Consider the following 226179-nt stretch of genomic DNA (forward strand, 5'->3'; position numbering starts at 1 on the left):
TTGTCCTTGGAGAGCGCCACCTCGATCCCGCCGCCCTCGCAGTCGACGCCGCAGCCCATGCGGACCTCGTCCCCCTGACTGAGAAGCACCGCATGACTGCCGCACGAGCCGCTGGAGTCGAAATCGCCCGAGCGATGGCGATAGCGAAAACCGAGGCGGAAGGAATTGTGCAGCTGCTTGTCCTCCTTGTCGGTTTCCGCCGAGATCAGCAGTTTCATGGAAGCGACTTTCTGCTTGGGATGCCGCGCCAGATGCTCGGCATCGTAGCGGCGGACGAAGCAGGCATAGGCCTTGTCAGCAGGCGCTCCCGCATAGAGCCGCGCATTGAAGGCGTCGGCGGCGACGCTGGTTAGCACAGCCAAAATGAGGGCAGCAAAGATGGAGAGCTTCATGATGACCTCGAGCGCGTGACAACCTTGCCGCAGCAGGACAGAACTCCTGTCTGTTAGACGCAGGCGAGGTGCATCGCGTTCAAGCTTCAGAAGTCGCTTCGTGCGAGCATCGCGGCGCCGACTTGGGCCAGTGGTTTCGCGCCGGGCCTTAGTCATTGATGGGATCAAGAAGGTTCAAGCGGTGCCGCGCCCTGATGCTGCGGAACCCGATGCCGGCGATTGCTGCGACATTGTCTTGGTTCGTCAATGTGATAGCTTTCACAGACGACCGCCTTTGGCAGTCGTAAGCTGGGACTGCCTTGTAAGCTGTGGAGTCCCCCGCATGGGCGAAATTCGCAACTTCAGATCCGGCAACCAGGATGAGCCGCCTCCACACGGCCCCATGCCTCGCCGTCTTGCGGCGATCATCGTCGGTGACATCGCTTCCTACAGCCGCATCATGCAGGCCGACGAGGAGGGGACGCATGTCCGCGTCAAGCGCATCGAGCGCGATATCATCCAGCCCACCATCATCGAGCACCATGGAAGTCTGGTGAAGACGACGGGCGATGGCTTCATCGCCATTTTCGATAGCCCTGTTGAGGCCGTTCGCTGCAGTATCGTCATCCAGCAGAACCTCATCGGCCGCAACGCCTCGCTTCCGAAGCATTCGCGCCTCGAATACCGGATTGGCGTCAATCTCGGCGATGTGATCGTAGAGCCGGACGACGTCTATGGCGACGGCGTCAACATCGCCACGCGCATTGAGGGCATTGCCGAGCCCGGCCAGGTCTATATCTCGGGCGCGATTTACGAGCAGATCAAGCACAAGGTGGTGTGCGGCTATGAATCGCTCGGGGATCGCAAGGTCAAGAACATCACGGATCCGGTGCGGATCTATCGCGTGCTGCCGGATGCCGATGCGGTCGGCAGGACGCGAAGCCGGCGCGAGAGCGTCCTGCTATTTCTTCTGATCACGGCATTGCTGGTGATTGCCGGCTACGTGCTTTGGTACGTGCTGACGCAGCCCGGCAGGATGGGCGAGCAGGCCGCCACGCCAACCGCTTCCCCAGCCGCGACACCGATCCCGCAGCCGTCGCCGCGCGAGGCGGCGACGCAGGCGACACCGCAACCGTCTCCGTCATTGGCTTCTGCCCCTCCGTCGTCGTCACCGGTGCCCAGCCCATCGGCGACGCCACCTCGCGAACCCGAGATGATCGGCATTCGCGGCGGCAGCTTCGCGATGGGAAGCAATGACGATCCGACCGAGCGGCCTGTCCACCAGGTCACGATCAAGCCGTTCTCGATCGGAAAATATCCGGTGACGGTGCAGGAATGGAACGAGTGCGCCGCCGCCAAGGCGTGCGGATTCACCGCCACCGGCAAGGACGATTCCCCCGTCAGCAATGTGAGCTGGACCGACGCGCAGCAATATGCAGCCTGGCTCGCGCAGGCGACGAAGAAGCCCTACCGGCTTCCGAGCGAAGCCGAATGGGAATATGCGGCGCGCAGTGGAACGCAGACCAAATATTGGTGGGGCGACAAGCTTCAGCCGGGCATGGCCGGATGCAAGGATTGCGGTGATCTTGCGGCCGAGCAGCCGGCCAAGGTCGGCAGCTTCAAGCCCAATCCATTCGGACTCTACGACATGGGCGGCGGCATCGATCAGTGGGTCGAGGACTGCTGGCACAGGACCTATCAGGGCGCGCCGAGCGACGGCTCGGCGTGGAGCAGCGCGGACTGCAGCTCTCATGTTCTGCGGTCGGGCTCCTGGAAGAACGATTCAAGATATGTCCGGCCGTCAAACCGCGATGGTTACGACACCAATGTTCGTTACCCCACGCATGGATTCCGTGTCGCGCTCAGTCCATAAGTGCTGGAGTAGATTTGATGAAGATCATTTCCTGTGTCGCGCTCGCGGCCGCGATCGCATTGCTCCCGGGCGCGGCCTACTCGCAGGGCAAGAGCGCGCACAAGGACGCCAAACTCTATTTCATCACGCCGCATGACGGGCAGAAAGTTCGCGGTGGATTCTGGGTCCGGTTCGGCTTACGCAACATGGGCGTGACGCATGCCGGCGATGACTACCAGAACGCCGGTCATCACCATCTACTGGTCGACGTCAACGATCCCATCGATCCCAAGGAGCCGATCCCGCAAGACAAGTCGCACCTGCACTTCGGTGCAGGGCAGACCGAAACCATGCTGGACCTTCCGCCGGGCACCCACACGCTGCAGCTGGTGCTCGGCGACGCCAAGCACTATCCGTTCGTGCCGCCGGTCGTGTCGGAGAAGATTACGATACGCGTCAGGCCGCTTGCTTCAGCGCGGAGTAAATGATCACCGCAGGCTCGCGTTGATCTTGTCCAGCACCGCCGAGCCCGGGCACAGCGCATCCGCCTCCAGCGTGTTGAGCGGCGTCTCGACCGTGTTGAGATGCTCGTGCAGGTCTTCCGCGTCGGGGTCGACATAGAGCAGGCCGGTGACGATCTGCCCCTTGGCGGCGTGCTTTTGCAGGAAGGTCATCGCGCCCAAGCGGTCATGCGGATCGTAGTCGGCGTCGATCTTGCGCAGCGCGACCTTGCTGCCGTCGTGCTGTTCCACCACTTGCACCGTGCCCGGCGCATAGTCCACCGCGATCGGATCGCGGTCGACCAGGACGTCGAGCCGGTTCACCGCGTCATTGTGCTCGCGGACATAGTCGAAGCTCTTGGTCGAGCCGGCATGGTTGTTGAAGGCGATGCAGGGGCTGATGACGTCGATGAACGACGCGCCCTTGTGGCGGATTGCGGCCGCGATCAGCGGCACGAGCTGGGTCTTGTCGCCGGAGAAGCTGCGCGCGACGAAGGTGGCACCGAGTTGCAGCGCGATCGCGACGAGGTCGATGGCGTTGTCGGTGTTGGTGACGCCCTTCTTGCTCTTCGAGCCGCGGTCAGCGGTGGCCGAGAACTGGCCTTTGGTCAGGCCGTAGACGCCGTTGTTCTCGACGATATAGGTCATGTTGACGGCACGCCGGATCGAATGCGCGAACTGGCCGAAGCCGATCGAGGCGGAATCGCCGTCGCCGGAGACGCCGAGATAGATCAAATCGCGGTTGGCGAGGTTGGCGCCTGTCAGCACGCTGGGCATGCGGCCATGCACGGAGTTGAAGCCGTGTGAGTTGCCGAGGAAATAGTCCGGCGTCTTTGACGAGCAGCCGATGCCGGAGATCTTTGCGACCCGATGCGGCTCGATCGAGAGCTCATAGCAGGCCTCGATGATCGACGCCGTGATCGAATCGTGGCCGCAGCCGGCGCACAGCGTCGAGATCTTGCCCTCGTAGTCGCGCCTTGTATAGCCGAGCTCGTTCTTCTTCAGCCCGGGATGATGGAATTTAGGCTTTGCGATGTAGGTCATGACAGTCTCTCTCTGCTCCCTCTCCCCGCTCTTCGCGGGGAGAGGGTTGGGGTGAGGGGCTCTTTCGACGAGTTCGACTCGTGGAGAGTCCCCCTCACCCGGATTGCTGCGCAATCCGACCTCTCCCCGCACGCGGGGAGAGGTGATTGCATCCAATTCCTGCGCTCTATCATCATGACACGGCCTTGCGGAGCGGGGTCACCTTGAGGTGATCCTGATGGTCGCCAATGGCTTTTGCGATGAAGCGGGCGGTGATCGGGGTGCCGTCGTAATGCACGATCGGCACGAGGCGGACGGGATCGATGCCGTTCTCGTTGACGATGAGCTGGCGGAGTTGGCTGTCGCGGTTCTGCTCGACCACGTAGACGAAGTCGTGCTCGGCGAGGAAGCTCGCCACGCTGGAGTGGAACGGGAAGGCGCGAATGCGCAGACGGTCGAGCTGGTGCCCGCGCGCCTCGAGCAGCCCGACCGCCTCGTCCATCGCCGGCGAGGTCGAGCCGAAATAGATCACGCCATATTTGGTCGGCCGTTCCGCATTGGCCTGCAGCGGCCGCGGTACGAGGTCCTGCGCGGTCTCGAACTTGCGCACCAGGCGCTGCATGTTGTCGGCGTAGACCGTGCCTTCCTCGGAGTAGCGCGCATAGCGGTCGCGCGAGGTGCCGCGGGTGAAGTAGGAGCCCTTGGTCGGATGTGTCCCGGGATAGGTCCGGTAGGGGATGCCGTCGCCATCGACGTCGAGATAGCGGCCGAAGTCGCGGCCTTCCTCCAGCATCTCCGCCGTCATGATCTTGCCGCGGTCATATTGCCGGGCATCGTCCCATTTCAGTGGGCGGCAGAGCCGATGGTTCATGCCGATGTCGAGGTCGAGCATCAGGAAGATGGTGGTCTGCAGCCGTTCGGCGAGGTCGAACGCGGCGGCGGCGAACTCGAACGCTTCGGCGGGATCTTCCGGGAACAGCAGCACATGCTTGGTGTCGCCGTGCGAGGCATAGGCGCAGGCGATGATGTCGCACTGCTGGGTGCGCGTCGGCATGCCCGTCGAGGGGCCGGCGCGCTGGATGTTCATGATCACGGCCGGAATCTCGGCAAAGTATGAGAGGCCGATGAACTCGGTCATCAAGGAGATGCCGGGGCCCGAGGTCGCGGTGAAGGCGCGGGCGCCGTTCCAGGAGGCACCAATGACGATACCGATCGAAGCCAGCTCGTCCTCGCCCTGCACGATCGCGTATTTCGCCTTGCCGGTTTCGGGATCGTGGCGGTACTTCTTGCAGTGGGCGGTGAAGGCCTCCGCCACCGACGAGGACGGCGTGATCGGATACCAGGCGCACACGGTGGCGCCGCCATAGACCGCGCCGAGCGCGGCGGCGCTATTGCCCTCGATGAAGATGCGATCGCCGACCTTGTCGGACTTCTTCACCCTGAGCCCGATCGGGCATTTCAGGTTTTGCAGCGCCCAGTCGCGGCCGAGATGCAGCGCGTGGACGTTGGAGGAGAGCAGCTTCTCTTTGCCCTTGTACTGCTCGCCGATTAGCTGCTCGATCAGCTTCGGATCCATATCGAGCAGCGCACTGAGGCTACCTAGATAAATGATGTTCTTGAACAGCTGGCGCTGGCGCGGATCGGTATAGGTCGAATTGGTGATCGCGGTGAGCGGCACGCCGATCACGGTGATGTCGTCGCGGAACTTGGTCGACGGCATCGGCTTGGTGGAATCGTAGAACAGGTAGCCGCCGGGCTCGATGCCGGCGACGTCCTTGTCCCAGGTCTGCGGATTCATCGCCACCATCATGTCGACGCCGCCGCGGGCGCCGAGATGGCCGTCCTCCGTCACCCGCACCTCGTACCAGGTCGGCAAGCCCTGGATGTTGGAGGGGAAGATGTTGCGTGGGGAGACCGGAACGCCATGGCGCAGGATCGCGCGCGCGAACATCTCGTTGGCGCTGGCCGAGCCCGAGCCGTTGACGTTGGCGAAGCGGACGACGAAGTCGTTTACGCTGCTGAGCGGCTTTTTGTCGGGCATGTCGAACCTGCGTGGGTCATCTCGATGAAATATTTCTGCATGTCCCAGGCGCCGGTGGGACAACGCTCCGCGCACAGCCCGCAATGCAGGCAGACGTCCTCGTCCTTCACCATCACGCGCCCGGTCTTGAGATCCGAAGAGACGTAGAGATCCTGGTCCGGATGCGGTGCGGGCGCCTTCAGGCGATGGCGCAGGTCGTTTTCCTCGCCGTTATCGGTGAAGGTGATGCAATCCATCGGGCAGATGTCGGCGCAAGCATCGCACTCGATGCAGAGCGAGGTCGAGAACACGGTCTGCACGTCGCAGTTCAGGCAGCGATGCGCCTCGCCGAGCGCGAGCTTGACGTCGTAGCCGAGCTCGACCTCGGCGCGGATGTCCTTCAGCGCGACGACCTTGTCGCGATGCGGCACCTTGAAGCGCTTGTCGATCGAGATGTCGTTGTCATAGCTCCATTCGTGGATGCCCATCTTCTGCGAGGAGATTTGCACCTCCGGCAGCGGGCGTTCGCTGACATCCTCGCCCGAGAGCAGTTTGTGGATCGACAGCGCGGCGTCATGGCCGTGCGCGACCGCCCAGATGATGTTCTTGGGGCCGAACGCAGCGTCACCGCCGAAGAACACCTTTGGATTGGTCGAGACGAAGGTCTCCGGATCGACCTTGGGCATATGCCATTTGTCGAACTCGATGCCGCAATCCTGCTCGATCCACGGAAAGGCGTTCTCCTGGCCGACCGCGACCAGCACGTCGTCGCATTCGAAGGTCTGGTCGGGCTCGCCTGATGGAACGAGATTGCGGCGGCCCTTGGCGTCGTATTCGGCCTTCACCTTCTGGAAAGTGATGCCGGTGAGCTTGCCATTGTCGTGGATGAAGGCGACGGGGACGAGGAAGTTGAGGATCGGGATGTCCTCGTGGATCGCGTCTTCCTTTTCCCAGGGCGAGGCCTTCATCTCCTCGAAGCCGGAGCGCACGACGACCTTGACGTCTTCGCCGCCGAGCCGGCGCGCGGTGCGGCAGCAATCCATCGCGGTGTTGCCGCCGCCGAGCACGATCACGCGCTTGCCTATTCTGTCGGTATGGCCGAACGACACCGAGGCCAGCCATTCGATGCCGATATGGATGTTGGCGGCGGCTTCCTTGCGGCCGGGAATGTCGAGCTCGCGGCCGCGCGGCGCGCCGGAGCCGACGAAGATCGCGTCGTATTTCTCCGCGAGCAGCGCCTTCATGCTGTCGATGCGGTGGCCGCCCTTGAAGTCGACGCCGAGACCCAGGATGTAGCCGGTCTCCTCGTCGATCACCGAGTTGGGCAGGCGGAATTTCGGGATCTGCGTCCGCATCATGCCGCCGGCTTCGGGATCGGCGTCGAACACGGTGCAGTGATAGCCGAGCGGCGCGAGATCGCGCGCCACCGTCAGCGAGGCCGGGCCGCCGCCGACCAGCGCAACGCGCTTGCCGTTCTTCGCGGCTGGGCGCGGCAGGCGCTGCCTGATGTCGTCCTTGAAGTCGGCGGCGACGCGCTTGAGGCGGCAGATCGCGACCGGATTGTCCTCGACGCGCCCGCGCCGGCACGCCGGCTCGCACGGACGATCGCAGGTGCGTCCCAAAATTCCAGGGAACACGTTCGATTTCCAATTGATCATGTAGGCGTCGCTGTAGCGGCCTTGGGCGATCAGTCGGATATATTCGGGAACCGGGGTGTGCGCAGGACAGGCCCACTGGCAATCGACCACTTTGTGAAAGTAGTCGGGGGCCGCAATATCGGTCGGTTTCATTCCTACCCTGTCCGCGCAGGCCCCAAAGACCCCGCGGCCTTTTCTTGAGCTTGGCGAGCGCTTAATGCGCTTCGATCTGGTTTCTGAATGACGTCATTGGGTTAGCTTATTAGAACGGCTCCGAAGTACAACGGCAAATTTGCGCGATCACCGCCTTTCATGGGAGCTACGCGCGCACAGCATTAACGGCCGCGCGTGATGTGCGTGCGGTGCAGCATATTGCGATGCCTGTGAGTGTGCTAAAATTGGATGAGAGCCGATGGTTCACCTCTCCCGCAGGGAGAGGTGAAGCCCCGCCAACCGATCGAGTCTCACTTCATCATGCTCTAACCGCGCGGGATGTCGCTCTTGGCCAAATCCCACATCAGGCAATAGGTGCCGACGGAAACGGGAGGCGGCAGGGGCGAGGCGGCGGGGCCGGTGAAGCGCTCGGCGATGACGGCCGAGACGGCGCCGACATGCGTGCCGTCGATCAGCACGAACCAGTCGTGCGCGCCTTCATTGCGCACCGCCGGAATGTCCGCCGTTGCACCCGACAATGCGGGCTCGCTCTCCAGAAGATGCATGGAGATGATGCCGTCGCGCTGGTCCGGCGCCAGCTTGACGTGCAGAGCATCACGCCATCGCGTTGCGTTGTCGGGTGTCGGCCGCAGCCGCACCACGCCGAGCGCGGCGCCACGTCCGGTGCCGTTGCTGATGGTGACGCGCGCGACGACGCGGAGCATATCCTTGAAACGTGCCATGCATTGCCGCGACCAGTCGGTCGGGCTCGCGAGCCGCGCGCGGTAGGCGGGGCTATCGAGCACGTCGAGTGTGGCGGTCGAATACAGGCAGAGATATTTGGGATTGGCGGCATGCGCGACATAGCGCCGCGCCTCCAGGAATCCGTCGATCGCGACGCGTTCTTCCAGATGCTCGCGATCGTACCAGCGGTTGAAATCGGCCTCATCGGCCGCGTCGATGTTCATCGACGTCAGCAGCATGCCTTTCCCGGCGAGCGGCATTCTTCTTATCCTGTTATCGCGCGGTCTTCGACGCGAGGTCCGCGATCGACTTCATGACCGCGTCCCGCACGCCGGCATCATAGAGCGAATGTCCGGCTTCTTTCACGATGCGAAGCTCGGAATTCGGCCAAACCTTCGCGAGTGCCTGCGACGTCTCGGGCGGGCACAACAGATCGTAGCGGCCCTGGACGATGATGCCGGGGATGCCGGCGAGCCGCCCCGCATTGCGCAACAGCTGGCTCTCGGTCATGAAGCTGTCGTTGACGAAATAGTGCGCCTCCATGAACGGCGTCGCGGGCAGCGTGCGCCACACGTTCAACGAGGCCAGGTCCAGCCGCGTCTTGGCGGGCTTGTGCTCGGACAAGGTGCGCTCGGTGTCGTGCCAGGCCCGCGCGGCGGGACCGTGCACGGTGGGATCGGCATCGAGGATGCGGCGCCAATAGGCCTCCACCGGCCGCGCGCGCTCTTCGAGCGGTAGCACGCTGAGAAAATCCTCGTACAGCGCGGGATAGAATTGCGACAGGCGCGAGGTGAACGCCGTCTCGACCTCCGCCCGCGTGCCAAGGAACGTCGCCCGCAGCGCGATGCCACAGACGCGCTCGGGATGCGCCTCTGCATAAGCGAGCGCCAGCGTCGCGCCCCAGGAGCCGCCGACCACCATCCAGCGTTGGAAGCCAAACTTCTCGCGGATCTTCTCCATGTCCGCGATCAGATGCACTGTGGTGTTGTACTCGCGCGATCCCTTCGGACGGCTGCGGCCGCAGCCGCGCTGGTCGAACAACACGGCGCAGAAGCGATCAGGATCGAACAGGCGGCGATGGTCGGGCTGGCAGCCGCTGCCAGGCCCGCCATGCAGATAGATCGCGGGGATGCCGTCGGCGCGGCCGATGCTCTCGACATAGAGCTCAAAGCCGTCGCCGACATCGAGCATGTCGGAGGTCAGCGGCGCAAACGGATCGGCCCGCCTGATCGAGCTGGCCGCGTCGGCGTCAGGTCCCATTCTCGGATTCCAGAGTGCCGCCGGCGAAGTTGCGATAGAGGAAGCGGTTGGTCTCGCCCTCGGCCTCGCGCTCGGCCTGCTTGAAGATGGTCTCGTGCAGCGGCGACAGCGCGCAGGCCGGATCGGTGTTGGCGGCATCGCCCGTCAGCGCGAAGGCCTGGCAGCGGCAGCCGCCGAAATCGATCTCGCGGAATTCGCAAGACTTGCACGGCTCCTTCATCCAGCCGGTGCCGCGATAGCGGTTGAAGGCGTCGGAATTCTGCCAGATCCAGGCGATCGAGTGATTGGAGCGCACGGATTCGAACTCGAGCCCGGTGATGCTCTCGGCGGCGTGACAGGGCAGCACCTTGCCGGCGGGCGAGATGTTGAAGAACTGCCGGCCCCACCCGCCCATGCATTTCTTCGGCCGCAGCGCGTAATAGTCGGGAACGACGTAGTCGATCGCAAGCGTCCCCTTGAGCCGCTCGCGCGCCTCCTCGACGAGGCGGGTGCATTCGTCGAGCTGCGCCACCGTCGGCATCAGCGCGGCCCGGTTCTTCAGCGCCCAGCCGTAATATTGCACGTTGGCGACCTCGAGCCGATCGGCATCGAGATCGACCGCCATCTGGATGATGTCGGGGAGCTGGTGCAGGTTCTGCCGATGCATCACCGCATTCACGGTGAGCGGCAGATCGAGCTCGCGCGTCCATCTGGCGACTTCGAGCTTCTTGCGGTGACCGTTTTTGTAACCGGCGACGCGATCGGCAAGGCCCTCTTCAACGCCCTGGAAACTGATCTGGACGTGGCAGAGCCCGGCATCCGCAAGATCGCTCAGCCGCTCGCGCGTCAGCAGCACGGCCGAGGTGATCAGGTTGGTATAGAGCCCGGCGTCGCTGGCATGCTTGACCAGCTCGACCAGGTCCTTCCGCGCCGTCGGCTCGCCGCCGGAGAAATGCACCTGAAGCACGCCGATTTCGGCGAGCTCGCTCAATACCTTCTTCCATTCCTCTGTCGTCAGCTCCTTGCTCGAGCGGTCGAGCTCGACCGGGTTGGAGCAATAGGGGCATTGCAGCGGGCAGCGATGGGTGATTTCGAGCAGCACGGCGAGCGGAATGCCGAACGTCTCCGCCGTCGAGCGCTGCTTCTCCAGCACCGCGAGGCTGTCGCTAACATCTGGCGGGATGGTGGGATTGCCGAGCACATCGCTCATGACGTCTTCTCCCGGGCCTCCGTGAGAAAGCCCTTGTCGGCGAGATCCTGCAGCATGACGATGACGTCAGTGAGGATCGCCTCGCGCGGCGCGGCGTATTTCGCGGCCAGCTGATCGGCGACGTCGCCGACATTGCGCTGGCCGTCGCAGAGCTGCAAGACCTCGACTGCGATCTCGTCCGGGGCCAACACCCGTTCCGGCGCCAGGATCACCCAGACCTTTCGCGTCTCGTCATACTTCAGCTTGGCATGCCGCGGCAGCACGGGGCGGCTTGCCTCGCTGACGCTGATGTTCCGCGGCCCGGCCATTGCTGCTCCTTTTTAGCCCGCTTTGGGCACGAACGCGCCCGGCGGAATGTGGCCCTCGACATAGGCGTGATAGAGCGCATCCAGTTGCACCCACAGCACGTTGGTCTTGAAGATCAGCGCGTTGCACACCTGCGCGCGTTGCTCCGGGGTCGTGGCATGCGCCTTGACATAGTCGAGCGCAAAGCCGGCATCGCGTGGCGCCTGGGTCAGGCGTCGCTTGAAGTAGCTCATGATGTCGGGGTTGACGAAGTCGTAATGCGCCAGCATGCCGGAGATGCGCTCTTCGTGCAGGTTCGGCGCGAACAATTCGGTGAGCGAGGAGGCGATCGCCTCCAGCGGGCTCTTCTCGCGGCAATAGTGGACATAGGCCTCGACCGCGAAGCGCGTCGCCGGCAGGATGCCCTCGGTCGATTCCACGTAAGCCGTGTCGAGGCCCAGGCCCTCGGTCAGCTTCAGCCAGCGCTCGATGCCGCCCTCGCTGCCGACGTCGCCGTCATGGTCCTCGATGCGGTGGCGCCATTCCAGACGCGTGGCGCGGTCGCGGAAGCGCGAGATGACGACCGCGTCCTTGATCGGGATCGTGCTCTGGTAATAGTAGCGGTTCAGCGCCCAGGCCTGCACCTGACCCTTGTTCAGCTTGCCGCCATGCAGCAGCTTATGGAACGGATGCAGGCTGTGATAGCGCGTCGCCCCGATATGGCGCAGCGTCGCCTCGAGCTCCTCGGCCGAGTTGAGCTTGATGTCCTTGCCGATCGAGAGCGCGGTCATTCCTGTCAGTGACGCGGCATTCACAGCACAATCTCCGTTCCATCCGCGGGTATCTGCCAGCCCGCCTCTTCAGTGGCTTTCCGCTCGGGTGAAGCGGGCAGCAGCGCCGGATTCGAGTTATTGATATGCAGAAAAATCTTCCTGTCGATAGCGAGGTCGGCCAGCCGCGCGATCGCGCCGTCGCCGCCGGACATCGCGACATGGCCCATGCTCTTGCCGGTCTTGTGGCCGAGCCCGGCCCTGATCATCTCGTCGTCGCGCCAGACCGTGCCGTCGAAGAACACCAGCGCGGCGCCGTCGATCTCGGCCTTGAGCGCGTCGGTGACCTCGGCGCACGCGGCGATGAAATAGAAGCACTTGCCGCTGGTCTTGTCGGTAATTTTCAGGCCCAGCGTATCGCCATCGCCGGTCTCCCCGCCCGGATGCGCCTTGCCTTCCAGATACCAGGCGGATTTGCCCGGCACCGCGAACGGCAGCACCTCGATCCCTGAACGCGCGCCATCCGGCAGTCGCGGCTCGAACGGCTCGCCGATGTCGATCGGCTGACGCCGTACGTTCTTCTCGTTCAGCACGTTGAAGATGCTGTTGCTCTCCAGGATCGCCAGCACCTTCTCATGCGCGTAAATCGTGAAGGGCGAGCCCTCGCGCATCGACAGCAGGCCTGCGACCGCGTCCACTTCGCCGTTGGTCAGGATCACGCCGGCAATCGGCGTATGGCGCAACGCGCCCGTCTTCGGGTGCAACTGCGGCGTGGCGTTCAATTGCTGGCGAAGGTCGGGGGAGGCGTTGATCAGGAACCAGTGCTCGCCGTCGCCGCTGAAGGCCACCGACGCCTGGGTTCTCAAGAGGTCATGGCCGCTGGCACGGGCCGCTCGGCAGCCCTCGCAGCCGCAATTCCATTGCGGCACTCCGCCGCCGGCTGCGGCGCCCAGGACGACGACGCGAAGCATGATCCGTCTCCTGGAGGGAACGCTGCGAGGTGGATCTCGGGTCGACACGGAGTGCCGACAAAGATCATGTCTTCCGGCAACCTATTGTGATCGAAAGATCCACCTGCGCTGAACGCAGACCGCCCGCCGCTTACTTGCGGGTGGCGCTCACATACATGTTGATTTCCATGCCGCAGGGCACTTCGACGATCTTCGGGGCTTTCCAGGCCATTTGGCTCTCCATTTTATTTTCGCGAAACCGGACGTATCCGCCCGCGCTTAAGTTAATGCGGGCGGAAAAGTTCGCCAGTGAAATTTTCCCGACCAAGGTAGTAGGCCGGCGGAATTGTTGCACCGCAAAGAGAGCGCATTACGGCCGTAAAGATGAGCGAATGGCATGCGCAAAAACGCCGATAGGTCGTGATCCCTGTCGGGATAAACGAGTTGTGAGTATAGAACGGCTTCCAATCGGCTACAGCGACCCCATTGGATCAGGCATGCCCAGATATTTCTTCAACACCCGTATCGGCGACGAACTGATCGTGGATCCTGACGGCGAGGATCTGCGCAACCCCGATCGCGCCTGGGAGGTCGCGCGCCAGATGATCCTGGAAGTGGTGAAGTCGGAGGGCGCCCAGCCGGCCCTGCTCGAGGCCGTCATCGAGGTGACCGATGACGACGGGGAGATCGTGCTGGAGTTTCCCTTCACCGAGGCGCTCCTGGACATGCCGGACCAGTCCGCAACCAGGCATTAGGGGCCCACGGGTCGGGTAAGGGGCGCGCAACTCCCTCCACCGTCATTGCGAGCGTAGCGAAGCAATCCAGAATCCCTCTGCGGAGGCAGTCTGGATTGCTTCGTCGCATCAGCGCAAAATTGCTGCGCAATTTTGTCGCGAGCTCTTCGCAATGACGGAGAATGAGGCACCACCCGCCGCCAAACCCGCCCTTCGCCCCTGCGAAATCCGCATGGCTTTGCCGCCTTCCCGGCGCTAAAAGACGCCGGTCATACGGAGCAAGCCATGCAAGATCTCTGGCGCCTGTCGGCCGCCGACCTCGCCGCCCTCGTCAAGTCCAAAAAGGTGTCCGCCAGGGAGGCCGCCAAGGCCGGTCTCGCCCGCCTGGACGCCGTCAATCCCGCGCTCAACGCGGTGATCGACCACCGGCCGGACGACGTGTTCAAGCAGGCTGACGCCGTTGATGCCGCCATCGCGCGGGGCGAGGACCCCGGCGTGCTCGCGGGCGTGCCCGTCACCATCAAGGCCAATGTCGACCAGGAAGGCTTTGCCACCACCAACGGGCTGAAACTCCAGCGCGACTTGATCGCGCGCGAGGACAATCCGGTGGTCGCCAATTTCCGCAAAGCCGGCGCCATCCTGCTCGGCCGCACCAATTGTCCGGCCTTTTCCTACCGCTGGTTCACCACCAATCTGATCCATGGCGACACCAAGAACCCCCGCGATGCTTCGCTGACCCCGGGCGGCTCCTCCGGCGGCGCCGGCTCGGCGGTCGCGGCCGGCATCGGCCACATCGCCCACGGCACCGACATTGCCGGCTCGATCCGCTATCCCGCCTATGCCTGCGGCGTGCACGGCCTGCGCCCGACGCTCGGCCGCATTCCTGCTTTCAATCCCGCACTGCCGGAGCGCCCGATCGGGCCGCAGATCATGGCGGTCTCCGGCCCGCTGGCGCGCACCGTCAACGACTTGCGGATTTCACTCGCCGCGATGTCGGCCCGCGACATCCGCGATCCCTGGTTCGTGCCGGTGCCGCTGGAAGGCCCCGCACGGCCGAAGCGTGCCGCGCTCTGTCTCAATCCGGGCGGCCTTGCCACCACGCCGGAGGTGAAGGCGGCGGTGAGCGATGCCGGCAAGCGGCTGGAGCGCGCGGGCTGGACCGTTGACGTCATCGCGGACACGCCGCCCATGCGCGACGCGGTCGAGTGGCAGATCAAGCTGTGGCTCGGCGATGGCTACGAGGCGCAGCTAGAGGCGGCCGAGCGCGAGGGCGATCCCGGTGCGCTGGCCTGCCTGCGCGGTAACCGCAGCAGGGTTACGCCGATGGACCAGGCGAATTACGCGAAGGCGCTGACCCGCCGCGCGACGCTAACCCGCGAATGGATGCTGTTCTTCGAAAAATATGCCGTGCTGCTGACGCCGGTCTCCGGCGAACTGCCGTTCCCCGATCATCTCGACCTCAAGGATGACGAGTCTTTCAAGCGCGTCTGGGAAGCGCAGCTGCCGCAGATCGCGATTCCCTTCATGGGCTTGCCGGGCCTCGTCGTCTCCACCGGTCTCGTCGGCAAGGCGCCCGTCGGCGTGCACATCGTCTCCGGCCGCTACCGCGAGGATCTGTGCCTGCTCGCGGGCGAAGCGATCGAGGCCGGCGGCGTGCCGCCGTCGCCGATCGATCCCGTGGGCTAGCGATGACTGCTATCTACGACTTCAGGGCCAACTCGCTCGCCGGCGAGGAGGTGCCGATGCGCCGTTTCGAGGGACAGGTGCTGCTGATCGTCAACACCGCGAGCAAATGCGGCTTCACGCCGCAATATCGCGGATTGGAGGATCTCTATCGCGATCTGTCGCCGCGCGGCTTCTCGGTGCTCGGCTTTCCCTGCAACCAGTTCGGCGCGCAGGAGCCGGGGCAGGCGGACGAGATCCAGGCGTTCTGTTCGACCAATTACGACGTCACCTTCCCGCTGTTCGAGAAGATCGATGTCAACGGCGCCAACGCACATCCGTTGTACGAGTACCTGAAACGGCAGCAATCCGGGCTTCTCGGCGCCTCCATCAAATGGAATTTCACCAAATTCCTGGTGGACCGTGCCGGCAAGGTGGTCGCGCGCTACGCGCCGACCGCGCGGCCCGAAGGATTGCGCAATCAAATCGAAACACTGCTGTGAGCGAGACAATCATGAGCGACGAATTTCCGGACCGCCTGTCGGTCGATCCGAACAGTCCCTATTACAACGCGGACATCCTGGCGCGCGACGTCGGCATCCGCTTCAAGGGCATCGAGAAGACCAATGTCGAGGAATACTGCATCAGCGAAGGCTGGGTCCGCGTCACCGCCGGCAACGCCAAGGACCGCTACGGCAACCCGCTGACCATCAAGGTGCACGGTTCCGTCGAGCCGTATTTCAGGGATAAGAAGTAGTTCGAGCTGAGCGCGCACCGCTCTCTCCTCGTCATTGCGAGCGAAGCGAAGCAATCCAGAATCTTTCCGCAGTGACGATCTGGATTGCTTCGTCGCATCAGCGCAAAATTGCTACGCAATTTTGTCGCGAGCTCCTCACAATGACGACAACAAGCACCAAAGGCCAAACCCTATGTCCGTCCGCATCGTCGACGTCCGCGAAATTACAAAACCGATCTCCTCGCCGATCCGCAATGCCTATATCGACTTCACCAAGATGACGACGAGCCTGGTTGCCGTCGTCACCGACGTGGTGCGCGACGGCAAGCGCGTCGTCGGCTACGGCTTCAACTCCAACGGGCGCTACGGGCAGGGCGGCCTGATCCGCGAGCGCTTTGCCGCGCGCATTCTCGAATCTGATCCGAACTCGCTGCTCAATGCCGCCGGCGACAATCTCGACCCCGACAAGGTCTGGGCCGCGATGATGACCAACGAGAAGCCGGGCGGCCATGGCGAGCGCTCGGTCGCGGTCGGCACCATCGATATGGCGGTGTGGGACGCGGTGGCGAAGATCGCGGGCAAGCCGCTGTTCCGCCTGCTTGCCGAGCGTCACGGCGTGACCGCCAATCCGCGCGTCTTCGTCTATGCCGCCGGCGGCTATTACTATCCCGGCAAGGACCTCTCGATGCTGCGCGGCGAGATGCGCGGCTATCTCGACCGCGGCTACAACGTCGTGAAGATGAAGATCGGCGGCGCCCCGATCGACGAGGACCGCACCCGCATCGAGGCGGTGCTGAAGGAGATCGGCAAGGACGCCCAGCTCGCCGTCGACGCCAATGGCCGCTTCAACCTCGAGACCGGCATCGCCTACGCAAAAATGCTGCGCGACTATCCCTTGTTCTGGTACGAGGAGGTCGGCGATCCCCTCGATTACGCACTGCAAGCCGCGCTCGCCGAGTTCTATCCCGGCCCGATGGCAACCGGCGAAAACCTGTTCAGCCATCAGGACGCCCGCAACCTGATCCGCTACGGCGGCATGCGCCCCGATCGCGACTGGTTGCAATTCGACTGCGCGCTGTCCTACGGCCTGTGCGAATACCAGCGCACGCTGGAGGTGCTGAAGACCTGCGGCTGGTCGCCCAGCCGCTGCATCCCGCATGGCGGCCACCAGATGTCGCTCAACATTGCAGCCGGCCTCGGCCTCGGCGGCAACGAAAGCTACCCCGACCTGTTCCAGCCCTATGGCGGCTTCCCCGACGGTATCAGCGTCGAGAATGGCCACATCACCATGCCGGAGCTGGCAGGCATCGGGTTCGAAGGCAAGTCGGATCTCTACAAGGAAATGAAGGCGCTGGCGGAGTAGCCGGCCTGCCGCCACACACTCCGTCATTGCGAGCGCAGCGAAGCAATCCAGAGTCGTTCCGCGGAGGCAGTCTGGATTGCTTCGTCGCAAGAGCTCCTCGCAATGACGATGGAAAGATCGAGCGCGATTGCGGACGCCTTGGTCCGCGGCGAACGGCAGGTTGAGATACACGAGCTGCCGCAACACACTTCGTCATTGCGAGCGCAGCGAAGCAATCCAGAGGCTTTCTGCGGAGGCAGTCTGGGTCGCTTCGTCGCATCAGCGCAAAATTGCTGCGCAATTTTGTCGCGAGCTCCTCGCAATGACGGTGGCGCGAGCGAGCGTCCCTTACGACAACCGCATATCCAAGAGCCGCCGTCCTTCGCCCTTCAGCAGCTTCTTCACCGCGCTGGACGCCACGACCTCGCCGTCGTTGGCGTAGGCTTCGTGGTTCTTCTCGATGTCGTCGAGGCGGTAGAGGTAGTTGACCATGACGCCGGCGGACTCGCGCATGCCCTTTGGTGAGAGATCCCCTAGCCAGTTGATGCGCTCGAGCCGGGCGCCGTTGCCGAGATGGAAGCGGGCGACGGAGTCGATCAGCTTGCCCTTCGGCGTACGTGCCTTCAGGAAGAAGTGCGCCGCGAGCGGCTCCAGAATGCTGCGCAGCAGCGCTGTCGTCTCGGGATGCTCGAACCATGTGGGATCGTCGAGACGCTTCAGCGTCTCGCGGTCCTCGTCCGACAGCGGCAGGTCCTTGTCCTGCTTCACCCATTGCATGAAGCCCGGAACCGGCGAGAGCGTCACGAAGGTGTCGAGCTTCGGCAGCTCGCGGCGCAGCTCCTCGACCACCTGCTTGATCAGGAAGCTGCCGAACGAGATGCCGCCAAGGCCACGCTGGGTGTTGGAGATCGAATAGAACACCGCGGTGCGGGCACGTTCGATCGGCAGATGCTGGCGGTCGACCGCGAGCAGCGGCGCGATCGCGCCGGGAATGGTCTCGGTCAGCGCCACCTCGACGAAGATCAGGGGCTCGTCGACCATCGCCGGGTGGAAGAAGGCGTAGCAGCGGCGGTCGACCGGATCGATGCGGCGGCGCAGATCGTCCCAGTCAGAGATCTCATGCACGGCTTCGTAACGGATGATCTTTTCGAGGATGTTGGCCGGGGTCGACCAGTCGATCCTGCGCAGCACGAGAAACCCCCTGTTGAACCACGAAGAGAGAAGATGTGAGACGTCGCGATCGAGCGCGGCGAGATCGGTGTGCCCGTTCATCATGCCGAGCAGATCGGCCCGCATGCTGACGAGGTCGCCGGTGCCGCCCGGCGCGCGGTTGAGGCGGCGGATCAGCTCCTGCCGTCGCGGCTCGGAAGCGAAATGCAGCGAGCTCGCGTCCTCGTCGGTGGGCTTGGCGCGCCATTTCTCGATCGCCTTGGACAGCCGCTCGCGATCGGGGCCGAAATCGCGCACCAGCGCCTCGAAGAAAGCGCGGCGTCCGGCCGCATCCAGCTCCTGGTAGAGATCGAGCACCTCGCGCGCCATGGCGGTGCCCGAGGCTTCGCCCCGGCCCGAGAGCAGCGCGTCGCAAAGCGCCATCAGCCCGGCGGCGTCTGGTTTGGTGTCCGAGCCGTCGCCGCGGCGAAGCAGCGTGCGGCCGCGCTCGGAGATGGTGGCGAGCAGGTCGGAGAAGAAGGCGTTGGCCATCTGGACTTTTCGATTCCGGTTTGTGCGATGCGGAAGCTTACATGGGATTTAGGCGGAAGCCGATCACAATCAAGCAGGGGAATGCGGCATCTTTAGTTGGGCTGTGCCCCTGGGTGGGCTGTCATGCCTCGCGAGGGTTGTGTGACGCCACGCAACGCGCTGTCATGCTCCGGCTTGACCGGGGCATCCAGTACGCCGCGGCTCCTCGGCTCTAGCCGCGCCGCCTCTGGAATACTGGATCGCCCGCCTTCGCGGGCGATGACACTGAGTGTGTGGCAAACTCCGTCGGCGTCCGCCCCGTCACCTGCCGGAACGCCGCCGAGAACGCCGGCACACTGGCATAGCCCAGCTGCGTCGCAAGCTGCTTCACCGACACGTTCGCATCCGTCGATAGCCGCTGGATCGCCGCCGCAATCCTTGCGCGCTGGCACCAGCTCTTGAAGCTCAGCTGCGTTTCCGTCGAGAACAGCCGCGACAGCGTGCGCGCGGAGGTTCCGACCGCGCGCGCCAGCGTGTCGATGTCGTGCAAGCCGGTGGGATCGTCGAGCACGATCATCGCGGCGCGGCGGCAGCGCACTTCGCGCGGCAGCGGCACGAAGGTCGTGGAATCCTCGGCCTGGTGCAATTCCAGCATCACGAGACGAACCAGTAGCTCGGTCCGCGCCTCGGTATTGCCCGCATCGAACAGCGCCAGGATCGCCTGGTGCAGCAGCGGCGACACCCGGACCACGAACTCCTTGGTCAGTCCCTCATATTGCTGCTCGCGCTTCAGCCAGGGCAGGTCGAAATACAGCGTGCGCATCTCGATGTCGGCGAGCAGGTCGATGGCGTGCTCGAGCCCGGCGGGCACCCAGACCGCGCGGTCCGGCGGCACCAGCCAGCGCCCTCCGGGCGTCGTCACCTGCATGGTGCCCTTGGCGGCATAGATCAGCTGCGCCTCGCGGTGCAAGTGCGGGTCGATCCGCAAGCCCTTGGGATAGTCGCGCGCGACCAGGTGCACGCCCGCGGTCGAGCGGTGGTTGCCCCGGACCTCCCGGACGATTGGCGTTTCGACGACAGTCATTGGCAGCATCCCGTCATGCCCAGAACATATAACTCATTTCGGAGCAGGAGAGGATTCGTATGAACAGCCCCAGCCGGGTCATCAGTTTCGTCAATGCCGGCCATTTCATCGACCATTATTCGATGCTGATCTTTGCCGCCGCCGTCATCATCATGGGGCCGGCGCTCGGCATGGCCTATTCGGAACTCTTGCCTTACGCGACGCCGGGCTTCGTCGCCTTCGGCGCGGGCTCGCTGCTCACCGGCTGGCTCGGGGACCGCTGGAGCCGCCGGCATATGATGCTGATCTTCTTCGTCGGCATCGGCGCCTCCATGATTGCGGTCGGCTTCGTGCAGACCCCGGCGCAGCTCGGCGCGGCGCTGCTCGCGATCGGCATGTTTGCCTCGATCTATCATCCCGTCGGCACCGCGATGATCGTGTCCTATGCCGACAAGCTCGGCCGCGAGATGGGGCTCAACGGCGTCTGGGGCAATCTTGGCGTTGCCTCCTCGGCGCTGGTCACCGGCGTGATCGGCCAATATCTCGGCTGGCGGTTTGCTTTCATCGTTCCCGGCATCGTCACCATCCTGATCGGCATCGCGTTTGCGCTGACGGTCGTGCACGAGGACCGCAAAGGCGCCAAGCAGGCGGCGGCGCAGGCGCGCGTCGCCAAGCAGGACATGTGGCGCGTGGTGTTGTCGCTGCTGATCGTCGTGATCGCGATCTCCACCACCTTCAACGCCGTCACCGTGGCGCTGCCAAAGCTGTTCGCAGAGCGGCTCGCGGACCTGACCAAGAGCCCGGCGCTGCTCGGCGTCATCGCGGCCGGTGTCTACGTGTTCGGCGCGATGACGCAGTACACGATCGGGCGGCTACTCGACCGCTATTCGCTGAAGACGGTGGCGCTGCCGCTGTCCTTCATGCTGGCGCCGTTCCTGTATCTGGCCGCAAGCCTGTCCAATCTGCCGCTGATCGTGGTTTCGATCGGCATCGTCATGGGCGCGTTCGGGCAGGTCACGGTGAACGACGCCATGGTCGGCAAATACACCACGGAAGAGTGGCGCTCGCGCGCCTATGCCGTGCGCTATTTCGTCGGCTTCACCGCGGCCGGCGCCTCGGTCGGCCTGGTCGCCTGGCTCTACGAGCAGGGCGGCTTCGTCACCATGCTGCACGCCTTCGCCGCCCTCTGCCTGCTCGCGATCGCCGCCGCGCTGATCCTGCCGCGCGAGATCCGGACGCCGCAGGCGGCGTGAAGCGCCATCGTGAGGCGCGCTGCTCACGCCACACCGTCATTGCGAGCGCAGCGAAGCAATCCAGAATCTTCCGTGGAGGGACTCTGGATTGCTTCGTCGCAAGAGCTCCTCGCAATGACGGGGAACAGTCGCAATGACGGGGGATGTGGCGGCACGTCGCGTGGTGCCGATGATGCCATTCTGCCGGTGTTTTGCCCGACGTGTCAAACGCCGGTTGCCGCCGGAAAACCTCAACGCCAACAACGCCGTTCTACTGTGCATGGGGTTGTTTTCGCACTTATTGTTGAAGCCCCCCAAGGCCCGGCAGCGGAAAGCCGGAACTCCCTCCGCCTCCCGCGGGTTCTACCCCCGTCGCCCCGGCGCTTCGTCGGGCAGATGAAGGGGGAATGACACCCGCATGCAGTGGAGCCTGCTCCGACCGGTCGGCCTTGTCCCCGCGGCGCTTGTCCTCACCACCATTGCGGCGAGTGCTGAGGGCGGCAAATCGGCCGGCCCGTCCGAATTCCTCCTGGTGGCGCAGATCGTCTTGCTGATCGGGGTCGGCCGCGGTCTCGGCGAGATCATGCAGCGCATCGGCCAACCCTCGGTGATGGGCGAACTGCTCGCCGGCATCATCCTGGGGCCGTCGCTGTTCGGCTGGATCTGGCCCGAGGCGCAGCACGCGATCTTCCCGAAGACGCCCGAGCAGAAGGCGATGATCGACGGCATCGCCCAGTTCGGCATTCTGCTGCTGCTGCTGCTGACCGGCATGGAGACCGACCTCAAACTGGTGCGGAAGGTCGGCAAGGCGGCGATCGCGATCTCGATTGCCGGCATCCTCGTGCCCTTCGCCTTCGGCTTTGCGCTCGGCGAGTTCCTGCCGGATGCGCTGCTGCCCGATCCGCACGCGCGCCTCGTGGCCTCGCTGTTCATGGGCACGGCGCTGTCGATCTCCTCGGTGAAGATCGTCGCCGTGGTCGTGCGCGAGATGAACTTCATGCGCCGCAATGTCGGGCAGATCATCGTCGCGACCGCCGTCATCGACGACACCATCGGCTGGATCATCATCGCCGTCATCTTCAGCCTGGCCTCGCACGGCACGCTCGATGTCGCCTCCGTGGCGAAGGCCATGCTGGGAACGTTCGCCTTCCTGGCCGTCAGCTTCACCATTGGCCGTCGCCTGGTGTTCCAGCTGATCCGCTGGGCGAACGACAATCTCGTCAGCGCGGCGGCCGTCATCACGGTGATCCTGCTGCTAATGAGCGTCATGGCTATGATCACGCATCTGATCGGCGTCCACACCGTGCTAGGTGCCTTCGTCGCTGGCATCCTGGTCGGGGAGTCTCCGATCCTGACCCGGCAGATCGACGAGCGCCTGCGCGGCCTGATCTCGAGCTTCTTCATGCCGGTGTTCTTCGGCCTCGCCGGGCTCAGCGCCGACCTTTCGGTGCTCCGCGATCCCAATCTCCTGATGCTCACCGGCCTGCTGGTCGTGATCGCCAGTGTCGGCAAATTCGGCGGCGCGTTCGTCGGCGGCACCCTGGGCGGGCTGAATGCGAGGGAGTCGCTGGCGCTCGCCAGCGGCATGAATGCGCGCGGCTCGACCGAGGTGATCATCGCCACCATCGGCCTCTCCATCGGCGTGCTCAGCCAGAACCTGTTCACGATGATCGTGACCATGGCGATCCTGACCACGATGGCGATGCCGCCGATGCTGCGCGCGGCGCTGGCAAAGCTGCCGGTGAACGAGGAGGAGAAGGAGCGGCTGGAGCGGGAAGAATTCGAGAAGCGCGGCTTCATCGCCAATCTCGAACGTCCCTTGCTCGCAGTGGACGAGAGCGTCAACGCCACCTTCGCCGCGCACGTCGCGGGCGTGATTGCCGGCATGCGCGGCCTGCCGATCACCGTGCTGCACATCGGCGAGCGCGCCAGGGAGCAGGACAAGGGCGAGGGCGACAGCCACGAAGCCGTGGTGAGGAAGGCGGCCGCAACCGTGTCCGCCAATGGTGACGAGGGTACCGGCAGCGTCGATGTTGTCACCCGGACCAGGCGCGCGGAGCTCGGCGAGACCATTGCCGACGAAGCGCGCAAGGGCTTTGACCTTCTCGTCGTCGGCATCGACAAGGTCGCTGCCGCCAAGGATCGCTTCGACCGGAAGATCGAGGACATCGCCGCCGAGTTCGAGGGGCCGCTCGCGATCGTGGTGGCCAAGGGCAGGCACCTGAAGCAGCCGGTGCCCGACGCGCTCAACATCCTCGTTCCGGTCTCCGGCAGCGGCGTCTCCAAGCGCGGCGCCGAGGTCGCGGTGGCGCTGGCGCAGGCCGGCTCAGGCTCGCTCCGGGTGATCTATGTGACGACGACGCGCGACAAGGGCGCGCAGCGCGGCACCTCGCGCGGACTGAGCCAGGAGACGGGCATCCTCAAGGACACCAGCGATCTCGCCGCCCGCTACGACGTCGACATCACCACGACGCTGCGCGTGAACCGGGCGCCGGAGGCGGCGATCCTGCGCGAGATCGATACCACCGACGTCGACCTCGTGGTCATGGGCGTCGACCGGATCCAGGCCGACCATCTTTCCTTCGGCGGCGTCGCCGCCGCTGTGCTGAGGCAGTCGAAGGTCTCGGTGCTGCTGGTCTCGAGCGGCGAGGCTCGTCAGGCGCCGGCGGAGAAGGCTTAGACGACGGTGCGCACTCCGTCATTGGGACGTGGATGCTCGGCTCTCAGGTCTTCACTTCCGCCACCTTCGCCTTCGGCCCCTTCTTCGACGCGCGCCAGTTCTCGAAGCGCTGCACCACCACGAAGAAGGCCGGCACGAACAGCACTGCGAGGCAGGTCGAGGCCAGCATGCCCGAGAACACGGTGATGCCGATCGACTTGCGCGCGCTGGCGCCGGCGCCGGTGGCGAGCACCAGGGGCACCACGCCGAGGATGAAGGCGAACGACGTCATCAGGATCGGACGGAAGCGGGCGCGCGCCGCCTCGATCGCGGAATCCAGGAGCGGCTTGCCGTCGCGGCCGTGCAGCTCGAGCCCGACCTCGACGATCAGGATCGCGTTCTTGGCCGACAGCGCAATGAGCAGGATCAAGCCGATCTGGCAATAGAGGTTGTTGTCGATCTTGAGGCCGCTGAGGATCAGCATCGGCCCGAGCAGCGACAGCGGCACCGCGAGGATCACCGAGATCGGCGCGTACCAGCTCTCATACTGGCCGGCGAGCACGAGATAGACCAGCAGCATGGCGAGGCCGAACACCCAATAGATCTGGTTCGAGACCGCCTTCTCCTGATAGGACATCGCGGTCCATTCATAGCCGGTGCCCGGCGGCAGCGTCTTGTCCGCGATCTCTTCCATCAGCTTCAGCGACTGGCCGGAGGAATAGCCCTGCGCCGGCAGGCCGATGACGGTCGAGGATGGATAGAGGTTGTAGAGGCTGATCAGCGACGGGCCGTTGGCCGGCGTGATCTTGGCGACGGTGCCGATCGGGATCATGTCGCCGTTCGAGTTGCGCACCTGCATGTTGGCGATGTCGTGCTCGGTGACGCGGAACGCCGGATCGGCCTGGGTGTAGACCTGGAACACGCGGCCGAACTTGTTGAACTGGTTGACGTAGGATGAGCCCAGATAAGTCGATAGCGCCGAGAACACCTGATCGGTGGTGACGTGCAGCGTCTGGGTCTTGACGCGATCGATCTCGACGTTGAATTGCGGCACTGACGAGCGGAACGAGGATTGCACGCGCTGCAGCGCGCTCTGGCTCTGGCCGTTACTGACCATCGCCCCGGTGATGGCCTGCAGCTTGGCGAAATCGCTGTTGCCGTCGCGCAGCTCGACCTGCATCGAGAAGCCGGCGGCGTTGCCGATGCCCTGGATCGGCGGCGGCGGCAGCACGATGGTGCGCGCCTCCATGATGGTCGCGAGCTTGTCGTTGAGCCCGTACACCAGCGAGCGCAGATCCTCGCCGGGCCCTTTGCGCGCCTCCCAGTCCTTCAGGATGATGTAGGCGACGCCGGCATTGGCAAGGCTGGCGCTGTTGTCGAGCGCGGAGATGCCGGCGATGGTGATGACCTGCTGGACGCCTGGGGTGTCCTTGATCAGCTCACTCGCTCTGTCGAGCACCGTCTGGGTTCGCTCCAGCGCGGCGCCGTCGGGCAGCTGCACGGCGGCGATCAGATAGCCCTGGTCCTCGATCGGCAGGAAGCCGGTCGGCACCCGCGACAGGCCGTAGCCGCCGATCCCGATCAGGACCAGCGCCACCGCGACCGAGACGGTGGCGTGCCTGACCAGGAAGCCGATCAGGCGGGTGTAACCGCGCTCGAGCCGGTTATAGACGGCGTTGAAGCCGCGGTAGAAGAAATTGCGCTGCTCCGGCGGCACCGCCGGCCGCAGCCAGAGCGCACACTGCGTCGGCTTCAAGGTCGCCGCGTTGATGGCGGAGAGAAGCGCGGTCGCGGCGATCACCAGCGCGAATTGCGAATAGATGCGTCCCGTCAGCCCCGCGAGGAACGAGGCCGGCAGAAACACCGAGATCAGCACCAGGGTGATGCCGACGATCGGCGCGAACAGCTGATCCATCGCCCTGATCGCGGCGTCGTGGCCGTTCATGCCCTGCTCGATGTTGTGAGCGGCGCCCTCGACCACGACGATGGCGTCGTCGACCACGATGCCGATCGCGAGCACGATCGCGAACAGCGTCGACATGTTGATGGTGAAGCCAAGCGCCGCCATGGCGGCGAACGCGCCGATGATGGTCACCGGCACGGTCGTCGCCGGCACCAGCATGGCGCGCCAGTCCTGCAGGAACACAAGGATCACGACCAGCACCAGGAGGCCGGCCTCGATCAGGGTCATGTAGACCTCGTGCACCGAGGCCTGCACGAACTTGGTGGTGTCGAACGGCGTGTCGTATTTGATGCCTTCGGGGAAGCGCTTGGCGAGCTCCGCCATCTTCTTCTCGACCGCCTGCTCGACCTGGAGCGCGTTGGCGCCGGGCGACTGGAATACGCCGATGCCGACGGCCGGCTGCTTGTTGAGCGAGAAGATCTGGCTGTAGGTCTGCGCGCCCAGTTCCACCCAGCCGACGTCGCGCACCCGCGTGACGTCGCCGCTGGTGCCCGATTTGACGATGATGTTCTCGAATTGGCTGGTGTCGTCGAGCCGTCCGTTGACGTTGAGCGTGTACTGGAACGCCTGGCCCGGTGGCGTCGGTGGCGCGCCGACCTGGCCGGCGGAGACCTGCTGGCTCTGCTGCTGGATCGCGTTGATGACGTCCTGCGGCACCAGACCACGGACTTGCAGCTTGTTGGGATCGAGCCAGACCCGCATCGAATATTGGCCGGCGCCGAACACCGTGACGTTGCCGACGCCGGGCAGGCGGGAAAGCTCGTCGCGGATGTTGATGGTGGCGTAGTTGCTCAAATAGAGGCTGTCGTACTTCGCGTCGGGCGAGGTCAGCGTCACGAACAAGAGGATCGAGGTCGACCGCTTCTGCACGGTGACGCCCTGGTTCTGCACCGCCTGCGGTAATTGCGCCAGCGCGCTGGAGACGCGGTTCTGCACCAGCACCTGCGCGAAGTTGAGGTCGGTGCCAATCTTGAAGGTCACGGTCAGCGTATAGGTGCCGTCGGAGCCGCTGTAGGACTGCATGTAGAGCATGTCCTCGACGCCGTTGACCTGCTGCTCGATCGGCAGTGCCACGGTGTCGATCACGGTCTTGGCGCTGGCGCCGGGGTAGCGCGTGGTGACCTGCACGGTCGGCGGCACCACATCGGGATATTGCGCGATCGCGAGATTGAACAGCGCGACGCCGCCGATCAGGATCATCAGCAGCGCGATGACGTTCGAGAGGACCGGCCGCTCGATGAAGAATTTTGAGATCATGGCCGGCGCTCCTACTTGGCAGAGGCCTGCGGCTGCTCGATCTTCGTCACTTGCGGGTCGATCTTCTGGCCCGGGATCACCCGCAGCAATCCTGCGATCACCACGCGGTCGTCCGGCTTCAGGCCGCTCTCGATCACGCGCAGGCCATTGTCGACGGGGCCGATCTGCACCTTGCGCTGCTCGACGAAATTGTCGCTGTTGACCACCAGCAGATAGCGGCCGCCCTGGTCGCTGCCGAGCGCGGTGTCGGGGACGAGCAGGGCGCTCTTCTCCTGGTCGAAGGGCACGCGGACGCGGACGAAGTAGCCGGGCAGCAGCACCCGTTTGTCGTTGGGCACGACGCCGCGCACCGCGAGCGTGCCCGTCGATGTATTGAGGGTCGGCGAGACGTAGTCGAGGTGGCCTTCATGCGGATAGCCGGTCTCGGTCTGGAGGCCCACCTGGATCGGCAACTGTTTGAGGTCGGCGACGGTCAGCCCGCGACGGGCCGCTTCGGCGCGGATGCGCAGCACGTCCTGCTCGTTGACCGTGAAGTTCACCCAGATCGGGTCCAGCGCGACGATCTGCGCGAGCTGGGTCGGAGAGGAGACGCCGACGAGCTCGCCGATCGAGACCAAGTGCGCGCTGACGATGCCGTCGAACGGCGCCGTCACCCTGGTATAGCTGTAATTGACCTCGGCGAGCCTGGTATTGACCTGGGCCTGCTGCAGACTGGCCTGCGCGTTGTCGCGGGTGGATGTCGAGGTGTCGAGCGTGGACTGCGAGACTGCCTGGCGCTGCACGAGCTCGACCTGGCGCTTGTAATCGGCTTCGGCCTGCTTGACCGTGGCCTGCGCGCCGACCTCGGCAGCCTTCGCCTGCTCGACCTTGAGCTTGTAGGTCTCCGGCTCGATGGTGAAGAGCTGAGTGCCCTGCTTGACGAAGGTGCCGTCCTGATAGTCGATCGATTGCAGAAAACCTTGCACGCGCGCGACGAGATCGACGCTCTTGATCGGCGCGGTGTTGCCGGTCGCCTCGACATAGCGCGTCACGGCGCGCTGCATCGGCATCGCCACGTCCACCTTGGGCGGCGGCGGCGCCACGAAGGTGTTCTTGTCCTCGCAGCCGGCGAGCGTGATCACGGCGGTTGCCGTTGCCAAAGCCCGCCCGACATGTCTCCACGCTTCCTTACGTGATGCAGGATTCGCGCGTGTCATTCGGTGGCCCCCGGGGTTGCTGTCAGTCGGTGCGGCAGGCTACCAACAAATGCCCGTCCGTGGAACACCATAGCCATGGCAGTCAGCGGCCTTGCACTGCAAACGGCGGCGTGGCCTTTAATAGGTTTGTCATGACAAATGGCTTTTCACTGAGCGCACGATCGACCAGAATTGTGTCAAAGGCCATGTGACCGACGTGATGCATCGGAAGAAGAAAAGGTGAGGAGACCATGACGTGCCCACGTCGCTCCAGTCGGCCCTTGCCGGCCTCGTTCTCGCAGCGGCGGTCGCCATGCCCGCGCTAGCTGATGGCCTGAAGAACGAGATCGCGCCGGTCGGCAAGCTGCGCGTTGCGATCGCGATCAGCCCGGCGGGCGGTGCGTTCTGGTCGACCAAGGCCGAGGCCGGCTATGCCGGCGTTCCCGTCGATCTCGGCAAGGAGTTGGCGGCACAACTCGGCGTGCCCGTCGAATATGTCGTGCACCAGAATTCCGGCCAGATCACCGACGCCGCGTCGAAAGGCACATGGGACGTCACCCGGCTTCCCAAGGATCCCGATCGCGAGACCAAGATGATGTTCGGCCCGGTCTACGAGGTCGCCGACGCCACCTACATCGTCAAGCCCGGTTCGAACATCACCAACTTCGCCACGCTCGACCAGGTGGGCGTCAAGGTCGCGGCCGTCAACGCCACCACCACCATGCGCGGCGCCATCGCACATCTGAAGAGCGCGAAAGTCACGGGCTATCAGACCTATGACGAGATCTTCGGCCTGCTCAAGAGCGGCGAGATCGATGCCTTCGCGCTGTCGCGCGACCAGCTCAACAAGATGGCGCAGAAGATTCCGGGGACAAAGGTGCTGGACGAGACCTTCAAGAAGACCGTGACCGCTGTCGCCGTCCCGCGCGGCCACAGCCAGGCATTGGCGTTCGTCACCAAATTCATGACGGAGGCCACCACGAACGGCACGCTACGCAAGGCCTACGACAACAACGGGCTGAAGGATTCGCCGATCCGGACGGAGTAGTGTGACCCACGTTGCGGCGCGCCGATCTGTCAGCGCCCCTTGATCTCCGCGTACTTCGCCATCGCGCGCTCGAATTTTCGGTTGAATAGCCACATCCCGGCAAGGATCTCGCGGAAGCTTGCCGAGGTACGGGCCCGGTCGGCCTGCCCGAACGCGAAGATGCTGTTGTTGCGCAAGTGCTTCATGACCGTGGGGCTGGACACCCTGTAGTTCAGGAGATCGCCCGACTTCAGCGCGGACCGCGTCGGGGTGGGCACGATCTGGATCAGCTCGAATAGCTTCATCTGGTCGATGGGATCGGGCAGCGTCTTCACGATTGCGGGGATCTCACGAAACACGTCCGCATGCGCGTTCATCAGGCCGTCGCGCACATTGGTCCAGTGGTTGAAGCGGTGATCGGTGCCGCGGGCGCGCGCCTCCTCCTTGTCGTCGCGCGCGCTCAGTTCGGGATCGATCGCTGCGATCTCGCCCTTGATGGCCTCCCATTTTCTGCGGCCGTTGCGGTCCTCGGACGGGCCGGTCTGGAAGCTGCCCATATAGGTGTTCGAGCGTCCGTTGCGAACATTCTGCTTGCCGTTGGTCTCGGCGAAGAACAGCCCGACGCTGATGCGCCCCGCAGCTTGCGCGTGAGGTGGCGCAAGTCCCTTGGCGCGGGCGATCGCGACGGCGAGATCGACGACGTCCTTGAACGGCGTCGCCGAGTTCTGCGCATTGGCGGGCGGCGCCTCCATGATCTCGAACAGCGCGGCGTATTCGTCGATCAGCGGCTCGATGGCGGCATCGAAATAGGCCGGGGGAATTTCGAACTTGTTGGGCTTTCCGATTCTAGCGGGAAGGGCGTCGGTGAGATCCTTGTAGGTGCTGATGACGGCGACACGCGCCAGATACAGCGCCTGTCCCGGCAGGTTCGGCAGCGGCTGCTTCGCCTCGATCTGGCGCCGCCGCTCGGCCAGGACCGACTTGAAGTCGGCGAGCGCCCGCTCGTAGGCGGCGAGCGCCTCGGATTGTTTTGCCGTGAGCGTGCCCTGCTGTCCGACGGCGGGTGCCGTCACGAGGAGGGCGAGCGCCGTCAAGGCAGCGGCAACAAGGTATCTCGGTCCCATGCGGTTCCCCGGCGGCTGTCGAATCGTCGCCACGGAACGTAAGCATCAGACGCGGAGGCTGGCGAGATGCAATCTCTCCTGAGCCGACGGCTGCCCTCTCCACCTATAGCGCGCGCTTCGAACTTTCCGGGGCGAGCAGGATGCCGATGAAGGCGCAGGCCGCGATCGCCTCGAAATAGAGGATCACAGGGGTGAAGCTGCCGCTCGATCCCATCAGGGCGGTGCCGACCAGGGGCGCGATGCCGCCGCCGAGGATGATGCCGAGCTGCTTGCCGAGCGAGGAGCCGCTGACGCGAACCTCCGTCGGAAACTGCTCCGCCGTGAAGGCTGCTTCCGGTGCAAACATCAGGGCGTGAATGATTCCGATCGAGACGACCAGGCCCATGACGAGCAGTGTCGGGTCCTTTGTCGCGACGAGCTGGAAGTAGATCGGGTACCACGCCGCCGCCAGGAGGATGCCGAGCGCGATGAACGGGCGGCGGCCGAAGCGGTCCGAGTAGGCCGCGATCAGCGGTACCATGCACATTTCCAGCACGTTGGCGACCATGGTCCCGAAGGTGACGCTGGATTGTGCCATGCCGAGCGTCTTGACGGCATAGCCGAGCACGAAGACCGTGCTCATGTACTGGAACGTGCTGTGCGCCATGTTGGCGAGGCAGCCGAACAGCACCGACTTCTTCCACGACCGCGCCACGTCGAGCAGTGGTGCCTTCGGCCGCGCGGCTGAGGCCTGGACCGCCTTGAAAAGGGTCGACTCGTCGACCTGGAGGCGGATGTAGGTGCCGAGCACCACCAGGACGAGGCTGAGCACGAAGGGCACGCGCCAGACCCATTGCGCAAAGTCTTGCGGGGTCGAGACGAAGCCGAGCAAGGCGATGAAACCGGAGGCCAGGATCACGCCGATCGGACCGGACGCGTTGACAAAGGAGGCGAAGAAGCCGCGTCTTGCCGATGGCGCATTCTCCAGCGTCAGCGACACCGCGTTCATGTATTCGCCGCCGAAGGCAAAGCCCTGTACGAAGCGCAAGGCGACCAGCGCGATCGGCGCCAGGAGCCCGATCGAATCGTAGCTCGGCAGGCAGCCGATCAGGAAGCTCGCCACACCCATCAGCACGAAGGTGATCGTCAGCATCGCCTTGCGGCCGAGTTGATCGCCGTAATGGCCGAACACCATGCCGCCGAGCGGGCGGGCGACGAAGCCGACTGCAAACGTCGCGTAAACCGCCAGCATGCTCGCCGTCGAATCCATCTTCGGAAAGAAGAAGCGGTCGAACACGATGGGAGCGGTGAAGGCGTAGATGAAGAAGTCGTAGTGTTCGATCACCGATCCGAGCGAGGATGCGATCACGAGCTTACGGAACGCCGGCGTGATTGGCGCCGCCTCGGCGCGACTGGTCGCCCCGGTTATGACCTCGGCAGTGTTGCTCATACGTTTCCCCTCTCTGCTTTTGCTTATGTCGTCTCTAGGCGCGCCGGCCCTGGCGGCGGAACGAAGCAGGCCTCGCCGCCGCCAGGGAATGGATCGCTCACTGCGCCTCGTCGACGACCGGATTGCGCAGGATTGCGAGCTTCTCGACCTCGACCTCGACGACGTCGCCGGGCTTCATCCAGAGCGGCGGGGTGCGCTTGGCGCCGACACCGCCGGGCGTGCCGCTGACGATGACGTCGCCGGGCTCGAGCCGGGTGAAGGTCGAGCAATATTCGATCTGGCGCGGGATATCGAAGATCATGTGCTTGATCTGCGCTTCCTGCACGACCTGCCCGTTGAGGCGTGTGGTGAGCTTGAGCTCGCCAAGCTCGCCCAGCTCGTCCGGCGTCATCATCCACGGGCCGAACGCGCCGGTATCGGGAAAATTCTTGCCCGGCGTGAACTGGTGGGTGTGGCGCTGGAAATCGCGGATGCTGCCGTCGTTGTAGCAGGCGTAGCCGGCAACGTGACCCATCGCTTCGCTGCGGGAGATGTATCGCCCGCCCTTGCCGATGATGACCGCGAGCTCGCCCTCGAAGTCGAGATGGGTCGAGACGCGTGGCCGGATGATGGGCTTCAGATGCCCGGTCTGACTGTTGGAATAGCGCGAGAAGATGGTGGGGTGCTCGACCTCGGGGCGGCCGGTTTCCTTCCGGTGCGTCTCGTAGTTCAGGCCGACGCACAGGATCTTGTCCGGGTTCGGAACGACCGGCAGCCAGCTGAGCCCCGCGAGCGGCGTGGCGGCCGCCTTGGGCTTCGCGTCCGCGACGCCTGCGAGCGCACCGGCGATGGCGGCCCTCAGATCGGCATAGCGGGTGGCGAGCACGGCGCCGACATCGAGGAAATTGCTGCCCTCGACAAGGCCCCAGGTCGTCCGTCCGTCGATCGCAACGGTCGCGAGTTTCATGCTGTCTTCTCCATTTTGAAATCCGGATCGGGATGGCCGTGCAGGCGCGAAGTGACCTCGTGCAGGAGACTGCCGAGCTCGGCCGCGTTGCGCGCCGCCCCGAACACGTAATGATCGGGCCGTACGATCGCGGCGAGGACGCCGTGGCGGTCGAACCAGCCGGCCAGCACGCCGTCGCTCTCTTGGAGCACGCCGGATGCATCGGCGCCGGCAGGCGCGATTGTCGTTGCGATCAACTGCGGATGCGCGACGCAGAGCGCCATGAGGGAGGGGGCCTCGCTGCGGCGGCCGTCGATGAGCACGCGCAAGCGGGGCCCGGTGATCTTGTCGAGTAGGCAAGGCGCGCCATCGATCAGAACCCGCGGCTGCGGAAACAGGCTGCCGCGCGCGGCTCCATCCTGATCGGCCAGGAAGCCCGTGCGGAGCGGCGGGATGATCTCCTGCCGCGTGATTTCGAGCGGCTTGCCGCCGCCTTCGATCAGGATCTGCGCATCGCGGCGTCGCGCGGCGGCCGGATCGCGCTCGCAGATCGACTGGCCGATCGCCTTGATCTTGCCGGTCAGCTCGATCACGTGCTGCTTGCGCTCGGCCGTGTAGCTGTCGAGCAGGGCGTCGGGCGAGACGCCACTCAGCACGGAATCGAGCTTCCAGACGAGGTTGGTCGCATCGCGCAGTCCCTGGCACATGCCTTGGCCGATGAAGGGCGGCTGTTGATGTGCGGCATCGCCGGCGATGATGATGCGGTCGTTGCGCCAATCGGCGGCCACCAGGGCGTGGAAACGATAGGATGCCGCGCGCCACAATTCGCCATCCTCCGGCGCGAGCCACGGTGCGAGCAGCTTCCACACATTTTCCGGCCGCGCCATCTGCCTGGGTTCTTCGCCCGGCAGCAGCATGATCTCCCAGCGACGATGGTTGTTGGGGCCGATCAGGAAGCTGACGGGCCGCGTCGGATTGCAGAACTGCGCGGAGTTCTGCGGCAGCCTTGCGAGTGCGTCTTGATTGACGCGCACGTCGACCACGAGCCAGGGCTCATCGAAGATCAGGTCTTCGAGCGCGATGCCGGCGATCTGTCGCACCGTGCTCGAGGCACCATCGCAGCCGAGCACGTAACGCGCCGTCACCGTCCGCGATTGTCCTGCCGCATCCTTCAACGTCGCCCCGACGCGGTCTGTCCGCTGCACGAGATCGACCAGCTCGACGCCGAGCTCGGCGCGGACACAGGAAAAGCTCAAGGTGTGACGGCGCAGCTCGGCCTCGACCGGCGGCTGGCTGAACACCATGCTGGGCGTGTAGCCGAGCGGGTAGGGCTTTTCGACCATGTGGACGCGCCGGATCAATTGACCGTCGACGCCAAAATGCTCGGAGGCGGTGAAGGGCTCGACATGGGGCGCGATCGCATCGGCCAATCCCATATTGTCGAAGTGACGAAAGATCTCGTGATCGAGCGCGATCGCCCGTGGCTTGTCGTAGATGTCGGCCAGGCGATCGATGACGAGCGTGTGATGGCCGAGATGGCCGAGCAGCCCGGCCGCGACGGCGCCGGTCGGTCCGAAGCCGACGATAAGCACATCGTAATCCGTGGTGGCGGCGGACATCGTCATGCGCGGCAATCCGTGTCGAAGAGCACGGAGAGTTGCGCGGTCTTGCAGGCTTCACTCTTGGGCGGCGCAATGCCCCATTGGTCGGTGCGTCCCGGCGGCCAGACCCATTCGGCGGGTCCCTTCGCGCGATAGCTGTCGTCGACCTGGAGGACTTCGGCGGTGTATTCGACGACGACCCCGTCCGGATCGACGAAATAGGCGAACACGTTGTCGCCGGGCCCGTGCCGGCCGACGCCCCAGCCGATCGGAAAGCCGTGATCAATCATGCGGCCGGAGCCGCGCATCACCGACTCCAGATCCGGCATCAAAAAGGCGACGTGGTTGAGACCGTTGCTTGGTGCTTCCGCGAGGACGACGGCGTGGTGATCGCTGTTGCAGCACAGGAATGCCATCAGCTTCGAGCGGTCGGTCAGGCGAAAGCCAAGCACCTGCTGGTAGAACGTCGAGAGCTTTTCGATGTCGGCGCTGTTGATGTTGACGTGGGCGAGCCGCTCGGGGCGGTCAGCCACGATGCGCGCCGTCTTGGTGCGATCGCCGTGGACGAACTCCATGCAGCAGCCCTGCGGCTCGCGGATCACGAAGTGCGTGCCGCCCGATGGCGCGTGCGATGGCCCGGCCGGCGTGATGATCTCGCAGTCCGCCTCGCGTGCGCGCGCGAACAAGCGGTCGAGATCGTCGCGCGAGCGGACGCGAAAGGTGATCTTGCACAGCGCAGCTCGTTCGCCTTGCGAGAGTTCGAGAACGTGGAAATCCGCGCCCGTCGCGGCGAGATAGACCGTGCCCTCGGCTTCGGCCGCGACATCGAGGCCCCAGACCTTCGTATAGAAGTCGGCGGAGACGCCAAGGCGCGGCGTCGCAATCTCGACGCTGCGCAACGCGACCACCGGAAAATCGGACATCGGGCTTCCTCGTCAAGGCAGAGGGCCGCACCCGAATAGCCGCGGATCGCCCACCAAGCCGGTTGTTGTTGGCGAACGAGTAATCTATATAAATCTATCCGTAAAGACAAAATTTATAAATTATTGCCGCTTGCGGTCTGATGTACAAAAAATCTCGATGAATCAGTGGGACGCCATGAGCTCAGACCTGTCGAGCCCGAAGACCGATGCGCCGGCGACGCTGGCGACGAGCATCTATGCCCGCCTCAAGGCCGACATCCTGACCACGCGCCTTGCGCCCGGACGCAAGCTCCAGTCGCGCTTTCTGATGGAGCACTACAATGTCGGGCAGACCCCGCTCCGCGAGGCGCTGAACCGTCTCACCACCGAGGAGTTCGTCGTCGGCATGGAGCAGCGCGGCTTCTACGTGAAGCCGGTCAGCAAGGACGAGCTCCGGGAATTGACCAAGACGCGCTGCTGGGTCGAAGGGCTGGCCTTGCGCGAATCCATGCAGAACGCGACGCAAGAATGGGAGGAGGCGCTTCTGGTGACGCATCACCGCCTCGGCCGCACGCCGCGTTCGCTCGATCCGGAAAAGTTCGCGGACAATCCGGACTGGGAGAAGGCGCACCGCGCGTTTCACGCGACGCTGATTGGTCTGTGCGGCTCGCGCCCGCTGCTCGGCTTCTGCGAGCAGCTTGCCGACCGGCTCTATCGTTACCGCATGATGTCGATTGCGAAGGCCTACCCGGTCCGGAAGATCGGGACCGAGCATGCACAGATCCTCCAGGCCGTGCTCGACCGGAAGACCGACGATGCCGTCGCGCTGTTGCAGCAGCACTATCAGCGCACGGCGGATGTGATCGATTCGGATCTCGAGACGGTGCTGCCGAAGTCCGACACGCCTTACGCCGCGCGATAGTCCGGCGCCGTGGCCAGGAACTTGGCATAGGCATCCGCGTCCGGCGGCGAGAAGCGCCCGGCGAGCCCGCCGCGCTTCTGGTTCTTCGCGCCAATGTCGGCCATCAGCTCGTCGAAATGGCGATAGTGATAAGGCGCGACGCACAGGCCGCCATAGACGCCCGCGGCCGGCCGTTCGACGCGCTTGAAGTGCAGCATCATCTCGATGTTGTCGCGCATGGCTTGCGCGGTCGGCTGGTTGGCGAGCTGGCCGTCGGCATAGCGCACCAGCCAGTTGGCGGCGAGATCGGCGCAGAGCACGGTGCAGAACGACGAGTTGAAGCCGACGAAGCCGAGCTCGGGCAGATCAGGATTGGCGATCAGGCGATAGAGCCGGTACTGCCCGTCGGCATCGACCAGCTTTTGCTGGCAGGCCGAGGGCAGGAACGGCACGCCGAGCTTGTAGCCGATCGCGAGCACGGCGATATCGGCACCAATGCGCTCGCCGCCGCTCATCACGATGCTGTCGCCGTCATAATGATCGAACGTGCCGAACACCGCCTTGATGCGGCCGTCGGCGACCATGGGATAGAAGCCCGGCGTTGCGATCGGCACCGAGCAGTTGACGCCGTCCTCGATCCGTTCTTTCGGGACCATGTTGCACCGGTTGAGCTTGAGCTGCGCCTTCAACAGGCTCTCCAGCCCGCGCCAGTTCGCCCAAACCAGCGGCGCGGCGAGGCGGTGCGCGAGCCGGGCCATCGTGCTGATGCCCCAGCCGGGAAACATCTCCTCCTGCGCGCGGATGTAGAGGATGCGCTTGAAGTTCACGAGCCCGCCGATGAAATAGGGGATGCGCCAGACCGGCTCGCGCATCACGATGGTGACCTCGCGCGCGCCCGCCTTGACCGCGTTCACGGCGATGTCGGTCGCGGATTTCGAGCCGCCGAGCACGACGACGCGGCGCCCCTTTGCCTGGGCGGCATCATTGTATTTCGATGAATGCAGGATCTGGCCGCCCTGTGCCAGAAAGCCGTCCTCGCCCGGGCAATGCAGCTCGCGCGGTTCGTTGAACTGACCGGTGCAGACCGCGACGAAATCGAAGTCCTCCTGCGAGGTCGCGCCGTCCTTGCCGCTCAGCGCGAGCGCCCAGCCCGGTTTGCCGTCGGCGCGCCGCGCCATCCCGGCGATCTCGGTGTTGAGGCGCAGCATGCGGTCGAGGCCAAAACTCTTCGCGTAGTCGGCGAGATAGGCGTGGACCTGCGGCCCGGTCGGCCATTCCGGATAGGCGTCCGGCATGGCGCGGTCGGTGTAGCGGTAGAGCTCCTTCGGGCTCTGGGTCTGCACTTCGGGATAGGAGCGCGCCGGCTCCCAGACGCCGCCGAGATCGCCGCTGCGCTCGATGATGGTGACGCGGTGACCGCGGATGGAGAACGCCTTGGCGGCGGCAAGGCCGGAGACGCCGGCGCCGATCACGCAGACATGCTTCGGAGTGATCATGGGTTTGCTCGCAATCAGTGTGTTTCGCGCGTAAGCGGCTACGTTCGGCCGCAAGGGGCGGCCGGCGGAGCTGCAAGCAGATGAAAGTGGACGAGGAGGCTGCCTACTCGTTGGCCTCGGGCGGCAAGAAATCGACCTCGTGCAGCGCCGAGATGCGCACCACTTCGGCCGGGTCGGTCAGGTTGTGGAGCTGATTGAACAGCGCCTCCAGCTTCTGCATCGGCGAGACCCAGAACAGCGCGCGGCACGGCTTGTCGGACTTGTTGAAATAGCCGTGCGGGATGCCGCGCGGCATGCGCACGAGATCGCCGGCATGGGCCTTGACCCATTTGCCGTCGAGCTTGAGGTCGAGCGTGCCCTCCTGCACCAGGATGAACTCGTCCTGGGTCGGATGGATGTGCACCGGCACGAACTGGCCGGGATCGCTGTTGGTCTCGAACGCGAAGGTGGAGTCGGTCACGGCCTTGGGGAAATACACCTGGCCAAGGATGTTCCAGCTCTTGCCCCCATAACCCGTGCCGTTTGCGGTAATGCCCTTTTCGAGTGCAGTCATGCTCGCCTCCTCATGGATTCCGGCGGGGATGGAGCATCGGCCAGTCGTGGCCCGCCTGTCTATCCGCTAAACGAATCCGCAACGGCTGTTGCCATGCAGCACGACGATTTTGTGGATGCGGCCCTTTTCGCTGTCACGGAACTATTATAGGCTTAAAGTAATTCCGTGACGCGAAGCGTGGTCGACGATGTCCGCAGCCGTGCTGGAAATGAGCGCGAGACCAACCGCAGCCGAACGGCTTGCGGATTTCGCCCGCGTCACCACTGACGACGTCGACGAAGCAGCCGAGCAGATCGGACGCATCTTCTGTCCGCACGATCTCAAGCCGACGCGTGCGCGCGCCGCCGGCTTCTCCGCCCGGCACAATTGCGCGGCATTCGCAGGCTTTTCCATCAACTATGTCGCCTATGGCGGATCGGTCAGCATCGATCCCGGCTGCCTCGAACGCTTCTTCCTGGTCCAAGTCCCGCTCACGGGCACCGCCCGCATTCGTGCCGGCGCCTGCGAGCTCGATGCCGTGCCGGACCGGACGGCGTCACTGCTGTCGCCGACGATCCCGACGCGCATGACCTGGGCCGACTGCGCGCAAGCGATCCTGCTGCTCGATCGCAGCATGGTCGAGCAGCGCGCCGCGGCGCTGTCGGGCAGGGCGGCCGGCACGGTCGAGTTCGATCCTGTGATCGACCTGGACGCGCCGTCCGGGCGGGCGTTGCGGGCCAGCCTTGCCGAGTTGATGACGCTCGCCGAACGTCTCGGTCCCGCCGGCAGGCTGTCACCGGTCGCGATGGCCGATTGGCGCGAGGTTCTGCTCGATCACCTGCTCAATGGCCAGGGGCATGACCTGTCGGATGCGATCAGGATGTTTTCGGGCCGGGCTGAGCGTCTGCCGCGCGCGCTCCGCGCCGCGCGGGATCATCTTTCGGACAATGCCGGCGAGCCGCTCGACCTCGCGCAGCTCGCCTGCGCCTCCGGCATCGGCATCCGCGCGCTCCAGCTCGGCTTCCGCCGTCACTTCGGCCTCTCGATCTCCCAGATGCTGCTCGACATGCGCCTTGCCGGCCTGAACGCCCGCCTCGCGCAGGCTTCGCCCGATGCCTCCATCACCGAGATCGCTTTCGATCTCGGCTTCACCCATCTCGGCCGCATGGCGGGTGCCTACCGCGAGAAATTCGGCGAGACGCCCTCGGCGACGTTGCGGCGAAGGATGAGTTAGCCGCGGCGAAGTTAGGCCGGGGCGGCGGTCCGTGTTCACCTCTCCCCAGCGGGGAAAGGTCGGATTGCCTGGCGATGCGAAGCATCGTCCAGTGCAATCCGGGTGAGTGGCCGCGGCACCCAGTGAGACTTGAACCCCTCACCCGGATCGCCTCTTACGATGCGATCCGACCTCTCCCTTCGGGAGAGGTGACGAGTTCTCGGCTCGCACCGGTTCAACAAGAAATCATCCCACTCTAGGCGCGAGGCCTACTTCCGCGGTCGCGTTGGGCCGTTGTCTTCGGCCGCCTGCCTGCGCAGAAAAGCCTCGACGTCAGCCTGCACCGAGTAGGGCGTCGGGATCGCATCGCCGGCGGAATCGACTGCGGTGTCGAGACAGCGGCGCAGCACGCGTGCGAGCTCGGCCTTGCGATAGGGCTTTCTCAGCAGCGGCGCGCCCATCGTGGCGCGTCCCTGCGTGTGCAGCGAATCGTAGGCGTATCCGGAGGTGAACAGCACCCGCAGGGACGGCCGCGCGGCCACCATTTGCTCGGCGAGCTCCCGTCCGTTCATGCCGCCGGCCATCACGATGTCGGTGAAGAGCAGGTCGAACGCGGTGCCTTCGGCCGAAACGGCGAGCGCTTCGGCCGCATTGGCGGCGGGGATGACCTTATAGCCGAGGCTCTCGAGCTGGACCGTGACGTAGCGGCGGACGTCGCGGTCGTCTTCGACGCAAAGGATGGTTTCCTTACCCCCGACGATCTTGCGATCGTCATAGCCAGTCGGGCGAAGCGCGCTCGTCTCCGCCTTCGGCAGGTAGATCGTGAAAACCGTGCCGCTTCCTTCTTCGGACGCGACCCTGATGCCGCCGCCGGACTGCTTGACGAAGCCGAACACCATGCTGAGCCCGAGCCCCGTACCCTTGCCGACCTCCTTGGTCGAGAAGAACGGATCGAAGATGCGCTCGAGGATGGCCTGCGGAATGCCGGTGCCGGTGTCGGCGATCTCGATCTCGACATAGTCGCCGGCATAGCCGGCGCCGACCGCCACCGCCTCGCGGACGCCGAACACCACGTTGCGTGTCGTCAGCGTCAGCTTGCCGTCGTCCAGCATCGCATCGCGAGCGTTGATCGCGAGGTTGAGCAACGCCGAGCTCAGTTGGCCGCGGTCGGCATAGGCGAGCCAGACGTTGCCGCCAAGCCTGGTCACGATCTCGATCTTCTTGTCGAAGGTCGCCAGCAGCAGCTTTGCCAGTTCCTCGATGAGCTCGTTGACATCGATCTCGGCCGGCCGGAGCGCCTGCTTGCGGGCAAAGGAGAGCAGGCTCGATGTCAGCGCGGCGCCGCGGTCGGCGGCTTCGCTGATCAGCTTGGTGATGGTCGCAAGCGGCGGGTTGTCCTTGACGGCGTCGTCGAGGATCTCGATCGTGCCGGTGATCACGGTGAGCATGTTGTTGAATTCGTGCGCGATGCCGCCGGTGAGCTGGCCGACCGCCTCCATCTTCTGAGCCTGGATCAGTTGCTCCTCGGCAGCGCGCTTCTGGGTGATGTCCCTGACGAAGGTATTGATGATGGAGCGCTCTCCTATCCGCAACACCGTGCTGGACGCCTCGGTCAGGATGCGGTCGCCGTTCCTGTGGATCAGGCTGACCTCGAAGCGCATGCCGCTTGGTGCGGCCGACAATTCCGGAACGAGTCGCGCCATGCGCTGCCTGAAGGCGGCGCGGAGCGGCTCGGCGACGATGAGGTCGACGACATCGGCGCCAAGAGCCTCCTCGCGCGTCCATCCGGTCAGGGCCTCGGCCTGAAGGCTCCACTCCAGCACGACACCGCTGTCGTCGATCTGAATGAAGGCGTCGAGCGCGGTCCTGATAACGGCTTGCGTCATCTGCGCACTGTCGCTGCGCGCTTGCGACAGTGCGGCCGATTGCGCGGAGACACGTTCTGCCTCTGACGTCTCCATGGCGCGTGTGCAGAGCCGCGCGAGCAGCGCTGCAACGGCGGCGCTCGCCAGCAGGGCAATGAGTTGGGCCGTGCCGAACCCTGCGCTGCCGGTCACGGCATAGGAGGCGAGAAGGGCCGCAGCGGTCACGATGACCTGGGCGGCCATCGCAAGTGTCAGAAGCCCCCTGAGTTTCATGGTCTCACACCAAAGACGCCAACTGCGGACCGCCCGGCCGCTCCGTCGGCTTGATGTGAGCTACAAACTCCGCGTGGCTCCGTCGAGGGGCAATTTACGGTGGTAGCGGGCGGCGGGATCCCTCAGGAGAGGGAGTACCGCGTCATCCCGCCGGCGGATCGGTCTGGCGCAGCGTCGTCACCCAGATCACGCGCGCCACCTGTTGGGTCGGGTTGTCGAACATGTGCGGCACGATGCTTGGAAAGCGAAAGCTGTCGCCGGCCTCCAGCACATGAGCCTGGTTGTCGAGCCACAGCCGCAGGCTGCCCGAGAGGATGTAGCCGGCCTTCTCGCCGGTGTGTTGCAGGAAGTCGGTGCCGGACGAGGCGCCGGGATTGAGCGTGAGCTCGTAGAGCTCGAGCTGGCCCTTGCCGTCAGGCGTGAGCGCTTCCTTGACCACGCCGCTGGCGGTGAGCCGCAGCAACCGCCGGTTATTCTTGCGCACGATGTAGCGCTGCACGTCGGCGGGATCGCTGCTCTCGAAGAAATAGGAGATGGGAACGTCGAGCGCGATGCTGAGCAGGCGCAGCGTGCGGATCGACGGCATGGCGCGCGCGCGTTCGAGCTGGCTGATCATGCCGGTGGAGAGGCCGGTCTTGTTGGCGACGTCCTGGATCGAGAGGCCCGCGCGCTGGCGCAGCAGCCGCACGGTCTCGCCGAGGCGCTGGTCGACCGCATCGTCGGCTTCGATCGCCGGGGCGTCCTTCGGATCCTTCGTATCGCCGCGACCATCCATGTCGCTCTCCCATGCATCATCTCAAGCCCGCACCGCATTGATCCGAGGCTTTAGTCAGAGTGAAAAAGTCGCGCATTCTAGCAATGCGATTGACAGCTGTATTTAGTCGTGATGAAATTTTGTCTGAAAAATTTAGAAGCACTAAAGCCCACTCCTGTCCCTTCGCCGGGGTCTCGGGGGCGCGGGGACGGTGCCGCGTGCGACAACGGAGAGTGGCCATGGCAGACGGCACCGGCAAGTTCGGCGTTGGAGCAGTGCATCTCGGCATTCCGAATCGCCGCCAGTTCTTCCAGCTTGGGGCCGGCGCCGCGGCAGGATGGACCCTTGCAGGCAACGCCTTCGCGCAGGTCGAGCGCCCGACCAATCCGCCAGACAAGCCACGCGGGCAGGTGATCGCAGCGCTGTCGCAGGAGCCGACCGTCTTTCATCCCTTGATGCCTGGCATCGAGGTCGATCAGGGCGTCTGGTGGCAGGTGTTCTCTCTGCTCTGGTTCATCGATCCTGCCGGCAATTTCGTTCCTGACCTCGCGCGCGAGGTTCCGACCATCGAGAATGGCGGCCTGTCGGCCGACGGTCTGACCTGGAAGATCAAGCTGCGCAGCGACGTGAAGTGGCATGATGGCACGCCGTTCACGGCCGATGACGTCAAGTTCTCGCTCGAGCTGATCAACAATCCCGATTTTCGCGCGCGGAGCCGCGTCGGCCATAGCCTGGTCAAGGACATCAAGGTCGTCGCGCCCGACGAGATCCACTGGCGAATGGAAGCGCCCTATTCGCCCTACATGTCGATTCTGGGATCGCTGACCTTCATCGTGCCCAAGCACATTCTTGAGAAGGTATCCGATCCGAACGCCTCGCCGTTTCACAATGCGCCTGTCGGCACCGGGCCGTTCCGCTGGGGCGAGCGCGTGCCCGGCGACCACATCCTGCTCAATGCCCATACCGGCTATCACGGCAAGGGGCCGTACGTCGAACGCGTGGTCTTCAAATACATTCCCGATCTCACCGTTCTCTACACCCAGTTCCGCACCGGCCAGGTCGACTACACCGGCTTGCAGGGCATCCTGCCGAACTTCGTGCAGGAGGCGAAGACGCTGAAGGGGCGCAAGATCGTCGTCTCCTCGACCTCTTCGGTGGAGCATATCGCGCCCAATCTGGAGTTCGGTCCCTTTGCCGACCGCGCGGTGCGCGAGGCGCTCTATCTCGCCATCAACAAGCAGGCGATCATCGACGCGCTCTATTACGGCCTGCCGACACAGACCGAGAGTTTCGTGCCGCAGCAGGCGTGGTCGTTCCAACAGGGGCTGCCGCAACACAAATACGATCCCGCAAAGGCCAACGCGCTGCTCGATGCCGCTGGATGGGTTCGCGGCTCCGGTGGCGTGCGCGAGAAGGGCGGCGTCAAGCTCGAGTTCACCAACTCGACGACGTCAGGCAATGCGGTGCGCGAGCAGACCCAGCAGCTCCTGATCCAGGACTGGCGTGCGATCGGCGCTGCGATGCGCGTCAACAACATGCCGGCCGCCGTGATCTGGGGCGACTTCTGGCAGCAGTCGAAGTTCAACTCGGTGCTGGTGTCCGTGAACTTCATGCTCGGCAGCGATCCCGATGTGACGCCGCGCTTCGGCTCCGGCGCCATTCCGGCCAAGGGCGGCCGTGGCTACAACACCTATCAGTACAGGAGCCCCGAGGCCGATCGTCTGCTCGGCGACGGCGCCAAGCAGTTTGAGATCGCCCAGCGCAAGACGACCTATGGCGACTTGCAAAAGCTGATCCGCAACGATCTCGCCATCCTGCCGCTGTTTCAGGGCTTCATCGCCGAGGGCGTGAAGGAGGGGCTGCAAGGCTTCCGTCCCAACATCAACACCTCCATCAACTGCTGGAACATCCGCGAATGGTACTGGGCCTGATCTATCAGGTGCGCAGGGCAGCCTGAGATGGCCCGTTACGTCGTCAACCGCCTGGCCCAGGCGATCATGCTGCTGGTGATCGTCTCGGCGATCGGCTTTGCCATCCTGCACCTGGCGCCCGGCGGTCCGCTCTCGCAATTCGCGGCCTCCGCGCAGATGACGCAGGAAGACCTCGACCGCGTCACCAAGCAGCTCGGGCTCGATCGCCCGCTGCCGATCCAGTATCTCGACTGGTTCGGTCGCATGGTGCGGGGTGACTGGGGCCGCTCCTATCGCGACGGCGAGGCGGTGCTGTCGGTGATCTCCTCGCATCTCGGCGCCACGCTGGAACTGATGGCGACGGCGACCATCATCGCGGTGCTGCTCGGCTGCTGGATCGGGGTGCTGGGTGCGCTGCGCCGTTATTCGCTGTTCGACACGCTCGCAACCGTCGGCGCCATGATCGCGCTGTCGATCCCGACCTTCTGGTTCGGCCTCGTCACCATCTATGTGTTCTCGGTGAAGCTCGGCTGGCTGCCGGCCGGCAACCGCGAGACCGTCGGCGACGGCTCCTTCTTCGACCTACTGCATCACCTGATTGCGCCGGCGATGGTGCTGGCGCTGGTCGAGACCGCGATGTGGGGCCGCTTCATGCGTTCCTCCATGCTCGAAGTCATCAACCAGGACTACATCCGCACCGCCCGCGCCAAGGGCATGCCGGAATGGCGCATCCTCACCGTGCACGCGCTGCGGAACGCGCTGCTGCCGATGATCACGGTGGCCGGTCTGCAGTTTCCGACGCTGCTCGGCGGCGCGCTGGTGGCCGAGACCGTGTTCACCTGGCCCGGCATGGGCCGCCTGTTCCTCGATTCCATCGGCTATCGTGACTATCCCGTGGTGATGGGCATCTTGATGTTCTCGGCGACCATGGTGCTGATCGGCTCGTTGCTCGCCGACATCTTCTATGCCGTCGTCGATCCGCGCATCCGGGTGGGCTAGGCGATGGCGACCGCGACCCTTTCCACAGTCCAGCCCGCCCCCGGCCAGGCCGCGTGGCGGCGCTTCCGCCGGCATCGCCTCGCGCTCGCGGGCGCCGTGATCATCCTGGTGCTCGTGCTCGGCTCGGCGTTCGGTCCTTATCTGCTGCCGTTCGACGACACCTATATCGACGTCATGAAGCGGTTCGCGCCGCCGCTGTCGGGTGCACACATCCTCGGCACCGACGAGCTCGGCCGCGACGTGCTCGCGCGCTTGATGATGGGCGGCCGCGTCTCGCTCTCGATCGGCATCGTCGCGATGGTGATCGCGATGGCGGTCGGCATCGTCGTCGGCGCCTTCGCCGGCTTCCATGGCGGCGTGGTCGGCGCGGTGCTGATGCGGCTCGTCGACGCCGTGCTGTGCTTCCCGACCATCTTCCTGCTGCTTGCGCTGGCGGCGCTCACCGAGCCCGGCCTCGTCACCACCACCGTGCTGATCGCAGCGACGGCGTGGATGAGCGTCGCCCGCGTCGTCGAGGCGCAGGTGCGCTCGCTGCGGGAGCGTGAGTTTGCGGTCGCCGCGCTCGCCTTCGGCTCGTCGAACCTGCGGATCATGTTCCGCGAGCTCGTGCCCAACGCGATCGCGCCGATCGTGGTCGCGGCGACGCTGAACGTCGCCAAGGCGATCCTGCTCGAATCCTATGTCAGCTATCTCGGCTACGGCATCCAGCCGCCGGCTGCGAGCTGGGGTAACATGCTCAACAACGCCCAGATCTATCTCACTAGCGCGCCATGGCTTGCGATCGCGCCGGGCGTCGCCATCACGCTGGCGGTGACGAGCTTCAACTTCCTCGGTGACGGCCTGCGCGATGCGCTCGATCCGCGAATGAACATCCCATGACGAGCCCAGGTCCGTTCGAACTGAAGTCCAGGAGTGCCCCATGTCCCCGCCGCTCAACCGTATAAACAGCGATGAACGCCTGCCGGCACAGGCGGATGTCGTCGTCATCGGCGGCGGCGTGATCGGCGTGTCCGCGGCCTATCATCTGGCGAAGAAGGGCCTTTCCGTCGCGCTGGTCGAGAAGGGGCATGTCGGCGGCGAACAGTCGAGCCGCAATTGGGGCTGGTGCCGCCAGCAGGGCCGCGCGCGCGAGGAGATTCCGCTGGCACGTGAGGCGCTGCGGCTGTGGGAGGACATGCAGAACGACGCCGGCGTCGATGCCGGCTTCCGCCGCACCGGCGTGCTGTTCCTGACCAAGAGCAAGGACGAGCTTGCGAGCTGGGAACGTTGGGCCGCGGTCGCGCGCGAGCAGCAGGTCCACTCCACCATCCTGACGCCGGCCGAGATCGCCGAACGCATGCGGGGCAATGCCGACAAATGGGTCGGCGGCCTGCACACGCCGAGCGACGGCCGCGCCGAGCCGTCGATGGCCGTGCCGGCGCTCGCCACTGCCGCGCGAAAGCACGGCGTCACCATCCATCAGGGCTGCGCCGCGCGCGGACTGGAGACTCTGGGAGGACGGGTCAGCGCCGTCGTCACCGAGAAGGGCACCATTCGCACGCAGTCCGTGCTGCTGTCGGGCGGCGCATGGTCGTCGCTGTTCTGCCGTCGTCACGGCATCGAGCTGCCGATCGGTCTCGTCAACGCCACGGCATGCCGGACCACCCCAGGGCCGGAGATCACCTCCGGCGCGCTCGGCACCGATTTCTACTGCATCCGCCGCCGTCTCGACGGCGGCTTTACGCTGGCGCTGCGCAACCGCGGCACGGTCGAGCTGTCGCCCGACCTGTTCCGCTACGCCCGCACCTTCTGGCCGACCTATCAGCATCGCAAGAACGGGCTGAAATTGTCGTTCGGCAAGTCGTTCTTCGACCAGCTCATGCGCGGAACCAGCTGGAGCTTTGACAAGCCGTCGCCGTTCGAGGCCGAACGCGTGCGCGATCCATCCCCCGACATGTCGCTGGTCAATGCGGCGCTGGCGTCGCTGATCCGTTCGAATCCGGAATTGAAGGACATCGAGATCGCGGAAGCCTGGGGCGGCACCATCGACTGCACGCCTGATACGATCCCCGTGATCTCGCCGGTCGATGCCTTGCCCGGCTTCTTCCTCGCCACCGGCTTCTCCGGTCACGGCTTCGGCATTGGTCCCGCGGCCGGCAAGCTCGCCGCCGATATCGTGACCGGCTCGACACCACTGGTCGACCCGGTGGCTTACAGCCACAAGCGCATGATCGACGGCCGGCGGCTCGCGCCGGTCAGCCCGTTCTGAGGCGGCATGACGGTTCTCTACAAGGCCAATATGGTTCGCGGCGCCGAGTGGGCGCGCTTCTTTGCGGAGCGCGCGCCCGATCTGCCGTTTCGGCTCTGGCCCGACATCGGCAATCCCGCTGATATCAGGTATCTGGTGGTGTGGGTGCCGCCGGACGATATCGCCACGACGTTCCCGAATCTCGAACTGGTCTTCTCGGTCGGCGCGGGTGTCGATCAATTCGACGCCACAAAGCTTCCCGCGCATATTCCGCTCGTCCGCATGCTGGAGCCCGGCATCGCCGAGACCATGGTCGAATACGTCACGATGGCCGTGCTCGGCCTGCATCGTGATCTCCTCCATTTTATCAATCAGCAGAAGGAGCAGGTCTGGCGCGAGATCCGGATCATGCCGGCAAAGCGGCGGCGCGTCGGCGTGATGGGGCTCGGCCAACTCGGCCAGGCCGTGCTCGATCGGCTCATGGCGTTCGGCTTCCCGCTGCTCGGCTGGAATCGCTCGCGGCGCGAGATCGAGGGCGTGACCTGCTATTCGGGCGCGGGCTCGCTGCCGGACTTTCTGTCGCAGACTGACATCCTCGTCTGCCTGCTGCCGCTGACTGACGAGACCCGCTGTATCTTGAACGCGGACCTGTTCGCGCACCTGCCGCGCGGTGCCTCTCTCGTCAATGTCGGCCGTGGCGCGCATCTCGTCGAAGCCGATTTCCTCGCCGCGCTCGACAGCGGCGCGCTCGCAGGCGCGGTGCTCGACGTCGCCGAGCCCGAGCCGCTGCCCGCGGGCCATCCGTTCTGGAGCCATCCGCGCATCCTGCTGACGCCGCACAATGCCAGCATGACCACGCCGGATACGGCCGTCGATTTCGTGCTCGACGTCATCGCACGCCACCGCCGCGGCGAAAAATTGCCGGGACTCGTTGACCGTAGCCGCGGTTATTGAGGTTGAGATGGTGATGGGAACATCAGCGCAGCCACGAGCTCAGTTCACCTCTCCCGCTCTTGTCCGCCGAAGCCTTGGCGAAGGCGGATGCGGGACAGGTCGGCGCGAAGCGCCGGGTGAGGGGTCTCTCCTCTTGGGGATCCTTCATTGTGGAAGCACCCTCTCCCCAGCCCTCCCCCGCAAGCGGGGGAGGGAGCGCACCTTCCTTGCGGCACGATCCAGTCTCATTTCGCAAAGCTCCTGGTGCTTCGCATGAGCACCGGCGCAAACGCACCTGATCAACTCATTGCCGAAGCGCAGGCGCCTGTGCTGTCGGTTGCCGGCCTCACCACCTCCTTCATGCTCGACCGGCGATGGATTCCCGTCGTCCGCAACCTGTCATTCGAGATCGCCCCCAAAGAAACCGTCGCGATCGTCGGCGAGTCCGGTTCGGGCAAGAGCGTCACCGCGCTCTCGATCATGCGGCTCATTCCAGAGGAGATTGGTCGCGTCGAGGGCCGCATCATGCTGGCCAGCCGCGATCTCCTCTCACTGCCCGAAGCGGGCATGAAGGACATTCGCGGCAACGACGTCGCGATGATCTTCCAGGAGCCGATGACGAGCCTCAATCCGGTGCTCACCATCGGCTTCCAGATTGCGGAAGCGCTGATCCAGCATCGCGGCCTGTCGCGCGCGGCGGCGGAGGCCGAGACCATCCGCCTGCTCGATCGCGTCCGCATTCCCGCGGCGACATCGCGCTTCCACGAGCATCCGCATCGCTTCTCCGGCGGCATGCGCCAGCGCGTGATGATCGCGATGGCGCTGGCCTGCAAGCCGAAGCTTTTGATCGCGGATGAGCCGACCACCGCGCTCGACGTCACCATCCAGGCGCAGATCCTGGAACTGCTGAAGGAGCTTCAGCAGGAGGAGGGGATGTCGATCCTCTTCATCACCCACGACATGGGCGTGGTCGCCGAGATCGCTGATCGTACCGTGGTGATGTATGGCGGGCAGGCGGTCGAAACCGACGCAACGTCGCGCATCTTCGCCGCTCCGTCGCATCCCTACACCCGCGCACTGCTCGCCGCCGTGCCGCGCCTCGGCTCGATGGACGGACGTGAGCGGCCGATGCGTTTTCCCATCGTCGACAAGGTCTCGGGCACTTCGGACGAGCCGGTGGAGACGCCCGACACGGTCTCGACCGCCGAGCGTCCGTTGCTCGAAGTCGCCAATCTCACCACGCGCTTTCCGATCCGCTCGGGCCTGTTCGGAAAGGTCTCGGGCCGTGTCCACGCGGTCGAGAACATCTCCTTCACCTTGCGCGTCGGCGAGACGCTGGCGCTGGTCGGCGAATCCGGTTGCGGCAAGTCGACGACAGGCCGCTCGATTCTCAGGCTGCTCGAGCCGGACAGTGGCACCGTCCTGATCGGCGGCCAGGACGTGCTCGCCATGAACGGCCGAGCTTTACGCGATTTCCGCAAGCACATGCAGATCGTATTCCAGGATCCGTTCGCGAGCCTCAATCCGCGCATGTCGGTGGGAACGGCGATCGCGGCTCCATTGCTCGCCAACGGGCTCGCGTCGGCGTCGCAGGCGCGCGATAAGGTCGCCGATCTGCTCGTGCGCGTTGGCTTGACTGCCGACATGGCCGCGCGCTTCCCGCATGAATTCTCCGGCGGCCAGCGCCAGCGCATCTGCATCGCGCGTGCGCTTGCACTGGGGCCGAAGCTGATCGTCGCGGACGAGGCAGTCTCGGCGCTCGACGTCTCGGTCAAGGCGCAGGTCGTGAACCTGATGCTCGACCTTCAGGCCAGCATGGGCCTTGCCTATCTCTTCATTTCCCACGACATCGCGGTGGTCGAGCGCATGAGCCACCGCGTCGCGGTGATGTATCTCGGCGAGATCGTCGAGATCGGTCCGCGCGCGGCAGTGTTCGGCAATCCGCAGCATCCCTACACGAAGAAGCTGATGGCTGCCGTGCCGGTGCCCGATCCATCGCGCCGCGGCACCAGGCGCGAGGCTTCCAACGACGAGATCAGAAGCCCGGTGCGCGCGCCGGATTACCAGCCGCCTCGCCGGCAATATCGCGAATTGTCGCCCGGCCACGTCGTCCAGGTCTGGGGCGAGGAATGGTTGGCCTGATCGGCCAACTGAGGGCACCTTTCAGCTCCTGCTCCTGCACTGCCGTGCGCGACGATACGGGCTCCTGAAATCGTGACTGGGATGGAGCGACAGGGAACTGCGGCATGTGAACCGTCTCATATTCCATCAGTTTCTTTTCGAGCTATTACTCCCGCAAGAAATTGCCACACCCGGAGCTAACTGACAGACACGGGTGAGATGCAATGCCTGCGAAGCCGGGTGCTCGCAGCTTTGGATTGGCTCTCGTCTTGGTCACGAGCAAGCCAGTCCCAACACTCAGCAGCAGATCTTTCAGAAAATTGGAATCAGGGCATCGCGAAACGTGTTTACGCAGCTTCTGTTCGGGGTCGGCCGGTAGGCTGCTACTTACCAAGGAGCCCCCAATGAAGATCAGCAACGGAGTTTCCAGTGCATTTTCGCCGACAAGACACGCCGGCAATTATCGGATCGCCCGTTCGAGTCTTATCAAGGCGGCCCATCTTCTTGAAAGAATTGGGCTCGCAGCCGTTGGGGCCACTTGCGGCCTCTATGTGGGTGCAACCTTGTTACGTCAGAAAGGCGGACTGTTTGAAAGCGGCTGGATCGTGCTGCTCATGATGATCTACGGAGCTGTCAGCTTCTATATTGGAATTGATTTGTCTCGTACGTTCGCTCGGAAGTCGATTTCGAGCACCTCGGAGGAATACAATGGGTCCGAGGCGGTTGAGATCATGAGTGCGGCCGGAACGTTCAGCGCGGCGATCGCAGCAGCTCTGTCCGTCAGCATCCTTGTCCTTGATCAAAGCCTTCCCAATGGCCTGATCGTCTTTGTTGCCGGCTGTTGGATCGTCGGCTCTTCGCTTCAAGTTGCGGCGGGAGCGATGGCGCGCAGCTACGAAGTGACCATGGACAGGGAGTGAAGACGACTGTCCTCGCGGAAAAAGCGCATGCCGGGCATCTCGGCGTGGGCAAAAGCCCGGGTGCCGGATTCGCCTTCAGATCCGAAGGAGTCATTGACGATCGCAACCTCTGTCGTTCGACGCTACGTGCAGACGATTTTTAGTAGCGCAGACGTTCGCATCGAACGACTTTCCTGATTGGACGCGTATCGGTCCTGCGCAACCTAGATTGTCGCGCAACAAACAAGACGTGCCATCATGGTGGCGTTGGGATATTGTCCCTGCGTGCCGTGGTCCAAAATTCTGCTAACCGCCAACCGCACGATCGGTGGAGCCAATGCAGATTGCGGAGTGGCTCGAGAAGCTGGGGCTTGGGCAATACGCAGAGCGTTTTGTCCAAAATGGGATCGACATGGGTGTCCTTCCCGAACTGATGGATGACGACTTCGACAAGCTCGGAGTCTTGCTTGGCCATCGCCGCAAAATGCTGCGTGCTATTGCCGACCTCGATCCAGCCGCGCTGATCGCATCGCCCGCTCCTCCTCAAGACGCCGAGCGGCGTCACCTCACCGTTATGTTTTGCGATCTGGTCGGCTCGACTGCGCTCTCGGCGCGGCTCGATCCCGAGGATATGTGGGAAGTGATCCGCGCCTACCGCGCCGCCTGCGCGAGCGTCATCGCTGCTTACGACGGCAGGATAGCCAGGTTCGTCGGTGACGGAATACTCGTCTATTTCGGCTATCCTCGCGCCCACGAGGATGATGCGGAGCGGGCCGTGCGAGCGGGCCTCGACATCATCTCTGCGGTCGGGCAACTCAAGACAAGCGCCGACGAACGGGTCGAACTGCGGATCGCGATCGCGACCGGGCTTGTGGTGGTCGGCGATCTCGTCAGCGGAGGTGCGTCAGAGGAGCACGGAACGATCGGCGACACACCAAATCTCGCTGCCCGGCTCCAGAGCCTGGCGGAGCCGGGCGCGGTCGTCGTTGCCTCGTCGACGCGCCGGCTGCTGGGCGATCTCTTCGCGCTTCGCAATCTCGGCCGCCGCGAGGTCAAGGGGATAGCCGAACCCATTGCGGTCTGGGCGGTCGAGGGAACGACCGCATCGGAGAGTCGCTTCGAGGCGGTTCGTGCTGCGCGCTCGATCGGCTTTGTCGGCCGCAAGCAGGAGATCGAATTCGCGCTCTCACGCCAGCAACTGGCATGGCAAGGCCGAGGCCAGATGCTGTTGATTTCCGGCGAAGCGGGCATCGGCAAGTCGCGCATGGTCGCAACGCTGTCCGAAAGTCCCGCGTTGGGGGTGCACCGCCGGGTGCGATATCAGTGTTCGCCCTACCACACCAACAGTGCGCTTCATCCCTTTGTCGCGCAGCTCGAGCGCGCCGCCGGCATCCGCTCGGACGACACGCCCGGGCAAAAGCTCGACAAGCTCGAGGCCATGCTGGCGCTTGGAACGCAGCACGTCGCCCAAGCGACACCGCTCATTGCGGCTCTCCTTTCGATTCCAACCGGCGACCATTGTCCGCCGCTTGGTTTGAGCCCGGCGCAGCAGCGGCGACAGACATTTGCCGCCCTGCTCGATCAGCTCGAGGGGCTGGCGCGAGAGCAGCCGCTGCTGATCATCTGCGAGGATATGCATTGGGCCGATGCCACGACACTTGAACTGCTCGATCTTGCGGTTGATCGGATCAGGGGACTGCCGATACTCGTGCTCACGACATCCCGGCCAGAGTTCGAGCCCTCCTGGTCGGGCCTTGCCAACGTCAGTCTGTTGCGGCTCGACCGACTGGACCCGCAGGACACGCGCGCGCTGGTCGAACAGGTGACCGTCGGCCGCCAGCTGCCACGGGAAATGATGAAGCAGATCATCGACAAGACGGATGGTGTCCCGCTATTTGTCGAGGAACTCACCAAGATGGTGCTGGAATCCGGATTGCTCGTCGAAGACGCCGGGCGTTATCGCCTCGATAGTCCGCTCCCGCCGCTCGCTATTCCCGCGACGCTGCAGGATTCGCTGATGGCGCGGCTCGACCGGCTGGCTCCGGTCAAGGAGGTGGCGCAAATCGGCGCCGCGATCGGCCGCGACTTTTCATACGCGCTGCTGAGATATGTGGCGGGACGCGATGATCTGACGCTGAGCGCCGCGCTAGCGCAGCTCGAAGAGGCGGAACTGCTGGTGCGTCACGGGGCTCCGCCCGAAGCAAACTATAGCTTCAGGCACGCTCTCGTTCAGGAAGCAGCCTACGAGGGCCTGCTCAGGAGCAAACGGCAGGTGCTTCACAAGCGCATCGGTGATGTCCTGCGCGAGAAGTTTCCGATCGTGGCCGAGACTGAGCCGGAAGTTCTGGCACATCACTTCACCGAGGCGGGGCTGAGCGAGGTCGCGCTCGAATGGTGGCGCAAGGCGGGCCAGCAGGCCCTAAAGCGCTCGGCCTATGCCGAGGCGATCGCGCATCTCGGCAAGGCGGTTGCGACGGCGGATCAACTGCCCGATGAGCCCCGCCGGATGATGAGCAGGCTGCATCTTCAAATCGCATATGGCCGTGCATTGCGGGGCAGTCTCGGGCACAGCGCCCCCGAAACGGTCGCCGCATGGACGCGCGCCCGACAGTTCGCCGCCGACATCAATGATCCCGTTGAACTTGCGCCGGTCCATTCGGGCCTCTTCAATGCCTGCCTGACACACGGCGAGCTCGCTCCGATGCGGGAGCTGGCGGATGCCATCAAGAGCGCCGCTGACCGACGGCCGGACTCACCGGTGGTCGCCATCGTTGCCCATTGGACAGGCGGGGTTACCTGCTGGTTCGGTGGTGACTACTTGAAGGCGCGGAGGCATCTCGAGCAAGCACTGGATATCTATGGTGCCGAGCCGGATCCGGCGATGTTCAGGGCTTCGGCGCTGGATCTTCCGTTCGTGATCATGAGGTTTCTCGCCTTGGTACTCTGGCCGCTGGGCAGGATCGGCCGCGCACGCCAGCTCGCCGCCGAAGCGGTGCGTGCTTCCGGAGAACAACGGGCGCTTTCCCAGGCCAATGCGCTTGTTCATCGCGCTGTGTTCGACGGACTGTGCGGGGGCTTGTTGCAGCAAACCGAGACGATCCTGGCGCTCGGTCTCGCGCGCGACCACACGATGCCGCTCTATGTGGCCGCCGGCACCTACCTGAACGGACTGGCCAGATGGCGTGCCGGCGAGCGAATGGCCGGACTGGCAGAAATGCGCCGCGGCTGGACCTTGCTGCACGAGAATGACTGCTACCTCTGTGAACCGTTTTGGGGAATGCATGTCGCCATGGCGGACGCAGAGGTGGGCCAAGTCGAAACCGGGCTCGAAATCTTGAGTGAGCTGATTGCATGGGCGGAGCAATCCGGTCAGCGTTGGCTTGATGCCGAGCTGCACCGCGTCCGCGGCGAGCTTTTGTTGCGCCATGACCCTCCGGACGATTCCGGTGCCGAGAATGCCCTCACGCGAGCGCTGGACATCGCACGAGGCCAGCAGGCGAAGACTTTCGAGCTGCGCAGCGCCCTTGGACTTGCGCGCCTGCACAAGAGGAATGGTCGAGCGGGCGCGGCAATCGAAGTGCTCGTTCCCGTGCTCGCCGAATTCGATGCGGAGCGAAATCTTCCCGAAGTCGAAGAGGCGAAGGAGCTGCTCAATCACGTCCCGTGACCTAGCCGGCGCCTGGGGTCAGGCGATGATGGTCACGAATTGACGTGCACGAAATCCCGCAAGAGCGGATAGATCTCGTTATTCCAGCGCTTGCCCGAGAACACGCCGTAATGGCCGACGCCGGCCTGCATGTGGTGGACGCGGCGATAGGCGCGCACGCCGGTGCAGAGGTCCTGCGCGGCGAGGGTCTGGCCGATCGAGCAGATGTCGTCCTTCTCGCCCTCGACCGTCATCAGCCCCATGCGGCTGACGGCCTTGGTGTTCACCGGGCGTCCCCGATGCATCAGCCTACCCTGCGGCAACAGGTGCTCCTGGAACACGTCGCGCACGGTCTCGATGTAGAACTCCGCCGGCAGGTCCATCACCGCGAAATATTCATCGTAGAAGGTTTTGATGCTGGCGGCCTTGTCCTTCTCGCCCTTGGCGATGTGGTTGGCGAGGTCGAGATGCTGCTTGATGTGGCGCTCGAGATTCATCGAGACGAAGGCGGTGAGCTGCACGAAGCCGGGATAGACTTTGCGCAAGGCGCCGCGGCACTGCATCGGCACGTAATTGATCAGGTTGCGCTCGAACCATTCGATCGGTTTGCTCTTGGCGAAGTCGTTGACCTTGGTCGGCTGGATGCGGGTGTCGATCGGCCCGGCCATCAGCGTCAGCGTCGCCGGCCGCGAGGGGTGGTTGTCCTCGCACATGATCGCGGCGGCCGCGAGCGCGGAGACCGATGGCTGGCAGATCGCCACCATGTGCGGGCGCGGGCCGAGCTGGCCGAGGAAATCGATGAGATGCTCGGTGTAGTCGTCGAGCCCGAAGCGGCCCTCGCTGCGGGGAATGTCCCGCGGATTGTGCCAGTCGGTGATGTAGACGTCGTGGTCCTGGAGCAGCGTTTTCACGGTGCCGCGCAGCAGTGTTGCGAAGTGGCCCGACATCGGCGCCACCAGCAGCATGCGCGGCTGCTCGCCCACGCCGTCCTTGCGAAAGTGCAGCAGCGAGCCAAACGGCGTCGCGTAGGCGATCTCCTCGGTGACGCCGATTTCGCGATTGCCCACCATCACGCTGTCGATGCCGTAGGCCGGGCGATCATAGGTGAGGGTGGAGCGCGAGATCAGCTCCAGCGCCGCCGAGAGCCGGCCGACCACCTGATGCGACACGCCCTGCGGTACCAGGTTGAGGAATTTGAGCGCGGACGAAGCCCCCGCCCGCCATGGCGCGGTCAGGTCCATATGGTTCTGGAAGGCCTGATAATACATCGACATCATACTGAAACGCCCACCTGTCCCCGGGCCATTATGCAATATCGAAGCCAGACGGGAGCGGGACAGCCTCGAAACTGGCACATCGCTTGCTCCTCATCTTGCGGGAAGCACAGCTCATGGGCACGCCCGTGGCGCGAGCGGGTGTCGAGATCAGGCGCAGGGAAGGGCCAAATGGCGAAGGCGACACTGACCATCAGCAGCAAGAACTACTCGTCCTGGTCGCTGCGTGGCTGGCTGCTGACGAAATTTTCCGGGCTCGATTTCGAGGAGATCGTCACCGCGCCAGACGATCCGTCCGCGCGCGCCGAAATCCTCTTGCTGTCGTCCTCGATCCTGGTGCCGTGCCTGCGGCACGAGGGCGCCGTGGTCTGGGATACGCTGGCGATCGCCGAATATCTCAACGAGGTGATGCCGGACGCCGGGCTGCTGCCTGATGACCGCATTCAGCGCGCGCATTGCCGCTCGATCTCGGGCGAAATCCATTCCGGCTTCACCACGCTGCGCGCCTCGCTGCCGGTCAACCTGAAGGGACACTTTCCCGGCTTCAAGATCTGGTCGCGCGCGCAGGCCGACATCGACCGTGTCTGGTTGATCTGGCGCGACTGCCTGGAGAAATCGGGCGGCCCCTTCCTGTTCGGCGAGCGGCGCACCATGGCGGATGCGATGTACGCCCCCGTGGTGACGCGCTTCGTCACCTATGACGTCAAGCTTGCGCCGCCGCTGAAGGCCTATGCCGACACCATTATGGCCATGCCCGAGATGCAGGAATGGATCGCGGCGGCGCGGGAAGAGCCGGCCGAGATCGAGGAGCTCGAGGTCGAATATTAGGCAGGTCTCGCGCAGTCCTGCCCGTTTCGGGGGCTGGGGACCGTCGCCCGGCAGGCACGTGGCATGCCCCGTCATGCCCTTGATGCGGTTAACTTTTGCCGCCAATACGCGGCCCAAATCCAATCCTGCGCTGCGCAGATATTGTGCGCGCGGGCGGCCGGCTGGCGACATCTAGCCGTGAACAGATGCGTACGAAGCCCTACGGCCGATTCGGACGTGATTCGTTCAGGCCGCGTTCCGAAGGTTAAAGCGGGAGCGCGGCCCCGTCGCATTTTGAAACACAGATCGCCGTCAGGCGGCACCGCGCTGCTTCACGCGCGGCAGACGCCAGCCGATGACGGTCGCTTCGACCGCGATGCCGGCTTCGTGGTTGCGCCAGCGTCCCTCCACATAACGGCAGGCGAACGGCAGCTGATACGTTCCGCTGTGGTCCTCACACAACACTTCGACCGCGAGGCCCGGTGGTGGTTCTCCGGTGCCATCGAATTCCGCCAGACGTCTATCGCGCGTTGCCATTCCAAAAATCTCCCCTAAACAAAGCCGCGGAAAGAACGCCCACTTCTTTCCGCGTGCCGATCATCGCTCCCCGTCCCAGGGAACAGGCGCAAGCTCACGCGAGAATGCGGTACGAGTGTGGTAGCCTCACGCGCTTGCGCGCAAAAAGCGCACATTGATGTGATCGATTGACGAGGAACCTTTCATGCTGCTCCGAAGCGCCGGCGTCTGTTTCGCAATGTTGCTGCTCGCAGCGCTGGCGCCGTTACCGCTCCGCGCGCAGGACGTGCCCGGCATCGAGATCTGCACCGTCGAGAAGACCATGGAGCGGCGCACGAGCTGCCTCCAGAGCAATGTCGACTTCCTGCAGAAGACTATCACCAAGCTCACGCTCGATCATCAGCAGAAGCTGGACGCGGCCAATCGTCAGATCGACGCATTGAAGACGAGTCTCGCCGGCTTGCAGAAGACGCTCGCCGATCTCCAGGCCGCCCAAGTGAAGACGGGCGACGATGCGAAGAAGAAGCAGGACGCGCCGGCGGCGGCGAAGGACGCTGCGAAATAGGCGCGGCGATCACGCGACGCGATATCGCTCCATCACGCCGCGATCGGGCTCGTAGCCAAGTCCAGGGCCATTCGGCACTGCGACATGGCCGGTCGCATCGACATCGGCGCGGCCGCCCCAGAGGCAGGCCTCGCGTTTCAAGTAGAACATCTCGACGAGCCCGTCCTCGCGCAGTGACAAGAGATGCAACGTCGCCAGCAGGCCCGGACCGAAATAGGGAGAGTGCGGCACGATCTTGACGCCGAACTGATCGGCCAGCGCCGCGACCTTCAGGAACTCCGTGATGCCGCCGACCTTGATCACCGAGGGCTGGGCATGGCTCACCGCGCCCGCATTCATCATCTGGCGGAATTGATATTCCGTGCAGGCATTCTCCCCGGCGGCGATGTCGAGCCCGCCCTTGCTGCGGACCTCGGCGAGCGCAGCAAAATCTTCCGGCGGCCAGACCGGCTCCTCCAGAAACATCGGACGCGCGTCGTGGCACGTCGCCGCGAACGCAATCGCCTGCTCGGCGGTGAGAGGACAGTTCATGTCGACCATCAGCGGAATGGTTGGCCCGATCGCCTCGCGTGCGGCGAACACCGCCGGTGTCGTGGTCTCGTGCAGCTTGATGGCGCCATAGCCGAGCGCGAGCGTCTTCCTGCATTCGGTGGCGATGCTGTCGGGCGAGCCGATCCGCAGCAGGCTCGCGTAAGCGGGAATGGCCGTGTGCCTGGTCTCGCCGAGCAAGCGGTGGACCGGCACGCCCTCGATCTTCGCGGCAAGGTCCCATAGCGCGATGTCCAGTCCGGAGATCGCGAACATTGTGACGCCGTAGCGGCCGAACAGATGCAGATTGCGCTGGATCTGCTCCATGATCCCTGGGATGCCGGCCGCATCAGGCACCTTCAGCCCACGCGCCTGCGGCGCAATCATCTCCTCGACGGCGCTGCGCGTGGTGTGGGGGCAGACATAGGCGAAGGCATCGCCCCAGCCGGTCAGCCCGGCATCGGTCGTGACCTCGACCAGCACCATGTCGAGCGCGGTAATTGCGGAAGCGCCCTGGCGAAAGCTGGCGACACCGGCGTCATAGGGGATGCGGATATGGTGCGCCCGCACATCTGTAATTTCCATGACGCGGTTCCTCCGTGCTTTCTGGTGAGCGGTTTCAGAGACGCCGGGAGTGTAGCCACGAACGCCCGGATGTTGCCAGTAGCCGTTGCCCGGCTATCCTCATGTCAGGACCGCAATGCCGATCAAGCGGGCCGGCGGCATTGCTGCGCATCATGACCGCGCTTCGAACGAGGACGAACCACCGTGAACCCAGCCCAGCGCGCGCTCTGGTATATCGAGAGCCATCTGGCCGAGCCGATGACGCTCGACGAGATCGCTGCGATCTCAGGCGTGTCGCGGTTCCACATCGTGCGCGCGTTTGCCGCAGCCACCGGTCTTCCGGTGATGCGTTACGTGCGCGCGCGGCGGCTGACGGAAGCCGCGCGCAGTCTTGCGAACGGTGCGCCTGACATCCTGTCACTGGCGCTGGAGGCAGACTACGGCTCGCACGAAGCATTCACCCGCGCGTTCCGCGACCAATTCGGAGTAACGCCCGAAGCCGTGCGGGCCGCGACATGCGTCAGCCACCTCAAGCTTCAGGAGCCGATCCTCATGGACTCCACCATGCTCGACCATCTTGCCCCGCCGCGTTTCGAAATCGCAAAGGCCTTCCTGGTCGCCGGTCCCGCCGAGCGCATCTCCTGCGACAATGGCGCCATGATCCCCGGTCTATGGCACCGCTTTCACCAGGAGGTCGCCGACATTCCCGCGCGCGTCGGCAACGTCGCCTACGGCGTTTGCTGCAACGGCGATGATGCCGGCAATTTCGACTACATCGCCGGCGTCGAGGTCGCCGATTTCTCGGACCTGCCGCGTCGCTTCGGCCGCATCCGCATGCCCGAGCAGCGCTACGCCGTCTTTACCCACACCGATCACGTCGCCGCGATCCGCCGCACCGTCAACACGATCTGGAATCAGTGGCTGCCGGCCTCCGGCCTCAAAGCAGCGGACGCACCGAACTTCGAGCGCTATGACGAGAAGTTCGATCCAGCAACCGGAAATGGCGGCTTCGAGATCTGGATGCCGGTGAGGGAGTAGGGGGCTTCCGCAACGCTGGCATACCGTCCCGCTTGCTTGGCAAGCCCCGGCGACTTTGTCATAACCGCAGGCAAATCTTGCGTGTGGGCCCGTGCCGGACATCCCGTGCAAGTCATAACAAGCAGCCGGGAAGGTCCCAACATGTCCAACGTCCGCGTTCTCGCCACCGACCTCGAATTTCCAGAAGGGCCGGTCGTGATGCCGGACGGCTCGGTCGTGCTGGTGGAGATCCGCGGCCAGCGCCTGACCCGCGTTTATCCCGATGGCCGCAAGGAGATCGTCGCGAAGGTGCCGGGTGGCCCCAATGGCGCCGCGCTCGGGCCCGACGGCAAGATCTACATCTGCAACAATGGCGGCTTCTCCTGGCTTCCGGCCGGCAAGATGATCATGCCGGGCCCGCAACCGGACGATTACCGCGGCGGCTCGATCCAGCGCGTCGATCTGCAATCCGGCAAGGTCGAGACCGTCGTGACCAGATGCGGCGAGCACGATCTGCGCGGCCCGAACGATCTCGTCTTCGACAAGCAGGGCGGCCTCTGGTTCTCCGACCTTGGCAAACGCCGCGCGCGCGAAATGGATGTCGGCGGCATGTACTATCTCAAGCCCGGCATGAAGGAGATCGTCGAAATCGTGCACGGCGTGTTGCCGGCGAACGGCATCGGGCTCTCGCCGGACGAGAACACGGTCTATATCGCAGAGACGCCGACGGGCCGGCTCTGGGCCTATGAGCTCTCCGCGCCGGGCACGCTGAAGCCGCGCGAGGTGATCTATCGCGGCGAGCGGGGCAAGCCGATCTGCGGCCTCGGCGGCTACCAGATGTTCGACTCGCTCGCGGTGGAGGCGAACGGCAATGTCTGCGTCGCCACCCTCGTCTCCGGCTGCATCTCGGTGATCGCGCCCGACGGCACCCTGGTGGAACAGGTGCCGACCGGCGACCGCGTCACCACCAACATCGCCTTCGGCGGTCCCGAGCTGAAGACCGCCTACATCACCCTGTCAGGTAAGGGCGAGCTGATCGCCATGGACTGGCCGCGCGGCGGTTTGCCGTTGAATTTCTTGAATAAGTGAGCCAAGCCGTCATTGCGAGGAGCCGCGACAAAATTGCGAAGCAATTTTGCGCTGGCGACGAAGCAATCCAGGCTGCCTCCGCCGTAAGACTCTGGGTTGCTTCGCTTCGCTCGCAATGACGCAAGGAGAGACTTTCAATGCCCTGGCCCGACCCCATCACCCTGCGCGGACAGCACGCCCGTCTCGAGCCGCTGTCGCATCAGCATCGCGAGGGGCTGGTCGAGGCCGTGAAGGACGGCGAGCTGTCAAAACTCTGGTACACGGCGATCCCGCTGCCGGAGAACATGGGCAAGGAGATCGACCGCCGTCTCGGCCTTCAGGCCGCAGGCTCGATGCTGCCGTTCACCGTGTTCGATGCCGGCGGCAGGATCGTCGGCATGACCACCTACATGAACATCGATGCCGCCAACCGCCGGGTCGAGATCGGCTCGACCTGGTACGGCAAGAGCGCGCAGCGCGGCCCGCTCAACACGCAGTGCAAGCTCCTGCTGCTGCGGCACGCCTTCGAAACCCTGAACTGCATCGCGGTCGAGTTCCGCACGCATTTCTTCAACCACCAGAGCCGCCGCGCCATCGAGCGCCTCGGCGCCAAGCAGGACGGCATTTTGCGCAGCCACCAGGTCGGGCCGAACGGCACGTTGCGCGACACCGTGGTCTACAGCATCACCGCCGCCGAATGGCCGACGGTCCAGGCGCATCTCGAATTTCAACTCAACGACAAGCCGCGCTAGCTATAATGTGCTCCAGATTTGCTGCTCGCTCGGTCACCGCTCCCTCCGGGAGAGGTGAAGAGCGCCCGCTTCTGGCACCAATTCAACTGAGACTCATTGCGCGAAGGACGCTGCCACCATGGACAGATTTGATTATGTGATCGTCGGCGCGGGCTCGGCCGGTTGCGTGCTCGCCAGCCGGCTGAGCGAAGACCCCGCGACCAGCGTCTGCGTGCTGGAGGCGGGCCCTTCCGACTGGCACCCCTACATCCACCTGCCGGCGGGCTTCATCAAGACCTTCCACATGAAGAGCATCAACTGGGCCTACCAGCAAGAGCCCGGACCCTGGACTGGCGGGCGCAGCATCTACGCGCCGCGCGGCAAGACGCTCGGCGGCTCGTCCTCGATCAACGGCCACATCTACAATCGCGGCCAGCGCATGGATTTCGACACCTGGGCGCAGATGGGCAATCGCGGATGGGGCTATGCCGATGTGCTGCCCTATTTCCGTCGGCTGGAGAAACGCGTCGGCGAGGGCGAGGCGCTCTATCGCGGCCGCGAGGGCAGCCTCACCGTCACCACGATGGAGTGGCGCGATCCGCTCTGCGAAGCCTTCATGGAAGGCGCGGTCTCGCTCGGCATCCCCCGCAACCCCGACTACAACGGCAAGACCCAGGAAGGTGTGTCCTACTGCCAGCGCACCATCAACAACGGCCTGCGCGTCTCCGGCGCCACCGCTTTCCTCAGGCCCGCGATGAAGCGTCCCAACGTCCATGTGCACACCCACGCGCATGCGACCGAGATCATTTTTGAAGGCAAGCGCGCCGGCGGCGTGCGCTACATGAAGGGCGGCCGTGGTGGTCATCCTGTCGAGGTGCGCGCCAACAAGGAAGTGATCCTCTCCGGCGGCACCTATAATTCGCCGCAGCTCTTGCAGCTCTCCGGCATCGGCTCGCCCGATCTGTTGCAGGCCCATGGCATCCAGGTGCGCCACGCGCTGCCGGTCGGCGAAGGCCTGCAGGACCATTACGCGCCGCGCACGGTGGCGCGGGTGAAGGACATCAAGACCATCAACGAGCTTCGCCGCGGCTTCTCGCTGTGGATCGAGGCGCTGAAATGGGCGACCGCGCGCCGCGGCCTGCTCTCGCTGTCGCCGACCATGGTCTATTGCTTCTGGCACTCCGGAGAGAGCGCGGAGAGTTCCGACCTGCAGCTCACCTTCACGCCGGCGAGCTACAAGGAAGGCGTGCAGGGCCAGCTCGAGGACGAACCCGGCATGACCGTGGCGTCCTGGCAGCAGCGCCCCGAGAGCCGCGGCTATGTCCGCATCCGCTCCAATGATCCGTTCGCGCCGCCGATCATCCAGACCAATTATCTCGACGCCGAGCTCGACCGCCGCGTCATCGTCGGCGGCATGAAGCTCGCACGGCGCCTGCTGAAATCTGCGCCGCTCTCGCCCTATTACGCCTACGAGGATTTCCCCGGTCCGAACGTCAACACCGACGACGAATTCCTGCACGCCGCGACCCAGCGTGGCACCACCACCTTCCACCCCGGCTGCACCTGCCGCATGGGTCCGGCGGACAGTACCTGGGCGGTGGTCGACGACCAGCTCCGCGTCCACGGGTTGGAGGGCCTCCGCGTCATCGATGCCTCCGTCATGCCGCGCATGATCTCGGCGAACCTGAATGCGTCAACCATGATGATCGCCGACCGCGCCTCCGACCTCATCCGCGGCAAGCAGCCGATGGAATCCGCGCGCATTCCGGACGCGGCGGTGGCGTGAGGGTCGTCGGGTGGGTTAGCCCCGCGACTGCGCGAAGCGCAGTTCGCGCGGCGTAACCCACCACTTCTCTCGATGCGGAGACATAAGCGGTGGGTTACGCTGACGCTAACCCACCCTACGAATTTTGCCCGTTCGATCAACAACCAAAAGTTGCCTCGTGCTCTCCGCGTCTATAGTGTCAACAAGCGGATCGCCCTGTCGGGAACGGATGTGAGCAGGAAAACAGAACTCGAAGCGGGCGTCGAGCCGTTGGACAACATCATTGTTGGTGAATTGCCCAGCGATGTATTTGTTCGTCGTTTCAGCAGTTATTTCTTCTATGATATAGATCTGAATTCTTCGGAGGCGATCATTTCCGCGCTGCGGCAGGTCGCAGTCGTGTGCTCGGGTTTGGATTTCGAGATCGATGTTTATGCGAGTTCGACCCGAAGATTTCTTGCAAGCCTGGACGAGGCTTCGAACTTGCCTTGCGAGATCAAGAAGCTCGGCCGGGCGATGTGCGACGACGGCGATATGGGAGGCATGTCTATCGTCGATCGACGGAAGAGGTGGGCTATATATCAAGAGCGTCCCATTGACCTGGCCGTTCTGGCGGTTGAATGCGACGTAGACCTGAGAGGAATAGCTGCCGTTCGAGACTGCTTCTTCACGATCGGCGATGTCAGGAACTGGCTCTCGATGCGGACCGCTCGCGACAGGGAGCTGGTTGACGTCCTAGGAAGTGGGTTTCTCTCCGCATTGGTCGAGAGCTATTCATCACCACAGGTGGAGGATGATCGTTAGCGATGAGCGAAAGTCCGAGTGATTTTAATGAGGTAGTTCTAGCCATGCGAGTCGTGGACGCAATTCGCGCCCGGCCTGATATGTATGTCGGCGATTTTCCGACCGGCGCCCTGCTAGTGGCACGCCTCGTAGAGAGCTTGATCCTGCTGAATGTCGGGCCTCTGAAGATCGAGCGCACGGGCGCATGGTACTCCATATATGCGGATAGGGATTGGCTAGTGACGGAATCTGGAGCCCTTTCTCTCGACGCATTCCAGCGCTCGATACCGCTGCCGAGCGGTGGCCGGTTCTATGACAGGGCGGAGGTCATACTGACCGCACTCGCCGATGCTGTCGTAACATCTGACGCGACCGGAGTTAGCTGGATCACCGGTGAACCCGGAAAATGGCCTCTGCCCGCGGATTTCGACTTGTCATTGCCTCAAGCGAGGGGGCGGATCGTCGCCTTTCACTACTCGGAGCCCGATCTTTCCTGGGCGCACGGCGTTCAGGCGTGAACCGACCAAATGGTGACTCGTGTCGGATTGTGAGGATCTCGGTGAGCCGACTCGTTCGGTAGTTCGAGAGAAGATACTCGCCCTCATCGGCGATGACGAAGCGCGTCAGGATGTCTCGGATTGGGCCGCACAATGGGTCCGACGACTCGATCCCAACATTGAAGATGCGCAAGTCTGGCTGGCTATCACCAGGCTAGGCGGCGCAGATTTGCGTACCTCTCGAACCGCATATCTTCACGGAGACGAGGATTTTGCTGCATGGCTAGCTGATTTGGGCGACAGCTAGATCGTGCCTTGATTGAGCAGAGCGATGAACTTGGACCATGTGACTTCAGCGATTGTTAACACGGGCGTGCAAGCCGACGTGTTGAGCGAGTAACCCACCACTTCTGTTGACGCGGAAACGAAAAGAGGTGGGTTACGCTGACGCTAACCCACCCTACGAGCTTTGCTGTGTCGCTCGTTCGTCAATCCCTCTTCGCAAAAATATTCCACTTTACCGAAATTCGGAATTGCGGCATAAGTCGAAACAGCCCGGCCTGAGGAAGAGGGGCGGTTCGCGAGGTCGTTCGAAACGCGGGCCGGGTTGCGGTGGACGCGGCAGCGTCGGGCGCGAGGCTAAGGGCAGGGCGGATTGCTCTCCGTGAGCCCCAAGGCTTCGTGTAGACGAACGGCGCTGTCAGGTTCGTCTCGCCAGCAAGTTTCCGGCTCCGTCGACAGGGTTGGAAAAACTGCGGCGTGTAAGCGAACCGTGCGTACGGCAAAACCGTGTGGTCCTGGCCGTCGTTGCTACGGTCAAGCCTTGGCGGATGCGGCATTGGCGTCAACCGGCGCGGTGCCGGCGACTTTCGCTGGGGTGAGGGAGGCCAGAACGAACTCGGCTCCCGGGAGAGCGCGGCATAAGCCGTCCAACCACTGCGCAGGGAAGGCCGTGTGTTGGGCTTCACCTGTATGCTGCTGTGCGGTTTTCTGCGTGTGCTTTTCGCGCAGCGGACCGTGGGTGCCAGCCGGCACCCGGCCTTCCCTGGTGTGCCCGGCATGGGCTTCGACTTGGAGGTGAAAGTCCTTCCGTGAGCTGATCACAGCGAGCGAAGTGAACCGCAGAGTGTCGGACCGCGAGGCCGGCGTGAAGGAAGCGGGGAGCGAAGCTGCGGGCCGACGAACAGAAATCGGATATGAGGCGGAGCCGAGCAGGGCGAGCGGGCCAGGAGCCGCAAAGCCGTTGTGATCAAGGCAGGCGACGTAGATCCGGCGGTCGTGCAGCGAAGGTCGAAGGTCTTACCCGGGGAGATCTCGCTTGCACCTGAAAGGGTGACGAGGGTTGCAAGGCCTTCGGAGCGAGAAGTCAGCAGAGGCCGTAGTAGCGGCTTAAAGCCGTGAAGGGCCGAACGATGGGAAGGGCGAAACGCCCACAAACCTCGGGGGAATTATGCCACAGAAGCCGGAAGCCCCGGACGCACGATCGACCGCTGCGGTGAAGCCGCAGCGGCCGGCCGGGCGCGTGGAAGCGCCCCTGACTGGAAGTGGAGACGAGCGCCCAGGAAGCAGCGATCTGATGGAGAAGGTGTGTGAACGCCAGAACCTTCAGGCCGCACTGAAGCGTGTTCGGCAGAATGCGGGCAGTCCCGGCATCGACGGGATGACGGTGGAGGAGCTACCTAACCATCTGCGCGTGCACTGGCCGCTCCTGCGCGAGAAATTGCTCGCGGGGCAGTACCAGCCGCAGCCAGTGAAGCGGGTGGCGATCCCGAAGCCCGGCGGGGGCGAGCGCGAGCTCGGCATCCCCACCGTGCTCGACCGGTTCATCCAGCAGGCCCTGCTGCAGGTTCTGCAACCGCAGTTCGACCCAACCTTCTCGGATGCAAGCTATGGCTTCCGGCCCGGACGGAGTGCGCACGACGCGGTGCGTCGCGCGCAAGCCTATGTGCAGGAAGGCCGCAGCTTCGTGGTGGATATCGACCTGGAGAAGTTCTTCGACCGGGTCAACCACGACATCCTGATGGGAAGGCTGGCCAAACGGATCGCGGACCGTCGGGTGCTGCGGCTGATCCGCCGCTACCTCAATGCGGGCGTGCTCGCAGACGGGGTGGTGATCGAGCGGGGTGAGGGGACGCCGCAAGGCGGTCCGCTGTCTCCGCTATTGGCCAACGTGCTGTTGGACGAAATCGACAAGGAGCTGGAGCGGCGCGGGCATGCCTTCGTCCGCTACGCCGACGATCTGAACGTCTACGTTCGGACGCAGCGTTCGGGCGAGCGGGTGATGACCTCACTGCGCAAGCTGTTCGGGAAGCTGAAGCTCCGCGTCAACGAAACCAAGAGCAAGGTACGACGCGCCACGGCATCGAAGTTCCTCGGCTTCTCCTTTTGGGTGGCTGCGGGACGGACGATCAGGCGGCGCGTCGCACCACAGGCCATCGAACGCATGAAAGAGCGCGTGCGCGACATGACCCGGCGCAGTGCCGGACGCAGTCTCGCACAAATGTGCAAGCCGCTCGGCAAGTATCTGACAGGGTGGAAGGGGTACTTCCGCCTTGCAGAGACGCCCGGCGTCTTTGCCGACATCGACGGGTGGATCCGGCATCGTCTGCGGGCGGTTCAGCTCAAGCACTGGAAGAACGGGCATGTCGTCTACCGCGAATTGATCGCGCGCGGCGTACATCCCGACGAAGCCAGGCGAGTGGCCATCAACAGACGGCGCTGGTGGCGCACCTCGAAGGTGGCGCTCAACAAAGCGTTGCCAAATGAACGCTTCAGACGGCTGGGAGTCCCCTCCCTCGCAAGCTAACCTCAACCCATCGAACCGCCCGGTGCGGACCCGCATGCCGGGTGGTGTGGCAGGGGACGTGGAGCCAAACTCCACGCCTCTATGCCGATCGCCCTCTTTCTTTGGGGGCGATGGAGAGAGCAAAGCTCGGGCGAAATGCGCCGCGAGGATGCGAACGTGTGTCTGCAGTTCAGAACGTGAGCCGGAGAGCGACCCAATGCCCCTTGCTCCGTCATTGCGAGCGTAGCGAAGCAATCCAGACTGCCGCCGCGGGGGGATTCTGGATTGCTTCGCTACGCTCGCAATGACGATGCTGAAGAAGTGTGCCTCAATCTCCGTTGTCATCGCCCGGCTTGATGTTCAGCCCGGGGACATGACCGACGGGTGTTCGGGGACATAGCCGACACGTCATAGTGCACGGATTTGGCAGTGTGGGAGGCCAAGTCCATGCCCTGGCGAGAGGTGTCGGTGATGGATCAGCGGCGAGAGTTCGTTCGGCTTGCGATGCAGGAGGGAGCGAACCGACGAGAACTCTGTCGGCGGTTCAATATCCATCCCGATACGGGCTACAAATGGCTTGCACGATGGCAGGCCGACCAGGACATCGAGGACCGCTCGCGGCGACCGCATGCGAGCCCGGGACAGACCGATTGCGAGCTCGAGGCGCGCATTACCGCGGTACGCGATGCTCATCCGGCCTGGGGAGCTCGCAAGATAGCTCGTTGTCTCGAGCGCGATGGCTTTCGCGCGCCAGCCGTCTCAACAGTCCATCAGATCTTGCGTCGGTCCGGCCGCATCAAGCCTCCGGCCGGCGGCGCGGTGGCCAGCCAGCGTTTCGAGATGCCGGCCCCCAATCTGTTGTGGCAGATGGACTTCAAAGGCTGGGTTCGGCTCGGCAATGATGCCCAATGCCATCCTCTGACGGTCGTGGACGACCACTCGCGCTATGATCTGTGCCTGCAGGCCTGTGCTGATCAACGCACAGATACCGTGCGCAGCCGCCTGGAGAAGACCTTTCGCCTTTACGGCCTCCCGGAGGCCTTCTTCGTCGACAATGGTTCGCCTTGGGGCGATCCTTCGGGCGAACGATGGACGCGGTTCTCGGTATGGCTGCTCAAGCTCGGCATCGCGGTCATCCACAGCCGCCCATATCACCCGCAAAGCCGTGGCAAGAATGAGCGGTTCCACCGCACGCTCGCGGCTGAGGTGTTCGCGCTGCGGCACTTCCGCGATCTCGCAGAGACACAGCGCGCCTTCGACGCCTGGCGGGAAGTCTACAACTTCGAGCGACCGCACGAAGCGCTCGGACAACAGGTCCCGGCCAGTCGATATCGGCCGAGCCAGCGAGCCATGCCCGATCGATTGCCGGAGGTCGAATACGACAGCCACGAGATCGTACGCCGCGTCTCCACGACCAAGGCCTATGTCAGCTTCAAGGGATGTCTTTGGAAGGTCCCCCAGGCCTTCTGCGGCGAGCGCCTTGCCATCCGCCCCTCGGCAAACGCTGCGCAATACGGGGTCTTCTTCGCCGCCCACCAAGTCGCTATCATCGACTTGGCGAGCGGAAAAAGTGTCGGCTATGTCCCCGAACACCCGTCGGTCATGTCCCCGGGCTGAACACTTGACCGGGCGATCCAGTATCCAGAGGCGATTGTGATTGAGCCGAGACGCCTCGGCGTACTGGATTCCCCGCTTTCGCGGGGAATGACGGTGTCATTTGGAAACGATGCCGATGTCCAACACGTCGTCCTGGCGAAAGCCAGGACCCATTACCCCAGGAAGTGGTTTTGCGAATATTGGTAGTTTGGTACGCCGACCATTCGCAATCGATAGATCACGCGGTATGGGTCCCGGCCTTCGCCGGGACGACACCGAGAATGTGTCGGCCGCGTGCCCTACACCTCCCGGCGGCTCAAAAACGCCAGCCGCTCGAACAGGTGCACGTCCTGCTCGTTCTTGAGCAGCGCGCCGTGCAGCGGCGGGATCAGTTTGCGCGGGTCGCGTTCGCGCAGTTGCTCGACGCTCATGTCCTCGTTGAGCAGCAGCTTGAGCCAGTCCAAAAGCTCCGACGTTGATGGCTTCTTCTTCAGGCCGGGCACCTCGCGCACTTCGAAGAAGATGCGCAGCGCCTCCTCGACCAGGCGCTTCTTGATGCCGGGGAAGTGGACGTCGACGATGCGGCCCATGGTGTCGGCATCGGGGAACTTGATGTAGTGGAAGAAGCAGCGGCGCAGGAAAGCGTCCGGCAGCTCCTTCTCGTTGTTGGAGGTGATCATCATGATCGGGCGCTGCTTCGCCTTGATCGTCTCACCGGTTTCGTAGACATGGAATTCCATGCGGTCGAGCTCGAGCAGCAAATCGTTCGGAAACTCGATGTCGGCCTTGTCGATCTCGTCGATCAGCAGCACCGGGCGCTGCTCGCTGGTGAAGGCTTCCCAGAGCTTGCCGCGCTTGATGTAGTTCCTGATGTCGGACACGCGCGCGTCGCCGAGCTGGCTGTCGCGCAGGCGCGACACCGCGTCGTATTCGTACAGGCCCTGCTGCGCCTTGGTGGTGGACTTGATGTGCCAGGTCAAAAGCGGCGCCTTCAGCGCCTTTGCCACTTCCTCCGCCAGCACCGTCTTGCCGGTGCCCGGCTCGCCCTTCACCAGGAGCGGGCGCTCCAGCACGATCGAGGCGTTGACGGCGACCTTGAGATCGTCGGTCGCAACATAGTCCTTGGTGCCCGTAAATTTCATTGCGTGTCCTTGGGTATCGTCGGCGTGAGGCGCAGGCCCCGGTCGCGACAAGGGAACGGCCGCGCGTGGCGGCCGTTCCCGGTTCGGTCAGGCTTTCAGACCCGTCTTATCAGCGAAAGGATGACCAGCACAATCACCGCGCCGATGGTGGCGTCCACGATGGCGCCGACCGTGCCGGTGGCGAGCGCGATATGCAGCTGCGGCAGCACCCAGCTCGCCACCAGCGCGCCGATGATGCCGACGACCATGTTGCCGATCAGCCCAAATCCCGCCCCGTGGACAATCTTGCCCGCCAGCCAGCCGGCGATCGCGCCGATGATCAGCGCTGCGACAATTCCCATTGCAAACGTCCCCCAAAACAGCCCCGTATGGCCACCAATTCTAGAGCAAAAAGCCTCCCGGTCCAGCGCGGAGCAGTGGCCTCCGCCCCTTGACGTTCGCCCCCCGACGGGCAATCTGTCACCCATGTTCCTGCAATTCTTCACCTCTCTGCGCGACGCGCAGGTCCCTGTGACGCTGCGCGAATACCTCACGCTGATGGAGGCGCTCGACGCTGACCTCGCGGACTACACGGTCGAGAATTTCTACTATCTGTCGCGCGCCTCGCTGGTGAAGGACGAGCGCAACCTCGACAAGTTCGATCGCGTCTTCGGCACGGTGTTCAAGGGGCTGGAAAGCCTGCTCGACGCCATGGAGAAGGCGGAGATCCCCGAGGAGTGGCTGAAGAAGCTGGCCGAAAAGTACCTCACCGAGGAAGAGAAGAAACAGATCGAGGCCATGGGCTGGGACAAGCTCATGGAGACCCTGAAGAAGCGGCTCGAGGAGCAGAAGGGGCGGCACCAGGGCGGCTCGAAGTGGATCGGCACCGCCGGCACTTCGCCGTTCGGCGCGCACGGCTACAACCCTGAAGGCGTGCGCATCGGCCAGGAGAAGAACCGCAACAACCGCGCCGTGAAGGTGTGGGACAAGCGCGAGTTCAAGGACTTGGACGGCAATGTCGAGCTCGGCATCCGCAACATCAAGGTGGCGCTGCGCCGCCTGCGCAAGTTCGCGCGCACCGGTGCGCCTGACGAGCTCGATCTCGACACCACGATCCGCGAGACCGCCAATCACGGCTATCTCGACGTGCACATGCGCCCCGAGCGGCGCAATGCGGTGAAGCTGCTGGTGTTCTTCGACATCGGCGGCTCGATGGACGCGCATATCGAGCAGGTCGAGGAACTGTTCTCGGCGGCGAAGAGCGAGTTCAAGCACATGGAGTATTTCTACTTCCACAACTGCCTCTATGAAGGCGTGTGGAAGCAGAACAAGCGCCGCTTCACCGACCGCACGCCGACCTGGGACGTGCTGCACAAATACCCGCACGACTACAAGGTCGTGTTCGTCGGCGACGCCTCGATGAGCCCTTACGAGATCATGGTGCCTGGCGGCTCGGTCGAGCACGTCAACGAGGAGCCCGGCTCGGTCTGGCTCGATCGCATCATCCGCACCTATCCGCATGCAGTGTGGCTGAACCCGGTGCAGCAGAAGCATTGGGACTATTCGGAATCGACCACCATCATCAAACGCATTTTTGCCAACCGCATGTATCCGATCACGATCGAGGGTCTGGAAGGTGCGATGAAGGAGTTGACGCACTGATGCTCGGCGTCGTCATTCCGGGGCGCGCGTAGCGCGAGCTTTGATGCGCAATTGCGCATCAGAGAATCCATCGGGCCGCAGCGTTGGTGACAAATGGATTCCGGGCTCGATGCTGCGCATCGCCCCCGGAATGACGAAGGAGAAGGGAAAAGATATGCCCCAGACCATCACCCGCGGCATCAAGGCGCTGATCGACGAGGCCAATGCCGAGATCGAGACGCTCAGCGCCAAGGACGCCATCGAGATCTCCAAGAACGGCGACGTCGTCATCGTCGACATCCGCGACCCCCGCGAGATCGAGCGCGAGGGCCGCATCCCGGGCGCGTTCGCCTGCACCCGCGGCATGCTCGAATTCTGGATCGATCCGCAGAGCCCGTACGCCAAGCCGATCTTCCAGGAGGACAAGAAGTTCGTCTTCCACTGCGCCGGCGGCCTGCGCTCCGCGCTCGCCGCCAAGACCGCGCAGGACATGGGCCTCAAGCCCGTCGCCCACATCGCCGGCGGCTACGCCGCCTGGCGCGATGCCGGTGGGCCGACGGAGCAATGGGAGCCGAAGAAGAAGGGGTGAGGTGAACACCGTCCTCGCCACACACTCCGTCATGCCCGGGCTTGACCCGGGCATCCACGTCTTGCCGCGACGAAGAACGTGGATGGCCGGGACAAGCCCGGCCATGACGACTAAGGACAACAGCCGGAGCACGTAATGACCACCGACCCCCTCGTCTCCACCGAATGGCTCGCCGCCCATATCAACGACGCCAACGTGAAGGTGCTCGACGCCAGCTTCAAGCTCCCCGGCGTGCTGCCGCTGCCGAAGGACGACTATCTCGCCGCGCATCTGCCCGGCGCCGTGTTCTTCGACGTCGATGCGGTGTCGGATCATTCCAACCCGCTGCCGCACATGTTTCCGAGCGCCGAGCAGTTTGGCCGCGACATCGGCAATCTCGGCATCTCCAATGCCGACACCGTCGTGATCTACGATGCCGGCGGCTGGGTCGCGGCGCCCCGCGCATGGTGGATGTTCCTGTCCTACGGCCACGGCAATGTGCGCATCCTCGATGGCGGGCTGAAGAAGTGGCGCGCTGAGGGCCGCCCCGTCGAGAGCGGCGAGGTGAAGCCGAAGCCCGCGACGTTCAAGGCGAGCTACGATGCAAAGCGCGTGCGCAGCATGCAGCAGCTGATCGCCAACGTCGCAAGCCACGCCGAGCAGGTAATCGACGCACGCGCCGCCGATCGTTTCGAGGGCCGCGCGCCGGAGCCGCGGCCGGGCATCCGCTCCGGCCACATCCCCGGCGCCCGCAACGTGCCCTACAATCTCCTGTTCGATGCCGCGACCGGCACGATGAAGCCGCTCGACGATTTGCGCGCCGCCTTCACCGGCGCCGGCGTCAAGCTAGATGCGCCTATCGTGACGAGCTGCGGCTCGGGCGTCTCGGCCGGCGTGCTGACGCTCGCGCTCTATCGCCTCGGCATCACCGACACCGCGCTCTATGACGGCTCGTGGTCGGAATGGGGCCAGGCCGGCGGCCCGCCGATCGCGACCGGGCCGGCGTAACCTCGTCGCCATGGCGGCGGTGCGCTCCCTCGCCCCGCGCGGAGAGGCGAAGAAGGAGCGTCAGCGCGTGCGCGCGGTCGTTGTTGTCGCGAAGGCCGGCTGCTGCTGTCCGAACGGATTGAGCTGTTGCTGCAATTGCTGAGGCGGCGGACGCCGCACGATGTGGTGCCGCTTCTTCGCCTTCGCCTTGCGCTTGGTCGCCTTGCCGTCCGACGCGCTGCTGTCCGCCTTGATGCCCGCCTTGGCTTTCGCCGGTGTGTCCTTCACGGACGTCGCCGCCGGATCGTTCAGCGCGGCCAGCTTGGCCGCGGCGGCATCGAGCGCCGGGGATGCGAGGGCGGCACCGGGGTCGGCCGGCACCGGCTCGCTGACGGTCGCGGCAGCAGTAGGCTGCGTCTCGGGAATCGATGCCGCGGTGTCGGCCGGGGTGAGCGTGTCGGTGGCCGCTGGCGCTGTGGCGTCCGCCGTCGGCTCGGGTGTGGCCGGTTCGGTGGTCGGAGTCTGGGCTTCAGGCGCGGCTTCAGTGATCTGGGGCTGAACGTCGGTCTCGGTCGTCGGCGTGGCGACTTGCTCTGGCCCATTCGCCGGCAAGCCGATGGTTGGAATCTGGTCACGCAGCGACGGGGTGGGCTCGACGGTCACCTCCGGCTCCGGCTGTAATACCGCGAGCACCGGCTGAGCCGGCTCGGGAGCCTGCGCAAACACCTGCTCCTGCGGGCCGTTCCGCCAGGCGGGGTTGCTGACATACTGCTCATGGCTCGCCCGCAGCAGCGCGGCGGCCCCTAGGCCGAACACCAGGATGGAGGTTGACAGCAGGATCGCGGCAAACAGGAAGCGAAAGCCGGGAAGCATCGGTCGGATTACGAATTTCCGCCCCGGGTTGGGGCCAGGGCCCATGAGCCATCTGAACGCGGTGACGGTACTGATTGCCGCCTTCGCCACGCCGGGATCGGAGCTCAAAGCGATGACGAATCAGGCTGATTCGACCATATCGCAACGCCTCTCCGCCGTTCCCTAAAATTCGGGCCCGAAGACTCCGGCAATTGATGGCGTGATGCGATTTCTCCCCCGTGATGCAATGGGGCAACGGTAGTCTTGCGGATCACAAATCGGCAAATCCGGCGCAAATACGCCTGATATGTCTTGAATGTGCCGCTATCTTCGGTCATCTGGCCGTTAACGGTCCGGTCGGGCTTGGGGACTATACAAGAGCGATGATGATCAAACATTTTCTGACGATATGCGCTGCCGCGACAGTCGCTGCGGCGGGAACCTCGCTCGCGCAGGCTCAGAGCTATCCGGTCCAGCAGGCGCCGAGCTATGGCGCCCCGGCTGAATATCGCCCAGGCGATCGCACGCCGAATTTCGACGCGCTGGACGAAGACGACGACGCGATGCCCCAGACCTCGCTGCCGGCGCCCGGCCCCGCCGACGATCCGCGCTACGGCCGCCCGGCCGGCGCGCCTCCGGTCTATTCGGCGGCCCCGCCGCAGGGGCCGGTGATGTCGCCGGATGATCCGCGTTATGGCCGTCCGGCTGGCGCTCCGGCCTATTCGGCCGCGGCGCCGCAAGGCCCCGTGATGTCGCCCGACGATCCCCGCTACGGCCGTCCCGCCGGTCCGCCCCCGGTGATCTATGCCGATCGTCCGGGGCAGGGCCAGGCACCGGCCAATGACGGCCTGCGTCCGCCTGAGGCCGTCGGTGGTCCCGCCGCGACCGGTACGGTCCAGGCCGGGCAGCCGCCCGTCGGCGCCGACGGCCGGCCGATGACGGTCGCGTCGTTGCCGCCCGAGGAGCAGCCTGATGCTGCGCCGGCGCAGTTGCCGCAGAACCTGCGCCGCCAGGAAGTCGCGTTCCAGACCAAGGAGCCGGCTGGCACGCTCGTGGTCGATACGCCGAACACCTACCTCTATTACGTGCTCGGCAACGGCCGTGCGATCCGCTACGGCGTCCGCGTCGGCCGCGACGGCTTCACCTGGACCGGCGTACAGAAGATCACCCGCAAGGCCGAGTGGCCGGATTGGCATCCGCCGACCGAGATGATCGAGCGCCAGCCCTATCTGCCGCGCTTCATGGCCGGCGGCCCCGGCAACCCGCTCGGCGCCCGCGCGATGTATCTCGGCTCGACCGTCTACCGCATCCACGGCACCAATCAGCCCTCGACGATCGGCAAGTTCGTTTCCTCCGGCTGTATCGGCATGCTGAACGAGGACGTCTCCGACCTGTTCGACCGCGTCAAGGTCGGCACCCGTGTGGTGGTGCTGCCGGGCGGCCCGCAGCCGGGAACGGCGACCGCCTCCGCCGCGCCAACGCCGAGCGCTGCTGGTCCGGCTCCAATGGCCGCCCAGGCTGGCCCGGTCCCGGGCACCCAACCGACCGTCGTGCCGCCGCTGCCCGCGCCGGTCACCGTGCGCTAGGCGCTTCGCGCGCATTCGAATTGCAATGGGCGTGCCTTGGCACGCCCATTGTCGTTTCAGGCCAGTGTCGTTTCAGGCCATCGTCGTTTCAGGCCAGTGCCGTTTCAGGCCAGCTTCCGCGGCAGCTCGCTGCCTTTGGTAAAGGCGTCAATTGCCTCGACCATCTGGCTGTAATGGATGCGCAAGCCGTCCGCGGTGGCGTAGCCCAGATGCGGCGTCAGCACGAGATTGTCGAGCTTGCGGAAGGGATGGTCGACCGGCAGCGGCTCGACCGAGAACACATCCAAGCCTGCACCTGCGATCCTCCTCTGCTGCAGGGCCTCGAGCAGCGCCTGCTCGTCCACGATCGGCCCGCGCGCGGTGTTGACGAGGAAGGCGGTCGGCTTCATCCGCACGAGATCGGCGCGGCCGACCAGCCCGCGCGAGCGCTCGCTCAGCACCACATGGATGGTGATGATATCGGCCTTGGCGAACAGCTCCTCCTTGCTGGCGTAGCCGACGCCGGCCTCCTTGCACTTCTCCTGCGTGAGGTTTGGGCTCCAGGCGATCACGTTCATGCCGAATGCCTTGGCAATCCCCGCCATCTTGCTGCCGAGCTTGCCGAGCCCGACGATGCCGAGCGTCAGTCCTTCGATCTCGACGCCGGCAAAGGTCTGCCAGGGCTCGCCGGCATGCATGCGCGCATTCTCGCGGCCGATGCCGCGGGTCAGCTCCAGGATCAGGCCCATGGTGAGCGGGGCGGTGGGATCGCGCGAATATTGCGTGCCGCCGATGGCGACGCCACGCGCCTTCGCAGCTTCCATGTCGATGGAGGCGTTGCGCATGCCGGAGGTCAAGAGCAGCTTCAGCTTCGGCAGCTTGTCGAACAGGCCCTTGGGGAATGCGGTGCGCTCGCGCATCGCGCAGATGATTTCGAAATCGGCCAGCGCGCTCGCCGCGGCCTGCTCGGAAGCAAATGGGTGGCTGAACACGGTGACGTCGACGCGGTCGGAGAGTTTTGGCCAGTCGGCGACGTCGAGGGCGAGGTTGAAATAGTCGTCGAGAATTGCACAGCGCAGGCGCGTCATCAGCGTTCATCCATGGCGAGAGGTGACGGCGCGAGCGGGGGCGCCCTCGTCGGAACCGGGCCATGGTTGCGCGCAATCAGTCTCGCGCGCAAGCAGCCTGCGTCTTCAAAAATCCGATAGCGGCGGGCTCAGAGGTCGCGGGGCTTCAGACGGAACGGTGCATCCATGCCGTGCTTGGCGCGCCAGGCCGGACCGGGGCCGCGCATGTAGTGCAATTCGGGCCGGTACGGGTTGAAGGCGGTGGCGAAGAAGCGTTTCCAGAAGCTCTGGATCTCGGAGACGAATCCGGAGACGCGGCCGGCTTCTGCCGGAACATGAAAAGAGTTGGTCTCGATCAGAGCCATGATGCGGCCTCGCTGTGCTCCCGTTCGTTCTGAGCGGGTGGCGCTGTTTCCGCGCGAAACCGAGCTTTGGCCTGATTTATTAAAAGATGGTTTCAATTGTCCGGATCTGAGTCCGGATGGTGTCCGAACCGTATTCATCCGTGGTGAACGGACGGAAAACATTGCCCTTTGGGGGCGGGATCGCTACATCGGCGGCAAGCAAATTTCCTCAAATCGAAGGTTTCACGGGACCGATGGCGCGCCAGTTCATCTATTTCATGCAGGGCCTGACCAAGAGCTACCCGACCCGGAAGGTGCTCGATAACATCCATTTGAGCTTCTATCCGGACGCCAAGATCGGCGTGCTCGGCGTCAACGGCTCGGGCAAGTCGACCCTGCTCAAGATCATGGCCGGCCTCGACAAGGAATACACCGGTGAAGCCTGGGTCGCCGAAGGCGCCCGCGTCGGTTATCTCGAGCAGGAGCCGCATCTCGATCCCAAGCTTTCTGTGCGCGAGAACGTCATGCAGGGCGTCGCCAAGCAGAAGGCGATCCTCGACCGCTACAACGAGCTCGCCGTCAACTACTCGGACGAGACTGCCGACGAGATGACCAAGCTGCAGGACGAGATCGAGGCGCAGGGCCTCTGGGATCTCGACAGCAAGGTCGACCAGGCCATGGACGCGCTGCGCTGCCCGCCCGACGATGCCGACGTGACGAAACTCTCGGGCGGTGAGCGCCGCCGCGTCGCACTGTGCCGCCTGCTGCTCGACCAGCCCGAGCTCTTGCTGCTGGACGAGCCGACCAACCATCTCGATGCCGAGTCGGTGTCGTGGCTGGAAGGCCATTTGCGCAACTATCCTGGTGCGATCCTGATCGTCACCCACGACCGCTACTTCCTCGACAATGTCACGGGCTGGATCCTCGAGCTCGATCGCGGCCGCGGCATTCCCTACGAGGGCAACTATTCGTCCTGGCTGGTGCAGAAGCAGAAGCGCCTGGAGCAGGAAGGCCGCGAAGAAGCCGCGCACCAGAAAACGCTGGCCCGCGAGCAGGAATGGGTGGCGTCCTCGCCAAAGGCACGCCAGGCCAAGTCGAAGGCGCGCTACCAGCGCTATGAGGAACTGCTCAAGCAGGCGAGCGAGAAGCAGACCCAGACCGCGCAGATCATCATCCCGGTCGCCGAGCGCCTCGGCGCCAACGTGGTCGATTTCGAAGGCCTCAGCAAAGGCTATGGCGATCGCCTCTTGATCGACGATCTCACCTTCAAGCTGCCGCCCGGCGGCATCGTCGGCGTGATCGGTGCCAACGGCGCCGGCAAGACCACGCTGTTCAAGATGATCACCGAGCAGGAAACGCCGGACAAGGGCACGATCACGGTCGGCGAGACCGTGCATCTCGGCTATGTCGACCAGTCGCGCGATGCGCTCGACGGCAAGAAGACCGTGTGGGAGGAAATCTCCGGCGGCAACGAGCTGATCCTGCTCGGCAAGAAGGAAGTCAATTCGCGCGGCTATTGCTCCTCGTTCAACTTCAAGGGTGCGGACCAGCAGAAGAAGGTCGGTGCGCTCTCCGGCGGTGAACGCAACCGCGTCCATCTCGCCAAGATGCTGAAGTCCGGCGCCAACGTGCTGCTGCTCGACGAACCGACCAACGACCTCGACGTCGACACGCTGCGCGCGCTCGAAGAGGCGCTGGAGGATTTTGCCGGCTGCGCCGTCATCATCAGCCACGATCGCTGGTTCCTTGACCGCATCGCGACCCACATCCTGGCGTTCGAAGGCGACAGCCATGTCGAATGGTTCGAGGGCAACTTCCAGGATTACGAGAAGGACAAGATGCGTCGGCTCGGCCAGGACAGCATCATTCCGCACCGGGTGAAGTACAAGAAGCTGACGCGGTGATCTCGGCATGATGTGGCGGGCGCTCATCGCTGCGGTGATTGCGATCACCTGTGCTCAGTCGCCCGCCCGCGCCGCCGACGCCGCCTTCACGCAATTCATCGTCTCGCTCTGGCCGGAGGCGCAGGCCGAAGGCGTGTCGCGCGCGACGTTCGAGGAGCAGATACGCGGACTCGAGCCTGACTACAAGCTGCCCGATCTGATCCTGCCGGGGCGGCCCGCGACCGGCGCACCGTCGCAGGCCGAGTTCGTGCAGGTGCCCGCCGACTACGTCAAAGAAGCCTCGATCGCGCGGCTTGCAGGTGAGGGGCAGCGACTGCTGCAAAAATATCGCACCGCGCTGACCGAGATCGAGAAGAGCTCAGGCGTTCCTGCGACCGTCATGCTCGCGATCTGGGGCCGCGAGACAGATTATGGCCGCTACACGCTGCCTTACGATCTCGTCCGCGTGTTGGCGACGCAGGCCTATGTCGGACGCCGCAAGGATCAGTACCGCAACGAGTTCATTCTTGCGCTCAAGATCCTCGGCGAGGGTGTGGTCACGCGCAAGGACATGCGCTCGTCCTGGGCCGGCGCGACTGGTCTCACGCAATTCCTGCCTTCCGAATATTACAAGCACGGCGTCGACTTCGACGGCGACGGTCGTATCGACATCTGGCATTCGGTGCCGGATGCGCTGGCGTCCGCTGCGCAGCAGCTCGTCAACAAGGGCTGGCAAAGCGGTGTGCGCTGGGCCTACGAGGTGCAGGCACCGGCCAAGGTCGATTGCACCACCGGCGTGCCCGAGGTGACGAAGCCAATCGGCCAATGGCTGCGCGAAGGTTTTGTGCCGGTGCGTGGGCAGAAGCTCAGCGCGGCCGAACAGGCGCAGCCGGCCTCGCTGCTGCAGCCGGAGGGCATCTACGGTCCGTCGTTCCTGAGCACGAAGAATTACTTCGTCATCAAGGAATACAATTTCTCCGATCTCTACGTGCTGTTCGTCGGCCATCTCAGCGACCGCATGATGAGCCCGCTGCCATTCGCAACGCCCTGGTCGGCTTCGAAGCAGTTGCGCACGAAAGACGTCGAGACCATGCAGCGCGGGCTCACGCGCGCCGGATTCTACAAGGACAAGATCGACGGCAAGGCGGGCATGCAGACCCGCGCCGCGCTCGGTGCCTATCAGAAGTCGGCGGGCCTCAAGGTCGATTGCTGGCCGAGTGAAGAGGTGCTGCGCTCGATCCAGGCTTCGCGATAATTGTTCTCGACTTCGGCCAAAAGAAAAAGCCCGGCCGAGATGCTCGGCCGGGCTTCGATCGCGGCGCGGATGCGCGCGTAGCGATCAGATCAGTAGCAGACGCGAACCGGCCGGCTGACCCAGCCGTAGCCGTCCCAATACCGCTCACGACGCCAGTAGCAGGGCGCCGGCGGCGGGGGCTCGGCCACGTAAACGGGGCCGCCATAGGCGGGGCGGCTCGACGCGATGGCGCCGCCAACGATCGCGCCGCCGATCAGGCCGGCTGCGATGCCGGCGCCGACGCCGTCACCGGCTTTGGCGGGCGGAGTGGCGGTCACCAGCGAACCGGCGACCGTCGCAACCGTGAGGGCGGCAACTAAAGTCTTCTTCATGCTCAGGGCTCTCCTGGGAGATGGGCTCCCCTTGTTAGAGGTGCCCGGGTTTCAAAGGTTCACGCACACTCTGATGGAATTGGCCGTTGGGCTAGGAAGCGCGCAAATGGTCAATCCACGGTAAACGCACACGGAGCTGTGACGAGAAAAAGCGGTCTTTTTCAGGCCCAGAGATGAACGCCGCATCCGTAGTGAACCGGTTCAGGGGCGGCTCAGCCGCAGACTCTGACGCGGCGGACGCGCCAGGCGTAGCCGTCCCAGAAGCGCTGCTTCTGCCAGACGCAGCCGCCGCCGTAATAGTCGTCGGCAACATAGCCCGGGCCGGGGGCGTAGTAGCGGGGCGGATAGTAGCCGGGTTCGTAATAGCCAGGGCCCGGTCCGTAATAATACGGAGAAGCTAACGCGCCACCGACAATGGCGCCGCCGATGATCCCGGCCGCCACGCCTGCGGCGACGCCGCGCTGCGCATGGGCCGGTGTTCCGGCCGTCAGGGCCAGAGTGACGATGGCAGCAATTGCCAGGAGCGACTTCTTCATTGTTGACCTTTCACACAATCACGCGGGAACTCTTTGGAAGCAGAGTTCCATACTTCGCTTGAATGATCAATGAACGGCACCCTTGCCGGGTACGACAGATTGGTATGGACCGCAGCTCCACACAGGACACGATGATGGGCAACGCGATGATCAATGCATTGATTGCTGCCGGGATCGTTTTCGCGATCGGCTACGGCTGGATCACACACCTCCAGAACCGCGGTCGGCGCTCCCGCGCCGCGGCCGGCAGCGATGGAGGGAGTAGCGGCGGTGACAGCTATTCGGGGACGAGCGATGGCTTCTCGCTGGGAAGCTGGTTTTCCAGTGACGATTCGGGGAGCTCGACTGATGGCGGCAGCTGTTCCAGCAGCGATAGCGGCAGCAGCGGCGGGGATTGCGGTGGCGGCGGTGATGGCGGGGGAGGCGGTGGTGGCGACTAGGTCCGCTGCAATCTTGATCCAAAGCAACACCCTATTTTAGAGCCGTTCTAGGATGTTTGCGGGCCAGTTTGGAATAGCTTCAAATACCAGTTTTTCCTTTTGCATCCGGCCGGCCCCTTAAATATCGATGATGGTGCATCACCGAAGGGCCTGCCGCTTCCATGATCGTTTGTTCCTGTAACGTGCTAAGCGATGACGACATCCGCGCCGCCGTCGCCGAGTCCGACGACGCCGTGCGCCATGCCAAGCAAGTTTATGGATGCCTCGGTTGTAGCGCCGAATGCGGCCGCTGTGCCCGGACCATCAAGACCATCATCGAAGAAGCGCTTGGCCCCTGTGCCCAATCCTGCTGTGCCGGCTGTCCGCACAGCCACGCCGTGGCCGCCAACGACGAGACGGCCGAACCGGCCCAGTTCGCGCTCGCGGCCTGCTGAAAACTTCCTCAACGCTGGCTGAGCTTTCCCCCGGCTGCGTCCCCCCAGCCGGTTGCCGTCGTCCGCAAATTCATTTAGAAGCATTCTAAATTCGGTTTGGGGCCGATTTTGATTGCAAGAGCTGGAGTGAACCATGCAGGCCGACCCAAAAGTCATCGACTATCTCAACAAGGCGCTGCGTCACGAGCTGACTGCGATCAACCAGTACTGGCTGCACTACCGTTTCCTCGATAACTGGGGCCTCCTGGACATGGCCAAGGTCTGGCGCAAGGAGTCCATTGAGGAGATGGAGCACGCCGACAAGCTCACCGCGCGCATCCTGTTCCTCGATGGCTTCCCGAACATGCAGGTGCTCGATCCCCTGCGCATCGGCCAGAACGTCAAAGAGATCATCGAATGCGACCTCGCCGCCGAGATGAGCGCGCGGGCGCTCTACCAGGAAGCGGCGACCTACTGCCACGGCGCCAAGGACTACGTCACGCGTGACTTGTTCGAGAAGCTGATGAGCGACGAGGAGCATCACATCGACTTCCTCGAAACCCAGCTCGACCTGATCGGCCGTATCGGCCTCGAGCTCTACACCCAGAAGCACGTCGGCGGTCTCGAAGGCGAGGGGCACTAAGCTCCGGCCCTCCCTCCATTCGTCATGGCCGGGCTTGACCCGGCCATCCACGTGCTACCGCACGACGAAGAGGTGGATGCCCGGGACAAGCCCGGGCATGACGGTCGTTTGCGGAACCACGATCCAACTACAACTGCGTCTTGTAAAGTTCTTCCACGCTCTCCTGACTCTGCGGTTCACCCAAGCCCGTCTGGTCGTGAATGACCTCGATGATGCTCGGCATCACCGAGCGCTGCACCTTCTCGGACGACCATAGCTTCGAGCGCATCAGCGCCTTGCCGCAGTGGAAATAGACCTCGCTGACGGTGACGTTCAGTACCGCGCGAGGCGGCTTGCCGAATTCCACCATCGCGGCGAGCAGATCCGGATCGGCCGACAGCGTGCCGCGTCCGCCGACGCGCAGCGTCTCGTCGATCCCTGGCACGAAGAACAGCAGATGCACGAAGCCAGAGCCTTCGACGACGTTGCGAAAACTGTCGATCCGGTTGTTGCCGGAGCGGTCGGGCATCAACAGCTGGTTGGGACCGGCGACGTGGACGAAGCCGATGCCGCCGCCGCGCGGCGATGCGTCGACGCTGCCGTCCGCTCCCGATGTCGCGAGCACGCAGAACGGCGACATCTCGATGAATTTCTTCGCATGGGCATCGATCGCCGGACGCGCTTTCGCAATGACGCGCGGCGACGGTTTGGCATAGATGGTGGCGAGGTCTTCGGCGCTAAGATCGGTCAACGGCCTGCCTCCGCTTTCGGCTTGGCCTCAAGCTAACCGATCGGGCGCCTGCAGCCAACGAAATCCAGCGCGCTACACCGCATCGGCCGGCACGAAGCAGCTGATGATGATAGCGCCGCGGTGGTGGACGTACCACACCACGGCCTGACCGACCGGATTGCCGCGGTCGCGGATGATGGCGCGCTCGGGCACCTCCATCCATTGTCCTTCGATCGGCACCCAATAGGCGCCGCCGCGTACGTCGTATTCGGTGCGATGGCCATCGGAAATGTCGCAGCAGGGCACGCCGTTCGGCGCGATCACGCTCTTGAACCAGTCGCGGATGTCGGGCGGGACGTGGTCATATTGCCCGTTGTCGAACGCGAGCGCGGCGCTCGTCAGCGCGGCCAGCCAAACGCACAGTGCGAGCCTGTGCATGCGATCCTCCTCATCGCGTGTCGTACCGAAGGCGCGCGATTGTCCCGCGCATCGATTCGTTTCGTTGGCGCGATTAAGCCCGAGCCGTCAGCGCAATGCATGCTCAAATAATATGCGGCGGCGAGCGCTGCATATGATGCGTTGCGAGATGGCGCGCGTGGTGCTCCTACATGGTCCGCTGCGGCGCGGTCTTCAGCAATTGCCGAATCTGCTCGCTGTAGAATTTCGCATTGCCGGTGGTGCCGTGGCCGCGCGTCTCGGCGCTTGCGGGGATCAGGAAGAGGCGGCCGTTCTTGACCCGCTTCATTGCAGCGTCCGTGATGCCGGTCTCGGGCGGATTGCGCTCGTCATCGGCGGAATTGATCAGCAACAGCGACGCTTCGATTTGCTCCAGCTTCTCGCCGGCATTGTAGTCGTGCGAGGATTCCCACTGATAGACGAAGTCATTGGCATCGGCCGTGATCGGCGTCGCGAGCCGACCGTCGACGATCTTGTCGGCCTTCGCTGCCGTCGGCGCCTGCGATTGATAGGCCAGCGTGCCGCCGATGCTGGCGATGCCATAGGCCGTGATGGCGTATTTCATCATGCGCGGCTGGCTGGTGTAATTGCCGCCATTGTAGTCGGGATCGTTGCGGATGGTGTCGAGCATAATCCGCCGCAGCATCCAGTTGCGCGAGGCCATCTCGGTCGGCTGCGAGGCCATCGGGATCAGCGCGTCCATCGCGCTCGGATATTTCTCGCCCCACAGCCAAGTGTGCATGCCGCCCATCGAATTGCCGATGACGAGCCGCAGATGCTTGACGCCGAGGCCTTCGGTCACCAGGCGATATTGCGCTTCGACCATGTCGTCGTAGTCGTATTTCGGGAAGCTCGTCTTCATCCCGTCGGACGGTTTTGACGATTTTCCATGGCCAATGCTGTCGGGAATGATGATGTAATATTTGGAGGCGTCGAGTGGTTGCCCGGCGCCGAACAACTCGCCGGCAAAAGCAGGCGATAGCATGCTCGCGCCCGAGCCGCCTGTTCCGTGCAGCACCAGCACAGCTTGGCCGCTCGGCTCGCCGACGGTGGTGTAGTGCAGCCGCAGTTCCGGCATGGTCTCGCCGGTGTGGAACTTGAAATCCTTGGCGATCCAGTCGCCCTGCTTCGGCGTCGGATAGTCGGCTGCCCATATCGACGTCGAGATGGATAGCAGAACGGCCGACAAGGCTGCGCAAGAAGCTCTCATGATCCTCTCCCCGAGCGGCTCGTATTCGGCGGCCGCGTTGCCGCGGAACCTAACAGAAGTGCGGGGAAGGATGTAGGATTTCGTCGCCGCCGATCGTCCTTGGACATATCCGGAGAGACTGCATGTGCCGTAACATCAAGACGCTGTTCAACTTCGAACCACCGGCGACGGAGGACGAGATCCACGCCAGCGCGCTCCAGTTCGTGCGGAAGCTGTCCGGCTTCAACAAGCCGTCGCAGGCCAATGAGGAGGTGTTCGAGCGTGCAGTGGCGGAAGTGTCGGAGGCCGCGCGGCGGCTGTTGAGCTCGCTGCACACCCATGCGCCGGCGCGCGACCGCGAGGTCGAGGCGGAAAAGGCCAAGGAGCGCTCGCGGCTGAGGTTTGGTTAGCGATCCCAGAGAGCCCATTCCGTGATTTGGCTCACGGAAGAGCGCTACTTACTGCGCGATGATGTCCGCCGGGGTTTCGACAACCCGGAGCATGATCATGAGCCGCCCCCTTCTTCCCTTGAAAGCAGGTGCCGTCACCCTCACGGTGCTGTGGACCGCCTGGATGATGTGGTGGAGCGGCTCCTTCTCGAGCGTGAACACGATCATCCTCGCCCTGTGCGGCGCCGCGGTCGGCTATCTCTGGTATCGGGCCATGCGTTGGCAGTTCGAGCGCATGGGCATGCTCCCGCGACGCGAAAACGGGGAATAGGCTCGTCTGCTAGCCCTTGTTGCCGCGCTTCTTCTTTTTCTTCTTCTTCCCGCGAGTGTCGCCTTCGCCTTCGTCGCTCCCATCATCGGCGATCGGCTCGTCAGTCTCCTGCACGGCGGCCTCCAGCGCCTCGCGCTCGGCGGCTTCACGCTCGCGCTGGCGGCGCCGTTCGTCCCACGCGTCGAACAGCTGCTCGAGCCACGGCAGCACCTGTTCGATCGACGGCAATTGACCGGGTGGCCCGGCCTCGCCGCGCGGGCCTTGCGGCCCTGCGGGCCCCTGCGGTCCGACAGGCCCCTGCGCGCCCGCCGGTCCGCGCGGACCGGCTTCGCCCTGCTTGCCTTGCGGACCGGGCTTGCCTGGCGGTCCGGCCTTTCCGATCGGCCCCGGCTTGCCTTGCGGACCCGGCTTGCCGCGCGCGCCGTCGGGGCCGCGCCGGCCCGGATGACCCTGCGGTCCCGGCCGTCCCGGCTCGCCCTGCCGCCCGCGCGGTCCCTGAAGTCCCTGCCGTCGTCCCTGATCGTCTGCCACGCCACTGCTCCCCTTTCACGGAAGCAAGCTACTTAGCGGCGTTTGACGACAGCAGCAATTCCGCCCGCGTATCGCACGGGATCGGGCAACATCGATCGGCACCGCGCGCTAATCCTGATAGGCGGGCACTTCGATTCCGGAGGCGGCATAGAGCCGGATCTTGTTGCGCAGCGTGCGCACCGACAGGCCGAGCACGCGCGAGGCGCGCGTGCGGTTGCCGTCGCAGCGCGCCAGCGTCTGAAGCACGAGCTCGCGCTCGACCTCGTCGACGGTGGCGCCGATCAGCATCGGAACGATCTGGTTCGGTGCAAGGAATTGCGCGCCCGGTTCGGACGCAGCGACATGAACAGTGGTCATCAATACACTCCCCGATCAACGCCCGCTTCCACCGTTGGAAGCGGATCGAGAACAAACGACCCCCAAGCCGTGAATCTACGGTGGTCCGGTTTGGTTAATGAAAAGTTAACCGCGGGCGATCGCACCAATTGACCTCAGGAATGCCGCGAAGCCGCCGCGATTGGTGCGGGATGCATGGTGATGCGGGCCTATCTTGCGCGACGCAGCTGTCATGCCCCGCGCTGCCACATCCTCCGCTGTCATGCCCCGCGGAGGCGGGGCATCCAGTACGCCGCGGCCCTTCCGTATCCCACAACGGCCTCTGGGATACTGGATCGTCCGCCTGCGCGGACGATGACACTGAGCCAGTGGTAAGAGCTTCCGCGCCCGCTCACACCGTCCGGTATCCGCCGTCCACCATCACGATCGTCCCGGTGACATAGGCCGACAGATCCGAGGCCAGGAAGATCGCGGGTCCGACGATGTCCTCGGGCTTGCCGGTGCGCGCCAGCGGAGTGTGATCGACGAAGGCCTGCACCAGCGCCGGATTGGTCGCGCGCACATGGGCGTTGATGTTGGTCTCGATGAAGCCGGGCCCGATCGCGTTGACGCGCACGCCTTCCTTGCCGAGCTCGACCGCGAGCGCCTTGGTGAAGCCGAGCACGCCGTGCTTCGAGGTCGTATAGGCCGCCGAGCTCGGCGTGCGCAGATGCACGAAGGACTGGATCGAGCCGATATTGACGATGCGGCCCTTGCTCGCGCGGAGGGGCGCGAGGAACGCCTGCGTCATGTTGAAGACGCCGTTGAGATTGAGCGAGATGATGTCGTTCCAGTCCTTCGCCACCGTCTCGGTCTCGGCGGTGAAAGCGTTGCGGCGGGTGATGCCGGCATTGTTGACGAGGATCGAGACCTGCCCGACCTTGTCGGCAACTTGCTTTGCCAGCGCGAAGCAATCGTCACGCCTGGTCACGTCCAGCGCAAAGCTCTCGGCCTTGCCGCCGGCTTTGCGGATCTCCTGGGCGGCCTCCGCCACCGTGTCGGCATTGACGTCGAGCAGCACCACTTGCGCGCCTTCCCGCGCATAGCCGGCCGCGATCGCCCGGCCGATGCCGGAACCGGCGCCGGTGACGACGGCGATGTGGTTTGCAAGCAATGCCATGACAGTTTCCTCCCGATTTCGTTTCGAAGTTTCACGAAAAGCTAACTCGAAATTAAGGGGTCGGAAACGGCGGCCTTGGCATACTGATCTTCATTGCTAAACGTTGCGCGCATGATGGAACGGCTTGAATCCTGGAAACTCGCACTCGAACGCCTGCGGTCGGCGCAGTCGGCCGATTGGGCCGAGGCCGGCCGGCTCGTGGCCGAGATCGCGCGGATGAGCAGCGACGTCACGCTGCGCCAGGCGGCGGAGCAGGCGCTTCCGGTCTTGCGCCAGGCCGTCGACAATGATGATCACAGCGTCACGCTGGCAGCCCAGCGCCGCATCAGTGTGGTGCTCGAGGTCATTCATGATCTGACCGCGCCGCGCTTCGGTCGCCGCAATGCCATGCCGAAGAAGTTGTCGAGCGAGGATCGCGCCCGCAAGGTGCTCGGCCTGCCGCTCGCCGTGCAGCTCACGTGCGAGGATATCAATCAGGCCTATCGCCGCGCCGCCAAGGGCATGCATCCCGACCATGGCGGCAGCGCGCAAGCCTTCATCGACCTCGCCGCCGCGCGCGACATCCTGATCCATCCCGGCGCGCACAAGGACGCGTGAGAGCGCCTGGCGATATCTCGTAGGGTAGGCAAAGGCGCAAAGCGCCGTGCCCACCATTTTCTTCACGGATGGAATTGGTGGGCACGCTTCCGCTTTGCCCACCCTACGATTTCTGCTCACGCAGCTCGAAAAAAAGCGCGGGCAAAGACGCGAGGTCCTTGCCCGGCTTTTTGTCCGCCGATCGAATTGTCACCAGGTGCAGTGGCCGTTCATGAGCGCCTGATCCTTCAACATCAGCGCATCGCCGAAGGTTGGCACGGTCGCGCTGACGCGGGAGTAGTCGGACGGCCACGGCGTGGTCGGGATGCTCTCGTCCCAGATCTGGCAGAAGCCGGTGTCCTGCCAACGGATCAGGTGATAGCTGGCTTCGGCTGGGCTCGCAGCGACGAACGCGGTGACGGCAAGACCGACGGCAGCGCAGAGCACGGAAATACGACGCATGATCAGCTCCTCAAAATGAAAGATGGGATGCGCCTCCCGACAATGATGGGAGGGCCGGTGCGGGACGCTTTTGGGCCTGCGCCCCGGACAAGATGTGAGTAGTTCCGCCGGCCGGTCAGGTTCAAAGCGGGCGCGCGGGAAAATGCGCGATTTTTGGCCGGAAAACGCCAAGGCCGCTGCAAAAGGAAAAGGGCGGATCGCTCGCGCGACCCGCCCTTCAAATTCGATCCGTTGCGTCAGTTCAGAGCGTGCAACGGCGGTCCGACCGCATCTTGATCTGGAGGTCCGACGCTTCCTGGAAAGTCGGGAGCGGCTTGCTGACGACCTTGTAGGTCGACACCCCCCACTGGAACGGCTTGTATTGCAGGTCCTCGTTCCAGACCTGACAGATGCCGGTGTTGTCCCAGCGGATCACGTAATAGCCGACCTTCGCCGAGGCGGGCACGGCGAACACGGACGAAGCGATGCCGGCAACGGCACAGAGCGCAAGTGCGCGACGCATGAAGTATCTCCTTGTGGGGGAAGTGGGATCCGAAAATTCGTGCGGGAAAAGCAGGGCCTTTGCAAGCCGGGGAGCGGCCGTTCACGGACATGTCAGTTGCTGCCGCGCATTTGGTTTGGCCGCGTGCCCGACAAGTCACACGTGCTTAAGCGTTGCTCACTTCGAAAGCGACGCCACCGCCTCGATCTCGATCAGCATCTTCGGATCGGGCAGCGCGTGCACCACGCAAGTTGTGCGCGCGGGGTAGGGCGGCGGGCCGAAGGCGCCGGCATAGAGCGCGTTCATGGCGGCCACGTCCGAGGCGCGGGTCAGGAGCACGTTGACCTTGACGAGGTCGTGCATGCTCGCGCCGGCATCGACCAGCACCCGCTTGATGTTGACGACGACGTTGGCGAACTGCGCCTCGAACCCGTCGGGCAGCGCGCCATTGGCGTCGAAGCCGGGAATGCCGGAGACGAACAGGAGATCGCCAACGCGGGTGGCAAACGACAGCGGCGGCGCCTTGACATGCGGCGGGGGCGCGAAATGCTGGATCGGCATGGCATCACCTCGGGGATGGTCGATAGACGCATGAGCGTAGCGGCAGGCCGGGGCCGCTCAAAACAAAAAATGCAAAAACAACCCCATGCACAGTAGAAAAGACCAAGCTTATCAGCGCCTTCGGTAAATGCGAAATAAAGATTGACCCGTCGGGCAAAACACCGGCAGAATTGCATGATGGCGAGATTGCCTTTCTGGACCAGACCGCGCCGTCATGCCCCGGCTCGACCGGGGCATCCAGTACGCCGCGGCTTCTCCGTAGATAACAGCTGTCTCTGGAATACTGGATCGCCCGGTCGAAGTGTTCAGCCCGGGGACATGACCGACGGGTGTTCGGGGACATAGCCGGGCGATGACAGTTGAATGCGTTGCCGCATTTCACGCCTCACGCCTCGTGCCTCACTCCTCACTTCTCACACACCGCGCCATCATGTTGCCGCCGCGATCGATCGGATAGATTTGTCGCATCTGATTCGAATCCTGCCTTGAAAAATAGCCCCCGGAGATCCCCATGAAGCTCGCATCCACCTTCCGCGCCGCGCTGGTTGCCATCGTCGCCCTGGCCGGCCTCTCGACGGCGGCCCGGGCCGACAGCGGCTTCGTGACGCTGACGATCTACAAGGCGGGCTGGATCATCGGCGGCTCCGGCGGGAGCGGCGTGCTCAATTTCCGCGGCCGCACCTATGGGCTCTCCACCGGCGGCCTCGACTACGGCCTCGTGTTCGGCGGCTCGAAAACCGTGCTGCGCGGCCGCGTCTCCAACATCAACCGCCCCTCGGATGTTGCCGGCGTCTATGGCGCCGCCGGTGCCGGCCTTGCCGTCGGCGCCGGCGCCCGCGCCATCGTGCTGACCAACCAGAAGGGCGCGGTGCTGGAATTGACCGGCCGGCAGGTCGGGTTGATGGCCAATGCGGACCTCAGCGGGCTTGCGATCACGATGCGGTAGGGGGCGCGTCAATCTGTAGCCCGCATGAGCGACAGCGACATGCGGGTCGGCTCTCGGCCCCGGATGTCGCTTCGCTCATCCGGGCTACGCTGCCGTCACCGCCGCATGAATCCGCTCGCAATGCGCGACGAGGTTTGCGTGCGCATCGACGAAGGCCTTCAGCGGTGTCGGGATCGGAAAATAGTGGATGTTGGCGATGAAGCCGTAGATGCCGGCATCGATGCTGGTGGGCGCCGCGCCATGCACGTAGCCGGCAGCCGGCACGATCTCGGCCAGCACCTTGAGATCGGCAAGCCCTCGCGCATAAGCCTGCTCGGGCGTGTAGCGGCCGATGCCCTGGTAATGATAGCGCTGCGCGTTGTAGGCCTTGGCCTTGTCGAAGCCGGCCGCGTCGATCTGCGGATGCTGCGCGATGAAGGCATCGCGGAATGCCGGATAGAAGCGCTCGTCCTTCCAGCGCGAATACGACATCACCCAGTAGAGATCGTCCAGCATGCGCGTGACGAGATGATTGGTGCGCCGCTGTTCCGGTGCGAGCAAGGCATCGATGGTGAGGAGATATTTTGCGATCGCATGCGCGATGATCGTCTCGCTGTCGCCGACGGTCTCGCCGTCGTCGACGATGTAAGGCAGCTGCCCGCGCGGCGCGGCGGAGGCATCGAAGACGTGCTCGTGCACGAACGGCACGCCCGCGAGCTTGAAGAAGGCATAGACCTTGAGGCCGTAGCCGTTGTTGTCGGCGACGCCGAACAGCTCTGGGTAGGAATAGAGGTTCAGCATGGGCGGCGGCTCCTCTGGGTTGGCGGAGCCTAGAATGCAAGTGCGCCGAGATGGACGCAATGGCCCGCGGAAGTCGTCACATCCACGGTGTCGTCCCGGCGCAGGCCGGGACCCATACCGCGTGATCTATGTGTTGTGGGCGGGCGTAGTACCGAACGACGAGTCTTCGCCAAACCTCTCTCTGGGAGTATGGGTCCCGGCCTTCGCCCTAGGGCATGCACATATCTCTGAGGCTCCATCCTGCTGCGACGGCGTGGAAGTATTCGAGGCCGTTCTTGAAGGTGATCGGGCCCGGCGGCTTGGACGATGGGTAGCCGTCCCAGCCGCCGAGGCGACCAATGATCCAGGCGGCCCAAGCGAGGCTATCGGGCGGATGTGGGTTCTTTAATCGCTTGCTCCCGGCTTCGAGTTGACGGTTGAGGGCGGTGAGCACGTTAATTTGGCCGTTGTCGAAGGCAGCGAGAATGGGTTGGCGACTGCCATTGCGGGCCTGCAGAAGTTGGATTGTGATGACGGCCGCCTTAGCGGCAATCGCGACCAGCTTGAGAAGGCGATCGGCGGTTCCGATCTGGCTGTCTTCGAGCTTGAAGCCTTGTGTCTTCAGGATGCGGAAGAACTGCTCGATGATCCAGCGTTGCTTGTACCATTGGACGATGCGCCAGGCGTCCTCGATGCCGGTAACCTCGTGAGAGGTGAGAAGCCGCCAGTGCAGCGGCTCTACCCCGGTTTCGGCATTGATCTCGCGCACATCGACCACCGCCAATGGCAAGCTTTCCGGCAGATGGCGCAGGAACTTACTCTGTGGGCGGGCGAGCTCGATTGCGCCAAAGCGAAGTTCGAGGTGAGCCAGGCGGGCGGGCCGCGCGGCGCGCGCAGGCAATTGGATCGCACGCCGATCCACCGCGGCCATGGCATCGCTGACCTCATACAAGCCGCTGCGGTCGGCAAGCTTGCGATCATGCATGCTGCGCGCGATGACGTGGAAGTGTTGCTCGGCCGAGCTGGCATAAAGGGCAAAAATATCGCTCTCGCGGTCACCCAGCACCGTCACCGCTGTGGCCTTGGTGAGGAGCGGCTTGGCCGCCATGGCAGTGGATATCCAGCGCTGCGATTCCTTGTCCGATAACTCCCGATCGTCGTGCGAGGTCGTGCGGCGACCTGTGCGCGTCCATATCTGCCCGCTCAAAAGTCCAAGACAGTTGCCGTCATCGGCATCCACAGCCAGCAGCGGATGCAGCAGCACGCCGTGGTTATTGCCTTTGCCGATTTCTCCGAGCCCGCGCCGGCGTTGCGGTGTGGTGTTGAAGTGGATCTCGCTGGTGTCCTGGATGGCCAGCACGTGGCGGCCCTCTACCGCAGCGACCGTGCTTTCGCTCCAGCTTTCGATGATCCGCTCCACCGTCACCTTGTCATGGCCAAGAAAGCGGTTGAACCGCACTTCCAGCGCGCGGTTCCCCCTGGAGAGCTGCCGAAGGCAGACAGTTTTGCCCACAACCATGCGTTCGACGAACGCCGCCCCCCTTTATCGAGACGACGATCCCCGAACCGGCCCAGCGTCCAGTCAATCCGTGACAACATCGCGGCACCCCGTCCAAATCATGGAGTGCCGCAATACGAATCACACAGAACTCTGATTCTGGAATCCTCCCAGGCCGATCCGAGTCAATCCGCCGCACCAGATATGTGCATGCCCTAGGGCCTGCGCCGGGACGACGACTGAGTGTGCGGCACCATTCCGAACCTTGCCCCTACGAACGCGATGCGGCGTTGAACACCGCCAGCTGCGCCTCGAACGCCCGCCTGAAAGCCGGCCGCGCCTCGCCGCGAGCGACATAGGCGGCGATCTCAGGATATTCACCCAGCAGGCCCGATGTGTTCAACCTGCGCAGCACCGTCACCATCAGGAGATCGCCGGCGCTGAAGGCGCCGTCGAGCCAGTCGGCATCGCCGAGGTGGCGGGACAGTTCGCCGAGCCTGATACGGACGCGATCTTGAAGCATGGGCAGGCGCTCCGCGTACCAGCTCCTGTCGCGCTCGAACAGCATCGCCATGGCGAGCTCGATGATCGGCGGCTCCAGCGTGCTGAGTGCGGCAAACATCCACGCGATCGCGCGGCTTCTCGCATTCGCCTCGACTGGCAGAAGCCCGTCATGACGCTCGGCGATATGGAGCACGATCGCGCCGGACTCGAACAGGGCGAGATCGCCGTCTTCATAGGTCGGAATCTGCCCGAACGGATGCAGTGCACGATGCGCCGGCTGCTTCATCGCCTCGAACGAGAGGAGGCGGACGTCGTAGGGCTGGCCGACTTCCTCCAGCGCCCAACGGACCCGCATGTCGCGCGCCTGTCCTCGGCCACGGTCGGGGGAGTTTTCGAAGGCGGTGATGGTGGGCATCGGGGGCTCCGGGCGTGATGTATCCAGAGGACGAACGGGTGGGGCGGATTCCGACAGGGTACTTCATAGAACCTGTAGCCCGCATGAGCGAAGCGACATGCGGGTCAACCGCCGACCCCGGATATCGCTTCGCTCATCCGGGCTACGAGTTGCCAGCCAATCAACCGGCGTCGTCCTGGCGAAGGCCAGGACCCATACCGCGGAATCTATCGGGTGCGCACGATCGCAGTACCGGACCGCGAGTCTTCGCCAAACTTTTCCCTGGGGTAATGGGTCCTGGCTTTCGCCAGGACGACGAGTGGGCGTGTGGGGTGAGCTGCCCGCCTCGCAAGCGGTCTCGTAGGGTGGGCAAAGGCGCGTTCCTCGCGCGCCGTGCCCACCGCTCTACCGGATTGCGTGGAGAGATGGTGGGCACGGCGCAAGAGCGCCTTTGCGCACCCTACGACTTGATCCACGCCGCCAACTCCCGCCACGGCTCCAGCGTCCAATGACCCGACGCCGCGCCCGACGGCGACGGCAGCACGAACACTTCCACCGGACATTCGTCCCGCTTCTGCCGCCCCAGCGCAATCACGCGCGACGGCCTGCCGTAAAACAAGCTCGCCGCCTTCTTGCTCGTGAACGCAATCGTCCTCGGCCGATATTTTTCGATCTTCGCCCTGAAGCCGGGCAGGTCGATCGTCTCCGTCGCGATCTGGTGATCCATCCCCGCGCCCGTCTTGGACAGATCGGTGAAGCCGATCCCGAGCTCGATCAGCGAAGCAAACTCACCCGGGTGATAGCGCCGCGGCGTGATGCCGGCCTCATGGATCGCGCGCCAGAAGCGATTGCCGGGATGGGCGTAATAGTGCCCGAGTTCGGCCGAACGCGTCGAGGCAGCCGTGCCGACGAAGACGAGGCGGAGGTCGGGGCGGAGTTGGTCGGGAAGGCGGTGGGATGAGAGACCGGGTAGATCAGGTATCCATCTGTTCGTCTCTCGCGCAGCCATCCCATTGACCTTCTTCGCCCAGCGGAGCACGTTGATGTAGTTTCGACAGCGTGCTATCTGAAGTAGTATTAATCCTTGATTTTCAGCGGGTATTGCGATGACAGCTGCTAGTGAAAGAATGCGCAACGAGACTTTATGGAAACTTACTGACGCTCGCTGCGCACAGCTAACAGATTCGATTTCCAACGCCCGAGCCCCATTCTTCCTGGGATTGGCATGGGCGTTTCTGTGGGCATGGGCGCTCTACAATGTGGATGTCGGCTACCTTAATGTTTTTCAAGCGCGATACGAGCGCTTGTCGGCACTCGCGGCATCTCCGGCGCAACCTGACCATGACGAACTCACAAAGAATTGGTGTCCTAAGGTCGCGCCGGGTCTGTACCAGCGTGTAGCCAACATCCCGATGGACGCTGCGACCCCTCAAGACAAACTTGAGCTTTGTAAGTCAATAATCAAGCTTCGACTTGAATGGGTCTCGAAAGGATATCTCGAATCCACCTTGATTACCTTTCCGGGTGGATTTGCAAGGCTGCACATTTCAGACTTGGGTATCGTCGGCCAAACGGGTCTTCTACTGATTCTTGCCTGGGCCTTTTTTGCTATACGGCGAGAAAATCATGCGTTCAGAGCCATAGTTGATATGACGCCTGATTCAAGAAAAGTGGCAGGTTTGTTTCCAAAACGCTTTGATCTCACGCCGAACGATCCATATTTATCGGCAGAGCATTTGGCATATGCCTATCATGCTGTGGCGCAGCGTTTCGTATTCATATTTGCGCGGTACTCGTCTCCTCTTTTAAGTCTCACGCTTCTGCTGTGTGCATTTCCCGCCTTGGTCGCAGGCTGGAATGCCTACACTGACGTAAGGGATATATTCAAGATTGAGTTCTTTGATCCCTCACTCATCGTGAGGACCCTGATCGAAATTGTGCTCTACCTGATCGTCTGCCTCCTGACCTGTCTTTGCGTGAGATACGTTCTCGATTCCACTGTTCTTCTTAACGGGTGGTACTTGGCAGTCCGCGATGTTTGGATGGAGGAGTGGGACGAAACGAACAATGCGAAAGCAGAGCCGGTTACGATAGACGTATCCGAGCAGAAGGCCTTTCCAGGAAAGTAGAGTTCGCGGCGGCAAGAAACCAAGCCAGGATACGTTGCCGGGATCGCCGTAGCCTCCCTAGTTCGGCAGAGCGCGTCGAGGCGGCGGTGCCGACGAATACGAGGCGCAGGTAGGGACGGAGCTGGTCGGGCAGGCGGTGGGGGACGGAGCGGGCAAATCATTTATTCGCAGAGTTGTAGCCGCATAAGCGTCAGCGACATGCGTGGCCGCTGTCAATCCCGGATGTCGCTTCGCTCATCCGGGCTACGTTGGACGAGCTTCCAAGGCTGCACCCGAACTAGGTGCGGCCGGAATCCTAGTTCGGGATTTCTGGTCTTAACTGATTTCTCAGCTAAAGATTGTATATTTGATCCGCAACGGTTTAAGGCGAATCTCATATATGGGCGCAATCGGAACGCGGGCTAAAAACCAGAGAGATAACTTCTCCGCAGCGGTCGTGCGAGACGTTCGGGATAGGACTGGGAACTTATGTTCACAGCCCGACTGCCGGAAGCCGACCGTCGGAGCGGATAAGTCCACATCTACGGGAGTGAAGATCATCGGTGTCGCCGCTCACATAAGAGCTGCGTCGCGAGGCGGGCCCCGATTCGATGAATCGCAAACTCCAACGGAACGTAGCAGCATCGAAAACGCGATCTGGTTGTGCGCGAGCTGCTCCGTATTGATCGATAAGAACGCTGGGCAGGACTTTTCGGTTGGTAAGCTGGAAGAATGGAAGAGGGGAGCCGAAGCTCGTGCAGCAAAAGCACTGCTATTCGGAGGGTCTTTTCAACGTCCTGATTGGCTAGATCGAATCCATTATGCTCAATTTGTCAATGTGCCGAGACTTGGAGCCATGCTGGGAAAGCCCGATTTGCAGGCATTGCTTGGACTCGATCGAGGATTTCGAGACCAGGGGCTCGAAGTAGGTCGTAAGATGAATTGGGTAGTGTCGGCACTCGTTCGCAGTTCAGTCGAGGCGATTCCGCTCGATGATATCTTACCCCCTGGCGAGGAAATGGTCGGGCAACTCATCTCTTTTGATCATCGTTGCTACACCCGAAACGGTGTTGACGCAGGGACGAAAGTCGAGCCGCGGCTATTGGCTGAATTTGATCCTAATCGTTCGCCGCATTTCTACATCAAGACCGATACTGCAAAGGTTGTCTTTCCGTATGATCCGATATGGGTCACGACCTCGACTGCTTATAGTGATTTCAGAGGAGGACATAGAAGATTCGCGGGAATCGGAGTTGTCAAAGCCATTAGCGATGATGCGGCCGAAGTAACCGTCTCACCGTTGATTGTGGCTTTTCCCAGAAATGAATTCATGCAGGCATTCTACGGGGCAACCTCGTCGTTTGGTGGCTCTGTGTAGGTTGATTGGAGACGTAGGTGTAGGAAGTTGGTGATTGATAGCAATCAGGTGCTCTCGCCTTGACGCAGCTAGCGCCGGGCTTTTGCCCGGCACCTCGTCTGAATTCACACGTCGGAAGCCTGTTGCTCACAACACCCGGTTACTCTCCTTCACCTTCTCCGCATCGAGATACACATTGCTCCCCATCTCCTTGAACTTCTCGCTCATCCTGGCCATGCCGTCTTCGACCGTTCCGGCCATCGACATACCCACGCTGTTCGGATCATTCAGCGTCGCGGCATAGTCCCGCACATCCTGCGTGATCTTCATCGAGCAGAACTTTGGCCCGCACATCGAGCAGAAATGGGCGACCTTGTGGGCTTCCTTCGGCAGGGTCTCGTCGTGGAAGTTCTTGGCGGTATCCGGATCGAGGCCGAGGTTGAACTGGTCGCTCCAGCGGAAGTCGAAGCGGGCGCGCGAGAGCGCGTCGTCGCGCAGTTGCGCCGCCGGGTGGCCCTTGGCGAGATCGGAGGCGTGTGCCGCGATCTTGTAGGTGATGACGCCCACCTTGACGTCGTTGCGGTCGGGCAGGCCGAGATGCTCCTTCGGCGTGACGTAGCAGAGCATGGCGCAGCCGAACCAGCCGATCATGGCGGCACCGATGCCTGACGTGATGTGGTCATAGCCCGGCGCGATGTCGGTGGTCAGCGGCCCAAGCGTGTAGAACGGCGCTTCGCCACACTCCTTGAGCTGCTTGTCCATGTTGATCTTGATCTTGTGCATCGGCACGTGGCCGGGGCCTTCGATCATGACCTGGCAGCCCTTGTCCCAAGCAATCTTGGTGAGCTCGCCGAGCGTTTCCAGTTCCGCGAACTGCGCGCGGTCGTTGGCGTCGGCAATCGAGCCCGGACGCAGGCCGTCGCCGAGCGAGAACGAGACGTCATACTTGCGCATGAGGTCGCAGATCTCGTCGAAATGGGTGTAGAGGAAGCTTTCCTTGTGGTGCGCCAGGCACCACTTCGCCATGATCGAGCCGCCGCGCGAGACGATGCCGGTGACGCGGTTGGCGGTGAGGTGGATGTATTGCAGGCGCACGCCGGCGTGGATGGTGAAATAGTCGACGCCCTGCTCGCACTGCTCGATCAAAGTGTCCTTGTAGAGCTCCCAGGTCAGCGCCACCGGATCGCCGTTGCACTTCTCCAGCGCCTGGTAGATCGGCACGGTGCCGATCGGCACCGGCGAGTTGCGCAAGATCCATTCGCGGGTGGTGTGGATGTTGCGGCCCGTGGAAAGGTCCATGACAGTGTCGGCGCCCCAGCGGATCGCCCACACCATCTTCTCGACCTCTTCCTCGACCGACGACGTCACTGCCGAGTTGCCGATATTGGCGTTGATCTTGGTCAGGAAGTTGCGGCCGATGATCATCGGCTCGAGCTCGGAGTGGTTGATGTTGGAGGGGATGATGGCGCGGCCGCGCGCGATCTCGTCGCGCACGAACTCCGGCGTGATGAAGGCGGGCACCGCGGCGCCAAAGCTTTCGCCATCGGCGAGGGCGGCTTCAGCACGCTCGAGCTGTGCCTTTCGGCCGAGATTTTCGCGGGCGGCGACGTAGATCATCTCCTTGGTGATGATGCCGGCGCGGGCGAATTCGAGCTGGGTCACCTTGTGGCCGTCGAGGCCGCGTAAGGGTTTGTGATAGGCCGAGAAGGCGCGCGCAGCCTTGTCGGTCGAGACGCTGCCGTTGTCTTCCGGCTTGATCTGCCGGCCCTCATATTCCTCGACGCCGCCGCGCTCCAGCACCCATTGCTTGCGATTGCGGGCAAGGCCGGCGTTGACGTCGATGGTGACGCTCGGGTCGGTGTAGGGGCCCGAGGTGTCATAGACCGGCAGGTTCGGTTCGCCGGCACCTTCGGAGAGAATGATCTCGCGCAAGGGCACGCGCAGGTCGGGCGCGGCATCGGGCGATGCGAAGATCTTTCGCGAGGAGGGAAGCGGGCCGGTGGTGACGGCGGGGATGGTCTTGTCGGGGTTGGAGCGGATGTTCATGGGGGCCTCCGTTTAATTCGTATGCGTGTGCGTCTGAGCGACGCTGGCGACGACGTTCTCCGTCATTGCGAGCGCAGCGAAGCAATCCAGAAATGTTTCCGTGGAAGCAGTCTGGATTGCTTCGTCGCAAGGGCTCCTCGCAATGACGGGTGGAGAGAGCGGGACATGCATCACGCAGCCTCCACCGTTAGGCCGAGCCATTGCCGCACGCGGGCATCGGGATCGGCGTTCTGGGTGACGTCGCTGACGACGGCGATGGAATCCGCGCCTGCGGCAAAGATCTCGGCGGCGTGCTCGAACTTGATGCCGCCGATCGCGACCAGCGGAATGTTGCCGATGCTTTGCTTCCACTCCGTGATTTTTGGAATGCCCTGCGGCTCGAAGCGCATCGATTTGAGCGTGGTGAAGAAGATCGGGCCCAGCGCGACGTAATCGGGCTTGGCTTTGAGCGCGGTCGCAAGCTCGTCGTCGTCATGGGTGGAGATGCCGAGCGACAGCCCGGCCTCGCGGATGGCCTTGAGGTCGGCGTCGGCGAGATCCTCCTGGCCGAGATGCAGATATTTTGCGCCGGCAACGACCGCCGCGCGCCAATAGTCGTTCACGACGAGCTTGGTCTGCGTGTCCTTGGTGATCGCCAGTGCGTCGGTGACGATCTGCAGCGCGTCGGCGTCGTTCAGCTCTTTGGCGCGCAGCTGGATGGTGCCGACGCCGAGCTTGGTCAGGCGTTCGACCCATTTAAGGCTGTCGACGACGGGATAGAAACGATCAGGATACGGCATGCCAGAACGGGGTCCCAACGACAGGAGTGGAGGGGGAGGCGAAGTCGCGGGCGTTCATCAGCCCGGCCTCGTAAGCGGTGCGGCCGGCCTCGATGCCGAGGCGGAAGGCGTTGGCCATCGCGACCGGATCGGCGGCCTTGGCGATCGCGGTGTTGAGCAGCACGGCGTCGTAGCCGAGTTCGAGCGCGTGCGCGGCGTGCGAGGGCGCCCCTAAGCCGGCGTCGACCACCAGCGTGATGTCGGGCAGTCGCTCGCGCAGCAGTTTGAGGGCATCGCGATTGATGATCCCCTTGGCGCTGCCGATTGGGGCTGCCCACGGCATCACAACCTTGCAGCCGGCATCAACCAGGCGGTTGGCGACCGAGAGATCCTCGGTGCAATAGGGGAAGACCTCAAAGCCGTCCTTGATCAGGATGCTGGCGGCCTCGACCAGGCCGACGACGTCGGGCTGCAGCGTGTCGTTGTCGGCGATCACTTCGAGCTTGATCCAGCTGGTCCCGAACAATTCGCGGGCGAGCTTGGACGTGGTGACCGCCTCGCGCACGCTGCGGCAGCCGGCGGTGTTCGGCAGCACGGTGACGTCGAGCTCGCGGATCAGCTTCCAGAAGGCATCCCCGGTCTTGCCGCCGGCGGCCTCGCGGCGGAGCGACACCGTGACGATGTTGGAGCCGGAGGCGCGGATCGCGGCCTGCATGATCGCGGGCGAGGGATAGAGCGCGCTGCCGATCAGGAGGCGGGAGGCGAAGGTCTTGCCGTAGAAGGTCACCATGTCGGTGTTTCCTCAAATGCAATTGTCGTCCCGGCGAAGGCCGGGACCCATACCGCGTGATTACGCTTGGGGCAGGCGGGGAGAGATCGGTCGCCACAACGCAAGCCTGTGGTTATGGGTCCCGGCCTTCGCCGGGACGACTCGTGGAGAGAGCGTGCCTTCATCTCCCTCACCCTCCCTGCCGCGGCGTGATGATCTCGATCTCGTCGCCGGCCTTCAGCGGCGTCTCCGCCCAGCGGCTTTTCGGCACGACGTCGTAGTTGAGCGCGATGGCGAAATGGGTGCCCTCGTAGTCGAGCTCGGTGAGCAGCGCATCGACGCTGACTGAAGCCACTTCGCGCTGCTCGCCGTTGACGATCACCCGCACTGCATCACCTCGTTGTCGATCTGGCCGCGCTGAACGTAGGCAAGCGTCAGCTCGGCGAGCGCCGGCGCGAGCAGGAAGCCGTGACGGTAGAGCCCGTTGACACTGATCTTGCCGTCGCGAATGCCGATGCGTGGCAAATTGTCGGGAAAAGCGGGGCGCAGGCCGGAGCCGAATTCGACGATGCGGGCTTCGCCGAAGGCAGGGTGCACGGCATAGGCGGCCCCTAACAGCTCCAGCGCCGAGCGGACGCTGACGCCGGTGTCCTCGGCCTCGATCGAGGTCGCGCCCAACATGAACAGATGGTCCTCGCGCGGGATCACGTAGAGCGGCCAGCGCGGATGGATCAGCCGCACCGGACGCGCAAGCTGCACCTCGCCTGTCTCGATCAGGATCATCTCGCCCTTGACGCCGCGTAAGTCAGGCTGCTCGTCGCGCGCGGAAAGGCCGCGGCAGTCGATCACGATGCCGTCGAGATCTTTGGCTGAAACGTCGCTGGAGAATTTGATGGTGCCGCCGGCGGCGCGGATGCGCTCGTGCAGCTTGGGCAGCACGCGGCGCGGCTCGACATGGCCCTCGCTCGGGAAGAACAGGGCCTCGCGGAAGCGGCCCTCCAGCGACGGCTCCAGCGCGGCGAGGCCGGCGGCATCGAGCCGCTCGTGGCCCTCGGTCATCCGGGCAAAGCGCTCGAAATCGTTGCGCTCGCGGGGATGGGCGACGACGAGCGAGCCGTTGAACGGCGTTTCCGGCAATTCGCGGCGCCAGATGTCGAGGGAGCGCAGGCCGAGGCGGCTGATGATGGGTTCGGCGACCTCCGCCTCGCAATAGGGCGCGAGCATGCCGCCGGCCCAATGGCTGGTGGCGTCGGTCATGGCGGCGTCACCACGCTCGTGTAACGTCACGGCATGGCCGGCCTGCGCGAACAGCAAGGCCTGCCAAGCCCCCGCGATGCCTGCGCCGATGATGGATACCGGTGAATCCGGTCGCTTGGTGGTCTGGTACATCCCTGTCCCTTCGCCGGCATGACCCGGATCAGGTTCAAAGGGTCACCGCGGTCCTGGGCGGTATTGCCCATTTAGCGGTATCTCAGCTCCTCCTCGGAGCACCCCTCGGAACGGCTCTAATGTATGCCAGTGGGAGCTGGTGTCAACGCGCTAGGCGGGAACCGGGCCGTTCGTGGCGCATCGAAGACGCGCGTGATCGCGCTCTTGGCACGCTGCAGCGCGTCCGGGACACGCGGAGTTACTTCAAAGCCTGCGCCCGGGCGTTGCGGACGCGCTGGGCCAGCTTCCTGTGCGGGGCGGTGCCGAACATCGGCTGCGGGTTGCCGTTCGGCTCGAGCCAGGTCTCGCCCATATTGGTCTCGCCCATCGTGGCGACCTGCACGGTCTCCTGCCGCTGCCGCTTTGCAACGTAGTAATAGCCGCCCGCGAAATAACGCACGGCTCGGGCGTGGTCGCCATTGGCGGCGCGATAGGCGCCGGCGAGATATTTGACCGCATAAGTGAGATTGGTGTTGGGATCGCGCAGGCCCGCGGCATCGCCGGTGTAGCCGACCCCGCGGGCGGTCGCGAGCTTGATCTGCATCAGCCCGATGGTGCCGCCGCGACCGACCAGGCCGGGCTGATAGCGGCTCTCGCGCATGATTACGCGGTGCACCAGCGCCTCCGGCACGCCGTTGGCGCGGGCATGGGCCGCGACCATCTCGGCATATTCGGCTTCGCCGGCGAATGCGGCCTGCGGCAATGTCAATCCGGCCGCGAGCAGCGCGGCAATGCGTAAAATCTTCATCGAAATATTCCTTGGCAGAACGGACCTGCACCGGTGCGGGTTAGGCCGTGGGAACACGGCGATGATGTGGCGAAACGCCGCCTCCGGCGATTTTCGTTGGGCCGTCGCTTTTACGACTCAAACCTAGGTTAAGTTTGGAGCTGGTGGGGCGCCTTACGCGACAGCTGGTCTGTCCATTCGTGTCTCCGCCCAAAAATCGCTCGTCAAAACAGCATGCGGGAGGACGTCCATGACCCCGGCAGACATCGACGACATTCCCACACAGAACCCCTGTGCACAGTGCGGCACGCCAATTCCGTTCCCGGACTGGATCGAGCCGGGCGAAGGCCGCGTTTCCTATCTCTGGAGTTGCCACGCCTGCGGCTACCGCTTCGAGGCGGTGGCGATCTTCGAGCGTGAGGCTGTCGAGCACCCGCCGCTCGCGGCTTGATCCGCGCTACGCCGCCAGCCGCGGCTCCTGCCAGATTGGCAATTGCATCCGCACGATCAAGCCATGCGGCTCGCGGTCGTGCAGCGACAGCTCGCCACCATGGGCGAGCGCGATCGCGCGCGCGATCGACAGGCCGAGCCCGAAGCCGGTGGACTCGTCCATGGTGCGCGCATCGTCGCCGCGCACGAACGGCTCAAGCATCTCCTGCTTGCGGGCATCCGAGATGCCGGGGCCATCGTCCTCGACGTCGATGATCAGTGTCGTGCCCGAGACGTCGAGGCGGATCGTCACTTCGGCGCCGAAGCGCACCGCGTTCTCGACGAGGTTGGTGACGCCGCGATGCAGATCGTCGGGCCGCGCGGCGGCGGTCGCGGACGCCGGCCCGTCATAATGCACGGCGTGGCCCATGTCGCCGAACTGGTCGGCGACGAGCTGCAGCGTGCTGGCGATGTCGACCAGCGTCACCGCCTCGATCTTGCGGTCGTTGCGCAGCAGCGACAGCACGGATTCCAGCATCGAGCGCATCTGGTCGAGGTCGATCAGCATGCGCTTGCGGTTGCCTTCGTCCTCGATGAACTCGGCGCGCAGCCTCAGGCGCGTGATCGGCGTGCGCAGATCGTGGCTGATCGCGGCCAGCATCCGCGTGCGATCCGACATCAGCCGCGCGATCCGCTCGTGCATGCGGTTGAGCGCGCGCGCGACCGAACGGATCTCCTCCGGGCCGCGCTCGGGCAGCGGCTCGGCGGTGCCGTCCAGGCTGAAATTCTCCGCGGCCTTGGCGAAGGACGACAGCGGCGCGGCCAGCGCACGCGCCGCCCACAGGCCGAGCACGGTGATACAGATGAAGGCGGTCATCAGCGTCACCAGCCATGGTGCGCCCCAGAACCACGGCCGCGGGCCGCCGTCGACGCGGCCGGCGATCACTGCGCCGTCGGGCAATTCGACGCCGACGCGGTGCGCGCGACCCTCGGCGGCGAGCTGCATCACCTTGTAGCCGCGCCCGAGATGACGGCGCATCCCGAACAGGTGGGCGCCGTCGCCTGACTCGATCACCGACCCGGGGGCGAGCATCTCGATGCCGAGCCTGGGGAAGGCGCGCGCGAGGTCGGCGACGAGGCGCGGTCGCTCGCTGGCATCGGCCGCGCCGAGCAGCAGCGCAGCATCGGTCAATTGATGGGCGCCGTCCGGCGGCGTGTCGGGGCGGTCCGGCCGGCTGATCAGGAAGGCGGTGGTGACGACGAGATGCAGCGCGACGGTCGAAGCCAGCACCAGCGCGGCGATCTGCCCGCCGATCCCATTGAGGTGGAAGAACCCGAACGGCTTCATCGTCGGCGCGCCCTTCAGCTGCTCAGGGGCGCGGTCACCGCTTCCGTCCTCGGCGTGAACAGATAGCCGCCGGAGCGCACCGTCTTGATGATGGTGGGATCGGCCGGATTGGGCTCGATCTTGCGGCGGATGCGGCTGACCAGCACGTCGATGGAGCGCTCGAACGAGCCGGTGTTGCGGCCCTGCGTGAGGTCGAGCAGGCTGTCGCGCGACAGCACGCGGCCGGGCCGCTCGCAGAATGTCCTGAGCAGATCGAATTCGGCACTGGTCACCGCGACGCGCGCGCCTTCCGGATTGCGCAATTCGCGCAGGCGCAGATCGATGCGCCAGCCCTCGAAGGCCAGCGTGGAGGCGCCTTCGATCGTGCTCGCCGCCTGCGCGGCGGCCTGGCGGCGCAGCACCGCGTTGATGCGGGCGAGCAGCTCGCGCGGGTTGAACGGTTTCGGCAGATAATCGTCCGCGCCCATCTCGAGGCCGACGATGCGGTCGACATCCTCGCCGCGCGCGGTCAGCATGATGATCGGCGTCTGCGCCTCCGCGCGCACCTTGCGGCACAGGCTGAGGCCGTCCTCGCCCGGCAGCATGACGTCGAGGATGATCAGGTCGACGCGATGGTCGGCCATGGCGCGCGACATCTCGCGGCCGTCGCTCACGGCGGTGACGTTGCAGGCGTTGTTGCGCAGGTACTTCGCAATCAACGTCCGGGTTTCGCGGTCGTCCTCGACGACCAGGATGTTGGGATTGGGAATGGCCATGCGCTTTGTTTGTCCAAGATTCGGGCCAAATGGCGAAGATTTTTGTTTCAGAGTGTTTCCAGCGGCCCCGTCGCAATGCCGGGACATGACCGGGCAGTGGAGCGGCAAGATCTCGTTAAGGCCGTTAACCATACCGTGGCGCCGTTCGCCACGAAACCCCGCAAGATCCACGGAGCCATCATGACCTCGATTTCGGCGGCCTCCGCCGGCAGCTATCAGTCGCCGCTGCAGCGGCTGCAGCAGGAATTGCAATCGCAAGTCTCCGCCGGCACGATCTCGTCGTCGGACCAGTCCGCGCTGTCAACGGCGCTGACCGACATCGACACCGCACTCCAGCAGAGCCGGTCGAGCGACCAATCGAGCGGCACGCGTCCCTCTAAGGACGAGATGCAGTCGAAGATCGACGACCTCATCTCGAACGAGGTGTCGAACGGGACGCTGACCTCGGATCAGGCCGAGGAGCTGAAGAGCGTGTTTCAGTCCGCGTTCGCCAATGGCCCCGGCGGGGCGGGTGGCCCCGGTGGGGCAGGCGGACCGCCGCCCGGCCCGCCGCCGGATGATGCTAATTCGGATTCGTCGACGACCACGGATGCGGCCAGCAGCACGTCGGCTGACGCGACGACCGCGGAAATCCTCCAGCAATTCCTCCAGGCGCTGCAGCAATCGCAATCATCGGCGTCGTCCTACGGTGCCAATGGCAGCGCGTCGAGCGGCTCGAGCTTCTCCGCGCTCCTGATCGACTACAAGAGCTGACCTGGGCGACGCTGGGTCGGCGCGTTCCCCGCCGCGATCATGCTTCACCCAGGGCGCATGATCGTCGGCGGGGAACCGTGCGCCGCAATATGTTCCTGGATGACGCAGGAGCGTGCCTTGCCGTGATTTTCGGCTTCGCGCATTGCGCAACGAAATTGCCGCCCGCACGGAACCGCGCGTGATCAGCGCTGTTTTCTCCGCACGAGGTTTGTGAAGGAGAGGACAACATGATGAAGTCGATCGTTGCCGGCCTCGCCGGCACAGTACTGCTTGCGACCGCGGCGTTCGCGCAAGCACCGACCGCCACCACCGACAAGGCGCCGACCGCGGCTACCGCCACGACGACGAGCGCGTCCGACCAGTGGCGCGTGTCGAAAATGTCGGGCGTGAAGGTCTATAACGAGGCCAACGAGAACATCGGCTCGATCAACGACCTCTTGATGGACAAGAACGGTAACATCAAGATCGCCGTGATCGGCGTCGGCGGCTTCCTCGGCATGGGCGAGCATCTGGTCGCGGTGCCCTACGAGAAGCTGAAGTTCACCAACGAGGCCATCGCCTACAGCGCCCCGGCCACCAGCCCGCCCGGCCGGCCGGCCTCGACCACGACGACTGGCGCAGCGACCGGAACCGACAAGACCGCGACAACCTCGTCCGCGTCGAAATGGTATCCGGATCATGCCGTGTTCAACGCCAGCAAGGACGAGCTGAAGGGCATGCCCGAGTTCAAGTACTCGGAGTAATGCGGCTCGCGTAACTGCCTAGACGAAGCGCGCCCGGTTTTCACTGGGCGCGCTGTCGTGTCTTTTCGTCCCCGTCATTGCGAGGAGCTCGCGACAAAATTGCGGAGCTCGCAATGACGACGAGCGCAGATCAATGCCCCGTCACCATCGGGCAGCCGCCCTTGTCGAGCGGACGGAACGCCTCGTCGCCGGGCACGGTGGCGATCAGCTTGTAGAGGTCCCAATCGCCCTTGGATTCCTCGGGCTTCTTGACCTCGAACAGATACATGTCGTGGACCATGCGGCCGTCGATGCGGATCTTGCCGTTCCTGGCGAAGAAGTCGTTGATCGGTGTCTTGCGCATCTGTTCCATCGCCTTCGGCGCCTCGTCGGTCTTGATGGCGTCGATCGCCTTCAGGTAGTGCATGGTCGCCGAATAGAGGCCGGCCTGGATCATGGTCGGCATGTGCCCGACCTTCTCGTTGAAGCGCTTCGAAAACGCCCGCGTCTCCTCGTTCATGTCCCAGTAGAAGGCGTCGGTGACGATCAGGCCTTGCGTCGCCTTGATGCCGAGCGAATGCGTATCGGTGATCTCCTGCAACAGCGCGATCATTTTCTGGCCGCCCTGGGTCAGGCCGAACTCGGAAGCCTGCTTCAACGCATTGGTGGTGTCGCCGCCGGCATTCGCCAGCGCGACCACCTTGGCCTTGGAGGCCTGGGCCTGGAGCAGGAAGGAGGAGAAGTCCGACGAGTTGAGCGGATGGCGGACCTCGCCGAGCACCTTGCCGCCGCTCTCCTTGACCACGTTGGCGGCGTCGCGCTGGAGCGCCATGCCGAAAGCGTAGTCGGCGGTGACGAAGAACCAGCTGTCCTCGCCGCGCTTGACCATCGCCTTGCCGGCGACGTTCGACAGCGCATAGGTGTCGTAGGTCCAGTGCACCGTGTTGGGCGAGCAGGCGGTGCCGGTGATGTCGGACGAGCCGCCGCCGGAATTGATGTTGATCCTGTTCTTCTCGCGCGTCAGCGCCGAGACCGGCAGCGCCACCGAGGAGGTCGGAACGTCGAAGATCGCGTCGACTTTGTCGTTGTCGTACCAGTTGCGGGCGATGTTGACGCCGACATCGGGCTTGTTCTGGTGATCGGCGGCGACGACCGCGACCGGCTTGCCCGCGACCTTGCCGCCGTAGTCGGCGACCGCCATCTCGACGGCGGCGAGCGACCCCTTGCCGGTCGCGTCCGCATAGAGGCTCGACATGTCCGTGAGCACGCCGATTTTGACGATGTCGTCGGAAATCTGCGCCTGCGCGGCGCCGGATGTTGCGGCCAGAGCTAGGCCAGCTGCGATCGCGACACTGAGTTTTTGCATGTTGTTTCTCCCTGTGTGTTGTTGTTTGGGTTTTGTTGCGGGAGGAGTTTTAACGGCTATCTGCAGGCGCAGCTAAGCGATCCGCGCCATAGCAGAATGCAAAAAAGAAAGGGCGGGTGGTGTTCCCGGGAGGAGGAATATCGCAACGTCACGATAGCGCATTGCTGTGCCCTCTCCCCTTGCGGGAGAGGGCAGCGACGCTCGCGGGAAAAGGAAGACGAACGTCGCCTAGCCGCTGCTGCCCTTGAGCCGTTCGTTCCGTCGGCGCAAGCCTTCCATGGTCGCGAGCAGGATGATCGATACCGTCGTCAGCATCACCGCCGCGGCCGTGATCGTCGGGCTGATGTTCTCGCGGATGCCGGCGAACATCTCGCGCGGCAGGGTACGCTGCTCGGGACCTGCCATGAACAGCACGATCACCACCTCATCGAAGCTGGTCGCGAAGGCGAACAGCGCACCCGACGCGAGGCCGGGCAGGATCAGCGGCAGAATCACGCGGCGGAACGCGTAGAGCGGCGAGGCGCCGAGTGAGGCGGCGGCGCGCGCCAGATTGGTGTCGAAGCTCTGCAGCGTCGCGCCGACCGTGATCACCACAAAGGGCGTCGCCAGCGCGGTGTGGGCCAGGATCAAGCCGAGATAGCTGCCGGTCAGTCCGATCGGCGCGAAGAAGAAATACAGACCGACCGCGGTGATGACGCCGGGCACGACGACCGGCGACAGCACGAAGGCCAGCACGAGCGGCTTGAACCGGCTCTTCCACTGCGCCAGTCCCAGCGCGGCCAATGTGCCGAGCACCATGGACAGCAGGGTCGAGGCGACGCCTATGATCATGCTGTTCTTCAGCGAATTCATCCAGCGCGGCGAATTGATGAAATCATCGTACCAGCGCAAGGAGAGGCCGGGCAGCGGATAGGTCAGGTAGGAGCCCGAGCTGAAGGACAGCGGCATGATCGCCAGGATTGGCGCGATCAGGAAGATGAACACCAGCGTGGAGACGACGATGGTTGCGGTCCATGCGATACGTTGGCTGGGCGTGCGGAGGGAGGGATCATCGCTCAATTCTTCATCCCTCCCGTGACCTGCTGTCCCTGCACCAGCTTTCCGTAGAGGAGAGCGAGCAGAACAGTGGCGAGCAGCAGCACCGCACCCAAGGCCGAGGCGAGGCCCCAGTTGGCCGTCTCGGTCGTGTAGAGCGCGATGAAGTAGCTGATCATTTGATCGGCGGCGCCGCCGACGAGTGCCGGCGTGATGTAGTAGCCGAGCGCCAGGATGAAGACGAGCAGGCTTCCGGCACCGATACCGGGCAGCGTTTGCGGCAGGTAGATGCGCAGGAAGGCTGTGACCGGCGGCGCACCGAGCGAGGCGGCGGCACGCATGTAAGCAGGCGAGATCGCCTTCATGCTGCTGTAGAGCGGCAGGATCATGAACGGCAGGAGAACGTGGGTCATCGCCACGCAGACACCGAAGCGGTTGTAGATCAGGCGCAACGGCTCGTCGATGATGCCAAGCCAGTGCAGGCTGTCATTCACGACGCCCTTGCTCTGCAACAGCACGATCCAGGCGCAGGTGCGGACCAGAAGCGACGTCCAGAACGGTAGCAGGACGAAGATCATCAGCAGGTTCGACCGGCCGGGCGGCAGCGTCGCCAGCAGGTAGGCGACCGGGAAGCCGAGGATCAGGCAGAGTGCCGTGACGCTGAGGCTGATCATGAAGGTGCGGGTGAATACGTTGCGGTAAATGGCCTGATCCGGCGGGGCCGCGACGATCGCGCCGTCCATGTTCCGGGTGAGGTCGAGCGCCGCGAGCAGGTAGAAGCTGGTCAATGGGCCACTGGCGTCCTTGATCGTGGTCCAGGTAGCGCGTTCGCGCCAGGCGGGATTGATCTTGCCCAGCGTCTCCTTGGCCGCCCCTCGCTCCGGCACCGCCTTCAGATTGCGTGCCGTGCTGGTCAGGATGGTGCGGAAGCCGTTCAGTGCGTAGTTCAGCCGCTTGGCCGCAATGGCCATGGTGCCGGAGGCGCGCGCCGCAAGGATGTCGCTTGCCAGCGCAGCAAAGGCCTTTTCGTCCGGCAGGTCCTCGCCGTCCCAGCTCGCGAGAGCAGCGACTGTTTGCGGCAGAACCTGACGCACCTCCCTGTCATCGACCGAGCGCCACAGCATCCCGGCGATCGGGCCTGCGAAGGTGAAAAGCAGGAAGACGAGAAGCGGCAGCACCAGCGCCAATGCCTTGACCTGGCGCGCGCGCTCTGCACGCCTCAATCGGCGCTTGAGGGGCACCTCGGTCTGGGCATCTGCGCCGATCGCGGGTGTTGCTGTCATGCTGCGAGCCTCTTTGACTGCACATCCTTCGCCGCTTCAGGCCGGGCAATCGCATGTGGCTTTGTCGATCGGCCTGAGCAAGCGCCTCGTCCTTCGAGACGACCGCTTCGCGGTCTCCTCAGGATGAGGCTCATCGACATCGGCGCCTGCTGTGACACTGCTGCCGCACACTCCGTCCTCATCCTGAGGGCCCGCCGTAGGCGGGCGTCTCGAAGGATGCGTCACGGGGGCGTTGTCCGCGACGCACCCTCTACCTGCGCCGCACGCCGGTTCGACAGCACGCTATTTTGCTGCCCATTTGTTGAAGCGCTCGGTCAAGCGGTCGATGTTCTCGAGCCAGAAGCCAACGTTGATCTCGACCGCATTCTTGATGTTATCAGGCGCTGTCGGCAGGTCCTTCAGAACAGCGGGCTGCAGCCGGGCGGCTGCGTCCTTGTTCGAGGTGCCATATGCGATGTTCTCCGACAACTTGGACTGGTTCTCCGCCTTGCCGACGAAGTCCAGGAACTTGTAGGCCGCGTCCTTGTTCGGGCTCCCCTTCAGGATGACCCAACTGTCGAGGGTGAATAGCGCTCCATCCCACACCATGCCAAAGTTCTTCTTCTCGTTCTTGTTCGCGGTGTCGATGCGGCCGTTGTAGACCGAGGTCATCGCCACCTCGCCGGAAGCGAGCAATTGCGGCGGCTGGGCGCCGGCCTTCCACCAGACGATGTCGCCCTTGATGGTGTCCAGCTTCTTGAAGGCGCGATCGATGCCCTCGTCGGTCGCCAGCACCTTGTAGACGTCCTTCGGGGCGACGCCGTCGGCCATGAGAGCGATCTCCAGCGTGGTCTTCGGGCCCTGACGCAGGCCGCGCTTGCCCGGAGTCTTCTTGGTGTCGAAGAAGTCGGGCCAGCCGCCCGGGGCCTGCTTCAGCTTGTCCTTGTCGTAGCCGAGAACGAAATCGTAGAGGATGGCGCCGACGCCGCAGGGATTGACTGACGGCGGGATATAGGCGGCCTCGCCGCCGATTTTGGAATAGTCCATCTTCTCGAACAGGCCTTCCTCGCAGCCGACCGCCAGTTCGTCGCTCTCGACCTGGACGACGTCCCAGGTTGCGGCGCCACCCTGCACCTTGGCGCGCAGCACCCCGACGCCGCCGTCCCAGGACTCGTCGTTCATCGGCATTCCGGCCGCCTTCTTGAACGGCTCGAAATAGACCTTCTTCTGGGCATCCTGATACGCCCCGCCCCACGACACGACGGTGAGGTCACGCGCCTGCGCGACCGTGACCAGCGCAGCGCTGGCGGTGAACGCCGCGGCGAAACCTAGTGCAATCTTGCCAATGTTGCGCTTTAGCATGGTCCTTGTTCCTTCTTCATCTGCGTTGCGTTGAGGTTGATCGATGCCGGTCCACTTGCGCCAAAGACATGCTGCAGGATTGAATCAGACGGGATCAAGGGCCAGGCAGTCCTCGGGGCGGAAGGTGATGAACACGCTGTCGCCATGCCTCAGGCTGTCATGCGCCCCCGGCTGAAGCTTGACCATGAACTCCCCGTTGCCGACGACATCGAGCACGGCAAGCGCGTGGTCGCCGAGATAGATGGTGTTCTGCACCTTGGCCGGCAGGCGGTTCGGTCCCTCGCTGGAGGTGCCATCCAGGACAATGGCGATCCGCTCCGGCCGCACCGACAGGGAAGTCGGCGCGCCGGCGCCTGATACGTTGACCGCCCGTGCGGTCACGGCAGCGCCACCAGCCAGCGCGACACGGCAATAGTCCTTGTCGACCGTTTCGACGGTGCCGGCCAGCACATTGTTCTCGCCGATGAAGTGGGCGACGAAGCTGTTCACCGGATGCTCATACAGCGCGTCGGGTTTGTCGATCTGCTGCACGATGCCGTCGTTGAACACGGCGATGCGGTCCGACATGGTGAGCGCTTCGCTCTGATCGTGGGTGACGTAGACGACGGTGATGCCCATCGTCTCGTGCAGTTGCTTGATCTCCAGTTGCATCTGCTCCCGCAGGCGCTTGTCCAGGGCGCCCAAGGGCTCGTCCATCAGAACGAGTTGCGGGTTGAAAACCAGCGCGCGGGCCAGCGCGACGCGCTGCTGCTGACCGCCGGACAGCTGCCCGGGCCGCCGGTGCGCCAGGGTTTCCATCTTGATCATGCGCAACGCCGCCCTCACGCGCTCCTGCGCTTCCGCCTTGTTGATTTTGCGAACGGATAGCGGGAAGGCGATATTCTCCGCGATCGTCAGGTGCGGAAACAAGGCATAGTTCTGGAACACCATGCCGATGTCGCGCCTGTGTGGCGGCACGTTCTTGATCGGCCGGCCAGCGAGGTAGATCTCGCCATGAGTGGGAACCTCGAAGCCAGCCAGCATCATCAGCGTGGTCGTCTTGCCCGAGCCCGACGGGCCGAGCAGCGTGATGAACTCGCCCTTCCTGATTTCGAGGTCGAGGTTCTTCACCACGAGGTGCTCGCCATCGTAGGTCTTCTGAATGCCGGAAAAGTGCACCAGTGCCGGCGCAGGCGTGACCATGCCGGCTTCCATGTCGTCCTCGCGTTGTCCCCTACAGTGCCGAGATTAGCATCCTCCGACGAGAATGCCAGCGGTGCAAGCGACGAAGGCACGCACGGACCCGGTGAGTGAAGGCGCGCTACATCCCCGACAGCTTCGTCACATACACGTTCAGCGAGCCGCCGGCTTCGGCGACCACGCGCAGGGTCTTGGAATCGAAGGCGATGTCGGCAAGCGTCAGGCTGTCGATCTTGGCTTCGACCTTGAGGCCGTCCTCGCTCTTCTGGTAGTCGGCGATCGCGGCGGCGATCTTCTCGCGGGCGTTGGCGGCGATCGGCTTCAGGTCGAGCGTTGCCCTCTGCAGCAGGGCCTGCTGCATCTGCGGCACCACGGCGCGCGCCGCGGCGCCTAACAGGCCGAACGCGGCCTCGGACTCAACCGCGAGCTGGATGTCGGCGAGCCGCAGCGTCTGCTCCGCCTGGTCGAGCATCGGCCGGCCCCAGATGTGCACGGTCGCCTCGGCGCCGAGGCCGAACCAGCTTTTCTTCTCCTTGGCGCGCACCAGCAGCGAGATCAGCAGGCGGTCACCCGAGGGGATCACGTTGACGGTCTTGACGGTGACGTCGACCGGGCCGGAGCCGTCCTCGGGATAGGTATGGCCGACCATCTGCGCCGCGATCAGCTTGTTGATCTCTGTGAAGGGCACGTCGATCGGCACGCCGATGTTCACGCCGGTGCCGGTCGGCGGCACGATCGAGATCTTGTCGGGAAACGGACACTCCGGCTTGGTCGGGGCCGAGGTCACGCGTGTCTCGGCCTCGAGGCCGAGCAGCAGCGTCACCGCTTGCGCATCGACCCGCGGTTGCGCCGCGATCGCGCGCACCGGCTTCATCTCGAGCCAGAGCGGCGGCAGTGCGGCCGATGAACTCGAGCCTTGCAGCGGGATCGAGCGGCACGCCTTGGCCCATTGCGCTTTCGCGTTCTCCCGCAGCGAAGGATCGTTGCGGATGCGCTCGGAGACGGCGTTGATCTGCTCGCCGACATTCTTGTCGATCAGCGGCTTCACCTGCGCCGGCACGTTGACCTTGGCGCCGGCGACCGAGAGGTTGGTGTCGCCGAGATTGACCTGGGCGCCGAGATTGGGTTCGAGATGCCAGGCGGCCGCGAGCTTCGGGCGAGAGGTGACGACGACGTTGCCCTTGATCTCGGCGCTGGCATTCAGGTTCTTGATGTTGACGGCGCCGATCCGTTTCGCCGCATCACCGCCGAGCACGCTGCCGAGCGCGTCGCCAAGGGCGCCTGTGGCTTTCGAGGACAGCGATCCCGTCACGTTGAGCTTGCCGGTGAGCGGCGTCGACAGCGTCAGCACGTCCTTGTCGCCGTTTGCCGCCATCGGACCGCGGGCTGCGGACCAGCCGATGTCGGCGTTCTCCAGGATCTGCGAGATCGGATTGTCGGCCTTCCCTGCGAAATTGCGCGGCGAGGCCTTCTCGGCCTGCTCGCGGATCGCCGACAGCGCGATCGCGACCGGCGCGATCACGATCGAGCTCTTCGAGACCGGCGGCAGCGGCGGCAGTTGCGCGACCGGCGGCGCCGAATTGGTCGGCTGCGGCGACAGCAAGTCCATCGCCTTCAGGCTGATGAAGAACGACGCCGCGAGCACCACGACGGCGATCAGGATAGTCTTCAGGTTCAGCGTCAGTCCCATCAATCCCCCAGGCAGCCCCGGGCAGAAGTCTATAGGGCAGGCGAGAAGGGCGCTAGAGCGCAAGGATGGGGTGGAATTGGGGCGAACAGGTTAACGGATGCGAACCCCTCGTTGCCGCGCATTCAAACTGTGATCGCGAGGCTAGCTGCGCCGGGGACGACGGACCGCCCTCACATTGCCGCGACCACCGCCGCCGCAGAAGAAGCGATCGCCGCCATCGGACTCCAAACCCGAGACCATCGTCCCGGCGGGCAGGTCGAGCTGCTCGAGCACCTTGCCCGTATCTGGGTCGATCCGCCGCACGTCGCTCTCCTCGTTCTCCCAGGTGCCATGCCAGAGCTCGCCATCGACCCAGGTCACGCCGGTGACGAAGCGCTTGCTCTCGATGGTGCGGAGGACCTTTCCCGTTTCTGGATCGACCTGATGGATCTTGCGCTCGCGATATTGCCCGACCCAGAGCGAGCCTTCGGCCCAGGCCAATCCGGAATCGCCGCCAGCGCCGGGTGAAGGGATCGTGCTGAGCACCTTGCCGGTGGCGGCGTCGATCTTCTGGATGCGATCCTCGGCGATCTGGAACAGGTGCCGGCCGTCGAACGCCGTTCCCGCATGCGCGGCGACATCGATGGAGCGCGCGATCGTGCCGTCGGCCGGATCGACCGCGTTCAGCTTGTCGCCGGATGCGAACCAGACATGCGTGCCGTCATAGGTGACGCCATGCACGGCTTCGACGCCCGCGAAAGGCCCATACTCCCTAATGATCTCGGCGGTTGAACGCTTCATGTGCTCGATCCCTGTGATGTGACCTCACCTTACGTCTTCAGGAGCGGCGTGGGGAGTAACAAGCCTGTCGGGAAACCCGGGACGGGCGGGGTCATCCAGCGCCGCGCCCTTCCGTGTCCGAAGGATTGCACCTTGTGCGATCGCGCGAGCTCTTCGAGCGCGCGCTGCACGGTGCGCGCGCTCATTCCAAGCGCCAGCGCGAGCGCCGAGCTCGACCAGGGCTCGCCGTCGGAGAGGAAGGCGAGCACCGCGGCGTGCTTCTCCTCGACCGGCCGCGCCAGCACAAGAACCTGCCGCGTCTTGCGCGGTGTCAGCGCAAAGCCCTGCTTGGTCGCGCTCACATCGGCAAGAGGCTTGAGCTTGGCGCGGAGCCGGCCGATCTCGACCCGCAGCCGGGCGCGATGCGATTCATCGACGTGCTTCGCCTGAAATGCCGCGGTCATCAGTGCCTCTCGGGACACGTCCGCGGGCCACGCCTGTGCCAGGGGGCGGGCGAGCGCGAACAGCACCGGCCGGGTCCCGAGTGACACGACGATCCCTCCCTTGCGAACGGTGTGATGAAAGGTGTCCACGACGAGCGCTCGGGACGCCGCCAGCGCTTCGACCTGGCCGAGCAACAGCGGATGCTCCTTGCCGCGCGCGATCAGGCGCGCCGCGGGCGTGTCGAGGACGAGGTTCGCACTTTCGACTTCGGCCGTGAGCGCTGGAATCCCGGCTAACCGCGCCGCGTCGGCGGCGCGGTCGAGCGCCGCGCGCGCATGTTTGGTTTTGAGCCGCCGGATTGCGATGCCGGCGACCACGAGTTCGCGGACGACCTGAGATGCAGGCGGGAGTGGCGACGCACCGAGCTCCGCCAGCGTGCGCTCGGCCTCGTCGAGGCGCCCGACCAGAAGAAGGCGACGGGCCTCGATGTGACCGGCATGGGCGGCATTGCCGAGATCGCCATGCTTTGCGAGTGTCGCCCGCGCGGCCGCGAGCGTCTTCACCGGCCAATTCAAGTCGCGCGAGACGAGCGCGATCTCGGCCTCGGCCACGATGCACCTGGCGCGCGCCACCGCCTCTCTCGGACCGAAGGCACGTGCGGCGCTCCGCAGCAGCGTCTTGGCCTTGGCGAGATCGCCGAGCTGCGCCATCGCGATGCCGCGCAGCGCCAGCGACGGCGCGTCGTTGCGCAAGGCGACGCGGTTCAGTGCACCGAGCGGATCGCCCGCTTCGAGCGCGCGCGCCGCGGCCGTGATCAGCGACTCCATGCAAATCCCGCCACACTTGTTACTCCCACCGCGCAACCGTCCGGTGCCAGAAACAGTTTACGACCGACGATGTGCGGTGAGGGGCGAGCTGTTCCGCGTCTGTCATGACGCGACGCGGAATGACCGCCCAGGCAAGAGGTTTGGAGAGCCATGATGACATCAGTTGAAAACGCAGGGAATACTGGACATTCCGCCATGCAAACACCGCCGGTGGTGTCGCCGCAGGACTGGGAGGCAGCTCGTCTGCAACTGCTCGTGAAGGAAAAGGCGCATACCCGTGCCCGCGATGCCCTGGCCGCCGAGCGGCGGCGTATGCCGTGGATGGCAGTGGACAAAACCTATGCGTTCGAGAGCCCCGGCGGCAAGGTCATTCTGGTCGACCTATTCCAGGGCCGGCGGCAATTGATCGTCTACCGGGCCTTCTTCGAGCCGGGGGTGTTCGGCTGGCCCGATCATGCCTGCCGGGGTTGCTCCATGGTCGCCGACCAGGTCGCCCATGTCGCGCATCTCAACGCCCGCGACACCACCCTCGTCTTCGCTTCGCGCGCGCCTCAGGCCGATATCGCACGGCTGAAGAAGCGGATGGGCTGGACCATGCCCTGGGTCACCATCACCGACAGCTTCGACGCCGATTTCGGCGTCGACGAATGGCACGGGACCAACGTGTTCTACCGTGACGGCGACCGTGTCTTCCGCACCTATTTCGTCAAGAGCCGGGGCGACGAGCAGATGGGCGGTACCTGGAACTATCTCGACATCACGCCGCTCGGCCGGCAGGAGGTCTGGGAGGATTCGCCGAAGGGCTATCCGCAGACGCCGACCTACAAATGGTGGAATTGGCACGACAGCTACACGGAAGGTGCGGCGCCCGACAAGAAGTGGGTCGAGATCTCGGACGCCGGCGAGAAAGCATTTCGCGAGGAGGCCGCGGGAGAAAGGAAATGACCTCTCCCGTCAGCGCGGCCGCCAGCGTCAACCGCGACAGCGTCGCGGCCGCGCGTCACCTCGCCAGATGGCTGGGGCTGGCGGCCACGCCGACCTTCGCGATCATGGCCCTGCTGACCGCCGTGCTCGGCGGCGGTCACGCGGACATGATCTGCTCCGCCGGACAGGGATCGGTGCTCGCCGGCATGGTGCCGATGTATCTGTTGATGAGCGCGTTTCATTCCGCGGCGTGGTTTAGGTTGATTGCGGAGCGAAGGCGCGGGGGCGAGCCATCCTGAAGGAGCCGGCCAACGGCGAGCGTCTCGAAGGATGCGCCACACCAAAATGGCGCGGTGTGTCCGGCCTCTTATTGCGAGCCGCCCGCCGCCTGCAGATAGGCAACCACCTTGGCCGCTTCCTCCGCCGAGATGCCGCCATAGGGCTGCATCTTGTGGCCGGACACGACCTCGTCCGGCTTGACCATGAAGCGGGTGAGCTTGTCCTGGTCCCAGACGAAGCCGGCTTCCTTCATTGACGACGAGTAATTGTAGTTCGGCAGCGAGCCGGCCTTGCGTCCGACGATCTTGTTGAGATTGGGTCCGAGGCGATTGTCGCCCTCTTTCACGGAGTGGCAGGTGCGGCAGGAATTGTTGAAGGCCTGGTGGGCCGCGTCGTCGCTCGCCGGCTGCTGCGCGAACGAGAGGAGGGGTGGTGACAGGAGCAGCGTCAGTGCCCCGGTGCCGATCGCGCGCAGCCAGGCGCTTGACGAACGTTGCAGGCGTGCTTGCATCTGCGCCTCCATCGGGGATCGCGCCACAGCAAGCGCGCTTCGGGATGTCGAGGGCAAACGAAAACGGCCCCGGTGGGTTCCGTGGCCGTTTGCGTCACAATGTCCTGTCGCTCAGCGCGTCGCAGCTCCGAGTTCCGCTCGCCGCTCCGTCATCGGCAGCACGATCACCTTGGTGCCGACGTTGACGCGGGCGTAGAGGTCGGTGACGTCGTCGTTGGTCATGCGGATGCAGCCGGAGGAGACGTGCTTGCCGATGGTCTCGGGCGCGTTGGTGCCGTGGATGCGATAGATGGTGCTGCCGAGATACATGGCGCGGGCTCCCAACGGATTGCCGGGGCCGCCGGCCATGTGGCGCGGCAGATAGGGCTGGCGGGCGATCATTTCCGCCGGCGGAGTCCAGGCCGGCCATTCGGCCTTCCGGCTCACCGACTGGATGCCGGACCAAGTGAAGCCGTCGCGGCCAACGCCGATGCCGTAGCGCAGCGCCTGGCCGTTGCCGAGCACGTAATAAAGATAGGTGTTGGGCGTATCGATGATGATGGTGCCCGGCGCCTCGCGCGTTGCATAGGAAACGGTTTGGCGGCGGAAGCGGGCCGGCATCTCGACCGCGTCCTGATCCTCGGACGGCGCGGCCTGATAAGGCGTCGTCTGGTAGGGCTGATAGGGCTGAAGCGGCTGCGGCGCGGTCATCGGCGGCAGCGGCTGGAAGAAGGGGAAGAGCTGCACCGGCGCGGCGTTGGCTGCACCTGCGAACGCGAATGCGGAGATCGCCACTGCGCCAAAAGCAACGGCGCGCGAATAATTCTTGAACGTGTCCAGATTGAACATTGATCGCCCCTGTTTGCTCGGTGTTTTTGCTCACCGCGGCACCGCTACCGGTGCTCCGTTGGGTAGATCACTTAACGGCAAAACGTTTCGGGACATTTGCGCGGAAAACCGAAAACGGTTTCACGGCGGCAAGGATTGTTTCATGACAGTTTCGTGGCTGCGTGGACCCGTTAACGAACAAAACAGTGGGCCGACACTTCTGTGACGTCATACGCCTGAAATATCCTTCGTTGATGGTCGGAAACCGAGAATCATCAAACTCTCGGGATTTTCCCATGCGGGTATTAATCGCGACCGACGCCTGGCATCCGCAGGTCAACGGTGTGGTGCGGACGCTGACCTCGCTGGCGAACGCGGCCAAGGCTCTCGATGTCGAGATCGACTTTCTGACCCCGGACGGCTTTCCGTCATGGCCGCTGCCGACCTATCCAGGCCTGCGCATCGCGCTGCCTACGGGTAAGGAGATCGCGCGGCGGATCGAGAAGGCCGCGCCGGAAGCGCTGCACATCGCGACCGAGGGCCCGATCGGCTGGGCCGCGCGGGCCTATTGCCGGCGTAACCGGCTCGCCTTCACCACCTCCTATACGACGCGCTTTCCCGAATATGTCTCGGTGCGGACCGGCATCCCCGCGAGTGTCGGTTATGCCGTGCTGCGCCACTTCCACGATGCCGCCGCCATGACCATGGTGGCGACGCCCTCGCTGCGGCAGGAACTGTCCGAACGCGGCTTCAAGCGCCTGGGCTTCTGGACGCGCGGCGTCAACACCGAGCTGTTCCATCCCGACAGCCCGGCAGCTCTCGACCTGCCGCGTCCGATCTTCATGACGATGGGCCGCGTGGCGGTGGAGAAGAATCTCGAAGCCTTCCTTTCGCTCGATCTGCCCGGCACCAAGGTCGTCGTCGGCGACGGCCCGCAGAAGGCCGCGCTGGAAAAGAAATACCCCGGCGCCGTCTTCCTCGGCGAGAAGAAGGGGGCGGATCTCACTGCGCATCTCGCCGCGGCCGACGTCTTCGTGTTTCCGAGCCTGACCGACACTTTCGGCGTGGTGCAACTGGAAGCGCTCGCCTGCGGCACGCCGGTTGCGGCGTTTCCGGTGACGGGACCAAAGGACGTCATCGCCGATCACCCGATCGGCGCGATCGACCATGATCTGCGCAACGCGTGCCTGCGCGCGCTCACGATGTCGCGCGAGACCTGCCGCAACTTCGCGCTGGAGCGCTCCTGGGAGAACAGCGCGCGCCAGTTCGTCGGCAATCTCACCTCACTTCAGCCCAGTCGCGTCTTGCGCGCCTCGCCTCGCATGGCGCGGCGGCCGGTGCGCGGCTGATCTTTTATTTGAACCACAGCGAGAACCTCATCGATGGCTAAGATCATGAACCTTGACGGCACCCAGCAACTCGACCTCACCCGCGGCACGGTCGAGCAGGCCTATGACCGTTGGGCGCCGGTCTACGACCTCGTGTTCGGCGGCGTGTTCGCCAAGGGCCGGCAGGCCGCGATTGCGGCCACCAACAAGATCGGCGGCCGGGTGCTCGAGGTCGGCGTCGGTACCGGCATCTCGCTGCCGCTCTATGCGCCGAACCTGCGCATCTTCGGCACCGACATCTCGGAAGCGATGCTCGACAAGGCGCGCCGCCGCGTGACGGAGCAGAAGCTGAAGAACGTCGAGGGTCTCGCGGTGATGGACGCCGAGAAGCTCGAATTCCCCGACAATTCCTTCGACGTGGTGATGGCGCAATATGTCGTCACCGCCGTGCCGAATCCGGAAAAGGCGCTCGACGAATTCGCCCGCGTGCTGCGCCCGGGCGGCGAGCTGATCATCCTCACTCGCGTCAGCGCCGATACCGGCATGCGCCGCTTCATCGAGCAGAAGCTCCAGCCGGTGGTGCGTCCGCTCGGCTTCCGCACCGCCGAGTTCGCCTGGTCGCGCTACGCGAAATGGCTGGCCGGCGCCCACGGCATCGAGCTCGCCGAGCGCCGTCTGATCCCGCCGCTCGGGCACTTCTCGCTGGTGCGCTTCCGCAAGGTCGACGTCGCCAAGGCGGCGTGAGCTTACGCGTCCGCGTGCGTCATCGCGCCGCTGCACATCGTCACATGACAAAATGATGATGTCACACGGCGTACATCGAATCCCTTTAAATCCTGTACCCGAAAGCATTTTGGGGAAGAGCATGATCAAGAATTATCTCGAGCAGCTGCGCATCCAGCGCTGGGACGACCATCGCTACTATCATCACAGCCGCATCAATCAGAGCCTGCACTTCGTCAGCGCGCTGAGCTTCCTCTTTGCCTATGTCTGGCTGTTCATCGATCCCGTGGTCTCCGGGCTGGTCGGCTGGCTGGTCTCGATGACCTCGCGCCAGGCCGGTCACTTCTTCTTCGAGCCGCACGATTACGACCACATCAACCAGGCGACGCACGAGTACAAGGAAGAGATCAAGGTCGGCTACAACCTTCAGCGCAAGGTGGTGCTGATGGCGATCTGGGCGCTCTCGCCGCTGGTGCTGGTCGCCGATCCCACGCTGTTCGGCCTGTTCACGCCCTGGGCGAGCGCGACCGATTTCATGCGTCAGGTGGCGAAGATCTGGCTCGTGGTCGGCGGCGGCGGCCTCTTGTTCCGCACCGTGCACCTGTTCTTCATCCGTGACATCGAGACCGGCCTCGTCTGGATGACCAAGATCCTGACCGACCCCTTCCACGATTTGATGCTCTATCACAAGGCCCCGCTGGCGCTGATGCGCGGCGAGCTGATGGACCCTGGCCTGCACCTCAACCCCGAGCACACGCTGGGCCTCATCGGCGAGCCCACGCTCGAAGAGCAGCACGCCTGAGCGCGCTGCGCACATCCAATACTCAGATGTCGATTGGTTGCGTCATGCCCGGGCTCGTCCCGGGCATCCACGTCTTGGGGGCTTCTTCGCCTCTCCCCGCGTGCGGGGAGAGGCCGGAGCGCATCGCAGATGCGGTCCGGGTGAGGGGGGCTCTCCACGGGGGCGCTGCGAGCGGGGTGTTCGTCAACTCTCACCGAGCTCGCGGAGACTCCCCCTCACCCCGACGCTCTCCGCGCGAGCGGGTAGAGGGAGCGAGGCAGCGGTGCTTGGCCTCAGCGCCCAAAACGCTTGGCCAGCATCTCTTTCAGGATCTGCCGCTTGATGTTCTTGTTGGTGAGCGCGCCGTCGTGCCACCAGAAGCCGTCGGCCTTCATCTTCTGCGCCGCGCGGACGAAGCGCTCGGCGACCTCGGTGAAGTCGGCGTCGGTGTAGTTGAGGCTGAAGATCAGCCGTCCGGTGCCGACCCAGCTCAGCGCCAGGCCCTCGGCACGCAGGTAGTATTGCAGCATCCAGTTGTAGCGGGACGGCGTGGTGTATTTCACCGTCCAGATCGAGGAGAAGTTGGCGAACCGCACCGGCAGGCCGGCATCGGTCATCATCCGGTTGAGCTTCTGGACGCGGCCGTTCCAGGTCTCCTCCAGCCCATCGTAGATGGCGCGGAAGTTGGGGCTGGCGAGACGGCTCAAGAACTCGTCCATCGCCGTCATGACGTAGGGATGCGAGTTGAAGGTGCCGCGGGCAAAGCAGATGTCGGCGGGGCGATCGTCACGGAAGCGGCGCATCAATTCGCGTTTGCCGCAGACCACGCCGACCGGCAGACCGCCGGCGAGACTCTTGCCATAGGTCACCAGGTCGGCGCGCACGCCGAAATATTCCTGGGCGCCGCCGGCGGCGAGACGGAAGCCGACGAACACCTCGTCGAAGATCAGCGCGATGCCGCGCTCGGTGCAGACCTCGCGCAGCTTCTTCAACCATTCGGTGTAGGCCGCACGATCGAAATTGCCGCCGCGGGAGGAATCGACCAGGGAGGAATCGCCGGGCGCATTCGCGTTCGGATGCAGGCCCTGGAGCGGGTTGACCAGCACGCAGGCGATGTCCTTGCGGGTGCGCAGCACGTGCAGCGTCTTCTCCGACATCTCGGCGAGGGTGTAGGTCTCGTGCGCAGGAATCGGATTGCCGACGCCGGGCTGCACGTCGCCCCACCAGCCATGATAGGCGCCGGCGAAGCGAACGAGATGCGTGCGCTTGGTGTGGTAGCGCGCGAGCCGCACCGCCTGCATCACCGCTTCGGTGCCGGACATGTGGAACGAGACCTCGTCGAGGCCGGAGATCTGGCAGAGCCGCTGCACGTTCTCGAGGATGACGGGATGGTAGGGGCCGAGCACCGGTCCGAGCGCGTGTGCGCGCTTCTCGGCGCCCTCGATGCACTCCTTGTAGAAGTCGTTGCCGAAGATGTTGACGCCGTAGGATCCCGTGAGATCGTAGGACGCGTTGCCGTCGACATCGGTGACGGTGACGCCGCGCGAGGATTCCATGAAGGTCGAGGTGCCCAGATGCTCGCGGACGAGGCGCGAGAACTGGAACGGCACGCGATAGCTCTCGGTGAAGTTCAGGTCGGAGATCGTCTCTGCCGCTTCCTTCGTCATCGCGCGGCCCTTGGGGTAGCGCTCGGCGTAAAGCCTGGCGAGGCGGAAGAAGGCGTCCTTGCGCTGCTTCACCACGTTCGCAGGCGCGCCGTCGCAGCCGAAATAACGGTCACCGCTAAACTCGTAGAACGGGAGCAGCCGCGCCACCCGGCGCGACATCTTGGAGTGCCCGGCGAGCGAGCGGTGCTTGGCGCGGGAGAGCTCGATGCGCGCCTTGAGCTTCGGGAAGGCGGCGGCAGCGGACGCTGCGGCGGCCACGGACATCGAGAGAATCGGGAGTGTCGTTTCCATGACAACAAGCGCTAATACTGCGAGCTGACAGATTCATGACAGTCAAAGCCCTCATCGCCTCTTTCACCCAGCAGGAAGACCTCAACTTCCTGTTGACCAACCGTATCCCGCGTGCGGCCTTGACCCGCTTCATGGGCTGGTTCTCCAAGATCGAGAACCCGCTGGTGCGGGACTTCTCGATCGCGCTGTGGAAGCTGTTCTCCGACCTCGATCTGTCGGAGGCGCGCAAAACCCACTTTCGGAGTTTGCACGACTGCTTCACCCGGGAGCTCAAGCCAGGCCTGCGTCCCTTTGATCCGGACGCTTCCATTGTCGCCAGCCCCTCGGACGGCATTGTCGGCGCCCATGGCCGGATCGCCGACACCGAGCTGTTTCAGGTCAAGGGCGCGCCTTATTCGCTGCTTGACCTCGTCGGCGATTCGGCGCTCGTCGACCAGCACCGCAACGGAAGTTTCGTCACGCTGCGGCTGACCTCGAGCATGTATCACCGTTTCCACGCGCCCTATGACGCGCATATCGAGCGTGTCACGCTGATCCATGGCGACGTCTGGAACGTCAACCCGATCGCCTTGAAGCGGGTCGAGCGGCTGTTCTGCAAGAACGAGCGCGCGGTGATCCGCACGCATTTGTCGACTGGCGAAGCCGTGACGCTGGTGCCGGTGGCGGCGATCCTGGTCGCGAGCATCCGCCTGCACTTTCTCAACATGGTGCTGAACGCGCAGACCCGCGGGCCGGTCAATTTCCCCTGCGACGTCAACGTGACCAAAGGCGAGGAACTCGGCTGGTTCGAGCACGGCTCGACCATCATCATCCTGGCGCCCGGCGATTTCACGTTCTGCGATGGCATCGCGGAGGGCACACGCATTCGCGCAGGCCAAGCGCTGCTGAAAAGAAAGTAGCCTTCAATCCGCCGCGCCCGCCGCCTATATCGTCAGCGGGGCGGTTCGACCGATACGGATTTGGTGATGGCGCGGGCGCCGGTGATGGCGGCGGGTGGTATCGTGCTGCGGTGTGGTTCGACGCCGCTGATTGCAGTCGTGCGCCAGCGCAAGCGCAATGAATGGGTCTTGCCCAAGGGCAAGCTCGACGACGGCGAGACGCCCAAGGAAGCCGCGCACCGCGAGGTGCTGGAGGAGACCGGCCACGATGTCGCCGTACACGAATTTCTGGGCACGCTCGTTTATCAGTCCGGCGGGCGCTCCAAGGTCGTGCATTTCTGGCGGATGGAGGCTGACGGTGGGCCGGTCCGCAAACTGATGAATGACATCAAGGCGGTCGACTGGCTGACGCTGGACGATGCGATCGCCCGCCTCTCGCGCGAGTATGAGCGCGCGTTCCTGACACACGTTGGTCCGATCGCGCTCGCGACTGCGGCGCTGGCGGCCGCTCCCGAGCCGACGCCGCCTGTGCCCGACGGTATCGATGCGGCCCTGCAGACGCTGACGCCAGCCGAAGCCGCCTCGGTCGATGAATTGCGGCATGGTTTGTTGCAGAAGGTGAAGGCATGGCTCCGCGGCGACGCATGAACGCGTGCCGCGTGCTGAGCAAAATGGCACCTGCGAGTTAGTGTGGTTGCGGTAACGCCAGCTCGTTCCAACTCGTCATTGCGAGCGCAGCGAAGCAATCCAGAAACTTTCCGCGGAGGGACTCTGGATTGCTTCGTCGCAAGGGCTCCTCGCAATGACGGGGAGGCGGCGGAGCGGGCTTCTTTCGCACGATTTCCTCAGAACCGCCGCCGCGCTGACGATGCAGCTTCGCGCACACGAAGGGGAGAAGGAAGAGTCACCGCCGCTCCTTCTCCTTCGGCGCCGGTTTGCGCGGCGCTGCGGGGCGTTGCGCGCCAGGGAGGCGCTGCTGGAAGCCGCCTTGGCGCTGAATGCCGCCGGGCTGTTGGGCCGCAGGTGGCTGTGCTGGCTGACCGGGCCGCAGTCCCGTGCGCGGAGCTTGCGGCTGCGTCTGCTGTACGCCACCGGGCTGCATGCCTTGCCCGGTGCGTGGCGCTCCTGGCGGCCGACCCGCGCCTTGCTGCTGGCCTTGATGTTGCGGTCCCTGTTGCTGCTCGCCTTGTCGCTGTTGCCCCTGACCCGCGCGCTGGCCGCCCGGCTGTACCGCGCCGCCCTGGCCCTGCCGCTGCGGTGGCTGCGCGCCTTGCCGGCCCGGTGTGCCCGGTTGCTGCTGACCCGGACGGTTGTTCTGGCCGGGCTGGCCGTTCGGCCTCTGCGGCTGCTGGCTTGGCGGCGTGGTCGGCCGCAATTGCTGCTGTTGCGGCTGGAGCGGTCGCGGAATGCGGCTGAGCGCACCGGGATTGGCGCGGCGGAAGTCGCGCTGCTCGGTGACGATCTGCCGGCCCGTGGTCTGCGCCAGATGCACCTGGCTGACGAAGCCGCGGTCGCGCGCGATCTGCTGCGGCGGAATCGTGATCGGCACCGCGGCAAAGCGCATGACGCCGCCCGCGCCGCCTGCACCCGGCCGGATCGCAAAGCCGCTCGCTGCTTGCGTCAGCGCGCCGAGCCGCGTGCCGCTTGTGCGGTCGTCGACGTCGATGTGCCCGACCCGGCCGTCTGCGTCGGGATAGAGCTTGATGTTGACATTGCTCGACCTGTTCGCCGCCGCGCCTTCCGGCACATCGACGACGCCGGTGGTGCCGCGGATGCCGAGCGTCGCGGTCGGCGTCGTGATCTTCATGTCGCCGGTCTTCGCCACCGCTGCGGCAACGAAAGCCACCGTGCCCTTGCCGACGTCGAAGATCGCGGCGTTCTGCTTGCCGCCGTCCTCATAGACGTAATTGTCGATGGTGATCCTGGCGCTGGCCGAGAGGTTGAACGTGGTGGCGTCGTTGAAGGTGATGCCGAGCGAGGAGTTCGACGAGGTCTGCACGACGTCGTTGAGATAGATGTCGTCGCGCACGCGCAGCGGATACGAGTTCTTGTCGCGGATCACGGTCGCGATCCCCGTCACGGTCGCGACGTTGCCGATCGGCTCGACGGCGGCGGGCTGCGCGTCTGTCGCGGGGCTAGGTGAGGCCGACGGCGTCGGGGAGGGTGCGGGTATCGGCTGTGCTTGCGGCTGCGCCTGCGCAAGCTCCATTGCATCGGATGCGAACGCCACGCCCGCGCCGGCCAGCGGCAAGGCCAGCAGGGCGAGCGCAAACACGAAGCGGCGCCAGGCTGCCAATGAAGTCACGAGGAGATCCCGGTGAGAACGCGAGGTGAGAGCTGCGGATTTCATCCGGGGACAGCTGAATGGCGGATGAACATGTGTGGCAGGGGGGAGCGAATGCTCGAACGTCGTGTCCACAAGACCAGGTCGCGAGCAATGCCAGTGTTATGGGCTCCGGCATCTCCTCACCGTCATGGCCGGGCTTGTCCCGGCCATCCACGTGCTGGCGCGCGGTTCGAAGAACGTGGATGCCCGGGACAAGCCAGGGCATGACGATGACTTGTGCTTGCCTGTCGATGTGACGCCTTCAGCGTCAGCTCACGCGCTTCCAGGTCTGACCGCCACAGAACATGCCGCCGAAGGCGCAGCCCTGCACGCGCATCGCATTCGGGCCCTTCATCGCGATGGTCGAGTCGTAATTGCGGCCGGAGTCGGGATCGTGGATGCGGCCGCTCCATTTCGAGCCTTCGGGCTTCATGTTGATCAGGATACGCGCGTTGGTCTTCTCGGCGTAACCACAGAGATTGGGACCGCACTGCTCGACACGCACATTGCCCTTGTTCTCTTCGGTCGCCCACACGCCGATCGGCGAGTTCGGTGCCGCCACAGGCGCTGCGGCAGCCGGAGCCGGGGCCGGCGCGGGAGCAGCAGCGACGGGAGCGGGCGCGGCAACGGGAGCAGGCGCGGTAACAGGCGTATTGTCGACGCCGACGGACGGAGCGGCGGCAACGCTCGCGGCGGGGGCTGTGGGGGCGGCAATGGCGGGCGCAGCCGCCTGGACCGGCGCCTGCGGCACGGGCTGCTGCTGCACCGGAGTCGGCGCGGGCTGTGCAGTCGTGTTCGCCGGAGCCGGCGTGGTGTCGACGTCATCGTCGTTGGAGCCGCCAAGGCCCTTGAGGTTGATGTTGTTCAGCTTGATCGGCTTGTCCGACAGGCCCGGCGCGACGATGGTCACGCAATTGAGCGAGGCGCAGTTGCGCGGCGTCTCGATGCGGATGTGCTGGCCTTCGATCTGGAACGAGATCGAATTGCCGGCATGCGCGGCGGCGGTCGAAGCGAGGAAGAGCGCCGTGGTGGCGATGGCCAGCTTGTTCATGACAACCTCCGAAAATGGCCTGGTCCCGGTATGGACTGATGTCGCTGGTGACTGAGCGTGGTTCGACCCTACGCCGGGACCGTCCTATCTTCCGTGATGAACGTCACGCCGGCTTGCGGCGGCTTGCGTGAGCCGGCGCACATTCGGCCAACCTTCATCCGGGTAACCTCGCCGCGACACGGAGGGAGGCGTCGATGCAGCGGCTTGCGACTTCGCTTGGCACATTGATCGCCTTGATGGCGGTTGCGCCCGCCGCCCAGGCCGGTTCCTATTCGTTTTCGATCGGCGGCCACCGGTTTCATGTCGAGGCACCGCGCAGTTGCCGATCTGCTTCCTGTGTTTCGATGTCCAGTCGCAGCCTCCGGCCGACAGAAGCCGTCAGCACAGCACCGGTCTCGCAGCCGGCGCCCGCGCCGATGGTCCAGGCACCGCAGCCGGTTTGTCCGGCGGCGTCGGTCCGGCCTGCACAAGCGACTGCGGTCGTGCCGCCACCAGCGCCTCCCGTCCTTGCCGCGACGACGTCGCAGCCCGTTGTGTTGCCGCCGGCGCCAAAACTCGAGGCGTCGGGCCTCAATCCGCCGCGGGTTGATTTGCAGCGCGTAGACCCGCCGAAGACTGTTGCGCTCGATCCGCCGCGCATCGAGCCGCCGGTCATCGTCCCGAGGCCCGACATCAAGCAGACCGCAACACTCGCACAGCGCAGCGACGACGAGGGCTATACGCCGCTCGGCGAATGGGAGAGCGCCGGCGCCAACGGCACCGTCCGCATCGAACGCTGCGGACCGGCACTGTGCGGCTACGCGCTGACCGAAGCCTCAAACCGAGGCGAGAGCGTTCTCGTCAACATGAAGCCGAAATCGCACGACGTCTGGACCGGCAGCATCTATAGCCGCTCCAGCGGCAACACCTATTACGCGACGATGACGCTGAAGAGCTCCGGCAAGCTGCACGTCGAAGCCTGTGCGCTCGGCCGCTTCTTCTGCTCCGGCAACGACTGGACGCGTGTTGAGGAGCGGCAGGAGAAGGTGGTCACGACGTCGCAGCAGTGGGGTACGCGGTCGTAGCTCGTCGAGAGATGCGCATTGTTGTGCCCTCGCCCCTTGTGGGAGAGGGCAGCTCCGCTGGTCGACGCGGGCTCACTGGGGTGAGGGGTCTGTCTCCACCAGAAGCGCGCGAGGATAGAGACCCCTCATCCGGCGCTTCGCGCCACCTTCTCCCACAAGGGGAGAAGGGAAGAGAGACACCGTCTTACGTTTGAGCCGCTAAATCATGCCGAGCACGATGGCGCCGACGAAGGCCATGGCGAGGTACGCGGTGATAATGCTCAATCTGTCGGCGAACGTCATGAGATCGGTCCCGCTGTCGCGCCGCCTTGGGCGCGAGCTTTATGGTTAACAGAAAGTCTCTTGCCGAAAAAGGCAGTCTTGCTGTCGCTCAGCCCTGGCGGCATTTCGGCGCGCGCGGGCCGGCATGGTTAAAGAAGGCTGAAATCGACACGTTGAAGAGTCTTTAAGTAAATTCGCCGAACGTGCGTTCATGACGCGCGGAGTTCGTTTGTATCTCGTCGGCTCCATCGTCCTTGTTTCGCTAGCGGGTTGCGGACGCGGCTTCTTTCAGGCCGAACGCGAACCGTGGCGGGCCGAGGCGGAAGCGGCGTGCCTGAAATCGGGGGCGGTCAAGGAGAGTGCGGACATCGTCCGCATCGACCCGATCTCCGGCCCCGGCCAGTGCGGCGCCGAATTTCCGCTCAAGGTCGCCGCCATCGGCGAAGCCTCCAGCAGCTACGGCTTTGCCGACGAGGAACTGCGTCCGCCGGCGAACATCGGCAACCAGCCGCGCTGGCCGGTGACGCAGCCGCGATCGAACTATCCGCAGAGCCAGAATTATCCGGCCTCCTCCTATCCGCAGCGATCGAATTACCCCGAGAGCGCCGTGCAACAGCCTTCCGGCTATGGCAGCTCAACCGGTCCGATGTCGCTGAACGCGCCCGGCGTGGCGCCGCAGGAAGACGAGATCGACCTGCCTCCCGAGGGCACTGATGCGGCGGGTGCCGCGCGCTACATGAATGCGCCGAGCTATCCGGCGCGGCCGGCCGGTCCGGCACCTTACTCGCAGGCGCCCGCGCAGCAGCCGCTGCCGCGTCTTGGCCCGGCGCAGGGTAATCCCGTCACCGCCGTCGGTCCCGTTGCGATCAAGCCGACTGCGACGCTGGCCTGTCCGATCGTGTCCGAGCTCGACCGCTGGCTCGCCGACACCGTGCAGCCCTCGGCCATGCGCTGGTTCGGCGTCCGCGTCGCCGAGATCAAGCAGATCTCAGCCTATTCCTGCCGCGGCATGAACGGCAACTCGCGCGCCCACATCTCCGAGCACGCCTTCGGCAATGCGCTCGACATATCCGCCTTCGTGCTCGCCGACGGCCGCCGCGTCACGGTGAAGGACGGCTGGCGCGGCATGCCGGAAGAGCAGGGGTTTTTGCGCGACGTGCAGTCCGGTGCCTGCGCGCATTTCACCACGGTGCTCGCACCGGGCTCCAACGTCTATCACTACGATCACATCCACGTCGACCTGATGCGCCGCGCCAGCCGTCGCCTGATCTGCCAGCCCGCCGCCGTCTCCGGCGAAGAGGTCGCCGCGCGTGCGCAGTCACGCAGTCCGTATGCGAACGCGCGTGATCCTTCCGTGACTGGTTCGCTCGGCCGCAAGAGCACCGCGCACAAGCGCGAAGAGGACGACTACGCCGACGATTGAGGCCTGCAGAACCCTGTAGCCCGGATGGAGCGAAGCGCAATCCGGGACAGGTCTCCCCGCATTCTGCTTCGCTCCATGCGGGCTACGATGGGGCCGGACCGACTTAGCAAATCATTTCGACGCCGGCTTCGACGGCACGGGGACCAGCCCCATGCACTGCTGCACCTCGCCGGGGACGTTGTAGGTCCGCATGATATGGCGGCTGTCGCGCAAGCCGGACGCCTCCCGTTGCACCACGAACATCCAGAGCGCCTGGCCGGCTTCCGCGACCAGCCTGCGCCTCGCCGGTTGCAGCGAGGCCGGCGTCTCCGAGAGCGCGTGGGCGGCGTCGAACTCGCGCAGACGCGTCAGCGTCTGTTCGAGCGCGCGACCCATCCGTCCAAGCGCCGAGGCCTGTTCCTGGACGATCTCATAATGGAGGATATCGACCGGCGGGCGAAGATCACGAGACATGGCCGCAATATAGGGCCGCGGCGCCGGCCTGCGCAACGCGCGGCCTGCTTGCCGTTACTTCCGGTACGCCGCCAGGAACATCCGCGTCGCGCTGTCGACCACCTCGGTCATCCGTTGTTCCGATGGCGCAGGCGCGGCCTGGAAGACGAAGGGCAGGAACAGTGAAGCCTTGCAGAGTTCCATGAATTGCGAGGCAGCAAGATCGCAATCGTCGATATCGAGGTCACCGGAGCCGACATGGGCTCTGAGATACTCGGAGAGGCGGTTGATGGTCTTGTCCAGCACCCGCCCATAGTAGCGGCGGCCGACATCGGGCATGCGCTCGGCGATCGCCATCACGGTGCGGATCGCCGATCCGCCGCCGGGGCGGCAGAGCAGATGGATGTAGGCCCGGCCGAACTCCTTCAGCGTGGTTTCGGCATCGCGCGCGGGATCGAAATTGAACACGACCTGGCCGTGCTGGAGCGCCTCCTCTTCGAGGATGGCTTCGAACAGCGCGCATTTGTCGGCGAAGTAGACATAGAGCGTGCCCTTTGAGACCTGCGCGGCGCGCGCGATCTCGCCCATGCTGGCCCCGTCGAAACCGAGCGCCATGAACACCTTGCGGGCACCGTCCAGGATCTGGCGGCGCTTGGAGCTGTCCTCCTCGTGGAGGACGTGCAGATGTTCGCTGGCAGCTACAACCATTGGTTTAGGATCTCGGAAGGTTTTGGATCGGGTCTGACACCATGAAACGCAAATATAAGGATTCGGGCCCGTAGGGTCCCGGACGGGAATATTATGTATATTGACCGAACGGTTCGGTCAATGGTATTTGAGGTGAGCGGGAGGGAACAGGCCGCACGACGGCCTGCCCTTGGTCGCGCTTTTTTGGGGAGGCCTTTATGGCCGTATCGAGAGACCAGGCTGCGCGCGTTCTTCGCCAGGAAGCGGTGGACGAGCAGACGGGCGGTGACGCTGCGACCGAGAAACCCGCCGTCCTGGCCGAGCAATTGCGCGCTCATGTGGCCGAGGAAACCAAGCGCCGCACCGCCGAGGTGGCCGAGAAGCCCGCACCCGACAGGGCGGCCCCGGCTGTACCTGCCGATAGCGCCGCTGCCGGCGCGCCCAGATCCGGCAAGCGCAAATTCGTCCTGATGGGCGTCGGCTTGCTGCTGGCGCTCGCGGTCGCGAGCTATGCCGGCTACTACACGCTGGTCGGTCGCTTCTACATCTCCACCGACGATGCCTATGTCCGCGCCAACAACACCATGCTCGGCGCGCGCGTCGCCGGTCACATCTCCTCGATACTCGCCGGCGATAACACGCCGGTTCGCGCCGGCGACGTCGTCTTCCGCATCGACGACGGCGACTACAAGATCGCGGTCGATGCCGCCGCGACCAAGATCGCGACCCAGCAGGCCACGATCGATCGCATCGGCCGCCAGGTTGCCGCGCTCGACAGCCAGGTCGCGCAGGCCAAGGCGCAGCTCGTCTCGGCTGAGGCGGGCCTCAAGCGCGCCGATCTCGATTATGAGCGTCAGCAGGCGCTGAGCAACAAGGGGTTTGCCTCGCGCGCCGTGTTCGAGAGCTCGGAAGCCGGACGCGATCAGGGCGCCGCCGCGGTCAAGGCTGCGCAGGCCGCCTACGACGTCGCCGTCAGCAATGTCGACGTCGCCAAGGCGCAGCAGGCCGAAGCGCAGGCGCAGCTCGCCGAGCTCAAGACCACGCTCGCCAAGGCCGAGCGCGACCTCAGCTTCACCGCCGTGCGCGCGCCGGTCGACGGCACGTTCTCCAATCGCCTGGTCAGCGCCGGCGACTTCGTTGCGGTCGGCCAGCGCCTCGGCAACATCGTGCCGCTCAACGATGTCTATATCGACGCCAATTTCAAGGAAACGCAGCTCAAGCGCATCCGTCCCGGCCAGCCGGTGACGATCAAGGTCGATGCCTACGGCATGCGCAAGTTCTCGGGCGTGGTCGACAGCATCGCGGCGGGCGCAGGCTCGGTGTTCACGCTGCTGCCGCCTGACAATGCCACCGGCAATTTCACCAAGATCGTGCAGCGCGTGCCGGTGCGCATCCGCGTGCCGAAGTCGGTGGCGAAGCAGAACCTGCTCCGCGCCGGCATGTCGGTCTACGCCACCGTCGACACCAACAAAGGCGCGGCCGACGCCGACAGCGAGGTCGATCTCGACGATCCCACCGCGATCCACCCGCAGTAGGATTGATCACTCATGACTCGCGACACTCTAGCTCCGAGTGCAGCTGCGCTCCCTCTCCCGCTTGCGGGAGAGGGAGGGGGAGAGGGTGCCTCCGCTAGGGAGACTCCCCAAGAGGATAGAGCCCTCACCCGCCGCGCTCTGCGAGCGCGTCGACCTCTCCCGCAAGCGGGAGAGGTGAAGAGAGCTCGCAGCTTGCATCTGAGCTGACACCATGGCCAACGCCACCACCGCTTCACCTGCCATGATCGCGGATCCCGCTTCGGAGCGCATCGCGCCGAAGCGGCTGTTTGCCTTCATCATCATGGTGTTCGGGATGTTCATGTCGATCCTGGACATCCAGATCGTCTCGGCCTCCCTGAGCGAGATCCAGGCCGGCCTGTCGGCGAGCTCCAGCGAAGTGTCCTGGGTGCAGACCGCCTATCTGATCGCCGAAGTCATCGCGATCCCGCTGTCGGGATTTCTGTCGCGCGCTTTCGGTACGCGGCTGTTGTTCGCGATCTCGGCCGCCGGCTTCACCTTCTCGAGCCTGCTCTGCGGCTTCGCCACCACGATCGAGGAGATGATCCTCTGGCGCGCGCTCCAGGGCTTTTTGGGCGCCGGCATGATTCCGACGGTGTTCGCCTCGGCCTATACCGTCTTCCCGCGCACGAAATTCCACATCGTCGGTCCCATCATCGGTCTCGTCGCTACGCTGGCCCCGACCATTGGGCCGACCGTCGGCGGCTACATCACCGACCTGATGTCGTGGAACTGGCTGTTCTTCATCAACGTCGTGCCCGGCATCAGCATCACCTTGGGCGTGCTGGCGCTGGTCGATTTCGACGAGCCGCATTTCGAGCTGCTCGACCGCTTCGACTGGTGGGGCCTGCTGTTCATGGCCGGCTTCCTCGGCACGCTGGAATATGTGCTGGAGGAAGGTCCGCAATATGAATGGCTGCAGGACACCTCGGTGGCGATCTGCGCCTGGATCTGCGCGATCTCGGCGATCGCCTTCTTCTGGCGCGTCTTCACGGCGGCCGAGCCGATCGTCAATTTGCGCACCTTCTCCAACCGCAACTTCGCGATCGGTTGCCTGCTGCAGTTCTGCATCGGTATCGGCCTCTACGGCCTGACCTATATCTATCCGCGCTATCTCGCCGAAGTGCGCGGCTACAGCGCGCTGATGATCGGCGAGACCATGTTCGTCTCCGGCATCACCATGTTCCTGGTCGCGCCGCTGGTCGGCCGTCTCATGGTGAAGTTCGACATGCGCTACATGATCGCGTTCGGCCTCGTCGTGTTCGCGATCGGCTCCTACCAGATGACCTGGATCACCCGCGACTACGATTTCTACGAGCTGCTGGTGCCGCAGATCCTGCGCGGCATCGGCATGATGTTCGCGATGGTGCCGACCAACAACATCGCGCTCGGCACGCTGGCGCCTGACAGGGTGAAGAACGCGAGCGGCCTGTTCAATTTGATGCGCAATCTCGGCGGCGCGGTCGGGCTCGCCATCATCAACACCGTGCTCAACGATCGCACCGATCTGCACATCACGCGCCTGCAGGAGCGCGTGACCTGGGGCAACGCGACCGCGACCGAAACCCTGACCATGTTCATGCAGAAATTCCAGGGGCTCGGCGATTCCACGCTGATGGCGATGAAGCAGCTCTCCCAACTCGTGCACCGCCAGGCCGTGGTGATGAGCTTCGGCGACGCCTTCTTCATGCTGACGCTGTTCTATCTCGGCCTCAGCCTGCTGGTCGGGTTGCTGAACAAGCCGGCCGCGATGACCGGCGGCGGCGACGCGCATTGACGCTATACATACTCGGTGTCATCGTCCGCCTTGTGCGCACTTGCGCACTGGGGCGGACGATCCAGTATCCCAGAGGCCGGCGTTGGAGAGTCCGCTCTCACCACATCCGCCGCGGCGTACTGGATGCCCCGGTCAAGCCGGGGCATGACAGTGGAGATTGAGGCGAGGGACGGTGCGCACCAAAGCGTCGCGGGCCAACGCTCCCGCACCAAATTGCAACACTCATCTGTGATCTCGCGCGAGCCCCGTTGCAAATCGCAAACGACACATCTATAAAGCGCACCTCATTCAATCGAACCGGGGAGAGATTTGCATGATTTCGTCGCATTCGCAGATCGCACGCCCGCGCTCGATGTTCTGGCTCGGTATGTGCTCGGCCTCGTAGGGGCCCTTTCCGCCAGCTTCGATTGGGCCAAGGTTTCGGCCAAGCGCCCCGATCGCTCCGCTTCCCAAGTCAAAGTCAGTTTTGAGTGACGCCGTTTCGGCCCTCGCGGCCGGCCTGCGTCCATCGATGGAGCCGGCAGCCTGCGCGAGCGGCCGGATGATGTCATGACCGCTCTGTCCAAAAAGCCCGCCGCGATCCGCGTGGTGCTGCCCTTCGTGTTCCGGCACTGGCTGAAGCAGCCCGGGCGCGGCCTCATCGTGGCCGGCGGCCTCTTGGGCGCGACCATCGCCGACCTGTTCATGCCGGTGTTCTCCGGGCATCTGGTCGATGCGCTGACGCGCGGCCCGTCGGATCCGGACGCGCGCCACGCGGCGCTCACGGCGTTCGGCGCCATCGTGGCGCTGGGCGCGGCCTCGATGGTGCTGCGGCTCGTCGGCCTCCAGGCGATCGTGCCGTTCACGCTGAAGATCATGTCCGACGTCGCGCACGATGCGTTCACGCGCGTGCAGCGCTTCTCGACCGATTGGCACGCCAACTCCTTTGCAGGCTCCACGGTGCGCAAGATCACGCGCGGCATGTGGGCGCTCGACCTGCTCAACGACACCATTCTGCTGGCGCTGGCGCCCTCGCTGCTGGTGCTGATCGGCTCGATGGTCCTGATCGGCTTGCATTGGGCCTCGCTCGGCCTGGTGATCGCGCTCGGGGCGATCTTCTACGTCACGACCACGGTGGTGTTCTCGACCCGCTATATCGCGCCGGCGGCGCGCGTCTCCAATGCCTGGGACACCAAGGTCGGAGGCACGCTGGCGGACGCGCTGACCTGCAACGCCGTGGTGAAGTCGTTCGGCGCAGAGCTGCGCGAAGATGCACGGCTCGCCCGCGTCATCAGTCGCTGGCGCGTGCGCGTGCGGCGGACCTGGCTGCGCTACAACTACACGGCCATGTCGCAGCTCTCCTTGCTGCTGTGCCTGCGCGCGTCCGTGATCGGCGGATCGGTGCTGCTGTGGATGTCAGGTCACGCCTCGCCCGGCGACGTCACCTATGTGCTGACGAGCTACTATGTCATCCACGCCTACTTGCGCGACGTCGGCATGCATATCAACAACCTCCAGCGCTCGGTCAATGACATGGACGAACTGGTGGCGATCCACGACGAGCCGATCGGCATTGCGGACGCTTCCGATGCGCGGCCGATCGCGATCGAGGGCGGCGAGATCGTGTTCGCCGACGTTACGTTCCATTATGGCGGCCATCGCGCGCCGCTGTATGACGGGCTGTCGCTGACGATCCGCGCCGGCGAACGGGTCGGCCTCGTCGGCCGCTCTGGCTCCGGCAAGACGACCTTCGTCAAGCTGGTGCAGCGGCTTTACGACGTCTCCGGCGGCCGCGTGCTGATCGACGGGCAGGACATCGCGCTCGCGACGCAGCAATCGCTGCGCAGCCAGATCGCGATCGTGCAGCAGGAGCCGATCCTGTTCCACCGCTCGCTCGCCGAGAACATCGCCTATGGCCGGCCGGGCGCCAGCCTGCAGGCGATCGAGCATGCGGCGCGGCTTGCGAATGCGCACGACTTCATCCTGCGCCTGCCCAAGGGCTACGGCACGCTGGTCGGCGAGCGCGGCGTGAAGCTGTCGGGCGGCGAACGGCAGCGCGTCGCGCTGGCGCGCGCCTTCCTGGCGGATGCGCCGGTGCTGATCCTGGACGAGGCGACCTCGAGTCTCGATTCGGAATCGGAGGCGCTGATCCAGCAGGCGATGGAGCGGCTGATGAAGGGCCGCACCTCGATCGTGATCGCGCACCGCCTGTCAACGGTGAAGAGCCTCGATCGCATCCTGGTGTTCGACCGCGGCGAGATCGTCGAGCAGGGCACGCATGCGGTGCTCGCGGCCAAGCCCGGCGGCATCTATCGCGGCCTGTTCGAGCGCCAGGTGGTGGAGCTCGGATACATTGCAGCAGCGGAGTGAGGCGCGCGGCAACGGGCGAACGTCCCGATGTTACGGTGCCAAGGATGGAATGACATGAAGGACCTGACGAACGGCTCCATCGTGAGACACATCCTGGCCATGGCCCCGCCGATCATGGTCGGCATGGTCACGATCATGGTCTGCCAGCTGGTCGATCTCTACTTCGTCTCGGGATTGGGCGATGCGGCGGTCGCGGGCGTCGCCGCGGCCGGCAACGCCGGATTTCTCGTCAACGCGCTGATGCAGGTGCTCGGCGTCGGCACTGTTGCGCTGATCGCACATGCCGTGGGACGCAAGGATCGGCAGGATGCCAATTTGATCTTCAACCAGGCGATCGCACTGTCGGTGCTGTTCGGCTTGCTGACTCTGGTCATGGGAGCAGCATTGTCGCGCCTCTACATGCGTTCGATTGCCGCGGACCAGGCGACGATCGAGGCGGGGACCATCTATCTGTTGTGGTTCATGCCGGCGCTCGCGCTGCAATTCGCCACACAGGTGATGGCGTCTGCGCTGCGCGCGACCGGCATTGTGCGTCCCGCCATGCTGGTGCAGGCGCTCGCGGTCGTCATCAACATTGCGTTGGCGCCGGTGCTGATCGCGGGCTGGGGCACGGGCTACGCACTCGGCGTTGCCGGCGCGGGGCTCGCAAGCTCGATCGCGGTGGTGATCGGCGTTCTGATGCTGCTGGCGTACTTCCGCAAGGTCGAGCGCTACGTCGCGTTCGACGCGGCGCAGTGGCGCCCGCAGCCGCGCCATTTGAAGCGCATCCTCAATGTCGGGCTGCCCGCCGGCGGCGAATTCGCGATGATGTTCATCCTCATGGCGGTGGTCTACTACGTGCTGCGCGATTTCGGCGCGGGGGCGCAGGCGGGATTCGGCATCGGACAGCGCGTGCTCGGCCTGATCCAGATGCCGGCGCTTGCGGTCGCGCTGGCGGCCGGGCCGATCGCCGGCCAGAATGTCGGCGCCGCAAACGGTGCGCGCGTGCGCGAAACCTTCGTCAAGGCGGCGCTGATCACCACCGTCGTGATGATCGGCTTCATGATTCTTGCGCAGCTGAAGCCGGAATTGCTGCTCGCCGGATTCTCGAACGACCGGGAGACCATGGCGATCGCCTTCCTGTTCCTGCGGATCATCTCGCTCAACATGGTGGCGCAGGGCCTGATCTTCACCTGCTCGAGCATGTTCCAGGGGCTCGGCAATACCAAGCCGGTGCTCTTGAGCTCGGCGACACGCGTGTTCACCTATTCCTTGCCGGCGATCTGGCTGTCGACGCGGCCGGGCTTCCGCATGGAGCACGTGTGGTACTTGTCGATCGCTGCGACGACGCTTCAGGCTGCGTTGAGCTTGTGGTTGTTGCGTCGCGAATTCAGGAAGCGACTGGTATTGCCCCGTCCGGAGCACCCCCTGGAGCAGGCGGGGACCGAGCCAGTCGCGCCTCCCGCACGCGTGCCCGCCTAAAGCGCGATGAGATTGGGATGAATCGTCATCGCGCTTTAGGTTGTTGTTTTGAGCATGATCTTTTCGGAAAACCGCTACGCACTTTTCCGGATCATGCTTTAGTGCGTGCCAACACTATTCCAGACGAGGCCGAGGCCCGACAGGAATAGGAGGCCGAGCACGACATCGCCAAAATGCTTGTCGCTCAGGGCGTGATAGACCCGCGCGCCGGCCCATGCGCCGATCAGTGTGCCCGGAAACGCGACCAGCGCGAGCCAGACCACTTTGAGTTCGACAAGGCCCGACGCGGTCTGCAACGCGAGCGCGGTCGCGAGCACCGTGAAATTGAAGAGCTGGAAGATGCCCCGCCGCTCGTGCTTGTTCCAGCCGCGGATGTTGGCCCACAGGATCGGCAGCGGGCCCGACAGTCCGGCGAGGCCGCCAAGAATGCCGCCGGCGAAGCCGATCGCGCCGTCGGCGATCCGGCCGCCGAACTTGATCGCGAGCGGCCTCTTGTTCAGATACAGCGCGCTCGAGAAGATCAGGAGCAGCACGCCGACGCTCAGCTTGAACACTTTTGGATCGGCCGAGGCGACCATCATCGTTCCCAGTGGCACGCCGATCAGTCCGCCGATCAGGAACGGCCAGACCAGCGAGAGGTCAAAACTCTTCCACATCGACGGTAGCGTTGAGGTTTGCGCGATCACCGAGCAGATCAGCACCAGCGGCACCGCAAGCGATGGCGGCAGCACATAGAGCCAGATGCCGAGCGCCATCAGTGCCGTGCCGAAGCCGGCCAGTCCCGAGACGAAGCCGCCGGCCAGCGCGCCGAACAGCAGCAGCGCGTAAGTGGACGTTTCCACCAATCATTTCCTGTCGTTAGCGGCGATGCCGAACGCGATCCCGCTTTTGATCGTCATCTGGCGCATAGCACAGATGCGGCCGCGAAGGTCAATTTCAAAACCGCACGCAAGCGTGATCCCCAGGGGCGGGCGTTCGCGGAAGACGTGCCTACATGACGCTCGTACTTTAATCTTGGGGCCTGCCGGGCGTCACGCCGCACCGTCCCTGATGAGATGATGGAGCATGATCATGACCCGCATGAACATTGCCGTTGCGGCCGCGCTGTTATCGGCCGCCGCCCTGACGCCGACATTGGCGCAGGCGCAGTTTTCCGAGCCTGCAGCCTATCAGGCCGCGCATCCCGACCGCGATGTGCTCAATGGCGGCCAGCTCACGCCCGCGGGGCGCGCAGCCCGCGGCGAGGCGGTGGCCCCGAGCGAGGCCTATGCGGCTTATCCTGCAGCCGTTGCGCCGGTGGTTCGCCCACGCCACCGTCGTCATCATCAATAAAGAGTCTAGACGATCTGCCTGGTGTCGGCGGGCTTTTGCAGTGCGCGGACCAGGATGCGCAGCGCCTCGGTCAATTCCGCCCGGTTGCGCGCTGCGCCCAGCGAGAGGCGCGCCGCATGTGGCGGTGTTCCGTCCACGGTGAAGGCTTCGCCGTCGACTACCGCGAGTCCATTCCGCAAGAGATGCCCCGCGACATCGGACCGGCCCTCCGGCAGCCGCAGCCAGAGATGATGAGCGGCGGGCTTGGCCAAGAACTGAAACCCCTTCAGCGCCCGCTGCGCGAGCTGTTGGCGGCCGACTGCCTCGTTGCGGATGGCGGTGATGATGCGGTCGGCAATGCCGGTCTCGATCCAATGCGTGACCAGCGCGACCATCAGCGGCGCCGGCATCTGCACGGTGGCCTGCAAATGGCTGCGCATCGCCTGCTGCGCGTCGTTGTCGGGTGCCAGCAAATAGGCGACGCGCAGCGCCGGCGCGATGCATTTTGACAGCGTGGTCGCGAGATAAGTCCGCTCCGGGATGAGGTTCGCGATCGGCGATGCCGAGCGATCGAGCAGCCCGTAGGCGTCGTCCTCGATCAGCGTCGTACCGGCATCGCTGATGATCTTTGCGATGGCGTTGCGCCGCTCGGCGGACAATGTCGCCGTGGTCGGATTGTGCAGCGTCGGAATGAGATAGACGGCTTTCGGGCTGTGCGCGCGGCAGGCCTTCGCCAGCGCGTCGGGCAGGATGCCGCCGTCGTCCATGGCGACACCGATGAGCTTGACGCCGAGCCGTGCGGCTGCGGCCTTGATGCCGGGAAAGGTGAGCGTTTCCGTCAGCACGATTTCGCCGGGCCGCGCGAGATGAGCGAGCAGGTTGAACAGGATCGTTTGCGCGCCCGGAAAGATCACCAACCTGTCGGCATGCGCGTGCGGAACGCGCGCGCGCATCCAGCGCGCTGCCACCTCGCGCTCATGCGCGCTGCCGCCGGGCGGTTGATAGTTGAGATGCGCCGTCAGGCCCGATTGCGTGCGGATGGACTCCATTCCGGCGATGATGCGCTCGTCGAGCTGCGCCTCCAGCGGATGCGGCGGCACATTCATCGAGAGATCAATCGCGACGGGATGCGGCAAGTCGACCGCACGGCGCGCGCTGGTCTCCGAGACGAACGAGCCCTGTCCGACCCGGGCCTCCATGATGCCGCGGCGCCGCGCCTCGGTGTAGGCGCGCGTCACCGTGGTGAGATCGATGCCGAGTGCTTTTGCCAGCGCCCGCTGCGTTGGCAATTGCTGGCCGCGCACCAGCCTCCCTGCGGCAATGTCGGCCTCCATGGCCTCGACGATGCGCTGGTAGCGCGGGCCGGAGAGCTCCGAGATTGTAGGGGTCCAATCCATGCAATATAGGCCCGTTTCCTTTGAATGTATGGATGCAAGATATTATTGTATGGACCATTGAAAAGGAAGAGGTGTGGTCATGGCGACGGTCTCTCTGGCAAAGGCGATGTGGCGCGGTTTCAGCGGCAAATGCCCGAATTGCGGGGAAGGGCACCTGTTCGGCCGCTTCCTGAAAGTGGCTGACGCTTGCGATCATTGCGGCGAGGAGCTGTTCCACCAGCGCGCCGATGATTTTCCCGCTTACCTCGTGATGGTCATAGTCGGCCATCTCGTGGTTCCGGCCATCCTCGCGGTCGAGACCGCCTACGCGCCGCCGGAGTGGCTGCAACTCGCGGTGTGGCTGCCGGTGACGCTGTTCGCGTCGCTCGCATTGCTGCAACCGACCAAGGGTGCCATCGTCGGGCTGCAATGGCAGCTTGGCATGCACGGTTTCGAGGCGAGCAAGCTGCGGCGCGAGGCCGGCGAGCTTGCACCCGTCATCGTAAAGGCGAATACGCGCGCGGCCTGACGCGGCCGCAGCGTTTACGTCGCGCGGCCTGCCGCTACATCGTCATTCCAGCGCGTGCGCAGCACGAACCCGGAATCCATTCCTCCACCAACTGTGCCGTCCGATGGATTCCGGGCTCGTGCTGCGCACGCGCTGGAATGACACCGTTTGAATGGCGCGCGCTTGCCCCTAAAATGGTGAGGGGCCCGGCGCATTCACGCCGAACCCCTCGTTGCTTCCTTAGCAAGACGTTTTCTTCACGCGAACCGGAAACCCACTTCGCTCGAAAACGCTTTAGAATATCAGCCGGCCTGTAAGCCGGGTTCTGTAGGGCACCGTCCGCTTGCGCGAACGGTACGTGACGGCCATTCCTCTGGGGTCATGTTTGCACATGGCCTCGAGCAACCTACCCGGACGGCGGGCCTGACATCGCCCCGCGGCGTTATCGCTTGCGCGAACAGCCCGCTGCGCCGTCCCTATTCGGTTTTGCTCCCGGTGGGGTTTACCATGCCGGCTCCGTTGCCGCAGCCGCGGTGCGCTCTTACCGCACCTTTTCACCCTTACCCGCCTATGCAGCTTGCGCTGCTTCGGCGTGGCGAGCCTCGCGGGCTTGTCACGCCATAGCCCCGAAGGGCGAAGGCGGGCGGTTCGTTTTCTGTGGCACTTTCCCTGGGGTTACCCCCGCCGGACGTTATCCGGCACCGCATGTCAAGGGAGCCCGGACTTTCCTCCCCGGCGGCCTTTCGGCCCCTGCCGGAGCGGCCGTCCGGCCGACTGACGGTCTACGCATGGAGCATTTGTGACGGTTCCGTCAAGCCGATATCGCCGTGCACGCTTGGCCCGAAATAATTTATCCTGGAGACGTCGTTTGGAGCGTGCCCCGTTCGACTGGATGTCGGCAACACAGCCGAACAACAGGAGTGAAGCAATGCAGTATCTGCTGATGATCTATCAGAACGAGGTCGAATACGCGAAGAACGATGCGGCGACCAGCCAGAAGATGCTGGCCGAATATCAGGCCTTCACGCAAGGCATCATCCAGAGCGGCAACTTCAAGGCCGGCGACCGCTTGCAGCCGACCACGACGGCGACGACCGTGCGCGTGCGCGACGGCAAGACGCTGACGACCGATGGTCCGTTCGCGGAAACGCGCGAGCAGCTCGGCGGCTACTATCTGATCGAGGCCAAGGATCTCGACGCCGCGATCGAGATTGCGGCGCGGATTCCCAGCGCGCGCATCGGGTCGATCGAGGTGCGGCCGATCTGGGTGTATGAGAAGTGACAACTCTCACCTTCGTCATTCCGGGCTCGCGGCCTTGCCGCGCCCGGGAATGACGGGAGGAGAGTGATCGTGTGACATGACCCCTTCCGAGATCGAAGCCATCTTCCGTGACGAGGCGGGGCGGGCGCTGGCCACGCTGATCCGCCTCGTCGGTGATTTCGATCTCGCCGAGGACGCACTCCAGGACGCCTTCGCCGTCGCGCTGGAGCGCTGGCCGGCCTGCGAGGTCCCCGACAATCCGCGCGCCTGGCTGGTCAATGTCGCGCGCAACAAGGCGATCGACCGCATTCGCCGCCAGGCTATCTTTCGCGGCAAGCAGCAAGCGCTGGTGCACGAGCTCGAGCTGAACGCGCAAGCGCCTGATGAGCCGCCGACCATGCTCGACGACGACATGCTCAGGTTGATCTTCACCTGCTGCCATCCCGCGTTCGCAGCCGAAGTCCAGATCGCGCTGACGCTGCGCACCGTGTGCGGGCTCTCCACCGCGCAGGTGGCGCGCGCCTTTCTCGTCAGCGAGGAGGCGATGGCCCAGCGCCTCGTTCGCGCCAAGCAGAAGATCCGCCTCGCCGGTATTCCTTACGAAGTGCCCGAGCGCGACGCGCTGGCGCCGCGGCTCGACGGCGTGCTCACCGTGATCTATCTCGTCTTCACCGAAGGCTACGTGGCGACCTCGGGTACGGGCCTGATGCGGCCCGATTTCGCCGTCGAGGCCATCCGGCTCGGCCGCCTGCTCGACCGGTTGATGCCCGATCGCGCCGGCATCAAGGGCCTGCTGGCGTTGATGCTGCTGCACGATGCGCGCCGCGGCGGGCGCGAGACACCGGCCGGCGATATCGTGCTGCTAGAGGAACAGGATCGCTCGCTGTGGGATCGCGCGCAGATCGAGGAGGGCCTGCTCCTGGTGGAGAACGCGCTGCGCCTGCCGGGCCGGCCGCAACCCTATGCCGTGCAAGCCGCGATCGCGGCGCTGCATGCACGCGCGACCAGCTTTGACGAGACCGATTGGCCGCAGATTGCGGGGCTCTATGAAGTCCTGCTGCGCATCAGTCCCTCGCCGGTGATCGAGCTGAATCATGCCGCGGCGGTGTCGATGGTCGATGGACCTTCACGTGCGCTCGCTCTTGTCGACGCGATCACCGCGCGCGGCGGGCTTGATGGCTACGAGCTGTTGCCCGCGGTGCGCGCGGATCTGTTGCGGCGGCTCGGCCGCAAGGACGAGGCGCGCGAGGCGTATCGGGCGGCGACGGAGGCGACGCAGCTGGAGCCGTTGCGGCGGCTGTATGCGCGACGGGTGAGGGAGATGGGATAGTCGCCACGAGCTCCGTCATTGCGAGGAGTGAACGAAGCTATCCAGAGTGTTTCCGCGGAGACAGTCTGTATTGCTTCGCTTCGCTCGCAATGACAGAGTATGTGGCCGTCGTCGTCACTTCGACGCGACAGGCGTCCCCTCTTGCGGCAAGCTCGCCAGCAACGCCTGCAATGTCGATAGCGTCGAATGATCGGCGACACCATCCAGACGGGCCGGGCGGAAGTGGCGCTGGAAGGCGGTGATGACTTCCATGGTCGCGGCATCGTATTTGCCGGTCAGCGGCACGCCGTAGCCGTATCTGGCGAGCGCCTGCTGCATGCTCAGCACGGCGTCGCTGATGGTGCCGAGCATCAGGGTCTCGCCGCGCACGACCGGGGCGGGCGTCACCCAGTGGCCGACGCCGGAATTGGCCAGCGAATGCCACGGAAATTTTTCGCCGGGATCCTTCTTGCGCGCGGGCGCGACGTCGGAATGGCCGAGCACCCGGTGCGGCGGCACCTTGCGGCGGAGCATGATGCCGCGGCACAGCGCGATCACGGCGGCGATCTGGCGCAGCGGATACTCCGGATAGCCCCAGTCATGCCCGCGATTGATGATCTCGATGCCGATCGAGCAGGAGTTGATGTCGTCCTCGCCGGCCCAGGACGCGACGCCGGCGTGCCAGGCGCGCCGGGCCTCGGGCACGCATTGCACGATGCGGCCGTCCTCCAGCACGACGTAGTGCGCCGACACGTCGGTCCCCGCCGTGCACAGCCGCGCCAGCGCGCCCTCGACATCGGGCATGCCGGTGTAGTGCAGCACGATCATGTCCGGCTGGCGTCCCTTGGCGCGCTCGCCATGGTTCGGCGAAGGGATGATGTCGGAGACGATCGAGGAATCCGGATCGAACGTCCGCATGCCCGCCGCGGCTTTGGGAACCGGCAGAACGCGTTGACGCTTCGAATCAGATCCAGACGGCGTGGACGAACCGGACGGCATGGACAGCTCGAGTTGGACGAAGAGTGTGGGCCAAGCCCTTCTCTTTACTATTCCTTTACCCTCGGCCGCGCGCAATCGCGCGGCGCGGTTAACGAATGCATTTTGGCGCATGTGTGTGGATGAAGCATCACCACAGCGTCACCATTTCGACTTGTCGCGAGCCGATCAACGCTTTCTTAACGCTAAGGGCCGTTACTGAGAGATGAAGTGCCGACCCGCGTCCGGAGGCGGCCAAAGCGTATTTTGGCTCGAAATCCCATGGCTGCCCGACAAAATTCGCTGGGAACACTGGGCTTGCGGCCCGGGACGACCGGACTCGGTAATCATGTAGGACGAGGGCTTTGTCGTGGAACCGCCGCGACGCAGAATCATTCGAGGCGTCATGGGCTGTTTCGTTCCCGATCTGGCATCGACGTCAGGCTGGGCGTTCGGCAGGCGTGGCGCATGAGCTCGGCTCCGCACATTCCCGTTCTCGGCCGCGAGGCCGTCGACCATCTCGCCCCGCGGGAGGGCGGTATTTACGTCGATGCCACCTTCGGCGCCGGCGGCTACAGCCGCGCCATTCTCGATGTGCCGGGAACTCGGCTCATTGCCATTGACCGCGATCGTACTGCGATCGCTGGCGGTGCCGAGCTCGTCGAACGCTCTGCGGGCCGGCTCATGCTGGTCGAAGACCGCTTCTCCAACCTCGCCGAGGTCTGCGCGGCGCAGGGCGTCGAGGCGATCGATGGCGTCGTGATGGATGTCGGCGTGTCCTCGATGCAGCTCGACCAGGCCGGCCGCGGCTTCTCCTTCCGTCTCGACGGTCCGCTCGACATGCGGATGGGGCAGGCGGGCCCGACCGCGGCGGACGTCGTCGCGCGCGCCTCCGAAGGCGATCTCGCCGACATCATCTATCTCTTCGGCGAGGAGCGGCATTCGCGCCGCATCGCCCGTGCCATCGTTGCAGATCGGCAGGAGACGCCGTTCACGACGACGCGCGCGCTCGCCGATCTCGTCGGCAGGGTCGTGCGCTCGAAGCCCGGGGACATTCACCCGGCGACGCGGACGTTCCAGGCGCTGCGCATCTTCATCAACGAAGAGCTCGAGGAACTCCAGACGGCGCTCGCTGCGGCCGAGCGCGTGCTCAAGCCCGGCGGCCGCCTCGTCGTGGTCTCGTTCCATTCGCTGGAAGACCGCATCGTCAAGAATTTTCTCGCCTCACGTTCCAAGAGCGGCGGCGGCTCGCGGCATCTGCCGGAAGTCGCGCAGGCCGCGCCGAGCTTCCAGCTGCTGACGCGGCGGCCGGTCGTCGCCGGTGAAGACGAAGTGGCGCATAACCCGCGTGCGCGCTCCGCAAAGCTGCGCGCCGCCGAGCGCACCTCGGCGCCCGCGCATGACGATGGCGAGCCATCGTCCTGGCCAAGACTCTCCGACGTCATGAGGGGCGGCTAGCGCATGCGCTTCATCCACCTCCTCGTCATCGGCGCGCTGATCTTCGCGGCGGCCCATGTCTACCGGATCAAGATGGACTCCACCGCGCGCACCGAGAAGGTGCTGCGGCTGCATGCGGAGATCCGGGAGCAGCGCGATGCGATCGCCTCGCTGCGCGCCGAATGGGCCAAGCTCGATGCGCCGCTGCGCCTGCAAGGATTGTCAGACCGGCATCTGTCGCTCAAGCCGGTCAACGGCACGCAATATGACTCGCTGAAGAACCTGCCGGAGCGCCCGCCGCGGATGTTCAGACCGGGTGAGCCCGACCCGATCGGAGCGATGCTCAACACCATCGAAGCCGCCAGCGATCCCGAGACCGTGACGGGCTCCGTGCCTCAGCCGGAGGACAATCAATGAGCGCTCCGATCCCGGCAAAACCCATGGAAAAGCCGACCGAGCCTTGGCGGCAGCGGCTGATCCGCAGCCTGCTCTACGGGCGCAATGTCGATCGCGCGGCGAAGGCGCGCGCGCGTGTTGGCCTCGCAATGCTCGCCTTCGCCTCGGTCTATGCCCTGATCGGCGGCCGCCTCGTGATGTTCGCGATCGGCGCCGACGCCCACGGTGCACGCCGCGCCGCGGCGCAGGAAGTGGTCGCGACCGCGCGGCCCGACATCGTCGACCGCAACGGTGCGATCCTGGCAACCGACGTCAAGGCGGCGAGCCTGTTCGGCGAGCCACGCCGCATCATCGACAAGGACGAGGCGATCGAGCTTCTGACCGCCACCGTGCCCGACCTCGACGAGGCCGAGGTGCGCGAGCGCCTGAAGACGCGCAAGGGCTTCGTTTGGCTCAAGCGCGAGGTCACGTCGAAGCAGCAGCAGGACATCCACAAGCTCGGCATTCCCGGCATCGGCTTCCTGCGCGAGAACAAGCGCGTCTATCCGACCGGCAACGAAGTCGCCCACCTCATCGGTCTCGTCAATATCGACAACCAGGGCATCGCCGGGCTGGAGAAGTGGCTCGACAATCAAGGGCTCGCCGATCTCCATCGCGCCGGCTTTGCCACCGACCGGTTGCAGAAGCCGATCGAGCTCTCGGTCGATCTGCGCGTCGAGCATGCGCTCCGTGACGAGCTGTTGAAGGCCAAGGACAAGTTCCACGCCAAGGCCGCCTCCGGCATCGTCTCCAACGTCAAGACCGGCGAGATCGTGGCGATGGTCTCCCTGCCGGACTTCGATCCCAACAATCCGAAGGAAGCGCACGACCCCGACCGCATCAACCGCCTGACCACCGGCGTCTACGAGATGGGCTCGACCTTCAAGGCGTTCACGCTGGCGATGGCGCTCGATTCCGGCAAGATCAACCTGAACTCGTCGTGGGATGCGCGCGGAAATCTGCACTACGGCAAGTTCACCATCCACGACAGCCACCCGCTCGGGCGTTTCATCAACACCAAGGAAGTGTTCACCTTCTCGTCCAACATCGGCGCGGCGCGGATCGCGCTCAGCCAGGGCGTCGAGGCGCACAAGGCGTTCCTCGCCAAGATGGGCCAGTTGACGCGGCTGCGCACCGAGCTGCCGGAGAGCGCGGCGCCGCTGATCCCGCGCCGCTGGAGCGAGCTGAACACGGTCACGGCAGCCTTCGGCCAGGGCCTCTCGGTGGCGCCGCTCCAGGCGGTGATGGGCATCAACGCATTGGTGAATGGCGGCTATCTGATTCCGCCGACCTTCATGAAGCGCAGCGAAGCGGAAGCGGCGGCGCTGGCCAAGCGCGTGATCAAGCAGGATACCAGCGACAAGATGCGGTATCTGATGCGGCTCAATGCCGAGATCGGTACCGCCAAGACCGCGGACATCAAGGGCTACTACGTCGGCGGCAAGACCGGCACGTCCGAGAAGGTCATCAACGGGCGCTATGCCAAGAAGCGGGTGCTCAACTCCTTCACCGCGGTCATGCCCTGCGACGATCCGAAATATCACATCCTGATCATGCTGGACGAGCCGCAGGCGATTCCTGAAACCAAGGGTTTCATCACGTCGGGCTGGAACGCGGTGCCGACGGGCGGCAAGGTGATCGAGCGAATCGCGCCGCTTCTGGGCGTCGAGCCGCGGTTCGACCTGCCGCCGTCCGACCGCCTTATTCTTGCAGCATCCAGGACAACCCAGTAATCAACCGGGTAGGCCGTTGCCGCTGCTGAGTCGGGGCTTTTCCGAAGATTCGGCTTTCCGGCACGGCGTGTCGACTGGAACACCATGAAGCTGCGCGAACTGCTAGGCAATGATGCCGCAATCGAGCCCGCTGCCACGGCGCTCGATGTGAGCGGCCTTGCGCTCGACAGCCGCCAGGTCAGGCCGGGCGATCTCTTCTTCGCACTTGCGGGCAGCAAGACCGACGGCGCGCGCTTCATCGATGCTGCGGTCGCCGCAGGCGCGGTGGCCGTCGTCGGCGACCATGCACCTGATGGTCGCAAGGTGCCGTTCGTCACGGTCGCCAATCCACGCCGCGCTCTGGCACTGGCGGCGGCAAAATTCTTTCCCGCACAGCCCGCGACGATTGCCGCGGTGACCGGCACCAGCGGCAAGACCTCGGTCGCAGCCTTCACGCGCCAGATATGGGAGCGGCTGGGGCACGCCTCCGCCAGCATCGGCACCATCGGCCTCGTCTCGCCCAAGCGCACCGTCTACGGCTCGCTGACGACGCCGGATCCGATCGCGCTGCACCGGCAGATCGACGAGATCGCGCGCGACGGCGTGACGCATCTCGCCTTCGAGGCGTCCTCGCACGGGCTCGACCAGTACCGCCTCGACGGCGTGCGCGTCTGCGCCGGCGGCTTCACCAATCTCTCGCGCGACCACATGGACTATCATCCGACCGTCGCACATTATCTCGCGGCCAAGCTCCGCCTGTTCCGCGAGCTGGTCGCCCCTGACGGAGCAGCGGTGATCTCGGCCGATCATGATTGTTCAGTGGACGTCATTGACGCGGCGAAGGCGCGCGGCCTGCGCGTGATGGCAGTCGGCCGCAACGGCGGCGGGGCAGGCGAGGGCATTCGTCTCGCCGGAGCCGAGGTTGAGGGCTTTTCGCAAGCGCTCGCGCTCGAGCATCGCGGCAAGCGGTATGAGGTCCGTCTCCCGCTGGTCGGCGAGTTTCAGATCGAGAACGCGCTGGTGTCGGCCGGCCTTGCCATCGGCACCGGCAGCGATGCGGCAAACGTGTTCGCGAGCCTCGAACATCTCGAAGGCGCCAAGGGCCGTCTCGAACGCGTCGGCGAGCGCAACGGCGCGCCGATCTTCGTCGACTACGCGCATAAACCCGATGCGCTGGCGAAGGCTTTGCAGGCGCTGCGTCCCTACGCCAGGCGCAGGCTGGTCGTCGTGTTCGGCGCCGGTGGCGATCGCGATGCCGGCAAGCGGCCGATCATGGGCGAGATCGCGGCCGAGAATGCCGACGGCGTCATCATCACCGACGACAATCCGCGCAGCGAGAAGCCGGAAGCGATCCGCGCGGCGATCCTCGCGACCGCAAAGGGGGCTCGCGAAATCGGCGACCGCACTGCTGCGATCCGCGCGGCGATCGAGGACTTGCAGGAGGGCGATGCGCTCCTCATCGCCGGCAAGGGCCACGAGACCGGGCAGATCGTCGGCGGCGAGATCTTGCCCTTCAGTGATCACGAGGCGGTCGCCGCCGCACTAGCATCGAGGATTGCATGAGCGCGCCGATATGGACGGTTGCCGAGGTGGCGCGCGCGCTGGGCGTCGGTGGATCATTCCCGGATACGCCGATCGATTTCGTCACCCAGGACAGCCGCCTGGTGAAACCGGGCAGCCTGTTCGTCGCGCTGAGCGGCACGCCGAGTGGCGGCTTCGTCTCCGCCTTCGCCAGCGCGCGTGACGGCTGGGAGTTCGCGGACAAGGCGGAAGCCTCCGGGGCGGTCGCGATGATCGTGCCGCATGAGATCGCAGGCATCCGCATTCCTCAGATCGTCGTGAAGGACACACTGATCGACGGCCTGTGGGGCCTTGCGCGCGCCGCACGCGCTCGCTTTGGCGGTCCGGTGATCGGGCTCACCGGCAGCGCCGGCAAGACCAGCACCAAGGAGTTTCTGGCCGCTTACCCCAACGCCTATGCCAGCCCGTCGAGCTTCAACAATTTCTGGGGCGTGCCGCTGACGCTGTGCAACGCCAGGCCGGACGCCAGCCTCTGGGTCGTCGAGATGGGCATGAACCAGCCCGGCGAAATCGCGCGGCTCAGCGAGTTGACGCGGCCGACGGTCGCGCTCGTCGTCAACGTCCAGCCGGTGCATTTGGAAAAGCTCGGCTCGCTCGAAGCGATCAGGCGCGAGAAGGTCTCGATCGCGCTCGGCCTGCCCGAGGACGGCGTGCTGGTGCTGCCCGCCGGGATCAAGGCGCCGGATTGGAAAGGCACGGTGGTGCGCTTCGGCGAGCATGCCGAGGTGCACGAGATCGCGCACGCCCCGCATGGCGAGAGCTGGCAGGTCGTGGCCAAGCTCGGCAAGAAGGAGATCGCCTTCAGCCTCACGCCGGGCGCGCCGCACCGCGTACAGAATGCGCTGGCCGCGCTCGCCGCGATCCGCGCGGCGAACCTCGATGCGGCGACGCTCGCGATCAAACTCGACCGGGTCGGCATCATGACCGGCCGCGGCGTCGAGCAGGCGGTCGGCGGCATCACCGTGATCGACGACAGTTTCAACGGCAACCCGGCCAGCGTCGCTGCTGCGCTGCAAAGCCTGCAGGCGCGCAACATGACTGGCGGGCGCCGCATTGCGGTGCTCGGCGACATGCTGGAGCTGGGTGCTGACGCACCAAGCTACCACACCGGCCTCGCCAAGCATCTCGAAGGCATCGACGGCGTCTATTGTGTCGGGTCCCTGATGCGCCACCTCTTCGACGTGCTGCCGTCAGGCAAGGGCCTCGGCTGGCACGACGATCCCGCCACGCTGAAGCCGGACGAGGTTGCGAGCCTGCTGAAGGCAGGCGACGTCGTGGTTGTCAAGGGCAGCAAGAAGATGTTCTGGGTCAACAAGTTTGTGCCGGGCCTGGTGGCCGCCTTGCAGGCAAAGGCGTAAACTGCTTGGAAGGCGCTGTTCCCGAATCCCCCTTTGCGGTGCGAAGCCGTGCGTTGTCCCTGAGGTCGCGCCCGCCCCGATGATGAAGGCCAGCGAATGCGCGTGAGGCACGTTGAGGCCAAGAACAATGCCAAGGCCGCGCATGCAAAGGCGCCATAGGACCGTCTGAATGTTTTACTGGCTGATCGAGCTCTCCAACACATTTCCGGGCTTCGGTGCATTTCGCACCTTCCTGAACGTCTTCCGCTACATCACCTTCCGCACCGGCGGCGCCGTCGTCACCGGCGCGCTGTTCGTGTTCCTGTTCGGACCATGGATCATCGATCACTTGCGCATCCGCCAGGGCAAGGGCCAGCCGATCCGCACCGACGGTCCGCAATCGCACCTCGCCAAGAAGGGCACGCCCACCATGGGCGGGCTGATGATCCTGTCCGGCCTGACCGTTGGCACGGTGCTGTGGGCCAATCCGCTCAACCCCTATGTCTGGATCGTGCTGGCGGTGACGCTCGGCTTCGGCTTCGTCGGCTTCTATGACGATTACCTCAAGGTCACCAAGCAGACCACGACCGGGTTCGGCAGCAAGCTTCGCCTGCTGATCGAGGCGGCGATCGCGCTGGTCGCCTGCTACGCGCTGGTGCGGCTGAACCGCGATCCCGCGTCGACCGCGCTGACGATTCCGTTCCTGAAGGACACGGTGCTGCATTTCGGCTGGTTCTTCGTCATCTTCGGCGCCTTCGTTATCGTCGGCTCCGGCAACGCGGTGAACCTCACCGACGGTCTCGACGGCCTCGCCATCGTGCCGGTGATGATTGCGACCGCGAGCTTTGCGATGATCGCTTATCTCGCCGGCAACGCCGTGTTCGCCGAATATCTCCAGATCAAATATGTCGCGGGCACCGGCGAACTCGCCGTGCTCTGCGGCGCGCTGCTAGGGGCGGGCCTCGGCTTCCTCTGGTTCAACGCGCCGCCGGCCTCGATCTTCATGGGGGACACCGGCTCGCTCGCGCTTGGCGGAATGCTCGGCGCCATCGCGGTCGCGGTGAAGCACGAGATCGTGCTCGCGGTGATCGGCGGCCTGTTCGTGCTGGAGGCGGTCTCCGTCATCGTGCAGGTGGTGTCGTTCAAGCTCACCGGAAAACGCATCTTCCGGATGGCGCCGATCCATCATCATTTCGAGCAGCTCGGCTGGACCGAGCCGCAGATCGTGATCCGCTTCTGGATCATCTCGGTGATGCTGGCGCTCGCCGGGCTCTCCACCCTGAAGCTGCGCTGACGGTCGCGCGATGATCCCGGTCACATCCTTTGCCGGCAAGACTGTCGCTGTGTTCGGCCTCGGCGGTTCGGGGCTCGCCTCCTGCCATGCGTTGAAAGCCGGTGGTGCCGAGGTGATCGCCGCCGACGACAATGCCGAGAACGTCGCCAAGGCGGCGCAGGCCGGTTTCGTCACCGCGGATTTGCGCAACATCTCCTGGGCGAGTTTCGCCGCGCTCGTGCTGGCGCCCGGCGTGCCGCTGACCCATCCGGTGCCACACTGGAGCGTGCTGAAGGCGCGCGAGGCGGGCGTCGAGGTGATCGGCGACATCGAGCTGTTCTGCCGCGAGCGGCGCCGCCACGCGCCGGAGGCGCCGTTTGTCGCCATCACCGGCACCAACGGCAAGTCGACCACGACGGCGCTGATTGCGCACCTGACGAAAGTCGCCGGCTACGACACCCAGATGGGCGGCAATATCGGCACCGCGATCCTGTCGCTGGAGCCGCCGCGCATGGGCCGCGTCCACGTCATCGAGATGTCGTCCTATCAGATCGATCTCACGCCCTCGCTTGATCCCTCCGTCGGCATCCTACTCAATGTCAGCGAAGACCACATCGACCGCCACGGCACGGTTGCCCATTACGCCGCGGTGAAGGAGCGTCTCGTTGCCGGTGTGCAGGGGGGCGGCACCTCGATCGTTGGCGTCGACGACGGTTTTTGCCGTGACATCGCCGACCGGCTCGACCGCGCGGGTAAGAACGTGGTGCGCATTTCCGTCAAGAATCCGCTGGCGAGCGGCATCCATGTCGAGCATGGGAATATCGTGCGCACCTCGGGCGGCGCCCGCAGCGAGATCGCCGCGCTCGGCGGCATCGGCTCGCTGCGCGGCCAGCACAACGCGCAGAATGCCGCCTGCGCCGCCGCCGCCGCGCTCGCGATGGGCATCAATCTCGATGTGCTCCAGAGCGGCCTGCGCAGCTTTCCGGGCCTTGCCCATCGCATGGAGCAGGTCGGCCGCCGCGGCAACGTGCTGTTCGTCAACGATTCCAAGGGCACCAATGCCGACGCCACCGCGCACGCGCTGTCGTCCTTCGCCGACATCTTCTGGATCGCCGGCGGCAAGCCGAAGGCCGGCGGCATCACCAGCCTGACCGGCTTCTTCCCGCGCATTCGCAAGGCCTATCTGATCGGCGAGGCCGCGCAGGAATTTTCCGGCACGCTGGGCAGCGAGGTTGCGCACGAGATCAGCCAGACGCTGGACGTTGCCGTCGAGCACGCCGCGCGCGACGCAGAAGCCTCAGGGCTCACCGACGCAGTCGTGCTGCTGTCGCCCGCTTGCGCCTCCTTCGACCAGTACCGCAATTTCGAGATCCGCGGCACCAAGTTCCGCGAGCTGGTGCAAGCGCTGCCGGGCGTGAAGCCGGTGGTGTAGGGAACACGTGCGTCACACTCCGCTGTCGTCGGCCGGCTTGACCGGGCGATCCAGTATCCCAGAGACGGTGCTCGAGCCGAGGTGCCGCGGCGTACTGGATGCCCCGCCTTCGCGGGGCATGACAGTGTGTTTTGTGGCGGCAGCGGGGATCATCTCCAAACATCCGCGATTCATTAACCCCCCGGTAACCAACCTCGGCGACCAATGGACGGACCTCTGTCCGAAAGCGGCCGCCCATGCTCTCCCGTGAAGAACGCACCCCCTTTTCCGAGTGGTGGTGGACCGTCGACAAGCCGCTGATGGGCGCCATTTTGGCGCTGATGCTGACCGGCGTGATCCTGTCGCTGGCGGCGAGCCCGCCGGTTGCGACCCGTATCGGGCTCGATCCCTTCCATTTCTTCAGCCGCCACGTGATGTTCCTGGCGCCGTCCTGCCTGGTGCTGCTTGGCGTCTCGTTCCTCTCACCGCGCGCGATCCGCAGGAGCGCGCTGATCATCTTCACGGTCAGCATCATCCTGATCGTGGTGACGCTCGCGATCGGTCCTGAGGTGAAGGGCTCTCGGCGCTGGATCACGCTGCTCGGCATCAACATCCAGGCCTCCGAGATCGCAAAGCCGTCATTCGTCGTCATCGCGGCCTGGCTGTTCGCGGAATCGACCAAGCGGCCGGAGATGCCGGCGACCTCGATGGCGCTGGCGCTGCTCTTGACGCTGGTCGCGCTGCTGGTGATGGAGCCGGACTTCGGCCAGACCATGCTGATCCTGATGGTGTGGGGCTCGCTGTTCTTCATCGCAGGGATGCGCATGATCTGGGTGTTCGGCCTTGCGGGCGCCGCCGCGGCCGGCCTGTTCAGTGCCTACCTTTTTGTTCCCCACGTAGCGGGTCGCATCAGGCGCTTCATGAACCCGGCCTCTGGCGACACCTTCCAGGTCGATACCGCCATGGAAGCCTTCTACAATGGCGGCTGGTTCGGCCTCGGACCGGGCGAGGGCATCGCCAAGCGCAGCCTGCCGGACAGCCACACCGATTTCGTGTTCGCTGTTGCTGCCGAAGAGTTCGGCATCATCCTGTGCCTGGCGATGCTGGCTCTGTTCGCCTTCGTCGTCATCCGCACGCTGTCGCGCGCCTATGCCAATGAGGACATGTTCTCGCGCTTTGCGGCCTCAGGCCTTGCGATCCTGTTCGGCGTGCAGGCGGCGATCAACATGTCGGTGAACCTGCAGCTCATCCCCGCAAAGGGCATGACGCTGCCGTTCATCTCCTATGGCGGCTCCTCGATCGTGTCGCTCGCCTATGGCGTCGGCATGATGCTGGCGCTGACACGGCTACGCCCGCGCACCGAGGTCGAGGCGAGCGGCCGCGCCGAGGCGATGCGGAGTTACGCTTAATTCGTCGTCATTGCGAGGAGCCCGCGACAAAATTGCGTAGCAATTTTGCGCTGGTGCGACGAAGCAATCCAGACTGTCTCCGCGGAGGTAGTCTGGATTGCTTCGCTTCGCTCGCAATAACGAGAAAGACCTTGTAAAACCCTCCGTCATGGACACGTCCCCCCTGATTCTTCTCGCCGCGGGCGGCACCGGCGGTCATCTGTTTCCGGCCGAGGCGCTCGGCGTCGAATTGATCCGGCGCGGCTTTCGCGTCCGCCTCGTCACCGACGAGCGCGCGCTGCGCTATAGCGGGCTGTTCAGCAAGGACATGATCGACGTCGTCTCGAGCGAGACTGCGCGCGGCCGCAATCCGTTCCAGCTTGCCTATGCCGGCCTCACGCTCGCCGTCGGCACGCTCTCTGCCTACGCTCTGATCAAGCGATTGAAGCCTGTCGCTGTCGTCGGCTTCGGCGGCTATCCGACGCTGCCGCCGCTGGTCGCGGCGAAATTCGCCGGCGTGCCCGGGATCATCCACGACGCCAACGCCGTACTCGGCCGCGCCAACCGGTTCCTGTCGAGCCGTGTCCGCGCCATCGCGACGTCCTTGCCCGGCGTGCTCGACCGCGATCCGGCGCTATCGGCTAAGACCACGACCGTCGGCACGCCGATGCGGCCGGCGATCCTCGCGGCCGCTGCGGTAAAATATATCACGCCTGAAGTGAACGGTCCGCTCCGCTTGCTCGTCGTCGGCGGCAGTCAGGGCGCGCGCATCATGGCCGATATCGTGCCGGGCGCGATCGAGCGGCTCGAGCCGGCGCTGTGGAGCCGCCTCGTCCTGACCCAGCAGGTGCGCGAAGAGGACAAGAGCCGCGTGCGCGCGGTCTACGACAAGCTCAAGATCAGAGTCGAGCTCGCACCCTTCTTCACGGATTTGCCGGCACGGCTTGCCTCCAACCATCTGGTGGTGTCGCGCTCCGGCGCGGGCACGGTCGCCGAGCTTGCCGCGATCGGGCGGCCCTCGATCCTGGTGCCGCTGCCGGGCTCGATCGACCAGGATCAGTTCGCCAATGCCGGCGTGCTGGTCAAGGTCGATGGCGCCATCCGCATCCCGCAGACCGAGTTCAGCTCGGACCGCCTTGCCGCCGAAATCTCCACCTTCGCCGCCGAGCCGGCGCGTCTTGCCGCCATGGCCGAAGCCGCCCGCGGCGCCGGCCGGCTCGACGCGGCCGAGCGGCTGGCGGATCTCGTGGTCAAAGTCGCGGGAATCTGACGCGAAAAAGCCCTTGTCATCGCCTTCTAAAGCGGGGCATCCAGTAGGAAAGGCGCGCGGCTGATTTGGCCGTGACCTTCGCCAGATGCCGCCTTCGGGGGCGGCGAGGTCAGGGAACAGAGTATGAGACTGCCGCGCGAGATCGGACCCATCCACTTCGTCGGGATCGGCGGAATCGGCATGAGCGGCATCGCCGAGGTGCTGGTCAATCTCGGCTATGCCGTGCAGGGCTCCGACGCCGCCGACAATTACAATCTCGACCGGCTGCGCAAGAAGGGCGCGAAGGTCTCGGTCGGCCACAAGGCGGAGAACGTCGACGGCGCCGAGGTCGTTGTGGTCTCTACCGCGATCAAGCGCGACAATCCGGAATTAATGGCGGCGCGCGAACGGCGCATTCCCGTGGTGCGTCGCGCCGAGATGCTGGCCGAGCTGATGCGGCTGAAGAGCTGCGTCGCGATCGCCGGCACCCACGGCAAGACCACGACGACCACGATGGTCGCAACGCTGCTCGACGCCGGCGGTCTCGATCCCACCGTGATCAACGGCGGCATCATCAATGCCTACGGCTCCAACGCGCGGCTCGGCGCCGGCGACTGGATGGTGGTGGAAGCCGACGAGAGTGACGGTACGTTCCTGAAGCTGCCGACCGATGTCGCGATCGTCACCAATGTCGACCCCGAGCATCTCGATCATTTCAAGACCTTCGATGCCGTGCAGGATGCGTTCCGCCATTTCGTCGAGAATCTGCCGTTCTACGGCTTCGCCGTGATGTGCATCGATCATCCCGTGGTGCAGAGCCTCGTCGGCAAGATCGAGGATCGTCGCATCATCACTTACGGCGAGAATCCGCAGGCGGACGCGCGGCTGGTCGACCTCACGGCGGGCGGCGGCGGCTCGAAATTCAAGGTCGTCATCCGCGATCGCAAGAGCGGGGCCGTGCACGAGATCGCCGACCTCGCGCTGCCGATGCCGGGCCGGCACAACGCCTCGAACGCGACGGCGGCGATCGCGGTCGCGCACACGCTCGGTGTTTCCGACGACAAGATCCGCGGCGCCATCGCAGGCTTCGGCGGCGTCAAGCGGCGCTTCACCAAGACCGGCGAGTGGAACGGCGTCACCGTGATCGACGATTACGGCCATCATCCCGTGGAGATCGCGGCCGTGCTGAAAGCGGCGCGCGATTCCTACACCGGCAAGGTGATCGCCGTGGTGCAGCCGCATCGCTACACCCGCCTGCAATCGCTGTTCGAGGAATTCTGCACCTGCTTCAACGATGCGGACGCGGTTGTAGTCGCCGAAGTCTATGCCGCCGGCGAAGTGCCGATCGCGGGCGTCGACCGCGATCATTTCGTCGCGGGCCTGCGCGCCCACGGCCATCGCGAGGTGATCCCGCTGCCGGCGGCCTCGGCGCTCGCGGGCATCGTCAAGGGATTGGCGAAGCCAGGCGACCTCGTCGTGTGCCTGGGGGCCGGCAACATCACGCAATGGGCGTATGCGTTGCCGGACGAATTGAAGGCGCTGGGGTAGGGCGGTGAGCTTCCCCGACATCACCCCTTCGCTCAAAGCCGCGATGCCCGATCTTCGCGGTCGGCTGCTCGCCAACCAGTCGCTCGCCGAGCTCACCTGGTTTCGCGTCGGCGGTCCGGCACAGGTGCTGTTCACCCCGGCTGACGAAGACGACCTCGCCTACTTCCTCGCGCATCTCGCGTCCGACATTCCCGTCTATGTCGTCGGCGTCGGCTCCAACCTCATCGTGCGCGACGGCGGCATTGCGGGCGTGGTGATTCGTCTCGCACCGCGCGCCTTCGGCGAGACGAGCGCGAGCGGCGATGTCGTCACCGCGGGCGCGGCGGCGCTCGACAAGCGCGTGGCGGAAGTTGCGGTGTCCGCCAATATCGGCGGGCTCGAGTTCTATTTCGGCATTCCCGGCACGATCGGCGGGGCGCTGCGCATGAATGCGGGCGCCAATGGCGGGGAGACCAAGGACGTCCTGATCGAGGCGAGGGGCGTCGCGCGCGACGGCAGCAAGCACGTGTTCTCCAACGCTGACATGAAGTTCGTCTACCGCAACAGTGGCGTCGATCCCTCCATCATCTTCACCTCCGCGCGCTTTCGCGGCGAGATCAGGGATAGCGATGCGATCCGCGCGCGCATGGCGGAGGTGCAGACCCATCGCGAGACCGCGCAGCCGATCCGCGAGAAGACCGGCGGCTCGACCTTCAAGAACCCGCCCGGCCATTCCGCCTGGAAGCTGATTGATGCTGCCGGCTGCCGCGGCCTGCGCGTCGGCGGTGCGCAGGTCTCGGAGATGCACTGCAATTTCCTGATCAACACGGGCGACGCCACCGCGCACGATATCGAGACGCTGGGCGAGACGGTGCGCGAACGCGTGAAAGCGAATTCCGGAATTGAGCTACACTGGGAAATCAAGCGGATCGGGGTTTCATGATCACCGTCATTCCGGGGCTCGCGAAGCGAGAGCTACGATGCGCAATTGCGCATCGGAGAATCCATCGGGCGGCAGTGTTCGTGGATGAATGGATTCCGGGCTCTCGCTTCGCGAGCCCCAGAATGACGAACTGGAGAGATTGCGGACTATGAACATGCGCATCACCATCCTTTTCGGCGGCTCCAACCGCGAGCGTCTGGTTTCGGTCGCCTCAGCCCAGGCGCTGCATCAGGCGTTGCCCGAGGCCGATCTGTGGTGGTGGGACGTCGAGGACAAGGTGCATGTCGTGCAGTCGAAACAACTGCTCGAACATGCCCGTCCGTTCGAGGACGAGTTCAAGCCCGGCACGCGTGGCATTCCGCTGGCGCAGGCGCTCGACCAGGCCAAGGCGGAAGGCCGCGTGCTGGTGCTCGGCCTGCATGGCGGGCGCGCCGAGAACGGCGAATTGCAGGTGATGTGCGAGGCGCGCGGCGTGGCCTTCACCGGATCGGGCTCGGCCTCCTCGCATCTCGCCTTCGACAAGATCGCGGCCAAGCACTTCGCCGCGCTCGGCGGCGTGACGCCGCCGGCAAACGTCGCGCTCGACAACATTGACGAGGCTTTCGCCGAATATGGTCGGCTGATCGCAAAGCCAGCGCGGGACGGATCAAGCTACGGCCTGATCTTCGTCAACGCCAAGCAGGATCTCGTCGCCGTCCGCAACGCGGCGAAGCACGAGGAGTACGTCATCGAGCCCTACGTCGCCGGCGTCGAGGCGACCTGCGGCGTGCTGGAGCGCACCGATGGCTCGATCATCGCGCTGCCGCCGATCGAGATCATTCCGGGCGAGGGCAATTTCGACTACGCCGCAAAATATCTTTTGAAGTCGACCCAGGAGATCTGCCCCGGCCGTTTCGCACCCGAGATCACCGCCGCGCTGAAGGGGCAGGCGATGGCGGCGCATCGGGCGATGTCCTGTGCCGGCTATTCCCGCTCGGACTTCATCGTCTCGGACAGGGGCCTCGTTTATCTCGAAACCAACACGCTCCCCGGGCTGACGAACTCTTCGCTCTACCCCAAGGCGCTGAAGGCCGAGGGCATAGCGTTCGTCGACTTCCTGCGTGGCCTGATCGAACTCGCCGAGCAGCGGGCCCGGAAATAATTAGGACTGGTTAACGGCCGAAAGGCCGAAACGGTCCGATTTGGGGTCCAAAACCGGTAAAATGCCGGATATCGCGGCATAAATGCCAGATATCGCGGGGCAAAAAGCATCCCGCGTTAACGAATTTTACCTTTTGTTTACCAGGACGTCCGAAGGTTAACGCTGGCGGCGCATATGGCGCTTTGGCTGCCGGCGCGTGAGCTGTTTGCGGTGATGTCACCTCCAGCGAACGCTTTGAAGGGGAGAGGTTTTCTTCTGCTGAAGACCAGCACCCGGCCCGGCAAGTCCGAGACGTCATGTTCGCCAGGACCCGCGCGATGTCGCGGCCAAACTTGTTGACGAGCTCGTGCAATGGATGGTGCAGGAAGCCTCACCCGGTCGTTTCTGAGATCGCTGAGGCCCCAAGCTGACCTGAAGGCGGCCGCTATCGGAGCGGTCGTGCTTCTGCGCGAGTGGGTGCAGGACAAGCGCGCCGAGGCGCGCGCCGCCGCCAAGGACAAGGCCAAGACCAAGGCCAGGGCCATCGTCGAGCGCGAACCGCCGCCGCGCATGGTCGCGCTGGTCGAGCGCTATCTGCCGCACCGGGTCGGGATCAGCATGACCGTGCTGCTCCTGATCGGAAGCTGCGGCTTCGGCATCGTCAAGGGCGGCCATCTCCAGGATTTCATCACCGCGGTCAACGACGCCCGCAACGCGCTGGCCAATTCCGCCGGCTTCCGCATCACCTCCGTCGTGATCAACGGCCGCAAGCAGCTCACCCAGGACGAGATCCTCGCGATCGGCGGCGTCAGCGGCCGCTCTTCGCTGCTGTTCCTCGACGCCGACGCGGTGCGCGACAAGCTCAAGGCCAATCCCTGGATCGCGGACGCAACCGTGCTGAAGCTCTATCCGGGCCAGCTGATGATCGAGCTCACCGAGCGCAAGGCGTTCGCGCTGTGGCAAGAGGCCGGCCGGCTCTCCGTGATCGCCGATGACGGCGCCGTGCTCGAACCCTATGTCTCCCGCCGCTTCCTGTCGTTGCCGCTCGTGGTCGGCAAGGGCGCCGACACCCAGGCTCGCGATTTCCTCGCCCTGCTGGCGCGTTATCCGCAGGTCAATTCGGTGACGAAAGCCGCGATCTTCGTCGGCGAGCGGCGCTGGAACCTGAGGCTCAAGGACGGCCTCGACATCCGCCTGCCCGAGCAGGATGTCGGCAACGCCCTTGCGATGCTGTCCAAGCTCGACAAGGACGATAGGCTGTTCTCCCGCGACATCGTCGCCGTCGACATGCGCCTGCCCGATCGTCTGGTGGTGCAGCTGTCCGACGACGCCGCCAAAGCGCGCGAGGAGCAGTTCAAGGACAAGAAGAAAAAGAAGGCCGGGGATTCCGCATGACCGGTCTCGATCGCACCCAGACGCCGAAGACACGCCCGATGCCGCACAAGCGCGGCGGCATCGTCGCCTGCCTCGATATCGGCACCAGCAAGATCGCCTGCATGATCGCGCGGCTGAAGCCGTCGCCGCCGAGCGACGCGTTGCGCGGCCGCACCCACGCGGTGGAATTGATCGGCTACAGCCAGATCCAGTCGCGCGGCATGAAAGCCGGCGCGGTGATCGATCTTACCGAATGTGAGCAGGCGGTGCGCCAGGCCGTCGGGCTCGCGGAGAAGATGGCCAAGGTGCGGGTCGAGTCCGTGCTGCTGTCCGTGTCCGGTGGCCGGCTCTCCGGCCAGCTGGTCGAAGCCGCCGCCGACATCCGCGGCGGCGCCGTGACTCAGGCCGACGTCAGCCGCGTCACCTCCACCGGCATGCGCCATGCCACCGGCGAAGGCCGCACCGTGCTGCACGCCCTGCCGGTCGGCTACACGCTCGATGGCGTCAAAGGCATCCGCGATCCCCGCGGCATGGTTGCGCACCAGTTCGGCGTCGACATGAACGTCGTCACCTGCGACGCCACCGTGGCACGGAACCTGATGCTGGCGGTGGAACGCTGCCACATCAACGTCGAAGCCATGGCCGCGAGCCCCTATGTGGCCGGCCTGTCGGTGCTGACCGACGACGAGGCCGATCTCGGCGCCGCCGTCGTCGAGATGGGTGCCGGCACCACCACGATCGCGGTCTATTCCGGCGGCCGTTTCGTGCATGCGGCGGGTTTTGCGGTCGGCGGGCAACACATCACGATGGATCTCGCACGCGGACTCTCCGCGACCATTGCCGATGCCGAGCGAATCAAGACTTTATACGGGACCGTCATCACCGGCGGATCGGACTCGCGTGAGCTGATGTCTGTGCCGACAGCCGGTGACGAGCAGGATCTGCCGCAGATCGTCTCCCGCGCCACTATCGCCAACATCGTCAAGCACCGTGCCGAGGAAGTCTTCGAAATGGTTCGGGACAAGCTGAAGGATTCGCCCTTCGCCTCAGAGCCCAACGGCCGCGTCGTGCTCTCGGGCGGCGCTTCGCAGCTGACCGGCCTCGTCGAACTCGGCACCCAGATTCTCGGCCGGCCCGTGCGGGTCGGACGTCCGCTCGGTTTCGGCCGGCTGCCCAACGAGGCGAAGAACGCCGCGTTCGCGGTGCCGGCCGGACTTCTCGTCTACCCGCAATATGTTCACCTCGAACATGTCGAACCGCGGCATACGCGGCAGCAGGTCAAGACAGGGACCGGCGGATATTTTGGAAAGGTCGGACGATGGCTACGCGAGGGCTTCTGATGACCGCTTTCCGCAATTGTCCATTTTCACCAACTCCCGCGGCCGCCGGCCGGGGCGAACCCACGCGCGCGTGATCGAGAGGCAGCAACCATGACCATCAGCATCAATGTTCCTGATATTCACGAACTGAAGCCCCGGATCACCGTGTTCGGCGTCGGCGGCGCCGGCGGCAACGCCGTCAACAACATGATCACCGCGGGCCTCCAGGGCGTCGACTTCGTGGTCGCCAACACCGACGCGCAGGCGCTGACGATGTCGAAGGCGCAGCGCATCGTGCAGATGGGCACCGCGGTCACGCAAGGCCTCGGCGCCGGCTCGCAGCCGAATGTCGGCGCCGCGGCGGCGGAAGAGGTGATCGACGAGCTGCGCGACCATCTCTCCGGCGCCAACATGGTGTTCGTCACCGCCGGCATGGGCGGCGGCACCGGCACCGGCGCTGCCCCCGTCATCGCCAAGACGGCGCGCGACATGGGCATCCTCACCGTCGGCGTCGTCACCAAGCCGTTCCACTTCGAGGGCGGCCGCCGCATGCGCACCGCTGAAGCCGGTATCAACGAGCTTCACAAGGTGGTCGACACCCTCCTGATCATCCCGAACCAGAACCTGTTCCGGGTCGCCAACGAGAAGACCACCTTCGCCGACGCGTTCGCGATGGCCGACCAGGTGCTCTATTCGGGCGTTGCCTGCATCACCGACCTGATGGTCAAGGAAGGCCTGATCAATCTCGACTTCGCCGATGTCCGCGCCGTCATGCGTGAGATGGGCAAGGCGATGATGGGCACCGGCGAAGCCTCCGGCGACAAGCGCGCGCTGACCGCCGCGGAAGCTGCGATCGCCAATCCGCTGATCGACGATAGCTCGATGAAGGGCGCCAAGGGCCTCCTCATTTCCATCACCGGCGGCAAGGACCTCACTTTGTTCGAGGTCGACGAAGCCGCGACCCGCATCCGCGAGGAAGTCGACCAGGACGCCAACATCATCGTCGGCGCGACCTTCGACGAAGCCCTCGACGGCCTGATCCGCGTCTCGGTCGTTGCCACGGGCATCGAGCAGGCCGCGATCGCCCGCAACAGCCAGGCGACCTCCGCTCCCGTCGCGAACCCGGCACCGCAGGCGCAGCAGGCTGCCGCTCCGGCCGCTGCTGCCGAGAGCCGTCTCGCCGACCTGACCGCGCGGCTCCGTGCCGACAATCAGCGTCTGGCCGAACGCGCCCAGAAGCTGGAGGGGCAGGTCCCGGCGGCCGCGCCGGCTCCGGCCGCTGCGGCGCCCCGTCCGAACGTCGAGCGTGCTGCGCTCGCCGCCATCGCCGCCGCCGTCGCGGACGTCCCGCAGGCGCCCGCGCCGATGCAGACCTACGGCGATGTCACCGTGCGCCCGATCGCGCAGAAGCCGACCCTGTTCCCGGAGCCCGAGCAGGCCCCGCTCGCCATGCAGGAGCCGATGACGCCGGAAACCTTCATCCCGCCGCAGGCCGAGCGTGCACCGGTCCGTGCGCCGCGGATGCCACGCATCGAGGAACTGCCGATGCCGGCCCAGGCCGAGCTTCGCCAGGCCCGTGGCGAGGTCGAGGAAGAGACCCCGCAGAAGACCCGCCTGTCGCTGCTCCAGCGTCTCGCCAATGTCGGCCTCGGCCGTCGCGACGAGGAGAGCGAAGCGCCGATCGCCGCTCGCACCGCCGGTCCCGCGATGCCGCCGCTGCCCGATCGCCGGCCGCAGAAGACCGTGGCGCAGCAGATCGCGGCTACGGAGCCGGTATCGGAGTATGCCCGCCGTCCCGCGCCGCAGGGCCTGGACATGCATGGCCGCCCCGCGCCTGTTGCGCCGGCGCCACAGGGAGACGACCATCTTGATATCCCGGCCTTCCTGCGGCGGCAGGCGACCTGAGGATTGTTACAATAAGGCAGGCGAAAAAGGGTCCCGGCAATAAGCTTGCCGGGACCTTTCCTTTGGTCCCGTGCATATCCGGATTGCACAGCCAAGCAACTGATTTTAAATCATTAATTACGCATTCGGTGGTTCAGTAAAACTGCCGATGACGGCCCCAAACCTCGGCGCAATTTGGTTAAGCCTTGGCGCGAATACGGCAGGTTTGGGGTAACAATCGGTAAAAAAGCGTGAGTTGGCGCTGTTTGGGGCAGTGACTATGGTTTGCCGTGACTTGGGGATACGGATTCGCGGGACGTCGGCACTGACCGGCCAGGCGGGTCTCGTATAAGTCGCAGTGGTCGTAGTGGGGCGGTTCCTGATGAAATTTAGCCGGCAAACAACGCTTCATGCGCAAGCCTCCGTGGCAGGCGTAGGCGTTCATTCCGGTCTTCCCGTCACTCTCACGCTTGGGCCTGCGCCTGTCGACGCAGGTTTTATTTTTGTCCGCACTGGACTTGAGGGAAGTGACCGCGAAGTTCAGGCTACCGCCGAGCAGGTGATTGCGACCGACTTCGCCACCGTCCTCGGCGATCGCGACGGCCCGCTGGTCTCCACCGCCGAGCACGTGCTCGCTGCACTGCGGGGCATGGGTGTCGACAACGCCACGATCGAGATCGACGGGCCCGAAGTGCCGATCATGGACGGCAGCGCCGCCGCCTTCATTGCGGCGATCGACCAGGCCGGCATCGTCACCCAATCGGCCCAGCGCCGCTTCATTCAGATTTTGAAGCCGATCTCGGTCAAGATCGGCGATTCCTTCGGCGAGATCAGGCCCTACGCCAACGGGTTCCGCGCTGAGGTCGAAATCGACTTCACCAACCCCGTCATCGGCCAGCAGAGCTACGCTTTCGACCTCAGCGCCGAGCGTTTCCGCCGCGAAGTCGGCCGCGCCCGGACTTTCGGCCTGATGGGCGATGTCGCGCGGCTCTGGAGCGCCGGCTATGCCCTCGGCGCCTCCTTCGACAACACCGTCGTGTTCGACGATGAGCGGCTGCTCAACACTGAGGGCCTGCGCTACGCCGACGAATGTGCCCGCCACAAGGTGCTGGACGTGATCGGCGACCTCGCGCTGGCCGGCCTGCCGCTGCTTGGCGCTTACCGCTCGGTGCGTGGCGGCCACAAGCTCAACCACGCCGTCCTGACCGCGCTGCTGGCCGACCGTACCGCTTGGCGGGTGGTCGAGGGCGAAGCGGCACGCCGCACCACGCGTCCCCAGGGCGAAGTTGGTCGCGGCATCGTCGGCGGCCGGATCGCCGCGGCCTACGGGCCGGACGTGTCCTGACGGACCTGTTGTCGCAGGGTGCGGGTCGCGACTGCCCTCGGGAAATTCCTGGTAACCATGATCGACTAGCATTGCGGCAGTTTCGCCTTAATCCGGGCGAAATGCCTGCCTATCCGGTTCGTTAAAGATCGTTTTTCGGATAGATCGGCGTGGTCGCATGGCAGGCACCACGGTCACATTTCGCGCCCATGACGGGGTTCATGGGCTGGCGGGCACCGCATCACAGGGCGTCAAGGCAAAACTCATGTCGGCACAGCGTATGACGCGCGGATATCTCCCGGTCTCGTCTCGAGCCCGCGGCCTGCTTCACGCCGTCACCTTCATCCTGCTCGCGCTGCCGCTGGCCGGCTGTGGCACCGGCTCGCTCTGGGACAAGTTCACCGCCAAGGACGACACCTTCGTCGAGGAGCCCGCCGACAAGATCTACAATGAGGGCCTGTACCTCATGAACGAGAAGAAGGACATGAAGGCGGCGAACAAGAAATTCGAAGAGGTCGACCGCCAGCATCCTTATTCCGAGTGGGCTCGCAAATCGCTGCTGATGTCCGCTTATGCGTCCTACCAGGGCGGCGACTATGACGGCTGCATCGGCGCTGCCACCCGCTATGTCACGCTGCATCCCGGCAGCCCGGATGCGGCCTATGCGCAATACCTGATCGCCGCCTCGCATTACGACCAGATCCCGGACATCAGCCGCGACCAGGCCCGCACCGAGAAGGCGATCGCCGCGCTGGAAGAGGTGGTGCGCAAATATCCGAACTCGGAATATGCCACCTCGGCCAAGGCCAAGATCGAGGGTGCGCGCGACCAGCTCGCCGGCAAGGAAATGAATGTCGGCCGCTACTACGCGCAGAAGCGCGACTACACGGCGGCGATCAACCGCTACAAGACCGTCGTCACGCAGTACCAGACCACCCGCCATGTCGAGGAGGCGCTGTTCCGGCTCACCGAGGCCTATATGGCGATCGGCATCGTCGGCGAGGCGCAGACCGCGGCGGCCGTGCTCGGGCACAATTTTCCTGACAGCCGCTGGTACAAGGACGCCTATAATCTTGTAAAATCCGGCGGTCTCGAACCGAGCGAGAATCAGGGGTCTTGGATCAGCCGGACCTTCAAGAAAATGGGTCTCGGCTAGGAAATTTGGTTCCATGCTGGCGCGTCTGTCGATCCGTGACATCGTCCTGATCGAACGGCTCGATATCGAATTCGCCACCGGCCTTGCGGTTTTGACCGGCGAGACCGGTGCGGGCAAATCCATCCTGCTCGATGCCTTTGCACTGGCGCTCGGCGGCCGCGGCGACGCCGGCCTCGTGCGCCACGGTGCGGAGCAGGGGCAGGTCACCGCCATGTTCGATGTCCCCAAGAATCACCCCGCGACGAAGATCCTGGCCGAGAACGGCCTGGACGACACCGGTGAGATGATTCTCCGCCGCGTGCAGCTCGCCGACGGCCGCACCCGCGCCTTCATCAACGACCAGTCGATCAGCGTGCAGACGCTGAAGGCGGTCGGTGCCGCCCTGGTCGAGATCCATGGCCAGCACGATGAGCGCGCGCTGGTCGATGCCGCCACCCATCGTCGCCTGCTCGACGCCTTTTCCGGCCTCGAAAAGGACGTCGCCGCCGTGGAAGCGCTCTGGGACGCCCGCCGCACCGCCAATACCGAGCTTGAGGAGCATCGCGCCGGCATGGAGCGCGCCGCGCGTGAGGCCGATTATCTGCGCCACGCCTCCGACGAGCTGAAGCAGCTCGCGCCCAAGGACGGCGAAGAGACCTCGCTGGCTTCGCGCCGCACCACCATGATGCAGGGCGAGAAGATCGCTTCCGATTTGCGCGAGGCGCAGGAGGCGGTTGGCGGCAATCATTCGCCGGTCGCGGCGCTGTCGGCCGCAGTGCGCCGGCTGGAACGGCGCGGCGTCAACTCGCCGGCGCTGGTCGAGCCGGCGGTGAAGGCGATCGACGCCGCGATCAACGCGCTGGAGGAGGCCGACCAGCATCTCCAGGCGGCCTTGGCCGCAACCGATTTCGATCCCGCCGAGCTCGAACGCATCGAGGAGCGGCTTTTTGCTTTGCGTGCGGCGTCACGTAAATATTCGACGCCGGTGGATGGCCTCGCCGCGCTTGCCGCCAAATATGCCGCCGACGTCGTGCTGATCGATGCCGGCGCCTCGCGGCTGAAGAAGCTGGAGCAGGCCGCGATCGAGGCAGATAGCCGCTATGCGGCCGCCGCCAAGAAATTGTCGCTGGCGCGGCAGAAATCGGCGGAGAAGCTCAACAAGGCCGTCAACGCCGAGCTCGCCCCGCTCAAGCTCGAACGCGCAAAATTCATGACCCAGGTCGAGACCGACGAGGCCGCGCCGGGGCCGCAGGGTTTCGATCGCGTCGAGTTCTGGGTGCAGACCAACCCGGGCACCAAGCCGGGGCCCATGATGAAGGTCGCCTCGGGCGGCGAGCTCTCGCGTTTCCTGCTGGCGCTCAAGGTCGTGCTGTCCGACCGCGGCTCGGCGCCGACCCTGGTGTTCGACGAGATCGACACCGGCGTCGGCGGTGCGGTCGCCGATGCCATCGGCGGGCGACTGGCGCGGCTTGCCGGCAAGGTGCAGGTGATGGCCGTGACCCACGCCCCGCAGGTCGCCGCCCGCGCCGACCAGCATCTCTTGATCTCCAAGGACGCCCTCGACAAGGGCAAGCGCGTCGCCACCCGCGTCAATGCACTGGCCGCCGACCACCGCCGCGAGGAGATCGCGCGCATGCTGGCCGGTGCCGAAATCACGGCGGAAGCCAGGGCAGCCGCAGAACGGCTGCTCAAGGCGGCGACGGCTTGACGCTCTCTTGTCCCGGCCGAAGAGCCGGGACCCAGAATGCCGCGCATGGGCCCCGGCTCTGCAGCGCACCGCCGAAGAAGCGCTGCGCTGCGCCCGGGGCACGCAAACGTAACCACCTTTACCCTCCCGCCCGCTCCGTCGTATCCAAGCACCATGGCCAGAGCAGCAAAATCCAAAGCAACACCGCCTCGCGACGTCGCCGATCTCACTCAGGCGCAGGCTAAGGTCGAGCACAAGCGGCTGGCGCTCGAGATCGAGGGGCACAACGAGCGCTACTATCAAGAGGACGCGCCCACCGTTACCGACGCCGAATACGATGCGTTGCGGCAGCGCCTCAACGCCATCGAAAAGCGCTTTCCGGAGTTCGTCAGCGCGGAGTCGCCGTCGCAGAAGGTCGGCGCGGCGCCGTCGGGCCGCTTCAGGAAGGTCCGGCACGCCCTCCCGATGCTGTCGCTCGACAACGCCTTTGCCGAAGAGGACGTGCGCGACTTCGTGGGCCGCATCGCACGCTTCCTGAAGCTCGGCGACGATCAGGTCAATTTCTCCGCCGAACCCAAGATCGACGGCCTGTCGATGTCGCTGCGCTATGAGGGCGGTGAACTCATCACGGCCGCGACGCGCGGCGACGGCGCGGTAGGCGAGGATGTCACCGCCAACATCCGCACGCTCGAAGATGTGCCGCAGAAGCTGAAGGGCCGCAACGTCCCCGATATCTGCGAGGTGCGCGGCGAGGTCTACATGACCAAGAGGGCGTTTCTGGCGCTGAACGAGCGACAGAAAGCCGAAGGCGGCACCATCTTCGCCAATCCGCGCAACTCGGCCGCAGGCTCTTTGCGGCAGAAGGATCCGACCATCACCGCCTCGCGCCCCCTCGGTTTCTTTGCCTATGCCTGGGGCGAGATGAGCGCGATGCCCGAGGGCACGCAGAGCGGCATGATCGGCTGGTTCGAGCGTTGCGGCTTCAAGACCAATCCGCTGACCAAGCTGTGTCACTCGATCGAGGAGCTGCTCGCGTTCCATCACTCGATCGAAGAGCAGCGCGCAAGGCTCGACTACGACATCGATGGCGTCGTCTACAAGGTCGACCGGATCGACTGGCAGGAGCGGCTCGGCTTCGTCTCGCGCACGCCGCGCTGGGGCATCGCGCACAAATTCCCGGCCGAGCGTGCCATGACGGTGCTGCGCGACATCGAAATCCAGGTCGGCCGCACCGGCTCGTTCACGCCGGTCGGCAAGCTCGAACCGGTCGGCGTCGGGGGCGTGATCGTGCAGAACGTCACGCTGCACAATGAGGACTACATCAAGGGCATCGGCAACAAGGGCGAGGTGCTGCGCGAGGGCCGCGACATCCGCATCGGCGACACGGTGGTGATTCAGCGCGCGGGCGACGTCATCCCGCAGGTGGTCGACGTCGTCCTCGACAAGCGGCCGAAGACCGCCAAGGAATTTCACTTTCCGAAGAAGTGCCCGTGTCCACTGCACACCGACGTCACGCGTGAGGAGACGGCGACCGGCGAGGAGGGCTCGCGCGCCCGCTGTACCGGCGAGTTCGCCTGTCCCTATCAGAAGATCGAGCACCTCAAGCTGTTCGTCTCGCGCCGCGCCTTCGACATCGACGGCTTGGGGGAGAAGCAGCTCCAGTATTTCTTCGATGAGGGGTGGGTGAAGGAGCCTGCTGACATCTTCACGCTGGAGGAGCGCAACTCAAAACTCAAGCTCGAACAGATCGAGGGCTACGGCGTAACGTCGGTGCGAAATCTGTTCGGCGCCATCGAGAGCCGGCGCAAAATCGCGCTGGAGCGCTTCGTCTATGCGCTCGGCATGCGCCATGTCGGCGAGACCACGGCGCTGGCGCTGGCGCGCGGCTACGGCTCCTGGGACGCCTTTCACGACGCCTGCCTCAAGGTTGCCAAGGGCGACGAGGAGGCGATGACGGACATGGACGCGCTCGACCAGATCGGCGACACCGTCATCAAGAGCATCGCCGACTATTTCGGCGAGAGCCACAATCGCGGCATCGTCGAGCGGCTGACCAGGGAAGTCGAGATCGTCGACGCCGAGAAGCCGAAGAGCAACTCCGCCGTCGCCGGCAAGACCGTGGTGTTCACCGGCTCGCTGGAGAAGATGACGCGGGACGAGGCCAAGGCAACCGCGGAGCGGCTGGGTGCAAAGGTGTCGGGATCGGTGTCGAAGAAGACCGATCTCGTCGTGGCCGGCCCCGGCGCCGGCTCGAAACTCGCCGAAGCCAACAAGCACGGTGTCAAGGTACTGACCGAGGACGAGTGGCTGAAGCTGATCGGGGAGTGAGGGTTTTTCTTCCTTCTCCCCTTGTGGGAGTAAGCTGGCGCGAAGCGCCGGATGAGGGGTTGCATCCACAAACTCGGCTGAGAGTGATCTGTGTGGAGAGAACCCCTCACCCGTCTCGCCGCTATCGCGGCGAGCCACCCTCTCCCGCAAGGGGAGAGGGGAAGGCCCACCGCGCGCCCCGTCACATCATCCCCGTCTCTTCCTCCTCCGCCTGCTCGATCAGCTTCTCGCTGACCATGACCTCGCGGCGGGGGACGACGAACATCATCGTGCAGGCGCAGAGCAGCGAGATCGCGAGGACCGCCGAGGTCAGCGGCAGCGTGGTCGTGGAGTGGCCGCCGAGATAGGCGCCGAATTGCGACATCAGTGCGCCGATGCCCTGTTGGAGGAAGCCCATTGCGCCGGACGCGGTGCCGGCGGCTTCGGGACGGATGCTGATGGCGCCGGCGGCTGAATTCGCCATCACGAAGGCGTTGCCAGCCATCACGATCATCTGCGTGCCGAACAGCCAGCCGGGCGCTTCGTTCCAGCCGGCGAAGCTCCATATCAGGTTCAGCAGGCTGCCGCAGAGCTGGAGGGCAAGCCCGAACCAGATCAGCTTCTCCAGCGAGTGCCGCGGCGCAAAGCGCACGCAGAGCAGATTGCCGACGAGGAACGCAAAGCCCGAGGTCGCGAACCATGCGCCATATTCGGCGCTGCTGCGGCCCATCTGCGTCACCACGATGTAGGGACCGCCGCCGGCGAAGGTGAAGATGATCTGCGAGGCCAGCACCTGGCACATCACGTAACCGACGAAGGCGCGGTTGCGGATCAGGATGCCGACGTCGCCGCGGAAGCCGCTGCCGGCGGCGCGGCTGCGGCGCGTCTCCGGCAGCTTGACCGCGATGCCGACAGCGACAATGATCGCGGCGATCGTGATGGCGTAGAAGATCGCGCGCCAGCCGAACGCGGTCTCGATCAGGCCGCCGGTGAGCGGGGAGACCATCTGTCCGATCATCAGGGCGGCGACCACGAGGCTGATCATCGAGGCGACGCGATCGCGTTCATAGATGTCGCGGATGATGGCGCGGCTTACCACCATGCCGGCGGCTCCGCCCAGCGCCTGGAAGAAACGCGCGGCGATCAGCTGCGGCAGGTTTTGCGCGAAGATGCAGGCGACGCTGGCCGCGATCATCAGCGCCAGCCCTCCAAGCAGCACCGGGCGCCGGCCGAACCGGTCCGATAGCGGCCCCATGATGAGCTGCGACAGCGCGATGCCGACCATGTAGAGCGACACTGTCATCTGCGCGATCGAGATGTCGCTGCCGAAATTCGTCGCCAGCACCGGCAGTGCCGGAACCAGCATGTAGAGCGAGATCGGCGCGATCCCGGTCATGACCACCAAGAGCAGGAGCACCAAGCGCGACGTCGCGAGGTTTGTCGCCGCTCCCGGCGGCTTGCTGATCATGCCGTGCATGCGTATCCGTCTTTCGAATTCGAATCGACTGTAGCGCGCTCGTGCAAGACCGATATCGGCGTTTCGGAATGCGGCTATACGGATTCCGGGATGGTTACGATGATGGCGCGATGACCGCCCCGGCCTCCGCTGCCATTCCCCGCGAAAGCGCAGGGCTGTCCGGGGAATTCTATGCATAACAGAAGCTGATCTGGTCGGGGGAGCTTCTGTCGCGGGCAGCGGATGGGTTCACCTTGGGAGGTCGGTCGATGTCGGCGATTGGTTTTCGTGCGAACAGCGACGCGGCGACAAGACCTGCGAAGCGGATAGCCGGCATGATTAGACGACTTTCGCGTGCGGCGATCCGCAGCAGCAGATAGGCGATCATGGCGGCGAGGATTTGCAGACGGACCGCGTTCTCGGAGCGGCCGAGAAATTTGCGAAGCTTGAGGTGCTGCTTGATCCAGCGGAACAACAGCTCGATCTGCCAGCGTGTTTTGTAAAGCGCAGCGATTTCGATGGCCGAACGCTTCAGATCGTTGGTGATGAGGGTCAGTTTTGTACCGTCATCGCGTTTGAGGCGTATGCGGCGCATCGGAACAGCAAGTTTGGAGCTGCTGAGGAGCTTTACCTCAGCATCGTCGATGATTTTAAAGCCCTTCCCCTTTTGTTTCCGCAGCTTCCGCCAGCGTGTAGCTCTGAAGCGCAGATTCTTCTTCTGGCGGGTGACGAAGCAGGCGCCCGCGTCGTGAAGCCGTGTCCACCAGGCATAACTGCAATAGGCCTTGTCGAACACATAGGTGGCGCCGGCCTCGATCGGGAATTGCTGGGCTGGTGTGACGTCATTGACCGTCGACGGCGTGATCGCCAGACGGCGCGGATGATCCGAGCCGGGATCGTAAACCACGTGAAGCTTGAGACCACGGGTACGTCCGTTCCAACCGGCCCAGGTGCTGAGTTGATCCAGCGGCACCGGCGTCGCATCGATCAGCCGCAGCATCTCGGCACCCTCCCGCTTCAGCGCTCGGTCGGCATGCCCAGACAATCGCTCAAAGACTTCTGCGAAGATACTGACCGGCCGTCGGGCATTGGCATCCGCAAGCGTCGAGCGCGCCAATTTGCCGACACCAAGATGGTAGTGATGATGCGAATTGGCGTTCCAGATCGCCTCAAGGGCACGCAAGCTGTCGACGCCACTGAGCTGGGAGAATATCAATGCGACAAGATGATCCCAGCTGTCGAACGTCTTGTCGTAGGCATCGCCATCCAAACGATCCACAGTCGTCTGAAACTGCCGCCGATTGATCGGTTCAAGCAGCCTTCCAAAAATGCTATCGCTAAACCGCATGCCCGGCCCCTTTCTGAGTCTCGACAACCAGAAAGTACCTGCTTCAAGCCGGGAAAACCCGGGCATGCTCCGCGACACAGTGAATCATTCCCCGGACAGCCCTGCGCGAAAGCGGGGAATCCAGTATTCCAGAGGCAGATGTCGTATGCGGAGAGGCTACGGCGTACTGGATGCCCGCCTTCGCGGGGGAACGGCTGTAGTGGAGCAGGCAGCGTTGCGCAAATCGCCTAGCGCCATGCGCACCGAACTTACGGCTTCAGCTCCGCCGTTGCCTGATCGAGCCAGGCCTTCGTCGCTTCATCAAGCGCCGGCCGCACCTCGGCCCTGACCCGCACATGATACGCATTGAGCCAGTCGAGCTCATCGCGGCTCAGCATCGTCACATCGATCAGCCGGCGGTCGATCGGTGCCAGCGTCAGCGTCTCGAACGCATTCATCGGCTTCTCGGCACCGTTGATGTCGAGGGCGACCACCAGCTCGAGGTTCTCGATGCGGATGCCGAAGCCATCGGTCTTGTAGTAGCCGGGCTCGTTGGACAGGATCATGCCGCGCTTGAGCGGCGTGGTGCCGAGCTTCGAGATCCGCGCCGGCCCCTCATGCACCGAGAGATAGCTGCCGACGCCGTGGCCGGTGCCGTGCTCGAAATCGACGCCGGCGGCCCAGAGATATTGCCGCGCCAGCGTGTCGAGCTGCGCGCCGGTGGTGCCGTCGGGGAAGACCGCGCGTGCAATCGCGATGTGGCCGCGCAGCACGCGGGTGAAGCGGTCGCGCATCTCCGCCGTCGGCTCGCCCACGGCCATGGTGCGGGTGACGTCGGTGGTGCCGTCTTCATATTGCGCGCCGGAATCGATCAGCAGCAGGTCGCCGGGTGCGATCCGCCGGTTGCTCTTGCGGGTGACGCGGTAGTGCACGATGGCGCCGTTCGGACCGGTGCCCGAGATGGTCGGGAACGAAACGTCCTTCAACGCGCCGGTGTCGCGGCGGAACGTCTCCAGCGCCTCGACCGCGTCGATCTCGGTGAGCTTGCCGCTTCCCGCCTCGCGATCGATCCACGCGAGGAAGCGCGCCAGCGCCACGGCGTCGCGCACATGTGCGGTCTTCGTGCCCTTGATCTCGGTCGCGTTCTTCACCGCCTTGAGCAGCGCAATCGGGTCGCTGCCGCGCACCGGCTTGCCGCCAGCGCCTGCAATCAGCCGGCTGAGCGCGTCGGCCGCCGTGGCATTGTCGAGCGCGATTGCGGCGCCGCTCTTGGCCAGCGCCATCAGCGTCGGCGCCATCGCATCGGGTTCGCGCACGTCGGCGGACTGTTCGAGATGGTCGCGCGTGAGGTTGGAGAGCTTGCGGTGGTCGATGAAGATCGTCGGCCGTCCGTCCTTCGGCACCAGCGCGTAGGACAGCGGCAGCGGCGTATGCGCGACGTCGGCGCCACGGATGTTGAAGGTCCAGGCCGCGGCATGGCTGTCCGACACCACCAGCGCATCGACGCCGAGCTTGGCGATTTCGCCTCTGATCTGTGTCAGCTTGTCGGCTTCAGTGAGGCCGGCATGTTGCATTCCGTGCACGGTCACCGGCGCGAGAGGAGGCTGCGGTCGATCGTGCCAAATCGCGTCGACCGGATTGCTGTCGACCGCAACGAGTTCAGCGCCGGCCTTGGCGCAGGCGGCGGACAAGCGCTCGGCTGCTGAAGAAGTGTGCAGCCACGGATCAAATCCGAGGCGGTCGCCGGGCTTCAAGTGCGCCGACACCCAGTTCTCCGGCGGCGGATCGATCAGCGATTCCACCGCCCAGGCCTTCGCATCCACCTGCTTGGCGGCCTGGAGCGTATAGCGGCCGTCGACGAAGATCGCAGCCTCCTGGGTCAGGACCACCGCCAATCCAGCTGATCCAGTGAAGCCGGTCAGCCAGGCGAGCCGCTCTTCCGACGGCGGCACATACTCATTCTGCTGCTGGTCGGCGCGGGGGATCACGAATCCGGTCAGCTTGCGGCGGGCGAGTTCTTCGCGGAGTGCAGCAAGGCGCGCCGCCAATGCGACGCCGGCCTCGGGCTCCTCGAATGTCTGGAAGTGCGCTTCGAACATGGTGGATCACTTTAGGATCATGAGGATCAGTCCGCAATCTAGACGCATTTGCGTCGCATCTGGCATGGACTGTGCTTGAAATAGTTCCATTCGAATTGAGTGGAGTAAAGGGTGCGGCAGTTGCGCTTCGTCCGGACAACAGGGAAATTCGAGCAAGTGGTTCATCTCAACGGCGAGGGGACACACGATGCCATCGTTCACATTTGAGAAGATTTCGCCGCCGGTGCGCCGCGCCCCGACTGTGGCGACACCGAAGAAGCCGCGCGGCCTCATCAGCCAGATGATCGATCGTTTCGCCGAGCGCCGCGCGAGGCGGACGTTGCGGGATGAGCGCACGAGGCGCAAGGTCGAGAAGCCAGCGGAGTAGCGCGGCGAACGCTGGCCTTCACCTCGCCCCGCTTGCGGGGAGAGGTCGGATCGCATCGGAGATGCGATCCGGGTGAGGGGGACTCTCCGCGAGTCCAACTCTCACCGTCCCCGCGGAGACTCCCCCTCACCCCAACCCTCTCCCCGCAAGCGGGGCGAGGGAGCGCAGCGCCATCGCGGCTGCACTCACCCCATCTTCCGCAGCAACAAACTGCTCCATCCCTCGATCCGCAGATGCCGCAGCGGCACGAGGCCGCGCGCGCGGTAGGCGGCGATCACGGCGGGGGCCTGATGCGTCAACAGGCCGGAGAGGATGAGGCGCCCGCCGGGCGCGAGATGTCGCGCCATCGGGCTCGCCAATTGCCGCAAGGGATTGGCAAGGATGTTGGCCAACACCAGGTCGAACGGACCGCATTTGCCAAAATCCGGTGCGGCGAAGCCGGTGGCACGGATCACCCGCACATGGTTACCAACGTCATTCAGCGCCGCATTCTCGGTCGCCACCCGCACCGAGGGTGGGTCGATGTCGGAGGCAAGCACTGCGCGATGCAACGCCTTGGCCGCGGCGATCGCCAGCACGCCGGTCCCGGTGCCGAGGTCGAGCACGCGCCTCGGCCGCGCGCTTTTCAGGACATGGTCAAGCAGCAGTAAACAGCCGCGGGTGGTGCCGTGGTGGCCGGTGCCGAAGGCAAGCGCCGCCTCGATCTCGATCTTGAGCTTGTTCGCCGCCACCCGGTCGCGGTCATGGCTGCCGTGCACGACGAAACGGCCGGCCGGGACCGGCACGAGGTCTTCCAGGCTCGCTTTGACCCAGTCCTTGGCCTCGACGATATCGAAGGCGAGCGTCTCCGCGATCTCGTTTCCTGCCGAAGTTGCAACGAGTTCGCGCAGCCATGCCTGGTCCGGCGCGGCGGCAAAATGCAGCGTGACGTCCCATTGACCGTCCGGCCGCTCGAAGGCGGCGACCGCCGCATCCCCCTCGAAAAACACCTCGGTGAGCACGTCGACGACACGCCTGGCGGCGGTCTCGCTGCCGATCGAGAAGCTGGCGCGATGGGTAGGGGAGGGCTGCATCCTAGGGTTCCGTCGGGTTCATTTTTGGAACTTTTGTTCCCAATTTTCTTTCAGCATAAGTCGCGGCTGGCAGATTCTGGTCGGACGAGTCCGGTGCAACTGCGATCGAATACGGTCTGATCGCAGCCGGTATCGCGCTCGCGATCATCACCGTGGTGAACAGCCTGGGCAGCCCGATGAACGAGAAGTTCGGTTCGATTAGCACCTCTTTGAAGTAATTTCCGCCTCCCATCTCCCAGCCGGGGCCACTTTTCTTCATAAGCTGTTTTTGACCCAACGCCCGCGAGGGGGTGCCCCCTGGCGGGCGAGGTCATTTTTGCTACGCGTGGTTCTCAAGCGGTCTCCACAGGTTATCCGCAGCTTGTACGGCGGCTATCCACGGACTCTTCCCGCAATTGCCCCTTGGTTCTCCACTGCCTTTCCCCAGGCCTGTCCAGCTCGCCCGTCCGAGAGCATCCTCTTCCTGACCACACAACTCTCGACAGCCTGTCCACAGCTCATCCACAGACCTACCCACGGCTTCCGAACAGCGATCGGTGATCCCTCAGAATCGCCTGTGCGGCGTTGTGGCCCGGAGCACCGGTGACGCCGCCGCCGGGATGGGCGCCGGAGCCGCAATGGTAGAGACCCTTCAGCGGGCCGCGATAGTCGGCATGGCCCAGCATCGGCCGCGCCGAGAACAGCTGGTTCAGCGTCAGCGCGCCGTGGAAGATATCTCCACCCAAAAGGCCGAACTGCCGCTCGAGATCGAGCGGCGAGAGGATCTGGCGGCCGAGCACGCTTGCCACAAATCCCGGGGCATATTTGTCCACCGTCGCGATCATGAGATCGGCGACCTCCTCGCGATGGTCGTCCCACGATTTTCCATCGGGAAGCTCCGGCGCGACGTGCTGGCAGAACAAACTCGCGACGTGTTTGCCTTGGGGCGCCAGCGTGTCGTCGAGCGTCGAGGGGATTAGCATTTCGACGACGGGCTCTCGGCTCCAGCCCTGCGCGCGCGCATCGAGATACGCGCGGTCCATGTAGCCGAGGCTCGGTGCCAGGATGATGCCTGAGGTGAGATGATCGCCTTCATCCGGCAGCGCCGTGAAGGAGGGCAGGCGGTCCAGCGCCACGTTCATGCGGAAGGTGCCGGAGCCGTTCTTCCAGTGCCGGATGCGCGCGAGGAACTCGTGGGGCAGGGCGTCGGCCGCGATCAGCCGCGTATAGAGCAGCTTCGGATTGACGTTGGCTGCGACATATTTGGCGCGGATGGCCGTGCCGTTCTCCAGTACGACGCCGACCGCGCGGTCGCGCTCGACGATGATCTCGCGCACGCCCGCGTCGGTGTCGATCACGACGCCGCGGTGCTGCGCGGTGCGCGCCATGGCCTGCGTGATCGCACCCATGCCGCCGATGGCGTGACCCCAGACGCCCTTCTTGCCGTTCACCTCGCCGAAGGCGTGATGCAGCATCACATAGGCCGAACCCGCCGCGTAGGGGCTGGCATAGTTGCCGACGATGGCATCGAAGCCGAACAGCGCCTTGACCAGATCATGCTCGAAACGCTCGTCCAGCATCTCGCCGGCGGAGCGGGTGAAGAGGTCGAGCAGGCTGCGGCTCTGCTCCAGCGTGAGACCGCGCAGGATGTTGGCCGTCTTTAACGCATTCATGGCCTCACGGATCGCGCGCGTGCCAAAGCCGTCAACCAGGTTCGGCGGCGCGCGCAGCACGAATTGCCTGAGCACGTCGGCGATCTCTTCCAGCTCGCGCGTGAAACCGTCGAGCGCATCGGCGTCATGCGCGCTCAGCCGCGCGACGGAATCTTTCGTCCGCCCCTCGCCGGTGAGGAGATAGCTGCCGTCCGGCGCGGGCAGAAAATTCTGCGCGCGCCGTTCGACGATGCGCAGGCCTTGTTCCGCAAGATTCAAGTCGCGGATCACCTGCGGATTGAGCAGGCTCACGGTGTAGGCTGCGACCGAATTCCGGAATCCGGGGTGAAACTCCTCTGTGACCGCCGCCCCGCCGACCACCTTGCGGCGCTCGACCACGCGCACGCGCAGGCCCGCCATCGCGAGATAGGCTGCGCAGGTGAGGCCGTTATGGCCAGCGCCGATGATGACGACGTCGGTTTCGCTCATGAAGGGTTCAAATTTGTTCCATTGTCATTCCGGGATGGTCCGAAGGACCAGACCCGAAATCTCGAGATTCTCAGGTGCGCCGTGGCGCACCCCAGTTCGCCTCGTCGAGGCGCCCCGGAATGACATCTCTATATCAAGCATTCCTCGCATCACGCGACGCTTTATTGCCCGTTCAGGCGCCTTGTGCTCCATTGCGCCCGTCCGGCGCCCGCCGGGGGCATTGTCCGACGCGTTTTCTCGCGCGAACCGAACCGGTGCCCACTTCGCTGGAAAACGCTTTTGCCGGAGCTCCCATGGATTCGATCGTGCAACCCGCCGCCACGGAGCAATCGTCTGCCTCGCGCAACCGGCTGCTGCTGACGGTCTACACCGCCGCGATCTTCGTCAGTGCGCTCTTGCTGTTCTCGGTGCAGCCGCTGTTCACCAAGATGGTGCTGCCGCGACTCGGCGGCTCGCCGGCGGTGTGGTCGGTGGCGATGGTATTCTTCCAGTCGCTGCTGCTCGCGGGTTACGCCTATGCGCATCTGTTGATGCAGGTCAAAAACCGCATCGTTCCGGTTGCAGTGCATCTGGTGCTGCTGATTGCGGCCTTCGCGACGCTGCCGCTCGGAATCGCCTCCGCCTACGGCGAGCCGCCCGCTTCGGGCTATGCGGTCTGGCTGCTCGGCCTGTTCGTGGTCTCGATCGGATTGCCGTTCTTCGCGCTCGCCGCCAATAATCCGCTGCTGCAGGCCTGGTTCGTCCGCACCGGCCATCCCGCCGGGCACGATCCCTATTTCCTTTATGCCTCCTCCAACATCGGCAGCTTCCTTGCGCTGCTGTCCTATCCGTTCCTGCTGGAGCCGATGTTCACGCTGCACGCGCAGAACCGGTTCTGGACCGCCGGCTATGGCCTCTTGATCCTGCTGATCGCTGCCTGCGGCACGCTGCTGTTGCGCTCGCCGCAGCTGACGGTGGCGGATGCGCGAACGGAGGAGGTGAATGCGCCGGCGCCTGGTCTGGTGACGCGGCTGCGCTGGATCTTCCTGGCCGCGGTGCCGTCGGGCCTGCTCATCGCGGTGACCGCGCACATCTCCACCGACGTCGCGGCGGCGCCGCTTTTGTGGGTGCTGCCGCTGTCGCTGTATCTGCTCACTTGGGTCGTCGTGTTCCAGTCGCGTCCGCTGCTGCCGCACAAATGGATGCTGATGCTCCAGCCGGTTGCGATCGCAGGCGTGGTTGTCCTGCTGGCTTTCGGCGGGGAGCAGAATCTGCTGCTCACACTCGGCGGTCATCAATTGTGCTTCTTCGTCATCGCCATGGCCTGCCACGGCGAACTGGCGCGGACGCGGCCGGCGGCCAAATATCTCACCGGCTTTTATGTCGCGCTGTCGTTCGGCGGCATGGTTGGCGGCCTGTTCGCAGGGCTCGTCGCGCCGTTCACCTTCTCGTGGATCGCCGAATATCCGATCCTGATTGCGCTTGCCGCGCTGTGCCGACCGCCTGCTAACGAGCGCCTCGCCGGCCTCGTTCGATGGTATTGGCTGGCGCTCGCCGCGCTCGCGGCGGCGCTCGTTGTGCCGTCCTATGCGACAGGCGGGCTCTCGATCTGGTTGGAGGACCACCGCGTCTGGATTGCCGGCGCCGTCGGCGTGCTCGCCGCGCTGCTGGCGTTGACGTTCAACGCCGACCGCTGGAAGATTTTTGCGACCGTTGCACTCGCGCTGGCGTTGATCCGGGTTTATCCCGCGGACGAGGGGCGCGTCACCACGGTGCGCAGCTTCTTCGGGGTGCACAAGATCGTGGAGACGCCCGGCGGCTATTTCCACGTACTGATGCACGGCACCACGATCCACGGCGCGGAGCGCTTCCGCAACAATGACGGCACGCCGGTCACCGGCTGGCCCGAGCCGATCACCTACTATCACAAGGACGGCGGCATCGGTCAGGCCGTCAGCGCGATCCGCGAGCGCAAGGGCGCGCCGCTGAAGGTCGCCGCGATCGGTGTCGGCTCGGGCACGCTTGCCTGTGCTGCCGAGCGAGGGGAGAGCTGGAAATTCTTCGAAATCGACCAGTCCATGGTCGACGCGGCGCGTGACCCCAAAAATTTCCGCTACATCTCGAGCTGCCTGCCGGATCTGAATCCGGTGATCGGCGATGCGCGGCTCACCTTTGCCAAGGAGCCCGACGGCGCCTACGACCTCATCATCGTCGATGCCTATTCGTCCGATGCGATCCCGATTCATCTTGCGACCAAGGAGGCGATGAAGATCTACAAGGACAAGCTCGCCCCGCACGGCGCCGTGGTGATGCACGTCTCCAACCGGCATCTCGATCTGGAGACCGTCGTGGTCGGCATTGCGGATGCCAACGATCTCACGAGCTGGGTCTTCAACGAGGATTCCGGGCGCGATTCCGATTACATCTTCTCGACCGACGTCGTCATCTCTGCGCGGGAGGAGGCCGACATCGGCAAGCTTGCCTCCTCGAAGTCATGGGAGCAGACCGAAGCTGACGACAGGGTGCGGGTCTGGAGCGACGACTATTCCAATATTCTGGGCGCGCTGTATCGGCGCCTAAGGGACGGGGAATAGGGACCTTTTCGTAGCCCGGATGGAGCGAAGCGCAATCCGGGGCCGCTTCGGCGTGACGGGCACTGCTCCCGGATTGCGCTCGCTCCATCCGGGCTACAAGGCGGGTCGGTTCTAAGGCTCCACCGGCGTGCCGGCCGGCAACGCAATTCCTTTCTCGCCGGCGATCTGCCGCAACAGGTCCGGCCTATCCGAGATGATGCCGTCGACGCCAAGCTCGATCATGTGCGCCATGTCGTCGGGCTTGTTGACCGTCCACACCACGACGCGCAGTCCAAGTCCGCGGGCCTCCGAGATGAGCGCCGCGGTCACATCGCCAAAATAAGGCGACCAGACCGCGCCGCCCGCGGCCTTGATCGTCCGCGGCAGCGAGCCGCCATGATCGGCCGGATTGAAGCCCGCCGTCCAGTTGGTGGCTTTGTCGAGCGCCACCGTCTGGCCTGAGCCGCGCTGGAGCGTGAGGTACACCGTCGGTATCTTCGGTGCTTGCTGTTGCACGAGCTGCAACGTTCTCCAGTCGAACGACTGGATCATGACACGGTCGGAAAACTTTTCGGCCTCGATCAGGAGGAGGAGCCTGGTGACGAAAGCTTGCGGGTCGAGAGATTGGTCCGGATGGTTCGGATCGATCTTGGTCTCGATGTTGAAGCGCACGCGGGTGTTGCCTGACTTGCGCGCCAGTGCGAACAGCTCACTCAAGGTGGGAATGCGGGTCCCCGGCAGCGCGCGCTGATCGGGAAATTGTCTCGCATAGGCGCTGTCCGGTCGGATCCGGCCGACGTCATAAGTCCTGATCTCGTCGAGCCGCAGTTTCACGAACGGGGTGCCGGGCGCAGTGATGTAGGCCCCGTCGGGGCCGCGCGCCAGATCCGGATTGAGCCCGCGTTCATGCGAGACGACGACTTCGCCGTCCGCGGTCACACCGACGTCGAGCTCCAGCGTGTCCACGCCCATCGACAGCGCATTGGCAAAGGCCGGCAGGGTGTTTTCCGGCAGCAGCGCCCGCCCGCCGCGATGCGCCTCGAGATCGAAGGCCAAATCCGATGCCATGGCCTCTCCCGCCATCAAAACCCAGAGCACAGCTAGTGCGGTCGTGGCACGTGTTGGCATGGTGCCTCGAATAGCAATCTATTGTTCGTGCCGACCGCCGAAGGCGGTGACGAAGACGGCTAGCCTCAGTTCTGGTAGTAATAGCCGCGCGGCTGATAAACCTGCCGGGGCTGTGGCTGATAGTAGGAGCCCTGCTGGCCATAGCCCTGGTCGTAATAGGGGCGCGGCTGCTGCTGCTGATAGACCTGCGCGTCATAGAGCGGGCGGCCGGCTGAGCGCGGCGCCGGATAGCGCGCGCCGGTGTCGCTGCCGTCGGCCGGATAGATGTAATTGTCGTCCTGCGGCATGTAGCGGCGGGCGGGCTGCGCCGGCGGAGTCAGGTTCACGGGATCGCCGGCAGTGCTGTACTGTTCTTCGGCCGGCTGCGGCGCGCGGGCAACCGCATTGGCGTTGCGGCCGCGCGGATTGCGCGCCAGCGCCACCTGCGCCGAGCCGGTCAGCGTCACCGTGGTGTTGAGCACGCCCTGCTGCTGCACCAGCGCATAGAGCGTCGAGGCATTCTGGCGCGACAGCCGCACGCAGCCATGCGATGCCGGCGAGCCGAGCCGGCCGACTGAGTCGGTGCCGTGGATGGCATGCCCGATCTTGGTGAAGAAGATCGCGTGCGGCATCGGCGCGTCGTCGAACTCCTTGGAGTAGTGATCCTCTTCCATGCGGAAGGCGCGGAACGCGCCGTTCGGCGTCTCGCGCGAGGGGATGCCGGTCGACACCGGCCAGTGATAGCGCGCGACCCCATCGACCGCGACGGTCATCTGCTGATTGTCCTTGTCGATGGTGATCTCGACCTTGGCCTGGGCGGCGCCCGCGCTCAAAAACATCAGGGAGGTGAAAGCAATCAAAAACGAACGCATCGGACTTCTGGCCTCCGGCCTGTTCATGCTAGGCGCCGCGGCTCTCCGTCCCCCGTCGTGCACTATGCCTGCAATCCGGCTTTCGTTCCAGCGGCCTAGCCGTCCATCGTTAACGCGATGCAGGGCGTAAGCAAGGCCGCTTTGTGCCGCGTGGCTCGCGGCGGCGCTGACATTTTCGCGAGCCGGATTTGCGTTCACAACACCGACAATTCGTCACAAAGGCGCAACCATTTGGCCGCTCGGTGCGTTGGTCATGGCCATCCTTCACAGGTCAGCGCTCGCTGCCATTCATCCTTTGGGACCGAAGATGAAGAAAGCCCGTATCGCCGCCGCGCAATTGCCGGCCGCTCGACCCGTCCGCCTGCTGTTCGCAGCCGCCGCCATCCTGCTCGCCTTGTTGTCCCTGCCGCAGGCCGGCCACGCCCAGGGCATCGTGCGCGGCGCGCAGGAAGGCTCTTATGAAGGTAACCGGATTGCCGGCCCCGTGGGCGGCGCGGTCGGCGGTGTCGTTGGTGCCGGTGTCGGCGGCGCCGTCGGTGCAGTCGAGGGCGTGCTCGGCATTCCCCACCGTCACTACCGCCACCGCTGCCACGGCTATTATGACGGTTACCACCGCTTCCATTGCTATCGGTGATGTCGTCGTAGCCCGGATGGAGCGCAGCGCAATCCGGGGCTGCTGTCGCATGAAGCTACGACGGTCCCGGATTACGCTGACGCTCCATCCGGGCTACGTATCTCCGTCAATTCTTCAGCCGATACCCCGTGCGGAAAATCCACCAGATCACGACCAGGCAGGCCACCAGGAACGCCAGCGTCATGCCGATGCTGACGGACACGCTGACATCCGCGATCTCATAGAAGCTCCAGCGGAAGCCCGAGATCAGATAGACGACCGGGTTGAGCAGCGCCACCGTGCGCCAGCCGGCCGGCAGCATGTCGATGGAGTAGAAGCTGCCGCCGAGGAAGGTCAGCGGCGTCACCACCAGCATCGGGATCATCTGCAGCTTCTCGAAGCCGTCGGCCCAGATACCGATGATGAAGCCGAACAGGCTAAAGGTCACCGCCGTCAGCACCAGGAAGGCCAGCATCCAGACCGGATGATGGATGTGCAGCGGCACGAACAGCCCGGCGGTGGCGAGGATGATCAGGCCGAGGATGATCGACTTGGTCGCGGCCGCGCCGACATAGCCGAGCACGATCTCGAAATAGGAGATCGGCGCCGACAGGATCTCGTAGATCGTGCCGGTGAATTTCGGGAAATAGATGCCGAACGAGGCATTCGCGATGCTCTGCGTCAGCACCGAGAGCATGATCAGGCCCGGCACGATGAAGGTGCCGTAGCTGACGCCTTCGACCTGGCTGATGCGCGAGCCGATCGCGGCGCCGAACACCACGAAATAGAGCGAGGTCGAAACCACAGGCGAGACGATGCTTTGCAGCAGCGTGCGCCAGGTGCGCGCCATTTCGAACAGATAGATGGCGCGGATGGCGCGGTGATTCATGACGTCCTCACGAGATCGACGAAGATGTCCTCGAGCGACGATTGCGTCGTGTCGAGATCGTTGAAGCGGATGCCGGCGGTGCGGAGATCGCCGAGCAGGCTGGTGATGCCGGTTCGCTCGCCCTTGGTGTCGTAATCGTAGACCAGCGTCGCGCCGCTGTCGCAGAGGTCGAGCTTGTAGTGCTTGAGGTTGTCCGGCAGCGCATCGAGCTTGCCTTGCAGATGCAGCGTCAGGCGCTTCTTGCCGAGCTTCTGCATCAAGGTCGTCTTGTCCTCGACCAGCACGATCTCGCCCTTGTTGATGACGCCGATGCGATCGGCCATCTCCTCGGCTTCCTCGATGTAATGCGTGGTGAGGATGATGGTGACGCCGGACTGCTGGAGGGTGCGCACCACCTCCCACATGCCCTTGCGCAGTTCGACATCGACGCCGGCGGTGGGCTCGTCCAGGAACAGGATCTGCGGTTCGTGCGATAGTGCTTTTGCGATCATCACGCGGCGCTTCATGCCGCCGGACAGCGTGATGATCTTGTTGTCCTTCTTGTCCCAGAGCGAGAGGTCCTTCAGGACCTTCTCGATGTGCGCAGGATTCTTCGGCTTGCCGAACAGGCCGCGGGAGAAGCTCACCGTCGCCCACACGCTCTCGAAGGCGTCGGTGTGCAGCTCCTGCGGCACGAGGCCGATCAGCGAGCGCGCCTTGCGGTAGGAGGTCTGGATGTCTTCGCCGCCGACGAGGACGCGGCCCTCGCTCGGATTGGCGATGCCGCAGATGATGGAGATCAGTGTGGTCTTGCCCGCGCCGTTCGGCCCGAGCAGTGCAAAAATCTCGCCGCGCTTGATGTCGAGATTGACGTTCTTGAGCGCCTTGAAGCCGGACCCATAGGTCTTCGACAGATTGGCGACGGAAATGATGGAGGACATGATGGCCGCAAGGCTAAGAGCAAAGGCTGGGGGAGGGAGGCTGGAACCCGCCGGGAAGGGCGGGTCAGCGGAGCCCTGAGATAGGAACGCCCTTGCCGAGCCGCAATTCCCCGGAGAAAAATGATCTCAAAACCGGCCATTCGGTGGCGGGTTTCAGGCAAGTGTTGCGCGATGGTCACGGAGCGCGGCTAAGATTGTCGCTCACGCGGCTCTTTGTTGCGTCTGCGAGCAGGCCGTGGCTACGATTCCGGCCAATCGCGAAGCGCATTGTCCCCAGGGAAAACACCGATGAGACCGAACGGCCGTCACACCGCTGGCGCTAGCCAGTTGTCCGCCCTCCGTGTGTGGGCGATGGCCCTGCTCCTGCTGTCAGTTGTTGCCATCAGCCCGACCGGCGCCAAGGCCGCGCCGAGCCAGGCCGCGACAGCAACCACGCATGTCTACCTGCTCCGGGGCGTGCTCAACATCTTCTCGCTTGGGCTCGACACGATCGGCGCCCGGCTCCAGGCGCAGGGCATCCCGGTGACCGTCGCCAATTTCGTCTCCTGGTCCTCGCTCGCCGATGAAGCCGCGACCGCCTACAAGGCCGGCCGCCTCAAGACCATCATCCTGGTCGGTCATTCCTCCGGCGCGACCGCGCTGCCGGACATGATCGCCAAGCTCAACCAGCTCGGCGTTCCCGTAAAGCTCGCGATCGGCCTCGACTCCGTGTTCAAGACCAAGCTGTCAACCGGCGCCGAGCGTTACATCAACATCTATATCGGCGACGGTCCCGGCGAGCCGGTGCGGGCTGCCGCTGGCCTGCGCGGCAAGCTCGACAATGTCGACGTGCGCGGCACCGGTGTCGGCCATATCTCGATCGACAAGAACGAGGCGATCCAGCGCCGCGTCATTGCCGAGATCGACGCCGCGATCATGCGCTCGCGCGCCCCGGCAGCTCCAGTCGCCCAACCCGGCACACCCGGGCGGGCGCGCTCGGCGGCCGCAGCGGCTCCGGCGCGGAATTAGCGATTTCTGCCACGGTGCTGGCTCACTGGGACTTGTCCGGCGTGCCGTCCTCGGCACCCGGCGCCTCCGGTCTCAAATAGACGATCAGGCAGCAGCAACACATCGCAAGCCCGGCGACGGGGAAGCGCAGGGCGACCGCGGCCGCGAGCGCGAAGACGCCGAGGGTCACGATCGAGCGGACGCGCATGATCTTGCGCTCCCGCGGCGCGACCTCGCTATCCGGCGCTCCTCCGACGAGATCCCAGATTAGTGCGACATAGGTCGCGTTCACCAGGAAGAACACCGCGGCATAGAACGCGACCGGCTGCGGTGCGAGCTCGCTCACCGCCATCCAGGCGGTGGAGAGCGGCAGCAGCGACACCGAGAACAGATGCGCGAAGTTGAACCACATCAGTCGCGGCGTCGCTTCGCTCGCATAGCGCATCAGATGGTGATGGTTGGCCCAGACGATCGCGATGAAGACGTAACTGACGGCATAAGAGAGCCACGTCGGCCACAGCGCCAGCAACGCCGCAAAGGTCGGGATTTCCGGCGGACGAAGCTCCAGCACGAGCACCGTAATCAGGACCGCGAACACGCCGTCCGAAAATGCGCTGAGCCGTTCCGGAGATCGTCTCGCATGGGCCATGGCGACAGCTTCCGTTATTTCAAGAACGCGCGAATGCTTTCCGCGATCTCCTTCGCATGCGTTTCCAGCGCAAAATGGCCGGTGTCGAAGAATTGCACCACCGCATTGGGGTTGTCGCGCTTGAATGCCTCGGCGCCGGGCGGGATGAAGAACGGATCGTTCTTGCCCCAGGCCGCCAGGAACGGCGGCTTGTGAGTGCGGAAATAGCTTTGGAATGACGGATAGAGCGCGACGTTGCTCTTGTAGTCGCCGAACAGATCGAGCTGCACGTCGTCGGCGCCGGGGCGCGCGAGATAGAAATTGTCGAGGTTCTGGCCGTCCGGCGACACCACGGCCGGATCGGGAACGCCATGCGTGTACTGCCAGCGCGTGGCCTCCGGCGTGAGCAAGGTGCGCAGCGCCTCGCGATTGGCCGGTGAAGGGTCTTGCCAATAGGCCTTGATCGGAGTCCAGCCTTCGCTGAGGCCCTCCTCATAGGCATTGCCGTTCTGCGAGATGATGGCCGTGATCCGCTCGGGATGGCTGAGCGCCAGCCGAAAGCCCGTCGGCGCGCCATAGTCGAACACATAGATTGCGAAACGATCGAAACCGATCACTTCGGTGAAGCGCTCGATCACGCGCGCGACGTTGTCGAAGGTGTAGCGGAAGGTGTCGCGTGCGGGCATGTCGGACTGGCCGAAACCGGGAAGATCCGGCGCCGCGATGTGAAACCGGTCTGCAAGCTGCGGGATGAGGTCGCGGAACATGTGTCCCGCGCTCGGGAAGCCGTGCAGCAGGAGGAGCTTCGGTGCGCCGGGCGCGCCGGCCTCGCGATAGAACACCTTGAAGCCGTCGACGTCTGCGGTGCGGTAGGTGGTCGGGGTCATGGCCGATCTCCATTGCTGTTCGTAACCAGTCAAAGCGATGTTTTTGGGTTATTCACCCTTATCACGTAACTTGTCAACCGACATTTTAGAGGTTACTTAGAGCCCAGCTTTCGGACCGGACAGCGACCGCTCATGGACAGACCGCCCGCCATGTTCATCGCCGACTCGCTCGGCCTTGATTTCCTCAACTCGGTGGCGACACCGGTCGATACGCCGGTCGATTGGCTCGACGATGGCGAGGGTCTGGTCGACTGGCTGGCACAGGCGAAACTGGTGCCGGCGGATGAGCTGGGTGCGCTGAAGGCGCGCGCGATGCCGGGCGAGCTCGACAAGGTCGCGGCTCAGGCCCGTGCCTTGCGCGAGTGGTTTCGCGGTTTCGTTCAGGCGCATGCCGGCCGGCCGCTCACTGCGAAGGCGTTGCATGAGCTTGGCCCACTGAACAGCGTCCTGAAGCGCGATGAGGCGTTCAGGCAGATCGTGCCGCGCAACGGTGAGCAGGGTGACGGTCTTGCGCTGCTCAGGATGCGACGCTGGCGATCACCTGAATCCCTGCTGCTGCCGATCGGGGAAGCCTTGGCGAAATTCGTCTGCGAGGAGGATTTTTCCGACGTGAAGGCATGCGAGGGTCATAACTGCACGATGCTGTTCGCCGACCATACCCGAAGGCGCGCGCGGCGATGGTGCACAATGGCGATCTGCGGCAACCGGGCCAAGCAGGCCGCACACCGCAGCCGGCTCAAGAGCCGGCAGTGATCGACCGCGGCGCTACATGCGACGCAGTCAGGCCGCCGCGATGCGAACCGGCATGCTGGCAAGGCCGCGCAGGGAATTGTTGAGCCTGCGCTTCGGCTCCGCCGTGAGCTCGATGGTCTTCACGCGCCTTGCGAGCTCGCTGAAGATCAATTCGCCTTCCAGACGCGCAATCATCTGGCCGACGCAGGCGTGAATGCCGGCGCCGAAGCCGACGTGGCCGGTCGCGACCCGTTCGACGTCGAACCTATCGGGTCTATCCCAGCGCGCGGGATCGCGGTTGGCGGAGGCCATGAACAGCAGCACCTTGCGATGCGCCGGGATCACGCCGCCGCCGATCTCGACGTCGCGCGAGGTGGTGCGAAAGAACGTCTGCACCGGCGAATCGTAGCGCAGGCCTTCCTCGAAGGCATTGCGCGCCAGCTCCGGTCTGTGGTGAAGCTTGCGATATTCATCCGGATGGGTGGCGAGCGCGAGCAGGGTGTTGCCGATGCCATTGACGGTGGTGTCGATCCCGGCGGTGAGGAACGGCCGCACCAGATGCGTTGCTTCGTGCTCGGTGATCTCACCCTCGTCGGCCGCCTGGTAGATCATCATGCCGAGCCCGTCGGGCCGTAGCGCATCTCGCGCGCAACATTCCATGATCCAGCTCTGGGCCGCGAGACCTGCCTTGCGCGATGCGGCCAGCATCTCGTTGTCAGGGCCAAAGCTGTCGAAGACGAACGTGCTCCAGGCCAGCAGCTTCTCACGGCCGTCCGGCCGGATGCCGATCGCATCCGGAAATACCTTCATGGGATAGGCTTCGGCGAGATCGGTAACGGCATCGAATGAGCCTCTGTCGATCAGCTCCGACACCTTCTTCTCCGCTTCCCGCTGAAACGTCTCGCGCAGCTTCCTTGCGACGCCGGGAGACAGCGTGCGGCCGAGAACCCGCCGGCCCTTGTCGTGATCGGGCGGATCGATCTGGAGCGTGAGCGGCTTTGGCAGCGCCGGGTTCATGCCGTGCAGCCCGACACCCTCGCCACTGATGAACGTCTTCCAGTCCTTCAGGGCCGGCTCGACCTCGGCATAGCCTGCCATGGCCCACACGCCGTAGCGCTCCAGCGCGAACGCAGGCCCGAGCGCGCGCAACGCCTCATAGACGGGATAGGGGTCGATCAGGAAGTCAGGTGCAAACGGGTCAACCGGACTCGATGCAATGCCGCTCATGGTCAGCTCCCAACGGCTATTGTTTCGTCAGCGGGCACTGGCCTTCGCTCTCGGACCGAAACGCGTCCTCGCCCTTGACCGTGGCGACCACCTTCAGCAGATCCCAGGCGGAGGTCGACTCGTCGGGAGCCTTGACCTGCAAAAGGTAGAGCGGATGGATCTTGCGTCCGTCCTTGCGGATGTAGCCCTTGCCGAACAGCGGATCGTCGGTCGGCATCTGCTTCATCGCCGCCACCACCGCCTTGCCGTCCTTGGCGCCGCCAGCCTTGTCGACCGCCTTGAGATAGTGAATGACCGAGGCATAGACGCCGGCCTGCATGTCGTTCGGATAAGCCTTCGAGGGAATGCGTTCGGCGAAGCGTTTCGCGAAAGCACGCGTGCCGTCGTTCAGATCCCAGTAGAACGGGTTCATGATCTGCGCGCCCTGCGCAAATTTCAGTCCGAGCGCGGGCAGGCCGTTCATGCCGAGGATCAATCCGGCCAGCTTGTGGTCCTTGGTCAGCCCGAATTCGGCGGCCTGCTTCATCGACGTGATGGTGTCGTCCCCGGCATTGGCAAAGCCGATGACGTTCGCGCCCGACGCCTGGGCCTGGAGCAGGAAGGAGGCGTAGTCGGCCGTTCCCAGTGGATGCCGCACGCTGCCGAGCACCTCGCCGCCGGATGCTTTCACGGCCTCCGCCGCCTGCTTCTCCAGGTCATGGCCGAAGGCGTAGTCGGCGGTGATGAAGAACCACTTCTTGCCGCCCTGCTGCACGATCGCTTTGCCGAGACCGCGCCCATAGGCATAGGTGTCGTAGGTCCAGTGCACGGTGTTCGGCGTGCATTTCTCGCCGGTCAGGAGCACCGTTCCGGCGCCCGATCCGACGAAGACCTTGTTCTTCTCGGCGCTCATGCCGGCGACAGCGAGCGCGATCGACGAGTTCGGAATGTCGAAGATCGCGTCGACGCCGTCGTTCTCGTACCAGCGCCTGGCGATACCAATGCCGATGTCGGTCTTGTTCTGATGGTCGGCCGCGACGACCTCGACCGGCTTGCCGCCGGCCTTTCCGCCATAGTCCTCGACCGCCATCTTGGCGGCGATGACCGAGCCGATGCCTTGATAGCTCGCGAACGGACCCGATTGGTCGTTCAGGATGCCGATCTTCACAACATCCTGGGCGAATGCCGGTGCGGCCGTCAGCATCGCGGCCAACATGCATAATTTATGCAGGAATTTGCTGTTCATTGTCTCCCTCCCATGTGCGGTCTTGGTGCCGCTGAATAATAGTTATATTTTATAGCTATTTTTGAGAGTGTCAATTCGGCTGGCTTATGGCCGGCCGCGGCGGATTGAGGATCATGAGCTCGAAAGCGTTACGACCCGGAGCGAAGTCCGCTCAGCAATCGGAGACATCGCTGGATCTGCGCGCGCTCCAGCGGACACCGGGCTTCATGCTGCGCCTTGCGCAGCTGAAGTTCTTCGAAGGCTTCTACGAGGAGTTTGCCGCATTGGGCTTGACGCCCGCGACCTATGCGATCTTCGCCGTCATTCGCGACAATCCGGGGGTTCCCCCCAGCAGCCTTGCCAGCGTGCTCCGCCTGCGCCTGCCGAACCTGATCAAGATCCTGAACGAGCTCGAATCGTCCGGCTTCATCAAGCGCAACCGCTCGAAGTCCGATCGCCGTGCCGTCGAGCTGATGCTCACGCCAAAGGGCGCAAAGCTCATTGCCGAGGGGGCAAGGCTGACGCAGCCCTACAATGAAAGGATGCTGGCGCCGCTCAGCGAGGCCGAGCAGCGTACGCTGCTCGACCTGCTGAATCGGATTCTGCCGCTCTAGCCCCTCGCTGGGACGACCCGGGCCGATCGTCGCAAAGCTGTCATCTCCCGCCAAGGCGCGGCAGCTCGACGGGTTTCGGAGGGGCTGCAGCCGGTTCCGTGCCCCAAAATCCACCCAATCGGTGGTCACTAAGCCCCGCGGGGGAGGCCACTGCCTCCCCGTGGCGGGACTGCTGGACGGATGATTCATGTGAGGCGACTAGTCGTGCTGGCAGCGGTTGCGCTGCTCGCCTTGAGCAGCGGCATGGCCGCGGCCTCACCGGCCAAGTCCAAGACCACTGCGGCCGTCCCCGCCGCGCCGCCGCCACCGCCGTTTGAGCCATTGCCGCCGCCGAAGGTTTATCTGTTCCGCGGCGCCATGGGGCCGATCTTCTCGACCGGCATGGACCGGCTCGGCGAGAAGCTGACGCAGGCCGGCTTCTCCGCCGACGTCTACGAATTCACCCTGTGCCGGCTGATCGGCAATCGCGTCATCGCCAGCTACAAGGAGAAGGCGGCGCCGATCGTGCTGATCGGGCATTCCATGGGCGGTCTGTGCTCGATCGTCATCTCCGAGATGGCGGCCAAGGAGAACATCCCGATCAGCCTCGTCATCGCCATCGATCCCGCGCATGCGACCGGCGACGTGCCGCTCAATGTCGAGCGCTTCATCAACATCTTCCTGTCCGACAGCGTGCTCGGCGGCGGCGACGTCGTGGCCGTGCCCGGTTTTCGCGGTCATTATGCCAGCTATGATCTGAAGGAAAATGCGCGCGTCTCGCACATCAACATCGAGAAGTCCGACGACATCCATCGCCAGATCGTCGAGATGGTCACGAAGTTGCCGCGCATCCCACCGCAGACCCAGGCCGATGCCGTGCCGCTGCGCTATCTCGTGCCCGCCGATACGCTGGTCGAATTATGGGACAGCGGCGTTCGGCTGCCGGTTCGTCGCGGCGACACCATGGAGAGCATCGCCGCCGCCAACCGCGTGCCGCTGTGGTCGCTCGCGCAGAGCAATTCGCTTGCAGAGGACGCGCAGCTCACCCCCGGCCAGACCATCATCGTCCCGCGCCATCTGACACCGCCGGAGCCGGCCGCAGCGATGGCGATGCCGCCGCCTGCTCCGGCCACGTCGCGGAAGTAGGGGCTCTTCGCCTCTCCCCGCGTGCGGGGAGAGGCCGGAATTTGCGAGAGCAAATTCCGGGTGAGGGGGGCCTCCGCGAATCCAACTATCACCGTCCCCGGGGAGAGTCCCCCTCACCCCAACCCTCTCCCCGCAAGCGGGCGAGGGGGCGCACCGGCCTCGCGGCACGAACTCGGCTAGATCAGCTACACATTCGACCCGTGGATCGCGTCGATCACGGCGTCGGTTACTTCCTTCGTCGTCGCCTTGCCGCCGACATCGGGCGTCAGCACGCCGGCTGCGCAGACGCGCTCGACGGCTGCCATCAGCCGCGAGGCCGCGTCCTTCTCGCCGAGATGCTCGAGCATCTGCGCGCCGGTCCAGAACGTCGCGACCGGGTTGGCGATGCCCTTTCCGGTGATGTCGAAGGCCGAACCGTGGATCGGCTCGAACATCGATGGGAAGCGGCGCTGCGGATCGATGTTGCCGGTCGGCGCGACGCCGAGGCTCCCGGCGAGCGCGCCGGCGAGATCGGAGAGGATGTCGGCATGGAGATTGGTCGCCACGATCGTGTCGAGGCTCTTCGGATGCAGCGTCATGCGCACCGTCATGGCGTCGACCAGCATCTTGTCCCAGCTGACGTCGGGAAAATCAGCGGCGACCTCGGCGGCGATCTCGTCCCACATCACCATGCCGTGGCGCTGCGCGTTCGACTTGGTCACGACCGTGAGCAGCTTGCGCGGACGCGACTGCGCGAGCTGGAACGCATAGCGCATGATCCGCGTGACGCCGACGCGGGTGAAGATCGCGACCTCGGTGCCGACTTCTTCCGGCAGGCCCTTGTGGGCGCGGCCGCCCATGCCGGCATATTCGCCTTCCGAATTCTCGCGCACGATCACCCAGTCGAGATCGCCGACGCCGACATTGCGCAGCGGCGAGGCGACGCCCGGCAAAATTTTGGTCGGCCGCACGTTGGCGTATTGGTCAAAGCCCTGGCAGATCGGCAGGCGCAGGCCCCACAGCGTGATGTGGTCGGGCACGTCGGGCGCGCCGACCGCGCCGAAATAGATCGCGTCGAATTTCTTCAGCTCGGTGAGCCCATCGGCTGGCATCATCACGCCGTGCTTCTTGTAATAGTCCGAGCCCCAGTCGAACGTTTTGACGTTGAAGGCGAGGTCGCCGCTGCGTTTTGCCAGCGCGTCCAGCACGCGGATTCCGGCCGAGATGACCTCGGGACCGATCCCGTCGGCGGGAATGGCTGCGATCGAATGGGTGCGCATGAGAATGCTCCGTTGAGAGATCAGTGGGATTGCGGGACAGGTTCGACGGGCGCAGGTTGCGCGCGCGACAATAGCAGGGTGAGGGCGGCGGAGAGAACGAGCAGGCCGGCGACGAAGTAAAGCCCGCCGACAAAACTGCCGGTCTGGTTCTTGATCCAGCCGATCATGGCGGGACCGACGAAGCCGCCGAGATTGCCGATCGAGTTGATGGTGGCAATGCCGGCCGCGGCCGCGGGTCCGGACAGGAACAGCGTCGGCATGCTCCAGAGCGGCGGTTTTGCCGAGGAGATGCCGATATTGACCAGCGTCAGCGCGACCAGCACGGCGACGACGCCGGTCGCGAGCCCGGCATAGGCGAGACCCGCGGCGGCGATCAGGCAGGCCCACACGACGTGCCAGGTGCGCTCGCCGGTGCGGTCCGAATGCCGCGCCCACAGGATCATGGCGATGACCGCGGCCGTTGCCGGCAGCGCATTGAGGAAGCCGACCTGAAGCGAGGACAGGCCAAACTGCTTGATGATCTGCGGCGCCCAGACGCCGAGCGTATAGAGGCCGGCCGAAGTGCCGAAATAGATCAGCGACAACGCCAGCACGCGGGGATCGGCGAGCCCGCGCCAGATGCTGTGGCTTGCGGTCGCGGCCTTGCTGGTGGTCTCGACGTTCATGGTCTCGACCAGCCAGCGCCGTTCGTCCTCCGCAAGCCATTTCGCCTTCTCGGGACGGTCCGTCAAAAAGCCCAGCACGACGAAGCCGAGCAGCACGGCCGGCAGCGCCTCGAGCACGAACAGCCATTGCCAGCCCTTGAAGCCGAGCATTCCGTCCATCTCCAGCAGCGCACCTGAGATCGGCGAGCCCAGCACGGTCGAGAGCGGCGCGGCCGCCATGAACAGTGCCGTCACCGCGGCACGCTGGCGCGCCGGAAACCAGTAGGAGAGGTAGAGGATGATGCCGGGAAAGAAGCCGGCTTCGGCGACGCCAAGCAGGAAGCGCAGCACGTAGAAGCTGGTCGGCCCTTGCACGAACGCCATCGCGGCCGAGACCAGGCCCCAGGTGATCATCACCCGCGCGATCCAGATCCGCGCGCCGATCTTGTGCAGGATGATGTTGGAGGGCACCTCGAACAGGAAATAGCCCCAGAAGAAGATGCCGGCACCGAAGCCATAGACCGCGGGCGACAGGCCGATGTCCTTGTTCATCGTCAGCGACGCGAAGCCGATATTGACGCGGTCGATGAAGGCCACGAAGTACAGCAACATGATGAAGGGAACGATGCGCAAGGTGATCTTGCGCAGCACGCGCGTCTGAATCTCGCTCGCCACCCTGGCCTCCTCAGGTTCCGGTTTGTTGTTGTGTGGCGGACCCCAAGGTCCACGCCGGCAGCGAGCCTAGGCGTGGGAAGGAGACGGACTCAATTGGCGCTGGTTTATACAAAAAAATGATATAATCCTCGGGAGGTAACCTATGCGAGGTGAGCGTTAGGCGCGCTGACGCTTCCTCGCCGTCATGGCCGGGCTTGTCCCGGCCATCCACGTCTTGCGGCGCGGTGCAAAGAACGTGGATGCCCGGGACAAGCCCGGGCATGACGATCTCGCGACACGAGAGGATTTGGGATGGAATTGCATCAGCTGCGATGCTTCGTGGCGGCGGCCGAGCAACTGCATTTCGGCCGCGCGGCGCAGCAGCTCCAGATGCTGCCCTCCGCGCTCGGCCGCCAGATCAGGCTGCTGGAGGAGGATCTGGGCACGCGGCTGTTCGCGCGGACGACGCGCGCGGTGTCGCTCACCGAGGACGGCGCGACGCTGCTGCGCGATGCTCGCGCCATCCTCGCCCGCGTCGAGGCGGTCGAGAGCAATTTGCGTAACCGCTCACGCGCAGGCGCGCGGCGGCTCCGCGTCGGCGCCATCGACAGCGCGGCCGCGGGATTGCTGCCGCCGCTGCTGCGCGATTTCCGCGACAAGCATCCTGACATCGCGGTGCAGCTCCTCGAAGACAAGACGATCCGGCTGCTGCCGAAGATCCTGACCGGCGCGCTCGATCTCGCCTTCGTGCGTCCGCCCGACCGCGCCGACAAACGGCTCGAATTTCGCGATCTGCTCCAGGAGACGGCGATCGTGGCGTTCCCGCAGCGGCATTCGCTGGCCAAGAGGACGTCGATCACGCTGGCTGACATCGCCGACGAGGCGATGCTGGTGCCGGACCGCCGCTCGCGGCCGCACAGCCACGACCTCACGATGAAGCTGTTCGAGCAGGCCGGCCTGACACCGCGCATCGTGCAGGTCGCCGATGAGAAGCAGACCATCATCAACCTGGTCGCGACCCGGCTCGGCGTTGCGATCGTGCCGCGCTGGACCGCACGGATGGCGGTGACGGGCGTACGCTTCGTGCCGCTCCGGCCGAAGCAGGTCGGCCCGGTCGGCCGGCTGCCGCTCGCCGCCGCATGGCTGCGCGGCTCGCGCGATCCGGCCCGGGACGCCATGCTGGCGGTGCTGGAGGCGCGCCTGCGCAGCTATGCGCGGGAGGCCTGAGGCGCTATGACGAAAGCTCGGATCAAAGGTGGGTGCGATGGCTGAACGGAGAGCGTCGGGCGAGTTGCGGGTTGCCATTGCGGGATTGGGCTCGATCGGCACCAAGATCGCGACCGCGCTCGACCAGGGCATCGAAGGACTGACACTGTCGGCGGTGGCCATGCGCGATCCCGCCAAGCATCAGGCGTTTCTCGGTGGCCTGCGCCGTTCGCCACGGGTCTTGCCCATCGACCAGCTTGGCGAAGTCGCCGACATAGTGGTGGAGTGTGCGCCGAGCCGGCATCTGCGCGAGATCGTCGAGCCTGCGGTCAGGCGTGGCAAGGCCGCGGTCGTGGTCAGCGTCGGCGGGCTGCTCGACAATTTCGATCTCGTCGATCTCGCCCGTGCCAATGGTGGCCGCATCATCGTGCCGACCGGCGCGCTGATCGGGCTCGATGCCGTCAATGCTGCCGCGATCGGCACCATTCATTCCGTGAAGATGGTGACGCGCAAGCCGATCGACGGCTTGAAGGGCGCGCCGTTCATCGTCGAGAACAACATCGACATCGACAAGCTGCGCGAGCCGCTCAAGCTGTTCGAAGGCACCGCGCGCGAGGCCGCAAAGGGTTTTCCGGCCAATCTCAACGTCGCGGTGGCGTTGTCGCTTGCGGGCGTCGGGCCCGACCGCACGGAGGTGCAGATCTGGGCCGACCCGACCGTAACACGCAACGTTCACCGCATCGAGGTCGAGGCGGATTCCGCGCGGTTCTCGATGTCGATCGAGAACATCCCGTCCGAGAATCCCAAGACCGGATTGATTACGGCCTTTTCCGTGATCGCGCTGCTGCGCAAGCAGCGCGCCACACTCTGCGTCGGAACCTAACGCTTAGGCCCCCGTCACGCGCCAGATCACGTTGCCTACGTCGTCGGCCATCAGCAGCGACTTCTTGTCGGGGCCAATCACGACGCCAACCGGACGGCCGTAGGATTCCTTCTCGTCGGGGGACAGGAAGCCCGACAGGATGTCGCGACCGGGGCCGGACGGCTTGCCGTTTTCGAACGGGATGAACACCAGCTTGTAGCCCGACAGCTTGCTGCGATTCCACGAGCCGTGCTGGCCGATCACCATGCCGTCGGGGAAGCCGGGCAGGGTGCCGGCGGGCATCCAGCACAGGCCGAGCGAAGCGGTGTGGCCGCCGAGTGCGTAGTCCGGTTGAAGCGCCTTGGCGACCATCGCCGGATCCTGCGGCACGCGATCGTCCACCGTCTTGCCCCAGTAGCAATAGGGCCAGCCGTAGAAGCCGCCGTCGCGCACCGAGGTGAGATAGTCCGGCGGCGTCTCGTCGCCGAGGCCGTCGCGCTCATTGACGACAGTCCAGAGCACGTCCGTCGTTGGCTCCCAAGCGAGTCCCACCGGATTGCGCAGGCCGGCGCCAAAAATGCGATGCGTGCCGGCGACGAGGTCGAGCTCGTAGACCGCGGCGCGGCCTTCTTCGACCTCCATGCCCATCTCGGCGATGTTGCTGAGGGAGCCGACACCGGCATAGAGCTTCTTGCCGTCGGGGCTCGCGAGCAGGCTGCGGGTCCAGTGGCCGCCCGGCTTGAACGTCGTGAGCCGCTTGCCCGGCGCAGTGATGCGGTCGGCATTGGCGACGTAGGGGAAGGCCATCACGCCATCGGTGTTGCCGACATAGAAGGTGTCGCCGACCAGCGCCATGCCGAACGGCTGGCTGAGGTTTTCCATGAAGGCGCCGCGAACCTCCGCGACGCCGTCGCCGTCCTTGTCGCGCAGAAGCGTGATGCGGTTGGCGGAAACGCCGAGCGCCGCGGCGCGCCGCATCGTCGCCTGCATCGCATAGTGAAACACGGTGCGCGGGGGACCTGCGACCTGCGTCGCTTCCGCGATCAGCACGTCGCCATTGGGCAGCACCTCGATCCAGCGCGGATGATCGAGCCCGGTCGCGAACGCATTGACCTTGAGCCCGGGGGCGACGGTCGGCTTCTGGCCCTCGCTCCAGCCGCGCGCAGTCGGCATCTTCAGCGTCGGGATCGCGCCTTGCGGCTTCGCCTCGGGGATCGCAGGGGTCTCTCCCCAGGCGGGTGCCGGCTCGGTGCCCGACAGCTTGCGCCATTGCAGCGCGATGCCGCCGAGGAGCGCAACGAACTGCGCAAAGATGCTTGAAAACGTCATGAGAAGCCCCTGTGTGCGCGCGCATCCAACTGGTTGACGGGGCAGACGTCAACCTGTGCGGCATGCCGCCGGGGCCTATTCCCTTGGAATGGCAGCCGATCGAATTTGCATGGGACGAACGCCGACGGGCTGTGCGCGGAGATCAGCGGCCGATTTGCCGCTCGAGCCGCCGTGCCGCGCGAACATCACCGAAGTGATGGATGTTCGGTCTGAGCGCGGCCTCCTTGGACAGGAGGTGATAGACCCGCGCCACCGTGCGCTGCTTCCGCTTCGGCCATCCGGGTGGCAACGCCCGCGCCTTGCGGACGGCAGCAATCGCGTGCTCGCGAAAATAATCGTAGGCATCCGACATGGCTCGATGCTCTGCGGGTGGTGCAGGTTCGAGGCGTAACGGGGGGCAGGGAGCGGCGGTTCCCGGCGAGGCGTACTGCCTCCACAACGTCGTCCTGGCGAAAGCCAGGACCCATACCGCGGAATCTATCGGTTGTGGCGCGGTGGGAGTACCGGACGACGACTCTCCGCCAAACTCCTCCCTGGGGTAATGGGTCCTGGCTTTCGCCAGGACGACGTCGGAGGGTGTGGCGGCCTCTTCGTCACCGCGGCGACAGGAACGGGATGATCATTGGCACGCGGCGGCAATAGGCGCCGTAGGCGTCTTCGCCGAGTTCCTTGGACAAGAACACTTCTTCCATCCGCCCCTTCTGCCACATGCCGAGCGAGATCAGGATGGCACCGAGGATCGCGGTCACGGTGCCGACCGCGATGCCGGTCGCGAGCATGCCCGCGATCAGGCCGGTGTAGATCGGGTGGCGCACGATGCCGTAGGGACCCGTATCGATGACGCGATGGTCTTCCTTGTGGGTGATGGTGTTGGACCAGAATTTGCCGAGATGCAGCCGTCCCCACCAGGTGAAGGAGATGCCGGCGAGCACGATCAGGGCCGTGATGTAGACGCCGGTGTTGCTGAACACCCAGAGCGGCTTCTCGTTCAGCACTTCGGCTGTCCACGGCGTGAACAGGATGCCACCGACCAGGATCGGGATGCGATAGCGGCCGGACTCCAGCGTCATCACCTGCTTCTGGGTGCGGCCCTGCCAGAACGAGGCTCCGACCCAACTGACGAGCCAGGCGAGCCAGATCAGGGCGAGCAGTTGCGTCGGCCAGGTCGTGGTCCAACCACCCCAGGCGACAGAGAGAAGCTTGCTGAAATCGAAGGACATGAAGGTTCTTTGCGTTGGGCGGAGCGCTCAGCTCGCGCGCGAGGAGAGCGCGTGATGCTCGATGGCGCCGGAGGCGGGCAGGCCGCCGCGGGCGAGAAGGTGGGTGATGGTTTCGCGCAGGACCGGCTCGATCGGACGCGGCGAATAGCCGAGCTCGGTGCGGGCCTTGCCGATCGAGAGATCGCTCGCGGCCAGCGCGATGCGCACGCCCTCGGCGGTGCCGTTCGGCGGCCGGCGCGTGACGTGATCAGCGATGTATTCAAGCATGATCGCGGAGAGCTCGGCGATCCTGCCGGGCACGACGACCGGAAACTGCCGGCGGCCGCTCATCGCCGACATCATGCGCAGGATGTTGCCGAGCGGGACGCAGTCGCCGCCGAGAATGTAGCGGTGGCCGATGCGGCCACGCTCCATGGTCAGCACGAGGCCCATGGCGACGTCGCGGACGTCGACGAGGTTGACCAGGAAGTTGAGATGCGGCTGCACCTTCTTCTGGAGGAAGTACCACAGCATCGCGGTCGGCGGCGTCAGATTGTGGTCGGCTGCGCCGATCGGCATGGTCGGCGTGCCGATCACGAGCGGATAGCCGCTAGCCGCGGCCTTCGCGGCGCAATGCTCGGCGAGCGACTTCGAGCGCGTATAGGCGCCGGGCATCGCAGCGGCCGGCTGCAGTGCCTCCTCGGCGGGAACACCGTTGAGCTCGGAATAGGGGAACAGGATCGATTCGGTTGAGCAGTGCAGGAAGCGCGACACGCCGCGCTTCATCGCGGCCGCGAGCACGATCTCGGTGCCGCGGCAATTGACCTCGTGAAAGTCCTGCTTGTTGGCGGCCCACATGCCGGGCAGGCCGGCGAGGTGATAGATCTGATCGACGCCGGCCAGCGCGGCATCGACCGCATCGCGGTCCAGCACCGAGCCATGGGCATATTCAACATCCGCGTTCGCCGCGGCCGGCGCACGAACATCGAGAACACGCACCCGCTGCCCACGGGCGCGGAGCGCTTCTACGAGATGATGTCCGATGAAGCCGCTGCCACCGGTAACCAGTACGAGAGCCATGAAGACGGTTTGCTGTTTCGCTTCTGGAAGTTATCGAGTCGAAAGGGAATTGGTCGGAAGAGGCCCCAGAATCGCGGCAAGGTCGCGACGGAAGCCCAGTGCAATGAATAATTTTGCCATCACGAACATCGGCCCAAGCAAAAGATGCGAAGGAAAAGTGAACAACGAGGCCTCGCGCCCCTCAAAAACCTTGTGGCCGATGGTCTGCGCGGCGAGGCCGAGCACGACCATCGTGGCGAAAATCGCCCACATCGCCACTATGCTGACTTGCGCCGCGATGGCGGTCGCAATCGAAAACAGCACAATGGAGACGGCCAGAATGCCGAGCCCGAGCCCCAGATCGAGCAGCAGCCAGTAAATCAGAACCGGCAGCGCCAGGATCACCGCGAGGCTGACATCGAATCCGAACAGCGGCAGCTTGACCAGTGTCAACGGCATGACAGCGCCGGTGAACAGCAGGAGGATGCCGACCACATGCATCGCCGTGTTCCGGGGATCGCGATGGTACTCGACGTAGACGGCAAGTTGGCGCTGAAAAAAGCCACCCATTTCGGTCTCATGCAGCACGGGGTCGGGGGAAGGGGCGAACAGAGGCTATAGCACCTGATAGGGCGGTGCACAAACTGGCGCTATTGTCGCGCGAGACCGCGCTGTTGCGCTGTGAGACAGATCACAAAATGGCTAGAACTTCAAAGGGTTCCGTCAGCGCGAAGCCGCGTTCGCTCAGCGTTTCTTGGCGGGCTTTTTCGCCGCAGGCGCAGGTGCCGCAGTCGGACGCGCAGGCTCCTCCGGCAGCTTGGCATAGGTCAGGATCTGCAACTGGCCGTTGACGGCCGAAGTCGGCTTGGCCCGGTCGAGAAACTGCTCCTCGCCGAGGCCGATCGGATGCAGCCGCTTGGTCGAGATCTTGAACGTGTTCACCAGCACGTCGCGGATCGCGTCCGCGCGGCGCTGGCTCAGGATCGCATTGGCCTCGCGCGTCTTCGAATTGGATTCGACATGGCCGACGATCAGGAAGGTGTAGGGCAGCAGCGAGGAATGCACCAGCGCATCCGCAATGCGGCCGACGGTCTGGTAGGATGCCGGCTGGATGATCGGCGTGTCTGCGTCGAACTGGATCTGTGCGTTGAAGGCGGGCAGCTTGGCGAGGTCAGGCGCGATCAGCGGCCGATTCACCGGACCGGGATCGTTCTTGATCCTGGCCTTGGCGCGCTCCATCACCTGCTGCTTCAGCGCGGGAAGGTCGACCTCGGCGGCTTCCTCGAAATGGTTGAGCTTGCCGACGATGTCGTCGCGGGTCGGCGCCGCCGTCTGCGCGCGGGCGGCGCCCGCGAGCAGGGCGAAGCCCAGCGCGATGCCTAGTCCGGCGGTGGAGCGCCCCTTCGCGCGCATCAGCGATACCCCGCGTCGTCGACGGCCTTCAGGCAGTTGTTGCTGATGCCCTTGGGCGTCGAGACCAGGCAGGGGATCGATTTGCTGGTCTCCTTGGTCGAGCCGCCGCAGACCTTGACGATTTCGCGCTGGCAGGCGTTCGCCACCGTGACGCGCGCGGCGACGCGCTTCTGGATGGCGTCGAAGACGCCGAGATAGTCGCTCTGGCATTGCGGGGACAGCACGTCGCGGTTGCGCGACAGGCACTCCTTCAGCCGGGTCGAATCCGGATTGACGCCGCGGCAATTGGCGACGATTTCCGCACCGCAGCTCGCCGCCAGCTTTCCGATCGAATCGCCAAAGCTCATGGTCTCCGCCGCCGCAAGCGACGGCATCCCCAATACAAGTACGATCAATGTGATGGAGCCCCGGACCATGGGTTGCATCTGATACGGGGAAGTTCGCGATGGTCAAGGCCTGTTCGGACCAGAACTGTCGAGAGTCCGGCCAGTGCGGCGAACAGTCCTCACTCCGTGGTATCCGCGCGGGCGGGAAATTCGATCCGGGCGACCATGTGGTTCCTGAGATCGTCGGCAAATTCCGGATCGGCCTCGAGCTCAGCCAGCGTTCGCGGCGGAGGAAGCTGCCGGCCGCCCTCGATCAGGTCCTGCGCATAGAGCGCGAGCGCCTCGGGCGCATTCTCCAGGGCCTCGTCGACGTCGTCGCCACCGGAAATACAGCCGGGCAGGTCCGGAAACCAGACGCCGACGGCATCGTCCGGGCCGGCATCCTCGATGATGGCGATGTAGTGAGGCATGGCCTCACGCCCGCTGCACAAAACTGTCCACGACCTTCTTCTCGCCGGCCTTGTCGAAGGCGATGGTGAGCTTGTTGCCGTCGATCTTGGTGACGCGGCCATAGCCGAATTTCTGGTGGAAGACGCGGTCTTCCAGCGAGAATTCCGAGGTCGTGCCGGTCGACTTGGCGACCAGCTCGCCCTCGATGGTGAGGGGACCGCGGCGGCGCGAGGAGAAGCTGCCGAAATCGGGCGAGGACGAAGAGGAGAACGAGGTGGCCTCTTCCTCGAAACCGCCGCGGTTGCGGTTGGCCTGCGCCCGCTGCCAGCCCGGCGTCGAATAGCTGGAGCCGAATGCCTCCATGTCGTCGAAGCGGGAGGCGCCGTAGCCGCCGGTGCCGCCCCAGGCCGAGCCGCCCTTGGATTCCGTGATCTCGACATTGGCCGTCGGCAATTCGTCGAGGAAGCGCGAGGGGATCGTGGTCGACCAGGTGCCATGGATCCGGCGGTTGGTCGCAAAATAGATTTTCGCGCGGCGTCGGGCGCGCGTGAGACCGACATGGCCGAGCCGGCGCTCTTCTTCCAGCCCGGCGCGGCCTTGCTCATCCAGCGTGCGCTGGCTCGGGAACAGGCCTTCCTCCCAGCCCGGCAAGAACACGTTGTCGAATTCGAGTCCCTTGGCCGAATGCAGCGTCATCAGCGACACCGCGTCGTCCTCAGCGCCGCCGTCGCGGTCCATCACCAGCGAGATGTGCTCGAGGAATCCCTGCAGGTTCTCGAACTCCTCCATCGAGCGCACGAGTTCTTTCAGGTTCTCCAGTCGGCCCGCGGCGTCGGCCGAACGGTCCTTCTGCCACATCTCGGTGTATCCGCTCTCGTCGAGCACGATCTGGGCGAGGTCGGTATGCGTGGTGACTTCGCGCTGGGCACGCCAGCGGTCGAACTGCGTGATGAGATCGCGAAGCGACCCGCGCGCCTTCGGCTTCAGCTCGTCGGTCTCGACCACCGCGCGTGCCGCTTCGAACAGCGGGATGCGGCGCTTGCGCGCGTGGTCGTGCAGCATCTGCACGGTGGCGTCGCCAAGGCCGCGCTTGGGCGTGTTGACGATGCGCTCGAAGGCGAGATCGTCGGCGGGTGAATTGATGACGCGCAGATAGGCGAGCGCGTCGCGGATTTCGGCGCGCTCATAGAAGCGCGGGCCGCCGATGACGCGATAGGGCAGGCCGAGCGTGACAAAGCGGTCTTCGAACTCGCGCATCTGGTAGGAGGCGCGCACCAGGATCGCGATCTCGTTGAGCTTCTCGCCCTGGCGCTGGAACTGCTCGATCTCCTCGCCGATGCCGCGCGCTTCCTCTTCGGAATCCCACGAGCCCGTCACCGTGACCTTCTCGCCGTCCTGGTCCTCGGTGCGCAGCGTCTTGCCGAGCCGGCCTTCATTATGCGCGATCAAATGCGAGGCGGCGGCGAGGATGTGGCCGGTCGAGCGGTAATTGCGCTCGAGGCGAATGACCTTGGCACCCGGGAAATCGTGCTCGAAGCGCAGGATGTTGTCGACCTCGGCGCCGCGCCAGCCATAGATCGACTGGTCGTCGTCGCCGACGCAGCAGATGTTTTTGGTTTTCTCCCTCTCCCCGTCCTTCACGGGGAGAGGGCTGGGGTGAGGGGCTCTCTCCGCGAGCGATATCTCTGGTTGGTCCTGTACCCCCTCACCCGGATCGCCTAAAGGTGATCCGACCTCTCCCCGCAAGCGGGGAGAGGTGAAGGAAGACGGCGCCTGCGACAGCAGTCGCAGCCACAGATACTGCGCGACGTTGGTGTCTTGGTACTCGTCGACCAGGATGAATTTGAAGCGCTGCTGGTACTGCCGCAGGATGTCCGGATGCTCGCGGAAGATGCGGATGTTCTCCAGCAGCAGATCGCCGAAATCGGCGGCGTTCAATATCTTCAGCCGCTCCTGGTAGCTCGCATAGAGCTTGCCGCCCTTGCCGTTGGCGAACATCGCGGCCTCGCCCGACGGCACCTGCGACGGCATCAGGCCGCGGTTCTTCCAACCGTCGATCAGCCCGGCCAGCATGCGTGCCGGCCAGCGCTTGTCGTCGATGTTCTCGGCCTGGAGCAACTGCTTGAGCAGCCGGACCTGATCGTCGACGTCGAGCACGGTGAAGTTCGACTTGAGCTGCGCCAGCTCGGCATGGACGCGCAGGATGCGGCCGCCGATGGAGTGGAAGGTGCCGAGCCACGGCATGCCCTCGACGGCATGGCCCAGCATCTGGCCGAGCCGGTGCTTCATCTCGCGCGCGGCCTTGTTGGTGAAGGTCACCGACAGGATCTCGGCGGGGCGGGCGCGGCCCTGGCTCAGGATGTGGGCGATGCGCGTGGTCAGGACGCGCGTCTTGCCGGTGCCGGCGCCGGCCAGCACCAGGACCGGACCGTCCAGCGTCTCCACCGCCTCGCGCTGCTCCGGATTGAGCCCGGAGAGATATTTCGGGCCCACCGAGGCGCGCGCACGCGCGGCGATGCCGCCGGCTGCGGGCTGGTGGTCGGGAACGCCTGTGATCTTGCTCGGCTCGGTCATGCGAATCATTGGCCCCACGATGGCACCGCGGGGTGACGGAAGGGAGCCTTCTTAACAGGGATTGGTCCATATATGGGGCGCCGGTACAGGGTTTTCCACGTGCGCGGCCGCTCGATTTGTTCCTGCGAAGGCAGCGAATTTCGCTCTTGCGTGGGCCGGAACCATCGTTCTCGCGTCGAGATTGTCTGGGCAGGTGGCGCGGCAGCCGCGCTGGACGCAGACAGACATCAAGACGAGGGTTGACCATGCTTGGCTGGGTTGTGACGTTTCTGATTATCGCACTGATCGCCGGTATCCTGGGCTTCGGCGGCATCGCCGGCGCCTCGATCGAGATCGCCAAGATCATCTTCTTCATCGCGGTCGTCCTGTTCCTGGTCTCGGCCGTGGTCGGCTTGGCGCGCGGCCGCAACAGGGTATAGCGGCGACGTTACCTCTCCCGTAGGGAGAGGTCGGATCGCATCGTGAGATGCGATCCGGGTGAGGGGTTGCGCTCTCAGCTATTGCTGCGGCCCCTCACCCGGATTGCTGCGCAATCCGACCTCTCCCCGCTGGGGAGAGGTGAACCACAGCACCTGAACTTATCGCTTCGAGGGCATCGCCACGCTCCTGCCGATGCCCTCGGGTCGGGCTACCGCGCTGTGGGCCTTTGTGACCGCAGCGATGCGCTCGCGGATATCAGGCGGAAACGGCGCAACGCGCCGCGCATTCATGTCCATGTGCAGCGACATGTTCTCGGACGTGGCCGACAGCCAGCCCTCGGTCGCGTGACGCATCTCCTCAAAGGTGTGCAGCCGCTTGTCGTCGGCCTCCAGCAGCCAGACGAAGATCTGCACGGGATCGCCGAGGTGGATCTCGCGCAAATAGCGCACATGGCATTCGGCGGTGAAGCTCGAGCCGCCTCGCTCCTTCATGTAGGCCGGCCCCATCCCGAGCTCGAGCCAGAGCTGGTCGATCGCCCGGTCGAACATCACGTTGTAATAGGCCATGTTGAGATGGCCGTTGTAGTCGATCCATTGCGGCTCGATCTGCATGATCGAGGCGCGGAATGGCTGCGCTTGGGGCGCTGAGGCGGTAGTCTCCGGCATATGTCCTTCCCTAGCCATGCGTCCGGTCCCTTGACTTGACCGGTTTTATGTCCTTTGCCACGGTTCTTCTCTCGGGAGGAATGTCCGTGGGCACGACCATCACCAATAATCCGCCGCGGCCGGAGCCGAAAGCCCTCGCAAGTGCGCTGGAACAGCTTGCCGCACGCTTCGGCAACCGCCTCATCACCTCGCAGGCCGTTCGCGAACAGCACGGCCATACCACGACATGGATCGTCAACCAGCCGCCCGACGGCGTGGTGATGGCGCAGGAGACCGCCGACATCCAGGACGTGGTGCGGATCTGCGCCAAGAATCGCGTGCCCGTCATTCCCTTCGGCACCGGCACCTCGCTCGAGGGCCAGGTCAACGCGCCCGCCGGCGGCATCTCGATCGACCTGCGCGACATGAACAAAGTGCTCGCCGTGCATGCCGAGGATCTCGACTGCGTGATCCAGCCCGGCGTCACCCGCAAGGCGCTCAACGAGCATCTGCGCGACCAGGGCCTGTTCTTCCCGATCGATCCCGGCGCGGACGCTTCGCTCGGCGGCATGGCTTCGACCCGCGCTTCCGGCACCAATGCGGTGCGCTACGGCACCATGCGCGAGAGCGTGCTGGCGCTGAAAGTCGTGCGCGGCGACGGCGAGATCATCACCACAGGCACGCGTGCCAAGAAATCATCCGCCGGCTACGACCTCACCCATCTGTTCGTCGGCGCCGAAGGCACGCTCGGCATCATCTCGGAATTGACCATTCGCCTGCGCGGCATCCCCGAGACCATCGCGGCCGGCGCGGTGTCATTCGAAACCGTGCACGGCGCCTGTCAGGCGGTGATCCTGGCGATCCAGACCGGCATTCCCGTGGCGCGCATCGAGCTGCTCAATGCTGCGCAGGTCAAGGCCTGCAATGCCTATTCCAAGCTGACGCTGCCGGAGACGCCGCTGCTGCTGATGGAATTCCACGGCAGCGAGATCGAGGTCGCCGAACAGTCCAAGGCCTTTGGCGAAATCGCGAAGGAGTGCGGCGGCGGCGATTTCTCCTGGACCACCAAGCCGGAGGACCGCACCAAACTATGGCAGGCTCGGCACGACGCCTATTGGTCGGTCAAGGCGCTACGTCCCGGCGACAGCATCGGCGTGGTCGCAACCGACGTCTGCGTGCCGATCTCGCGTCTCGCCGACTGCGTCAGCGAGACCGAGGAGGATCTCAAGCGCCTCAACCTGTTGTCGCCGATCGTCGGCCATGTCGGCGACGGCAATTTCCACTGCTCGCTGGTCTGCGACGTCAATGATCCCGGCGAGATGGCGCGCGGCGAGGAGTTCATGCATCGCCTGGTCGAGCGTGCGCAGGCGATGGACGGCACCTGCACCGGCGAGCACGGCATCGGCCAGGGCAAGCAGAAATATCTCAAGGCCGAGCTCGGCCCCGAAGCGCTGGATGCGATGCGGGCGCTGAAAAAGGCGCTCGATCCGCTCAATATCTTCAACCCCGGCAAGATCGTGCCGGAGGCCTAGGGCCTGCGCAGCCGGGGACCGGGAACTTTCGGCAGCGTTGCCGGTTCCAATTCCCGCCAAGTTCCGATGCCTCAATGGCAGGGCTTTGCGCGGGAGGGTGTGATGATGCGACCGGTCGTCGGAATTGCCGCGGTGGCGTTTGCCTGCATGCTGGCAGGCTCGGCTCTGGCCAAGGGCGGCGGCGGTCACGGCGGTGGCCATGGAGGCGGGCATGGCGGCGGCCACCACGGCGGCGGCCATTTCCGCGGCCATGGCGGTGGGCACGCGCACGGCGGCGGGCATCATCGCGGGATGCGGTTCACCACCGGCGCCCGGCATGGCGGCCCGAATTTCGGTCAGATTCGCAATGCGGCGCTACGGCCAGCGAACTTCCGCAATGCCCTGAACTCCAGCGCATTCCGGAGCGGCCGGCTGATCAGCAATCCGGCGGCGCGTGCGCAGCTCGCCGCCGCAGCCGCACTCGCGGGCTGGAGCGGCGCAAGCAGCGGATGGTGGCAACATGCGGGTGGCGGCTATGGCTGGGTCGGACCGCTGTTCTGGCCGTTCGCCTACAATGATCTCTACGACTACACGATCTGGGGCGACGGCCTCGGCTTCTGGGGCTACGGCTATCCGGACATCTATGCCGGCATTTTCGGTCCCTACGGTTATGATCGGTTGTCCGCCTATCTGCCGCAGCAACCACAGGGACGACGGCGGGCGCGTAGCGCGCCGCTCGATCAGCTCTGCGGCAGCGACCGCCGTGCAATCGTCGGTCTGCCCATCGATCAGATTGCAGCCGCGGTGCAGCCGAGCGATGCGCAAGGCGCCGATCTTGATGCGCTCGGCAATGCCTCGATTGACGCTGCGGCGCTGATCCGCACATCCTGTCCGACGCAGGCCGCAGCGACGGCGCCCGGCCGGCTCGCGGCGATGCAGCAGCGTGTCGAGGCCATGCAGAAGGCCGTCGATCTGGTCCAGCCTGCGCTCGACAAGTTCTATGGTTCGCTGACCGACGAGCAGAAGGCACGCTTCAACGCGCTGGCTGACGACCAGCGGCGCGCGACCGCATCGAACAATGCGAGCGGATCGTCGGTGCAGAGTTGCAGCGCGTCCGCCGCGTTCGATTGGCCCGGCGCCACGATCGAGGAGAGGATTCATCCGAACGATACCCAGCGTGCGGCGCTCCAGGTGCTCCAGGATACCAGCGCCAAGGTCAGTGCATCGCTCAAGGCGGCCTGCGAGCCCAATGAGGTGATGACACCGCCGGCACGCATGGCCACAATCCGCAAGCGCCTCGACGTGATGCTGGATGGCATCAAGTCGGTGCGTGCGGCGCTCGATGATTTCTACGCGACGCTGAATGACGAACAGAAGGCGCAGTTCGAGGCGATCGGCCCGCGCCGCATGTCGTGAACGCCGCAAGCAATCGAAGACCAGGGGTGGGGCAATGAAGTGGTTCGCAAGGCCGGCACCGGCTGACATCTGGGACGAGCCGATCCAGGGGCCGATCGGCGACATCGAAGCAGCCGACCGAATTCGCAATATCTGCCAGGCTGCGCGGGCGATCGCCGAAGCCGCCGGAGGTTCAGCGCAGACTAGCACGCGTGGGCGCTATGAACGCGCGGCCCGCGTCGCGATGGAAATCGCGATGAAGATCTCCGACGATTTGATGCGCGACGACGCTGTCCGTCGCATTGTCGATCTCTGCATGAAAGCCGACGATATCAAGACTGCGCAGATACTCTCGCGCGCGATCCAGGCTGGCTGGATCCGGGAGGCCGTCCAGCAGGATTATCCGGTGCTGTCGCAGTAGATCCGGCTCGTGCCATTGCCGAGCCGGATTTCTGTTTGTGCCGGACCGGCTTAATATCTGCGGTCGTCGCCGCGATAGTGATCTCCGCCGCGGCCGCCCATTCCCATGCCGATCCCGATTCCGATGCCGATGCCCTGCATCACCGCGCCGGGCGGCGGACCGGGGGGCGGCGCGCGCTCGTAGACCACTTCCTCGGGCGGAGGAGCAGGCCGGCGCTTCGGCGGCGTCTCGACCACCTTGCGCTTCGGCGGCGTGTCGTCGACGCGCTTCTTGATGATGGGCGCGACGCTCGGATTGACCGGCGTTGCCGGTGCCGATGGCGTCGAGCACGGGCAGGTCGGCGCCATCGCGACGGCGACCGGGGCAGGGGACGCTGCGGCGGCAACGGGCAGGCCATAGTTGCGGTTCTGGACGCGGAGCAGCAGCCTGCGCGCGGTCGCGGCGAGATCGCTGTTGTCCCAGTTCGTAAGATAAGCTTCGAACGAGGCGCGGGTGTTGATCGAGACCGCGCGCTCCCAGGCCAGCATCTGCCGCCGCCGCTCCAGCACGGTGCGCAGGCGCGGCGTGCGGGCGTCCTGTGCGTAGAGCTCGATATAGGCCTGATAGGCCGGCACCGTGTCCTCAGTGATCACGAGCTCATAGGCGACCTTGGCAGGCTTGCCCTGCAAATCCTTGTGCCAATCCTCGACGCTGCGCGTGGCACTGGCGAGCGCCATCGAATCTGCGCCTGGAAGGGAGGACGGCTGGCCGCTGCTCTCGCCGAAGAACTTGAAGTCGGTGGTCAGCGACGAGCTTTCCCAGGGGATCTGCCGCCCGTCGGTCGATTGCGCCACCGCGACGCGGATGCGCTTGAACACCTCCTCGATCGGCAGATTGGGCTGCTTGGCGATGGTCAGCGCGGCCGTGGTGTAGGGGCTGTCGATGCCGTTGCCGTCCTCGGCTTCGGCGCCGGGTGAGGTCGAATAGGAGATGAAGGACCCGGGCGCGCCGGCCTTGGTATCGACGATCGCAAGCCCATGGCCGGCGCCGCTGAGCGCGGGGAACGGATTGTTGCGGCAGGCATCGAGCATGAAGATGCGCGCCCGCGTCGGCAGCGCGCCGAGCGTGTTGAGCAGGTCGTTCAGCCGCACGCCCTGGAGCGGAATGTCGGCCTCGCGCTTGGGGTCGAGATCGATGGGCACCAGATAGTTCTCGCCGTCGATCTGCAGGCCATGGCCGGCATAGAACACCAAAGCGACGGTATCGGCACCGCTGGCGCCAACCTTGCCGGCGAAATCCGAGATCGCCGCGCGCATCTCGTTCTGCGCCAGATTGGCCGCCGTGGTGACGGTGAAGCCGGCATTGCCGAGCAGCTCCGTCATGCCCTTGGCGTCGTTGGCGGCGTTGGGCAGTTCCGGCACCGTACGATAGGCGGATTGGCCGATCACGAGCGCGAGCCGCGCTTCGGCGGCGGCGTCGCTCGGCGTCATCACCTGTGCGAGCGCAAGAAAACCGGATGCAAGCAGCAAATTGGAAAAGGCTGGACGGCGCATGGTGTCACCTCCATCGGCAATGCGCACGATGATGGCACCTTTTCTAAGTCCCTGCCATGACACTGTATGTGCGCTGGCTCACGTTGGGCGTGCGACAAATCGGGCAGTGGGTCTGCCGGAGCTGGCGCGTCCGGCCGTGCGCCGTCATGGCAGTCCGCGATCCCAGGGTGTCACAGGCGCAAAGCGCGCGGCGAGAAAGTCGATGAAGGCGCGCACCTTGGCCGGCGGGCGGCGGTCGGGCAGGTAGACCGCATGCACTGCGGAAGTCTGGATCTCCGGCTGGTCGAGCGCGAGTGCGACGAGCGCGCCTGAGCGCAGATCGTCGGCGATGATGAAGGTGGGTTGTCGCGCGAGACCAAGGCCGGCCAGCGTCGCCGCGCGCAGCGCATCGCCGTTGTTGGCACGCAAGGTGCCGCTGACCTGGACGCGAATCTCGCCCTCGACGCCGAACAGCCATTCCGCCGCGCTCGCCTGCTGCGAGAGCGTGTAGCCGAGGCAATTATGTCCGGCGAGGTCGGCGACGGTGCGCGGCGTGCCGTGCTTGGCAAGATAGGAAGGTGCGGCACAGACCACGAGGCGGTTCGGCGCGAGCTTTCGGGCCACCATGCTGGAGTCGCGCAAGCTGCCGATGCGGATCGCGAGGTCCCAACCTTCCTCGGCGAGGTCGACGATGCGGTCGTTGAGACCGAGCTCGACGGTGACCTCGGTATGGGCTGCCGAAAACTCCGCGATCAGCGGCGCAATCTGCCTTGTGCCGAACACGACGGGGACGTTGACGCGCAGCAGCCCGCGCGGCTCGACGCGTTCGCGTGCAATCGCGGCGTCGGCGGCCTCCATGTCGGCGAGAATGCGCTCGGCAAATTCAAGATAGCTCCGTCCGGCCTCGGTGATGGAGAGCCGCCGCGTGGTGCGGTGGAACAGTTTTGTGCCGAGCCGCGCCTCCAGCGAGGCGACATGCTTGGTCGCCATGGTCTGCGACAGGCCCATGGCCCGGGCCGCGCCGGAGAGGCTGCCGACTGCAGCGACCTTGGCGAAGACCTCCAGGCTGGTCAGGCGGTCGAGCAAACCTATCTCACTCTGTTGGTGTGAGGTATATTTCGAAAATAGCAGATTATCATCGATATGAGAATAGATCATGTTGCGCCGCAAAGGAGACCTGCCATGATCGATTCCCGTACCGCCCCTTACGCCGCGCTGGTGCTGCGCGTGACCCTGGGCGCGCTGTTCCTCGCCCATGCCAGCCTGAAGCTTTTTGTGTTCACCCCGGCTGGCACCGCAAAGTTCTTCGGCAGCCTCGGCTTCCCGCCCGAGCTCGCCTATCTCATCATGACCGTGGAAGTCCTCAGCGGCGTCGCGCTGATCCTCGGCGTCTGGACCCGCTATGCGGCGCTGGCCGGAATCCCGATCCTGCTCGGCGCGATCTTCTCGGTGCACGGCGCGGCTGGCTTCTTCTTCACCAATCCGAAGGGCGGCTGGGAATTCCCCGCCTTCTGGGCGATCGCGCTCGCGGCGCAGGCCCTGCTCGGCGACGGCGCCTACGCGCTGCGTCCCTCGCGTGACGTCGAAGCGGCGGGCGGCCAACTCAGCGGCGCGCATTCGCGCTGACATCGGCCATCGTTGAAACGCGGGAGCTGCGGGATCACGATCCCGCAGCTCTTTTTGTTGCGCGGGTTATCTGGGCCGGTTGATGCTATGTCTGCTCGTCATCGCCTTCGTGCCGTGGCTCTCGACCGCGCTGCCGCGCGTTCGGCTATTGAAGGAGTCTTGCCCTTGAAAGTCCTGCTGGCCCACACGCCGGAGATGCGGCGGAACTATTACGGCGATCGCAGCCTGAACGGCCTGCGCGCGGCCGCCGAGGTGATCCTGCACGAGGGCGAGGAGCCGCTGGACGCAGCCGGCCTCGTGCGTGCGGCCAAGGATGCCGACATCATCGTCGCCGACCGCATGACCGAGGGGCGCGGCGAAATCTTTGCGCAGCTGCCGGGCCTGCGGGCCTTCGTCCGCTGCGCCGTCGACATCCGCAACGTGAATGTCGAGGCGGCCTCAGAGGCCGGCGTGCTCGTGACTCGTGCCGGCCCCGGCTTCGTGCAGGCGGTGGCCGAGCTCGCGCTCGGCTTCATGGTCGATCTCTCCCGCGGCGTCTCGCGGACCACGGCCGACTACCAGGCCGGCCGCAAGCCGGAGGCGCGGATGGGCCGCCAGCTCGCCGGCAGCCGGATCGGCATCATCGGCTATGGCAGCATCGGGCGCTACCTCGCCGAGTTGGCGAAGGTGCTGCGCATGGAGGTGCTGGTCGCCGATCCCTTCGCGACCGTCAGCGACGGCGCGATCCGGCAGGTCTCTCTCGACGAACTCCTCGCCGCGTCGGATTATGTCGTCTGCCTTGCGGTCGCCAACGAGCAGACCGAGAACTTGATTGGGGAAGCAGCACTGGCGCGGATGCAGAAGCACGCCGTCTTCATCAATCTCTCGCGCGGCAATCTCGTCGACGAGGCAGCACTCGCTCGGGCATTGCTTGAGCATCGCATCGCCGGCGCGGCCATGGATGTCGGTCGCGCGCCCGACCAAATGCCGACACCGGAGCTCGCAAAGCTGCCGAACGTGATCGCCACGCCGCATGTCGGCGGCTTGACCCCGCAGGCGATCGAATATCAGTCGCTGGAAACGGTGCGTCAGGTCGAGGCGATCGTGAAGGGGGAGATCCCGCAAGGCGCCGTCAACGCCGACCGCTGGACGCGGCGGCCTTGATCCGCGCTAAAGCCGATCCACGGCCTTGAACGACCCGTCCTTCTGAATCACCGTCAAATATACCTTCGGCGGCGCGTCGATCATGCGCGTGCCGACGGTGACGATGCTGCCGCTGATCTCGAAGCGGCCGACGTCGTTGATGGCGCGCAAGAGGCTCGCGCGCGTCGGGTTCGGTCCGGCCGCTTCCAGCGCGGCGGCCGCGAGGCGGCCGGAGAGATAGCCTTCGAGCGACACGAAATCGGGCGTCAGCGCCGGGTCGAATGCTGTCTGGGCCGCCTGGTAGTCGGCGACGAGCCGCAAGGAGCGATCCCAGGGAGATGGCACGACCTGCGAGACGATGACGCCTTCGCCCTCGGGGCCGAGCTCCTTCGCGAGCGCATTGGCGCCGACGAAGGAGATGTTGACGAAGGTCGGACGAGCGCCGCTGCGGTGAGCGAGCTTGATGAACTCGGCACAGGGACCATAGGTCCCGACCATGACAATGGCTTCGGGGTCCGCGCGCTTGATCATGCGCCAGGCCTGAGCAACCGCGCGGGTGTTGCGCTCGAAGGTGCCTTCGGCGGCGAGCTCGAGGCCGCGTCTGGCGAGCGCGCGCTTCACGCCGGTCAGACCGTCACGGCCGAAGGAATCATCCTGATAGAAGATGCCAATGCGGGTGAACTTGCGATCCTCGGTGAGGTGCTTGATCCAGGCTTCGGCTTCCGCGCCGTAGCTCGCGCGGATGTTGACGACGTTTGCAAGTTCGAGATCGCGCAGGAATTCGGCGCCGGTGAACGGGCCGATGAAGGGCACGTTCCTGGCGCTGGTGATGGGAATCGTCGCCATCGCAGTCGGCGTGCCCACCGCGCCGATCAGCGCGAACACCTTGTCGTCCTCGATCAGCCGCAGCGTCTGCGCCACCGAGCGGTCGGGGTCGTAGCCGTCGTCGCGGCTGATCAATTGCAGCTTGCGGCCGTGCACGCCGCCTTTGGCGTTGATCTCGGTGAACGCCGCGACGATGCCTTGCCGCATGCGCTGTCCGAGCGCGGAAGAGGGACCCTCGAGCGCGGCGGCCTGGCCGAACAGGATCGCATCCGCGCTGACGCCGGCCTCGTCGGCTTTGGCCGCGAGCATGGTTGCGGCCAAAAGCGCGATGGTCAGGACGACGCATGGCGCCGATCGAAATCGATACATCGGGGAGGTCTTGCCGGATGAACGGAGAAGCTCCGCGAAGCATTATCCCGGCAGCCTGAATAGCTCGCTAATTGGGCGATGTACCGGCGGACCGTAGTACTCCGGGTAAAACCGGCAAGTTACTTCCACAATGCCGCGCCATTGGCGCACTTCATTAACTAAGCCACGCAATGCACAACGGCTCGGTTCCGAAATTGTGCAGTTCTTAACCGCGTCCTTGTTCCGATAGTGGTTCCGGACCCTCAACCAGAGGTTCGGTGCGTCGCGAAGAGGGGACGGGGCGGTTTCAGGATGGGCGACCGCGATCAGAACGATCAGGATCGGAAACGCATGACCGGACGGTGGCGTGCCGCGCCGCTGCTCGGGCTGTATCGTCCGGCGCTCGTCGCGGTCGGCGTCGGTGTCTTGTTCTCGCTGGTCGGCGCGGCCGCCGTGGCGCGATGGGAGGACCGCGTTAACAAGATCGAGTTCGAGAACGCGGCCGAAACCGAAGCGATCGTCATGCAGAACGGCATGAACGAGTATATCTCCAGGCTCGTCGCGCTGCGCACGCTGTTCGAATCGACCAACGAGGAAATCACCCGCAGCGAATTCGAGACCTTCAGCGCCCGGCTGTTCGAGCGCCATCCCGGCATGCTTCGCATCGCCTGGCTGCCGCGCGTCAACCGCAAGGAGCGCACCGACTACGAGGCTGCGGCGATCACCGACGGCGTGTCCGGCTATCGCATCAAGGCGCTCCAGGACAAAGGCTTTGTGACCGCACCGCAGAGCGACGAGTATTTTCCGGTGTTCTACTCGACCCAGCCGAAGACGTCTTCGGTCTACGGCATGGACTATTCGACGGTGCCGGAGCGCCGCGCAGTCCTGGAACGCGCGCGCGACAACGATCGGTTGGCTGCCATTCGCACCCGCCTCTACGAGCCGAAGGAGGGCGGCCAGCTGCCCGACGTCCTCGTCGCCATTCCCGTCTACGCCAAGGGAACCTCGCGCGAGACCGTCGCGGACCGCCGCCGCAATCTCGCCGGCTTCGTCGTCGGCATCTTCGACCTGCCGCTGCTGATCCAGACCATTCGCGTGACGACCGGAGCAAGCCCCGCCGTCAGCGTGAATGTCTATCCGCCCTTCACGGGGCAGATCGTCAGCCTGGAGCAAACGCAGCCGGATTATTCGTCGGCTGCAAAGGCGCCACGGTCGATTCGCGATGTCGAACGCACCCTGCACTGGTCGGGCACTCTCAAGATCGGCGATACCGATTGGCAGGTGCGCGCCATGCCGTCAGCGGGCGGTTCACTGGAGACGTCCTACGATCGCGCCGCCGCAGTCCTCATCGTCGGCATGCTGTTGACGCTGTCGCTGTCGACCTATCTCATGCTCGCCAGCCGCAATTCACGCCGGCTGTCGCTTGCGAACCGGCGGGTGCTCGAGCTCGCCCAGACCGACATCCTGACCGGCCTGCCGAACCGCGCCTTCTTCCTCGCCCGGCTCGACGAGCTCAATGGCCGGTTGAAGAACGATGGCCCCAACTTCTCCATTCTGATGCTCGACCTCGACCGCTTCAAGAACGTCAACGATTCCCTCGGCCATGGTGCCGGCGATGCGCTGCTGCGCCAGGTGGCGCAGCGGCTGAAATCCGCAGTGCGCGCCAATGACGTGCTGGCGCGGCTCGGCGGCGACGAATTCGCCATCATCCAGGAGCGGTGTCAGGATCAGCGCGCCTGCTCGACCGAATTGGCGGGACGGATCGCCAAGCTGGTGGCCGAACCCTTCCTGCTGCCAGGGCATCGCGTCGAGATCGGCACCAGCATCGGCATCGCGATCGCGCCCGATCACGGCAGCGATCAGGAACAGCTGTTGAAGAAAGCGGACCTCGCGCTCTACCGCTCGAAATCGGCGGGCCGCAACTGCTTTACCATCTATGACGAGGCGATGTCGGCCGAGCTCGAGGCGCGCAACACGCTGGAAGGCGACTTGCGCGACGCCATCGCGCAGTGTCAGCTCGAGGTGCACTACCAGCCGTTCGTCGATGCCCTCAGCGGCGTGCGGCGCGGCTTCGAGGCGCTGGTGCGCTGGCGGCATCCGACGCGCGGACTGATCCCGCCGGACCAGTTCATTTCGCTCGCCGAGGAGACCGGACTGATCGTGCCGCTCGGCGAATTCGTGCTGCGCCGCGCCTGCGCTGACGCCGCCAACTGGCCGCCCGATCTGATGGTTGCCGTCAACCTGTCGCCGATCCAGTTCAAGGAGGCGGAGCTGTTCGAGATGATCTCGGCGGCGCTCGCAGATTCCGGTCTGCCGCCGCAGCGGCTGGAAATCGAGATCACGGAATCCGTGCTGCTGGAGCGCGGCACCGAGAACCACGCCTTCATGGAGCGGCTGAAGCATCTCGGCATCGAGCTCGCGCTCGACGATTTCGGCACCGGCTATTCCTCGCTCAGCTATCTGACTGCGTTCCCGTTCGACAAGATCAAGATCGACAAGTCGTTCATTCGCAACCTCACGAATCAGCCGCGCAGCTCCGCCATCATCTCCTCGATCGTGACGCTGGCGCGCGGGCTGGACATGTCGGTCACCGCGGAAGGCGTCGAGACCCGCGAGGAGTTCGAGCGGCTGAAGGCGCTCGGCGTCAATTTTGCGCAAGGCTATCTGTTCGGCCGTCCGCAGCCGATCGAGCGGATCCTGTTCGACGCGCCCGCCAAGCGCTCACGGCGCGACGCCGCCTGAGCGCGCGCCTCGAAGGATGGACGCAGGGCCGCTCTCAAATGCGACCGCGCTGTCGCTCAGCGGGCATGCATGAAAAGCGCTTGACCCGGATTTCACGAGATGGTCCGAAGGACCGTCCAGGGATGAAATAAAAATAACATGCGGCTTCCATTCTTCTACGGCTGGGTCGTGGTCGCCGTGACCTTCGTCACCATGGCCATTGGCGTCAACGCGCGCACCGCCTTTTCATTGTTCTTTCCGCCCATCATCTCCGAATTCGGCTGGGAGCGCGGCATCACCGCGGGCGCCTTCTCCTTCGGCTTCGTGGCCTCGGGCGTGGTCAGCCCGCTGATCGGCCGCCTGATGGACCGCGCCGGCCCGCGCGCGGTGATGGAGCTCGGTGTGGTGCTGATGGGTGGAGGCCTGCTGCTCGCACCGCTCACGAGCTCGCCCTGGCATCTCTATGTCACCATCGGCGTCATGGTCGGCGCCGGCTCAGTGTGTCTCGGTTATTCCGGCCAGTCGCTGTTCCTGCCGAACTGGTTCATCCGCAAACGCGGCTTCGCCATCGGCATCGCGTTTGCCGGCGTCGGCATCGGCTCGGTGACGTTGCTGCCATGGGTGCAGCACATGATCGAGCAGACCGGCTGGCGCACCGCCTGCACCGCGATGGGACTGCTCGTCGTGATCGTGCTGGCGCCGATCAATCTGCTGCTGCGCAAGCGTCCGCAGGACATCGGCCTTCAGCCGGATGGCGATGCTGCTCCGGCCGCGGGAGCGGCAAAGCCCGTCTCCAACGTCGTCGATCCCGTCTGGGCCCACACCGAATGGACGCTGAAGCGCGCCGTCGCAACTGCACGATTCTGGTGGATCGCGCTCGGCTATTTCTGCGGCCTGTACATCTGGTACGCGGTGCAGGTGCACCAGACCAAGTTCCTGCTCGACATCGGTTTCAGCCCTGGCGTCGCGGTGTGGGCGCTCGGCATCGTCAGCCTGCTCGGTATTCCCGGCCAGATTCTGCTCGGCCATGTCTCCGACCGGATCGGGCGGGAATGGGTGTGGGCGATCAGCTGTGCGGGTTTTGCAATCTGCTTCGCGGCGCTGATGGCGCTGAAGTTCCAGCCGTCATTGTGGCTGGTCTACATCATGGTGTTCACGCAAGGCGCGCTCGGCTACGGCCTCACTTCGATCATGGGCGCGGTGGTGTTCGAAATTTTTCAGGGCAGGCACCAGGGCAGCATTTTTGGCACGATCATGCTGGCCGCGCTGGCGGGCGGTGCCGCCGGTCCGTGGGTGACCGGCTTTCTCTACGATCGCGCCGGCGACTACACGCTCGCCTTCGGAATCGCTATGATCGTGAGCGGATTGTCGGCGCTTTCGATCTGGCAGGCCGCGCCGCGCAAGGTGCGGGCCGTGGCCGGCCGGCTGCACGAGCTTCAGAGCGAAACAGGTGCATGACAGGTTCCTCATGCACCGCATTGCCGTCGTCTCCTTGGCGGAACGTTAAGCACGTCGCGTCTTGGTGGGACGCGACCGGATGCAAAAAAGATATTGCACACTATCGGAGCGCTAGCGTCGGTTGATTGCCGCACCTTGCGATGCCCTCCGGTTCCAACGATGTCTGCCTCCGATTGCCTAGTGACCGAAATGCCGGACGTACTATTGGCTGCGCTCGAACGCGCCGACGATGCCATCATCATCGTCGACAGCGCGCGTCGCATCACGCATTTCAACGCCGGTGCGGAGCGGATCTGGAAGCTTGCGCGCGCTGAGGTGCTCGGCCGCGACGCCGAACTGCTCACTCTCAAATGCCTGCACGCCGACCCGATCGCGGAGTTCCGCGACGAGATCAGCCTCACGCGGCATGACGGCAGCCGGATCAGGACCGCCATCTCGCTTTCGTCCGTTGCAAACGGCGGCGTGACTCATCACGTCGTGTTCGCGCGCGACGTCACCACTGAAGCGGAACGCCGCGCGCGCATCGCGCTGCTCGACACCGTCTCGGATCAGACCAACCGCGCCGTGCTCATTACCGACACCGAGCTCGACATCCGCTACACCAATGCGGCGTTCACGTCGTTGTTCGGCTATTCCGCCGCGGAAGCTGAGGGGCGGCGCGCAACCGACCTGCTGGCCGGCCGTCACACCAACCGCAAGGCGCTGACGAGGATCGGACGGCGCCTCATCAGGGGCGGTCCGGGCGGTGAAGTCGAGGTCCTGATCTACACCAAGGACGGCGAGGAGATCTGGGTGGGCGCCCGGATTGACGCCTTTCGCGACAGGAAGGGCCGGGTCAAGCACATCTTCGCGCTGCTTGAGGACATCACCGAGACCAAGCAGCTGCGCTCGCTCCAGCAACTCATCATGGGCGCGCTCGCCGACGAGGTGCCGATCGGCGAGATCGCCGACCGGCTCTGCCGCCGCGTCGAGCAGATTGCGCCCGACGTCGTCTGTTCGCTGCTTCACGTCGATGCCGCCGGCCTGATCCATCCGCTCGGCGGCCCAAGCCTGCCCGACGATTATTCCCGCGCGCTGGACGGCGTGGCCATCGGCCCCGACGTCGGCTCCTGCGGCACCGCCGCCTTCTATGGCGAACCGGTGCTGGCGACCGATCTCGAGACCGATCCGCGCTGGCAGCCCTACAAGGCGATGCCGCTCGCGATCGGCCTGCGGGCCTGCTGGTCGACCCCGGTGAAGGCCAAGGACGGCCGCGTCATAGCGACCTTCGCCTTCTATTATCGGGAGCCCCGCGCGCCGAGCAACTGGCACCGGCGCATCGTCGAGGCCTGCGTCAATCTCGGCGCCTTCGCGATCGAGCGCAAGGAGGCGCGCGCCGAGATCGCGCGGCTCGCCTATCACGACATCCTCACCGGGCTGCCGAACCGCGCGCAGCTGCGGCACCTGATCACCACCGCGATCGACGCCTGCCCGACCGGCAGCCACGTCGCGCTCGCCTTCCTCGACGTCGATCACTTCAAGGACGTCAACGACACGCTCGGTCATGCCGCCGGCGACGAGCTGCTGGTCCAGCTCGCGCAGCGGCTGCGCGAGCTGATCGGGCCCGAAGACATGCTGGGACGGCTCGGCGGCGACGAATTCGTCATCCTGCTGCCGCAACGCAATGCCGAGAGCGCCGAGCGCGTCGCGGCCGGCATCACCGAAGCGCTCGCCGCGCCCTTAAAGCTTGGATCGAAGCTGATGCCGATGTCGGCCAGCATCGGCATCAGCCTCTATCCCGATCTTGCCACCGACATCGATACTTTGATGCAGCAGGCTGATGCCGCCATGTACATGGCCAAGCAGGCCGGGCGCTCGACCCATCGCATCTTCAGCGCCGAGATGAACCTACTTGCCGAGCAGCGGCTGGCGCTGATCGCAGCGCTGCGCCGCGCCATCGCCGAAGGCGCGCTGAGCCTCAGCTATCAGCCGCAGATCCGCAGCTCCGACGGCTCCATCCACGGCGTCGAGGCGCTGGCGCGCTGGCACGATGCCGTGCTCGGCGACATCTCGCCGGCAAAGTTCATTCCGCTTGCCGAGGAGTGCGGCCTGATCGAGCAGATCGGCCTGTGGTCGGTGCGCGAGGCCTGCCGGCAGCTGGCGAGCTGGCGCCGCGCCGGGCTCAACATTCCCAGTGTGTCGGTGAACCTGTCGCCGATCAATTTCCGCCACGTCACGCTGGCTGCGCGGCTCAAGGACATCCTCGCCGAATACGAGCTGCCGCCAGATGCCTTGATGCTCGAGATCACCGAAGGTGCGTTCATGCAGGACGGCGCTGCCGCGCTGGAGACGATGAATGCGATCCGCGAGCTCGGCGTCGGGCTCGCGGTCGATGATTTCGGCACCGGCTATTCCAGCCTCAGCCGGCTCGTGCATCTGCCGATCCGCGAATTGAAGATCGACCGCAGTTTCATGCGCGACATCGAGAACGACGCTGGCGCGCTCGCCATCGCCACCGCGGTGGTGCGCGTAGGCCAAGGCCTCGGCATGACCGTCGTCGCCGAGGGCGTCGAGACCGAGGGCCAGCGCAGGACGCTGGCCGAACTCGGCTGCGACGTCGTGCAAGGCTTCCTCTACGCCCCCGCGCTCCCCCCCGTCGCCTTCGAGCGCTGGGTTATCGAGCACTGCGCCGAGCAGGCGAGGGCGATGCTCGGCCGATTCGACAGCGCGTCGGCGGACCGCGGCGCGGCGAAGCGGTCGGCGTAGGGCGCTGCTTTGGGCCGGTAATGTCCGGGCTCAGGCATTCGGTTGCAGGAACGTGCCGTATTGCTTGCTCGCGGCGACCGAGGCCGCGGCCTGTCCAATGATGCGCATCGCCGCCATCATGGGCCACGGCCCAAGACTCACCCGCCGAACGCCGACTCGAGCAAGATCCCGGATTTCGGGAACACCTTGCGTCACCATGATATTGACCGGCAAGGGTGTGAGTTGGACGAGCTTCTCGATGTAGGCGAGGTCGGTGAGGCCGGGTACGAAAATCCCGTCAG

General features: G+C 64.8%; 206 protein-coding genes, 1 other RNA gene, 2 pseudogenes and 1 riboswitch (2 of these 210 running past the window's edge). Of the genes and pseudogenes, 105 read left to right on the top strand and 104 right to left on the bottom strand.

Annotated features, from left to right (window positions below; genetic code table 11):
* Nucleotides 1-392: the 5' portion of a hypothetical protein gene (locus tag ACR9YP_RS13665; RefSeq protein ID WP_438105821.1), read on the bottom strand. The gene continues 187 nt to the left of window position 1, outside the view; the window shows 392 of its 579 coding nt (coding positions 1-392); the start codon lies at nt 390-392; its stop codon lies beyond the left edge, outside the window.
* 322 nt (nt 393-714) lie between these two features.
* Here ACR9YP_RS13665 and ACR9YP_RS13670 point away from each other — a divergent pair, with 322 nt between their 5' ends.
* Nucleotides 715-2244: an SUMF1/EgtB/PvdO family nonheme iron enzyme gene (locus ACR9YP_RS13670; RefSeq protein WP_474220149.1), complete on the top strand. Its 1530-nt coding sequence runs from the start codon at nt 715-717 to the stop codon at nt 2242-2244.
* A gap of 17 nt (nt 2245-2261) precedes the next feature.
* Nucleotides 2262-2711: a DUF4399 domain-containing protein gene (locus ACR9YP_RS13675; RefSeq protein ID WP_438105823.1), complete on the top strand. Its 450-nt coding sequence runs from the start codon at nt 2262-2264 to the stop codon at nt 2709-2711.
* On the opposite strand, the gene ACR9YP_RS13680 is transcribed toward ACR9YP_RS13675, so the two are convergent.
* The 10 genes from ACR9YP_RS13680 to pqqA form a co-directional block, all read right to left on the bottom strand.
* Nucleotides 2712-3767 carry a 2-oxoacid:ferredoxin oxidoreductase subunit beta gene (locus tag ACR9YP_RS13680; RefSeq protein ID WP_474220150.1) on the bottom strand — a complete coding sequence of 352 codons (1056 nt, stop codon included), beginning with the start codon at nt 3765-3767 and terminating at the stop codon, nt 2712-2714.
* A gap of 172 nt (nt 3768-3939) precedes the next feature.
* On the bottom strand, nt 3940-5787 hold the full coding sequence (locus ACR9YP_RS13685; RefSeq protein WP_370989438.1) for a 2-oxoacid:acceptor oxidoreductase subunit alpha: 1848 nt from the start codon (nt 5785-5787) through the stop codon (nt 3940-3942).
* Nucleotides 5757-7556 (bottom strand): FAD-dependent oxidoreductase, encoded by a 1800-nt coding sequence (locus ACR9YP_RS13690; RefSeq protein ID WP_438105825.1) that lies wholly within the window; start codon nt 7554-7556, stop codon nt 5757-5759. Before ACR9YP_RS13690 ends, ACR9YP_RS13685 begins: the two co-directional genes overlap by 31 nt.
* 326 nt (nt 7557-7882) lie before the next feature.
* The gene (locus tag ACR9YP_RS13695) at nt 7883-8560 is read right to left on the bottom strand and encodes a hypothetical protein (protein WP_438105827.1); all 678 of its coding nucleotides are present in this window, start codon (nt 8558-8560) and stop codon (nt 7883-7885) included.
* 13 nt (nt 8561-8573) lie between these two features.
* Nucleotides 8574-9560: a prolyl aminopeptidase gene (gene pip, locus ACR9YP_RS13700; RefSeq protein WP_474220151.1), complete on the bottom strand. Its 987-nt coding sequence runs from the start codon at nt 9558-9560 to the stop codon at nt 8574-8576.
* Nucleotides 9550-10749: a pyrroloquinoline quinone biosynthesis protein PqqE gene (gene pqqE / locus ACR9YP_RS13705; protein WP_438105830.1), complete on the bottom strand. Its 1200-nt coding sequence runs from the start codon at nt 10747-10749 to the stop codon at nt 9550-9552. Before pqqE ends, pip begins: the two co-directional genes overlap by 11 nt.
* Nucleotides 10746-11057 carry a pyrroloquinoline quinone biosynthesis peptide chaperone PqqD gene (gene pqqD, locus ACR9YP_RS13710; protein ID WP_438105832.1) on the bottom strand — a complete coding sequence of 104 codons (312 nt, stop codon included), beginning with the start codon at nt 11055-11057 and terminating at the stop codon, nt 10746-10748. The genes pqqE and pqqD overlap by 4 nt, the downstream gene beginning before the upstream one ends.
* Before the next feature lie 12 nt (nt 11058-11069).
* Nucleotides 11070-11825 carry a pyrroloquinoline-quinone synthase PqqC gene (pqqC, locus tag ACR9YP_RS13715; RefSeq protein ID WP_438110594.1) on the bottom strand — a complete coding sequence of 252 codons (756 nt, stop codon included), beginning with the start codon at nt 11823-11825 and terminating at the stop codon, nt 11070-11072.
* 20 nt (nt 11826-11845) lie between these two features.
* Nucleotides 11846-12775: a pyrroloquinoline quinone biosynthesis protein PqqB gene (pqqB, locus tag ACR9YP_RS13720; protein WP_438105834.1), complete on the bottom strand. Its 930-nt coding sequence runs from the start codon at nt 12773-12775 to the stop codon at nt 11846-11848.
* A 130-nt stretch (nt 12776-12905) separates the two neighbouring features.
* Complete coding sequence (pqqA, locus tag ACR9YP_RS13725) at nt 12906-12986, bottom strand: pyrroloquinoline quinone precursor peptide PqqA (protein WP_007595659.1); 81 nt, start codon at nt 12984-12986, stop codon at nt 12906-12908.
* A gap of 265 nt (nt 12987-13251) precedes the next feature.
* Here pqqA and ACR9YP_RS13730 point away from each other — a divergent pair, with 265 nt between their 5' ends.
* The 5 genes from ACR9YP_RS13730 (at nt 13252) to tarD (ending at nt 17249) form a co-directional block, all read left to right on the top strand.
* Complete coding sequence (locus tag ACR9YP_RS13730; RefSeq protein ID WP_124162551.1) at nt 13252-13509, top strand: DUF6894 family protein; 258 nt, start codon at nt 13252-13254, stop codon at nt 13507-13509.
* Nucleotides 13510-13773: 264 nt separating this feature from the next.
* Complete coding sequence (locus tag ACR9YP_RS13735) at nt 13774-15174, top strand: amidase family protein (protein WP_438105836.1); 1401 nt, start codon at nt 13774-13776, stop codon at nt 15172-15174.
* 2 nt (nt 15175-15176) lie between these two features.
* Nucleotides 15177-15653 carry a glutathione peroxidase gene (locus ACR9YP_RS13740; RefSeq protein ID WP_370989447.1) on the top strand — a complete coding sequence of 159 codons (477 nt, stop codon included), beginning with the start codon at nt 15177-15179 and terminating at the stop codon, nt 15651-15653.
* 11 nt (nt 15654-15664) lie between these two features.
* A complete protein-coding gene (locus tag ACR9YP_RS13745; protein WP_157327629.1) occupies nt 15665-15907 on the top strand; it encodes a DUF3297 family protein in 243 nt (80 codons plus the stop codon).
* Between the two features lie 172 nt (nt 15908-16079).
* The gene (tarD, locus tag ACR9YP_RS13750; RefSeq protein WP_438105838.1) at nt 16080-17249 is read left to right on the top strand and encodes a D(-)-tartrate dehydratase; all 1170 of its coding nucleotides are present in this window, start codon (nt 16080-16082) and stop codon (nt 17247-17249) included.
* Nucleotides 17250-17576: 327 nt separating this feature from the next.
* Here the strand turns inward: tarD and ACR9YP_RS13755 are convergent, their stop codons facing one another.
* Together ACR9YP_RS13755 and ACR9YP_RS13760 are read right to left on the bottom strand one after the other, a co-directional pair.
* Nucleotides 17577-18929: a malonyl-CoA decarboxylase gene (locus ACR9YP_RS13755; protein ID WP_438105840.1), complete on the bottom strand. Its 1353-nt coding sequence runs from the start codon at nt 18927-18929 to the stop codon at nt 17577-17579.
* 211 nt (nt 18930-19140) lie between these two features.
* Nucleotides 19141-19992, bottom strand: coding sequence for an AraC family transcriptional regulator (locus ACR9YP_RS13760; RefSeq protein WP_438105842.1), 852 nt, complete (start codon nt 19990-19992; stop codon nt 19141-19143).
* Nucleotides 19993-20051: 59 nt separating this feature from the next.
* Here ACR9YP_RS13760 and ACR9YP_RS13765 point away from each other — a divergent pair, with 59 nt between their 5' ends.
* Both ACR9YP_RS13765 and ACR9YP_RS13770 read left to right on the top strand, forming a co-directional pair.
* Nucleotides 20052-21224, top strand: coding sequence for an MFS transporter (locus tag ACR9YP_RS13765; RefSeq protein WP_438105844.1), 1173 nt, complete (start codon nt 20052-20054; stop codon nt 21222-21224).
* Between the two features lie 397 nt (nt 21225-21621).
* Nucleotides 21622-23883 carry a cation:proton antiporter domain-containing protein gene (locus tag ACR9YP_RS13770; RefSeq protein ID WP_474220152.1) on the top strand — a complete coding sequence of 754 codons (2262 nt, stop codon included), beginning with the start codon at nt 21622-21624 and terminating at the stop codon, nt 23881-23883.
* Nucleotides 23884-23926: 43 nt separating this feature from the next.
* On the opposite strand, the gene ACR9YP_RS13775 is transcribed toward ACR9YP_RS13770, so the two are convergent.
* Together ACR9YP_RS13775 and ACR9YP_RS13780 are read right to left on the bottom strand one after the other, a co-directional pair.
* Nucleotides 23927-27082: an efflux RND transporter permease subunit gene (locus tag ACR9YP_RS13775; RefSeq protein ID WP_438105848.1), complete on the bottom strand. Its 3156-nt coding sequence runs from the start codon at nt 27080-27082 to the stop codon at nt 23927-23929.
* A gap of 11 nt (nt 27083-27093) precedes the next feature.
* On the bottom strand, nt 27094-28278 hold the full coding sequence (locus tag ACR9YP_RS13780) for an efflux RND transporter periplasmic adaptor subunit (RefSeq protein ID WP_438105849.1): 1185 nt from the start codon (nt 28276-28278) through the stop codon (nt 27094-27096).
* Nucleotides 28279-28513: 235 nt separating this feature from the next.
* Here ACR9YP_RS13780 and ACR9YP_RS13785 point away from each other — a divergent pair, with 235 nt between their 5' ends.
* Nucleotides 28514-29305, top strand: a complete 792-nt coding sequence (locus tag ACR9YP_RS13785) for an ABC transporter substrate-binding protein (RefSeq protein WP_438105851.1) — start codon at nt 28514-28516, stop codon at nt 29303-29305.
* Between the two features lie 29 nt (nt 29306-29334).
* Here the strand turns inward: ACR9YP_RS13785 and ACR9YP_RS13790 are convergent, their stop codons facing one another.
* From ACR9YP_RS13790 to ACR9YP_RS13810, 5 genes are all read right to left on the bottom strand, one after another.
* A complete protein-coding gene (locus ACR9YP_RS13790; RefSeq protein ID WP_474220154.1) occupies nt 29335-30408 on the bottom strand; it encodes a hypothetical protein in 1074 nt (357 codons plus the stop codon).
* A 103-nt stretch (nt 30409-30511) separates the two neighbouring features.
* On the bottom strand, nt 30512-31837 hold the full coding sequence (locus tag ACR9YP_RS13795; RefSeq protein ID WP_438105854.1) for an MFS transporter: 1326 nt from the start codon (nt 31835-31837) through the stop codon (nt 30512-30514).
* 97 nt (nt 31838-31934) lie between these two features.
* Complete coding sequence (locus tag ACR9YP_RS13800; RefSeq protein ID WP_438105856.1) at nt 31935-32783, bottom strand: fumarylacetoacetate hydrolase family protein; 849 nt, start codon at nt 32781-32783, stop codon at nt 31935-31937.
* Nucleotides 32780-34387 carry a bifunctional 3-(3-hydroxy-phenyl)propionate/3-hydroxycinnamic acid hydroxylase gene (locus ACR9YP_RS13805; RefSeq protein WP_474220155.1) on the bottom strand — a complete coding sequence of 536 codons (1608 nt, stop codon included), beginning with the start codon at nt 34385-34387 and terminating at the stop codon, nt 32780-32782. Before ACR9YP_RS13805 ends, ACR9YP_RS13800 begins: the two co-directional genes overlap by 4 nt.
* Nucleotides 34384-35286 (bottom strand): VOC family protein, encoded by a 903-nt coding sequence (locus ACR9YP_RS13810; protein ID WP_438105860.1) that lies wholly within the window; start codon nt 35284-35286, stop codon nt 34384-34386. The genes ACR9YP_RS13805 and ACR9YP_RS13810 overlap by 4 nt, the downstream gene beginning before the upstream one ends.
* A gap of 175 nt (nt 35287-35461) precedes the next feature.
* On the opposite strand from ACR9YP_RS13810, the gene ACR9YP_RS13815 reads away from it, so the two are divergent.
* Nucleotides 35462-36187: a GntR family transcriptional regulator gene (locus ACR9YP_RS13815; protein ID WP_438105861.1), complete on the top strand. Its 726-nt coding sequence runs from the start codon at nt 35462-35464 to the stop codon at nt 36185-36187.
* On the opposite strand, the gene ACR9YP_RS13820 is transcribed toward ACR9YP_RS13815, so the two are convergent.
* Nucleotides 36172-37662: a flavin-containing monooxygenase gene (locus ACR9YP_RS13820; RefSeq protein WP_438105862.1), complete on the bottom strand. Its 1491-nt coding sequence runs from the start codon at nt 37660-37662 to the stop codon at nt 36172-36174. The two genes, ACR9YP_RS13815 and ACR9YP_RS13820, sit on opposite strands and share 16 nt — an antisense overlap.
* 103 nt (nt 37663-37765) lie before the next feature.
* Nucleotides 37766-38215, bottom strand: coding sequence for a cupin domain-containing protein (locus ACR9YP_RS13825; RefSeq protein ID WP_166814125.1), 450 nt, complete (start codon nt 38213-38215; stop codon nt 37766-37768).
* A 187-nt stretch (nt 38216-38402) separates the two neighbouring features.
* On the opposite strand from ACR9YP_RS13825, the gene ACR9YP_RS13830 reads away from it, so the two are divergent.
* Nucleotides 38403-39428 (top strand): AraC family transcriptional regulator, encoded by a 1026-nt coding sequence (locus ACR9YP_RS13830; protein WP_474220157.1) that lies wholly within the window; start codon nt 38403-38405, stop codon nt 39426-39428.
* A 248-nt stretch (nt 39429-39676) separates the two neighbouring features.
* Here the strand turns inward: ACR9YP_RS13830 and ACR9YP_RS13835 are convergent, their stop codons facing one another.
* Together ACR9YP_RS13835 and ACR9YP_RS13840 are read right to left on the bottom strand one after the other, a co-directional pair.
* On the bottom strand, nt 39677-41545 hold the full coding sequence (locus tag ACR9YP_RS13835; RefSeq protein WP_474220158.1) for an ATP-binding protein: 1869 nt from the start codon (nt 41543-41545) through the stop codon (nt 39677-39679).
* A gap of 142 nt (nt 41546-41687) precedes the next feature.
* Nucleotides 41688-42320, bottom strand: a complete 633-nt coding sequence (locus tag ACR9YP_RS13840) for a cupin domain-containing protein (protein ID WP_128937846.1) — start codon at nt 42318-42320, stop codon at nt 41688-41690.
* A gap of 218 nt (nt 42321-42538) precedes the next feature.
* Here ACR9YP_RS13840 and ACR9YP_RS13845 point away from each other — a divergent pair, with 218 nt between their 5' ends.
* The 8 genes from ACR9YP_RS13845 (at nt 42539) to ACR9YP_RS13880 (ending at nt 55055) form a co-directional block, all read left to right on the top strand.
* Nucleotides 42539-44230: a peptide ABC transporter substrate-binding protein gene (locus ACR9YP_RS13845; protein ID WP_474220159.1), complete on the top strand. Its 1692-nt coding sequence runs from the start codon at nt 42539-42541 to the stop codon at nt 44228-44230.
* A gap of 27 nt (nt 44231-44257) precedes the next feature.
* Entirely contained in the window at nt 44258-45208 is a 951-nt protein-coding gene (locus tag ACR9YP_RS13850) for an ABC transporter permease (protein ID WP_438105869.1), read from the top strand.
* Between the two features lie 3 nt (nt 45209-45211).
* On the top strand, nt 45212-46087 hold the full coding sequence (locus tag ACR9YP_RS13855) for an ABC transporter permease (RefSeq protein WP_091879499.1): 876 nt from the start codon (nt 45212-45214) through the stop codon (nt 46085-46087).
* A gap of 40 nt (nt 46088-46127) precedes the next feature.
* Complete coding sequence (locus ACR9YP_RS13860) at nt 46128-47456, top strand: NAD(P)/FAD-dependent oxidoreductase (protein ID WP_474220160.1); 1329 nt, start codon at nt 46128-46130, stop codon at nt 47454-47456.
* Between the two features lie 6 nt (nt 47457-47462).
* Nucleotides 47463-48389, top strand: a complete 927-nt coding sequence (locus tag ACR9YP_RS13865) for a 2-hydroxyacid dehydrogenase (RefSeq protein WP_438105871.1) — start codon at nt 47463-47465, stop codon at nt 48387-48389.
* Between the two features lie 252 nt (nt 48390-48641).
* Nucleotides 48642-50510 carry an ABC transporter ATP-binding protein gene (locus ACR9YP_RS13870; protein WP_438105873.1) on the top strand — a complete coding sequence of 623 codons (1869 nt, stop codon included), beginning with the start codon at nt 48642-48644 and terminating at the stop codon, nt 50508-50510.
* Between the two features lie 383 nt (nt 50511-50893).
* The gene (locus ACR9YP_RS13875) at nt 50894-51409 is read left to right on the top strand and encodes a hypothetical protein (protein WP_438105875.1); all 516 of its coding nucleotides are present in this window, start codon (nt 50894-50896) and stop codon (nt 51407-51409) included.
* A 316-nt stretch (nt 51410-51725) separates the two neighbouring features.
* Complete coding sequence (locus ACR9YP_RS13880) at nt 51726-55055, top strand: adenylate/guanylate cyclase domain-containing protein (RefSeq protein ID WP_474220161.1); 3330 nt, start codon at nt 51726-51728, stop codon at nt 55053-55055.
* Nucleotides 55056-55087: 32 nt separating this feature from the next.
* Here ACR9YP_RS13880 and ACR9YP_RS13885 read toward each other — a convergent pair whose 3' ends face one another.
* Nucleotides 55088-56311 (bottom strand): polyhydroxyalkanoate depolymerase, encoded by a 1224-nt coding sequence (locus tag ACR9YP_RS13885; RefSeq protein ID WP_128945781.1) that lies wholly within the window; start codon nt 56309-56311, stop codon nt 55088-55090.
* Between the two features lie 168 nt (nt 56312-56479).
* Here ACR9YP_RS13885 and ACR9YP_RS13890 point away from each other — a divergent pair, with 168 nt between their 5' ends.
* Nucleotides 56480-57136, top strand: coding sequence for a glutathione S-transferase family protein (locus ACR9YP_RS13890; protein WP_130212631.1), 657 nt, complete (start codon nt 56480-56482; stop codon nt 57134-57136).
* 291 nt (nt 57137-57427) lie between these two features.
* Here the strand turns inward: ACR9YP_RS13890 and ACR9YP_RS13895 are convergent, their stop codons facing one another.
* Nucleotides 57428-57652, bottom strand: coding sequence for a hypothetical protein (locus ACR9YP_RS13895; RefSeq protein ID WP_091879473.1), 225 nt, complete (start codon nt 57650-57652; stop codon nt 57428-57430).
* Between the two features lie 184 nt (nt 57653-57836).
* Between ACR9YP_RS13895 and ACR9YP_RS13900 the strand changes: the two genes are divergently transcribed.
* Entirely contained in the window at nt 57837-58196 is a 360-nt protein-coding gene (locus ACR9YP_RS13900) for a hypothetical protein (RefSeq protein WP_438105877.1), read from the top strand.
* Between the two features lie 9 nt (nt 58197-58205).
* On the opposite strand, the gene ACR9YP_RS13905 is transcribed toward ACR9YP_RS13900, so the two are convergent.
* Nucleotides 58206-59309 (bottom strand): mandelate racemase/muconate lactonizing enzyme family protein, encoded by a 1104-nt coding sequence (locus tag ACR9YP_RS13905; RefSeq protein WP_474220163.1) that lies wholly within the window; start codon nt 59307-59309, stop codon nt 58206-58208.
* Between the two features lie 183 nt (nt 59310-59492).
* Here ACR9YP_RS13905 and ACR9YP_RS13910 point away from each other — a divergent pair, with 183 nt between their 5' ends.
* From ACR9YP_RS13910 to ACR9YP_RS13945, 8 genes are all read left to right on the top strand, one after another.
* Nucleotides 59493-60326 carry a GyrI-like domain-containing protein gene (locus ACR9YP_RS13910; RefSeq protein WP_438105881.1) on the top strand — a complete coding sequence of 278 codons (834 nt, stop codon included), beginning with the start codon at nt 59493-59495 and terminating at the stop codon, nt 60324-60326.
* Between the two features lie 141 nt (nt 60327-60467).
* Nucleotides 60468-61394 carry an SMP-30/gluconolactonase/LRE family protein gene (locus tag ACR9YP_RS13915; RefSeq protein ID WP_474220164.1) on the top strand — a complete coding sequence of 309 codons (927 nt, stop codon included), beginning with the start codon at nt 60468-60470 and terminating at the stop codon, nt 61392-61394.
* Nucleotides 61395-61531: 137 nt separating this feature from the next.
* Nucleotides 61532-62125, top strand: a complete 594-nt coding sequence (locus ACR9YP_RS13920) for a GNAT family N-acetyltransferase (protein WP_128936107.1) — start codon at nt 61532-61534, stop codon at nt 62123-62125.
* 118 nt (nt 62126-62243) lie between these two features.
* Nucleotides 62244-63890 (top strand): GMC family oxidoreductase, encoded by a 1647-nt coding sequence (locus tag ACR9YP_RS13925; protein WP_438105885.1) that lies wholly within the window; start codon nt 62244-62246, stop codon nt 63888-63890.
* Nucleotides 63891-64100: 210 nt separating this feature from the next.
* The gene (locus ACR9YP_RS13930) at nt 64101-64673 is read left to right on the top strand and encodes a hypothetical protein (RefSeq protein ID WP_438105887.1); all 573 of its coding nucleotides are present in this window, start codon (nt 64101-64103) and stop codon (nt 64671-64673) included.
* 2 nt (nt 64674-64675) lie between these two features.
* Nucleotides 64676-65170, top strand: a complete 495-nt coding sequence (locus ACR9YP_RS13935) for a hypothetical protein (RefSeq protein WP_474220166.1) — start codon at nt 64676-64678, stop codon at nt 65168-65170.
* Between the two features lie 1429 nt (nt 65171-66599).
* The gene (gene ltrA, locus ACR9YP_RS13940; protein ID WP_474217016.1) at nt 66600-67955 is read left to right on the top strand and encodes a group II intron reverse transcriptase/maturase; all 1356 of its coding nucleotides are present in this window, start codon (nt 66600-66602) and stop codon (nt 67953-67955) included.
* A gap of 426 nt (nt 67956-68381) precedes the next feature.
* Nucleotides 68382-69551 (top strand): IS481 family transposase, encoded by a 1170-nt coding sequence (locus ACR9YP_RS13945; protein WP_474217576.1) that lies wholly within the window; start codon nt 68382-68384, stop codon nt 69549-69551.
* Between the two features lie 278 nt (nt 69552-69829).
* Here ACR9YP_RS13945 and ACR9YP_RS13950 read toward each other — a convergent pair whose 3' ends face one another.
* Both ACR9YP_RS13950 and ACR9YP_RS13955 read right to left on the bottom strand, forming a co-directional pair.
* Entirely contained in the window at nt 69830-70672 is an 843-nt protein-coding gene (locus tag ACR9YP_RS13950) for an AAA family ATPase (protein WP_438105891.1), read from the bottom strand.
* Between the two features lie 95 nt (nt 70673-70767).
* On the bottom strand, nt 70768-71013 hold the full coding sequence (locus ACR9YP_RS13955; protein WP_091879455.1) for a GlsB/YeaQ/YmgE family stress response membrane protein: 246 nt from the start codon (nt 71011-71013) through the stop codon (nt 70768-70770).
* A gap of 124 nt (nt 71014-71137) precedes the next feature.
* Here ACR9YP_RS13955 and ACR9YP_RS13960 point away from each other — a divergent pair, with 124 nt between their 5' ends.
* The 3 genes from ACR9YP_RS13960 (at nt 71138) to sseA (ending at nt 73868) form a co-directional block, all read left to right on the top strand.
* Nucleotides 71138-72313 carry a vWA domain-containing protein gene (locus ACR9YP_RS13960; RefSeq protein WP_080134207.1) on the top strand — a complete coding sequence of 392 codons (1176 nt, stop codon included), beginning with the start codon at nt 71138-71140 and terminating at the stop codon, nt 72311-72313.
* A gap of 154 nt (nt 72314-72467) precedes the next feature.
* Nucleotides 72468-72881: a rhodanese-like domain-containing protein gene (locus tag ACR9YP_RS13965; protein ID WP_091879449.1), complete on the top strand. Its 414-nt coding sequence runs from the start codon at nt 72468-72470 to the stop codon at nt 72879-72881.
* 135 nt (nt 72882-73016) lie between these two features.
* Nucleotides 73017-73868, top strand: coding sequence for a 3-mercaptopyruvate sulfurtransferase (gene sseA, locus ACR9YP_RS13970; protein WP_438105893.1), 852 nt, complete (start codon nt 73017-73019; stop codon nt 73866-73868).
* A gap of 60 nt (nt 73869-73928) precedes the next feature.
* Here the strand turns inward: sseA and ACR9YP_RS13975 are convergent, their stop codons facing one another.
* Nucleotides 73929-74720, bottom strand: coding sequence for a hypothetical protein (locus ACR9YP_RS13975; RefSeq protein WP_474220167.1), 792 nt, complete (start codon nt 74718-74720; stop codon nt 73929-73931).
* Between the two features lie 43 nt (nt 74721-74763).
* Here ACR9YP_RS13975 and ACR9YP_RS13980 point away from each other — a divergent pair, with 43 nt between their 5' ends.
* A complete protein-coding gene (locus ACR9YP_RS13980; RefSeq protein WP_438105897.1) occupies nt 74764-74886 on the top strand; it encodes a hypothetical protein in 123 nt (40 codons plus the stop codon).
* A 199-nt stretch (nt 74887-75085) separates the two neighbouring features.
* On the top strand, nt 75086-76285 hold the full coding sequence (locus ACR9YP_RS13985) for a L,D-transpeptidase family protein (protein ID WP_176945308.1): 1200 nt from the start codon (nt 75086-75088) through the stop codon (nt 76283-76285).
* A gap of 104 nt (nt 76286-76389) precedes the next feature.
* On the opposite strand, the gene ACR9YP_RS13990 is transcribed toward ACR9YP_RS13985, so the two are convergent.
* Both ACR9YP_RS13990 and ACR9YP_RS13995 read right to left on the bottom strand, forming a co-directional pair.
* On the bottom strand, nt 76390-77352 hold the full coding sequence (locus tag ACR9YP_RS13990) for a D-2-hydroxyacid dehydrogenase family protein (RefSeq protein WP_474220169.1): 963 nt from the start codon (nt 77350-77352) through the stop codon (nt 76390-76392).
* 128 nt (nt 77353-77480) lie between these two features.
* The gene (locus ACR9YP_RS13995; protein WP_128936099.1) at nt 77481-77696 is read right to left on the bottom strand and encodes a hypothetical protein; all 216 of its coding nucleotides are present in this window, start codon (nt 77694-77696) and stop codon (nt 77481-77483) included.
* A gap of 233 nt (nt 77697-77929) precedes the next feature.
* Between ACR9YP_RS13995 and ettA the strand changes: the two genes are divergently transcribed.
* Nucleotides 77930-79579, top strand: a complete 1650-nt coding sequence (gene ettA / locus ACR9YP_RS14000) for an energy-dependent translational throttle protein EttA (RefSeq protein ID WP_091879432.1) — start codon at nt 77930-77932, stop codon at nt 79577-79579.
* Between the two features lie 7 nt (nt 79580-79586).
* On the top strand, nt 79587-80813 hold the full coding sequence (locus ACR9YP_RS14005) for a lytic murein transglycosylase (protein ID WP_474220170.1): 1227 nt from the start codon (nt 79587-79589) through the stop codon (nt 80811-80813).
* An 89-nt stretch (nt 80814-80902) separates the two neighbouring features.
* Here the strand turns inward: ACR9YP_RS14005 and ACR9YP_RS14010 are convergent, their stop codons facing one another.
* Both ACR9YP_RS14010 and ACR9YP_RS14015 read right to left on the bottom strand, forming a co-directional pair.
* A complete protein-coding gene (locus ACR9YP_RS14010) occupies nt 80903-81184 on the bottom strand; it encodes a hypothetical protein (RefSeq protein WP_091879425.1) in 282 nt (93 codons plus the stop codon).
* A gap of 212 nt (nt 81185-81396) precedes the next feature.
* Nucleotides 81397-81720: a hypothetical protein gene (locus tag ACR9YP_RS14015; RefSeq protein WP_091879422.1), complete on the bottom strand. Its 324-nt coding sequence runs from the start codon at nt 81718-81720 to the stop codon at nt 81397-81399.
* Nucleotides 81721-81851: 131 nt separating this feature from the next.
* Between ACR9YP_RS14015 and ACR9YP_RS14020 the strand changes: the two genes are divergently transcribed.
* The 3 genes from ACR9YP_RS14020 to bfr all read left to right on the top strand — a co-directional run bounded on the left by ACR9YP_RS14020 (nt 81852) and on the right by bfr (nt 83216).
* Complete coding sequence (locus ACR9YP_RS14020; protein ID WP_438110598.1) at nt 81852-82160, top strand: hypothetical protein; 309 nt, start codon at nt 81852-81854, stop codon at nt 82158-82160.
* Nucleotides 82161-82321: 161 nt separating this feature from the next.
* Nucleotides 82322-82594, top strand: coding sequence for a (2Fe-2S)-binding protein (locus tag ACR9YP_RS14025; protein ID WP_370989253.1), 273 nt, complete (start codon nt 82322-82324; stop codon nt 82592-82594).
* A 133-nt stretch (nt 82595-82727) separates the two neighbouring features.
* A complete protein-coding gene (bfr, locus tag ACR9YP_RS14030) occupies nt 82728-83216 on the top strand; it encodes a bacterioferritin (protein WP_091879416.1) in 489 nt (162 codons plus the stop codon).
* 127 nt (nt 83217-83343) lie between these two features.
* Here bfr and ACR9YP_RS14035 read toward each other — a convergent pair whose 3' ends face one another.
* The 3 genes from ACR9YP_RS14035 to ACR9YP_RS14045 form a co-directional block, all read right to left on the bottom strand.
* The gene (locus tag ACR9YP_RS14035) at nt 83344-83946 is read right to left on the bottom strand and encodes an MSMEG_1061 family FMN-dependent PPOX-type flavoprotein (RefSeq protein ID WP_370989254.1); all 603 of its coding nucleotides are present in this window, start codon (nt 83944-83946) and stop codon (nt 83344-83346) included.
* A 72-nt stretch (nt 83947-84018) separates the two neighbouring features.
* A complete protein-coding gene (locus tag ACR9YP_RS14040; protein ID WP_370989255.1) occupies nt 84019-84363 on the bottom strand; it encodes a hypothetical protein in 345 nt (114 codons plus the stop codon).
* Between the two features lie 166 nt (nt 84364-84529).
* Nucleotides 84530-85591 carry an alpha/beta fold hydrolase gene (locus tag ACR9YP_RS14045; protein ID WP_474220171.1) on the bottom strand — a complete coding sequence of 354 codons (1062 nt, stop codon included), beginning with the start codon at nt 85589-85591 and terminating at the stop codon, nt 84530-84532.
* Between the two features lie 122 nt (nt 85592-85713).
* On the opposite strand from ACR9YP_RS14045, the gene ACR9YP_RS14050 reads away from it, so the two are divergent.
* Together ACR9YP_RS14050 and ACR9YP_RS14055 are read left to right on the top strand one after the other, a co-directional pair.
* On the top strand, nt 85714-85980 hold the full coding sequence (locus ACR9YP_RS14050) for a DUF2277 domain-containing protein (protein ID WP_091879404.1): 267 nt from the start codon (nt 85714-85716) through the stop codon (nt 85978-85980).
* A 97-nt stretch (nt 85981-86077) separates the two neighbouring features.
* Nucleotides 86078-86290 carry a hypothetical protein gene (locus ACR9YP_RS14055; protein WP_474220172.1) on the top strand — a complete coding sequence of 71 codons (213 nt, stop codon included), beginning with the start codon at nt 86078-86080 and terminating at the stop codon, nt 86288-86290.
* 9 nt (nt 86291-86299) lie between these two features.
* Here the strand turns inward: ACR9YP_RS14055 and ACR9YP_RS14060 are convergent, their stop codons facing one another.
* The 3 genes from ACR9YP_RS14060 to ACR9YP_RS14070 form a co-directional block, all read right to left on the bottom strand.
* On the bottom strand, nt 86300-86821 hold the full coding sequence (locus ACR9YP_RS14060) for a collagen-like protein (RefSeq protein WP_474220173.1): 522 nt from the start codon (nt 86819-86821) through the stop codon (nt 86300-86302).
* 108 nt (nt 86822-86929) lie between these two features.
* Complete coding sequence (locus ACR9YP_RS14065) at nt 86930-87178, bottom strand: helix-turn-helix domain-containing protein (protein WP_438105908.1); 249 nt, start codon at nt 87176-87178, stop codon at nt 86930-86932.
* A gap of 370 nt (nt 87179-87548) precedes the next feature.
* Nucleotides 87549-88316: an SDR family NAD(P)-dependent oxidoreductase gene (locus ACR9YP_RS14070; RefSeq protein ID WP_370989261.1), complete on the bottom strand. Its 768-nt coding sequence runs from the start codon at nt 88314-88316 to the stop codon at nt 87549-87551.
* A 111-nt stretch (nt 88317-88427) separates the two neighbouring features.
* Between ACR9YP_RS14070 and ACR9YP_RS14075 the strand changes: the two genes are divergently transcribed.
* Complete coding sequence (locus ACR9YP_RS14075) at nt 88428-88913, top strand: molecular chaperone DnaJ (RefSeq protein WP_091879393.1); 486 nt, start codon at nt 88428-88430, stop codon at nt 88911-88913.
* Between the two features lie 189 nt (nt 88914-89102).
* Here ACR9YP_RS14075 and ACR9YP_RS14080 read toward each other — a convergent pair whose 3' ends face one another.
* From ACR9YP_RS14080 to ACR9YP_RS14090, 3 genes are all read right to left on the bottom strand, one after another.
* Entirely contained in the window at nt 89103-89354 is a 252-nt protein-coding gene (locus ACR9YP_RS14080; RefSeq protein WP_091879390.1) for a hypothetical protein, read from the bottom strand.
* Nucleotides 89355-89595: 241 nt separating this feature from the next.
* Nucleotides 89596-89856, bottom strand: coding sequence for a hypothetical protein (locus tag ACR9YP_RS14085; protein WP_091879387.1), 261 nt, complete (start codon nt 89854-89856; stop codon nt 89596-89598).
* Nucleotides 89857-90012: 156 nt separating this feature from the next.
* Nucleotides 90013-90396 carry a RidA family protein gene (locus tag ACR9YP_RS14090; protein ID WP_128945795.1) on the bottom strand — a complete coding sequence of 128 codons (384 nt, stop codon included), beginning with the start codon at nt 90394-90396 and terminating at the stop codon, nt 90013-90015.
* A 511-nt stretch (nt 90397-90907) separates the two neighbouring features.
* On the opposite strand from ACR9YP_RS14090, the gene ACR9YP_RS14095 reads away from it, so the two are divergent.
* The gene (locus tag ACR9YP_RS14095) at nt 90908-91342 is read left to right on the top strand and encodes a hypothetical protein (protein ID WP_370989265.1); all 435 of its coding nucleotides are present in this window, start codon (nt 90908-90910) and stop codon (nt 91340-91342) included.
* An 84-nt stretch (nt 91343-91426) separates the two neighbouring features.
* On the opposite strand, the gene ACR9YP_RS14100 is transcribed toward ACR9YP_RS14095, so the two are convergent.
* The 4 genes from ACR9YP_RS14100 to ACR9YP_RS14115 form a co-directional block, all read right to left on the bottom strand.
* Complete coding sequence (locus ACR9YP_RS14100) at nt 91427-92122, bottom strand: glutathione S-transferase family protein (protein WP_438105911.1); 696 nt, start codon at nt 92120-92122, stop codon at nt 91427-91429.
* A 208-nt stretch (nt 92123-92330) separates the two neighbouring features.
* Complete coding sequence (locus tag ACR9YP_RS14105) at nt 92331-93620, bottom strand: IS4 family transposase (RefSeq protein ID WP_438103448.1); 1290 nt, start codon at nt 93618-93620, stop codon at nt 92331-92333.
* A 250-nt stretch (nt 93621-93870) separates the two neighbouring features.
* On the bottom strand, nt 93871-94518 hold the full coding sequence (locus tag ACR9YP_RS14110; RefSeq protein WP_438105913.1) for a glutathione S-transferase family protein: 648 nt from the start codon (nt 94516-94518) through the stop codon (nt 93871-93873).
* A gap of 439 nt (nt 94519-94957) precedes the next feature.
* Nucleotides 94958-95506: a mismatch-specific DNA-glycosylase gene (locus ACR9YP_RS14115; protein ID WP_438105915.1), complete on the bottom strand. Its 549-nt coding sequence runs from the start codon at nt 95504-95506 to the stop codon at nt 94958-94960.
* 97 nt (nt 95507-95603) lie between these two features.
* Here ACR9YP_RS14115 and ACR9YP_RS14120 point away from each other — a divergent pair, with 97 nt between their 5' ends.
* Complete coding sequence (locus tag ACR9YP_RS14120; RefSeq protein WP_474221224.1) at nt 95604-96626, top strand: hypothetical protein; 1023 nt, start codon at nt 95604-95606, stop codon at nt 96624-96626.
* Between the two features lie 24 nt (nt 96627-96650).
* Here the strand turns inward: ACR9YP_RS14120 and ACR9YP_RS14125 are convergent.
* Nucleotides 96651-96826 (bottom strand): annotated as a pseudogene (locus ACR9YP_RS14125) (mismatch-specific DNA-glycosylase); the annotation flags it as partial.
* Nucleotides 96827-97287: 461 nt separating this feature from the next.
* On the opposite strand from ACR9YP_RS14125, the gene ACR9YP_RS14130 reads away from it, so the two are divergent.
* Complete coding sequence (locus tag ACR9YP_RS14130; protein ID WP_438105917.1) at nt 97288-97983, top strand: hypothetical protein; 696 nt, start codon at nt 97288-97290, stop codon at nt 97981-97983.
* Nucleotides 97984-98109: 126 nt separating this feature from the next.
* Here ACR9YP_RS14130 and thiC read toward each other — a convergent pair whose 3' ends face one another.
* The 6 genes from thiC to ACR9YP_RS14160 form a co-directional block, all read right to left on the bottom strand.
* Complete coding sequence (thiC, locus tag ACR9YP_RS14135) at nt 98110-100008, bottom strand: phosphomethylpyrimidine synthase ThiC (RefSeq protein WP_438105919.1); 1899 nt, start codon at nt 100006-100008, stop codon at nt 98110-98112.
* 170 nt (nt 100009-100178) lie between these two features.
* Nucleotides 100179-100787, bottom strand: coding sequence for a thiamine phosphate synthase (locus ACR9YP_RS14140; protein WP_438105921.1), 609 nt, complete (start codon nt 100785-100787; stop codon nt 100179-100181).
* Complete coding sequence (locus ACR9YP_RS14145) at nt 100774-101556, bottom strand: thiazole synthase (protein ID WP_438105923.1); 783 nt, start codon at nt 101554-101556, stop codon at nt 100774-100776. Before ACR9YP_RS14145 ends, ACR9YP_RS14140 begins: the two co-directional genes overlap by 14 nt.
* Nucleotides 101557-101725: 169 nt before the next feature.
* Nucleotides 101726-101923, bottom strand: coding sequence for a sulfur carrier protein ThiS (gene thiS, locus ACR9YP_RS14150; protein WP_438105925.1), 198 nt, complete (start codon nt 101921-101923; stop codon nt 101726-101728).
* Entirely contained in the window at nt 101914-102924 is a 1011-nt protein-coding gene (locus ACR9YP_RS14155) for an FAD-dependent oxidoreductase (RefSeq protein ID WP_438105926.1), read from the bottom strand. The genes thiS and ACR9YP_RS14155 overlap by 10 nt, the downstream gene beginning before the upstream one ends.
* A riboswitch (TPP riboswitch) is annotated at nt 102912-103040 on the bottom strand. It overlaps the preceding gene by 13 nt.
* 122 nt (nt 103041-103162) lie before the next feature.
* Nucleotides 103163-103711 (bottom strand): transglycosylase SLT domain-containing protein, encoded by a 549-nt coding sequence (locus tag ACR9YP_RS14160; protein ID WP_474220175.1) that lies wholly within the window; start codon nt 103709-103711, stop codon nt 103163-103165.
* Between the two features lie 229 nt (nt 103712-103940).
* On the opposite strand from ACR9YP_RS14160, the gene ACR9YP_RS14165 reads away from it, so the two are divergent.
* Complete coding sequence (locus ACR9YP_RS14165) at nt 103941-104141, top strand: hypothetical protein (RefSeq protein WP_370989277.1); 201 nt, start codon at nt 103941-103943, stop codon at nt 104139-104141.
* 6 nt (nt 104142-104147) lie between these two features.
* Here ACR9YP_RS14165 and ACR9YP_RS14170 read toward each other — a convergent pair whose 3' ends face one another.
* Nucleotides 104148-105467 carry an ATP-binding protein gene (locus tag ACR9YP_RS14170; protein ID WP_438105929.1) on the bottom strand — a complete coding sequence of 440 codons (1320 nt, stop codon included), beginning with the start codon at nt 105465-105467 and terminating at the stop codon, nt 104148-104150.
* Between the two features lie 14 nt (nt 105468-105481).
* Nucleotides 105482-106222 (bottom strand): response regulator, encoded by a 741-nt coding sequence (locus tag ACR9YP_RS14175; protein ID WP_091879339.1) that lies wholly within the window; start codon nt 106220-106222, stop codon nt 105482-105484.
* 180 nt (nt 106223-106402) lie between these two features.
* On the opposite strand from ACR9YP_RS14175, the gene ACR9YP_RS14180 reads away from it, so the two are divergent.
* On the top strand, nt 106403-106975 hold the full coding sequence (locus tag ACR9YP_RS14180; RefSeq protein WP_438105932.1) for a hypothetical protein: 573 nt from the start codon (nt 106403-106405) through the stop codon (nt 106973-106975).
* A gap of 227 nt (nt 106976-107202) precedes the next feature.
* The gene (locus ACR9YP_RS14185) at nt 107203-107718 is read left to right on the top strand and encodes a PRC-barrel domain-containing protein (RefSeq protein ID WP_370989280.1); all 516 of its coding nucleotides are present in this window, start codon (nt 107203-107205) and stop codon (nt 107716-107718) included.
* A 130-nt stretch (nt 107719-107848) separates the two neighbouring features.
* Here the strand turns inward: ACR9YP_RS14185 and ACR9YP_RS14190 are convergent, their stop codons facing one another.
* The 8 genes from ACR9YP_RS14190 to ACR9YP_RS14225 all read right to left on the bottom strand — a co-directional run bounded on the left by ACR9YP_RS14190 (nt 107849) and on the right by ACR9YP_RS14225 (nt 117621).
* On the bottom strand, nt 107849-109063 hold the full coding sequence (locus ACR9YP_RS14190) for an ABC transporter substrate-binding protein (RefSeq protein ID WP_438105934.1): 1215 nt from the start codon (nt 109061-109063) through the stop codon (nt 107849-107851).
* A gap of 228 nt (nt 109064-109291) precedes the next feature.
* Nucleotides 109292-110122 carry an ABC transporter permease gene (locus ACR9YP_RS14195; protein WP_438105936.1) on the bottom strand — a complete coding sequence of 277 codons (831 nt, stop codon included), beginning with the start codon at nt 110120-110122 and terminating at the stop codon, nt 109292-109294.
* The gene (locus ACR9YP_RS14200; protein ID WP_474220176.1) at nt 110119-111381 is read right to left on the bottom strand and encodes an ABC transporter permease; all 1263 of its coding nucleotides are present in this window, start codon (nt 111379-111381) and stop codon (nt 110119-110121) included. The genes ACR9YP_RS14195 and ACR9YP_RS14200 overlap by 4 nt, the downstream gene beginning before the upstream one ends.
* Before the next feature lie 282 nt (nt 111382-111663).
* Nucleotides 111664-112722 (bottom strand): ABC transporter substrate-binding protein, encoded by a 1059-nt coding sequence (locus ACR9YP_RS14205; RefSeq protein ID WP_438105940.1) that lies wholly within the window; start codon nt 112720-112722, stop codon nt 111664-111666.
* Nucleotides 112723-112806: 84 nt separating this feature from the next.
* Nucleotides 112807-113916, bottom strand: coding sequence for an ABC transporter ATP-binding protein (locus tag ACR9YP_RS14210; RefSeq protein WP_438105942.1), 1110 nt, complete (start codon nt 113914-113916; stop codon nt 112807-112809).
* A gap of 106 nt (nt 113917-114022) precedes the next feature.
* The gene (locus ACR9YP_RS14215) at nt 114023-115591 is read right to left on the bottom strand and encodes a DUF4403 family protein (RefSeq protein ID WP_438105943.1); all 1569 of its coding nucleotides are present in this window, start codon (nt 115589-115591) and stop codon (nt 114023-114025) included.
* 141 nt (nt 115592-115732) lie between these two features.
* Nucleotides 115733-116371 carry a Vgb family protein gene (locus ACR9YP_RS14220; RefSeq protein WP_438105945.1) on the bottom strand — a complete coding sequence of 213 codons (639 nt, stop codon included), beginning with the start codon at nt 116369-116371 and terminating at the stop codon, nt 115733-115735.
* A gap of 29 nt (nt 116372-116400) precedes the next feature.
* A complete protein-coding gene (locus ACR9YP_RS14225; RefSeq protein ID WP_438105947.1) occupies nt 116401-117621 on the bottom strand; it encodes a helix-turn-helix domain-containing protein in 1221 nt (406 codons plus the stop codon).
* 150 nt (nt 117622-117771) lie between these two features.
* Here ACR9YP_RS14225 and ACR9YP_RS14230 point away from each other — a divergent pair, with 150 nt between their 5' ends.
* Both ACR9YP_RS14230 and ACR9YP_RS14235 read left to right on the top strand, forming a co-directional pair.
* Nucleotides 117772-118566, top strand: coding sequence for a DUF899 domain-containing protein (locus tag ACR9YP_RS14230; RefSeq protein WP_438105949.1), 795 nt, complete (start codon nt 117772-117774; stop codon nt 118564-118566).
* The gene (locus tag ACR9YP_RS14235; RefSeq protein WP_438105951.1) at nt 118563-118844 is read left to right on the top strand and encodes a hypothetical protein; all 282 of its coding nucleotides are present in this window, start codon (nt 118563-118565) and stop codon (nt 118842-118844) included. The genes ACR9YP_RS14230 and ACR9YP_RS14235 overlap by 4 nt, the downstream gene beginning before the upstream one ends.
* A gap of 68 nt (nt 118845-118912) precedes the next feature.
* On the opposite strand, the gene ACR9YP_RS14240 is transcribed toward ACR9YP_RS14235, so the two are convergent.
* Both ACR9YP_RS14240 and ACR9YP_RS14245 read right to left on the bottom strand, forming a co-directional pair.
* A complete protein-coding gene (locus tag ACR9YP_RS14240; RefSeq protein WP_370989292.1) occupies nt 118913-119335 on the bottom strand; it encodes a c-type cytochrome in 423 nt (140 codons plus the stop codon).
* A gap of 111 nt (nt 119336-119446) precedes the next feature.
* Complete coding sequence (locus ACR9YP_RS14245) at nt 119447-120163, bottom strand: L,D-transpeptidase (protein WP_438105953.1); 717 nt, start codon at nt 120161-120163, stop codon at nt 119447-119449.
* Between the two features lie 275 nt (nt 120164-120438).
* Here ACR9YP_RS14245 and ACR9YP_RS14250 point away from each other — a divergent pair, with 275 nt between their 5' ends.
* The 3 genes from ACR9YP_RS14250 (at nt 120439) to ACR9YP_RS14260 (ending at nt 122995) form a co-directional block, all read left to right on the top strand.
* Nucleotides 120439-121491, top strand: coding sequence for a glycosyltransferase family 4 protein (locus ACR9YP_RS14250; protein WP_474220178.1), 1053 nt, complete (start codon nt 120439-120441; stop codon nt 121489-121491).
* 33 nt (nt 121492-121524) lie between these two features.
* Nucleotides 121525-122214 carry a class I SAM-dependent methyltransferase gene (locus ACR9YP_RS14255; RefSeq protein WP_036003432.1) on the top strand — a complete coding sequence of 230 codons (690 nt, stop codon included), beginning with the start codon at nt 121525-121527 and terminating at the stop codon, nt 122212-122214.
* Nucleotides 122215-122335: 121 nt separating this feature from the next.
* Entirely contained in the window at nt 122336-122995 is a 660-nt protein-coding gene (locus ACR9YP_RS14260; RefSeq protein ID WP_370989295.1) for a hypothetical protein, read from the top strand.
* Between the two features lie 272 nt (nt 122996-123267).
* Here ACR9YP_RS14260 and ACR9YP_RS14265 read toward each other — a convergent pair whose 3' ends face one another.
* On the bottom strand, nt 123268-124932 hold the full coding sequence (locus ACR9YP_RS14265) for an aminotransferase class III-fold pyridoxal phosphate-dependent enzyme (protein WP_438105957.1): 1665 nt from the start codon (nt 124930-124932) through the stop codon (nt 123268-123270).
* Between the two features lie 35 nt (nt 124933-124967).
* Here ACR9YP_RS14265 and asd point away from each other — a divergent pair, with 35 nt between their 5' ends.
* Both asd and ACR9YP_RS14275 read left to right on the top strand, forming a co-directional pair.
* Nucleotides 124968-125831, top strand: a complete 864-nt coding sequence (asd, locus tag ACR9YP_RS14270; protein ID WP_474220179.1) for an archaetidylserine decarboxylase — start codon at nt 124968-124970, stop codon at nt 125829-125831.
* 66 nt (nt 125832-125897) lie between these two features.
* On the top strand, nt 125898-126458 hold the full coding sequence (locus ACR9YP_RS14275; RefSeq protein ID WP_474220180.1) for an NUDIX hydrolase: 561 nt from the start codon (nt 125898-125900) through the stop codon (nt 126456-126458).
* 256 nt (nt 126459-126714) lie between these two features.
* Here the strand turns inward: ACR9YP_RS14275 and ACR9YP_RS14280 are convergent, their stop codons facing one another.
* Together ACR9YP_RS14280 and ACR9YP_RS14285 are read right to left on the bottom strand one after the other, a co-directional pair.
* On the bottom strand, nt 126715-128160 hold the full coding sequence (locus tag ACR9YP_RS14280) for a FecR family protein (RefSeq protein WP_474220181.1): 1446 nt from the start codon (nt 128158-128160) through the stop codon (nt 126715-126717).
* 244 nt (nt 128161-128404) lie between these two features.
* Nucleotides 128405-129187: a DUF2147 domain-containing protein gene (locus ACR9YP_RS14285; RefSeq protein ID WP_474220182.1), complete on the bottom strand. Its 783-nt coding sequence runs from the start codon at nt 129185-129187 to the stop codon at nt 128405-128407.
* A 194-nt stretch (nt 129188-129381) separates the two neighbouring features.
* On the opposite strand from ACR9YP_RS14285, the gene ACR9YP_RS14290 reads away from it, so the two are divergent.
* Together ACR9YP_RS14290 and ACR9YP_RS14295 are read left to right on the top strand one after the other, a co-directional pair.
* Nucleotides 129382-130251: a DUF2147 domain-containing protein gene (locus tag ACR9YP_RS14290; RefSeq protein WP_474220183.1), complete on the top strand. Its 870-nt coding sequence runs from the start codon at nt 129382-129384 to the stop codon at nt 130249-130251.
* A gap of 472 nt (nt 130252-130723) precedes the next feature.
* Nucleotides 130724-131935 carry an extensin-like domain-containing protein gene (locus ACR9YP_RS14295; RefSeq protein WP_438105964.1) on the top strand — a complete coding sequence of 404 codons (1212 nt, stop codon included), beginning with the start codon at nt 130724-130726 and terminating at the stop codon, nt 131933-131935.
* A 111-nt stretch (nt 131936-132046) separates the two neighbouring features.
* Here ACR9YP_RS14295 and ACR9YP_RS14300 read toward each other — a convergent pair whose 3' ends face one another.
* Together ACR9YP_RS14300 and ACR9YP_RS14305 are read right to left on the bottom strand one after the other, a co-directional pair.
* Nucleotides 132047-132388 (bottom strand): DUF6665 family protein, encoded by a 342-nt coding sequence (locus ACR9YP_RS14300; RefSeq protein WP_438105965.1) that lies wholly within the window; start codon nt 132386-132388, stop codon nt 132047-132049.
* A 54-nt stretch (nt 132389-132442) separates the two neighbouring features.
* Nucleotides 132443-133075, bottom strand: coding sequence for a TetR/AcrR family transcriptional regulator (locus ACR9YP_RS14305; protein ID WP_091879267.1), 633 nt, complete (start codon nt 133073-133075; stop codon nt 132443-132445).
* Between the two features lie 197 nt (nt 133076-133272).
* Between ACR9YP_RS14305 and ACR9YP_RS14310 the strand changes: the two genes are divergently transcribed.
* From ACR9YP_RS14310 to ACR9YP_RS14330, 5 genes are all read left to right on the top strand, one after another.
* Nucleotides 133273-134589: an HlyD family efflux transporter periplasmic adaptor subunit gene (locus tag ACR9YP_RS14310; protein ID WP_438105967.1), complete on the top strand. Its 1317-nt coding sequence runs from the start codon at nt 133273-133275 to the stop codon at nt 134587-134589.
* Nucleotides 134590-134800: 211 nt separating this feature from the next.
* The gene (locus ACR9YP_RS14315) at nt 134801-136384 is read left to right on the top strand and encodes a DHA2 family efflux MFS transporter permease subunit (RefSeq protein ID WP_370989305.1); all 1584 of its coding nucleotides are present in this window, start codon (nt 134801-134803) and stop codon (nt 136382-136384) included.
* Between the two features lie 309 nt (nt 136385-136693).
* Nucleotides 136694-136858 (top strand): hypothetical protein, encoded by a 165-nt coding sequence (locus ACR9YP_RS14320; protein WP_164940314.1) that lies wholly within the window; start codon nt 136694-136696, stop codon nt 136856-136858.
* A 75-nt stretch (nt 136859-136933) separates the two neighbouring features.
* Complete coding sequence (locus ACR9YP_RS14325) at nt 136934-138733, top strand: ABC transporter ATP-binding protein (protein ID WP_474220185.1); 1800 nt, start codon at nt 136934-136936, stop codon at nt 138731-138733.
* Nucleotides 138734-138787: 54 nt separating this feature from the next.
* Entirely contained in the window at nt 138788-140194 is a 1407-nt protein-coding gene (locus ACR9YP_RS14330) for an MATE family efflux transporter (RefSeq protein ID WP_438105969.1), read from the top strand.
* 98 nt (nt 140195-140292) lie between these two features.
* Here ACR9YP_RS14330 and ACR9YP_RS14335 read toward each other — a convergent pair whose 3' ends face one another.
* Nucleotides 140293-141036 carry a sulfite exporter TauE/SafE family protein gene (locus tag ACR9YP_RS14335; RefSeq protein ID WP_128936043.1) on the bottom strand — a complete coding sequence of 248 codons (744 nt, stop codon included), beginning with the start codon at nt 141034-141036 and terminating at the stop codon, nt 140293-140295.
* A gap of 229 nt (nt 141037-141265) precedes the next feature.
* Between ACR9YP_RS14335 and ACR9YP_RS14340 the strand changes: the two genes are divergently transcribed.
* Nucleotides 141266-141526, top strand: a complete 261-nt coding sequence (locus tag ACR9YP_RS14340) for a hypothetical protein (RefSeq protein ID WP_164934369.1) — start codon at nt 141266-141268, stop codon at nt 141524-141526.
* A 5-nt stretch (nt 141527-141531) separates the two neighbouring features.
* On the opposite strand, the gene ACR9YP_RS14345 is transcribed toward ACR9YP_RS14340, so the two are convergent.
* Entirely contained in the window at nt 141532-142902 is a 1371-nt protein-coding gene (locus tag ACR9YP_RS14345; RefSeq protein ID WP_474220187.1) for an aminotransferase-like domain-containing protein, read from the bottom strand.
* A 79-nt stretch (nt 142903-142981) separates the two neighbouring features.
* On the opposite strand from ACR9YP_RS14345, the gene ACR9YP_RS14350 reads away from it, so the two are divergent.
* A complete protein-coding gene (locus ACR9YP_RS14350) occupies nt 142982-143410 on the top strand; it encodes a DUF983 domain-containing protein (protein ID WP_474220188.1) in 429 nt (142 codons plus the stop codon).
* A 277-nt stretch (nt 143411-143687) separates the two neighbouring features.
* On the opposite strand, the gene rnpB is transcribed toward ACR9YP_RS14350, so the two are convergent.
* Nucleotides 143688-144167, bottom strand: an RNA gene (rnpB, locus tag ACR9YP_RS14355) — RNase P RNA component class A.
* 150 nt (nt 144168-144317) lie between these two features.
* Between rnpB and ACR9YP_RS14360 the strand changes: the two genes are divergently transcribed.
* The gene (locus tag ACR9YP_RS14360) at nt 144318-144671 is read left to right on the top strand and encodes a YciI family protein (protein ID WP_438105974.1); all 354 of its coding nucleotides are present in this window, start codon (nt 144318-144320) and stop codon (nt 144669-144671) included.
* Nucleotides 144672-144747: 76 nt separating this feature from the next.
* Complete coding sequence (locus ACR9YP_RS14365) at nt 144748-145980, top strand: RNA polymerase sigma factor (protein WP_438105976.1); 1233 nt, start codon at nt 144748-144750, stop codon at nt 145978-145980.
* Nucleotides 145981-146094: 114 nt separating this feature from the next.
* On the opposite strand, the gene ACR9YP_RS14370 is transcribed toward ACR9YP_RS14365, so the two are convergent.
* Entirely contained in the window at nt 146095-146877 is a 783-nt protein-coding gene (locus ACR9YP_RS14370; RefSeq protein ID WP_438105978.1) for an N-acetylmuramoyl-L-alanine amidase, read from the bottom strand.
* 525 nt (nt 146878-147402) lie between these two features.
* On the opposite strand from ACR9YP_RS14370, the gene rsmH reads away from it, so the two are divergent.
* The 19 genes from rsmH to ligA all read left to right on the top strand — a co-directional run bounded on the left by rsmH (nt 147403) and on the right by ligA (nt 173398).
* Nucleotides 147403-148392, top strand: coding sequence for a 16S rRNA (cytosine(1402)-N(4))-methyltransferase RsmH (rsmH, locus tag ACR9YP_RS14375; protein ID WP_438105980.1), 990 nt, complete (start codon nt 147403-147405; stop codon nt 148390-148392).
* 3 nt (nt 148393-148395) lie between these two features.
* Nucleotides 148396-148788 carry a cell division protein FtsL gene (ftsL, locus tag ACR9YP_RS14380; RefSeq protein WP_091879235.1) on the top strand — a complete coding sequence of 131 codons (393 nt, stop codon included), beginning with the start codon at nt 148396-148398 and terminating at the stop codon, nt 148786-148788.
* Nucleotides 148785-150539: a peptidoglycan D,D-transpeptidase FtsI family protein gene (locus ACR9YP_RS14385; protein WP_474220189.1), complete on the top strand. Its 1755-nt coding sequence runs from the start codon at nt 148785-148787 to the stop codon at nt 150537-150539. The genes ftsL and ACR9YP_RS14385 overlap by 4 nt, the downstream gene beginning before the upstream one ends.
* A gap of 84 nt (nt 150540-150623) precedes the next feature.
* Nucleotides 150624-152081, top strand: coding sequence for a UDP-N-acetylmuramoyl-L-alanyl-D-glutamate--2,6-diaminopimelate ligase (locus ACR9YP_RS14390; RefSeq protein ID WP_438105982.1), 1458 nt, complete (start codon nt 150624-150626; stop codon nt 152079-152081).
* A complete protein-coding gene (locus ACR9YP_RS14395) occupies nt 152078-153457 on the top strand; it encodes a UDP-N-acetylmuramoyl-tripeptide--D-alanyl-D-alanine ligase (RefSeq protein ID WP_370989317.1) in 1380 nt (459 codons plus the stop codon). The genes ACR9YP_RS14390 and ACR9YP_RS14395 overlap by 4 nt, the downstream gene beginning before the upstream one ends.
* 169 nt (nt 153458-153626) lie before the next feature.
* Nucleotides 153627-154730, top strand: coding sequence for a phospho-N-acetylmuramoyl-pentapeptide-transferase (mraY, locus tag ACR9YP_RS14400; protein ID WP_091879224.1), 1104 nt, complete (start codon nt 153627-153629; stop codon nt 154728-154730).
* 10 nt (nt 154731-154740) lie between these two features.
* The gene (gene murD / locus ACR9YP_RS14405) at nt 154741-156141 is read left to right on the top strand and encodes a UDP-N-acetylmuramoyl-L-alanine--D-glutamate ligase (RefSeq protein WP_438105985.1); all 1401 of its coding nucleotides are present in this window, start codon (nt 154741-154743) and stop codon (nt 156139-156141) included.
* A 236-nt stretch (nt 156142-156377) separates the two neighbouring features.
* A complete protein-coding gene (gene ftsW, locus ACR9YP_RS14410) occupies nt 156378-157529 on the top strand; it encodes a putative lipid II flippase FtsW (RefSeq protein ID WP_474220190.1) in 1152 nt (383 codons plus the stop codon).
* Between the two features lie 148 nt (nt 157530-157677).
* The gene (murG, locus tag ACR9YP_RS14415; protein WP_438105986.1) at nt 157678-158778 is read left to right on the top strand and encodes an undecaprenyldiphospho-muramoylpentapeptide beta-N-acetylglucosaminyltransferase; all 1101 of its coding nucleotides are present in this window, start codon (nt 157678-157680) and stop codon (nt 158776-158778) included.
* A gap of 123 nt (nt 158779-158901) precedes the next feature.
* A complete protein-coding gene (murC, locus tag ACR9YP_RS14420) occupies nt 158902-160305 on the top strand; it encodes a UDP-N-acetylmuramate--L-alanine ligase (RefSeq protein WP_438105988.1) in 1404 nt (467 codons plus the stop codon).
* A 4-nt stretch (nt 160306-160309) separates the two neighbouring features.
* Nucleotides 160310-161227 carry a UDP-N-acetylmuramate dehydrogenase gene (gene murB / locus ACR9YP_RS14425; protein ID WP_438105990.1) on the top strand — a complete coding sequence of 306 codons (918 nt, stop codon included), beginning with the start codon at nt 160310-160312 and terminating at the stop codon, nt 161225-161227.
* 154 nt (nt 161228-161381) lie between these two features.
* Nucleotides 161382-162368 carry a D-alanine--D-alanine ligase family protein gene (locus ACR9YP_RS14430; RefSeq protein ID WP_474220191.1) on the top strand — a complete coding sequence of 329 codons (987 nt, stop codon included), beginning with the start codon at nt 161382-161384 and terminating at the stop codon, nt 162366-162368.
* A 351-nt stretch (nt 162369-162719) separates the two neighbouring features.
* Entirely contained in the window at nt 162720-163742 is a 1023-nt protein-coding gene (locus tag ACR9YP_RS14435) for a cell division protein FtsQ/DivIB (RefSeq protein WP_438105991.1), read from the top strand.
* Nucleotides 163739-165061, top strand: a complete 1323-nt coding sequence (gene ftsA / locus ACR9YP_RS14440) for a cell division protein FtsA (protein ID WP_091879199.1) — start codon at nt 163739-163741, stop codon at nt 165059-165061. The genes ACR9YP_RS14435 and ftsA overlap by 4 nt, the downstream gene beginning before the upstream one ends.
* 90 nt (nt 165062-165151) lie before the next feature.
* A complete protein-coding gene (gene ftsZ, locus ACR9YP_RS14445) occupies nt 165152-166945 on the top strand; it encodes a cell division protein FtsZ (protein WP_091879196.1) in 1794 nt (597 codons plus the stop codon).
* A gap of 361 nt (nt 166946-167306) precedes the next feature.
* On the top strand, nt 167307-168269 hold the full coding sequence (gene lpxC / locus ACR9YP_RS14450; protein ID WP_474220192.1) for a UDP-3-O-acyl-N-acetylglucosamine deacetylase: 963 nt from the start codon (nt 167307-167309) through the stop codon (nt 168267-168269).
* A 244-nt stretch (nt 168270-168513) separates the two neighbouring features.
* A complete protein-coding gene (locus ACR9YP_RS14455; protein WP_091880315.1) occupies nt 168514-169404 on the top strand; it encodes an outer membrane protein assembly factor BamD in 891 nt (296 codons plus the stop codon).
* 13 nt (nt 169405-169417) lie between these two features.
* Complete coding sequence (recN, locus tag ACR9YP_RS14460; protein ID WP_474220193.1) at nt 169418-171091, top strand: DNA repair protein RecN; 1674 nt, start codon at nt 169418-169420, stop codon at nt 171089-171091.
* Between the two features lie 153 nt (nt 171092-171244).
* Nucleotides 171245-173398 (top strand): NAD-dependent DNA ligase LigA, encoded by a 2154-nt coding sequence (gene ligA / locus ACR9YP_RS14465; protein ID WP_474220195.1) that lies wholly within the window; start codon nt 171245-171247, stop codon nt 173396-173398.
* Between the two features lie 181 nt (nt 173399-173579).
* Here the strand turns inward: ligA and ACR9YP_RS14470 are convergent, their stop codons facing one another.
* The 3 genes from ACR9YP_RS14470 to ACR9YP_RS14480 all read right to left on the bottom strand — a co-directional run bounded on the left by ACR9YP_RS14470 (nt 173580) and on the right by ACR9YP_RS14480 (nt 178259).
* Nucleotides 173580-174854: a multidrug effflux MFS transporter gene (locus ACR9YP_RS14470; protein ID WP_474220196.1), complete on the bottom strand. Its 1275-nt coding sequence runs from the start codon at nt 174852-174854 to the stop codon at nt 173580-173582.
* Between the two features lie 169 nt (nt 174855-175023).
* Entirely contained in the window at nt 175024-176181 is a 1158-nt protein-coding gene (locus ACR9YP_RS14475) for an IS4 family transposase (RefSeq protein ID WP_438103250.1), read from the bottom strand.
* 248 nt (nt 176182-176429) lie between these two features.
* Nucleotides 176430-178259 (bottom strand): aminopeptidase P family protein, encoded by a 1830-nt coding sequence (locus ACR9YP_RS14480; protein ID WP_474220197.1) that lies wholly within the window; start codon nt 178257-178259, stop codon nt 176430-176432.
* Nucleotides 178260-178446: 187 nt separating this feature from the next.
* Here ACR9YP_RS14480 and ACR9YP_RS14485 point away from each other — a divergent pair, with 187 nt between their 5' ends.
* Nucleotides 178447-178626 (top strand): hypothetical protein, encoded by a 180-nt coding sequence (locus ACR9YP_RS14485; protein ID WP_438106005.1) that lies wholly within the window; start codon nt 178447-178449, stop codon nt 178624-178626.
* Nucleotides 178627-178811: 185 nt separating this feature from the next.
* Here ACR9YP_RS14485 and ACR9YP_RS14490 read toward each other — a convergent pair whose 3' ends face one another.
* Nucleotides 178812-179699 (bottom strand): 50S ribosomal protein L11 methyltransferase, encoded by an 888-nt coding sequence (locus ACR9YP_RS14490; protein WP_438106007.1) that lies wholly within the window; start codon nt 179697-179699, stop codon nt 178812-178814.
* A gap of 71 nt (nt 179700-179770) precedes the next feature.
* Between ACR9YP_RS14490 and ACR9YP_RS14495 the strand changes: the two are divergent.
* A pseudogene (locus tag ACR9YP_RS14495) lies at nt 179771-179917 on the top strand (Flp family type IVb pilin); the annotation flags it as partial.
* A gap of 291 nt (nt 179918-180208) precedes the next feature.
* Here the strand turns inward: ACR9YP_RS14495 and ACR9YP_RS14500 are convergent.
* On the bottom strand, nt 180209-181819 hold the full coding sequence (locus ACR9YP_RS14500; RefSeq protein ID WP_474220199.1) for a phytoene desaturase family protein: 1611 nt from the start codon (nt 181817-181819) through the stop codon (nt 180209-180211).
* Between the two features lie 293 nt (nt 181820-182112).
* Between ACR9YP_RS14500 and ACR9YP_RS14505 the strand changes: the two genes are divergently transcribed.
* Complete coding sequence (locus ACR9YP_RS14505; protein WP_474220200.1) at nt 182113-184392, top strand: fused MFS/spermidine synthase; 2280 nt, start codon at nt 182113-182115, stop codon at nt 184390-184392.
* Between the two features lie 111 nt (nt 184393-184503).
* Here the strand turns inward: ACR9YP_RS14505 and ACR9YP_RS14510 are convergent, their stop codons facing one another.
* Both ACR9YP_RS14510 and ACR9YP_RS14515 read right to left on the bottom strand, forming a co-directional pair.
* Nucleotides 184504-185439 (bottom strand): glycerophosphodiester phosphodiesterase, encoded by a 936-nt coding sequence (locus tag ACR9YP_RS14510; RefSeq protein WP_438106009.1) that lies wholly within the window; start codon nt 185437-185439, stop codon nt 184504-184506.
* A gap of 125 nt (nt 185440-185564) precedes the next feature.
* Nucleotides 185565-186377 (bottom strand): L,D-transpeptidase, encoded by an 813-nt coding sequence (locus tag ACR9YP_RS14515; RefSeq protein WP_474220201.1) that lies wholly within the window; start codon nt 186375-186377, stop codon nt 185565-185567.
* Between the two features lie 280 nt (nt 186378-186657).
* On the opposite strand from ACR9YP_RS14515, the gene ACR9YP_RS14520 reads away from it, so the two are divergent.
* Complete coding sequence (locus tag ACR9YP_RS14520; protein ID WP_438106011.1) at nt 186658-186984, top strand: hypothetical protein; 327 nt, start codon at nt 186658-186660, stop codon at nt 186982-186984.
* Nucleotides 186985-187090: 106 nt separating this feature from the next.
* On the opposite strand, the gene ACR9YP_RS14525 is transcribed toward ACR9YP_RS14520, so the two are convergent.
* Together ACR9YP_RS14525 and ACR9YP_RS14530 are read right to left on the bottom strand one after the other, a co-directional pair.
* Nucleotides 187091-187852: an ABC transporter permease gene (locus ACR9YP_RS14525; protein ID WP_091879164.1), complete on the bottom strand. Its 762-nt coding sequence runs from the start codon at nt 187850-187852 to the stop codon at nt 187091-187093.
* Nucleotides 187849-188772, bottom strand: a complete 924-nt coding sequence (locus tag ACR9YP_RS14530; RefSeq protein WP_438106013.1) for an ABC transporter ATP-binding protein — start codon at nt 188770-188772, stop codon at nt 187849-187851. The genes ACR9YP_RS14525 and ACR9YP_RS14530 overlap by 4 nt, the downstream gene beginning before the upstream one ends.
* Before the next feature lie 288 nt (nt 188773-189060).
* On the opposite strand from ACR9YP_RS14530, the gene ACR9YP_RS14535 reads away from it, so the two are divergent.
* Nucleotides 189061-189780 carry a hypothetical protein gene (locus tag ACR9YP_RS14535; RefSeq protein WP_091879158.1) on the top strand — a complete coding sequence of 240 codons (720 nt, stop codon included), beginning with the start codon at nt 189061-189063 and terminating at the stop codon, nt 189778-189780.
* Between the two features lie 22 nt (nt 189781-189802).
* Here ACR9YP_RS14535 and ACR9YP_RS14540 read toward each other — a convergent pair whose 3' ends face one another.
* Together ACR9YP_RS14540 and ACR9YP_RS14545 are read right to left on the bottom strand one after the other, a co-directional pair.
* The gene (locus ACR9YP_RS14540; RefSeq protein WP_370989338.1) at nt 189803-190408 is read right to left on the bottom strand and encodes a TMEM175 family protein; all 606 of its coding nucleotides are present in this window, start codon (nt 190406-190408) and stop codon (nt 189803-189805) included.
* Nucleotides 190409-190422: 14 nt separating this feature from the next.
* Nucleotides 190423-191274, bottom strand: coding sequence for an alpha/beta fold hydrolase (locus ACR9YP_RS14545; protein ID WP_474220206.1), 852 nt, complete (start codon nt 191272-191274; stop codon nt 190423-190425).
* Nucleotides 191275-191406: 132 nt separating this feature from the next.
* On the opposite strand from ACR9YP_RS14545, the gene ACR9YP_RS14550 reads away from it, so the two are divergent.
* Nucleotides 191407-192027 (top strand): CGNR zinc finger domain-containing protein, encoded by a 621-nt coding sequence (locus ACR9YP_RS14550; protein WP_438106016.1) that lies wholly within the window; start codon nt 191407-191409, stop codon nt 192025-192027.
* A 27-nt stretch (nt 192028-192054) separates the two neighbouring features.
* Here the strand turns inward: ACR9YP_RS14550 and ACR9YP_RS14555 are convergent, their stop codons facing one another.
* Both ACR9YP_RS14555 and ACR9YP_RS14560 read right to left on the bottom strand, forming a co-directional pair.
* Entirely contained in the window at nt 192055-193233 is a 1179-nt protein-coding gene (locus tag ACR9YP_RS14555) for a cytochrome P450 (protein ID WP_438106018.1), read from the bottom strand.
* Nucleotides 193234-193249: 16 nt separating this feature from the next.
* The gene (locus tag ACR9YP_RS14560) at nt 193250-194458 is read right to left on the bottom strand and encodes an ABC transporter substrate-binding protein (RefSeq protein WP_438106020.1); all 1209 of its coding nucleotides are present in this window, start codon (nt 194456-194458) and stop codon (nt 193250-193252) included.
* 113 nt (nt 194459-194571) lie between these two features.
* Here ACR9YP_RS14560 and ACR9YP_RS14565 point away from each other — a divergent pair, with 113 nt between their 5' ends.
* Nucleotides 194572-195051 carry a MarR family winged helix-turn-helix transcriptional regulator gene (locus ACR9YP_RS14565; protein ID WP_474220208.1) on the top strand — a complete coding sequence of 160 codons (480 nt, stop codon included), beginning with the start codon at nt 194572-194574 and terminating at the stop codon, nt 195049-195051.
* Nucleotides 195052-195231: 180 nt separating this feature from the next.
* Nucleotides 195232-196176: a LysM peptidoglycan-binding domain-containing protein gene (locus ACR9YP_RS14570; RefSeq protein ID WP_438106025.1), complete on the top strand. Its 945-nt coding sequence runs from the start codon at nt 195232-195234 to the stop codon at nt 196174-196176.
* A 185-nt stretch (nt 196177-196361) separates the two neighbouring features.
* On the opposite strand, the gene ACR9YP_RS14575 is transcribed toward ACR9YP_RS14570, so the two are convergent.
* Nucleotides 196362-197435: a tartrate dehydrogenase gene (locus ACR9YP_RS14575; RefSeq protein ID WP_438106027.1), complete on the bottom strand. Its 1074-nt coding sequence runs from the start codon at nt 197433-197435 to the stop codon at nt 196362-196364.
* Nucleotides 197436-197455: 20 nt separating this feature from the next.
* Nucleotides 197456-198754: an MFS transporter gene (locus ACR9YP_RS14580; RefSeq protein WP_438106029.1), complete on the bottom strand. Its 1299-nt coding sequence runs from the start codon at nt 198752-198754 to the stop codon at nt 197456-197458.
* A 291-nt stretch (nt 198755-199045) separates the two neighbouring features.
* Here ACR9YP_RS14580 and ACR9YP_RS14585 point away from each other — a divergent pair, with 291 nt between their 5' ends.
* Both ACR9YP_RS14585 and ACR9YP_RS14590 read left to right on the top strand, forming a co-directional pair.
* Entirely contained in the window at nt 199046-199960 is a 915-nt protein-coding gene (locus tag ACR9YP_RS14585; RefSeq protein WP_474220210.1) for a LysR family transcriptional regulator, read from the top strand.
* Between the two features lie 37 nt (nt 199961-199997).
* Nucleotides 199998-200822: an aspartate dehydrogenase gene (locus ACR9YP_RS14590; RefSeq protein WP_438106032.1), complete on the top strand. Its 825-nt coding sequence runs from the start codon at nt 199998-200000 to the stop codon at nt 200820-200822.
* Between the two features lie 3 nt (nt 200823-200825).
* Here ACR9YP_RS14590 and ACR9YP_RS14595 read toward each other — a convergent pair whose 3' ends face one another.
* The 9 genes from ACR9YP_RS14595 to ACR9YP_RS14635 all read right to left on the bottom strand — a co-directional run bounded on the left by ACR9YP_RS14595 (nt 200826) and on the right by ACR9YP_RS14635 (nt 209160).
* Complete coding sequence (locus ACR9YP_RS14595) at nt 200826-202130, bottom strand: PQQ-dependent sugar dehydrogenase (RefSeq protein ID WP_474220211.1); 1305 nt, start codon at nt 202128-202130, stop codon at nt 200826-200828.
* 142 nt (nt 202131-202272) lie between these two features.
* Nucleotides 202273-202482, bottom strand: coding sequence for a hypothetical protein (locus ACR9YP_RS14600; protein WP_438106034.1), 210 nt, complete (start codon nt 202480-202482; stop codon nt 202273-202275).
* A 241-nt stretch (nt 202483-202723) separates the two neighbouring features.
* The gene (locus ACR9YP_RS14605; protein ID WP_438106036.1) at nt 202724-203350 is read right to left on the bottom strand and encodes a methyltransferase family protein; all 627 of its coding nucleotides are present in this window, start codon (nt 203348-203350) and stop codon (nt 202724-202726) included.
* 27 nt (nt 203351-203377) lie between these two features.
* A complete protein-coding gene (locus ACR9YP_RS14610) occupies nt 203378-204409 on the bottom strand; it encodes an NAD-dependent epimerase/dehydratase family protein (RefSeq protein WP_438106038.1) in 1032 nt (343 codons plus the stop codon).
* A 30-nt stretch (nt 204410-204439) separates the two neighbouring features.
* Nucleotides 204440-204958 carry an Mpo1 family 2-hydroxy fatty acid dioxygenase gene (locus tag ACR9YP_RS14615; RefSeq protein ID WP_438110600.1) on the bottom strand — a complete coding sequence of 173 codons (519 nt, stop codon included), beginning with the start codon at nt 204956-204958 and terminating at the stop codon, nt 204440-204442.
* Nucleotides 204959-205132: 174 nt separating this feature from the next.
* Complete coding sequence (locus tag ACR9YP_RS14620) at nt 205133-205801, bottom strand: OmpA family protein (RefSeq protein WP_438106040.1); 669 nt, start codon at nt 205799-205801, stop codon at nt 205133-205135.
* Nucleotides 205801-206217 (bottom strand): hypothetical protein, encoded by a 417-nt coding sequence (locus tag ACR9YP_RS14625; protein WP_091879108.1) that lies wholly within the window; start codon nt 206215-206217, stop codon nt 205801-205803. Before ACR9YP_RS14625 ends, ACR9YP_RS14620 begins: the two co-directional genes overlap by 1 nt.
* An 89-nt stretch (nt 206218-206306) precedes the next feature.
* Entirely contained in the window at nt 206307-206597 is a 291-nt protein-coding gene (locus ACR9YP_RS14630) for a type II toxin-antitoxin system HicB family antitoxin (protein ID WP_370989356.1), read from the bottom strand.
* Between the two features lie 4 nt (nt 206598-206601).
* Nucleotides 206602-209160: an ATP-dependent helicase gene (locus ACR9YP_RS14635; protein WP_438106042.1), complete on the bottom strand. Its 2559-nt coding sequence runs from the start codon at nt 209158-209160 to the stop codon at nt 206602-206604.
* A 236-nt stretch (nt 209161-209396) separates the two neighbouring features.
* Here ACR9YP_RS14635 and ACR9YP_RS14640 point away from each other — a divergent pair, with 236 nt between their 5' ends.
* Nucleotides 209397-209570 carry a DUF1328 domain-containing protein gene (locus ACR9YP_RS14640; RefSeq protein WP_438106044.1) on the top strand — a complete coding sequence of 58 codons (174 nt, stop codon included), beginning with the start codon at nt 209397-209399 and terminating at the stop codon, nt 209568-209570.
* A 159-nt stretch (nt 209571-209729) separates the two neighbouring features.
* Here ACR9YP_RS14640 and ACR9YP_RS14645 read toward each other — a convergent pair whose 3' ends face one another.
* Nucleotides 209730-210236, bottom strand: coding sequence for a thioesterase family protein (locus tag ACR9YP_RS14645; RefSeq protein WP_438106046.1), 507 nt, complete (start codon nt 210234-210236; stop codon nt 209730-209732).
* A gap of 86 nt (nt 210237-210322) precedes the next feature.
* On the opposite strand from ACR9YP_RS14645, the gene ACR9YP_RS14650 reads away from it, so the two are divergent.
* The 3 genes from ACR9YP_RS14650 (at nt 210323) to ACR9YP_RS14660 (ending at nt 213542) form a co-directional block, all read left to right on the top strand.
* Nucleotides 210323-211747, top strand: a complete 1425-nt coding sequence (locus ACR9YP_RS14650) for an FAD-binding oxidoreductase (RefSeq protein WP_438106048.1) — start codon at nt 210323-210325, stop codon at nt 211745-211747.
* Nucleotides 211748-211849: 102 nt separating this feature from the next.
* Nucleotides 211850-213142 (top strand): Spy/CpxP family protein refolding chaperone, encoded by a 1293-nt coding sequence (locus ACR9YP_RS14655; RefSeq protein ID WP_438106050.1) that lies wholly within the window; start codon nt 211850-211852, stop codon nt 213140-213142.
* Between the two features lie 34 nt (nt 213143-213176).
* A complete protein-coding gene (locus tag ACR9YP_RS14660) occupies nt 213177-213542 on the top strand; it encodes a hypothetical protein (RefSeq protein ID WP_438106052.1) in 366 nt (121 codons plus the stop codon).
* 50 nt (nt 213543-213592) lie between these two features.
* On the opposite strand, the gene ACR9YP_RS14665 is transcribed toward ACR9YP_RS14660, so the two are convergent.
* Together ACR9YP_RS14665 and ACR9YP_RS14670 are read right to left on the bottom strand one after the other, a co-directional pair.
* Nucleotides 213593-215074 (bottom strand): caspase family protein, encoded by a 1482-nt coding sequence (locus ACR9YP_RS14665; protein WP_474220216.1) that lies wholly within the window; start codon nt 215072-215074, stop codon nt 213593-213595.
* Nucleotides 215075-215218: 144 nt separating this feature from the next.
* Nucleotides 215219-216139 carry a LysR family transcriptional regulator gene (locus tag ACR9YP_RS14670; RefSeq protein ID WP_474220218.1) on the bottom strand — a complete coding sequence of 307 codons (921 nt, stop codon included), beginning with the start codon at nt 216137-216139 and terminating at the stop codon, nt 215219-215221.
* Between the two features lie 96 nt (nt 216140-216235).
* On the opposite strand from ACR9YP_RS14670, the gene ACR9YP_RS14675 reads away from it, so the two are divergent.
* Together ACR9YP_RS14675 and ACR9YP_RS14680 are read left to right on the top strand one after the other, a co-directional pair.
* Nucleotides 216236-216679 carry a DoxX family protein gene (locus ACR9YP_RS14675; protein ID WP_091879089.1) on the top strand — a complete coding sequence of 148 codons (444 nt, stop codon included), beginning with the start codon at nt 216236-216238 and terminating at the stop codon, nt 216677-216679.
* A 165-nt stretch (nt 216680-216844) separates the two neighbouring features.
* On the top strand, nt 216845-217822 hold the full coding sequence (locus ACR9YP_RS14680; RefSeq protein WP_474220221.1) for a hydroxyacid dehydrogenase: 978 nt from the start codon (nt 216845-216847) through the stop codon (nt 217820-217822).
* Between the two features lie 6 nt (nt 217823-217828).
* Here ACR9YP_RS14680 and ACR9YP_RS14685 read toward each other — a convergent pair whose 3' ends face one another.
* The gene (locus ACR9YP_RS14685; RefSeq protein WP_438106055.1) at nt 217829-218995 is read right to left on the bottom strand and encodes an ABC transporter substrate-binding protein; all 1167 of its coding nucleotides are present in this window, start codon (nt 218993-218995) and stop codon (nt 217829-217831) included.
* Between the two features lie 330 nt (nt 218996-219325).
* Between ACR9YP_RS14685 and ACR9YP_RS14690 the strand changes: the two genes are divergently transcribed.
* The 3 genes from ACR9YP_RS14690 (at nt 219326) to ACR9YP_RS14700 (ending at nt 225898) form a co-directional block, all read left to right on the top strand.
* Nucleotides 219326-221716, top strand: a complete 2391-nt coding sequence (locus tag ACR9YP_RS14690) for a bifunctional diguanylate cyclase/phosphodiesterase (RefSeq protein ID WP_474220222.1) — start codon at nt 219326-219328, stop codon at nt 221714-221716.
* A 138-nt stretch (nt 221717-221854) separates the two neighbouring features.
* Entirely contained in the window at nt 221855-223153 is a 1299-nt protein-coding gene (locus ACR9YP_RS14695) for an MFS transporter (RefSeq protein ID WP_438106057.1), read from the top strand.
* A gap of 159 nt (nt 223154-223312) precedes the next feature.
* Nucleotides 223313-225898 carry an EAL domain-containing protein gene (locus ACR9YP_RS14700; RefSeq protein ID WP_474220223.1) on the top strand — a complete coding sequence of 862 codons (2586 nt, stop codon included), beginning with the start codon at nt 223313-223315 and terminating at the stop codon, nt 225896-225898.
* 30 nt (nt 225899-225928) lie between these two features.
* On the opposite strand, the gene ACR9YP_RS14705 is transcribed toward ACR9YP_RS14700, so the two are convergent.
* On the bottom strand, nt 225929-226179 hold the 3' portion of the coding sequence (locus ACR9YP_RS14705; protein ID WP_438106061.1) for an isocitrate lyase/PEP mutase family protein. Its footprint extends 553 nt past the window's final position; only the last 251 of its 804 coding nucleotides appear in the window; its start codon lies beyond the right edge, outside the window; it ends in the stop codon at nt 225929-225931.

The organism is Bradyrhizobium sp. BR14999, assembly GCF_056106085.1.

Bases quoted from the DNA above. Each gene is read 5' to 3' on its own strand.
- ACR9YP_RS13670 (WP_474220149.1), top strand. From the start codon at position 715: ATGGGCGAAATTCGCAACTTCAGATCCGGCAACCAGGATGAGCCGCCT.
- ACR9YP_RS13675 (WP_438105823.1), top strand. From the start codon at position 2,262: ATGAAGATCATTTCCTGTGTCGCGCTCGCGGCCGCGATCGCATTGCTC.
- ACR9YP_RS13680 (WP_474220150.1), bottom strand. From the start codon at position 3,767: ATGACCTACATCGCAAAGCCTAAATTCCATCATCCCGGGCTGAAGAAG.
- ACR9YP_RS13685 (WP_370989438.1), bottom strand. From the start codon at position 5,787: ATGCCCGACAAAAAGCCGCTCAGCAGCGTAAACGACTTCGTCGTCCGC.
- ACR9YP_RS13690 (WP_438105825.1), bottom strand. From the start codon at position 7,556: ATGAAACCGACCGATATTGCGGCCCCCGACTACTTTCACAAAGTGGTC.
- ACR9YP_RS13695 (WP_438105827.1), bottom strand. From the start codon at position 8,560: ATGCCGCTCGCCGGGAAAGGCATGCTGCTGACGTCGATGAACATCGAC.
- pip (WP_474220151.1), bottom strand. From the start codon at position 9,560: ATGGGACCTGACGCCGACGCGGCCAGCTCGATCAGGCGGGCCGATCCG.
- pqqE (WP_438105830.1), bottom strand. From the start codon at position 10,749: ATGAGCGATGTGCTCGGCAATCCCACCATCCCGCCAGATGTTAGCGAC.
- pqqD (WP_438105832.1), bottom strand. From the start codon at position 11,057: ATGGCCGGGCCGCGGAACATCAGCGTCAGCGAGGCAAGCCGCCCCGTG.
- pqqC (WP_438110594.1), bottom strand. From the start codon at position 11,825: ATGACCGCGCTCTCGATCGGCAAGGACATCAAGCTCAACTCGGCCGAG.
- pqqB (WP_438105834.1), bottom strand. From the start codon at position 12,775: ATGCTTCGCGTCGTCGTCCTGGGCGCCGCAGCCGGCGGCGGAGTGCCG.
- pqqA (WP_007595659.1), bottom strand. From the start codon at position 12,986: ATGGCCTGGAAAGCCCCGAAGATCGTCGAAGTGCCCTGCGGCATGGAA.
- ACR9YP_RS13730 (WP_124162551.1), top strand. From the start codon at position 13,252: ATGCCCAGATATTTCTTCAACACCCGTATCGGCGACGAACTGATCGTG.
- ACR9YP_RS13735 (WP_438105836.1), top strand. From the start codon at position 13,774: ATGCAAGATCTCTGGCGCCTGTCGGCCGCCGACCTCGCCGCCCTCGTC.
- ACR9YP_RS13740 (WP_370989447.1), top strand. From the start codon at position 15,177: ATGACTGCTATCTACGACTTCAGGGCCAACTCGCTCGCCGGCGAGGAG.
- ACR9YP_RS13745 (WP_157327629.1), top strand. From the start codon at position 15,665: ATGAGCGACGAATTTCCGGACCGCCTGTCGGTCGATCCGAACAGTCCC.
- tarD (WP_438105838.1), top strand. From the start codon at position 16,080: ATGTCCGTCCGCATCGTCGACGTCCGCGAAATTACAAAACCGATCTCC.
- ACR9YP_RS13755 (WP_438105840.1), bottom strand. From the start codon at position 18,929: ATGGCCAACGCCTTCTTCTCCGACCTGCTCGCCACCATCTCCGAGCGC.
- ACR9YP_RS13760 (WP_438105842.1), bottom strand. From the start codon at position 19,992: ATGACTGTCGTCGAAACGCCAATCGTCCGGGAGGTCCGGGGCAACCAC.
- ACR9YP_RS13765 (WP_438105844.1), top strand. From the start codon at position 20,052: ATGAACAGCCCCAGCCGGGTCATCAGTTTCGTCAATGCCGGCCATTTC.
- ACR9YP_RS13770 (WP_474220152.1), top strand. From the start codon at position 21,622: ATGCAGTGGAGCCTGCTCCGACCGGTCGGCCTTGTCCCCGCGGCGCTT.
- ACR9YP_RS13775 (WP_438105848.1), bottom strand. From the start codon at position 27,082: ATGATCTCAAAATTCTTCATCGAGCGGCCGGTCCTCTCGAACGTCATC.
- ACR9YP_RS13780 (WP_438105849.1), bottom strand. From the start codon at position 28,278: ATGACACGCGCGAATCCTGCATCACGTAAGGAAGCGTGGAGACATGTC.
- ACR9YP_RS13790 (WP_474220154.1), bottom strand. From the start codon at position 30,408: ATGGGACCGAGATACCTTGTTGCCGCTGCCTTGACGGCGCTCGCCCTC.
- ACR9YP_RS13795 (WP_438105854.1), bottom strand. From the start codon at position 31,837: ATGAGCAACACTGCCGAGGTCATAACCGGGGCGACCAGTCGCGCCGAG.
- ACR9YP_RS13800 (WP_438105856.1), bottom strand. From the start codon at position 32,783: ATGAAACTCGCGACCGTTGCGATCGACGGACGGACGACCTGGGGCCTT.
- ACR9YP_RS13805 (WP_474220155.1), bottom strand. From the start codon at position 34,387: ATGACGATGTCCGCCGCCACCACGGATTACGATGTGCTTATCGTCGGC.
- ACR9YP_RS13810 (WP_438105860.1), bottom strand. From the start codon at position 35,286: ATGTCCGATTTTCCGGTGGTCGCGTTGCGCAGCGTCGAGATTGCGACG.
- ACR9YP_RS13815 (WP_438105861.1), top strand. From the start codon at position 35,462: ATGAGCTCAGACCTGTCGAGCCCGAAGACCGATGCGCCGGCGACGCTG.
- ACR9YP_RS13820 (WP_438105862.1), bottom strand. From the start codon at position 37,662: ATGATCACTCCGAAGCATGTCTGCGTGATCGGCGCCGGCGTCTCCGGC.
- ACR9YP_RS13825 (WP_166814125.1), bottom strand. From the start codon at position 38,215: ATGACTGCACTCGAAAAGGGCATTACCGCAAACGGCACGGGTTATGGG.
- ACR9YP_RS13830 (WP_474220157.1), top strand. From the start codon at position 38,403: ATGTCCGCAGCCGTGCTGGAAATGAGCGCGAGACCAACCGCAGCCGAA.
- ACR9YP_RS13835 (WP_474220158.1), bottom strand. From the start codon at position 41,545: ATGAAACTCAGGGGGCTTCTGACACTTGCGATGGCCGCCCAGGTCATC.
- ACR9YP_RS13840 (WP_128937846.1), bottom strand. From the start codon at position 42,320: ATGGATGGTCGCGGCGATACGAAGGATCCGAAGGACGCCCCGGCGATC.
- ACR9YP_RS13845 (WP_474220159.1), top strand. From the start codon at position 42,539: ATGGCAGACGGCACCGGCAAGTTCGGCGTTGGAGCAGTGCATCTCGGC.
- ACR9YP_RS13850 (WP_438105869.1), top strand. From the start codon at position 44,258: ATGGCCCGTTACGTCGTCAACCGCCTGGCCCAGGCGATCATGCTGCTG.
- ACR9YP_RS13855 (WP_091879499.1), top strand. From the start codon at position 45,212: ATGGCGACCGCGACCCTTTCCACAGTCCAGCCCGCCCCCGGCCAGGCC.
- ACR9YP_RS13860 (WP_474220160.1), top strand. From the start codon at position 46,128: ATGTCCCCGCCGCTCAACCGTATAAACAGCGATGAACGCCTGCCGGCA.
- ACR9YP_RS13865 (WP_438105871.1), top strand. From the start codon at position 47,463: ATGACGGTTCTCTACAAGGCCAATATGGTTCGCGGCGCCGAGTGGGCG.
- ACR9YP_RS13870 (WP_438105873.1), top strand. From the start codon at position 48,642: ATGAGCACCGGCGCAAACGCACCTGATCAACTCATTGCCGAAGCGCAG.
- ACR9YP_RS13875 (WP_438105875.1), top strand. From the start codon at position 50,894: ATGAAGATCAGCAACGGAGTTTCCAGTGCATTTTCGCCGACAAGACAC.
- ACR9YP_RS13880 (WP_474220161.1), top strand. From the start codon at position 51,726: ATGCAGATTGCGGAGTGGCTCGAGAAGCTGGGGCTTGGGCAATACGCA.
- ACR9YP_RS13885 (WP_128945781.1), bottom strand. From the start codon at position 56,311: ATGATGTCGATGTATTATCAGGCCTTCCAGAACCATATGGACCTGACC.
- ACR9YP_RS13890 (WP_130212631.1), top strand. From the start codon at position 56,480: ATGGCGAAGGCGACACTGACCATCAGCAGCAAGAACTACTCGTCCTGG.
- ACR9YP_RS13895 (WP_091879473.1), bottom strand. From the start codon at position 57,652: ATGGCAACGCGCGATAGACGTCTGGCGGAATTCGATGGCACCGGAGAA.
- ACR9YP_RS13900 (WP_438105877.1), top strand. From the start codon at position 57,837: ATGCTGCTCCGAAGCGCCGGCGTCTGTTTCGCAATGTTGCTGCTCGCA.
- ACR9YP_RS13905 (WP_474220163.1), bottom strand. From the start codon at position 59,309: ATGGAAATTACAGATGTGCGGGCGCACCATATCCGCATCCCCTATGAC.
- ACR9YP_RS13915 (WP_474220164.1), top strand. From the start codon at position 60,468: ATGTCCAACGTCCGCGTTCTCGCCACCGACCTCGAATTTCCAGAAGGG.
- ACR9YP_RS13920 (WP_128936107.1), top strand. From the start codon at position 61,532: ATGCCCTGGCCCGACCCCATCACCCTGCGCGGACAGCACGCCCGTCTC.
- ACR9YP_RS13925 (WP_438105885.1), top strand. From the start codon at position 62,244: ATGGACAGATTTGATTATGTGATCGTCGGCGCGGGCTCGGCCGGTTGC.
- ACR9YP_RS13935 (WP_474220166.1), top strand. From the start codon at position 64,676: ATGAGCGAAAGTCCGAGTGATTTTAATGAGGTAGTTCTAGCCATGCGA.
- ltrA (WP_474217016.1), top strand. From the start codon at position 66,600: ATGCCACAGAAGCCGGAAGCCCCGGACGCACGATCGACCGCTGCGGTG.
- ACR9YP_RS13945 (WP_474217576.1), top strand. From the start codon at position 68,382: ATGCCCTGGCGAGAGGTGTCGGTGATGGATCAGCGGCGAGAGTTCGTT.
- ACR9YP_RS13950 (WP_438105891.1), bottom strand. From the start codon at position 70,672: ATGAAATTTACGGGCACCAAGGACTATGTTGCGACCGACGATCTCAAG.
- ACR9YP_RS13955 (WP_091879455.1), bottom strand. From the start codon at position 71,013: ATGGGAATTGTCGCAGCGCTGATCATCGGCGCGATCGCCGGCTGGCTG.
- ACR9YP_RS13960 (WP_080134207.1), top strand. From the start codon at position 71,138: ATGTTCCTGCAATTCTTCACCTCTCTGCGCGACGCGCAGGTCCCTGTG.
- ACR9YP_RS13965 (WP_091879449.1), top strand. From the start codon at position 72,468: ATGCCCCAGACCATCACCCGCGGCATCAAGGCGCTGATCGACGAGGCC.
- sseA (WP_438105893.1), top strand. From the start codon at position 73,017: ATGACCACCGACCCCCTCGTCTCCACCGAATGGCTCGCCGCCCATATC.
- ACR9YP_RS13975 (WP_474220167.1), bottom strand. From the start codon at position 74,720: ATGCTTCCCGGCTTTCGCTTCCTGTTTGCCGCGATCCTGCTGTCAACC.
- ACR9YP_RS13980 (WP_438105897.1), top strand. From the start codon at position 74,764: ATGAGCCATCTGAACGCGGTGACGGTACTGATTGCCGCCTTCGCCACG.
- ACR9YP_RS13985 (WP_176945308.1), top strand. From the start codon at position 75,086: ATGATCAAACATTTTCTGACGATATGCGCTGCCGCGACAGTCGCTGCG.
- ACR9YP_RS13990 (WP_474220169.1), bottom strand. From the start codon at position 77,352: ATGACGCGCCTGCGCTGTGCAATTCTCGACGACTATTTCAACCTCGCC.
- ACR9YP_RS13995 (WP_128936099.1), bottom strand. From the start codon at position 77,696: ATGGCTCTGATCGAGACCAACTCTTTTCATGTTCCGGCAGAAGCCGGC.
- ettA (WP_091879432.1), top strand. From the start codon at position 77,930: ATGGCGCGCCAGTTCATCTATTTCATGCAGGGCCTGACCAAGAGCTAC.
- ACR9YP_RS14005 (WP_474220170.1), top strand. From the start codon at position 79,587: ATGATGTGGCGGGCGCTCATCGCTGCGGTGATTGCGATCACCTGTGCT.
- ACR9YP_RS14010 (WP_091879425.1), bottom strand. From the start codon at position 81,184: ATGAAGAAGACTTTAGTTGCCGCCCTCACGGTTGCGACGGTCGCCGGT.
- ACR9YP_RS14015 (WP_091879422.1), bottom strand. From the start codon at position 81,720: ATGAAGAAGTCGCTCCTGGCAATTGCTGCCATCGTCACTCTGGCCCTG.
- ACR9YP_RS14020 (WP_438110598.1), top strand. From the start codon at position 81,852: ATGATGGGCAACGCGATGATCAATGCATTGATTGCTGCCGGGATCGTT.
- ACR9YP_RS14025 (WP_370989253.1), top strand. From the start codon at position 82,322: ATGATCGTTTGTTCCTGTAACGTGCTAAGCGATGACGACATCCGCGCC.
- bfr (WP_091879416.1), top strand. From the start codon at position 82,728: ATGCAGGCCGACCCAAAAGTCATCGACTATCTCAACAAGGCGCTGCGT.
- ACR9YP_RS14040 (WP_370989255.1), bottom strand. From the start codon at position 84,363: ATGCACAGGCTCGCACTGTGCGTTTGGCTGGCCGCGCTGACGAGCGCC.
- ACR9YP_RS14045 (WP_474220171.1), bottom strand. From the start codon at position 85,591: ATGAGAGCTTCTTGCGCAGCCTTGTCGGCCGTTCTGCTATCCATCTCG.
- ACR9YP_RS14050 (WP_091879404.1), top strand. From the start codon at position 85,714: ATGTGCCGTAACATCAAGACGCTGTTCAACTTCGAACCACCGGCGACG.
- ACR9YP_RS14055 (WP_474220172.1), top strand. From the start codon at position 86,078: ATGAGCCGCCCCCTTCTTCCCTTGAAAGCAGGTGCCGTCACCCTCACG.
- ACR9YP_RS14065 (WP_438105908.1), bottom strand. From the start codon at position 87,178: ATGACCACTGTTCATGTCGCTGCGTCCGAACCGGGCGCGCAATTCCTT.
- ACR9YP_RS14070 (WP_370989261.1), bottom strand. From the start codon at position 88,316: ATGGCATTGCTTGCAAACCACATCGCCGTCGTCACCGGCGCCGGTTCC.
- ACR9YP_RS14075 (WP_091879393.1), top strand. From the start codon at position 88,428: ATGATGGAACGGCTTGAATCCTGGAAACTCGCACTCGAACGCCTGCGG.
- ACR9YP_RS14080 (WP_091879390.1), bottom strand. From the start codon at position 89,354: ATGCGTCGTATTTCCGTGCTCTGCGCTGCCGTCGGTCTTGCCGTCACC.
- ACR9YP_RS14085 (WP_091879387.1), bottom strand. From the start codon at position 89,856: ATGCGTCGCGCACTTGCGCTCTGTGCCGTTGCCGGCATCGCTTCGTCC.
- ACR9YP_RS14090 (WP_128945795.1), bottom strand. From the start codon at position 90,396: ATGCCGATCCAGCATTTCGCGCCCCCGCCGCATGTCAAGGCGCCGCCG.
- ACR9YP_RS14095 (WP_370989265.1), top strand. From the start codon at position 90,908: ATGAAGCTCGCATCCACCTTCCGCGCCGCGCTGGTTGCCATCGTCGCC.
- ACR9YP_RS14100 (WP_438105911.1), bottom strand. From the start codon at position 92,122: ATGCTGAACCTCTATTCCTACCCAGAGCTGTTCGGCGTCGCCGACAAC.
- ACR9YP_RS14105 (WP_438103448.1), bottom strand. From the start codon at position 93,620: ATGGTTGTGGGCAAAACTGTCTGCCTTCGGCAGCTCTCCAGGGGGAAC.
- ACR9YP_RS14110 (WP_438105913.1), bottom strand. From the start codon at position 94,518: ATGCCCACCATCACCGCCTTCGAAAACTCCCCCGACCGTGGCCGAGGA.
- ACR9YP_RS14115 (WP_438105915.1), bottom strand. From the start codon at position 95,506: ATGGCTGCGCGAGAGACGAACAGATGGATACCTGATCTACCCGGTCTC.
- ACR9YP_RS14120 (WP_474221224.1), top strand. From the start codon at position 95,604: ATGACAGCTGCTAGTGAAAGAATGCGCAACGAGACTTTATGGAAACTT.
- thiC (WP_438105919.1), bottom strand. From the start codon at position 100,008: ATGAACATCCGCTCCAACCCCGACAAGACCATCCCCGCCGTCACCACC.
- ACR9YP_RS14140 (WP_438105921.1), bottom strand. From the start codon at position 100,787: ATGCCGTATCCTGATCGTTTCTATCCCGTCGTCGACAGCCTTAAATGG.
- ACR9YP_RS14145 (WP_438105923.1), bottom strand. From the start codon at position 101,556: ATGGTGACCTTCTACGGCAAGACCTTCGCCTCCCGCCTCCTGATCGGC.
- ACR9YP_RS14155 (WP_438105926.1), bottom strand. From the start codon at position 102,924: ATGTACCAGACCACCAAGCGACCGGATTCACCGGTATCCATCATCGGC.
- ACR9YP_RS14160 (WP_474220175.1), bottom strand. From the start codon at position 103,711: ATGAAGATTTTACGCATTGCCGCGCTGCTCGCGGCCGGATTGACATTG.
- ACR9YP_RS14165 (WP_370989277.1), top strand. From the start codon at position 103,941: ATGACCCCGGCAGACATCGACGACATTCCCACACAGAACCCCTGTGCA.
- ACR9YP_RS14170 (WP_438105929.1), bottom strand. From the start codon at position 105,467: ATGAAGCCGTTCGGGTTCTTCCACCTCAATGGGATCGGCGGGCAGATC.
- ACR9YP_RS14175 (WP_091879339.1), bottom strand. From the start codon at position 106,222: ATGGCCATTCCCAATCCCAACATCCTGGTCGTCGAGGACGACCGCGAA.
- ACR9YP_RS14180 (WP_438105932.1), top strand. From the start codon at position 106,403: ATGACCTCGATTTCGGCGGCCTCCGCCGGCAGCTATCAGTCGCCGCTG.
- ACR9YP_RS14185 (WP_370989280.1), top strand. From the start codon at position 107,203: ATGATGAAGTCGATCGTTGCCGGCCTCGCCGGCACAGTACTGCTTGCG.
- ACR9YP_RS14190 (WP_438105934.1), bottom strand. From the start codon at position 109,063: ATGCAAAAACTCAGTGTCGCGATCGCAGCTGGCCTAGCTCTGGCCGCA.
- ACR9YP_RS14200 (WP_474220176.1), bottom strand. From the start codon at position 111,381: ATGACAGCAACACCCGCGATCGGCGCAGATGCCCAGACCGAGGTGCCC.
- ACR9YP_RS14205 (WP_438105940.1), bottom strand. From the start codon at position 112,722: ATGCTAAAGCGCAACATTGGCAAGATTGCACTAGGTTTCGCCGCGGCG.
- ACR9YP_RS14210 (WP_438105942.1), bottom strand. From the start codon at position 113,916: ATGGAAGCCGGCATGGTCACGCCTGCGCCGGCACTGGTGCACTTTTCC.
- ACR9YP_RS14215 (WP_438105943.1), bottom strand. From the start codon at position 115,591: ATGGGACTGACGCTGAACCTGAAGACTATCCTGATCGCCGTCGTGGTG.
- ACR9YP_RS14220 (WP_438105945.1), bottom strand. From the start codon at position 116,371: ATGAAGCGTTCAACCGCCGAGATCATTAGGGAGTATGGGCCTTTCGCG.
- ACR9YP_RS14225 (WP_438105947.1), bottom strand. From the start codon at position 117,621: ATGGAGTCGCTGATCACGGCCGCGGCGCGCGCGCTCGAAGCGGGCGAT.
- ACR9YP_RS14230 (WP_438105949.1), top strand. From the start codon at position 117,772: ATGATGACATCAGTTGAAAACGCAGGGAATACTGGACATTCCGCCATG.
- ACR9YP_RS14235 (WP_438105951.1), top strand. From the start codon at position 118,563: ATGACCTCTCCCGTCAGCGCGGCCGCCAGCGTCAACCGCGACAGCGTC.
- ACR9YP_RS14240 (WP_370989292.1), bottom strand. From the start codon at position 119,335: ATGCAAGCACGCCTGCAACGTTCGTCAAGCGCCTGGCTGCGCGCGATC.
- ACR9YP_RS14245 (WP_438105953.1), bottom strand. From the start codon at position 120,163: ATGTTCAATCTGGACACGTTCAAGAATTATTCGCGCGCCGTTGCTTTT.
- ACR9YP_RS14250 (WP_474220178.1), top strand. From the start codon at position 120,439: ATGCGGGTATTAATCGCGACCGACGCCTGGCATCCGCAGGTCAACGGT.
- ACR9YP_RS14255 (WP_036003432.1), top strand. From the start codon at position 121,525: ATGGCTAAGATCATGAACCTTGACGGCACCCAGCAACTCGACCTCACC.
- ACR9YP_RS14260 (WP_370989295.1), top strand. From the start codon at position 122,336: ATGATCAAGAATTATCTCGAGCAGCTGCGCATCCAGCGCTGGGACGAC.
- ACR9YP_RS14265 (WP_438105957.1), bottom strand. From the start codon at position 124,932: ATGGAAACGACACTCCCGATTCTCTCGATGTCCGTGGCCGCCGCAGCG.
- asd (WP_474220179.1), top strand. From the start codon at position 124,968: ATGACAGTCAAAGCCCTCATCGCCTCTTTCACCCAGCAGGAAGACCTC.
- ACR9YP_RS14275 (WP_474220180.1), top strand. From the start codon at position 125,898: ATGGCGCGGGCGCCGGTGATGGCGGCGGGTGGTATCGTGCTGCGGTGT.
- ACR9YP_RS14280 (WP_474220181.1), bottom strand. From the start codon at position 128,160: ATGAAATCCGCAGCTCTCACCTCGCGTTCTCACCGGGATCTCCTCGTG.
- ACR9YP_RS14285 (WP_474220182.1), bottom strand. From the start codon at position 129,187: ATGAACAAGCTGGCCATCGCCACCACGGCGCTCTTCCTCGCTTCGACC.
- ACR9YP_RS14290 (WP_474220183.1), top strand. From the start codon at position 129,382: ATGCAGCGGCTTGCGACTTCGCTTGGCACATTGATCGCCTTGATGGCG.
- ACR9YP_RS14295 (WP_438105964.1), top strand. From the start codon at position 130,724: ATGACGCGCGGAGTTCGTTTGTATCTCGTCGGCTCCATCGTCCTTGTT.
- ACR9YP_RS14300 (WP_438105965.1), bottom strand. From the start codon at position 132,388: ATGTCTCGTGATCTTCGCCCGCCGGTCGATATCCTCCATTATGAGATC.
- ACR9YP_RS14305 (WP_091879267.1), bottom strand. From the start codon at position 133,075: ATGGTTGTAGCTGCCAGCGAACATCTGCACGTCCTCCACGAGGAGGAC.
- ACR9YP_RS14310 (WP_438105967.1), top strand. From the start codon at position 133,273: ATGGCCGTATCGAGAGACCAGGCTGCGCGCGTTCTTCGCCAGGAAGCG.
- ACR9YP_RS14315 (WP_370989305.1), top strand. From the start codon at position 134,801: ATGGCCAACGCCACCACCGCTTCACCTGCCATGATCGCGGATCCCGCT.
- ACR9YP_RS14325 (WP_474220185.1), top strand. From the start codon at position 136,934: ATGACCGCTCTGTCCAAAAAGCCCGCCGCGATCCGCGTGGTGCTGCCC.
- ACR9YP_RS14330 (WP_438105969.1), top strand. From the start codon at position 138,788: ATGAAGGACCTGACGAACGGCTCCATCGTGAGACACATCCTGGCCATG.
- ACR9YP_RS14340 (WP_164934369.1), top strand. From the start codon at position 141,266: ATGACCCGCATGAACATTGCCGTTGCGGCCGCGCTGTTATCGGCCGCC.
- ACR9YP_RS14345 (WP_474220187.1), bottom strand. From the start codon at position 142,902: ATGGATTGGACCCCTACAATCTCGGAGCTCTCCGGCCCGCGCTACCAG.
- ACR9YP_RS14350 (WP_474220188.1), top strand. From the start codon at position 142,982: ATGGCGACGGTCTCTCTGGCAAAGGCGATGTGGCGCGGTTTCAGCGGC.
- ACR9YP_RS14360 (WP_438105974.1), top strand. From the start codon at position 144,318: ATGCAGTATCTGCTGATGATCTATCAGAACGAGGTCGAATACGCGAAG.
- ACR9YP_RS14365 (WP_438105976.1), top strand. From the start codon at position 144,748: ATGACCCCTTCCGAGATCGAAGCCATCTTCCGTGACGAGGCGGGGCGG.
- ACR9YP_RS14370 (WP_438105978.1), bottom strand. From the start codon at position 146,877: ATGCGGACGTTCGATCCGGATTCCTCGATCGTCTCCGACATCATCCCT.
- rsmH (WP_438105980.1), top strand. From the start codon at position 147,403: ATGAGCTCGGCTCCGCACATTCCCGTTCTCGGCCGCGAGGCCGTCGAC.
- ftsL (WP_091879235.1), top strand. From the start codon at position 148,396: ATGCGCTTCATCCACCTCCTCGTCATCGGCGCGCTGATCTTCGCGGCG.
- ACR9YP_RS14385 (WP_474220189.1), top strand. From the start codon at position 148,785: ATGAGCGCTCCGATCCCGGCAAAACCCATGGAAAAGCCGACCGAGCCT.
- ACR9YP_RS14390 (WP_438105982.1), top strand. From the start codon at position 150,624: ATGAAGCTGCGCGAACTGCTAGGCAATGATGCCGCAATCGAGCCCGCT.
- ACR9YP_RS14395 (WP_370989317.1), top strand. From the start codon at position 152,078: ATGAGCGCGCCGATATGGACGGTTGCCGAGGTGGCGCGCGCGCTGGGC.
- mraY (WP_091879224.1), top strand. From the start codon at position 153,627: ATGTTTTACTGGCTGATCGAGCTCTCCAACACATTTCCGGGCTTCGGT.
- murD (WP_438105985.1), top strand. From the start codon at position 154,741: ATGATCCCGGTCACATCCTTTGCCGGCAAGACTGTCGCTGTGTTCGGC.
- ftsW (WP_474220190.1), top strand. From the start codon at position 156,378: ATGCTCTCCCGTGAAGAACGCACCCCCTTTTCCGAGTGGTGGTGGACC.
- murG (WP_438105986.1), top strand. From the start codon at position 157,678: ATGGACACGTCCCCCCTGATTCTTCTCGCCGCGGGCGGCACCGGCGGT.
- murC (WP_438105988.1), top strand. From the start codon at position 158,902: ATGAGACTGCCGCGCGAGATCGGACCCATCCACTTCGTCGGGATCGGC.
- ACR9YP_RS14430 (WP_474220191.1), top strand. From the start codon at position 161,382: ATGCGCATCACCATCCTTTTCGGCGGCTCCAACCGCGAGCGTCTGGTT.
- ACR9YP_RS14435 (WP_438105991.1), top strand. From the start codon at position 162,720: ATGGATGGTGCAGGAAGCCTCACCCGGTCGTTTCTGAGATCGCTGAGG.
- ftsA (WP_091879199.1), top strand. From the start codon at position 163,739: ATGACCGGTCTCGATCGCACCCAGACGCCGAAGACACGCCCGATGCCG.
- ftsZ (WP_091879196.1), top strand. From the start codon at position 165,152: ATGACCATCAGCATCAATGTTCCTGATATTCACGAACTGAAGCCCCGG.
- lpxC (WP_474220192.1), top strand. From the start codon at position 167,307: ATGAAATTTAGCCGGCAAACAACGCTTCATGCGCAAGCCTCCGTGGCA.
- ACR9YP_RS14455 (WP_091880315.1), top strand. From the start codon at position 168,514: ATGTCGGCACAGCGTATGACGCGCGGATATCTCCCGGTCTCGTCTCGA.
- recN (WP_474220193.1), top strand. From the start codon at position 169,418: ATGCTGGCGCGTCTGTCGATCCGTGACATCGTCCTGATCGAACGGCTC.
- ligA (WP_474220195.1), top strand. From the start codon at position 171,245: ATGGCCAGAGCAGCAAAATCCAAAGCAACACCGCCTCGCGACGTCGCC.
- ACR9YP_RS14470 (WP_474220196.1), bottom strand. From the start codon at position 174,854: ATGCACGGCATGATCAGCAAGCCGCCGGGAGCGGCGACAAACCTCGCG.
- ACR9YP_RS14475 (WP_438103250.1), bottom strand. From the start codon at position 176,181: ATGCGGTTTAGCGATAGCATTTTTGGAAGGCTGCTTGAACCGATCAAT.
- ACR9YP_RS14480 (WP_474220197.1), bottom strand. From the start codon at position 178,259: ATGTTCGAAGCGCACTTCCAGACATTCGAGGAGCCCGAGGCCGGCGTC.
- ACR9YP_RS14485 (WP_438106005.1), top strand. From the start codon at position 178,447: ATGCCATCGTTCACATTTGAGAAGATTTCGCCGCCGGTGCGCCGCGCC.
- ACR9YP_RS14490 (WP_438106007.1), bottom strand. From the start codon at position 179,699: ATGCAGCCCTCCCCTACCCATCGCGCCAGCTTCTCGATCGGCAGCGAG.
- ACR9YP_RS14500 (WP_474220199.1), bottom strand. From the start codon at position 181,819: ATGAGCGAAACCGACGTCGTCATCATCGGCGCTGGCCATAACGGCCTC.
- ACR9YP_RS14505 (WP_474220200.1), top strand. From the start codon at position 182,113: ATGGATTCGATCGTGCAACCCGCCGCCACGGAGCAATCGTCTGCCTCG.
- ACR9YP_RS14510 (WP_438106009.1), bottom strand. From the start codon at position 185,439: ATGGCATCGGATTTGGCCTTCGATCTCGAGGCGCATCGCGGCGGGCGG.
- ACR9YP_RS14515 (WP_474220201.1), bottom strand. From the start codon at position 186,377: ATGAACAGGCCGGAGGCCAGAAGTCCGATGCGTTCGTTTTTGATTGCT.
- ACR9YP_RS14520 (WP_438106011.1), top strand. From the start codon at position 186,658: ATGAAGAAAGCCCGTATCGCCGCCGCGCAATTGCCGGCCGCTCGACCC.
- ACR9YP_RS14525 (WP_091879164.1), bottom strand. From the start codon at position 187,852: ATGAATCACCGCGCCATCCGCGCCATCTATCTGTTCGAAATGGCGCGC.
- ACR9YP_RS14530 (WP_438106013.1), bottom strand. From the start codon at position 188,772: ATGTCCTCCATCATTTCCGTCGCCAATCTGTCGAAGACCTATGGGTCC.
- ACR9YP_RS14535 (WP_091879158.1), top strand. From the start codon at position 189,061: ATGAGACCGAACGGCCGTCACACCGCTGGCGCTAGCCAGTTGTCCGCC.
- ACR9YP_RS14540 (WP_370989338.1), bottom strand. From the start codon at position 190,408: ATGGCCCATGCGAGACGATCTCCGGAACGGCTCAGCGCATTTTCGGAC.
- ACR9YP_RS14545 (WP_474220206.1), bottom strand. From the start codon at position 191,274: ATGACCCCGACCACCTACCGCACCGCAGACGTCGACGGCTTCAAGGTG.
- ACR9YP_RS14550 (WP_438106016.1), top strand. From the start codon at position 191,407: ATGGACAGACCGCCCGCCATGTTCATCGCCGACTCGCTCGGCCTTGAT.
- ACR9YP_RS14555 (WP_438106018.1), bottom strand. From the start codon at position 193,233: ATGAGCGGCATTGCATCGAGTCCGGTTGACCCGTTTGCACCTGACTTC.
- ACR9YP_RS14560 (WP_438106020.1), bottom strand. From the start codon at position 194,458: ATGAACAGCAAATTCCTGCATAAATTATGCATGTTGGCCGCGATGCTG.
- ACR9YP_RS14565 (WP_474220208.1), top strand. From the start codon at position 194,572: ATGAGCTCGAAAGCGTTACGACCCGGAGCGAAGTCCGCTCAGCAATCG.
- ACR9YP_RS14570 (WP_438106025.1), top strand. From the start codon at position 195,232: ATGATTCATGTGAGGCGACTAGTCGTGCTGGCAGCGGTTGCGCTGCTC.
- ACR9YP_RS14575 (WP_438106027.1), bottom strand. From the start codon at position 197,435: ATGCGCACCCATTCGATCGCAGCCATTCCCGCCGACGGGATCGGTCCC.
- ACR9YP_RS14585 (WP_474220210.1), top strand. From the start codon at position 199,046: ATGGAATTGCATCAGCTGCGATGCTTCGTGGCGGCGGCCGAGCAACTG.
- ACR9YP_RS14590 (WP_438106032.1), top strand. From the start codon at position 199,998: ATGGCTGAACGGAGAGCGTCGGGCGAGTTGCGGGTTGCCATTGCGGGA.
- ACR9YP_RS14595 (WP_474220211.1), bottom strand. From the start codon at position 202,130: ATGACGTTTTCAAGCATCTTTGCGCAGTTCGTTGCGCTCCTCGGCGGC.
- ACR9YP_RS14600 (WP_438106034.1), bottom strand. From the start codon at position 202,482: ATGTCGGATGCCTACGATTATTTTCGCGAGCACGCGATTGCTGCCGTC.
- ACR9YP_RS14605 (WP_438106036.1), bottom strand. From the start codon at position 203,350: ATGTCCTTCGATTTCAGCAAGCTTCTCTCTGTCGCCTGGGGTGGTTGG.
- ACR9YP_RS14610 (WP_438106038.1), bottom strand. From the start codon at position 204,409: ATGGCTCTCGTACTGGTTACCGGTGGCAGCGGCTTCATCGGACATCAT.
- ACR9YP_RS14615 (WP_438110600.1), bottom strand. From the start codon at position 204,958: ATGGGTGGCTTTTTTCAGCGCCAACTTGCCGTCTACGTCGAGTACCAT.
- ACR9YP_RS14620 (WP_438106040.1), bottom strand. From the start codon at position 205,801: ATGCGCGCGAAGGGGCGCTCCACCGCCGGACTAGGCATCGCGCTGGGC.
- ACR9YP_RS14625 (WP_091879108.1), bottom strand. From the start codon at position 206,217: ATGGTCCGGGGCTCCATCACATTGATCGTACTTGTATTGGGGATGCCG.
- ACR9YP_RS14630 (WP_370989356.1), bottom strand. From the start codon at position 206,597: ATGCCTCACTACATCGCCATCATCGAGGATGCCGGCCCGGACGATGCC.
- ACR9YP_RS14635 (WP_438106042.1), bottom strand. From the start codon at position 209,160: ATGATTCGCATGACCGAGCCGAGCAAGATCACAGGCGTTCCCGACCAC.
- ACR9YP_RS14640 (WP_438106044.1), top strand. From the start codon at position 209,397: ATGCTTGGCTGGGTTGTGACGTTTCTGATTATCGCACTGATCGCCGGT.
- ACR9YP_RS14645 (WP_438106046.1), bottom strand. From the start codon at position 210,236: ATGCCGGAGACTACCGCCTCAGCGCCCCAAGCGCAGCCATTCCGCGCC.
- ACR9YP_RS14655 (WP_438106050.1), top strand. From the start codon at position 211,850: ATGATGCGACCGGTCGTCGGAATTGCCGCGGTGGCGTTTGCCTGCATG.
- ACR9YP_RS14660 (WP_438106052.1), top strand. From the start codon at position 213,177: ATGAAGTGGTTCGCAAGGCCGGCACCGGCTGACATCTGGGACGAGCCG.
- ACR9YP_RS14665 (WP_474220216.1), bottom strand. From the start codon at position 215,074: ATGCGCCGTCCAGCCTTTTCCAATTTGCTGCTTGCATCCGGTTTTCTT.
- ACR9YP_RS14675 (WP_091879089.1), top strand. From the start codon at position 216,236: ATGATCGATTCCCGTACCGCCCCTTACGCCGCGCTGGTGCTGCGCGTG.
- ACR9YP_RS14685 (WP_438106055.1), bottom strand. From the start codon at position 218,995: ATGTATCGATTTCGATCGGCGCCATGCGTCGTCCTGACCATCGCGCTT.
- ACR9YP_RS14690 (WP_474220222.1), top strand. From the start codon at position 219,326: ATGACCGGACGGTGGCGTGCCGCGCCGCTGCTCGGGCTGTATCGTCCG.
- ACR9YP_RS14695 (WP_438106057.1), top strand. From the start codon at position 221,855: ATGCGGCTTCCATTCTTCTACGGCTGGGTCGTGGTCGCCGTGACCTTC.
- ACR9YP_RS14700 (WP_474220223.1), top strand. From the start codon at position 223,313: ATGTCTGCCTCCGATTGCCTAGTGACCGAAATGCCGGACGTACTATTG.